Annotated in this window: 200 protein-coding genes, 2 tRNA genes and 2 pseudogenes (2 of these 204 running past the window's edge); 119 read left to right on the top strand and 85 right to left on the bottom strand. The window is 73.3% G+C overall.

The genetic code is table 11. The features are described 5' to 3' along the window. The 6 genes from ACIP98_RS18335 to ACIP98_RS18310 form a co-directional block, all read left to right on the top strand. On the top strand, window positions 1-1,151 hold the 3' portion of the coding sequence (locus ACIP98_RS18335) for a histone (protein WP_401976829.1). Its footprint begins 7 nt before the window's first position; only the last 1,151 of its 1,158 coding nucleotides appear in the window; its start codon lies beyond the left edge, outside the window; its stop codon occupies window positions 1,149-1,151. Next, complete coding sequence (locus tag ACIP98_RS18330; RefSeq protein WP_401976826.1) at window positions 1,144-1,398, top strand: hypothetical protein; 255 nt, start codon at window positions 1,144-1,146, stop codon at window positions 1,396-1,398. Before ACIP98_RS18335 ends, ACIP98_RS18330 begins: the two co-directional genes overlap by 8 nt. A gap of 7 nt (window positions 1,399-1,405) precedes the next feature. Then, on the top strand, window positions 1,406-2,212 hold the full coding sequence (locus tag ACIP98_RS18325; protein ID WP_401976825.1) for a TlyA family RNA methyltransferase: 807 nt from the start codon (window positions 1,406-1,408) through the stop codon (window positions 2,210-2,212). Next, window positions 2,209-3,129: an NAD kinase gene (locus tag ACIP98_RS18320; protein ID WP_319661830.1), complete on the top strand. Its 921-nt coding sequence runs from the start codon at window positions 2,209-2,211 to the stop codon at window positions 3,127-3,129. The genes ACIP98_RS18325 and ACIP98_RS18320 overlap by 4 nt, the downstream gene beginning before the upstream one ends. Window positions 3,130-3,167: 38 nt before the next feature. Next, window positions 3,168-4,910, top strand: coding sequence for a DNA repair protein RecN (gene recN, locus ACIP98_RS18315; RefSeq protein WP_319661831.1), 1,743 nt, complete (start codon window positions 3,168-3,170; stop codon window positions 4,908-4,910). A gap of 822 nt (window positions 4,911-5,732) precedes the next feature. After that, a complete protein-coding gene (locus tag ACIP98_RS18310; RefSeq protein WP_401976823.1) occupies window positions 5,733-6,869 on the top strand; it encodes a glycosyltransferase family 4 protein in 1,137 nt (378 codons plus the stop codon). 27 nt (window positions 6,870-6,896) lie between these two features. Here the strand turns inward: ACIP98_RS18310 and ACIP98_RS18305 are convergent, their stop codons facing one another. Further along, window positions 6,897-8,705, bottom strand: a complete 1,809-nt coding sequence (locus tag ACIP98_RS18305; RefSeq protein WP_319661833.1) for a glycoside hydrolase family 15 protein — start codon at window positions 8,703-8,705, stop codon at window positions 6,897-6,899. 406 nt (window positions 8,706-9,111) lie between these two features. Here ACIP98_RS18305 and ACIP98_RS18300 point away from each other — a divergent pair, with 406 nt between their 5' ends. From ACIP98_RS18300 to ACIP98_RS18250, 11 genes are all read left to right on the top strand, one after another. Then, entirely contained in the window at window positions 9,112-10,758 is a 1,647-nt protein-coding gene (locus ACIP98_RS18300) for a CTP synthase (protein WP_319662046.1), read from the top strand. Between the two features lie 66 nt (window positions 10,759-10,824). After that, a complete protein-coding gene (locus tag ACIP98_RS18295) occupies window positions 10,825-11,448 on the top strand; it encodes an NUDIX hydrolase (RefSeq protein WP_319661834.1) in 624 nt (207 codons plus the stop codon). 204 nt (window positions 11,449-11,652) lie between these two features. Then, window positions 11,653-13,938, top strand: a complete 2,286-nt coding sequence (locus ACIP98_RS18290; RefSeq protein ID WP_401976821.1) for an NB-ARC domain-containing protein — start codon at window positions 11,653-11,655, stop codon at window positions 13,936-13,938. A 256-nt stretch (window positions 13,939-14,194) separates the two neighbouring features. After that, window positions 14,195-15,310: an alanine dehydrogenase gene (gene ald, locus ACIP98_RS18285; protein WP_319662048.1), complete on the top strand. Its 1,116-nt coding sequence runs from the start codon at window positions 14,195-14,197 to the stop codon at window positions 15,308-15,310. A 404-nt stretch (window positions 15,311-15,714) separates the two neighbouring features. Further along, window positions 15,715-16,749 (top strand): ParA family protein, encoded by a 1,035-nt coding sequence (locus ACIP98_RS18280; RefSeq protein ID WP_401976820.1) that lies wholly within the window; start codon window positions 15,715-15,717, stop codon window positions 16,747-16,749. Next, window positions 16,734-17,393, top strand: coding sequence for a hypothetical protein (locus tag ACIP98_RS18275; RefSeq protein WP_319661837.1), 660 nt, complete (start codon window positions 16,734-16,736; stop codon window positions 17,391-17,393). Before ACIP98_RS18280 ends, ACIP98_RS18275 begins: the two co-directional genes overlap by 16 nt. Before the next feature lie 60 nt (window positions 17,394-17,453). Beyond that, window positions 17,454-18,671 carry a segregation and condensation protein A gene (locus ACIP98_RS18270; protein ID WP_401976818.1) on the top strand — a complete coding sequence of 406 codons (1,218 nt, stop codon included), beginning with the start codon at window positions 17,454-17,456 and terminating at the stop codon, window positions 18,669-18,671. Continuing rightward, window positions 18,664-19,323, top strand: a complete 660-nt coding sequence (gene scpB / locus ACIP98_RS18265) for an SMC-Scp complex subunit ScpB (protein ID WP_401976816.1) — start codon at window positions 18,664-18,666, stop codon at window positions 19,321-19,323. Before ACIP98_RS18270 ends, scpB begins: the two co-directional genes overlap by 8 nt. Continuing rightward, entirely contained in the window at window positions 19,323-20,384 is a 1,062-nt protein-coding gene (locus tag ACIP98_RS18260) for a pseudouridine synthase (RefSeq protein WP_319661840.1), read from the top strand. Before scpB ends, ACIP98_RS18260 begins: the two co-directional genes overlap by 1 nt. Before the next feature lie 100 nt (window positions 20,385-20,484). Next, on the top strand, window positions 20,485-21,267 hold the full coding sequence (locus ACIP98_RS18255; RefSeq protein ID WP_319661841.1) for a DNA polymerase beta superfamily protein: 783 nt from the start codon (window positions 20,485-20,487) through the stop codon (window positions 21,265-21,267). Window positions 21,268-21,287: 20 nt separating this feature from the next. After that, window positions 21,288-22,277, top strand: coding sequence for an ADP-ribosylglycohydrolase family protein (locus ACIP98_RS18250; RefSeq protein WP_401976851.1), 990 nt, complete (start codon window positions 21,288-21,290; stop codon window positions 22,275-22,277). Here ACIP98_RS18250 and ACIP98_RS18245 read toward each other — a convergent pair. Beyond that, a complete protein-coding gene (locus ACIP98_RS18245) occupies window positions 22,236-22,946 on the bottom strand; it encodes a DNA polymerase beta superfamily protein (RefSeq protein ID WP_401976814.1) in 711 nt (236 codons plus the stop codon). The genes ACIP98_RS18250 and ACIP98_RS18245 overlap by 42 nt on opposite strands. A gap of 317 nt (window positions 22,947-23,263) precedes the next feature. After that, window positions 23,264-23,626 (bottom strand): DUF952 domain-containing protein, encoded by a 363-nt coding sequence (locus ACIP98_RS18240; protein WP_319661842.1) that lies wholly within the window; start codon window positions 23,624-23,626, stop codon window positions 23,264-23,266. A gap of 110 nt (window positions 23,627-23,736) precedes the next feature. On the opposite strand from ACIP98_RS18240, the gene aroH reads away from it, so the two are divergent. The 5 genes from aroH to der all read left to right on the top strand — a co-directional run bounded on the left by aroH (window position 23,737) and on the right by der (window position 28,194). Then, a complete protein-coding gene (gene aroH / locus ACIP98_RS18235; protein WP_319661843.1) occupies window positions 23,737-24,099 on the top strand; it encodes a chorismate mutase in 363 nt (120 codons plus the stop codon). Next, on the top strand, window positions 24,096-25,181 hold the full coding sequence (locus ACIP98_RS18230) for a prephenate dehydrogenase (RefSeq protein ID WP_319661844.1): 1,086 nt from the start codon (window positions 24,096-24,098) through the stop codon (window positions 25,179-25,181). The genes aroH and ACIP98_RS18230 overlap by 4 nt, the downstream gene beginning before the upstream one ends. 134 nt (window positions 25,182-25,315) lie before the next feature. Continuing rightward, window positions 25,316-26,005, top strand: coding sequence for a (d)CMP kinase (cmk, locus tag ACIP98_RS18225; RefSeq protein ID WP_319661845.1), 690 nt, complete (start codon window positions 25,316-25,318; stop codon window positions 26,003-26,005). Beyond that, entirely contained in the window at window positions 26,002-26,661 is a 660-nt protein-coding gene (locus ACIP98_RS18220; protein ID WP_319661846.1) for a lysophospholipid acyltransferase family protein, read from the top strand. Before cmk ends, ACIP98_RS18220 begins: the two co-directional genes overlap by 4 nt. A 75-nt stretch (window positions 26,662-26,736) precedes the next feature. Further along, window positions 26,737-28,194 carry a ribosome biogenesis GTPase Der gene (gene der, locus ACIP98_RS18215; protein WP_319661847.1) on the top strand — a complete coding sequence of 486 codons (1,458 nt, stop codon included), beginning with the start codon at window positions 26,737-26,739 and terminating at the stop codon, window positions 28,192-28,194. 22 nt (window positions 28,195-28,216) lie between these two features. Here der and ACIP98_RS18210 read toward each other — a convergent pair whose 3' ends face one another. Together ACIP98_RS18210 and ACIP98_RS18205 are read right to left on the bottom strand one after the other, a co-directional pair. Then, entirely contained in the window at window positions 28,217-28,468 is a 252-nt protein-coding gene (locus ACIP98_RS18210; protein ID WP_319661849.1) for a hypothetical protein, read from the bottom strand. Between the two features lie 177 nt (window positions 28,469-28,645). After that, window positions 28,646-29,419: a hypothetical protein gene (locus ACIP98_RS18205; protein ID WP_319661850.1), complete on the bottom strand. Its 774-nt coding sequence runs from the start codon at window positions 29,417-29,419 to the stop codon at window positions 28,646-28,648. Window positions 29,420-29,960: 541 nt separating this feature from the next. Here ACIP98_RS18205 and ACIP98_RS18200 point away from each other — a divergent pair. The 3 genes and pseudogenes from ACIP98_RS18200 to ACIP98_RS18190 form a co-directional block, all read left to right on the top strand. Continuing rightward, the gene (locus tag ACIP98_RS18200; protein ID WP_319661851.1) at window positions 29,961-30,584 is read left to right on the top strand and encodes a transglycosylase family protein; all 624 of its coding nucleotides are present in this window, start codon (window positions 29,961-29,963) and stop codon (window positions 30,582-30,584) included. A 114-nt stretch (window positions 30,585-30,698) separates the two neighbouring features. After that, entirely contained in the window at window positions 30,699-31,238 is a 540-nt protein-coding gene (locus ACIP98_RS18195) for a transglycosylase family protein (protein ID WP_401976811.1), read from the top strand. A gap of 88 nt (window positions 31,239-31,326) precedes the next feature. Continuing rightward, window positions 31,327-31,440 (top strand): annotated as a pseudogene (locus ACIP98_RS18190) (glycosyltransferase); the annotation flags it as partial. Between the two features lie 330 nt (window positions 31,441-31,770). Here the strand turns inward: ACIP98_RS18190 and ctaD are convergent. Then, the gene (gene ctaD, locus ACIP98_RS18185) at window positions 31,771-33,438 is read right to left on the bottom strand and encodes a cytochrome c oxidase subunit I (protein ID WP_401976809.1); all 1,668 of its coding nucleotides are present in this window, start codon (window positions 33,436-33,438) and stop codon (window positions 31,771-31,773) included. Between the two features lie 229 nt (window positions 33,439-33,667). On the opposite strand from ctaD, the gene ACIP98_RS18180 reads away from it, so the two are divergent. The 3 genes from ACIP98_RS18180 to ACIP98_RS18170 all read left to right on the top strand — a co-directional run bounded on the left by ACIP98_RS18180 (window position 33,668) and on the right by ACIP98_RS18170 (window position 35,420). Beyond that, a complete protein-coding gene (locus ACIP98_RS18180) occupies window positions 33,668-34,582 on the top strand; it encodes a bifunctional DNA primase/polymerase (RefSeq protein WP_401976808.1) in 915 nt (304 codons plus the stop codon). Window positions 34,583-34,586: 4 nt separating this feature from the next. After that, window positions 34,587-34,976 carry a DUF779 domain-containing protein gene (locus ACIP98_RS18175; protein WP_319661856.1) on the top strand — a complete coding sequence of 130 codons (390 nt, stop codon included), beginning with the start codon at window positions 34,587-34,589 and terminating at the stop codon, window positions 34,974-34,976. Between the two features lie 219 nt (window positions 34,977-35,195). Further along, window positions 35,196-35,420, top strand: coding sequence for an I78 family peptidase inhibitor (locus ACIP98_RS18170; protein ID WP_319661857.1), 225 nt, complete (start codon window positions 35,196-35,198; stop codon window positions 35,418-35,420). A 114-nt stretch (window positions 35,421-35,534) separates the two neighbouring features. On the opposite strand, the gene ACIP98_RS18165 is transcribed toward ACIP98_RS18170, so the two are convergent. Then, a complete protein-coding gene (locus ACIP98_RS18165) occupies window positions 35,535-36,539 on the bottom strand; it encodes a phosphatase PAP2 family protein (protein ID WP_401976806.1) in 1,005 nt (334 codons plus the stop codon). A 503-nt stretch (window positions 36,540-37,042) separates the two neighbouring features. Here ACIP98_RS18165 and ACIP98_RS18160 point away from each other — a divergent pair. Both ACIP98_RS18160 and ACIP98_RS18155 read left to right on the top strand, forming a co-directional pair. Further along, window positions 37,043-38,674, top strand: a complete 1,632-nt coding sequence (locus ACIP98_RS18160; protein WP_319661860.1) for an MFS transporter — start codon at window positions 37,043-37,045, stop codon at window positions 38,672-38,674. Between the two features lie 80 nt (window positions 38,675-38,754). Further along, window positions 38,755-39,939: an acyl-CoA dehydrogenase family protein gene (locus tag ACIP98_RS18155; RefSeq protein ID WP_319661861.1), complete on the top strand. Its 1,185-nt coding sequence runs from the start codon at window positions 38,755-38,757 to the stop codon at window positions 39,937-39,939. 46 nt (window positions 39,940-39,985) lie between these two features. On the opposite strand, the gene ACIP98_RS18150 is transcribed toward ACIP98_RS18155, so the two are convergent. Continuing rightward, complete coding sequence (locus ACIP98_RS18150) at window positions 39,986-40,435, bottom strand: cell division protein SepF (RefSeq protein ID WP_319661862.1); 450 nt, start codon at window positions 40,433-40,435, stop codon at window positions 39,986-39,988. A 294-nt stretch (window positions 40,436-40,729) separates the two neighbouring features. On the opposite strand from ACIP98_RS18150, the gene ACIP98_RS18145 reads away from it, so the two are divergent. The 5 genes from ACIP98_RS18145 (at window position 40,730) to ACIP98_RS18125 (ending at window position 47,772) form a co-directional block, all read left to right on the top strand. Further along, entirely contained in the window at window positions 40,730-41,896 is a 1,167-nt protein-coding gene (locus ACIP98_RS18145; RefSeq protein WP_319661863.1) for a DUF5685 family protein, read from the top strand. Between the two features lie 348 nt (window positions 41,897-42,244). Further along, on the top strand, window positions 42,245-44,179 hold the full coding sequence (locus tag ACIP98_RS18140; RefSeq protein WP_319661864.1) for an FAD/NAD(P)-binding protein: 1,935 nt from the start codon (window positions 42,245-42,247) through the stop codon (window positions 44,177-44,179). A gap of 90 nt (window positions 44,180-44,269) precedes the next feature. Next, window positions 44,270-45,283 (top strand): LLM class flavin-dependent oxidoreductase, encoded by a 1,014-nt coding sequence (locus tag ACIP98_RS18135; RefSeq protein ID WP_401976804.1) that lies wholly within the window; start codon window positions 44,270-44,272, stop codon window positions 45,281-45,283. 362 nt (window positions 45,284-45,645) lie between these two features. Then, window positions 45,646-46,707, top strand: a complete 1,062-nt coding sequence (locus tag ACIP98_RS18130) for a S1 family peptidase (protein WP_319661866.1) — start codon at window positions 45,646-45,648, stop codon at window positions 46,705-46,707. Window positions 46,708-46,854: 147 nt separating this feature from the next. After that, window positions 46,855-47,772 (top strand): S1 family peptidase, encoded by a 918-nt coding sequence (locus tag ACIP98_RS18125; RefSeq protein WP_319661867.1) that lies wholly within the window; start codon window positions 46,855-46,857, stop codon window positions 47,770-47,772. A 35-nt stretch (window positions 47,773-47,807) separates the two neighbouring features. Here ACIP98_RS18125 and ACIP98_RS18120 read toward each other — a convergent pair whose 3' ends face one another. Continuing rightward, complete coding sequence (locus ACIP98_RS18120) at window positions 47,808-48,956, bottom strand: winged helix DNA-binding domain-containing protein (protein WP_401976802.1); 1,149 nt, start codon at window positions 48,954-48,956, stop codon at window positions 47,808-47,810. Between the two features lie 61 nt (window positions 48,957-49,017). Between ACIP98_RS18120 and ACIP98_RS18115 the strand changes: the two genes are divergently transcribed. Then, entirely contained in the window at window positions 49,018-49,998 is a 981-nt protein-coding gene (locus ACIP98_RS18115; protein ID WP_319661869.1) for a YafY family protein, read from the top strand. A 1-nt stretch (window position 49,999) separates the two neighbouring features. Here ACIP98_RS18115 and ACIP98_RS18110 read toward each other — a convergent pair whose 3' ends face one another. Further along, on the bottom strand, window positions 50,000-51,547 hold the full coding sequence (locus ACIP98_RS18110; protein ID WP_401976800.1) for an alpha/beta hydrolase: 1,548 nt from the start codon (window positions 51,545-51,547) through the stop codon (window positions 50,000-50,002). Window positions 51,548-51,646: 99 nt separating this feature from the next. Here ACIP98_RS18110 and ACIP98_RS18105 point away from each other — a divergent pair, with 99 nt between their 5' ends. Both ACIP98_RS18105 and ACIP98_RS18100 read left to right on the top strand, forming a co-directional pair. Further along, window positions 51,647-52,555, top strand: a complete 909-nt coding sequence (locus tag ACIP98_RS18105; RefSeq protein ID WP_401976799.1) for a MerR family transcriptional regulator — start codon at window positions 51,647-51,649, stop codon at window positions 52,553-52,555. Window positions 52,556-52,668: 113 nt separating this feature from the next. Beyond that, window positions 52,669-53,571 (top strand): slipin family protein, encoded by a 903-nt coding sequence (locus ACIP98_RS18100; protein WP_319661871.1) that lies wholly within the window; start codon window positions 52,669-52,671, stop codon window positions 53,569-53,571. 348 nt (window positions 53,572-53,919) lie between these two features. On the opposite strand, the gene ACIP98_RS18095 is transcribed toward ACIP98_RS18100, so the two are convergent. Further along, complete coding sequence (locus tag ACIP98_RS18095; RefSeq protein ID WP_319661872.1) at window positions 53,920-54,762, bottom strand: GNAT family N-acetyltransferase; 843 nt, start codon at window positions 54,760-54,762, stop codon at window positions 53,920-53,922. A 149-nt stretch (window positions 54,763-54,911) separates the two neighbouring features. On the opposite strand from ACIP98_RS18095, the gene ACIP98_RS18090 reads away from it, so the two are divergent. Further along, the gene (locus ACIP98_RS18090) at window positions 54,912-56,024 is read left to right on the top strand and encodes a S1 family peptidase (RefSeq protein ID WP_401976797.1); all 1,113 of its coding nucleotides are present in this window, start codon (window positions 54,912-54,914) and stop codon (window positions 56,022-56,024) included. Between the two features lie 35 nt (window positions 56,025-56,059). Here ACIP98_RS18090 and ACIP98_RS18085 read toward each other — a convergent pair whose 3' ends face one another. After that, window positions 56,060-56,368 (bottom strand): hypothetical protein, encoded by a 309-nt coding sequence (locus ACIP98_RS18085; RefSeq protein WP_401976795.1) that lies wholly within the window; start codon window positions 56,366-56,368, stop codon window positions 56,060-56,062. A 797-nt stretch (window positions 56,369-57,165) separates the two neighbouring features. Here ACIP98_RS18085 and ACIP98_RS18080 point away from each other — a divergent pair. Then, window positions 57,166-58,392 (top strand): amidase, encoded by a 1,227-nt coding sequence (locus ACIP98_RS18080; protein ID WP_401976794.1) that lies wholly within the window; start codon window positions 57,166-57,168, stop codon window positions 58,390-58,392. Here the strand turns inward: ACIP98_RS18080 and ACIP98_RS18075 are convergent. Further along, a complete protein-coding gene (locus ACIP98_RS18075; protein WP_319661878.1) occupies window positions 58,379-59,260 on the bottom strand; it encodes a nuclease in 882 nt (293 codons plus the stop codon). The two genes, ACIP98_RS18080 and ACIP98_RS18075, sit on opposite strands and share 14 nt — an antisense overlap. A gap of 193 nt (window positions 59,261-59,453) precedes the next feature. Here ACIP98_RS18075 and ACIP98_RS18070 point away from each other — a divergent pair, with 193 nt between their 5' ends. The 3 genes from ACIP98_RS18070 (at window position 59,454) to ACIP98_RS18060 (ending at window position 65,028) form a co-directional block, all read left to right on the top strand. Further along, the gene (locus ACIP98_RS18070) at window positions 59,454-62,936 is read left to right on the top strand and encodes a DNA polymerase III subunit alpha (protein WP_401976792.1); all 3,483 of its coding nucleotides are present in this window, start codon (window positions 59,454-59,456) and stop codon (window positions 62,934-62,936) included. Then, a complete protein-coding gene (locus tag ACIP98_RS18065; RefSeq protein ID WP_319661881.1) occupies window positions 62,933-63,949 on the top strand; it encodes a hypothetical protein in 1,017 nt (338 codons plus the stop codon). The genes ACIP98_RS18070 and ACIP98_RS18065 overlap by 4 nt, the downstream gene beginning before the upstream one ends. 179 nt (window positions 63,950-64,128) lie before the next feature. Next, window positions 64,129-65,028: an alpha/beta fold hydrolase gene (locus tag ACIP98_RS18060; protein ID WP_319661882.1), complete on the top strand. Its 900-nt coding sequence runs from the start codon at window positions 64,129-64,131 to the stop codon at window positions 65,026-65,028. A gap of 108 nt (window positions 65,029-65,136) precedes the next feature. On the opposite strand, the gene ACIP98_RS18055 is transcribed toward ACIP98_RS18060, so the two are convergent. Next, complete coding sequence (locus ACIP98_RS18055; RefSeq protein WP_319661883.1) at window positions 65,137-65,874, bottom strand: DUF2637 domain-containing protein; 738 nt, start codon at window positions 65,872-65,874, stop codon at window positions 65,137-65,139. 75 nt (window positions 65,875-65,949) lie between these two features. After that, window positions 65,950-66,264, bottom strand: coding sequence for a hypothetical protein (locus tag ACIP98_RS18050; RefSeq protein WP_319661884.1), 315 nt, complete (start codon window positions 66,262-66,264; stop codon window positions 65,950-65,952). Between the two features lie 150 nt (window positions 66,265-66,414). Between ACIP98_RS18050 and ACIP98_RS18045 the strand changes: the two genes are divergently transcribed. After that, window positions 66,415-67,947 (top strand): carboxyl transferase domain-containing protein, encoded by a 1,533-nt coding sequence (locus ACIP98_RS18045; RefSeq protein ID WP_401976790.1) that lies wholly within the window; start codon window positions 66,415-66,417, stop codon window positions 67,945-67,947. A gap of 158 nt (window positions 67,948-68,105) precedes the next feature. Here the strand turns inward: ACIP98_RS18045 and ACIP98_RS18040 are convergent, their stop codons facing one another. Then, the gene (locus ACIP98_RS18040; protein ID WP_401976789.1) at window positions 68,106-69,299 is read right to left on the bottom strand and encodes a barstar family protein; all 1,194 of its coding nucleotides are present in this window, start codon (window positions 69,297-69,299) and stop codon (window positions 68,106-68,108) included. A 443-nt stretch (window positions 69,300-69,742) separates the two neighbouring features. Here ACIP98_RS18040 and ACIP98_RS18035 point away from each other — a divergent pair, with 443 nt between their 5' ends. Both ACIP98_RS18035 and ACIP98_RS18030 read left to right on the top strand, forming a co-directional pair. Continuing rightward, window positions 69,743-70,909 (top strand): methyltransferase domain-containing protein, encoded by a 1,167-nt coding sequence (locus ACIP98_RS18035; RefSeq protein ID WP_401976788.1) that lies wholly within the window; start codon window positions 69,743-69,745, stop codon window positions 70,907-70,909. Further along, on the top strand, window positions 70,906-71,280 hold the full coding sequence (locus ACIP98_RS18030) for a GntR family transcriptional regulator (protein WP_319661888.1): 375 nt from the start codon (window positions 70,906-70,908) through the stop codon (window positions 71,278-71,280). The genes ACIP98_RS18035 and ACIP98_RS18030 overlap by 4 nt, the downstream gene beginning before the upstream one ends. Window positions 71,281-71,378: 98 nt before the next feature. Here ACIP98_RS18030 and ACIP98_RS18025 read toward each other — a convergent pair whose 3' ends face one another. Then, window positions 71,379-72,491, bottom strand: coding sequence for a DUF5925 domain-containing protein (locus ACIP98_RS18025; protein WP_401976786.1), 1,113 nt, complete (start codon window positions 72,489-72,491; stop codon window positions 71,379-71,381). Between the two features lie 122 nt (window positions 72,492-72,613). Between ACIP98_RS18025 and ACIP98_RS18020 the strand changes: the two genes are divergently transcribed. Continuing rightward, entirely contained in the window at window positions 72,614-74,038 is a 1,425-nt protein-coding gene (locus ACIP98_RS18020) for a xylan 1,4-beta-xylosidase (protein WP_401976785.1), read from the top strand. A gap of 15 nt (window positions 74,039-74,053) precedes the next feature. Here ACIP98_RS18020 and ACIP98_RS18015 read toward each other — a convergent pair whose 3' ends face one another. The 7 genes from ACIP98_RS18015 to ACIP98_RS17985 all read right to left on the bottom strand — a co-directional run bounded on the left by ACIP98_RS18015 (window position 74,054) and on the right by ACIP98_RS17985 (window position 82,691). Continuing rightward, window positions 74,054-74,257: a hypothetical protein gene (locus ACIP98_RS18015; protein WP_319661893.1), complete on the bottom strand. Its 204-nt coding sequence runs from the start codon at window positions 74,255-74,257 to the stop codon at window positions 74,054-74,056. Window positions 74,258-74,338: 81 nt separating this feature from the next. Continuing rightward, window positions 74,339-78,091, bottom strand: coding sequence for a lipopolysaccharide biosynthesis protein (locus ACIP98_RS18010; RefSeq protein ID WP_401976784.1), 3,753 nt, complete (start codon window positions 78,089-78,091; stop codon window positions 74,339-74,341). Further along, window positions 78,084-78,908, bottom strand: coding sequence for a polysaccharide deacetylase family protein (locus tag ACIP98_RS18005; RefSeq protein WP_319661895.1), 825 nt, complete (start codon window positions 78,906-78,908; stop codon window positions 78,084-78,086). The genes ACIP98_RS18010 and ACIP98_RS18005 overlap by 8 nt, the downstream gene beginning before the upstream one ends. Window positions 78,909-78,960: 52 nt before the next feature. Further along, complete coding sequence (locus ACIP98_RS18000) at window positions 78,961-79,914, bottom strand: glycosyltransferase family 2 protein (RefSeq protein ID WP_401976782.1); 954 nt, start codon at window positions 79,912-79,914, stop codon at window positions 78,961-78,963. Further along, on the bottom strand, window positions 79,911-80,708 hold the full coding sequence (locus ACIP98_RS17995; protein ID WP_319661898.1) for a glycosyltransferase family 2 protein: 798 nt from the start codon (window positions 80,706-80,708) through the stop codon (window positions 79,911-79,913). The genes ACIP98_RS18000 and ACIP98_RS17995 overlap by 4 nt, the downstream gene beginning before the upstream one ends. Before the next feature lie 482 nt (window positions 80,709-81,190). Continuing rightward, window positions 81,191-82,285, bottom strand: a complete 1,095-nt coding sequence (locus tag ACIP98_RS17990) for a GNAT family N-acetyltransferase (protein ID WP_319661899.1) — start codon at window positions 82,283-82,285, stop codon at window positions 81,191-81,193. A 1-nt stretch (window position 82,286) separates the two neighbouring features. Continuing rightward, entirely contained in the window at window positions 82,287-82,691 is a 405-nt protein-coding gene (locus ACIP98_RS17985; RefSeq protein ID WP_319661900.1) for a hypothetical protein, read from the bottom strand. Between the two features lie 364 nt (window positions 82,692-83,055). On the opposite strand from ACIP98_RS17985, the gene ACIP98_RS17980 reads away from it, so the two are divergent. Further along, the gene (locus tag ACIP98_RS17980; protein ID WP_401976779.1) at window positions 83,056-83,847 is read left to right on the top strand and encodes an SGNH/GDSL hydrolase family protein; all 792 of its coding nucleotides are present in this window, start codon (window positions 83,056-83,058) and stop codon (window positions 83,845-83,847) included. A gap of 55 nt (window positions 83,848-83,902) precedes the next feature. Here ACIP98_RS17980 and ACIP98_RS17975 read toward each other — a convergent pair whose 3' ends face one another. The 4 genes from ACIP98_RS17975 to ACIP98_RS17960 all read right to left on the bottom strand — a co-directional run bounded on the left by ACIP98_RS17975 (window position 83,903) and on the right by ACIP98_RS17960 (window position 90,314). Next, a complete protein-coding gene (locus ACIP98_RS17975; RefSeq protein ID WP_401976776.1) occupies window positions 83,903-85,567 on the bottom strand; it encodes a serine/threonine-protein kinase in 1,665 nt (554 codons plus the stop codon). Window positions 85,568-85,657: 90 nt separating this feature from the next. After that, window positions 85,658-87,289 (bottom strand): nickel transporter, encoded by a 1,632-nt coding sequence (locus ACIP98_RS17970; RefSeq protein ID WP_401976774.1) that lies wholly within the window; start codon window positions 87,287-87,289, stop codon window positions 85,658-85,660. Continuing rightward, complete coding sequence (locus ACIP98_RS17965) at window positions 87,286-88,662, bottom strand: tetratricopeptide repeat protein (RefSeq protein WP_319661905.1); 1,377 nt, start codon at window positions 88,660-88,662, stop codon at window positions 87,286-87,288. Before ACIP98_RS17965 ends, ACIP98_RS17970 begins: the two co-directional genes overlap by 4 nt. An 80-nt stretch (window positions 88,663-88,742) precedes the next feature. Continuing rightward, complete coding sequence (locus tag ACIP98_RS17960) at window positions 88,743-90,314, bottom strand: DUF4331 domain-containing protein (RefSeq protein WP_401976772.1); 1,572 nt, start codon at window positions 90,312-90,314, stop codon at window positions 88,743-88,745. Between the two features lie 206 nt (window positions 90,315-90,520). Between ACIP98_RS17960 and ACIP98_RS17955 the strand changes: the two genes are divergently transcribed. After that, complete coding sequence (locus ACIP98_RS17955) at window positions 90,521-91,369, top strand: anti-sigma factor domain-containing protein (RefSeq protein ID WP_401976770.1); 849 nt, start codon at window positions 90,521-90,523, stop codon at window positions 91,367-91,369. Between the two features lie 116 nt (window positions 91,370-91,485). After that, window positions 91,486-91,749, top strand: coding sequence for a hypothetical protein (locus tag ACIP98_RS17950; protein ID WP_319661908.1), 264 nt, complete (start codon window positions 91,486-91,488; stop codon window positions 91,747-91,749). Between the two features lie 182 nt (window positions 91,750-91,931). On the opposite strand, the gene ACIP98_RS17945 is transcribed toward ACIP98_RS17950, so the two are convergent. The 3 genes from ACIP98_RS17945 to hmgA are packed head-to-tail and all read right to left on the bottom strand — an operon-like array spanning window position 91,932 to window position 95,241. Then, window positions 91,932-93,167: a type ISP restriction/modification enzyme gene (locus ACIP98_RS17945; protein ID WP_319661909.1), complete on the bottom strand. Its 1,236-nt coding sequence runs from the start codon at window positions 93,165-93,167 to the stop codon at window positions 91,932-91,934. A gap of 14 nt (window positions 93,168-93,181) precedes the next feature. Beyond that, complete coding sequence (locus ACIP98_RS17940) at window positions 93,182-93,940, bottom strand: GntR family transcriptional regulator (RefSeq protein ID WP_319661910.1); 759 nt, start codon at window positions 93,938-93,940, stop codon at window positions 93,182-93,184. Continuing rightward, window positions 93,937-95,241 carry a homogentisate 1,2-dioxygenase gene (gene hmgA, locus ACIP98_RS17935; RefSeq protein WP_401976768.1) on the bottom strand — a complete coding sequence of 435 codons (1,305 nt, stop codon included), beginning with the start codon at window positions 95,239-95,241 and terminating at the stop codon, window positions 93,937-93,939. Before hmgA ends, ACIP98_RS17940 begins: the two co-directional genes overlap by 4 nt. Window positions 95,242-95,319: 78 nt before the next feature. Here hmgA and ACIP98_RS17930 point away from each other — a divergent pair, with 78 nt between their 5' ends. The 4 genes from ACIP98_RS17930 (at window position 95,320) to ACIP98_RS17915 (ending at window position 100,923) form a co-directional block, all read left to right on the top strand. Beyond that, window positions 95,320-95,982, top strand: coding sequence for a TetR/AcrR family transcriptional regulator (locus ACIP98_RS17930; RefSeq protein ID WP_319661913.1), 663 nt, complete (start codon window positions 95,320-95,322; stop codon window positions 95,980-95,982). 103 nt (window positions 95,983-96,085) lie between these two features. Continuing rightward, entirely contained in the window at window positions 96,086-98,320 is a 2,235-nt protein-coding gene (locus ACIP98_RS17925; RefSeq protein ID WP_401976766.1) for a molybdopterin oxidoreductase family protein, read from the top strand. Window positions 98,321-98,411: 91 nt separating this feature from the next. Then, complete coding sequence (locus ACIP98_RS17920) at window positions 98,412-99,806, top strand: aldehyde dehydrogenase family protein (protein WP_401976764.1); 1,395 nt, start codon at window positions 98,412-98,414, stop codon at window positions 99,804-99,806. A 34-nt stretch (window positions 99,807-99,840) separates the two neighbouring features. Further along, window positions 99,841-100,923 carry a zinc-binding dehydrogenase gene (locus ACIP98_RS17915; protein ID WP_401976762.1) on the top strand — a complete coding sequence of 361 codons (1,083 nt, stop codon included), beginning with the start codon at window positions 99,841-99,843 and terminating at the stop codon, window positions 100,921-100,923. Between the two features lie 7 nt (window positions 100,924-100,930). Here the strand turns inward: ACIP98_RS17915 and ACIP98_RS17910 are convergent, their stop codons facing one another. Further along, a complete protein-coding gene (locus ACIP98_RS17910) occupies window positions 100,931-102,793 on the bottom strand; it encodes an SMI1/KNR4 family protein (RefSeq protein WP_401976760.1) in 1,863 nt (620 codons plus the stop codon). A 43-nt stretch (window positions 102,794-102,836) separates the two neighbouring features. Next, window positions 102,837-103,472: a TetR/AcrR family transcriptional regulator gene (locus tag ACIP98_RS17905; RefSeq protein ID WP_401976758.1), complete on the bottom strand. Its 636-nt coding sequence runs from the start codon at window positions 103,470-103,472 to the stop codon at window positions 102,837-102,839. Between the two features lie 74 nt (window positions 103,473-103,546). Here ACIP98_RS17905 and ACIP98_RS17900 point away from each other — a divergent pair, with 74 nt between their 5' ends. Both ACIP98_RS17900 and ACIP98_RS17895 read left to right on the top strand, forming a co-directional pair. Then, on the top strand, window positions 103,547-104,698 hold the full coding sequence (locus ACIP98_RS17900; RefSeq protein WP_401976756.1) for an acyl-CoA dehydrogenase family protein: 1,152 nt from the start codon (window positions 103,547-103,549) through the stop codon (window positions 104,696-104,698). A gap of 83 nt (window positions 104,699-104,781) precedes the next feature. After that, window positions 104,782-105,423 carry a TetR/AcrR family transcriptional regulator gene (locus ACIP98_RS17895; RefSeq protein WP_319661920.1) on the top strand — a complete coding sequence of 214 codons (642 nt, stop codon included), beginning with the start codon at window positions 104,782-104,784 and terminating at the stop codon, window positions 105,421-105,423. Window positions 105,424-105,427: 4 nt separating this feature from the next. Here ACIP98_RS17895 and ACIP98_RS17890 read toward each other — a convergent pair whose 3' ends face one another. After that, window positions 105,428-105,889: a MaoC family dehydratase gene (locus tag ACIP98_RS17890; RefSeq protein ID WP_319661921.1), complete on the bottom strand. Its 462-nt coding sequence runs from the start codon at window positions 105,887-105,889 to the stop codon at window positions 105,428-105,430. Between the two features lie 167 nt (window positions 105,890-106,056). Between ACIP98_RS17890 and ACIP98_RS17885 the strand changes: the two genes are divergently transcribed. Both ACIP98_RS17885 and soxR read left to right on the top strand, forming a co-directional pair. Continuing rightward, complete coding sequence (locus ACIP98_RS17885) at window positions 106,057-107,358, top strand: glycosyltransferase 87 family protein (protein ID WP_401976754.1); 1,302 nt, start codon at window positions 106,057-106,059, stop codon at window positions 107,356-107,358. 9 nt (window positions 107,359-107,367) lie between these two features. Then, window positions 107,368-107,913 carry a redox-sensitive transcriptional activator SoxR gene (soxR, locus tag ACIP98_RS17880; RefSeq protein WP_319661923.1) on the top strand — a complete coding sequence of 182 codons (546 nt, stop codon included), beginning with the start codon at window positions 107,368-107,370 and terminating at the stop codon, window positions 107,911-107,913. Here the strand turns inward: soxR and ACIP98_RS17875 are convergent. Both ACIP98_RS17875 and ACIP98_RS17870 read right to left on the bottom strand, forming a co-directional pair. Next, window positions 107,846-109,291, bottom strand: a complete 1,446-nt coding sequence (locus ACIP98_RS17875; protein WP_319661924.1) for an amidase — start codon at window positions 109,289-109,291, stop codon at window positions 107,846-107,848. The two genes, soxR and ACIP98_RS17875, sit on opposite strands and share 68 nt — an antisense overlap. A 1,091-nt stretch (window positions 109,292-110,382) precedes the next feature. Then, on the bottom strand, window positions 110,383-110,985 hold the full coding sequence (locus ACIP98_RS17870; RefSeq protein ID WP_401976752.1) for a hypothetical protein: 603 nt from the start codon (window positions 110,983-110,985) through the stop codon (window positions 110,383-110,385). Between the two features lie 187 nt (window positions 110,986-111,172). On the opposite strand from ACIP98_RS17870, the gene ACIP98_RS17865 reads away from it, so the two are divergent. The 6 genes from ACIP98_RS17865 (at window position 111,173) to ACIP98_RS17840 (ending at window position 119,528) form a co-directional block, all read left to right on the top strand. Next, a complete protein-coding gene (locus ACIP98_RS17865; RefSeq protein ID WP_401976750.1) occupies window positions 111,173-113,926 on the top strand; it encodes a penicillin acylase family protein in 2,754 nt (917 codons plus the stop codon). Between the two features lie 141 nt (window positions 113,927-114,067). Continuing rightward, window positions 114,068-114,835 carry an SDR family oxidoreductase gene (locus ACIP98_RS17860; protein ID WP_401976748.1) on the top strand — a complete coding sequence of 256 codons (768 nt, stop codon included), beginning with the start codon at window positions 114,068-114,070 and terminating at the stop codon, window positions 114,833-114,835. Further along, on the top strand, window positions 114,832-116,505 hold the full coding sequence (locus ACIP98_RS17855; protein WP_401976746.1) for an AMP-binding protein: 1,674 nt from the start codon (window positions 114,832-114,834) through the stop codon (window positions 116,503-116,505). The genes ACIP98_RS17860 and ACIP98_RS17855 overlap by 4 nt, the downstream gene beginning before the upstream one ends. A 53-nt stretch (window positions 116,506-116,558) precedes the next feature. Continuing rightward, window positions 116,559-117,164: a TetR/AcrR family transcriptional regulator gene (locus ACIP98_RS17850; protein WP_319661930.1), complete on the top strand. Its 606-nt coding sequence runs from the start codon at window positions 116,559-116,561 to the stop codon at window positions 117,162-117,164. Window positions 117,165-117,186: 22 nt separating this feature from the next. Then, window positions 117,187-118,173, top strand: coding sequence for an NADPH:quinone oxidoreductase family protein (locus tag ACIP98_RS17845; protein ID WP_319661931.1), 987 nt, complete (start codon window positions 117,187-117,189; stop codon window positions 118,171-118,173). 80 nt (window positions 118,174-118,253) lie between these two features. After that, a complete protein-coding gene (locus tag ACIP98_RS17840; RefSeq protein ID WP_401976743.1) occupies window positions 118,254-119,528 on the top strand; it encodes a glycosyltransferase 87 family protein in 1,275 nt (424 codons plus the stop codon). A gap of 82 nt (window positions 119,529-119,610) precedes the next feature. Here the strand turns inward: ACIP98_RS17840 and ACIP98_RS17835 are convergent, their stop codons facing one another. Together ACIP98_RS17835 and ACIP98_RS17830 are read right to left on the bottom strand one after the other, a co-directional pair. Next, window positions 119,611-120,837 (bottom strand): acyl-CoA dehydrogenase family protein, encoded by a 1,227-nt coding sequence (locus ACIP98_RS17835; protein WP_319661933.1) that lies wholly within the window; start codon window positions 120,835-120,837, stop codon window positions 119,611-119,613. Window positions 120,838-120,839: 2 nt separating this feature from the next. Beyond that, window positions 120,840-121,865, bottom strand: a complete 1,026-nt coding sequence (locus ACIP98_RS17830; protein ID WP_319662052.1) for a phosphotransferase family protein — start codon at window positions 121,863-121,865, stop codon at window positions 120,840-120,842. Between the two features lie 720 nt (window positions 121,866-122,585). Between ACIP98_RS17830 and ACIP98_RS17825 the strand changes: the two genes are divergently transcribed. Then, window positions 122,586-123,884, top strand: coding sequence for a glucarate dehydratase family protein (locus tag ACIP98_RS17825; RefSeq protein ID WP_319661934.1), 1,299 nt, complete (start codon window positions 122,586-122,588; stop codon window positions 123,882-123,884). 9 nt (window positions 123,885-123,893) lie between these two features. Here ACIP98_RS17825 and ACIP98_RS17820 read toward each other — a convergent pair whose 3' ends face one another. From ACIP98_RS17820 to ACIP98_RS17810, 3 genes are all read right to left on the bottom strand, one after another. Then, window positions 123,894-124,817, bottom strand: a complete 924-nt coding sequence (locus ACIP98_RS17820; RefSeq protein WP_319661935.1) for an MBL fold metallo-hydrolase — start codon at window positions 124,815-124,817, stop codon at window positions 123,894-123,896. An 87-nt stretch (window positions 124,818-124,904) separates the two neighbouring features. Then, complete coding sequence (locus ACIP98_RS17815) at window positions 124,905-126,308, bottom strand: gluconate:H+ symporter (RefSeq protein WP_319661936.1); 1,404 nt, start codon at window positions 126,306-126,308, stop codon at window positions 124,905-124,907. A gap of 62 nt (window positions 126,309-126,370) precedes the next feature. Continuing rightward, window positions 126,371-126,892: a gluconokinase gene (locus tag ACIP98_RS17810; protein ID WP_319661938.1), complete on the bottom strand. Its 522-nt coding sequence runs from the start codon at window positions 126,890-126,892 to the stop codon at window positions 126,371-126,373. Between the two features lie 112 nt (window positions 126,893-127,004). On the opposite strand from ACIP98_RS17810, the gene ACIP98_RS17805 reads away from it, so the two are divergent. Then, window positions 127,005-127,712: a FadR/GntR family transcriptional regulator gene (locus ACIP98_RS17805; protein ID WP_401976741.1), complete on the top strand. Its 708-nt coding sequence runs from the start codon at window positions 127,005-127,007 to the stop codon at window positions 127,710-127,712. 29 nt (window positions 127,713-127,741) lie between these two features. Here the strand turns inward: ACIP98_RS17805 and ACIP98_RS17800 are convergent, their stop codons facing one another. Continuing rightward, window positions 127,742-128,293 (bottom strand): AAA family ATPase, encoded by a 552-nt coding sequence (locus ACIP98_RS17800; RefSeq protein WP_319661940.1) that lies wholly within the window; start codon window positions 128,291-128,293, stop codon window positions 127,742-127,744. A 180-nt stretch (window positions 128,294-128,473) separates the two neighbouring features. Between ACIP98_RS17800 and ACIP98_RS17795 the strand changes: the two genes are divergently transcribed. Further along, entirely contained in the window at window positions 128,474-129,418 is a 945-nt protein-coding gene (locus ACIP98_RS17795; protein WP_319661941.1) for a hypothetical protein, read from the top strand. On the opposite strand, the gene ACIP98_RS17790 is transcribed toward ACIP98_RS17795, so the two are convergent. The 3 genes from ACIP98_RS17790 to ACIP98_RS17780 all read right to left on the bottom strand — a co-directional run bounded on the left by ACIP98_RS17790 (window position 129,364) and on the right by ACIP98_RS17780 (window position 130,586). Continuing rightward, the gene (locus ACIP98_RS17790) at window positions 129,364-129,837 is read right to left on the bottom strand and encodes a MarR family transcriptional regulator (protein ID WP_319661942.1); all 474 of its coding nucleotides are present in this window, start codon (window positions 129,835-129,837) and stop codon (window positions 129,364-129,366) included. The genes ACIP98_RS17795 and ACIP98_RS17790 overlap by 55 nt on opposite strands. Window positions 129,838-129,918: 81 nt before the next feature. Next, a complete protein-coding gene (locus tag ACIP98_RS17785) occupies window positions 129,919-130,242 on the bottom strand; it encodes a DUF202 domain-containing protein (RefSeq protein WP_319661943.1) in 324 nt (107 codons plus the stop codon). Next, a complete protein-coding gene (locus tag ACIP98_RS17780) occupies window positions 130,242-130,586 on the bottom strand; it encodes a DUF202 domain-containing protein (protein ID WP_319662053.1) in 345 nt (114 codons plus the stop codon). Before ACIP98_RS17780 ends, ACIP98_RS17785 begins: the two co-directional genes overlap by 1 nt. A 189-nt stretch (window positions 130,587-130,775) precedes the next feature. On the opposite strand from ACIP98_RS17780, the gene ACIP98_RS17775 reads away from it, so the two are divergent. The 3 genes from ACIP98_RS17775 (at window position 130,776) to ACIP98_RS17765 (ending at window position 134,744) form a co-directional block, all read left to right on the top strand. Then, window positions 130,776-131,342 (top strand): NUDIX hydrolase, encoded by a 567-nt coding sequence (locus tag ACIP98_RS17775; protein WP_401976739.1) that lies wholly within the window; start codon window positions 130,776-130,778, stop codon window positions 131,340-131,342. A gap of 200 nt (window positions 131,343-131,542) precedes the next feature. After that, window positions 131,543-132,904 carry an NAD(P)/FAD-dependent oxidoreductase gene (locus tag ACIP98_RS17770; RefSeq protein WP_401976736.1) on the top strand — a complete coding sequence of 454 codons (1,362 nt, stop codon included), beginning with the start codon at window positions 131,543-131,545 and terminating at the stop codon, window positions 132,902-132,904. 73 nt (window positions 132,905-132,977) lie between these two features. Next, entirely contained in the window at window positions 132,978-134,744 is a 1,767-nt protein-coding gene (locus ACIP98_RS17765; protein WP_319661946.1) for an acyclic terpene utilization AtuA family protein, read from the top strand. A 440-nt stretch (window positions 134,745-135,184) separates the two neighbouring features. Here ACIP98_RS17765 and ACIP98_RS17760 read toward each other — a convergent pair whose 3' ends face one another. The 3 genes from ACIP98_RS17760 to fahA form a co-directional block, all read right to left on the bottom strand. Further along, window positions 135,185-136,663, bottom strand: a complete 1,479-nt coding sequence (locus tag ACIP98_RS17760) for an aminotransferase class V-fold PLP-dependent enzyme (RefSeq protein ID WP_319661947.1) — start codon at window positions 136,661-136,663, stop codon at window positions 135,185-135,187. Further along, complete coding sequence (locus tag ACIP98_RS17755) at window positions 136,653-138,077, bottom strand: MFS transporter (protein WP_319661948.1); 1,425 nt, start codon at window positions 138,075-138,077, stop codon at window positions 136,653-136,655. The genes ACIP98_RS17760 and ACIP98_RS17755 overlap by 11 nt, the downstream gene beginning before the upstream one ends. A 110-nt stretch (window positions 138,078-138,187) precedes the next feature. Continuing rightward, window positions 138,188-139,438: a fumarylacetoacetase gene (fahA, locus tag ACIP98_RS17750; RefSeq protein WP_401976732.1), complete on the bottom strand. Its 1,251-nt coding sequence runs from the start codon at window positions 139,436-139,438 to the stop codon at window positions 138,188-138,190. 199 nt (window positions 139,439-139,637) lie between these two features. Here fahA and ACIP98_RS17745 point away from each other — a divergent pair, with 199 nt between their 5' ends. Next, the gene (locus ACIP98_RS17745) at window positions 139,638-140,954 is read left to right on the top strand and encodes a chloride channel protein (RefSeq protein WP_401976849.1); all 1,317 of its coding nucleotides are present in this window, start codon (window positions 139,638-139,640) and stop codon (window positions 140,952-140,954) included. Here ACIP98_RS17745 and ACIP98_RS17740 read toward each other — a convergent pair. From ACIP98_RS17740 to ACIP98_RS17725, 4 genes are all read right to left on the bottom strand, one after another. Then, window positions 140,935-142,359, bottom strand: coding sequence for a DUF2252 domain-containing protein (locus ACIP98_RS17740; RefSeq protein WP_401976848.1), 1,425 nt, complete (start codon window positions 142,357-142,359; stop codon window positions 140,935-140,937). The two genes, ACIP98_RS17745 and ACIP98_RS17740, sit on opposite strands and share 20 nt — an antisense overlap. Before the next feature lie 22 nt (window positions 142,360-142,381). Further along, on the bottom strand, window positions 142,382-142,735 hold the full coding sequence (locus ACIP98_RS17735; protein WP_319661951.1) for a hypothetical protein: 354 nt from the start codon (window positions 142,733-142,735) through the stop codon (window positions 142,382-142,384). A 106-nt stretch (window positions 142,736-142,841) separates the two neighbouring features. Next, a complete protein-coding gene (locus ACIP98_RS17730; protein ID WP_319661952.1) occupies window positions 142,842-143,246 on the bottom strand; it encodes a hypothetical protein in 405 nt (134 codons plus the stop codon). A 153-nt stretch (window positions 143,247-143,399) separates the two neighbouring features. Then, window positions 143,400-143,487, bottom strand: a tRNA-Leu gene (locus tag ACIP98_RS17725). Window positions 143,488-143,638: 151 nt separating this feature from the next. On the opposite strand from ACIP98_RS17725, the gene ACIP98_RS17720 reads away from it, so the two are divergent. The 4 genes from ACIP98_RS17720 to ACIP98_RS17705 all read left to right on the top strand — a co-directional run bounded on the left by ACIP98_RS17720 (window position 143,639) and on the right by ACIP98_RS17705 (window position 146,967). Continuing rightward, window positions 143,639-144,997, top strand: a complete 1,359-nt coding sequence (locus ACIP98_RS17720) for a M20/M25/M40 family metallo-hydrolase (RefSeq protein WP_401976728.1) — start codon at window positions 143,639-143,641, stop codon at window positions 144,995-144,997. 141 nt (window positions 144,998-145,138) lie between these two features. Next, window positions 145,139-145,372 carry a chaplin gene (locus ACIP98_RS17715; protein ID WP_319661954.1) on the top strand — a complete coding sequence of 78 codons (234 nt, stop codon included), beginning with the start codon at window positions 145,139-145,141 and terminating at the stop codon, window positions 145,370-145,372. 177 nt (window positions 145,373-145,549) lie between these two features. Further along, entirely contained in the window at window positions 145,550-145,897 is a 348-nt protein-coding gene (locus ACIP98_RS17710; RefSeq protein ID WP_401976726.1) for a chaplin, read from the top strand. Window positions 145,898-146,073: 176 nt separating this feature from the next. After that, complete coding sequence (locus ACIP98_RS17705; RefSeq protein WP_319661955.1) at window positions 146,074-146,967, top strand: chaplin; 894 nt, start codon at window positions 146,074-146,076, stop codon at window positions 146,965-146,967. An 80-nt stretch (window positions 146,968-147,047) separates the two neighbouring features. Here the strand turns inward: ACIP98_RS17705 and ACIP98_RS17700 are convergent, their stop codons facing one another. After that, complete coding sequence (locus ACIP98_RS17700; protein ID WP_319661956.1) at window positions 147,048-147,236, bottom strand: DUF5703 family protein; 189 nt, start codon at window positions 147,234-147,236, stop codon at window positions 147,048-147,050. Window positions 147,237-147,283: 47 nt separating this feature from the next. Between ACIP98_RS17700 and ACIP98_RS17695 the strand changes: the two genes are divergently transcribed. Next, entirely contained in the window at window positions 147,284-147,901 is a 618-nt protein-coding gene (locus ACIP98_RS17695) for a hypothetical protein (protein WP_319661957.1), read from the top strand. 45 nt (window positions 147,902-147,946) lie between these two features. On the opposite strand, the gene ACIP98_RS17690 is transcribed toward ACIP98_RS17695, so the two are convergent. Both ACIP98_RS17690 and ACIP98_RS17685 read right to left on the bottom strand, forming a co-directional pair. Then, window positions 147,947-150,028 (bottom strand): helix-hairpin-helix domain-containing protein, encoded by a 2,082-nt coding sequence (locus ACIP98_RS17690; protein ID WP_319661958.1) that lies wholly within the window; start codon window positions 150,026-150,028, stop codon window positions 147,947-147,949. A gap of 40 nt (window positions 150,029-150,068) precedes the next feature. Beyond that, window positions 150,069-151,049, bottom strand: a complete 981-nt coding sequence (locus ACIP98_RS17685; protein WP_319661959.1) for an aldo/keto reductase — start codon at window positions 151,047-151,049, stop codon at window positions 150,069-150,071. A gap of 126 nt (window positions 151,050-151,175) precedes the next feature. Between ACIP98_RS17685 and ACIP98_RS17680 the strand changes: the two genes are divergently transcribed. Beyond that, on the top strand, window positions 151,176-152,228 hold the full coding sequence (locus tag ACIP98_RS17680) for an LLM class F420-dependent oxidoreductase (RefSeq protein WP_319661960.1): 1,053 nt from the start codon (window positions 151,176-151,178) through the stop codon (window positions 152,226-152,228). Between the two features lie 36 nt (window positions 152,229-152,264). On the opposite strand, the gene ACIP98_RS17675 is transcribed toward ACIP98_RS17680, so the two are convergent. Next, window positions 152,265-152,870 carry a hypothetical protein gene (locus ACIP98_RS17675; protein WP_319661962.1) on the bottom strand — a complete coding sequence of 202 codons (606 nt, stop codon included), beginning with the start codon at window positions 152,868-152,870 and terminating at the stop codon, window positions 152,265-152,267. 304 nt (window positions 152,871-153,174) lie between these two features. On the opposite strand from ACIP98_RS17675, the gene ACIP98_RS17670 reads away from it, so the two are divergent. Then, window positions 153,175-153,963, top strand: coding sequence for a ferritin-like domain-containing protein (locus ACIP98_RS17670; RefSeq protein WP_401976723.1), 789 nt, complete (start codon window positions 153,175-153,177; stop codon window positions 153,961-153,963). A 58-nt stretch (window positions 153,964-154,021) separates the two neighbouring features. Here ACIP98_RS17670 and ACIP98_RS17665 read toward each other — a convergent pair whose 3' ends face one another. Next, a complete protein-coding gene (locus ACIP98_RS17665) occupies window positions 154,022-155,023 on the bottom strand; it encodes a magnesium and cobalt transport protein CorA (protein ID WP_401976720.1) in 1,002 nt (333 codons plus the stop codon). Window positions 155,024-155,087: 64 nt separating this feature from the next. Between ACIP98_RS17665 and ACIP98_RS17660 the strand changes: the two genes are divergently transcribed. The 4 genes from ACIP98_RS17660 to mshC all read left to right on the top strand — a co-directional run bounded on the left by ACIP98_RS17660 (window position 155,088) and on the right by mshC (window position 158,622). Then, entirely contained in the window at window positions 155,088-155,786 is a 699-nt protein-coding gene (locus ACIP98_RS17660; protein WP_319661965.1) for a histidine phosphatase family protein, read from the top strand. Between the two features lie 58 nt (window positions 155,787-155,844). After that, window positions 155,845-156,441 carry a DUF3090 domain-containing protein gene (locus ACIP98_RS17655; RefSeq protein WP_319661966.1) on the top strand — a complete coding sequence of 199 codons (597 nt, stop codon included), beginning with the start codon at window positions 155,845-155,847 and terminating at the stop codon, window positions 156,439-156,441. After that, window positions 156,399-157,292: an SCO1664 family protein gene (locus tag ACIP98_RS17650; protein ID WP_319661967.1), complete on the top strand. Its 894-nt coding sequence runs from the start codon at window positions 156,399-156,401 to the stop codon at window positions 157,290-157,292. Before ACIP98_RS17655 ends, ACIP98_RS17650 begins: the two co-directional genes overlap by 43 nt. Window positions 157,293-157,392: 100 nt before the next feature. Then, window positions 157,393-158,622 (top strand): cysteine--1-D-myo-inosityl 2-amino-2-deoxy-alpha-D-glucopyranoside ligase, encoded by a 1,230-nt coding sequence (gene mshC / locus ACIP98_RS17645; RefSeq protein WP_319661968.1) that lies wholly within the window; start codon window positions 157,393-157,395, stop codon window positions 158,620-158,622. Between the two features lie 96 nt (window positions 158,623-158,718). Here the strand turns inward: mshC and ACIP98_RS17640 are convergent, their stop codons facing one another. The 15 genes from ACIP98_RS17640 to ACIP98_RS17570 all read right to left on the bottom strand — a co-directional run bounded on the left by ACIP98_RS17640 (window position 158,719) and on the right by ACIP98_RS17570 (window position 173,017). Further along, window positions 158,719-159,774, bottom strand: a complete 1,056-nt coding sequence (locus ACIP98_RS17640) for a PAC2 family protein (protein ID WP_401976715.1) — start codon at window positions 159,772-159,774, stop codon at window positions 158,719-158,721. Window positions 159,775-159,857: 83 nt separating this feature from the next. Next, entirely contained in the window at window positions 159,858-161,000 is a 1,143-nt protein-coding gene (locus ACIP98_RS17635; protein ID WP_401976712.1) for a hypothetical protein, read from the bottom strand. Window positions 161,001-161,079: 79 nt separating this feature from the next. Further along, window positions 161,080-161,751 carry a FadR/GntR family transcriptional regulator gene (locus ACIP98_RS17630; RefSeq protein WP_319661971.1) on the bottom strand — a complete coding sequence of 224 codons (672 nt, stop codon included), beginning with the start codon at window positions 161,749-161,751 and terminating at the stop codon, window positions 161,080-161,082. A 215-nt stretch (window positions 161,752-161,966) separates the two neighbouring features. Then, window positions 161,967-162,040, bottom strand: a tRNA-Pro gene (locus ACIP98_RS17625). Between the two features lie 66 nt (window positions 162,041-162,106). Further along, on the bottom strand, window positions 162,107-162,856 hold the full coding sequence (locus ACIP98_RS17620; RefSeq protein WP_401976710.1) for a ferredoxin reductase: 750 nt from the start codon (window positions 162,854-162,856) through the stop codon (window positions 162,107-162,109). Then, complete coding sequence (locus tag ACIP98_RS17615) at window positions 162,849-163,472, bottom strand: sulfite oxidase-like oxidoreductase (protein ID WP_319661973.1); 624 nt, start codon at window positions 163,470-163,472, stop codon at window positions 162,849-162,851. The genes ACIP98_RS17620 and ACIP98_RS17615 overlap by 8 nt, the downstream gene beginning before the upstream one ends. Next, window positions 163,469-164,788, bottom strand: coding sequence for an amidohydrolase (locus ACIP98_RS17610; RefSeq protein WP_319661974.1), 1,320 nt, complete (start codon window positions 164,786-164,788; stop codon window positions 163,469-163,471). Before ACIP98_RS17610 ends, ACIP98_RS17615 begins: the two co-directional genes overlap by 4 nt. Then, window positions 164,785-165,552: a nucleoside phosphorylase gene (locus ACIP98_RS17605; protein WP_401976707.1), complete on the bottom strand. Its 768-nt coding sequence runs from the start codon at window positions 165,550-165,552 to the stop codon at window positions 164,785-164,787. The genes ACIP98_RS17610 and ACIP98_RS17605 overlap by 4 nt, the downstream gene beginning before the upstream one ends. Before the next feature lie 60 nt (window positions 165,553-165,612). Beyond that, window positions 165,613-166,536, bottom strand: coding sequence for an ABC transporter permease (locus tag ACIP98_RS17600; RefSeq protein WP_319661976.1), 924 nt, complete (start codon window positions 166,534-166,536; stop codon window positions 165,613-165,615). After that, a complete protein-coding gene (locus tag ACIP98_RS17595; RefSeq protein WP_401976704.1) occupies window positions 166,533-167,441 on the bottom strand; it encodes an ABC transporter ATP-binding protein in 909 nt (302 codons plus the stop codon). Before ACIP98_RS17595 ends, ACIP98_RS17600 begins: the two co-directional genes overlap by 4 nt. Then, window positions 167,438-167,824, bottom strand: coding sequence for a GntR family transcriptional regulator (locus tag ACIP98_RS17590; protein WP_319661978.1), 387 nt, complete (start codon window positions 167,822-167,824; stop codon window positions 167,438-167,440). Before ACIP98_RS17590 ends, ACIP98_RS17595 begins: the two co-directional genes overlap by 4 nt. A 195-nt stretch (window positions 167,825-168,019) precedes the next feature. After that, window positions 168,020-169,630, bottom strand: a complete 1,611-nt coding sequence (locus ACIP98_RS17585) for a glycerol-3-phosphate dehydrogenase/oxidase (RefSeq protein WP_319661979.1) — start codon at window positions 169,628-169,630, stop codon at window positions 168,020-168,022. Window positions 169,631-169,637: 7 nt separating this feature from the next. Next, window positions 169,638-171,164 (bottom strand): glycerol kinase GlpK, encoded by a 1,527-nt coding sequence (gene glpK, locus ACIP98_RS17580; RefSeq protein WP_319661980.1) that lies wholly within the window; start codon window positions 171,162-171,164, stop codon window positions 169,638-169,640. Window positions 171,165-171,212: 48 nt separating this feature from the next. Further along, window positions 171,213-172,028, bottom strand: a complete 816-nt coding sequence (locus ACIP98_RS17575; RefSeq protein WP_319661982.1) for an MIP/aquaporin family protein — start codon at window positions 172,026-172,028, stop codon at window positions 171,213-171,215. 221 nt (window positions 172,029-172,249) lie between these two features. Then, entirely contained in the window at window positions 172,250-173,017 is a 768-nt protein-coding gene (locus ACIP98_RS17570; protein ID WP_319661983.1) for an IclR family transcriptional regulator, read from the bottom strand. A 220-nt stretch (window positions 173,018-173,237) separates the two neighbouring features. On the opposite strand from ACIP98_RS17570, the gene metH reads away from it, so the two are divergent. The 4 genes from metH (at window position 173,238) to ACIP98_RS17550 (ending at window position 181,258) form a co-directional block, all read left to right on the top strand. Next, on the top strand, window positions 173,238-176,780 hold the full coding sequence (gene metH, locus ACIP98_RS17565; RefSeq protein ID WP_319661984.1) for a methionine synthase: 3,543 nt from the start codon (window positions 173,238-173,240) through the stop codon (window positions 176,778-176,780). 121 nt (window positions 176,781-176,901) lie between these two features. Next, entirely contained in the window at window positions 176,902-177,603 is a 702-nt protein-coding gene (locus tag ACIP98_RS17560) for an HAD family phosphatase (protein WP_319661985.1), read from the top strand. A 385-nt stretch (window positions 177,604-177,988) separates the two neighbouring features. Continuing rightward, window positions 177,989-179,581, top strand: coding sequence for an ABC transporter substrate-binding protein (locus tag ACIP98_RS17555; RefSeq protein ID WP_319661986.1), 1,593 nt, complete (start codon window positions 177,989-177,991; stop codon window positions 179,579-179,581). 84 nt (window positions 179,582-179,665) lie between these two features. Further along, entirely contained in the window at window positions 179,666-181,258 is a 1,593-nt protein-coding gene (locus tag ACIP98_RS17550) for an ABC transporter substrate-binding protein (RefSeq protein WP_401976701.1), read from the top strand. A 60-nt stretch (window positions 181,259-181,318) separates the two neighbouring features. Here ACIP98_RS17550 and ACIP98_RS17545 read toward each other — a convergent pair whose 3' ends face one another. Beyond that, window positions 181,319-181,990: a response regulator transcription factor gene (locus ACIP98_RS17545; RefSeq protein WP_319661988.1), complete on the bottom strand. Its 672-nt coding sequence runs from the start codon at window positions 181,988-181,990 to the stop codon at window positions 181,319-181,321. A 14-nt stretch (window positions 181,991-182,004) separates the two neighbouring features. Then, window positions 182,005-182,874: a RecB family exonuclease gene (locus ACIP98_RS17540; RefSeq protein ID WP_401976698.1), complete on the bottom strand. Its 870-nt coding sequence runs from the start codon at window positions 182,872-182,874 to the stop codon at window positions 182,005-182,007. 97 nt (window positions 182,875-182,971) lie between these two features. Between ACIP98_RS17540 and ACIP98_RS17535 the strand changes: the two genes are divergently transcribed. The 3 genes from ACIP98_RS17535 (at window position 182,972) to ACIP98_RS17525 (ending at window position 186,089) form a co-directional block, all read left to right on the top strand. Next, the gene (locus ACIP98_RS17535; RefSeq protein WP_401976696.1) at window positions 182,972-184,210 is read left to right on the top strand and encodes a site-2 protease family protein; all 1,239 of its coding nucleotides are present in this window, start codon (window positions 182,972-182,974) and stop codon (window positions 184,208-184,210) included. Window positions 184,211-184,336: 126 nt separating this feature from the next. Next, window positions 184,337-185,308 (top strand): tRNA (adenine-N1)-methyltransferase, encoded by a 972-nt coding sequence (locus ACIP98_RS17530; protein ID WP_319661991.1) that lies wholly within the window; start codon window positions 184,337-184,339, stop codon window positions 185,306-185,308. 199 nt (window positions 185,309-185,507) lie between these two features. After that, complete coding sequence (locus ACIP98_RS17525; RefSeq protein ID WP_401976693.1) at window positions 185,508-186,089, top strand: hypothetical protein; 582 nt, start codon at window positions 185,508-185,510, stop codon at window positions 186,087-186,089. 4 nt (window positions 186,090-186,093) lie between these two features. Here the strand turns inward: ACIP98_RS17525 and ACIP98_RS17520 are convergent, their stop codons facing one another. Then, complete coding sequence (locus ACIP98_RS17520) at window positions 186,094-186,390, bottom strand: ferredoxin (RefSeq protein ID WP_401976846.1); 297 nt, start codon at window positions 186,388-186,390, stop codon at window positions 186,094-186,096. Window positions 186,391-186,624: 234 nt separating this feature from the next. On the opposite strand from ACIP98_RS17520, the gene arc reads away from it, so the two are divergent. From arc to prcA, 5 genes are all read left to right on the top strand, one after another. Beyond that, window positions 186,625-188,391, top strand: a complete 1,767-nt coding sequence (arc, locus tag ACIP98_RS17515; protein ID WP_319661995.1) for a proteasome ATPase — start codon at window positions 186,625-186,627, stop codon at window positions 188,389-188,391. Window positions 188,392-188,596: 205 nt separating this feature from the next. Next, on the top strand, window positions 188,597-190,108 hold the full coding sequence (gene dop / locus ACIP98_RS17510) for a depupylase/deamidase Dop (protein ID WP_319661996.1): 1,512 nt from the start codon (window positions 188,597-188,599) through the stop codon (window positions 190,106-190,108). Window positions 190,109-190,243: 135 nt separating this feature from the next. Further along, window positions 190,244-190,462, top strand: coding sequence for a ubiquitin-like protein Pup (locus tag ACIP98_RS17505; RefSeq protein ID WP_319661997.1), 219 nt, complete (start codon window positions 190,244-190,246; stop codon window positions 190,460-190,462). A 206-nt stretch (window positions 190,463-190,668) separates the two neighbouring features. Next, window positions 190,669-191,514, top strand: a complete 846-nt coding sequence (gene prcB, locus ACIP98_RS17500) for a proteasome subunit beta (RefSeq protein ID WP_319661998.1) — start codon at window positions 190,669-190,671, stop codon at window positions 191,512-191,514. Window positions 191,515-191,566: 52 nt separating this feature from the next. Next, entirely contained in the window at window positions 191,567-192,361 is a 795-nt protein-coding gene (gene prcA / locus ACIP98_RS17495; protein WP_401976688.1) for a proteasome subunit alpha, read from the top strand. Between the two features lie 73 nt (window positions 192,362-192,434). Here the strand turns inward: prcA and ACIP98_RS17490 are convergent, their stop codons facing one another. After that, window positions 192,435-193,442 carry a LacI family DNA-binding transcriptional regulator gene (locus ACIP98_RS17490; protein ID WP_401976686.1) on the bottom strand — a complete coding sequence of 336 codons (1,008 nt, stop codon included), beginning with the start codon at window positions 193,440-193,442 and terminating at the stop codon, window positions 192,435-192,437. 121 nt (window positions 193,443-193,563) lie between these two features. Between ACIP98_RS17490 and ACIP98_RS17485 the strand changes: the two genes are divergently transcribed. The 11 genes from ACIP98_RS17485 to ACIP98_RS17435 all read left to right on the top strand — a co-directional run bounded on the left by ACIP98_RS17485 (window position 193,564) and on the right by ACIP98_RS17435 (window position 202,852). Next, entirely contained in the window at window positions 193,564-194,811 is a 1,248-nt protein-coding gene (locus tag ACIP98_RS17485; protein WP_401976684.1) for an MFS transporter, read from the top strand. Window positions 194,812-194,820: 9 nt separating this feature from the next. After that, window positions 194,821-196,182, top strand: a complete 1,362-nt coding sequence (gene pafA / locus ACIP98_RS17480) for a Pup--protein ligase (RefSeq protein WP_319662002.1) — start codon at window positions 194,821-194,823, stop codon at window positions 196,180-196,182. A 113-nt stretch (window positions 196,183-196,295) separates the two neighbouring features. Next, a complete protein-coding gene (locus ACIP98_RS17475; RefSeq protein ID WP_319662003.1) occupies window positions 196,296-197,285 on the top strand; it encodes an FKBP-type peptidyl-prolyl cis-trans isomerase in 990 nt (329 codons plus the stop codon). A 40-nt stretch (window positions 197,286-197,325) separates the two neighbouring features. Then, the gene (locus tag ACIP98_RS17470; RefSeq protein WP_319662005.1) at window positions 197,326-197,697 is read left to right on the top strand and encodes an FKBP-type peptidyl-prolyl cis-trans isomerase; all 372 of its coding nucleotides are present in this window, start codon (window positions 197,326-197,328) and stop codon (window positions 197,695-197,697) included. 189 nt (window positions 197,698-197,886) lie between these two features. Continuing rightward, window positions 197,887-198,873, top strand: coding sequence for a helix-turn-helix transcriptional regulator (locus tag ACIP98_RS17465; protein WP_401976681.1), 987 nt, complete (start codon window positions 197,887-197,889; stop codon window positions 198,871-198,873). 18 nt (window positions 198,874-198,891) lie between these two features. Continuing rightward, on the top strand, window positions 198,892-199,839 hold the full coding sequence (locus tag ACIP98_RS17460; protein WP_319662007.1) for a WYL domain-containing protein: 948 nt from the start codon (window positions 198,892-198,894) through the stop codon (window positions 199,837-199,839). Between the two features lie 12 nt (window positions 199,840-199,851). Next, window positions 199,852-200,166 carry a hypothetical protein gene (locus ACIP98_RS17455; protein ID WP_401976679.1) on the top strand — a complete coding sequence of 105 codons (315 nt, stop codon included), beginning with the start codon at window positions 199,852-199,854 and terminating at the stop codon, window positions 200,164-200,166. 19 nt (window positions 200,167-200,185) lie between these two features. Next, a complete protein-coding gene (locus ACIP98_RS17450) occupies window positions 200,186-200,389 on the top strand; it encodes a hypothetical protein (RefSeq protein WP_319662010.1) in 204 nt (67 codons plus the stop codon). 243 nt (window positions 200,390-200,632) lie between these two features. Then, window positions 200,633-200,917: a Sec-independent protein translocase subunit TatA gene (tatA, locus tag ACIP98_RS17445; RefSeq protein ID WP_319662011.1), complete on the top strand. Its 285-nt coding sequence runs from the start codon at window positions 200,633-200,635 to the stop codon at window positions 200,915-200,917. 65 nt (window positions 200,918-200,982) lie between these two features. Then, complete coding sequence (tatC, locus tag ACIP98_RS17440) at window positions 200,983-201,927, top strand: twin-arginine translocase subunit TatC (RefSeq protein ID WP_319662012.1); 945 nt, start codon at window positions 200,983-200,985, stop codon at window positions 201,925-201,927. Window positions 201,928-201,958: 31 nt separating this feature from the next. Next, window positions 201,959-202,852, top strand: coding sequence for a diacylglycerol kinase (locus ACIP98_RS17435; RefSeq protein ID WP_401976676.1), 894 nt, complete (start codon window positions 201,959-201,961; stop codon window positions 202,850-202,852). A gap of 13 nt (window positions 202,853-202,865) precedes the next feature. Here ACIP98_RS17435 and ACIP98_RS17430 read toward each other — a convergent pair whose 3' ends face one another. Further along, window positions 202,866-204,650: an MOSC domain-containing protein gene (locus tag ACIP98_RS17430; protein WP_401976673.1), complete on the bottom strand. Its 1,785-nt coding sequence runs from the start codon at window positions 204,648-204,650 to the stop codon at window positions 202,866-202,868. A 159-nt stretch (window positions 204,651-204,809) separates the two neighbouring features. Between ACIP98_RS17430 and ACIP98_RS17425 the strand changes: the two genes are divergently transcribed. After that, window positions 204,810-207,644: a DEAD/DEAH box helicase gene (locus ACIP98_RS17425; RefSeq protein ID WP_319662016.1), complete on the top strand. Its 2,835-nt coding sequence runs from the start codon at window positions 204,810-204,812 to the stop codon at window positions 207,642-207,644. A 119-nt stretch (window positions 207,645-207,763) separates the two neighbouring features. Further along, window positions 207,764-208,441 (top strand): helix-turn-helix domain-containing protein, encoded by a 678-nt coding sequence (locus ACIP98_RS17420; protein ID WP_319662017.1) that lies wholly within the window; start codon window positions 207,764-207,766, stop codon window positions 208,439-208,441. On the opposite strand, the gene ACIP98_RS17415 is transcribed toward ACIP98_RS17420, so the two are convergent. From ACIP98_RS17415 to ACIP98_RS17405, 3 genes are all read right to left on the bottom strand, one after another. Further along, window positions 208,395-209,369 (bottom strand): ADP-ribosylglycohydrolase family protein, encoded by a 975-nt coding sequence (locus tag ACIP98_RS17415; RefSeq protein WP_401976670.1) that lies wholly within the window; start codon window positions 209,367-209,369, stop codon window positions 208,395-208,397. The two genes, ACIP98_RS17420 and ACIP98_RS17415, sit on opposite strands and share 47 nt — an antisense overlap. 41 nt (window positions 209,370-209,410) lie before the next feature. Beyond that, window positions 209,411-209,740: a hypothetical protein gene (locus ACIP98_RS17410; RefSeq protein WP_319662019.1), complete on the bottom strand. Its 330-nt coding sequence runs from the start codon at window positions 209,738-209,740 to the stop codon at window positions 209,411-209,413. Between the two features lie 570 nt (window positions 209,741-210,310). Then, window positions 210,311-210,535, bottom strand: coding sequence for a DUF397 domain-containing protein (locus ACIP98_RS17405; protein ID WP_401976668.1), 225 nt, complete (start codon window positions 210,533-210,535; stop codon window positions 210,311-210,313). Between the two features lie 213 nt (window positions 210,536-210,748). On the opposite strand from ACIP98_RS17405, the gene ACIP98_RS17400 reads away from it, so the two are divergent. The 3 genes from ACIP98_RS17400 to ACIP98_RS17390 all read left to right on the top strand — a co-directional run bounded on the left by ACIP98_RS17400 (window position 210,749) and on the right by ACIP98_RS17390 (window position 213,507). Beyond that, window positions 210,749-211,444 (top strand): PadR family transcriptional regulator, encoded by a 696-nt coding sequence (locus tag ACIP98_RS17400; protein WP_401976667.1) that lies wholly within the window; start codon window positions 210,749-210,751, stop codon window positions 211,442-211,444. Window positions 211,445-211,657: 213 nt separating this feature from the next. Next, window positions 211,658-212,689 carry an ATP-binding cassette domain-containing protein gene (locus ACIP98_RS17395; RefSeq protein WP_319662022.1) on the top strand — a complete coding sequence of 344 codons (1,032 nt, stop codon included), beginning with the start codon at window positions 211,658-211,660 and terminating at the stop codon, window positions 212,687-212,689. After that, window positions 212,686-213,507, top strand: a complete 822-nt coding sequence (locus ACIP98_RS17390; protein WP_319662023.1) for an ABC transporter permease — start codon at window positions 212,686-212,688, stop codon at window positions 213,505-213,507. The genes ACIP98_RS17395 and ACIP98_RS17390 overlap by 4 nt, the downstream gene beginning before the upstream one ends. A gap of 80 nt (window positions 213,508-213,587) precedes the next feature. Here the strand turns inward: ACIP98_RS17390 and ACIP98_RS17385 are convergent, their stop codons facing one another. Continuing rightward, window positions 213,588-214,442: a siderophore-interacting protein gene (locus tag ACIP98_RS17385; protein WP_401976663.1), complete on the bottom strand. Its 855-nt coding sequence runs from the start codon at window positions 214,440-214,442 to the stop codon at window positions 213,588-213,590. 106 nt (window positions 214,443-214,548) lie between these two features. After that, window positions 214,549-215,466 (bottom strand): 5'-3' exonuclease, encoded by a 918-nt coding sequence (locus ACIP98_RS17380; protein ID WP_319662055.1) that lies wholly within the window; start codon window positions 215,464-215,466, stop codon window positions 214,549-214,551. Window positions 215,467-215,641: 175 nt separating this feature from the next. Between ACIP98_RS17380 and ACIP98_RS17375 the strand changes: the two genes are divergently transcribed. The 3 genes from ACIP98_RS17375 to ACIP98_RS17365 all read left to right on the top strand — a co-directional run bounded on the left by ACIP98_RS17375 (window position 215,642) and on the right by ACIP98_RS17365 (window position 219,446). Further along, on the top strand, window positions 215,642-216,754 hold the full coding sequence (locus ACIP98_RS17375) for a glycine betaine/L-proline ABC transporter ATP-binding protein (protein WP_401976844.1): 1,113 nt from the start codon (window positions 215,642-215,644) through the stop codon (window positions 216,752-216,754). Continuing rightward, entirely contained in the window at window positions 216,747-218,552 is a 1,806-nt protein-coding gene (locus ACIP98_RS17370) for an ABC transporter permease/substrate binding protein (protein WP_401976662.1), read from the top strand. The genes ACIP98_RS17375 and ACIP98_RS17370 overlap by 8 nt, the downstream gene beginning before the upstream one ends. A gap of 159 nt (window positions 218,553-218,711) precedes the next feature. After that, window positions 218,712-219,446, top strand: coding sequence for a helical backbone metal receptor (locus ACIP98_RS17365; RefSeq protein WP_319662027.1), 735 nt, complete (start codon window positions 218,712-218,714; stop codon window positions 219,444-219,446). Between the two features lie 203 nt (window positions 219,447-219,649). Here the strand turns inward: ACIP98_RS17365 and ACIP98_RS17360 are convergent. Further along, window positions 219,650-219,856: pseudogene (locus ACIP98_RS17360) on the bottom strand (alpha-L-rhamnosidase C-terminal domain-containing protein); the annotation flags it as partial. 125 nt (window positions 219,857-219,981) lie between these two features. Here ACIP98_RS17360 and ACIP98_RS17355 point away from each other — a divergent pair. Further along, window positions 219,982-220,434, top strand: coding sequence for a GNAT family N-acetyltransferase (locus ACIP98_RS17355; RefSeq protein ID WP_319662028.1), 453 nt, complete (start codon window positions 219,982-219,984; stop codon window positions 220,432-220,434). Here the strand turns inward: ACIP98_RS17355 and ACIP98_RS17350 are convergent. Next, the gene (locus tag ACIP98_RS17350; protein WP_319662029.1) at window positions 220,418-221,104 is read right to left on the bottom strand and encodes a gamma-glutamyl-gamma-aminobutyrate hydrolase family protein; all 687 of its coding nucleotides are present in this window, start codon (window positions 221,102-221,104) and stop codon (window positions 220,418-220,420) included. The two genes, ACIP98_RS17355 and ACIP98_RS17350, sit on opposite strands and share 17 nt — an antisense overlap. A gap of 106 nt (window positions 221,105-221,210) precedes the next feature. On the opposite strand from ACIP98_RS17350, the gene ACIP98_RS17345 reads away from it, so the two are divergent. The 4 genes from ACIP98_RS17345 to ACIP98_RS17330 all read left to right on the top strand — a co-directional run bounded on the left by ACIP98_RS17345 (window position 221,211) and on the right by ACIP98_RS17330 (window position 225,786). Then, window positions 221,211-222,587, top strand: a complete 1,377-nt coding sequence (locus ACIP98_RS17345; protein WP_401976658.1) for a glutamine synthetase family protein — start codon at window positions 221,211-221,213, stop codon at window positions 222,585-222,587. A 17-nt stretch (window positions 222,588-222,604) separates the two neighbouring features. Beyond that, window positions 222,605-223,972: an aldehyde dehydrogenase family protein gene (locus ACIP98_RS17340; protein ID WP_401976842.1), complete on the top strand. Its 1,368-nt coding sequence runs from the start codon at window positions 222,605-222,607 to the stop codon at window positions 223,970-223,972. An 8-nt stretch (window positions 223,973-223,980) separates the two neighbouring features. Further along, a complete protein-coding gene (locus ACIP98_RS17335) occupies window positions 223,981-224,769 on the top strand; it encodes a 3-oxoacyl-ACP reductase (RefSeq protein WP_401976655.1) in 789 nt (262 codons plus the stop codon). Between the two features lie 72 nt (window positions 224,770-224,841). Next, the gene (locus tag ACIP98_RS17330) at window positions 224,842-225,786 is read left to right on the top strand and encodes a DUF2510 domain-containing protein (RefSeq protein ID WP_319662057.1); all 945 of its coding nucleotides are present in this window, start codon (window positions 224,842-224,844) and stop codon (window positions 225,784-225,786) included. A gap of 76 nt (window positions 225,787-225,862) precedes the next feature. Here ACIP98_RS17330 and ACIP98_RS17325 read toward each other — a convergent pair whose 3' ends face one another. After that, window positions 225,863-227,065 (bottom strand): amino acid deaminase/aldolase, encoded by a 1,203-nt coding sequence (locus ACIP98_RS17325; RefSeq protein WP_319662032.1) that lies wholly within the window; start codon window positions 227,063-227,065, stop codon window positions 225,863-225,865. A 148-nt stretch (window positions 227,066-227,213) separates the two neighbouring features. Here ACIP98_RS17325 and ACIP98_RS17320 point away from each other — a divergent pair, with 148 nt between their 5' ends. Continuing rightward, window positions 227,214-228,146 carry the 5' portion of a hypothetical protein gene (locus ACIP98_RS17320; protein ID WP_401976652.1) on the top strand. Its footprint extends 87 nt past the window's final position, so 933 of the gene's 1,020 nt are visible here — the first part of the coding sequence; its start codon is at window positions 227,214-227,216; the stop codon falls past the right edge of the window.

The raw sequence follows: 228,146 nt of genomic DNA, 5'->3' as shown, positions 1-228,146 counted from the left end.
ACGCGCTGCGGACCTGCCTGCAGATTGCGGGCGGCCTGACCGAGGCCACCCGGCGACGGGCGGTCGGGGCGGCGAGAGAGCTGCTGGACCAGGCGGGGATAGACGTCGAGGAAGTCCAGCGTTCGATCGGCCGGCGCATCCCGGCGGAGGTCCAGACGCTCGCCGATGAGCTGATGACGGCTGGGCGCGCCAACCGGGACCTGCTCGTCGGGCTCATCCGCGAGGAGATCGACAAGGCGATGACCCGGGTCAGCCGCCTCGCGGACGACGTCACCCGGGTCGGGGTCGTCCTGGAGGCGCTGGAGCGGCGCATCCGCAACCTGGAGGGCGACGGGCGGGCCAGGACGGCCGCCGGCGCCTCCGACACGGCTGCCACGTCTGACGCGGACGGTATGGACGACGACATGGACGGCGTGGAGGCCGAACCGGGGCTGTACGTGCCGCCGCAGCCGCCCGTCGAGCACGTGCCGGTCGAGGGGGAGGAAGGGCCGGCCACGGCCGCCACTCCCACCGCGCGCAAGAACGCCGCCCCCGCGACGCCTCCGGCCTCCCCCAAGGAGGCGGCCGCGCCGTCCAGGACCCCCGTCGCCGCGCCCACCGCGCGCAAGAACGCCGCCCCCGGGGCGGTGCCCGCCGCGCCGAAGAAGGCGACCCCGGCATCGGCCGCGGCTCCGGCGAAGAAGGCGGCTCCGGCGGCGAAGAAGGCCCCGGCCAAGAAGGCGGCTCCCGCCAAGAAGACTGCTGCCGCCACCAAGGCCGCGTCCGCCACCAAGGCGACACCGGCCAGGGCGACACCCACCAAGGCGACACCGGCCAAGAAGACCCCCTCCGCTCGCAAGGCCGCGCCCGCGGCCCCGACCGCCCCGGCGAAGAAGACCGCCGCCAAGAAGGCCGCGCCCGCGGCCAAGACGGCCTCGGCGCCCACCGCGCGCAAGAGCGCCGCCTCAGGGGCGGTGCCCGCCGCGCCGAAGTCCGCGACCCCGGCGGCGAAGAAGGCCCCGGCGAAGAAGGTCGCCACCACGGCGAAGACGGACCCCGTCAAGAGCGCGGCGAAGAAGACCGCCACCGCGAACCCGGCGGCCAAGAAGACCGCCGCCAGGAAGACCGCGGCGAAGAAGGCCACCGGGACGCGGGAGGCGGGCCGTGACTGAGACGGGAGCGGTACAGGTGACGCCTGAGGCGACAGCCCAGGGGGCACCGGAGGCGGCGCCGGGGCCGGAGGGGCCCCAGCCGCTGGGGGTCGTGGTGGAGGCGACGGGGAATACCGAGGTGGACGGCGTGCTTGTCCGCCTGGGGGACGCCGACGCGCTCCCCACCGAGGACCACATCGAGGTGTACGAGGATGTACACCGAGGGCTGCGTGACGCCCTCACGAGACTCGACGACAACAGGAGCTGAACCTCACGTGGCACGACGCCGACTCGACGCCGAGCTGGTGCGCCGGAACCTCGCCCGCTCACGGGAGCACGCCGGGCAGCTGATCGCCGCCGGCCGGGTGACCGTGGGCGGGACGACCGCGACCAAGTCCGCCACGCAGGTGGAGACCAGCGCGGCGGTGGTCGTGGCCGAGGACGGCTCGGACCCGGACTACGTCTCCCGAGGCGGGCACAAGCTCGCCGGGGCACTGGCGGCCTTCGTGCCGCTGGGACTGGCCGTGGAGGGGCGCCGGGCGCTGGACGCCGGCGCGTCGACCGGCGGCTTCACGGACGTACTGCTCCGCAACGGCGCCGCGCACGTCGTGGCGGTGGACGTCGGCTACGGCCAGCTCGCGTGGTCGCTGCAGAGGGATGAACGCGTCACCGTCAAGGACCGTACCAACGTACGCGAGTTGACGCTCGAGCAGATCGACGGCCGGCCGGCCGACATCGTCGTCGGCGACCTGTCCTTCATTCCGCTCGGGCTCGTCCTTCCCGCTCTCGTCCGCTGCTCCGCGCCCGACGCGGACCTTGTCCTCATGGTCAAGCCGCAGTTCGAGGTCGGGAAGGAACGGCTGGGCAGCGGCGGTGTCGTGCGCAGCTCCCAGTTGCGCGCCGAAGCCGTACGCCAGGTCGCCGGACAGGCGGCCGAACTGGGACTGGGGGTACTGGGCGTGACCGCGAGCCCGTTGCCGGGACCGTCGGGGAATGTGGAGTACTTTCTGTGGCTGCGCGCCGGGGCACCCGAGCTGGACCCGGCCGACGTCGACCGCGCCGTGGCGGAGGGGCCCCGTTGAGCGAGACACTTCAGGCGCAGGAGCGCACCGTCCTCCTGCTGGCGCACACCGGCCGGCCGGCCGCCATCCGCAGTGCGGAGCGGGTCGTCCAGGGACTGCGGCGATGCGGCATCGGCGTGCGGGTGCTGGCCGAGGAGGCCGAGGACCTCACCCTGCCGGACAGCGACGCGGTGCAGCGGGTGCAGGAGATCGGCCCGGAGACCGTCGAGGACTGCGAGTTGATCATCGTGCTCGGCGGTGACGGCACCCTGCTGCGCGGCGCGGAGTTCGCCCGGGCCTCGGGCGTGCCGATGCTCGGCGTCAATCTGGGCCGCGTCGGCTTCCTCGCGGAGGCGGAGCGGGACGACCTGGACAAGGTCGTCGACCGGGTCGTCACGCGCGACTACGAGGTCGAGGAACGCATGACGATCGACGTCCTGGTCCGCAACGACGGCCGTGTCGTGCACACCGACTGGGCGCTCAACGAGGCGTCGGTGGAGAAGCAGGCGCGCGAGCGGCTGCTGGAGGTCGTCACGGAGGTGGACGGCCGTCCGGTCTCCCGGTTCGGCGGCGACGGAGTGGTCATGGCGACCCCGACCGGATCGACGGCGTACGCCTTCTCCGCAGGCGGCCCGGTGGTCTGGCCGGAGGTCGAGGCGCTGCTCATGGTGCCGATCAGCGCGCACGCGCTGTTCGCCAAGCCGCTGGTCACCTCGCCGAGGTCGGTGCTCGCGGTCGAGGTGCAGCCCAAGACGCCGCACGGGGTCCTGTGGTGCGACGGACGACGGTCGGTCGACCTGCCCGCGGGAGCGCGCGTCGAGGTGCGGCGGGGTGCCGTACCGGTGCGGCTGGCGCGGCTGCACCACGCCTCGTTCACCGACCGGCTGGTCGCGAAGTTCGCCCTTCCGGTCGCGGGCTGGCGGGGCGCGGCGCACTGAGGAGTGAGGCCCGTCGCGCGGCGGGCCGCAAACCTCGTATGGTCGTATCCGTGTTGGAGGAAATGCGGATCAGGTCGCTGGGAGTCATCGAGGACGCCGTGGTGGAGTTGTCACCCGGCTTCACCGCGGTGACCGGCGAGACCGGCGCGGGCAAGACCATGGTCGTCACGAGTCTCGGGCTGCTCCTGGGCGGCCGCGCCGACCCGGGTTTGGTCCGGATCGGCACGAAATCGGCGTCCGTCGAGGGGCGGATCACGCTGAGTGCCGACGCGCCCGCCGCCGTGCGGGCCGAGGAGGCCGGTGCCGAGCTGGACGACGGTGCGCTGCTCATCAGCCGTACGGTCTCGGCGGAGGGCCGCTCCAGGGCGTACGTGGGCGGCCGCTCGGTGCCCGTGGGGCTGCTGGGCGAGCTGGCGGACGAGCTGGTGGCCGTGCACGGTCAGACCGACCAGCAGGGGCTGCTGCGGCCCGCGCGCCAGCGCGAGGCCCTGGACCGGTACGCGGGGGACGCCGTCGCCGTGCCGCTGGCCAAGTACGGCGCCGCCTACCGGCGGCTGCGCGAGGTCGCCGGCGAGCTGGACGAGCTGACCACCCGGGCCCGGGAACGGGCCCAGGAGGCGGACCTGCTGCGCTTCGGCCTGGACGAGGTCGCCGACGCGGAGCCGCTGCCGGGCGAGGACAACGAGCTGGCCGCCGAGGCGGAGCGGCTGGGCCATGCCGAGGCGCTCGCCTCGGCCGCCAGCCAGGCCCACGCCGCCCTGGCGGGCAACCCGGAGGACCCCGAGGGCGTCGACGCGGGGATGCTCGTCGCGGGCGCCCAGCGCGCCCTGGACGCCGTGCGCTCGCACGACCCGGAGCTCGCCGCGCTGTCCGACCGGATCGGCGAGATCGGCATCCTCCTCGGCGATGTGGCCGGCGATCTGGCCGGGTACGCGGACAACCTGGACGCCGACCCGCGGCGACTGGCCGCGGTCGAGGACCGGCGCGCCGTCCTCGCGCACCTGACGCGCAAGTACGGCGAGAACATCGACGCCGTCCTGGCGTGGGCGGCCACCGGCGGCGCGCGCCTGGGCGAGCTGGAGGGCGACGACGACCGGATCACGGAGCTGACCGTCGAGCGCGACGCCCTGCGGGCCGAGCTCGGCGACCTCGCGCAGGCGCTCAGCGACGCCCGCGCGGAGGCGGCGGACCGTTTCGCCGGGGCCGTGACCACGGAGCTCGCGCAGCTCGCCATGCCGCACGCCCGTGTCTCGGTCGCCCTGCGGCAGACCGAGGACCCCGAGGGCGTGCTGGTGGGCGGGCGCCCGGTCGCCTTCGGCGCGACCGGCGCGGACGAGGTGGAACTGCAGCTCGCGCCGCACCCCGGCGCACCGCCCCGGCCGATCTCCAAGGGCGCCTCCGGCGGTGAGCTCTCCCGCGTGATGCTCGCGGTCGAGGTGGTCTTCGCGGGGTCCGACCCCGTGCCCACCTACCTCTTCGACGAGGTCGACGCGGGTGTCGGCGGCAAGGCGGCCGTCGAGGTCGGCCGGCGCCTGGCCAAGCTGGCGCGGACCGCGCAGGTCGTGGTCGTCACGCACCTGCCGCAGGTGGCGGCCTTCGCCGACCGCCAACTGTTGGTCGAGAAGACCAACGACGGCTCCGTGACCCGCAGCGGTGTGCGCGTGCTGGAGGGCGAGGAGCGGGTGCGCGAGCTGTCGCGCATGCTCGCCGGTCTTGAGGACTCCGAGCTGGGACGCGCCCACGCGGAGGAACTGCTCGCGGCGGCCCGCGAGGCCCGCTGAGGCGGCCGCGTCCGCGGCGGTACCGGGCCGGGGGGTGTTCGCCCGGCCCGGTCCCGCGGGTGCGCTGCTTGCGGCGACCGGCAGCGGGCCGAGCCCGTGGGCCCGGTGTCTCCGGCAGGCCCGGCGCTTCTCGCCGTCGCACTATGGGGCTCCAGTGGCCCCGGCTCCCGGCGATTGCGGGGAGGCGCGTTGTGCGGCCTGTGTCCCGTCCCACGACGGCTGAGGGCCGGGTGCCTGTCCGCGCGGTCGGGGCGGGGCCCGTCGCCCGGAGTCCGGGGTGTCGGGCGTTCCGATGCCGCTCCGCAGGCGCGCGCTCGTTCCGGACCGGGCGTCGGCCGGGTACGTCCCGCTGCGGCCCCGCTCACGCGGAAGGCGGGCCGACTGGACGGCAATGCCCGCCGGCGGCGCTGTGGGGCGGATGTGTGCGAGTCGGGGCTGGTTGTGCGGACGGGGTTGGATCGGCGGTTCTGACGGCGGGCGGGGCGTGCGCGGTGTGCCGGCGGGCGCCGTGGGGCGGATGTGGGTGGGCCGGGGCCGGTCGTGCGGACCGGGTTGGATCGGCACGGCTCTGACCGTGGGCAAGGTGTGTGGCGCACCGTGGGGTGCTGGTCCGCGGCGCCGCGACGCCCGGCGTACGCACCGGGTGCGGGCCGGGCGGGCGCGGGTTGGAGCACGCTGACGCACTCGTAAGGGTGGTCCCGCGTACGTGCGACCGGGCGCGCGCCGCGCAGCGCTCCCTGGATGGCGTATTGGCCTGGCATCCTGGAGGGCAGCACACTGCAAGCCCCTTCGCCCGATGCCGAGTCAGGAGTCCGACCGCGCGTGAGCAGTACTCCGAGCCCCCCGCACGGGCAGCTGCACGCCGTCCATGTGCTGGGTGAGACCGGGAGGGCCCATGTGGCCTCGGTCGCGGGCGGGTTGGCGGCGCGTGGGGTGCAGGTGACGGTCTGCGGGCCGGGCGCGGCGGAGGAGCGGTACGGATTCGCCGCGGCCGGGGCGCGGTTCGCTCCGGTGGAGATCACCCGCCGATCCGTGCCGCGCGCGGACGCGGCGGTGGTGACGGCTCTGCGGGCGGCCTGCGCCGGGGCGGACGTCGTGCACGCGCACGGCCTGCGGGCCGGCCTGCTGGCCACCGTGGCGCTGGGTGGGCGGCGCACCCCGCTGGTGGTCACCTGGCACGGCGCGGTCTTCGCGGAGGGCGCCCGCAAACCGCTGCTGCGGTTGCTGGAACGGCGCGTGGCGCGGGCCGCGTCCGTGGTGCTGGGCGCGTCCTCGGACCTGGTGGACAGGGCCCGCGCGGTCGGCGCCCGGGACGCCCGGCTGGCGCCCATCGGTGTGCCGCTGCCGCCCAGGACCGCCGCGACGCCCGAGGCGGTCGCCGAGGCGGAACGGCGCCGCCAGAAGGCGCGGGACGAATTCGGCGCCGGGGAGCGGCCGTTGCTGCTCGCGGTCGGCCGCCTGGAGCCGCACAAGGGGTACGACCGGTTGCTGGACGCGGTTCACGGCTGGACGCGGCTGCACCCGCAGCCGCTGCTGGTGGTCGCGGGTGAGGGATCGCTGCGCCCGGAGCTCCAGGAACGCATCGACACCGAGCGGCTGCCGGTGCTGCTGCTGGGCCTGCGTGACGACGTGCCCGAACTGCTGGCCGCCGCCGACGCGGTGGTGCTGCCCTCCCGCTGGGAGGCCCGCTCGGTCATCGCCCAGGAGGCCCTGCACGCGGGGGTCCCGCTGGTCGCGACGAACGTCGGCGGCACCCCTGAACTCGTGGGCGACGCCGCCGAACTGGTTCCCTACGGCGACCCGAAGCGGCTCGCCGACACCGTGGTGCGCCTGCTCGGCGATCCGGCGCGGCGGGCCGAACTGGCCGCCGCCGGCCCCGCGCAGGCGGGCACTTGGCCGACCGAGGATGACACGGTCGCCCAAGTGCTCAGCATCTACGACGAGTTGTCCTCGCGCTGATCGCCGCCCGGGGGGCCTGGCGGCTGTTCAGCCGCCGTACGCGCCGCTCGCGGTCAGCCGCAGCGCGGTGTCGATCAGCGGGACATGGCTGAACGCCTGCGGGAAGTTGCCGACCTGACGCTGCAGGCGCGGGTCCCACTCCTCCGCCAGCAGGCCGAGGTCGTTGCGCAGGGCCAGCAGCCGCTCGAACAGCCGGCGCGCTTCATCGACCCGGCCGATCATGGCGAGGTCGTCGGCGAGCCAGAACGAGCAGGCGAGGAAGGCGCCCTCGTCGCCGGGGAGGCCGTCGAGGTTCTCACCGCCGGGCGGGGCGTCGGTCGGGTAGCGCAGCACGAAGCCGTCCTCGGTGGACAGCTCCCGCTGGATCGCCTCGATGGTGCCGATGACGCGCTTGTCGTCCGGCGGCAGGAAGCCGACCTGCGGGATGAGCAGCAGCGACGCGTCGAGCTCGCGCGAGCCGTAGGACTGCGTGAAGGTGTTGCGCTCCTTGTCGTAACCCTTCTCGCACACGTCCCGGTGGATCTCGTCGCGCAGGTCGCGCCAGCGCTCCAGCGGGCCGTCGACCTCGCCGGACTCGATGAGCTTGACGGTGCGGTCGACGGCGACCCAGGCCATGACCTTGGAGTGAACGAAGTGCCGGCGCGGGCCGCGGACCTCCCAGATGCCCTCGTCCGGCTCGTCCCAGTGGTCCTCGAGGTAGTGGATGAGCCGGAGCTGGAGCAGCGAGGCGTAGTCGTTGCGGGCCAGGCCGGTCATGTGGGCCAGGTGGAGCGCCTCGGTGACCTCGCCGTAGACGTCGAGCTGCAGCTGGTGGGCGGCGCCGTTGCCGACCCGGACCGGGGTCGAGCCCTCGTAGCCGGGCAGCCAGTCCAGCTCGGTCTCGCCGAGCTCGCGCTCGCCGGCGATGCCGTACATGATCTGCAGGTTCTCCGGGTCGCCGGCGACCGCGCGCAGCAGCCACTCGCGCCAGGCGCGGGCCTCGTCCCGGTAGCCGGTGCGCAGCAGGGACGACAGGGTGATCGCCGCGTCGCGCAGCCAGGTGAAGCGGTAGTCCCAGTTGCGGACGCCGCCGATGTCCTCTGGCAGCGAGGTCGTCGGCGCGGCCACGATGCCGCCGGTGGGCCCGTACGTCAGCGCCTTGAGCGTGATCAGGGAGCGGACCACGGCGTCCCGGTAGGGCCCGTGGTAGGTGCACTGGGCGACCCACTCGCGCCAGAAGTCCTCGGTAGCCTCCAGCGAGGACTCGGGGTCGGCGAGCGGGGGCGGCTCCTTGTGCGAGGGCTGCCAGCTGATCGTGAAGGCGACGCGGTCGCCGGGGGCCACGGTGAAGTCGGCGTACGTGGTGAGGTGCTCGCCGTAGGTCTCGACATCGGTGTCGATCCAGACCGAGTCCGGGCCGGCGACGCCGACGGTGCGGTCCCCGACCTTGTGCACCCACGGCGTGACCCAGCCGTAGCTGAAGCGCATGCGCAGTGCCGAGCGCATCGGCACGCGGCCGCTCACGCCCTCGACGATCCGGATCAACTGAGGGGCGCCGTCACGCGGCGGCATGAAATCGATCACACGGACCGTTCCGCGCGGGGTGTCCCACTCCGATTCCAGCACCAGGGAGTCGCCCCGGTAATGGCGCCGGGTGGCGGCCGGCGGCTGCGCACCGTGCGGGAAGGCGGGGCCGAGCCGCCAGTAGCCGTGCTCCTCGGTGCCGAGCAGGCCCGCGAAGATCGCGGGGGAGTCGAAGCGGGGCAGACACAGCCAATCGACCGTGCCGTCCCGGCACACCAGGGCGGCGGTCTGCATATCGCCGATGAGTGCGTAATCCTCGATACGCCCGGCCACGTAGGTCTCCAGTCGAACGACGGCGGCGCCCCTAGGGACTGGGGCGGTATTTGCGGTCTGTGGATCTTTCGACGAGCTCTTTCCCGGGAGCAGGCGGGGTGGTGCCGTGCCGGTTCACTCGCATCGAATCGATGTGTCCGAGCAGGATACGACGACAACGCGGGCGGTGCGGAAGCCCCGACTCAGCCTGCTGGGCCGGTCGGGTGCATTTTGTCGTACCAATGTCCCGCGACCTCCCCTTTTCACCAGAGAGCCGCCCTCCGCGGCTGGTGCGCGTCACTGATACCCTGGTAGCCCGTGGGCCGGTGGCCTGAACCACTGAACCGCCGCGACGACACCACCCCTCTTCACCGCCATGGTGCCGTCCCGACCACCACCTCGCGACCACGGGAGCCCCCTCTTGGCACTGCCGCCCAAATCCACGACGACCAAGCACCTCTTCGTCACCGGGGGTGTCGCCTCCTCGCTCGGCAAGGGCCTGACGGCCTCCAGCCTGGGAGCGCTGCTCAAGGCCCGGGGCCTGCGGGTCACCATGCAGAAGCTCGACCCGTACCTCAACGTGGACCCGGGCACGATGAACCCCTTCCAGCACGGTGAGGTGTTCGTCACGGACGACGGCGCCGAGACCGATCTGGACATCGGCCACTACGAGCGCTTCCTGGACGTGAACCTCGCGGGCTCGGCCAACGTCACCACCGGCCAGGTCTACTCCTCGGTGATCGCCAAGGAGCGCCGCGGCGAGTACCTCGGCGACACCGTGCAGGTCATCCCGCACATCACCAACGAGATCAAGTCCCGTATCCGGCGCATGGCGACCGAGGACGTGGACGTGGTCATCACCGAGGTCGGCGGCACCGTCGGCGACATCGAGTCGCTGCCCTTCCTGGAGTCCGTCCGCCAGGTCCGGCACGAGGTGGGCCGGGACAACGTCTTCGTGGTGCACATCTCGCTGCTGCCGTACATCGGCCCCTCCGGCGAGCTGAAGACCAAGCCGACGCAGCACTCGGTGGCCGCGCTGCGCAGCATCGGCATCCAGCCCGACGCGATCGTGCTGCGCGCCGACCGTGACGTGCCGACCTCCATCAAGCGCAAGATCTCGCTGATGTGCGACGTGGACGAGGAGGCGGTGGTCGCCGCCATCGACGCCCCGTCGATCTACGACATCCCCAAGGTGCTGCACACCGAGGGCCTGGACGCCTACGTCGTCCGCAGGCTGAACCTGCCGTTCCGTGATGTGGACTGGACGCAGTGGGACGACCTGCTCAAGCGGGTCCACGAGCCCGAGCACGACCTGAAGGTCGCGCTGGTCGGCAAGTACATCGACCTGCCCGACGCGTACCTGTCGGTGACCGAGGCGCTGCGCGCCGGCGGCTTCGCCAACAACGCCAAGGTCAACATCAAGTGGGTCACCTCCGACGACTGCAAGACCCCGGCCGGCGCCGCGCGCCAGCTCGGTGACGTCGACGCGATCTGCGTGCCCGGCGGCTTCGGCGACCGCGGCGTGGAGGGCAAGGTCTCGGCGATCACCTACGCCCGGGAGAACGGCATCCCGCTGCTGGGCCTGTGCCTGGGCCTGCAGTGCGTGGTCATCGAGGCGGCCCGCAGCCTCGCCGGCATCAAGGACGCCAACTCCACCGAGTTCGACCCGGCCACCGCCCACCCGGTGATCTCCACCATGGCCGAGCAGCTCGACATCGTCGCGGGCCAGGGCGACCTGGGCGGCACCATGCGGCTCGGCCTGTACCCGGCCAAGCTCGCCGAGGGCTCCATCGTCCGCGAGGTGTACGGCGGCGAGCCCTACGTCGAGGAGCGCCACCGGCACCGGTACGAGGTCAACAACTCCTACCGGGGCGAGCTGGAGAAGAAGGCCGGTCTGCAGTTCTCCGGCACCTCGCCGGACAACAAGCTGGTCGAGTACGTCGAGTACCCGCGCGAGGTGCACCCCTACCTGGTCGCCACCCAGGCGCACCCCGAACTCAAGTCCCGGCCGACCCGTCCGCACCCCCTGTTCGCGGGTCTGATCGCGGCCGCCGTCAAGCGCCGCCAGGGCTGATCGGTACGGTGGCCGTGGTGGGCCGGAAGCCCGGCCCGCCACGGCACTGCGTACGAAGGGCACAGCATGCTGCAGGACACCCCTGAGGAGTGGCGGACCACGGCCACCACCACCCCTTTCACCGGGAACAAGACCGGTGTCCGCACCGACGAGGTCGTCATGCCCGACGGCGGCGTCGCCAAGCGCGACTACCAGGTCCACCCGGGCTCGGTGGCCGTGCTGGCCCTGGACGACGAGGACCGGGTGCTGGTCCTCAAGCAGTACCGGCACCCCGTACGGATGAAACTGTGGGAGATCCCCGCCGGACTGCTGGACATCCCCGGTGAGAACCCGCTGCACGCCGCACAGCGCGAACTGTACGAAGAGGCGCACGCCAAGGCCGAGGACTGGCGGGTGCTGATCGACGTCTACCCTTCGGCCGGCGGCTCCGACGAGGCGGTGCGCGTCTTCCTCGCCCGAGGTCTGTCCGAGGTGGAGGGCGAGCGCTACGAGGTGTCGGAGGAAGAGGCCGACATGGAGCTGGCCCGGGTCGCGCTGACCGACCTCGTGCGGGGCGCGCTCGCCGGCCGTCTGCACAACAACAGCCTGGTGACAGGCGTGCTGGCGGTGCATGCGGCACGTGCCGGGGACGGTCTGGACGCGCTGCGGCCCGCGGACGCGGAGTGGCCCGCGCGACCGTACGCCGACTGACTCCGGCTGATCCCGGCCGACCCCGCCGGCGCCGGGCCGCCGCGCTGAGGAGCGCGGCCCGGCCCGGCGCGGCCGGGGCCCGGTAGGACCATCGGATCGTCCGGGAGGGTGATCATTGGTGCTTTCGGCCGCGTCGCGCCCGGGGGGCGGACCCGCCCGGTGAACTAGGCTCGTCCCGTTCTCATTCAGAACGGGAGTGGGCCCGTGGCGGATCACGTGCTGGACGCCGACGCATCGGTGGCGGCTTGCGACGACGGCCTCCGGGAGCCGCCGGTACAGACCCCCGCCCCCGGCACGCTGCCGCCCGACGTGCCCCATTTCGTCGGCCGCCGCCGTGAGCTCGAGGAGCTGCGGGCCGACATCGACCGGCCGGGCCTCGCGACGCTGCGCGGGCGCAGTCCCGACGGGAGCCGGGTGCTGCTGGTGGCCGGCCGGCCCGGCTCCGGACGCACCTCCCTGGCGCTGCGTCTGGCCCACGACGTCGCCGACCGCTACCCCGACGGGCAGTTCTTCGTCCGGCTCAGCGACAACGAGGGCGAACCCGTGCCCCCCGGTCAGTCCGCGCGGGCGCTGCTGCGGGCGCTGGGGGTCGGGGCGGAGCCGGGAGCGGAGGGCGCGGAACTGTCCGCGGCGCTGCGCACCGCGCTGGCCGCACGCCGGGCGGTGCTGGTGCTGGACGACGTGGTCGACCCGCGGCAGCTGCTCGACCTGCTCCCCAAGGGCTCCGGCAACCTGTTCGTCGCCACCTCGGAGGGGCCGCTGCCCGGTGTGCCCGACGTACGGCCGTGCACCCTGGGCGGACTCGACCCGGCCGCCTGCGTGGACCTGCTCGCCCAGGCCGTGGGACGGGTCCGGGTCACCAACGACCCCAAGGCCGCCGAGGCGCTGGCCCACGAGTGCGGCGGACATCCCGCGGCGCTCCGCCTGATCGGCGCCTGGCTCGCCACCCAGCCGCGCACCTCCGTCGCCGACGCGACCCGCCGCCTGCACGACATCCGGGCGGATTCCCCGGCCCAGGCCCCCGCTCCGGCGGCCGCCCGCGAGTCGGCACCGGTCGCCCCGACCACCGGTGACGGGGTGCTGCGCGAGGACGTCGGCCGCCGCGGGACCGCGGACGCCCTGCCGGTCGACAAGCGGTCCCGGGTGGTGCCGCGCACCACCCCCGCCCCCTCGGCGGACCCCGCTCCCACCGCGGCCCCCGCCCCCGCCGCACCGCGCGCCACCGCCCCGCCGGAGCTGCTGCGCGCCTTCCGTTTCGTGTACGGGGCGCTCGCCCCCGCCGTCGCCCGGATGCTGCGGCTGCTCGCACTGGCCCCCACGGGCCTGGTGGACGCCCAGACCGCCTCGGCGCTCGCGGGCTGCTCCGTGGGCGAGGCCGAAGGGACGCTGGAGAACCTGGCCGGCTGCGGGCTGCTGCACGCGGAGCCGGTCGCGGACCCGCTGCCCCGGCAGTACCGGGTGCCGGGCTGGCTGACCCCGTCCCTGCACGAGCTGCTGCGCGGCACCGACAAACCCGCCGAGACCCAGCTCGCCCGCGCCCGGATGCTGGAGCGCACCGTACGGCTGCTGCACGCCTGCCGGCTGGGCCTCGAGGGCGCCGACATGGAAGCGGACGGGCTGCCGAAGTCGCTGCGCTTCGCGGACCGCCCGGCCGCGGCCGGGTGGCTGCGCGACCGGCTGCCGGTCCTGCTGGCCGCCGCGCGGCTGGCCGTCGCCGACGGCGAACTGGACACCCTGGCCCGGCGGCTGATGGCCGCGCTCGTGCGCGCGCTGGCCGCCGACCCGGGCGGCGGGGAGAACGCCGCGGAGCGCTACCAGCTGCACCACCTCGTCCTGGACGTCGCCCAGCGGCGCGGACTGCACCGCGAGAAGGCCGCGGCGCTGCTCAACATCGGCGACCTCGACGTAGAGGGCGCCCGTCCGCTCGACGCCCTCGACCGCTACCGCGCCGCGCTCGTCGCCGCCCGCGAGGGTTTCGACGGGGACGCCGAGGGCCGTGCCCTGGAGGCGATCGCCGGCACCTACCTGGAGCTGGACGACCCGCAGCGCGCGTCCGACTGGTACGGCAGGGCCCTCGCCCTGCGCCAGGCGCGCGGCGAGCTGATCCACGCGGCCCGGCTGCACGGCCGGCTCGGCGCGCTGCAGACGTACGCCGGCCGGTACGGGCACGCGCTGCGCGAGTGGCGGGCCGCGGTGGCCGCGTACCGGCGGCTGAAGGACCTGCCGGCCCAGGCCCGCGCACTGACGGAGGTGGCCCGGGTCCAGGAGTACGCGGGCCACCCCGAGGACGCGCTGCGGACCTGCCGGGACGCCCTGTACTGGGCCCGGCAGGCGGGGGAGCGGCGGCTGGAGGGCGCGGTGCTGCTGCGGATGGCCGACACCCTCGACCGGCTGGGCGATCCTGCGGGTGCGCGGCTGCAGCGGGCGGCCGCCCGGCGGCTGCTCCCGGCCTCCGAGATCCCCCGGAGCCCGGAGGCCGAGGAGGGCTGACGCCGAGGGGAAAGGCCTGACCGGCCGCTACCTACGAAACTGCCAATGCCTTCGAAGAAAGTAGTCACTTTGTAAGGCTGGACAGCGAGTCTTCCTTCACTACACTTGGTCACACCGCGAACATCGCGGCCAGGTCCGACGTACCCTGACATCGGCCGGTTCCGGCTGGATTCAGCCGCTTTCGACCGGCATGACGGGTGTCGGAGACCTGTGCACTGGCAAACCCGACGCTCCCCACACAAGGACCGTGATCGACGTGAAGGTCGGCATCCCCCGCGAGGTCAAGAACAACGAGTTCCGCGTGGCCATCACCCCCGCCGGCGTGCACGAGCTCGTCCGAGGCGGCCACCAGGTCTTCGTCGAGCTGGACGCCGGCCTCGGCTCGTCCATCCCGAACCAGGAGTACGTGGCCGCCGGTGCCACGATCCTCCCCACCGCCGACGAGGTGTGGGCGACCGCCGACCTGCTGTTGAAGGTCAAGGAGCCGATCGCGGAGGAGTACCACCGGCTCCGCAAGGACCAGACGCTCTTCACCTACCTGCACCTGGCCGCCTCCCGCGAGTGCACCGACGCCCTCCTGGAGTCCGGCACCACCGCGATCGCGTACGAGACCGTCGAACTGGCCAACCGCCAGCTGCCGCTGCTCGCTCCGATGTCCGAGGTGGCCGGCCGGCTCGCCCCGCAGGTCGGCGCGTACCACCTGATGCGCTCGGCCGGCGGCCGCGGCGTGCTGCCCGGCGGCGTCCCGGGCGTGGCCCCGGCGAAGGCCGTGGTCATCGGCGGCGGGGTCTCCGGCTGGAACGCCGCGCAGATCGCCATCGGCATGGGCTTCCACGTCACCCTGCTCGACCGCGACATCAACAAGCTGCGCGAGGCGGACAAGGTGTTCGGCACCAAGGTGCAGACCATCGTCTCCAACGCCTTCGAGCTGGAGAAGGCGGTCCTGGAGGCGGACCTGGTGGTGGGCGCCGTGCTCATCCCGGGCGCCAAGGCCCCCAAGCTGGTCACCAACGAGTTGGTCTCCCGGATGAAGCCGGGCTCCGTGCTCGTCGACATCGCCATCGACCAGGGCGGCTGCTTCGAGGACTCGCGTCCCACCACGCACGCCGAGCCGACCTTCACGGTGCACGACTCGGTCTTCTACTGCGTCGCCAACATGCCCGGCGCGGTCCCCAACACCTCGACGTACGCGCTCACCAACGCGACGCTCCCGTACATCGTGGAGCTGGCCAACCGCGGCTGGCGCGAGGCGCTGCGCCGGGACGCCGCGCTCGCCAAGGGCCTCAACACCCATGAGGGACAGGTCGTTTACGGCCCGGTCGCCGAGGCGCACGGCATGGAGTCGGTGGACCTGGCGTCGCTGCTCGCGTGATCGTCGGCTCAGTCGACTGATCGACTTTTTGGTCCGGCGTCAACGCGCCGCCCCTCCGGTACTCACGGCCGGGCCTTGGGAGTTCAAGGCCCGGCCGTTCGCGTGGAACCGTACGGTTTCACCGATTCGTCCCTCGGCGAAACATCCGCGACGAGCCCGTTACACCCTTGACAGCGGCGCGTTCGGTTGCCGACACATCGTGCCGTGTCCGGTGGATTGTGTTGCTGTGAACCACCGACACGCCATAGAGTCGCCAACCGTCGGCATGCTGCAACGCTGACCTATTGAGAAGTTTCCTGGTCACCAAGGAGGTAAGACGACTTGTGAATGAGTCGACATTTGCTCCCGGGGGTGGTCAGCCAGGAACGACCGTTCAGGCCGAGGGCTCCTCAAGGCTCGAGGCGGTGGGCTCCGTGGCCGTCCGCACCTTCGAGGCGCGCCGGCCCGGACAAGGCAACGAGGCACACACCCCGAATCCCATGGCGCACTACGAAGAAGAGCTGCAGGACGGTCAGTTCTACGACCCCGACGCCGAGTACGAGCCCGACCCGGAGTACGCGGCCACCCTCGCGCCCGACGCGGCCCGTCAGCGGCGCGAGCGCGTCGGCCCCACCGGCCGTCCGCTGCCGTACTTCCCGATCCCCGGCCCGCTGAACGACCACGGCCCGGCGAAGATCATCGCCATGTGCAACCAGAAGGGCGGCGTCGGCAAGACCACGTCGACCATCAACCTCGGTGCCGCACTGGCCGAGTACGGCCGCCGTGTGCTGCTGGTCGACTTCGACCCGCAGGGCGCGCTCTCCGTCGGACTCGGCGTCAACCCGATGGAACTGGACGTCACGGTCTACAACCTGCTGATGGAGCGCGGGCTCTCGGCCGACGAGGTGCTGCTGAAGACCGCGGTGCCCGGCATGGACCTGCTGCCCAGCAACATCGACCTGTCCGCCGCCGAGGTGCAGTTGGTCAGCGAGGTGGCCCGCGAGTCATCGCTGCAGCGCGCCCTCAAGCCGCTGCTGCCGGACTACGACTACGTCATCATCGACTGCCAGCCGTCGCTGGGTCTGCTGACCGTCAACGCGCTGACCGCCGCGCACCAGGTGATCGTGCCGCTGGAGTGCGAGTTCTTCGCCCTGCGCGGTGTCGCGCTGCTCACCGAGACCATCGAGAAGGTCAGGGAGCGGCTCAACCCCGAGCTGGAGCTGGACGGCATCCTCGCCACGATGTACGACTCGCGGACCGTGCACAGCCGCGAGGTCCTGGCGCGCGTCGTCGAGGCCTTCGACGACCACGTCTACCACACCGTGATCGGGCGGACCGTGCGCTTCCCGGAGACCACGGTCGCCGGTGAGCCGATCACCACGTACGCGTCCAACTCGGTGGGCGCGGCCGCCTATCGCCAGCTCGCCAGGGAGGTGCTCGCCCGGTGTCACGCCGAGTGAGTCTCCCGGGGGCCGACGAACTGTTCCGGACCACCGGGGGGCGGGGGCTCCAGCCCTCGACGCCGCGGCAGCACGCCAACGGTGAGACTCCCGGCGACAGCGCGGACCGCCCCCTGAGGCCCGTCCCGGCCCCCGCGGGACCGTCCGCGGCCGAGGAACCGGAAGGCGCCGAGGAGGCGCCGGTACAGGAATCCGCGGCCCCCGCCGAGGAAGCCGAGCACACCGGCCGGGACAGCGGGACCGCCCCGGCCGCGCGGCCCGTCCCGGAACAGGCCTCCCCGGCCGGCCAGCCGGGCCGCCGCACCCTCCAGCCGCCCGCGGGGTCCCCCGGGGCGGCGGCCTCCTCCGCGGCCGTCCCGGCCGTCCCGCAGCCCGTGCAGCCGGCCCAGCAGCAGCCGCGCCGCAAGTCCGGGCGCGCGCCCCGGCGGCCCAGCGGCCGCGAGCGCCACGACGAGAAGATCACGGTCTACGTCTCCGCCGAGGAACTGATGGACCTCGAACACGCCCGCCTGGTCCTGCGCGGCGAGCACGGCCTCGCCGTGGACCGGGGCCGCATCGTCCGCGAGGCCGTCGCGGTCGTCCTCGCCGACCTGGAGTCCCGCGGCGACGCGAGCATCCTCGTCCGCCGCCTCCGAGGCCGCTGACACCTCCGGCGCGATACGGTGCCGTCCTCCGCACGGCCCCGCAGCACGACCTGGACCCGAATGCCCTCCGACGACTCCGCCAGCTCCTCCCGCTCCCGCCGCCTCCTGGGCCGCGGTCCCGGTACCGCGCCGCCGCCCCCGGACGCGGAGCCACCGGCTCCGGTGACCCCGGCGGCCGCCGACGGCGCCGCCGCAGTCGTCCCGCCCGGCATCGAGGGCACCGCCCCCGTCGCGCCCGCGGCCGAGCCGCCGTTGGAGCCCGCGGACCGCGCGGAACCCGCCGCGCCCCTCCCGGCGCCCGCCCAGGCGCCCGACGACGCCCCTGAAGCCCCTTCCGCCGCGCCGGCACCGTCCGAGCCCGTCGTGGCTCCCCAGGCCCCTCACGAGGCCCTCAGCGGCCCGCCGGGGCCCGCGGCCCCGGAGCGGGAGCCGGAGCGCACCCCCGAGGCGCCCGCCGGGGAGGGGGACGGGAAGTTCACCGTGCGGCTGGCGAACTTCGAGGGGCCCTTCGACCTGCTGCTGCAACTGATCTCGAAGCACAAGCTGGATGTGACCGAGGTCGCGCTGTCGAAGGTCACGGACGAGTTCATGGCGCACATCCGCGCCATGGGGCCGGACTGGGACCTGGACCAGACGACGGAGTTCCTGGTCGTGGCCGCGACGCTGCTGGACCTGAAGGCGGCCCGCCTGCTGCCCGCCGCGGAGGTGGAGGACGAGGAGGACCTGGCGCTGCTGGAGGCGCGGGACCTGCTGTTCGCGCGGCTGCTGCAGTACCGGGCGTACAAGCAGATCGCGGCGATCTTCGCGGACCGCCTGGAGGCGGAGTCGCTGCACCATCCCCGGACCGTCGGGCTGGAGCCGCACCACGCGGAACTGCTGCCCGAGGTGGTGCTGAGCATCGGCTTGGAGCGCTTCGCGCAGCTCGCCGTCAAGGCGATGCAGCCCAAGCCGAAGCCGCAGGTGTACGTGGACCACATCCACGCGCCGCTGGTGAGCGTCCGGGAGCAGGCCGAGCACGTGATCGCCGTACTGCGCGAGCGCGGGGAGGCCAGCTTCCGCGAGCTGACCTTCGACGCGCCGGACACGCTGACGGTCGTCGCCCGCTTCCTGGCGCTGCTGGAGCTGTACCGCGAGAAGGCGGTCGCACTGGACCAGGAGGAGGCCCTGGGGGACCTCCGGGTCCGCTGGACGGGCGGCGAGAGCGCACCGGAGCAGCCGCTCGTCACCGATGAATTCGACCAGGACCCCGCGGCGAGGAAGGACGGGAAGGATGACTGACGAATCCGCGGAGGAGGCCGTCCCCGGGGAGCGGACCGGGGAGGCGCCCGCCGGGCTGCTCCCGCCGGCCGACCTGGAGCTGCGCCCCGCGCTGGAGGCGGTCCTGATGGTCGTGGACGAGCCGGCCACCGAGGAGACCCTTGCCAAGGTGCTGGACCGCCCGCGCCGCGAGGTCGCCACCGCGTTGCGCGAGCTGGCCGAGGAGTACACGGAGCAGAACCGCGGCTTCGACCTGCGGCTGGTCGCCGGCGGCTGGCGTTTCTACACCCGTCCCGCCTTCGCGCCGGCCGTGGAGAAGTTCGTCCTGGACGGCCAGCAGGCCCGGCTGACGCAGGCCGCGCTGGAGACCCTGGCGGTCGTCGCCTACCGCCAGCCGGTGTCCCGTTCGCGGGTCTCGGCGGTGCGCGGCGTCAACTGCGACGGCGTGATGCGCACCCTGCTCCAGCGGGGTCTGGTCGAAGAGTGTGGGACGGAACCCGAGACAGGTGCGATCCTGTACAGGACGACGAACTACTTCCTGGAGCGAATGGGCCTGCGCGGCCTGGACGAGTTGCCCGAGCTCGCGCCCTTCCTCCCGGAGGCTGACGCCGTCGAGGCGGACTCCCTGGAGGGCGTCCCCTCATTCGACCCGGACTCGACGACGGAAACTTGATGCGAAGCAGTAGCGGCAGCGGCAGGAACAGCGGTGGCAACCGGAACAACCGGGGCGCCGGTGGTGGCACGCCCGGGTCGAGGTCCGGGGGTGGGCGCGACGACCAGCAGAAGCGCGCGGGCCGGCCCCGTCCGGAGGAGCGCCGCTACGACGTCGGCGGCGGTGCTCCCGGCGAGGCCGGGAAGGGCAGGGGCGGCAGGCCCGGCGGGGCCTCGGGCAAGCCCCGCAAGTCCGTTCCGGCGCGCCCGCGGGAGCTCGACGCGCAGATCGAGGAGCGGAACCGGGCGCGGCACGACAAGCCCAAGCTGAACCTGCCCAAGACCTTCCCCGGCGCCGAGCAGGAGGGCGAGCGGCTGCAGAAGGTGCTGGCCCGGGCGGGCATGGGCTCGCGTCGTGCGTGCGAGGAGCTGATCGAGCAGCGACGGGTCGAGGTCAACGGCACGATCGTCACCGAGCAGGGCCTGCGCGTCGACCCGGAGAAGGACGAGGTGCGCGTCGACGGGCTGACCGTGGCCACGCAGTCGTACCTGTTCTTCGCGCTCAACAAGCCCGCCGGCGTCGTCTCCACGATGGAGGACCCGGACGGCCGCCAGTGCCTCGGCGACTACGTGACCAACCGCGAGACGCGGCTGTTCCACGTCGGCCGTCTCGACACCGAGACCGAGGGCATCATCCTGCTCACCAACCACGGTGAGCTGGCCCACCGCCTCACCCACCCCCGGTACGGCGTGCAGAAGACCTACCTCGCCGCGATCAGCGGGGTGCTGCCGCGCGACATCGGCAAGCAGCTGAAGAACGGCATCGAGCTGGAGGACGGCTACGCCCGCGCCGACAACTTCCGCGTCGTGCAGCAGACCGGCAAGAACTACCTCGTCGAGGTGACCCTGCACGAGGGCCGCAAGCACATCGTGCGCCGGATGCTGGCCGAGGCGGGATTCCCGGTGGACAAGCTCGTGCGGACCAGCTTCGGCCCGATCGCGCTCGGCGACCAGAAGTCCGGCTGGCTGCGGCGGCTGACCAACACCGAGGTCGGCATGCTCATGCGCGAGGTCGATCTCTGATCCCGGCGCCGCCCCTGCCGGGGTGCCGCCGGATCTTCTGATCGACTTCTCATCCCATAAATACTTTCCCGCAGGCCCCGCCTCCGGGAAGGATGGGGCGATGACCATCCACGCCGAGCGGCTGCGCGAGGCCGGGCTGCCCGAACTCACCCCGGTGCTCGCCCGGCAGGGGCACCAGCTGCTGTTCGCCACCGTCTCCGGGGCGCACCTGTACGGGTTCCCCTCCGACGACTCGGACGTGGACGTGCGCGGCGTCCACCTCCTGCCGCTGGCCGAGTTCATAGGGCTGCGGGAGGGGGAGGAGACGCAGAGCCGCATGTGGGAGCAGGACGGGCTCGAACTCGACCTGGTCACCCACGACCTGCTGAAGTTCGCGCGCCTGATGCTGCGCCGCAACGGCTACGTCCTGGAGCAGCTGCTGTCCCCGCTGGTGGTGCACACCAGCGGGGTCCACGCCCAGCTGGTCGACCTCGCGCCCGGCGTCGTCACCAGCCGGCACGCCCACCACTACCGCGGCTTCGGCCGCACGCAGTGGGCGCTGTACGAGAAGACCGGCGAACTCAAACCGCTGCTCTACACCTTCCGCGTCCTGCTCACCGGCATCCACCTCATGCGCACCGGCGCCGTCGAGGCCCATCTGCCGACCCTGCTGGACCAGCTCACCGCCCCGGAGTACGTCCGCGACCTCATCCGGGACAAGGCCCACGCCGAGCACGGCCTCGCCATGGACCTCGACCCGCGCCGGGTGCGTGCCGACGTCGAGGACCTCCAGGCCACCCTGGAGGACGCCGAGCGGGCCTCCCGGCTGCCCGCGGAGCCGACCGCGACCGCGTACGACGCGCTGCACGACCTCGTGGTGCGCACCCGGCTGGCGGCGGCGTGAGGCGGCCGGCCGCCGGGGCGATGGCCGGACTCGCCATCGGCGACGCGATGGGCTTCCCGACCGAGTTCAACGACGTCCCCGCGATCCTCGCCAAGTGCGGGCCGTGGCGCTCCATGGAGCTGCCCCGCCCGGCCTTCGTCACCGACGACACGCAGATGACGCTCGCCTTCGGGCGCGGTCTGCGCACGGCGACGGACCGCGGCCGGCTCACCCCGTCCCGGCTCGCCCGGCCGGTGCGGGAGGAGTACGTCGACTGGTACCACTCGCCCGACAACAACCGCGCCCCCGGCCGCACCTGCCTGGTCGCCTGCGAGAAGCTGAACCACCAGGACCGGCGGTGGCAGGAGGCCAGCCAGACCGGCTCCAAGGGCTGCGGGGCCAACATGCGTGTCGCCCCCGCGGGTCTCGTCCCCGGACTCACGCCGGACGAGCGGGCCGGTGCCGCCCAGTTGCAGGCCGCGCTGACCCACGGGCACCCCACCGCGCTGGCGGCGAGCGACCTGACCGCGTACGCCGTGCACGTGCTCGCCCAGGGCGCGACGCCCGGCGAACTGCCCGCGCTGCTGCGGGAGTACGCGAGCGCGAGCCGCGGGACGTACCAGGAGTGGTGGCTCGGCGACCTGTGGCGGTTCGCGCACGACCACAGCCCCGCCGACTTCGCCCGCCGCGGCTGGGACGAGTGCCTGAAGGTCCTGGACCGCCTGGACGCGGCGCTCGCGGCGCCGGACCCGGAGGCCGACCCGTGCCTGGCCACGGGGGCGGGCTGGATCGCCGAGGAGGCCCTGGCGACCGGGCTGCTGTGCTTCCTGCTCTTCCCGCAGGAGCCGCTGACGGCGGTCCGCCGGGCCGCGTGCACCTCGGGGGACTCGGACTCGATCGCGTGCCTCACGGGGGCGTTCGCGGGCGCCCACCTGGGCCTGGCGGCGTGGCCGCAGGAGTGGGTGGCGCGGATCGAGTACCGCGAGGAGCTAATGGCCCTCGGCGACCTCTGGGACGGCGGCAGCGGCTGACGCCCGGCGGACGCGGACGAGGAAGTCCTCGACGCGCGCTCGGTCGGGCTCGGCCGGGAGCGGGGTGCGCGCCGCCGCGGCGGCCGCCTCCTCGTGGAGGCGGTGCATCCAGGACTCGGCCTCCGGCCAGGGGACCTCACCGCGCTTGACCTCCAGCAGGCGGGTCCGCAGGTCCCCGACGTCGACGCGCAGTTCGCCGGTGCGCAGCAGGTCGCGCGCGGAGACCAGCAGCCGCAGCAGGTGCATCACGTGCTTCCAGCGCGGCGCGCCGTGGTTGCGCAGGTCCGCCTCCAGCTTGGCGCGCTGGCCCAGGGCGTAGCGGGTGAAGGTCTCGTGGACCTGCCGGGACAGGAAGGCGCCGCGCAGCTCCAGCAGTTCGCGCCCGGTCGCGTCGGCGTGCTCGACGAGCGGGGAGTGCAGGCACTCCAGGATGTTGGGGTTGGCACGCAGCGCCAGTTCGCAGAAGCGCTCCAGCTCCCAGGAGAACTGCTCCGGCGCGGGACCGTCGACGTGCGTCGGGGGCTTGGCGAAGCGCCAGAACAGCGCGGTGGGCGCGACGAAGACCCCTCGGCGGTCGGTGTCGCTGCCGTCGGTGGCCAGGCCGAAGGCCCGGGAGCCCATGACGCAGGCGTAGACGGTGTGGTGGCGTACGAGGTCGTGGTCGCGCATGGGGCGCGATCGTACGCGTCGGGCGAGCCGGACCTCACCCGCTTTCACGGTGACCGGCCGCGGCTCCAGCGGCTGCGGCGCGGGCCCGGCGGCCACCGACGCGTCGGCGACCTTGAATCCGCTCCCGTGGCAGGGGCAGTTGATCGTGCCCCCGGAGACGTCCTTCACCACGCAGCCTGGTGCGTGCAGACCGCGGAGAACGCCTTGACCCGCCGGCGGCCGGCTGCGTCACCACGATCTTCCGGTCGGCGAGGACCGTGCCGCCGCCGACGGGCACCGCGGAGGTACGGACACGGCGTATTCGGATAAAACGGAGCCTATGACCACACCGCGAGCGCCACCGCGCGGCCGTCCCCGTCCCGGCGCACCTCCAGCATCCCGACCACGGCGCTGCGGTTGACGCGCCCGTACACGTGCGGGAAGCGCGTCTCCTCGGGGACGCCGGGCGGCGGCACCGGTTCGGCCTCCTCCCACAGCACGCGGGCCTCCAGCGCCTGCTCGTCGATCAGCAGCACCATCAGCGGGCCCGGCGTGTTCCGGTAGAAGGCGTCGGCGACCGCGAGCGCCACGTCCTCGTCGGGCGAGCAGTGGACGAAACCGTCCTCGGCGAGCGACGAGGGGGCGTACGGCCGGTCCGGGTCGCGCAGCCAGTCGTCCAGGGGAACGAGGTGGTAGATCATGCCCAAGTTGTACCGCGCCCGTCTCGCGGGACGGGCGTGTCCACCACGTCCGGGCCTCCCCGACTACGCTGACCAGGTACGTGCGGGTCGAGGACACAGGGAGCAGGGACGTGGCGGTACGAGCGGTCCGCGGAGCCGTCCAGCTGGAGCGGGACGACGCGGAGCACATGCACGGACAGGTGGCGGAGCTGCTCACCGCGATCCTGGAACGCAACGACATCGCGGTGGACGACCTGATCAGCGTCTGGTTCACGGCCACCCCCGACCTGCACAGCGACTTCCCGGCGGTCGCCGCGCGCAAGCTCGGCATCACCGACGTGCCGCTGATCTGCTCGCAGGAACTCGACATCACCGGCGCGATGCCCCGCGTCGTGCGGATCCTCGCGCACGTCGAGAGCGACCTCGCCAAGGGGGAGATCTCCCACGTCTACCTCGGCGCCGCCGCCGCCCTGCGCAAGGACATCGCCCAGTGAGGACCGCCCTCGTCATCGGCACCGGCCTCATCGGCACCTCCGCCGCGCTCGCGCTGGCCGCGCGCGGCGTGGAGGTGCACCTGGAGGACCACGACCCGCGCGCCGCCCGTACCGCGGCCGCCCTCGGCGCCGGCACCGACGAGCCGCCCGCCGGACCGGTCGACCTGGCGATCGTCGCCGTGCCGCCGGCCCATGTGGCCACGACCGTCGCCGAGGCGCAGCGCCGCGGGCTGGCCCGCGGCTATCTCGACGTCGCCAGCGTCAAGGCCGGGCCGCGGCGCGACCTGGAGGCCCTCGGCTGCGACCTGACCTCGTACATCGGTACCCACCCGATGTCCGGCCGCGAGCGCTCCGGCCCGCTCGCCGCCACCGCGGACCTCTTCGAGGGCCGCCCCTGGGTGCTCACCCCGACCCCGCGGACCGACACCGAGGTCCTCAACCTGGCCCTGGAACTGGTCGCGCTGTGCCGCGCGGTGCCGGTGGTCATGGACGCCGAGGCGCACGACCGCGCCGTCGCGCTCGTCTCGCACACCCCGCACCTGGTGTCCAACATGGTCGCCGCGCGCCTCCAGAACGCCGAGGACAGCGCGGTGCGGCTGTGCGGCCAGGGCATCCGCGACGTCACGCGCATCGCCGGGTCCGAGCCCGGCATGTGGATCGACATCCTCTCGGCCAACCCCGGGCCGGTCGCCGACGTCCTCGCCGAGATCGCCGCCGACCTGACCGACACCGTGGAGTCGCTGCGGGCCCTGCAGTCCGCCGACGACGCCAAGCGCCGGGCCGGCGCCGGCGGCATCGAGGACCTGCTGCGCCGCGGCAACGCCGGTCAGGCCAAGGTCCCCGGCAAGCACGGCTCCGCCCCCAAGGCCTACGAGGTCGTCGCCGTCCTCATCGGCGACCAGCCGGGCGAGCTGGCCCGTCTCTTCGCCGACGCCGGGCGCGCGGGCGTCAACATCGAGGACGTCCGCATCGAGCACTCCACCGGCCAGCAGGCCGGCCTCGTCCAGCTCATGGTCGAGCCCGCGGCCGCCGCCCGGTTGTCCGCCGCGCTCCGCGAGAAGGGCTGGAACCTGCGGGCCTGAGCCCGGCCCCGGCGGGAGGTCCGGGTGGCCGTGGCGCAAACGTGGTACGGAGCCGAATGGGTGGCCCGGTAACCTTGTGGGGATGGCGTTCGCCAGCAGCACAAGGCTCCACGTACAAGGAAGGTCTCCCGACTGTGTCGAATCCGGTGATCGTCGCGATCGACGGCCCCTCGGGCACTGGCAAGTCCAGCACTTCGAAGGCGGTCGCGGCCAGGCTCGGGCTGAGCTACCTCGACACCGGTGCCCAGTACCGGGCGATGACCTGGTGGATGCTGAGCAACGGCGTGGACGTGGACGACGCGGCGGCGGTGGCCACGGCCGCCGAGAAGCCCGTGATCATCTCCGGGACGGACCCGTCCGGGCCGACGATCACCGTGGACGGCGAGGACGCGTCGGGCCCGATCCGCACGCAGGAGGTCACCGGCGCGGTGAGCTCCGTGAGCGCGGTGCCGGAGGTGCGGGCGCGGCTGGTGGAGCTGCAGCGCTCGGCGGCCTCGGGCGCGCCGGCCGGCATCGTCGTCGAGGGCCGGGACATCGGCACCACGGTGCTGCCGGACGCCACGCTCAAGATCTTCCTCACCGCGTCGCCGGAGGCCCGCGCCGCCCGCCGCGGCGGCGAGCTGACGGCCGCCGGCAACGGCGCGGTGGACCTCGCGGCCACCCAGGCCGCCCTCGTCCGCCGGGACGCGGCCGACTCCGGCCGCAAGACCTCCCCGCTGGCGAAGGCGGAGGACGCCGTCGAGGTCGACACCAGTGACCTCACCCTCGACCAGGTGATCGACCGCATCGTCGCCCTGATCGGGGAGAAGCGGGACGCTTCGTGAGCGGCACGTCCGGGATCCCGGGGCCGAAGGGGGTGGCCGTCGGCCGCCGCCTCGGCATCGGGATCATCAACGGCCTGTGGCGTCCCCGGGTGCTCGGTGCCTGGCAGGTGCCCGCCTCGGGCCCGGTGATCCTCGCCGTGAACCACGCGCACTACGTCGACGGCCCGGTACTCATGGGCACCTCGCCGCGACCGGTGCACTTCCTGATCAAGAAAGAGGCGTTCGTCGGGCCGCTGGACCCGTTCCTGCGCGGGATCGGCCAGCTCCCGGTGGACCGGCACAGCACCGACCGCACCGCCGTCACGGCCGCCCTGGGCGTGCTGGAGCGCGGCGGGGTGCTCGGGATCTTCCCGGAGGGCACCCGGGGCGAGGGCGACTTCGCCGAGCTGCGCGCGGGCCTGGCCTACTTCGCGGTGCGCTCCGGCGCGCCCATAGTGCCGGTCGCGGTGCTCGGCACGACCCGGCCGGGTCGGCTGATCCGCGGCCTGCCGCCGCTGCGCGGCAAGGTGGACATCGTCTTCGGCGAGCCCTTCGAGGCCGGGGACGGCAGCGGACGCCGCACCCGCACCGCGCTGGACGAGGCCACCGTGCGCATCCAGAAGCACCTGACCGCCCACTTGGACCACGCCCGGCGCAGCACGGGACGCGTGTCGTAGCGCCGCCCTGATCCACACTGGGGCAGACGGCCCTTGCCGGGCCCCGCACATTTGACGATCGACGGAGAAGCTTTCATGGACATCGAGAACGAGTACGGCGACGTCGGCGCGCTCGGCGACGCCGAGTACGCCGAGTTCATGGAGCTCGCCGCCGAGGAGGGTTTCGACCTCGACGACGTCGCCGGTGACCTCGCGGCGGCGGGCCACGGCCCGCTGCCGGTGCTGGCCGTCGTCGGCCGCCCGAATGTCGGCAAGTCGACCCTGGTGAACCGGATCATCGGGCGCCGTGAGGCGGTCGTCGAGGACCGCCCCGGCGTCACCCGCGACCGCGTGACCTACGAGGCCACCTGGAACGGCCGCCGCTTCAAGGTCGTCGACACCGGCGGCTGGGAGCAGGACGTGCTCGGCATCGACGCGTCCGTGGCGGCGCAGGCCGAGTTCGCGATCGAGGCCGCCGACGCGGTGGTCTTCGTCGTGGACTCCACGGTCGGCGCCACCGACACCGACGAGGCCGTCGTCAAGCTGCTGCGCCGGGCCGGCAAGCCGGTGGTGCTGTGCGCCAACAAGGTCGACGGCCCCTCCGGCGAGGCCGACGCGGCGCTGCTGTGGAACCTGGGCCTCGGCGAGCCGTTCGCCGTCTCCTCGCTGCACGGCCGGGGCACCGGCGACCTGCTGGACGCCATCTTGGAGGCCCTGCCCGAGGCGCCGATGCAGACCTTCGGGAACCTGGTGGGCGGCCCGCGCCGGGTCGCGCTCATCGGCCGCCCGAACGTCGGCAAGTCCTCCCTGCTCAACAAGGTGGCGGGCGAGGAGCGCGTCGTCGTCAACGAGATGGCCGGCACCACCCGCGACCCGGTCGACGAGCTGATCGAGCTCGGCGGCAAGACCTGGAAGTTCGTGGACACCGCCGGTATCCGCCGCAGGGTCCACCTCCAGGAGGGCGCGGACTACTACGCCTCGCTGCGCACCGCGGCCGCGCTGGAGAAGGCCGAGGTCGCGGTCGTCCTCATCGACGCCAGCGAGACGCTGGCCGAGCAGGACACCCGGATCATCTCGCTGGCCGTCGAGGCCGGCCGCGCCATCGTCATCGCCTACAACAAGTGGGACCTGATGGACGAGGAGCGCCGCTACTACCTGGAGCGGGAGATCGAGAAGGATCTCGTGCAGATCCAGTGGGCGCCGCGGGTGAACGTCTCCGCCCAGACCGGGCGGCACATGGAGAAGCTCGTCCCCGCCATCGAGACCGCCCTCGCGGGCTGGGAGACCCGGGTACCCACCGGCCGCCTCAACGCCTTCCTGGGCGAACTGGTCGCCGCCCACCCGCACCCGATCCGGGGCGGCAAGCAGCCGCGCATCCTCTTCGGCACCCAGGCCGGCACCAAGCCCCCGCGGTTCGTGCTCTTCGCCTCGGGCTTCCTGGAGGCCGGCTACCGCCGCTTCGTCGAGCGGCGGTTGCGTGAGGAGTACGGCTTCGAGGGGACGCCGATCCAGGTGTCGGTCCGGGTCCGCGAGAAGCGCGGCCGCAAGAAGTGACGCCCGACCTCGGGGGCCTGCCTCACAGGCCCCCGAGGCGGTTGTTCGCCGCGCCCGGGGGCAGGGCCGCCGGCCCCGTCAGATGGGTGCGGTGCCGCCCTGCCCGGTAGGCGGCGGACGACGGCAGGTGCCGCGGGCCGAAGCCGTTGAACTGCAGTTCCTCCTCGCCCGTGCGGTCACCGGGGAGGGTGCGGAACAGCCTGCGGTACTCGGAGTAGAGCGCGTCGTAAATCGGCGTGCCCTCGCTCGTGGACGCGTCCTGCGCGGTGCGCATGGGGGGGATCGGGCTGCGGTACGGGGCTCGTGAGGAAGCGTCAAAGGTGTGCACGTCGTGCCAACGATCAGGAAATGTCGCGGGATGCGGTTCGTACGGATGAATTACGCATTTACACCCGCACAGGCCAAAGGCGCGTACGGACTTCCGTACGCGCCTTGACGGGGGCCGGTCGGCTCAGGTGCCGGAGAGGGGCATCGTCGCCGCGACGAGCATCCTGTGCGCGCACGCCCGTTCCAGCGCCTCGCGCAGCAGGTCCTCGCGGGGCTGCTGGCCGATCGTGCCGTGCGGGGCGGCGTAGACGTACACCTCGTTGGACTTGTTGACGGCCGCGCGCCAGCCCTCGCTCACCGCGAGCGGCTGGTGCGCCTGCCACCACGCGCCGGCCGTGCCGGGCTGGAGGATCGCGTGCAGCTGGCCCATGGCGAGCAGTACGGACCAGCCGTGCAGCGGGGCGGGCGGGGTGGTGAGGTCACCGACGGGCGTGAAGCCCTGCTCGATCAGGATCGGCAGGAAGTCGTCGCCGGGGCCGTTCTCGCCGGGCCGGGCGATCGGGCCGGTGGGCTCGATGACCAGGGCCGGACAGACCTGGTCCTTGACCAGGATCAGGCCGCAGGTGATGCCGAGCACCGCCTGGCGCGGCGTGCCGCCGGCCTCCGCGGGCCGGGGCGCCTCGCTCCCGGAGATGCTCTGCACGGCGCCCTGCAGTTGCTCCTCCGAGACCGGGACGACCTGGGAGGGGATGCAGGTGGCGTGCGCGAAGGCGAGCACCGCGGTCTCCTCGCCGACGAAGAGCACGGTGCTGGTGCGCTCCGTCGAGGTGTCGCCGGGCGTGCGGCAGGAGGTGCAGTCATACGTGCCCGGCGCGCTGTCGCCGGCCAGCAGGCGAGCCGCCTCCTCATCGCCGATCTCGGCTCGTACCTCGTCGCTGACGTCGAGCATGGGCGGCACGAAAGCCTCCTTGGAATGTACGGCTACGGGCTCCTCTGCCGGGCCTCGCCCGGCACACAGTGACAACGGCCGATCTGTGGCGGGAGTCACGGCTTTGTTTGCTCGCACTCCTCTTGCTGCGTGCACAGGGTGAACGGCCGTGCGGAGCCGGTCACTCCATGTCCAACGATGGCCCTTCCCGGGCCCCGCGCGTATGTGAAAGGCATCACACGGCGCATATTCCCTGTGATGACATGAACGGACAAAGGACGATCAATCGGGTGTCCTGAATGCGGTCTTACTCCAGGTAACCGTCAACTGGCCTGCGGCGAAGGGGATTTGTTTGGCGGCAGGGGGTTGCGCTGCCTAGATTTGCCCGCCGTGTGCAGAGAGCACCACCCGGGAAAGCTCGCACGGAGGGTGACGGCGGATCAGCAAGCCGCCGTCGAGCGAGCGAGGGGGACGGGGCGCCGCGTCCAATGCGCGGGGCTGTTGTCCGCCGAGGGCCCGCACGACACGTGCGGCGCCATGGGGGAACCCCGGGTCCGTGGAGAGGGATTCCATGGCCGTAAACGCCAAGTACCGACAGACCGCACTGCTCGCCGGCGCCGCCGCGCTGACCCCGCTGGCCCTCCTGGCCGCCGCGGGGCCCGCCAAGGCCGCCGACAGCGGGGTCTGGGACCGCATCGCGAGCTGCGAGAGCGGCGGGAACTGGCACATCAACACCGGCAACGGGTACTACGGAGGGCTGCAGTTCTCCGCGGGTACCTGGCGCGCCTACGGCGGCACCGCCTACGCGGCGACCGCGGCAGGGGCGAGCCGGGAGCAGCAGATAGCCGTCGCCACCAAGGTGCAGCGGTCGCAGGGCTGGGGAGCCTGGCCGACCTGTTCCGCCCGTGCGGGGGCGTACGGCAGCGCGCCGGGCGGCGGTTCGGCCCCCGCGGCACGCAGGGCCCCGGCGGCCCCCAAGGCCGCCGCGACGCCCGGGCACTCCGCCCCGCGCCACAGCGATCGAGGGCACCGGCGGGCCGAGGGGCACGGCAACTACCGTGTCCGGCCCGGTGACACGCTCAGCCGCATCGCGGCCGACCACGGCACCAGCTGGAAGAAGCTGTACGCGGTCAACGCCTCGGTGATCGGCGCCGATCCGAACCTGATCTACCCCGGTCAGCGGCTCTCCGTCTGAGGCCGCGGAACCGTCCGCACCGCGCCCGCCCGGTCGTGCTCCGACCGGGTGGGCGTCGTGCCCACCGGGCGCGGCGGGCGGCGGCCCCCGCCGTGCGGTCCTAGCGTGCCCCCCATGTCCCCCACGCCCCCCACGTCCCCCCGTCACCGAGCGGCCGCCGGAGCGGGCGCCCGCGGCCTCGTGGTCTTACTGCTCGTCCTGTGGCCCGCCCTGGTGTCCGGACGGGCTTTCGGGTATCCGGTCGCGCACGCCCCGGTCTGGCAGGACCTGGCCCAGTGCGAGTCGGGCGGCCGCTGGGACACCAACAGCGGCAACGGCTTCTACGGCGGCCTGCAGATCTACCAGCCCACCTGGGTCTCCTTCGGCGGGCTGGACTTCGCCGACCGGGCCGACCTGGCCTCCGCCGACGAGCAGATCACCGTCGCCGAGGCGATCCTGCGCAGCCAGGGCTGGCCGGCCTGGCCGACCTGCTCGCGCCGGCTGGGCCTGTACGGCCGCGCCCACGCCGTCCAGCCCGGCGACACCCTGCAGAGCGTCGCCGAGCGCTTCTCCGTCGCCGGCGGCGCCGCGGAGCTGATCCGCCTCAACGAGGGGACCGTCGCCCCGGACCCGCTGGCCCCGCTCGCCCCGGGGACGCTGGTCCGCCTGCCCTAGCCCGGTGTTCGCGGGCAACTGCCCTGCCGGCCGCCGGCAAGGGGGAACGCGAGGTGCCGCGTCGGCGCCCGGCGGGTTCGTCGAAGCCATGCGGGTCGGCCTGCCCGTGGCCGGCGCCGACTGCCCGCTCGGCCCGGGGGAGGCCGTCGCGCACGGGACGGACGGCCTGCTGGTGCCGCCCGGCGACACCGACGCCATGGCGGCGGCGCCGCTCCGGCTGATCAACGACGACGAGACCCCCAAGCGCATGGGCCGCGCCGCCCTGCTCAAGGGCGCCCACCACGAGCCGCGGCGCGTCGCCGGCGTGTACACCGACCTCCTCCAGGGCTTGCTGGACCGCCGGTCCGGGGCCGCGGGCCGGGTACGGGGCGTGGGGCGGCACGCCGGCGGAACGGCGCTCGCCACCGCCTACGCGGGCAAGGACGCCGCCAAGGCCGCGCTGCGGAGCTTCCGCTCGCCGCCGAAGGCGGGGAAGCGGGCGGAGGGGGGGCAGCGGGACGGGCGACGCAGCCCAGGACGCCAGGCGTCCCGGTCACCGCGCGTCCGACCGCGCCGCCTGCTCCGACACCGTCGGGTGGTGCAGGTCGAAGGCGGGGGACTCGGAACGGATCCGGGGGAGCGCCGTGAAGTTGTGCCGCGGCGGCGGGCAGGAGGTCGCCCACTCCAGGGAGCGGCCGAAGCCCCACGGATCGTCCTCCTCCACCTTCGTGCCGTGCCGCGCGGTGACCCAGACGTTGCAGAGGAACGGCAGCGTGGAGATGCCCAGCAGGAACGCCCCGATCGTCGAGACCGTGTTGAGCGCGGTGAAGCCGTCCGCCGCCAGGTAGTCCGCGTACCGCCGGGGCATCCCCGCCACCCCCAGCCAGTGCTGGACCAGGAAGGTGGTGTGGAAGCCCACGAACAGCGTCCAGAAGTGGATCCGCCCCAGCCGCTCGTCGAGCATCTTGCCGGTGAACTTGGGCCACCAGAAGGAGAAGCCGGCGAACATCGCGAACACCACGGTCCCGAAGACCACGTAGTGGAAATGCGCGACGACGAAGTACGAGTCGCTGACCTGGAAGTCCAGCGGCGGCGAGGCGAGGATCACCCCCGTCAGCCCGCCGAACAGGAAGCTCACGAGGAAGCCCACCGCCCACAGCATCGGCGTCTCGAAGGAGAGCGAGCCGCCGAGCATCGTGCCGATCCAGTTGAAGAACTTCACGCCGGTCGGCACCGCGATCAGGAACGAGGTGAAGGAGAAGAACGGCAGCAGCACCGCGCCCGTGACGAACATGTGGTGCGCCCACACCACCATCGACAGACCGGTGATGGCCATCGTCGCCCCGACCAGGGTGGCGTAGCCGAAGACCGGCTTGCGCGAGAAGACCGGCAGGATCTCGGTGATGATGCCGAAGAACGGCAGCGCGATGATGTAGACCTCCGGGTGCCCGAAGAACCAGAACAGGTGCTGCCACAGCAGCGCCCCGCCGTTCGCGGGCTCGAAGACCAGTGACCCGAAACGCCGGTCCGCCTCCAGGACGAGCAGCGAGGCCGCCAGCACCGGGAAGGCCATCAGCACCAGCACCGAGGTGAAGAGCACGTTCCAGGTGAAGATCGGCATCCGGAACATCGTCATGCCCGGCGCCCGCATCCCGACGATGGTCGCCACGAAGTTGACGGCGCCGAGGATCGTCCCGAAGCCCGCCAGGGCCAGCCCCATGATCCACATGTCGGCGCCGACCCCCGGCGAGCGGGTCAGGCTGTTCAGCGGCGCGTAGGCGAACCACCCGAACGACGCGCCACCGGTCGGCGTGAGCAGTCCGCCCAGCACGATCAGCCCGCCGAACAGGAACAGCCAGTACGACAGCATGTTCAGCCGGGGGAAGGCGACGTCCGGGGAGCCGATCTGCAGCGGCATGATCTCGTTCGCGAATCCGGCGAAGGTCGGGGTCGCGAAGAGCAGCAGCATGATCGTGCCGTGCATCGTGAACAACTGGTTGAACTGGTCGTTCGTCATCAACTGCAACCCCGGGCGGGCGAGTTCGGCGCGCATCAGCATGGCCATGGCGCCCGCCGCGAGGAAGAAGCAGAACGAGGTGATCAGATAGAGGTGCCCGATCTTCTTGTGGTCGGTGGTGGTCAGCCAGTCCACCGCCAGGCGTCCCGGCCGCCGTGGCGTCCGCACCCGCTCGTCGGTGGTCGGCGCCGCGTACGTTCCCATCCGCGCGCTCCCTCGTGATCGGAGTTGCTGCCGGTGTGTGCACCGTAGCCCGGGGTAAGTGACGGGAGGGCGCGCCTCGCCCATCGGACCGACCGGCCGACGGGGCGTGCCGGGACCGGTGGGTGACCGCTTCGGACCGTTCCGGGCGGCTCGCCGGCACCGTTGAGCGCGAGGTCGAACGAAAGTACGATAAAGGTGTCATGCCGTAGCGCAGCGAGGGGGGCACCCCGTGACGCACCCGGACTTCCACCGCGCGCTCGCCTGCGCGCTCGCGGCCGCCCGGCGCGGCTTCCCGGTCATCCCGCTGTCCCGTACCAAGCTGCCCGCCGTGCGGTCGCCGCACCGCGGTGAGACCGGCGGCGGGATGTGCCGCGGCCAGTGCGGGCGGTTCGGGCACGGGGTGCACGACGCCTCCACCGACCCCGTGCGGATCGGAGAGCTGTTCGCGGCGGCGCCCTGGGCCTCGGGGTACGGGATCGCCTGCGGCCGTCCGCCGCACTACCTGATCGGCCTGGACCTGGACCGCAAGGGCGGTGCCGACGGCCTCGCCGACCTGGTGGACCTGGCGGCGCGGCAGGGCTTCGCGGTGCCGTGGACGCGTACGGTGCTCACCCCGAGCGGGGGACGGCACCTGTGGCTCACCGGCCCGGCGGAGGTCGTCGTCCCGAATTCGGTGAGCCGGCTCGGCCGCGGCATCGACGTGCGCGGCAGCGGCGGCTACCTGGTGGGGCCGGGCTCGGTGACCGTCGCCGGCCGCTACCGCTGGGACCCGCCGACCGCGTCCATGCCCCCCGCCGCCGTGCCGCGGCGGCTGCTGCGGCTGCTCATGACGCCGTCACCGAAGCCGTGGGCGGCGCGTGCCGGGGCGGCCAGGGCGGGGAGGGCCCGCGGGGCGGGCGCGGACACCGCGGGCCCGCTGATCCGCTTCGTCCTCGGCTCGCTGGAGGGCGAGCGCAACGAGCGGCTGTTCTGGGCCGCCTGCCGGGCCTTCGAGAACGGCCACGGCGAGGACGTGGCCGCCGAGATGGTCGGCGCCGCCGTCCGTACCGGTCTGTCCGAGCGCGAGGCGACCGCCACGGTGGGCTCCGCGCGCAGACATGTCCTGCGGGGGTCTGGCGGCCCGGGCGTCGCGGGAGCACGCTGACGTCATGACCTCCACCGTATCGAGTACCGGCCGGGTCGGGATCACCGAGGACGCCGCGGGTCTGCTGCGGCGCCTGGCGGACGAGCACGGCCCATTGATGTTCCATCAGTCCGGCGGCTGCTGCGACGGCAGTTCGCCGATGTGCTATCCGCAGGGGGAGTTCCTCACCGGGGACTCCGACGTGCACCTGGGCGACCTCGGTGTCCCCGGCATCGATCCGGTGCCGGTGTGGATGTCGCGGGACCAGTTCGCGTACTGGAGCCACACGCATCTGACGATCGATGTGGTGCCGGGGCGCGGCAGCGGCTTCTCGCTCGAGGCGCCGACCGGCAACCGGTTTCTCATTAGGTCGCGGTTGCTGACCGACGATGAGCTGGCGGCTCTGGGGATGTGATGTGAGGGAAGTGTGAGGGCCGTTTCCGCTAATTCCGGGACCCCCTGACGCGGTGATATCGGCGACCGATGGCGTGAATTCGAGGGGGGATTGGAAAACCGGGTGCCGGGCGCATGAACGGTGCACGCCAAACGCGTCTCGGTATTCTGTGACAGAAGTGTGACGATGGCGCGTCGGCGTGTCTTCCGTCACGGCTCGTATGCGCCTACGGTGGCTCACATGGCTACCGACCCGGGCGGCACGCCCCCCGCATCGCATCCCCAGGACCCGCCCGACGCCTATGTCGGCCTCACGGCGGACGAGGCCGAGCGCCGTGCCACGGAGCGTGGCTGGACCACCGTCCGCTCCCTCCCGCCGGGCGCGATCATCACCATGGAGTACCGCGCCGGGCGGCTGAACTTCACCGTCGACGGCGGCCGGGTGACCCGCTGCTGGTCCGGCTGACGCGCTCCCGGCCCCCGCCCTGCGCCGACGGCCCCGGCACCCCCTCCCAGGGGTGCCGGGGCCGTCGGCGTACCTACGCGGGGTGTGCCGGGTGCGTACCGGCCGCCCCCGGGATCAGCCCGTGGTGCCGCGGCCGCGCCCCGCGCCGCTCTGCCCGAGCGGGCCCGGCCGTGCGGCGCGCTCGGCCGGCGGCCGGCGGCTGCCGGCCGGGGTGACCGGGCTGCGCTCGTGGCGGGTGGTGTGCGGACGGGCCGCGTGGTGGGGAACGCCCGGTGCCGCGTTCGGCGTGCGGCCGCTGACCACCAGGCTGTCCCGGTCCGCCTCGGAGTCCTCAGCGACCTGCGGGGCCGCCATGGCCGGGCTGGCCGGCCGGACAGTGGCGGCCAGCACGGCGGCGCCCCGCCGGCGGGCCCAGACGGTCCTGATCCACTGCTCGGAGGAGGCCATCAGGGGCTCGAACCAGGGCAGTGCCAGCAGGATCAGCAGGCCGGCCGCCCAGCCGAGCAGCACGTCGCTGACCCAGTGGGTGCCCAGGTAGATGGTGGTCATGCCGACGCCCAGGGCCAGCAGCGCCGCGATGACCGAGGTCACCCGGCGGACCCACGGGGTGGTGGCCAGGTAGGCGAGAACGCCCCAGGTCACGACGGCGTTGGCGGTGTGGCCGGAAGGAAATATATCGCCGCCGGCGAAGAGCTCGGCGGATCCGGCGGTGGTCGCGTAGTGCGGGCCGAGCCTGCCCAGCCCGTACTTGACGGATCCCACGGTGACGTTCAGCAGCAGCAGCGAGGTGCCGAGCACCAGGAGCGGGTGCAGGGTGCGCTGGCGCCAACCGCGCCAGCCCAGCCAGACCGCCACGATCACGGCGGTGGGGCCGCGCTGGCCCAGGACGACGAAGTAGTCGAGGAAGGCGTGGATCTGCGGCCACTGCTTGTACGGCCGGAACATCATGACCTGCCAGTCCAAGGTCACGAGCTTGGACGTGGTCAGCACGGCTACGACGATGGCCACATACGCCACCAGCGTGGAACCGAACAGCAGTCCGCGTGTTCGGCTCATGCGCGGGAGCGCCTGGGCTGTCTCGGGCTTCACCGGACGGTGAAGCTTGTCATCGGTACGCACTCAATCGACGTTACAGCGTGTGATGGGTGAGTTCGGCCTGAAGAGCCCCTTCGTAATGACGATGTGATGTGGACTGCGTCTCAGTACACCCATTGGAGGTACCCCGGCGGGGTGCATTGAGCCAAATGCGCGAACTCCTGGATTTCGCGTTTGGAAGGCGGTCCGCCCGATCATGGAAAATCTCGCGTTCGATTTTCTCGGCATCGGTTTATCAATGATTATCCGATGCTTTACCCATGAGTTGTCATGGTGTTCGCCCGCCATTCATGATCACATTCGGTGACCGGACGGCTCCGGCGTGGATGGCAGGACATGTCCGGCAGGTCCGCCGTGCGGGATTCGGGCGTGACGGGGACCACGTCCGAACGTGCCCCGCACCCTCCACCGGCCGCCGGGTCTCGCGTAGTGTGTCGATTTCACTCGCCCCGTCGCTGGGTTCCCCCGGGACCGTTCCCCATGTCCTGCCCGGCCGCACCGCGAGCGCACCGCTGGGAGGTACGTACATGACAGGGACGACCTCGGCCGGCGTCCCCGGTCCGGCCGCCGTCCCCCGGCGCCACAGGCCGGTCAGCCGCTGGACCGTCCTCATCGTCCTCTGCATCAGCCTGCTGCTCGTCGCGCTCGACGCGACCGTGCTGCACGTCGCCGTCCCCGCCGTGAGCGAGGATCTGCGCCCCAGTGCGATAGCGCTGCTGTGGATCGTCGACGCCTATCCCCTCGTCGCCGCGTCCCTGCTGATCCTCTTCGGCACCCTCGGCGACCGGGTCGGCAGACGCCGCATCCTGCTGCTGGGGTACGCGATCTTCGCGATCGCCTCCGCGGTGGCGGCCTTCGCCCCCACCCCGGAGATCCTGATCGGGGCCCGGGCGCTGCTCGGTGTCGGCGGCGCCATGATCATGCCGGCCACGCTGTCGATCCTGCGGCAGGTCTTCCCTGACCGCCGGGAGCGGGCGGTGGCCATCGGTGTGTGGAGCGCCGTCGCGGCCGTCGGCGCGGCGGTCGGTCCGGTCCTCGGCGGTTTCCTCGTCGAGAACTTCTGGTGGGGCTCGGTCTTCCTGATCAACATCCCCCTGATGGTGGTCATCCTCCCGGTCGCCCGCTGGCTGCTGCCGGAGTCCCGCGGCGAGCAGGACGGCCCGTGGGACGTGGTCGGCGCGCTGATGGCGGCCTTCGGCGTGCTCGGCGCGATCCTCGGCGTGAAGCGGCTCGGCGGCGGGGCCGCGGTGTACGAGCCCTCCGTGCTGGTGCCGCTGCTGGGCGGCTGCCTGCTGCTGGTGGTCTTCGTACGGCGGCAGAACCGGCGCGAGCACCCGCTGATCGACATAGGGATGTTCCGCCGCCCGGCCTTCGGCACCTCCGTGGGATGCATCGTCCTCGCGCTGCTCGCCCTGGTCGGCCTGGAGCTCATCGCCGTCCAGTACCTGCAGCTCGTCCTCGGCCTCAGCCCCCTGGAGACCGGGCTGCGGCTGCTGCCGCTGACCTTCGCCGCCATGGGCGCCGGGCTGCTCGGCTCCCGGGTGCTCGCCCGCTCCGGCCCGCGGGCCATGGTCGCGGGTGGCTTCGTGCTCACCGCGGGCGCCGTGCTGGGGCTCACCCTCATGGGTCAGCACGACCGGCCCTGGGTGTTGACGAGCTGCTTCGTGCTGCTCGGCTTCGGGCTGGAGACCACCTTGTTCGCGGCGTACGAGTCGATGCTGAGCGAGGCCCCTGCCGAGCAGGCCGGCGGCGCCGCCGCGATCGGGGAGACCTCGTACCAGCTCGGGGCGGGCCTCGGCATCGCCCTGCTCGGCAGTGTCATGAACGCCGCCTACGCGCCGGACGTCGCCCGGACCCCCGGGGTGCCCGCCGGCGCGGGGGTCGCGGCCGGCAAGTCGCTCGGCGAGGCCTACGAGGTCTCCGACCGCCTCGGCGGGACCGCGGGCGCCTCGCTGCGGCACGCGGCCCGGCACGCCTTCGTGCACGGCATGCACATCACCCTCGTCGTCAGCGCCGGACTGCTCCTGCTGGGGGCGGTGGCCGCGCTGCGGCTGCCGCGCCGCATGGAGTGCACCGCCCGGCAGGCGTCGCCCTCCGCGCCCGCCGGGGTCCCCGCCCCGCGCGAGCACGCGATGGCCAGGGTGGAGGCCTCCCGCTGAGCCGGGAGCGGGGTCTTTACCCGGCACCGCCGCGCAAGTAGCTTCGGGCGTGAAGCACCGTGATCACCGGAGGGACGACGATGTCCGCTGGAAAGCCGCCGTTCGACCCGTACGACCCGCTGGGTCTCGACGACCTGCTCGGCGACGAGGACCGCGCCGTGCGGGACACCGTGCGCGCCTGGGCCGCCGACCGTGTGCTGCCGCACGTGGCGCAGTGGTACGAGCGCGGCGAACTGCCGGTGATCCGTGAACTGGCCCGTGAGCTCGGCTCGATCGGCGCGCTCGGGATGTCGCTGACCGGTTACGGCTGCGCCGGCGCGAGCGCCGTCCAGTACGGCCTGGCCTGCCTGGAACTGGAGGCGGCCGACTCCGGCATCCGCTCCCTGGTCTCGGTCCAGGGCTCGCTGGCGATGTACGCCATCCACCGCTTCGGCTCCGAGGAGCAGAAGCAGCGATGGCTGCCCCGCATGGCGGCGGGCGAGGTGATCGGCTGCTTCGGCCTCACCGAACCCGACCACGGCTCCGACCCGGCCGGCATGCGCACGTACGCCAAGCGCGACGGCTCCGACTGGATCCTGAGCGGCCGCAAGATGTGGATCACCAACGGCTCGGTCGCCGGGGTCGCCGTCGTCTGGGCCCGCACCGACGAGGGCATCCGCGGCTTCGCCGTCCCCACCGACACCCCCGGCTTCTCGGCGCCGGAGATCACCCACAAGTGGTCGCTGCGTGCCTCGGTCACCAGCGAACTGGTGATGGACGACGTCCGGCTGCCCGCCGACGCGGTGCTCCCGGAGGTCACCGGTCTGCGGGGGCCGCTCAGCTGCCTCAACCACGCCCGGTACGGCATCGTCTGGGGCGCGATGGGTGCCGCCCGCAGCAGTTTCGAGGCGGCACTGGAGTACGCGCGGACGCGCGAGCAGTTCGGGCGCCCCATCGGCGGCTTCCAGCTGACCCAGGCCAAGCTCGCCGACATGGCGGTCGAACTGCACAAGGGCATCCTGCTCGCGCACCACCTGGGCCGCCGGATGGACGCGGGCACGCTGCGGCCCGAGCAGGTCAGCTTCGGCAAGCTCAACAACGTCCGCGAGGCGATCGAGATCTGCCGCACGGCCCGCACGATCCTGGGCGCGAACGGGATCTCGCTGGAGTACCCCGTGATGCGGCACGCCACCAACCTGGAGTCGGTGCTCACCTACGAGGGCACGGTGGAGATGCACCAACTCGTGCTGGGCAAGGCGCTCACGGGCCTCGACGCCTTCCGGTGACGGGCCCGGCGGCCGGCTCCGGGGGCGGGGGCACCCCGGAGCGGCCTCAGCTCTGGTTGAAGAAGCCGTCGCCGCCGTGCTTGCTGTCGGCGTTGACGACCAGGTAGTCGGGCGGGGTCAGCAGGAAGACCCGGTTGGCCACGCGGTCGATGGAACCGCGCAGGCCGAAGGTGAGGCCGGCCGCGAAGTCCACGACGCGCTTGGCGTCGGCGGAGTCCATGGCCGTGAGGTTGACGATGACCGGGACGCCCTCCCGGAAGAGCTCGCCGATGCCGCGGGCGTCCCGGAAGCCGTCCGGGGTGACCGTGGCGATGCGGCGCCCCTGCTCCTGCGCCGACTCCGAGGCCACGCGCACACGGGGGTCGGTGACCCAGGAGTCGCTCGGGGACGCCTCGGCGCCCTCGCCGTAGTCGGCGTACTCCTCGTCGTAGTACTCCTCGCCGCCGTTGTCGTCGACGAGGCCCAGCCAGGCGCTGGCGCGTCGTACCGAACCCATGGACGCCTCCTCTCTCACACACGGTCAGTCTGCCGTCCGCATCCCTATCGTCGTCCATGATGCGGAGGATGCGCCAAGTGGATACCCGGCAGGGAGGGGATTCGTGACATACCTGGTGCATTAATCTGCCCGGAAGTACCCGGTTGACGCAGGCGATACGGGCATCTGACGGATCATCGGAAAGTTTGCCGCCCGTGAGGGTGACAGCGCACGGCCGGATAGCCGATCGGCTGACGTATAACATGACCAGCCGATGAGGTAGTCCATCGCAGCACAGGACGTGTGGGGGAAGCGATGTTCGGAATCGTCAGGCCGTGCCGGCATCGGCTGCCGGAGACTCTGCGCACCTCTTGGGTGGCCCATCTGTGCGGGCTCTGCCTCGCCCTGCGGGACGAGCACGGGCAACTGGCCCGCGCCGCCACCAATTACGACGCCCTGATCATCTCGGTGCTGGTCGAGGCGCAGACGGCGGGCGCGGCCGGCGCGAACGGCACGGGGAGGACCGGCGCGGTCTCCCGCAGGACCGCCGGGCCGTGCCCGCTGCGGGCGATGCGGACCGCGCCGGTCGCCAAGGGGGAGGGCGCGCGACTGGCCGCGGCGGTGTCCCTGGTGCTGGCCTCGGCGAAGATGCGCGACCACGTGGCCGACGGCGACGGACTGCTGGCGCGGCGCCCGATGGCCGCGGCGGCGCGTACGGTGGCGCGGCGCTGGGACCGCGCCGGTGCCGCGACCGGATCGGCGCTCGGCTTCGACACCGCGGTGCTGGTGGACGCCGTGGACCGGCAGACCGCCATCGAGGCGGCGGCGGGTGCCGGCACCCCGCTGCTGACCGTCACCGAGCCCACCGAGACCGCGACGGCGGCGGCCTTCGGTCACACCGCGGTGCTGGCCGGCCGGCCGGACAACCGCGCGCCGCTGGAGGAGGCGGGCCGTCTCTTCGGCCGGCTGGCCCATCTGCTGGACGCGGTGGAGGACCTGGACGCGGACGCCGCCGCGGGCGTCTGGAACCCGCTGGCGGCCACCGGCACCGGCCTGGACGAGGCCCGGCGGCTGTGCGACGACGCCGTGCACGGCGTACGACTGGCGCTGCGGGACGCGGAGTTCACCGACGGCCGGCTCACCCATGAACTGCTGGCGCACGAACTGCGCCGCTCGGTGGAGCGCGCCTTCGGCGCGACGTGCGCGCACCAGTCCCCGGGCCCGGGGCAGCCGGCGTCGCCCTGGCTCACGCCCGGACCCCCGCACCGGCCCGGCCCGGGACGCGGGTTGCTCGCCGGGTGCGCGGTGTGGTCGGCACTGTGCTGCACGTGCCAGATCTGCTGCCGGGACCACTACGAGGACCCCTGGTCGGGCAAGCGGCGTGAGGGCTGGTGCTCCAGCTGCGACTGCTCGGGATGCGGTGACTGCTGCGATTGCTGCGACTGCTGTGACGGTTGTGACTGCTGCGGGTGCGACTGCTGAACCGGCGAGGGAGGGAGAGCGCGAAGGCCTGAGAAGCCGTCAGGGCAACCGCCGGCAACGACATGCGGGGCGGAACCAGCAGGTCAGCGGCAACAGGAGGCCGACCACACCCGACCGAAGTCGATGTGGCCCCGGATGACCAGCCGGCATGTGCGCATGGTCACAGTGGAACAGTTGTGCGTCGGGCCCGTCAACCGGACCGGGCGGGCTGCCCGGCATGTGGACGGGCTTGACACGGTCCGCCGCGCCGGGCTTAGCCTCGTGGCGGGCCTGGGGCCCCCGCGTTGAGGGACGCGGCCGCGTGAAGGCATCACCGTGTTTCTTCGAGCGTGTCCACGGAGCCCGCGCATGCCTGACGACCCTTCCGCTTCTCTCCCCTCGCCCTCCGCCTCTTCGCCCTCCGTCTCGCGCCGGTCGGTCGTCATCGTCGGCGCCGGCCCGCGCGGCACCGGGCTGCTGGAGCGGATCGCCGCCAACGCAGCCCAGTTGTACGACGGCGCGCCGGTCGACCTGCACCTGGTCGACCCGTTCCCGCCGGGCGGCGGCCGCATCTGGCGGCGCGAGCAGTCCCCGCTGCTGTGGATGAACTCCATGGCCGAGGACGTCACGATGTTCACCGACGAGACCGTCGAGGCCGCGGGGCCGATCCGCCCCGGGCCCTCGCTCGCCGAGTGGTCCGCCGGGATCCGCGGCGGGGAGATCGCGGCCACCGGCCTGGACGCGCACCTGCGCGCCGAGACGGCTGCACTGACGCCCCGCAGCTTTCCCAGCCGGCGGCTGCAGAGCGCCTATCTGGCCTGGGTCCTCCAGCGGGCCGCCGCCGCGCTGCCGCCGGGGATCACCCTGCACATCCATCCGCACCGCGCGGTGCGGGTCACCGGTCCGCGCGACGGCCGGCAGAGCGTCCGGCTGGAAGGCCGCGACCGGCCCCTGCCCGCGGACCTCGTCGTGCTCGCCCTCGGCCACCTCGACGCGGACCCCGACACCGGGCAGCGGGCCCTGGCCGCCTTCGCCGCGGAGCACGGACTGACCTACCTGCCGCCGGAGTTCACCGCCGACAGCGACCTGAGCGTGCTGCCGCCCGGCGAACCCGTCCTCGTGCGCGGACTCGGACTGGCCTTCGTCGACCTGATGGTGCTGCTCACCGAGGGGCGCGGCGGACGCTACGAGGAGGACGGCGGCGGCGGGCTGACGTACCGCCCCTCGGGGCGCGAGCCCGTGCTGCACGTCGGGTCGCGGCGCGGTGTGCCGTACCACTCCAAGATCGGCTACATATGGGAAGGCGAACCCCCGCCGCTGCCGCGCTTCTTCGGTCCCGCGCAGATCGACGAGGTGCTGGCCGGTCCCGGCCGTCCGGACTTCCGGCGCGACGTGTGGCCGTCGGTCGCCAAGGAGCTCGGATTCGCCCACTACCACCGGCTGTTCGCCACCCGCCCCGAGCGCACCACCATGAGCTGGACGGACTTCGAGGAGAAGTACGCCGCCGCCGGACCCGGCGGCGCGGACCTGCTGGCCCTGACCGTGTCGGCCGTTCCCGACCCGGCGGACCGCCTGGACCTCGACGCCCTCGACACCCCGCTCTCCGGGATCCGCTTCGACGGTCCGGAGGAACTCCAGGAAGCGCTGCGCGCCCGCATCGAGGCCGACCTCGACCGCCGCCACGACCCCGCGCACAGTCCGGACCTCGCGGTCTTCCTCGGACTGCTGTCGGTGTACGGGCAGATGCTGCGGCTCGGGGACGTCGGGCCGTGGTGGCACGGCTTCTTCAGCTTCCTGGCCTCCGGGCCTCCCGCCCCCCGGCTGCGGCAACTGCTCGCGCTGTCACGGGCCGGGGTGGTCCGCTTCCTCGGCGCGGACACCGGGATCGCCGCCGACCCGGTGCGCGGGGTGTTCCGGGCGAGCAGCCCCAGCGTGCCCGGTGCGGTCACCGAGGCGCGGGCCCTGGTCGAGGCCCGGCTGCCGGAACCCACCCTGGAACGCACCCGCGACCCGCTGCTGCGCTCGCTGTACGCGGGCGATGACGCGGGCGCCGACGGGGACGACGGCGCGGGCGCCACCGCCACTCCGGCCGGGCTGCTGGCGGTCACCGCCGCCGACGGGCGGATCGTCGACCGCTCCGGCCGCCCGCACCCCCGGCGCTTCGCCCTCGGACCGCACACCGACGCCCGTGCCTCGGGCGCCTTCACCCGGCCGCGCACCAACGGGCCGGCGTTCCGGCAGAACGACGCCACCGCCCGTGCGCTGCTGTCCTTCCTGCGCGGCACGGCCTGTCCCGGCGCGTAGGACCCGGTCCGCCCGCACCCCTCGCGCGTCCCCCCGTTGCCCCCCGCGCGCGTTCGCCGTATCCGTCCACCGACCGGAGGCACCGACCCCATGCCCGCCCCCACCCGCCCGCTGCACCTGGCCGCCGCCGTCGACGGCCGGGGGCAGGACGCCTTAGTGCCCGCCCCCGTGGACCTGGCCCGGCTCGCCGAGCGCGGCGCGCTGGACTTCGTGACCCTCGACGCGGGTCCCGCCTGTTGCGCCGCGCTCGCCGCACTGGCCCGGGTCGCCCCGGCCACGGACCGCATCGGGCTGGTGCCGGCCGTCTGCGCCGCCCCTGCCGAGCCCCGCCACATCTCGGCGGCGGTCGCCGCGCTGGACCGGATCAGCGGCGGCCGGGCCGGATGGATGGCGGGGGTCGCCGAGGACGGGTCCGGCGGCCGGGCCGCCGGACGGAGACCGGCGGCGGGTCCGGCGGCGGCACGGTGGCGGGAGGCGGGGGAGGCGGCCGCCGCCGTCGTCCGGCTCTGGGACGACGGCGGCGGGGAGGAGGCCGGCGCCACGGACCGGTGCGCCGGCCACGAGACCTTGCCGCATCCCGATGTGCGGGGTGCCCCCTTGGGGGCGCAGGGCCACCCGGTCACCGTCGTCCGCGCCGTCGCACCGGAGGCGGTGGAGACCGCCGCGCGCCACGCCGACGTGGCCATCGTCCGCGCCGCCGACCGGTGGTCGGCCGCGGCGGCCCGGGACGACCTGCGCGCCCGCGCGGCCGCGTGCGGCCGTGACCCGGACCGGCTGCTGGTGCTCGCCGAGGTGGCCGTGGACCTCGGCAACGCCGAACCGCCCGCACGGTTCGGCGCCGAGCCCGTCCTCGTCCGGGATCCCCGGCACGGTCCGACCCACGCGGGCGGTCCCGGCGCCCTGGCCGATCTCATGGGCGCCTGGCACGTCGACGGCGCCGTCGACGGCTTCCACATCCGGCCGCTGAGCCCCGCCCGGGACCTCGAACGCCTCGTCAACGGCACGGTGCCGCTGCTCCAGCACCGCGGGCTGCTGCGCCGCTTCCACCCGGGCGTCACGCTGCGCGAGCACCTGGGCCTGCCCCGGCCGGCCGGACGGCGCTGAGGCGCACCTCCGGCGGCGCGGCGCGGTTTTCACCCGCCTCCTTCCCGCCTCCTTCCGCCCCGTTCCCGCCACGCGGCCGGGCGCCGCCCCGCGCGGCGGGTGCCGTCGAGGGGATCCGCGCCCACCAGGCGATACGGGACCGCGCGCCGCCGTGCCGCGGCCGGCCCGCCCCGCCAGGTCGCGGAGCCCCACGAGGGGCCGGCGGCCGAAACCTGCCCTTGTGTGCTTGTGCACGGCTCTTGAATACTCCCGAGTGCGCAGCTTGGCAGGGGCACGCCATCCCCCACGGTGGCGGAGTCCCGCTGCGCCTCACCGGCTCGCGCTACGCGGGTCAACTTCCGTTCCCCCACAGGAGGACAAGCGTGAGGATCAAGCGCACGACGCACACTCCCGCCCCCAGACGCGTACGGCTGATCGCCATCGCGTCCGGTCTGCTCGCGGCCACCGCGCTCACCCTGCCCGCCGCCCAGGCCGCACCGTCCCCCAAGGCCTCACCGGAGGCCGCCACGGCGCTCGCCGCGTCGCTGGGCACCGGCTCCACGGCCGGTTCGTACTACGACGCCAAGGCCAAGGCCATGGTCGTCAACGTCACCACCAGCAAGGCCGCCCAGGCCGTCAGCGCAGCAGGCGCCGTGCCCAAGCTCGTGGCGCACAGCACCGCGCAGCTGAACCAGGCCGGCAACGCGGCCCTGGCCGCGGACGTCGCGGGCACCTCGTGGGTCATCGACCCCAAGAGCAACCGCCTGGAGATCACCGCGGACAGCACGGTCAGCAGTGCCGAGCTCTCCAAGGTGCAGAAGGCCACCGCCCCCTACGGCGCGGCCGTCACCTTCCGGCGCACGGCGGGCACCTTCAAGCGGCTGATCGCCGGCGGCGACGCCATCTACGGCGGCGGCTACCGCTGCTCGCTCGGCTTCAACGTCCGCAGCGGCAGCACGAACTACTTCCTGACCGCCGGCCACTGCGGCGAGGTCGCCTCGACCTGGTACTCCAACTCGAGCCAGTCCTCGGTACTCGGCACCAACGTCAGCTACAGCTTCCCGACCAACGACTACGCGCTGGTCCGATACACCAACACCTCCGTCGCCAAGGGCGGCACGGCCGGCAACACCGACATCACCAGCGCCGGCAACGCCTTCGTGGGCCAGGCCGTCCTGCGTGACGGTTCCACCACCGGCATCCACAGCGGTACGGTCACCGGCCTCAACGCCACCGTCAACTACGGCGGCGGCGACGTGGTCTACCAGATGATCCGCACCAACGTCTGCGCCGAGGGCGGCGACTCCGGCGGTGCCATGTACACCTCCGGCGGCATCGCGCTCGGTCTGACCTCGGGCGGCAGCGGCAACTGCTCCAGTGGCGGCACCACGTTCTTCCAGCCGGTCACCGAGGCCCTGAGCGCCTACGGCGTCAGCGTCTTCTGACCCACCCGGGCACCACGCCCATCCTCTCGTCCCTGATGTGCCCGGCGGCCTCGGCCGCCGGGCACATCGCCGTATGGCCCTCTTGTCCGCAAGCCGTATGGTCGCAATACTCCGCGAGGCACCGCATAACCTCGTAGGGGGGAACAAATGAGGAACAAGGGGCGCAGGGACACCACTTCACGCCGCGGTACCGCCGGACGGGCGGGGCACCTCGCCGCGCCGCTCGGTGCGCTCGTCCTGCTCGTGGCCACCGCGCTCGCCCTGCCCACCGCGCAGGCGGCCCCCGGCGGCCGGGCCTCGCCCGCCCACCTCGCCGCGGCGGTCCGCGCGGCGGAGTCCGCCGACGTCCCCGGCAGCGCCTGGTCCGTCGACCCCGGCAGCGGCACCCTGGTCGTCCTGACCGACGCGACGGTCTCCCACGCCGGGCTCGACGCGCTGCGCCGCGCGGCCGGTCCGTACGACGGCGCCGTCCGCTTCGAACGCGCCGCCGGGGCCTTCCGCCACTTCGCCGCCGGGGGCGGCACCGCCGCCTACGGCGACGGCTTCCGCTGTTCGGTCGGCTTCAACGTCCGTTCCGGTGGCGCCTCCTACTTCCTGACGGCGGGTCACTGCGGTGCGGCCACGGACCGCTGGTACGCCGACGCCGCCCGGACCCGTCCGCTCGGGACCACCGTCGCCCACCGCTACCCGGGCGACGACTACGCCCTCGTGCGCTACGACTCGGCGAAGGGCCACCCCGGCAAGGTCGGCCGGCAGGACATCCGGAAGGCCGCCACGGCGTACGTGGGCGAAGCCGTCAGGCGCGCGGGCTCCACCACCGGCGTGCACAGCGGCACCGTCACCGGACTCGGCTTCACGGTCAACTACGGCGGCGGCGACATCGTGCGCGGGCTCATCCGCACCGACATATGCGCAGAACCCGGCGACTCCGGGGGCCCGTTGTACGACGGCACGAAGGCGCTCGGCCTGACGTCGGGCGGCAGCGGCGACTGCGCGAACGGCGGCACGACCTTCTACCAGCCGCTGCCCGAGGTGCTGAAGGCGTACCGGGTCGCCGTCTACTGACCGCCGACGGACGGGAGGTGCGCGCCCGGTGGCGCTCACGCCGTGAAGCGCACCTCCCGTCCCGTCTCCCGTCCCGTCGTCCCCGGCGCCGCGAACGCCAGCAGGCGCTCGCCCTCCGCGGCGAGCGCGTCGCGCGCCGCGCGGGGGAGGGGCGCGTACGGCAGGACGTGGAGCACGGCCGCGCCGCGCGAGGACTCGATGCGCCACAGTCCGTGGACGAAGCCGTCGTGGAGGAAGAAGCCGCGGTTGCTGCCGCTGCCGGGGAGGGCGGGGAGGGAGGCGCCGGCACGGGGGGCCGGCGGCATGATCCGTGAGCGGTCGGCGTGCGACAGCGCGATGTTGTCGTACTGCGGGAGGAAGCGGGCAGGTGCCGGGGTGCCGCGATCGGGGAAGGGCGCGCCGGGGACGTCGTACAACTCGGCGCCGTTCTCGTCGCGGTAGACCCGCAGACCGGGACGGAGCCGCTCGATCACCGCGCGCACACCCGTGAGCCCTGACCACACCGCGACGTCCTTGGCCGTCGCGGGACCGAACGCGGCGAGGTACCGCAGGACGGTCCGGTCCGGGGCGGCGCCCTCCGCGAAGTCGAAGGAGCGGCCGAGCCACTGCTCCGCCGGGGTCTGCAGGGCGGCGCCCGAGGTCCGCCACAGACCGCGCGGCGGCGGCTGGACCGTCGGCACGCGGGCGGTCACCGCCAGGCTCAGCGGGAGCCGTTCGCGCTCCGGCCACCGTTCCCGCAGACCGTCGCCGAGCCGGCTCGCCGGGAGCGGGCCGGCGGTCAGGAGCGCGCGGCCCGCCTCGGCGACCTCCGCGAGGTCGAGACCGGCCAGCTGCCGCCGGAACTGCCCGAGCAGCCGCCGCTCGAGGACGTCCTGGACCACCGGCCGCAGCACCATGCAGTCCTCGGCGGTCACCAGGTGGACGGTCCAGCGCAACAAGGACATGCGCACCGCGCGGCGGTCCGCCAGCATCCCCGACAGCTCGTCCGGCGCGAAGCCCGCGATCCGCGACCACAGCGCCACGTACGGGTCCTGCGGCTCCTGCGCCTGGAGACCCACCAGGTGCCCGACCACGTGTTCCGCGCTCACGTCCACGCGCCGCAGCAGGAACTGGCGGGCCAGCAGCGAGCGGTTGAGGGTGCGGCGGTCCAGTGCGGTGCCCTCGGGAAGGGTCTGCGTCTCCATGACGGCACGGTATCCATCCATGCGGTCAGAAGCTGTCCGCGACGACTGCCAGACTGGAGCCGTGCTGGAAACCTCCGCCCGCTTGCTGCGGCTGCTCTCCCTGCTCCAGTCACGGCGCGACTGGACCGGCCCCGAACTGGCCGGGCGCCTCGAGGTCACCGCCAGGACGGTGCGCCGGGACGTGGAGCGCCTGCGCGCGCTCGGCTACCCCGTGCACGCCACCCCCGGTACCACCGGCGGCTACCGGCTGGGCGCGGGCGCCGCCCTGCCCCCGCTCCTGCTCGACGACGAGGAGGCGATCGCCGTCGCCCTGTGCCTGCGCACGGGCGCGGGCGGCAGCGTCGAGGGCATCGAGGAGACGTCGCTGCGGGCGCTGGCCAAGCTGGAGCAGGTGCTGCCCTCCCGGCTCCGGCACCGGGTCCAGGCCATGGGCGCGGTCGCCGTCTCACACCCGCCGGCGCCGGAGGGCACCGTGGCGTCCGACGTCCTGGCCCTGATCGGCGCGGCCTGCCGCGACCGCGAACGCCTCCGTTTCGACTACCTCACGCACGACGGCACCGCCGGCCGCCGCAGCGTCGAGCCGCACAGCCTCGTCCACCACGGCCGCCGCTGGTACCTGCTGGCCTGGGACACCGACCGCCAGGACTGGCGCACCTTCCGCGTCGACCGCATGGACCCCAAGGCGCCCACCGGTCCGCGCTTCGCGCCCCGCCGGCCGCCCATGGACGCCGCCTCCTGGGTCGCCCGGGGCGTCACCTCCCGCGCCTACCGGCACCAGGCGGTCGTGACCCTGCACGCCTCCGCCGAGTCCCTGGCCGACCGGGCATCCTGGGGCTTCGCCACCATCGAGGCCTCCGGCCCCGACCGCTGCCTGCTGCGCACGGGCGCGGAGTACCTGGACGTCCTCGCCCTCTACATCGGCACGCTCGGCGTCGATTTCGAGGTCCACGAACCCCCTGAGCTGGCGGCCCACCTCCGCGACGTCGCCGCCCGCCTGGCCCGGGGCGCGGGCGGGGCGGACGGGGCGGACGGGGACGCGTAGATCAGGGCGTGGGTCGGGGCGTGGGCAGGCCGAGGTGCCGGAGGACGGAGCCGGCGGCGCGGATGACGGCGGCGCGGGACTCCTCGGTGGGGTCGAGGGTCTCGAAGCCGTGGCGGCCGTGGGGCACGTCGACCACCTCGACGCGGGCACCGCACTCCTCGGCGGCGGCGAGGAAGCCCGCGACCGTGCCGGCGATGTCCGGCGCCTCCCGCCCCGCGCGGGTCAGCACCACCGGCAGCGGACCGGCCGTGCGCAGCGCGGTCGCGGGGCGGAAACGGGGCTCCACCGCGCCCCAGTGCGGCACGGGCGCGAGCACGGGGTAGCTGGCCGCGACGCACCGCAGCCAGGCCGGCGGGGCGGCGAGCCAGTCCGCCGCGAGCAGTCCGCCCACGGAGAAGAACCACAGCGCGACGCGGTCGCCGTCGACCCGGGGGTCGGCGCGGACCAGGTCCACCGCCCCGGCGACGTCGTCCGCGGCGCGCGCGAAGTCGGCCATGCCGTGCAGCCGGTGGTCCACGGTCGCGCAGACCGCGCCCAGCCCGGCCAGGTACCGGCCGTAGCCGGTGAAGGAGGGCCAGTCGCGCGGTGTCGGCCGCGCGCCCGCGGGTACCGGCCCGCCGTGGACGAGGACCACCGCGGGCCGCGGCCCGTCGGCGTCCGGCAGATGGAGGTCGACCCGTCCGTGGCGCTCGCGGGGCCGTTCGGGCAGGTCCATCAGGAAGGGCCGCAGGTGGGGCGGGAGTTCGCCCGCCGTCCCCGCCGCGCCACCGAGCCGGCGCCCCTCGCCCGCCGAGGCCCGCAGCAGCGCGTCGGCCAGTTCGCCGGGGACGGAGAGCATCGGCCAGTGCCCGGTGGCGAGTTCGAAGAAGGTGACCCGCGGATCGACGAGCGCCCGCAGCCGCGGGTCGCCGAAGCCGACCAGCGCCTCGACCCTGGCGATGTCCGATCCGTTGGCCGTGCACAGGATTCCGGTCGACGGCACCTCGGCCGCCGCCCCGGACAGCCGCAGCGGCTGGGTGAGCGTGCCCGCGGGCTGCGGCGCGGCACGCCGGGTCAGCCGGGCCAGCGCCTCCTCCGGGACGCCGTCGAGACTGCCCCACCGCTGCCATCCGTCCTGGCCGGGCGGGGCGACGGGGCCGTCGTCCGCGGGCCGCCCCTGGGTGTGCCGCAGCCGCTCGTGGACCGCCGGATCGGGCACCAGCGAGAGCGCCTGGTCGCCGTCCCCCGGGATCCCCGCGTCCAGGTGGACGACGCGGGCGATCCGCGCAGGGCGACGGTCGGCGGCGCCGAGCACCGGGTGGATGCCGTAGCCGTGGCCGACGAGCACCACCCCGGACGCGTCGTCGTGGCCCGCCTCGTCGACGAACCGCAGCACGTCGCGGACATGCGTCTCCAGGTCCGTGCCCGGTCCCGCCGCGTCGCCGTCCCCGTCCATGCCGGTGAGCGTCACCGGATGCGCCCGCGCCCCCGACTCCCGCAGCCGCGCGGCCACGTCCTGCCAGATCCAGCCGCCCGTGTGGGCCTCGGACACCAGGATGAACACCGTCATGAACGCCTCCCGTACGCCGTGGTCCGCGGACCCCGGCTCCGTACCGGGTCCCCGCGCTCGCCGGTACCGTAGGAACTCCCCCTGAGGGAGGTTCAAGCCGTGTCGCCTGACGGCATGTGGAGCATCGGGGAACTGGCCGCGCAGGCCGGCGTCACCGTCAAGACCGTCCGCTTCTACTCCGACCGCGGCCTGCTGCCCGAGGCGGGCCGCAGCACCGGGGGGCACCGCCGGTACGGCCCCGAGGCACTCGACCGGCTCCGCCTGATCCGCTCCCTGCGCACCCTCGACCTGGCGCTCCCGGACGTGGGGCGGCTGCTGGACCGCGAGGACTCCCTGGCGGACGCGCTGGAGGACGCCGTCGCCGGGAGGCTGCGCGACCTCGGCACCCAACTGTCCGCGCTGCGCTGGCGCGAGGCAGCCCTCCACGCGCTCCGGGACTGCGCCGCCGCGGAGCGCGCCGACCGGCTGCGGCTGGTCGGCGCGCTGTCCACCCCGCCCAGCACGGCCCCCATGCGGCGGTTCTGGCGGCGCTGGCTGCCGCCGCGGCTACCGGCCGGACTGGTCGGCCGGATCCTGGAGTTGTCGGTGCCGGAGCCTCCCGCCGACCCGACGCCCGGCCAGGTGCTGGCCTTCGCCCGGCTGCACGCCTTCACCACGGGTTCCTGCCCCGACGACGTGCGCCCACGGCCCGAGGAGTACTGGTCGGGCGCGGGCGGCCGCCCCGCCGTGCTGTACGAGGGACTCGGCGAGGCGTACGACCTGGCCGCCGCGGAACTGCTGGCCGGACGGGAGCCGCGCGAGGGCGACGCCCTGGACTGCTTCGTGTCCGCCTACGCCCTGGCGTACGGCACCCGGGACACGCCCGCCTTCCGGCGCCTGCTGGCCGGACTGCTCGCCGCGGAGCCGCGCGCCGACCTGTACTGGCAGCTCACCGCGGAGCTGTGGGGCCCGGCGCGGCCCACCCCGGGCGCCGCCGACGACTGGCTGCGCACCGCCCTGTCCGCGTAGCGGCGGGACCGGGCCCCCGCGCCGGTCCCGGATCCGGGCATCCGCGCCCGTATCCGGCGGATTCGCCGCGATGTACCGTGGAAGTACGCGATCCCGGACGGCAGGGGGCCGTGATGGTCGTCGAGTTGATAGCCGCTGTGCTCTCGGCCGGAGCTCTGTACTTCGTGGCCGGCGCCCGCGTCGTGCAGCAATTCGAGCGAGGCGTGGTGTTCCGCCTCGGCCGGGTCAGGGGCGGGGAGCGGGGGCCCGGGTTCACGATGGTCGTGCCGGTCGTCGACCGGATGCGGAAGGTGAACCTGCAGATCGTCACGATGCCGGTGCCCGCGCAGGAGGGCATCACCCGCGACAACGTCACCGTCCGGGTCGACGCGGTGGTCTACTTCAAGGTCGTCAACGCCTCCGACGCGATCATCAACGTCGAGGACTACCGCTTCGCGGTCTCGCAGATGGCCCAGACATCGCTGCGCTCCATCATCGGCAAGAGCGACCTGGACGACCTGCTGTCCAACCGGGAGAAGCTCAACCAGGGCCTGGAGCTGATGATCGACAGCCCCGCCATCGGCTGGGGCGTGCAGATCGACCGCGTGGAGATCAAGGACGTGTCGCTGCCGGAGACGATGAAGCGCTCGATGGCCCGGCAGGCCGAGTCCGAGCGGGAGCGCCGGGCCCGGATCATCAACGCGGACGCGGAGTTCCAGGCGAGCAAGAAGCTGGCCCAGGCCGCGCACGTGATGGGCGACGCCCCGGCCGCGCTGCAGTTGCGGCTGCTGCAGACGGTCGTCGCGGTGGCCGCCGAGAAGAACTCGACGCTCGTCCTGCCGTTCCCGGTGGAGCTGCTGCGCTTCCTGGAACGCGCCCAGCCGGGCCCGGCCGTGGCCGCGCCCGCCGCCCCGGCCGACCCGCCGCGTGAGCCGGCGCCGCCGCCCCCGCCCCCGCCTGCGGCGGGGCCGGTCCCCGGCGAACTGCCCGATCCGCTGCTGGAGAGCGTCCGGCCGCGGCCGTCGGACGCGGTGTGACGCGGGGCGTCCGCCGGGGGCAGGGCGGCCCGCTCCGACCGCGACCGGTCCTGTGCCGTCCGGCGCCGGGGCCGGCTGCCGGGCATACGGGATGTCGTCGTGCCCACGACCAGGCCCGGCCTCTGCGCGCGGGAGCGGGGCCGGTGACCGCCGTCCACGAACGGGCGTGCTGTCCGCCGGGGCGTCGGGCCCGCCGCGGGGGCCCGACTCGACGTGACCGATGCCGGCGGCCCCGGCCGACGGGAGGACGCGCTCGTCGCGGGCGGGGGCCACGGACAGCCGGTGACCCGGACAGGCGCGGCCGCCGGAACCGGGTCGCCGCCCGGTGACCGTTCGGCGCCGGAGGCCTCAGGAGGGGCCGGGGCCGTTCGCGGGTCCCGCGTCCGGGCGCCAGATGTACGGGACGGTCGTGGTGACCGCCACCAGTCCCAGCCGCCGCAGGACGGGCGCACTGTCCGCCGAGGCGTCCACCTGCACCAAACGGTGGCCCGCGGCCACCGCCAGCCGGGCCCGGTGCGCCACCGTCGCCCGGTAGACACCGCGCCCGCGCCACCGCGGCAGCGTCGAGCCGCCCCACAGCGACACGAAGTCCGTGCCCTGGTGGAAGCGGGCCCAGCCCGCGCAGACGACGGTGTCCCCGCTTTCGGCGACGACCACCACGCACGGGTCGCCCGGCCCGGCGACCTCGCTCTCCAGCATGTCCGGCAGCCAGTCGTGGCCGACGCCCCAGATCTCCTCCTCCATGGCGCGGATGCGCTCGAAGTCCGCGCGTGAGGTGACCTCGCGCAGCGTCACGCCCTCCGGCGGCCGCGGCTCACCGGCCAGCGCCGCGGCCTCGCCCACCAGCACCGTCTCCGGCTCGTCGGGAACGAAGCCGGCCGCGGTCAGGCGCTCCGGCAGCCCGGGCGGCAGGTCGTGCCCGTGGTACTTCCACTCCACGGCCACACCGAGGCCGGCGAAGTGGTCGCGCTCCCCGGCGATCAGCGCGTCCAGCTCCGGCCCGTCCAGCCCGCCGAGGTCGCGGTAGTCGAGGAAGCCCGCCTCGCCGTGGCGGTAGGTCTTGCGCAGCAGGGGGCCGACCCGTTCCACCGACGCGTGCCGGGAGAAGCCGTCGGGGACGCGGGCGCGCAGCTGCGCGTCATACGCGGCGCGGTACTCCGGCGCCGTCGCGGAGGGTTCGGAAGTGCTCATCGGGCGGAGTCCACCACAAGCCCGGGGCGGGGGCGACCGAATTTCCCGTCATGAACGCTTCGCGCCGGCGCGCCGTATGACAGGCGGCACAGCGCCGCCCCTCCGCTGTCGACGACCGGACCCCGTATCCCCCCACTGGAGGTCATGAGTTGAAGCACAAACACTTACCGAAACGGAAGATCGCGCTGGTCGCGGCCGGTGCCGCAGCGGTCGCCGCGGCCGCGGTCCTGCTGCCGGACGCCAAGGCGTCGCAGTCCCCGGCACCGTCGCGGGACGCCGCACCGCCGCGGGCCCTCAGTGCCCCTTCGGCGGCGGAAGCGGCCTCCCGGCTCACCGCGGAGTTCGGCTCGTCGACTGCGGGGGCCTACTGGGACCCGGCCACCGGGCGGCTCGTGGTCAACGTCACCGGGAACGACACCGAGGCCGTCCGCCAGGCCAGGCAGGCCGGCGCCGTGTCCCGCCGGGTCCGCAACACCACCGCAGAACTGACGGAGGCTGCAGGGGCGTTGAAGCAGAAAGCCACCATCCCGGGCACCGCCTGGGCCGTCGACCCGAGGACCAACCAGATCCTGGTCACCGCGGACCGCACCGTCACCGGCGAGAAGTGGGACACGCTCCAGGCCGCCGTGCGCTCGCTCGGCAGCGGCATGGCCCGGATCGAGAAGTCCGCGGGCCGGATCACGCCGTTCGTGGCCGGCGGCGACGCGGTCTTCGCCGACGGCGCGCGCTGCTCGCTCGGCTTCAACGTCGTCAAGGACGGCGCCCCGGCCTTCCTGACCGCCGGCCACTGCGGTGCCGCCTTCCCCACCTGGTCCGACACGCAGGGCGGCGCCCCCGTCGCCACGGTGTCGACCGCGACCTTCCCCGGCGACGGCGACTTCGCCCTCGTGACGTACGACGACCCGAACACCGACGCGCCCAGCGAGGTCGACCTCGGCAATGGCCAGGCCCTGCCGGTCAACGGGGCGGCGGACGCGGCGGTGGGCCAGGAGGTGTTCCGCATGGGCAGCACCACCGGCCTGCACAACGGCACCGTTTTCGGCCTCGACGCCACGGTCAACTACCCGGAGGGCACCGTCACCGGGCTCATCCGGACCGACGTCTGCGCGGAGCCGGGGGACAGCGGAGGTTCGCTGTTCACCCGTGACGGGAGCGCGATCGGGCTCACTTCGGGCGGCAGCGGGGACTGCGAGGCGGGCGGTGAGACGTTCTTCCAGCCGGTCACCACGGCTCTGGCCGCGGTGGGCGCGGAACTCGGCTGACGTGCCGCGCTGACGCGCGGGGGTCCCGCGGCGGTTCAGCGGTTGAGCGGGAAGGCCATCACGGTGGCGCCGACGTGCACGGTCCGCGGGGCCGTCCTGCGGGGGGCCCGCGCGTCCTCGTGCAGTCCGACCAGCAGCGCCGCGAGCCGGTGCGGGAAGTCGTCCCAGAGTTCGGCGTCCTCGGCGTTCGCGGTGTGGCCGGCACCCCCGGCATCGGGTGCCCGGTGCTGCCAGGCGCACGGCGGCTCCACGAGGCCCGCTGCCGCGAGGCGGCGCAGATGGTTCAGCATGCGCAGTCGGCCGGGGTGCGCCGCGGGTCTGAGCGTGGTGTCGGTCGCCGTCATGGCGGTCAGTAAACCGTGCCGTCCCCTTGCCTTCGCAACCCCTTCGGGGTCTTCGGGCCCCCGGGGCGTGACGCGTGTTGACGCGCGGGGCGAACGGATACGCGCGTGACGTCCGGACGTGACCGATCTCGCACCGCCGCCGGGTTTGGGCCGTGCCGAGCGGCGCGTACCCTCACCCTCCGCAGCCGAGGCCGCCGCCGGACGTCCCGGAACGGGAGACGTGGAGGCTCTCCGTACGGTCGCGGCCGGCCGGCAGACCGCTGTCCCGGGTGAAGCGCGGGGCGGCGGCGAGGGACCGGGTGAGAGGGAGGCGCCCGCGGGTCCGCCGCAGCGCGCGGAGCGTCGGTCTCTTGCCGCACGGGGCGGGACACGGCGACGCCGTTCACGCCCGAGGGCCGGTACAGCGCCTTGTGGACCGCCAGTTGCAGCGGATGCGGCAGCCGGCCATCACCCCGGAGACACGGGCGGTGCCGTGCGGCCCGGCGTCCACGGGTGCCGCGCAGATGGAGCGCGAGCAGGGCGACGGTGGCCGCGCCGCGGGGGACCGTCGCGCAGGTACGCCGCCCCGTACGGATCCGTCACCTCATCGAGTGAAGCGCGCGGCGCGCGCAGCAGTACGGCCGCCGCGGCGAGCAGCTCCACCGCGACCGCGGAACATGTCCATACGAGCCAGGAGATTCCCACCACCCCCTGGAGGCGGTGTGCCCGGTGGCGCACGAGGGGACGCCCCGTTTGAGCAAGGCCAGAGGTTGGGCGTAGCGTGAACCGCCGTGACGGACCCGGTGGATCGCGTGGCAGTGGTGTGTGATCGTATCGACCGGCTCGACGCCCGGGTGAGGGCGTTCGTGCCCGAGCCCGACCGGCGGGGCCGGCTCGCGGCGGAGGCGGCCGCGGCGCCGCCGGGCGTGCTGTCCGGGGTCGCGGTGGGCGTCAAGGACATCGTGCGGTGCGACGGGACGCAGACCCGCGCCGGGTCGCGGGTGCCGGCGGAGGAACTGGCGGGGCCGCAGGCGCCGCTGGTGGACCGGCTGCGCGCGGCGGGGGCGCTGATCGCGGGGAAGACGGTGACGGCCGAGTTCGCGGTGACCGCGCCGGGGCCGACCCGTAATCCGCACAACACCGCGCACACGCCCGGCGGTTCGAGCAGCGGATCGGCGGCGGCCGTGGCGGCGGGCATGGTGCCGCTGGCCGTCGGCACGCAGACCGTGGGCTCGGTGATCCGGCCCGCGGCCTTCTGCGGGGTGGTGGGCTTCAAGCCCACCTTCGGGCGGATCCCGGTGGACGGGGTGATCGCCAACGCCCCGAGCTTCGACACGGTCGGCGTGCTCGCCGCCGATGTCGCGGGTGCGGCGCTCGGCGCGTCCGTGCTGTGCGACGACTGGCGGGAACCGGAACGGGGCCGTGGATCCGAGCCGGAGCCGGGGACCGCCCGGCGTCCGGTGCTCGGCGTCCCGGCCGGACCGTACCTGGACCGGGCCGGGGCGGAGGCGCGGGCGGCCTTCGCCGCGCAGACCGTCCGGCTGGCGGCGGCGGGCTGGACCGTGCGCGAGGTGCCGGTGATGGACGGCCCCGAGGAGTTCGAGGCGGTCGTACGGCAGTTGTTCACCATGAACCGCTACGAGGTGGCCCGCACCCACGCCGACTGGTTCCCCCGCCACGGCCGGCTCTACCGCGAGCAGACCGTCGCGGCCATCCGCGAGGGGCAGGCGATCGCCCGCGACGACTACGAGCGGGCCGTGCGCGAGCGCCGGGCCGTCCGGGCCCGTCTGCTGGACGCGATGGAGCGGATCGACGTGTGGCTGGCGCCGTCCGCGACCGGCCCGGCCCCGTTCGGCCTGGGCAGCACCGGCGACTCGGTGATGTGCCTGCCGTGGAGCAACGCGGGCTTTCCCGCGGTGAGTCTGCCCGCCGGGTACGCCGCGAACGGCCTGCCACTGGGGCTGCAGGTCGTCGGGCGTCCCGGCGAGGACGAGGAACTGCTGGGGTGGGTGGCGGAGTTGGCTGCGGTCGTCATGCCTCGGTGAAGACCAGGTCCTCGATCGGCCGGGTGATCCGTACGGTGCCGTCGTCCGTGACCTCGATGGCGTGGTGCAGTCCGCGTACCTGGGTGTGCGGGGTGGGCGAGGAGGTGATCCGGTACGTGTCGGCCGCCCCCGCGAGGAAGGCGCGGAAGGAGCCGAGGGAGAACTCTCCGGACGCGAGGTGGTCGAAGAGGCGCCGGAAGAGCTTGGGGACGACCACCGCCTCGTCGGTGAGCGAGGAGAGCCCGGTGACCTTCGCCCCCGCGGTGCTCACGTCCTGCGGCCACAGTCCCGTCCCCGCGGTCCTGGCCTGCCGGGTGACCGCGGCCAGTTCCTCGCGCAGGTCCTCGAAGAGGTTGCTGTAGAAGGTCGGGTAGACCAGCCCCTGCGCGATCAGGTGGTGGTTGACCGTTCGGCGCAGCAGCGGCACGCCGACCGTCACCTCCTGGCCGCTGCGGGTGCCCTCCGGCAGCGGGCCGCGGCCGGCCAGCGCGACGCAGCGGCCGTGCACGTCGACGCCGCCGGTCAGGATCCACCCGGGGACGCTCTCGGGGACGGCGGAGACGACCCGTTCGCTGTCCGGCGCGCGCCGCACGTCGGTGAACCCCAGCCACGTCAGCAGTTCGTCCCGGGCCGCGTGGGCGAAGGGCAGTGGCTGGTGGCCCGGCGTCGAGGTCGGTCCGTAGTGGGTCTCCAGGGCGTCGACGGCGTCCAGGCGCAGCTTGCCCCGGCAGGAGTCGGTGAGGTCGAGCCGCGCCGCTCCGGGGACGCGGTTCCAGTCCGGGTGGCGGGTGGGGACAAAGCCCACGGTGTCGCCGTCCGGCTCGGTGCCGGTTATCCGGAAGGACCCTTTGACCAGCAGCATCGGCATGGCGACTTCCCCCTCGGGTGCGCGCCGGCAGTGACGTCGTGTGCAGGAAACCACGCGGAGGGTGGCGGAGGACAGGGATCCGGCACGCTTCCGGCACGTCTCCGGCATGTCTTCGTACGTGTGTTCGAGAAGTGGTCTATGGTGGGTACCGGAGGGTCCGGAAGGGGGGAGATGTGAGCGGTCGGAGGTGCGTATGCCGGGATTCACGCATCTGCACACCGTCTCCGGCTTCTCGCTGCGGTACGGGGCCTCGCACCCCGAGCGACTGGCCGAGCGCGCCGCCGAGCGGGGCATGGACGCGCTGGCGCTGACCGACCGGGACACCGTGGCCGGCGTGGTGCGCTTCGCCAAGGCCTGCGCGCGGGCCGGGGTGCGGCCGCTGTTCGGTGCCTCGCTCGCGGTGCCCGCGGCGTACGACGGTCAGGCCGCCCAGCCGTCCGGCGGCCGGCGGCGCACCCCGGTGCGCGGCGGCTCCTTCGTCCCGGAGGCGACCGACCGGGCGGTCTTCCTCGCCCGGGACCGGCGCGGCTGGGCCGCGCTGTGCCGGCTGATCAGCGCCGCCCATGCCGGGGACGGGGGGCTGGGCTGGGAGGACCTGGGGCAGGAGGGGGTGTTCGTGCTGCTGGGCGCGGACTCCGAGGTCGGCCGGGCGCTAGCGGCCGGCCGCCCCGACCGGGCCGCGAAGCTGCTGCGCCCCTGGCGCGCGGCGTACGGGGACGCGCTGCGCCTGGAGGCCGCCCACCACGGCCGCGCCGGCACCGGACCGGGCTCGCTGCGGCTGGCCGCGCGCATCGTCGGCTTCGCCGCCGAGCAGGGGGTGGCCCCCGTACTGACCAACGCCGTCCGCTACGCCGATCCCGGGCAGGGGGAGGTGGCCGACGTGCTGGACTCGGCGCGCCGGCTCGTGCCCGTCGACATCCGCAGGCCGGAGAGCCTGGACGGCGGCGAGCGCTGGCTGAAGGACGCGGGGGACATGGCGCGCACCGCCGAGCGGATCGTGGAGGCGGCCGGTCTCCGCCGCTCGGACGCGCACCGGCTGCTGCGCGCCACCGAGGACACCGCCGCGGCCTGTGCCGTCGACCCCGCGGACGACCTGGGGATCGGGCAGGTGCACTTCCCCGAGCCGGAGACGGTGGGGGCCGGCGCCCGCACCGCCGACCGCGTCCTGCGCTCGCGCTGCGCCGCCGGGATGGTCCGCACCGGGCACGACCGCGAACCGCGCTACTGGGCGCGGCTGGAGGACGAACTGCGGATCATCGAGCAGCTCGGCTTCGCCTCGTACTTCCTCACCGTCGGCCAAGTGGTCGCCGACGTAAGGGAGATGGGCATCCGGGTCGCCGCGCGCGGCTCCGGCGCGGGCTCGCTCGTCAACCACCTTCTGGGCATCGCCGCCGCCGACCCCGTCGACCACGGCCTGCTCATGGAGCGCTTCCTGTCCGGACGGCGCGCCTCCCTGCCCGACATCGACATCGACGTGGAGTCCGCCCGCCGGCTGGAGGTCTACCGGCGCATCCTGGACCGGTTCGGCAGCGAGCGGGTCGCCACCGTCGCCATGCCCGAGACCTACCGGGTCCGGCACGCGGTCCGCGACGTGGGCGCCGCCCTGGGGCTGGAACCGGAGCAGACCGACCGGCTGGCCAAGGCCTTCCCGCACATCCGGGCCCGCGACGCGCGGGCCGCGCTCGCCGAACTGCCCGAGCTGCGGCAGGTGGCGGGGGAGGACCACGGCCGGCTGTGGGAGCTGGTCGAGGCGCTGGACGCGCTGCCGCGCGGGGTCGCCATGCACCCGTGCGGGGTGCTGCTGTCGGACGCCGGGCTGCTGGACCGCACGCCGGTGATGCCGACCAGCGGCGAGGGCTTCCCGATGTCGCAGTTCGACAAGGACGACGTGGAGGACCTCGGGCTGCTCAAGCTCGACGTGCTCGGGGTGCGGATGCAGTCCGCGATGGCGCACACCCTGGACGAGGTGGAGCGGACCGGCGGCGGCCGGATCGACCTGGACGACCCGGCGCAGGTCCCGCCGGGCGACCCGGCCACCTACGAACTGATCCGCTCCGCCGAGACGCTGGGCTGCTTCCAGATCGAGTCGCCCGGGCAGCGCGACCTGGTGGGGCGGTTGCAGCCCAGCACCTTCCACGACCTGGTCGTGGACATCTCGCTGTTCCGTCCGGGCCCGGTCGCCGCCGACATGGTGCGGCCCTTCATCGACGCCCGGCACGGCCGCAAGCCCGTCCACTACCCGCATCCCGACCTGGAGGACGTGCTGAGCGAGACCTACGGAGTCGTCGTCTTCCACGAGCAGTTGATCGAGATCATGCGGGTCATGACCGGCTGCGACCGGGGGTTCGCCGACGAGGCCCGGCGGGCGCTGTCGGACGAGGCGCGGCAGGGCCGGGTCCGGGCCTGGTTCGCGGACCGGGCGCGGGAGCGTGGTTACCCCCGCGAGGTCGTCCGGCACACCTGGGAGATCGTCTCGGCCTTCGGCGCGTACGGCTTCTGCAAGGCGCACGCCGTCGCCTTCGCCGTCCCCACCTATCAGTCGGCCTGGCTCAAGGCGCACCATCCGGCGGCCTTCTACGCCGGGGTGCTCACCCACGACCCGGGCATGTACCCCAAGCGGCTGCTGCTCGCGGACGCCCGGCGGCGCGGGGTGCCGGTGCTGCCGCTGGACGTCAGCCGGTCGGGCGCGGCCTATCGAATCGAACTGGTGTCTGATGAGGGGGGTGGTGCCGGGATGTGGGGTCTGCGGCTCGCACTGTCGGAGGTGCACGGCATCAGCGAGGCCGAGGTCGCCCGGATCACCGCCGGGCAGCCCTACACCTCGCTCCAGGACCTGTGGGAACGCGCCCGTCCCGGCCGGGCCGTGGCCGAACGGCTGGTGCAGGTCGGCGCGCTGGACGCGTTCGGCGGCAACCGCCGCGACCTGCTGCTCCATGTCGCCGAGCTGCACCGGCAGGGCCGCGCCTCCGCGTACGACGGGCAGCTCGCCCTCACCGGGGGAGAGGCGGCGGCCCCGCCGCCGGCCGGCCTGCCCGACATGGACGCGGCCGAACGGCTCGGCGCCGAGCTCGGCGTGCTCGGCATGGACACCTCCCGGCACCTGATGGAGGACCACCTCGCCTTCCTGGAGGAACTGGGCGCGATCCCGGCGAAGCGGCTGCGCGAGGTGCGGCACGGTGAGACCGTCCTGGTGGCCGGCGCCAAGGCCGCCACCCAGACCCCGCCCATCCGTTCCGGGCGCCGGGTCATCTTCACCACCCTCGACGACGGCACCGGCCTGGTCGACCTCGCCTTCTTCGACGACAGCCACGAGGCCTGCGCGCACACCGTCTTCCACTCCTGGCTGCTGCTGGTCCGAGGGGTGGTCCAGCGCCGCGGCCCGCAGAGCCTGTCCGTCGTCGGCTCCGCGGCGTGGAACCTCGCCGAACTCGTCGAACTGCGCCGGCAGGGCGGCCTGGAAGCGGTCGCGGCACGGCTGGCCGAGGCCCCGGGCGGGACCCCGGACGAGGCCTCGGGCGAGCCCGTGGGCCTGCCCGTCGCGCCGCCCGACGGCCGCCGGGTCCGGATGTCCACCGGCTACGAGATGCACCCCTGGGCCGATCTGCGCCCCGCCGGCGAGGGCGCCCCCACCGGACGCAAGCTCTGGCACTCCAGCCCGGGGAGCGCGGGACGATGACGTACGGCGATTCCGGGCGGGGGACCGGCGGCGCGGCGAGCATCCTGCACGTGCGCTGCGCTCCGGCCCTGCCCGAGGAGGGCTACCGGGCGGTGCTGGACCTGCTGCGCGAGTTCTCGCCCGTCGTCCAGGCGGTTCCGCCCCGGGCGGCGCTGGTGCAGGCGCGGGGCGCGCAGCGGTACTTCGGCGCGGACGCCGAGCGGATCGCGTGGCTGGTGCGGCTGCGCGCGATGGCGCGGCTGGCCACGGACCTGCGGATCGGGGTCGCGGAGACCTGGGCGGTGGCGGCGACGGCCTCGGACCGTGTGGCGGGACCGGGCGGGATCCTGATCGTGCCCGAGGGCGCGGCGGACGCCTTCCTGGCGCCGCTGCCGGTCGAGGCCCTGCACGGCATCGGCCCCCAGCAGGCCGAGGCGCTGCGCACGTACGGGCTGCACACCATCGGGGCGGTCGCCGCGGTGCCGCCGGGCGTCGTCGAACGGATCCTGGGCCGGCGCGCGGGCCGGCTGGCCGCGGAGCGGGCGCGCGGCACGGACCCCCGTCCCGTCTCCCCCAAGGACCTGCCGCCGTCGGCCGGTGTGACGCACCGTTTCACCCGGCACGAGCTCGACGGCCCCGCCGCCCGGGCCGCGCTCCTCGACCTGGTGGTGCGGCTGGGGGCGATGCTGCGCGGCCGCCGGCAGGTCGCCGGGTCCTTGTCCCTGACGCTGCGGTTCACCGGCGGCGCGCGCTGGGAGAAGACCCGGCGGCTCGCGGAGCCGTCCGCGCACGACGAGGATCTGCGGACCCTGGCCTACCGGTTGATGGACTCGGCCGGTCTGCAGCGGGCACGCCTGGCCGGCATCGGGCTGCGCGCCGAGGACCTCGTCGGTGCCGAACGGGTGGCCCAGCAGCTCTCGCTGGACCCGATGCGCGCGTCGCACCTGACGGCGGAGGCGGCCGTGGACCGGGTGAACGCCCGGTTCGGCTTCGGCGCGGTGCGTCCGGCCGCCACGTTCCGCAAGGCCTCGTAGCGCTCCCTTGTCATGGGGCCGTGAAGGCGGTGTGACACATTCTTTACCGACCGGTAGCTGGCCGGTTTTTGTTACCCGTGCGTAAATTGACGGAAGCTCAGCAATCTTGTGATCCGGATCACAGGTCGTCAGGGAACGGTCCCCCCTGCTCTTTCCCCCACCTGCGAGGAGATCGCTCGATGCTGCACTTCAGACGGACACCAGCGCTCCGGCTCCTCTCCGCCCTCACCCTCGCCGCCGCCCTCACCGTCACGCCCGCCCTGGCCGGCACGGCCGCCGCCGCCCCCGCCCCCACCCGAGCCGCCGCCTCCGCCCCCAGCAGTGGCTGGAACAACTGGTCCTGCAAGCCCTCCGCCGCCCACCCGCGCCCGGTCGTCCTGGTGCACGGCACCTTCGGCAACTCCATCGACAACTGGCTCGGCCTCGCCCCGTACCTCGTCGCGCGGGGCTACTGCGTCTACTCCCTCGACTACGGCCAACTGCCCGGCGTCCCGGTCTTCTACGGGCTCGGCCCCATCGCCGCGTCGTCCCAGCAGCTCTCCGACTACGTCGACCGGGTCCTCACGGCCACCGGCGCGGCCAAGGTCGACATCGTCGGGCACTCCCAGGGCGGCATGATGCCGCGGTACTACATGAAGTTCCTGGGCGGTGCCGCCAAGGTCAACGCGCTCGTCGGGATCGGCGCCGACAACCACGGCACCGATCTGAACGGACTGCTCAACCTGCTGCCCTACTTCCCCGGGGCGGCCGAGGCCATCGAGCACCTCGCACCCCAGGGCCTCACGGACCAGATGGCCGGATCGGCCTTCCTGACCAAGCTGAACGCCGGCGGCGACACCCTCCCCGGCATCCACTACACGGTGATCTCGACCAGGTACGACGAGGTCGTCACGCCGTACACCTCACAGTTCCTGTCAGGACCCGACGTCCACAACGTGGTGCTCCAGGACCTGTGCTCGCTCGACCTGTCCGAGCACGTCCTCATCGGGCTGACCGACCGCATCGTCTTCCACGAGACGGCCAACGCCCTCGACCCGGCGCACGCCACCCGGACCGACTGCACGGACGTCTTCAGCTGATCCACCCCGTGCCGCTGCTTCCGGTCCCGGCGGGACCGGAAGCAGTCCATGTCGTACGCGGGCGGTGTCCGCTGTCCGCCGTCCGTCGTTCGCTGTCCGCCGTCCGGCTCAGGAGTGCCGCCGGCTGCGCGGGGTGCGCCGCGGCGGCCTGGTGAGGGTGATCTGCCGGACGAGCTGGTGGAAGCAGGACAGGGCCGCGATGGCGGGGAGGGCCGCGACGGTCCAGTTGGTGATCGTCCTGGGGGCGCAGGCGATGCAGAAGAGGATGGCGAACGCCGAGAAGAGCAGCACGACGGCCCACGAGTGCGGGGCGCGGCGCTGGTGCAGGGCGGCGCGCAGGATCGACAGCGAGGCCACCATCCACGGGCCGTACACCAGCAGCGGCCACCAGTCGGCCAGGCCCGAGGACCCGTCGGCGGAGGCGATGTTCCGCAGCGGGTCGTGCGCGATCATCCCGCCGAGCACGCTCACCATGGCCACGATGGTCGCCGCCAGCGCGGCGGCGACGAAGCTCAGCGTCTGGGTCCGCGTCAGCCGGCGCCGCAGCGCGGCCCGGCGGATCTTGCGGTGCCGGCGCCGCGTGAGGGGGAGCTCGTGCGTAGCGGTGTCCGGGGCGTGCTGGAAGACGTCCTCCTCGTCCTCCTCCCCGGACTGGTCGAGCAGCTGCGCCAGCTCCTCCTCGGACGCCCACGCCCCGTTGAGGACGTCGAAGTCCGGGGCGGAGAAGACCCCGTTCCCCGAGGTGTCGTCGGAGGACTGGCGGGGGCTGTAAATGGTGGGACCGTGGAGATGATCCTCGTACGGCAGACCATTCTCAGGGCGGAAACGGTCCTGCAAAGGCGGCATGAAGGCATTCCTGTCGGGGCCGGGCGTGGAGACAACGGGAGCGGGGGACGTGGGAAAGGAGGAGGAGGCGGCCCCTCAGTACGGCGCCGCCCGGTCGATGCCGGAGCAGCGACGGGTGAAGTCCCCCTCGATCCCGGCCATCTCCCTCGTGAACTGCTCCAGCTCCGAGGAGCAGTGGACGAGGGGGACCCGCTCGTCACCGCGCTCGATGTAGGCGTCCGAGGAACTGCCGAGGAAATGCTCGGTCCGCGGGATGAAGACCCACTCCCCGAGGGGGAAACCGGGCGGGGTGCGCGGGGGGTGCGTGCGGCGGACGGACGCCGGGACGGTCCGGGGGGTCGCGCTCCCGGACGACGCCTCAGGCGCGCTCTGGGGATTGACTGTAGCCACATCCCCACAACGATGGCCGGCACGCGATGGACTTGGGCCACACGAGTGACCCCGGCGCGCCTGCCGGCGCTCGCGCCCGCCCCGAGTGCCGCCCCACAACGGCGTGTTGACCTGCGGGCCAACGCATCCGGGGGATGGCAGGGTGTCCCCATGACCGAACCGCCCCGCCGCCCCGGCTCCCTGCAGTTCGTCGACGCCGTCGTCGACCCCGGAACCTGGCGCGGCTGGGACCGGCCCCTGTCCGCGCCGCCCCCGCACCTCGACGGCGAGGAGTACCGGGCCGACCTGGCCCGGGCCCGCGCCCGGACCGGGCTCGACGAGTCGGTGGTCACCGGCGAGGGCGACGTACGCGGCCGGCGGGTGGCCGTCGTCGCGGGCGAGTTCGGTTTCCTCGGCGGGTCGATCGGCGTGGCTGCCGGGGAGCGGCTGGTCCGGGCGATCGAGCGGGCCACCCGCGAACGGCTGCCGCTGCTCGCCGCACCGGCGTCCGGCGGGACGCGCATGCAGGAGGGCACCATCGCGTTCCTCCAGATGGTGAAGGTCGCCGCGGCCATCACCGACCACAGGGCGGCGGGACTGCCCTACCTGGTCCACCTGCGCCACCCCACCACCGGCGGAGTCCTCGCCTCCTGGGGCTCGCTCGGCCACGTCACCACCGCGGAACCCGGAGCGCTCATCGGCTTCCTGGGCCCCCGGGTGCACGAGGCCCTGTACGGCGAGCCGTTCCCGCCCGGGGTCCAGGTCGCGGAGAATCTGCTGGCCCACGGCATCGTGGACGCCGTCGTGCCGCTCGCGCGGCTCGCCGGGGCGGCGGCGCGGGCGCTGGCGGTGCTGTGCGGCGAGGCCGCCCCCGCGGTGGCCGACGGCCCGGGGGACGCCACCGCGGGGGACGTACCGGCGGCGGAGTCGATCCGCCGCTCCCGGCGGCCCGAACGGCCCGGACTGCGCGCCCTGCTGACGGTGGCCGGCCAGGACGTGACCCTGCTCAGCGGCACCGGCGCGGGGGAGCGGGACCCCGGACTCCTGCTCGCGCTCGCCCGGATCGGCGGCACCCCGTGCGTCGTCCTCGGCCACGACCGGCACGAGACCGACGACGGACGGTCCCCCGCCCTCGGCCCCGCCGGGCTCCGGATGGCCCGCCGCGGCATGCGCATCGCGGCCGAACTGGACCTGCCCCTGCTCTCCGTCGTCGACACGGCGGGCGCCGCGCTGTCCCGGGAGGCCGAGGAGGGCGGCCTCGCCGGCGAGATCGCCCGGTCCCTGGCGGACCTGGTGACCCTTCCCTCACCCACGCTCTGCCTCCTCCTCGGGCAGGGCGCCGGCGGAGGCGCCCTCGCGCTCCTGCCCGCGGACCGCGTGCTGGCCGCCCGGCACGCATGGCTGTCCCCGCTGCCGCCCGAGGGCGCCTCCGCCATCCTGTACCGGACGACCGGGCGGGCCGACGAGGTCGCCGCCCGGCAGGGCGTGCGCTCCGCCGACCTGCTCGCGCGCGGCATCGTCGACCGCGTCGTCGAGGAGGCGCCCGACGCGGGGCGCGCCGAGGATGCCGCGGACGCCCCCGAGGCCTTCCTCACCCGCCTCGGCACGATCCTCGGCGCCGAACTCGCCGGCCTCCGCACCCTCCCCCGCGCCCCCCGGCTCGCCGCCCGCCGCGCCCGCTACCGCGAGTTGGGCCTGCACTGAGTCGTGCGTACGGAGCGGTGCGGGGGGAGCGACCGCGCCGGCGGCTGGCACCGGGAGACGGTACGACCGGGCCCTGATGGCCTGGCCGTTGCCCCACTCCGTTCCTTCTCCAGGTCAGGCGCCGGCTTCAAGGGGTCCGGGAGTGTCCGTCGCCTCCCTCACTGGAGCACGACGGTGACGCCCTTGTCGCGCAGGAGGTTCACGGTCTCCTCGAAGTAGGACAGGCCGCCAAGGTGGTCCAGGACGTGTCCGGCGAGGGCGTGGCGGGCGATGGCAGCGTGGTGCCAGACGAGGGTGAACGGGGGGACGACGCGGGGCCCGCCGCCCAGGTAGTCCTGCACCGAGTCCAGGTCTCTGCCGTAGTGGGCGCCAGGGCCGAGCAGGGCTTCGCCGAGTGCCAGGAGCAAGCCGGTCCTGTCGGTGACGTGCTGTCCGTCCAGGTGGTACGTCCCGCCGGAGAGGCCCTGCAGCCCGTACGGGCCGACGCTGGTGAGGTCCAGCCACTCGGACCGGCCCTCGGCATCGAACTGTGCCCACTGGTTGGGCCGCGTGGGAACACCGTCGGACCAGATCTCCCAGACTGCGCGGGCGGCCGGGGTGGGGCGGTCGTCACCGGGGTCGGTGACGGTGACGTCGATCAGGGCTCCGCCGAGGACGGATGGGCGTGCCTCGACGGTGTTCAGGTCGAGGCGGTACCCGGTCATCGCCCGGCCGTGGTGGTCGAGGCGCCAGAGCGTGATCGGGTCGCCCTCCCGCGGAAGGGGACGACACAGCAGGGCCAGAAGCGGTGCGGCGGGTTCGCAGCCGATCAGGTGCACGGGCTGGGTGGGTCGCTGCGGGCGCGGGGTGAGCAGGCCGTCAATGGAACGGCAACCGCCCGTTGGGCTGTCCCCCCGGAGCGAGGGGAACCGCAGGTCGAACCGCGGGCTCGAAGGCAGCCGCTTGCCGCCCCAGTAGTCGTCCTCTCTGACGCCGGTGCCCACGACGATGTCCACGCGCCCGGGATCGCCCGGCGTGGGCCACTGGGCCAGGACAGCCGTGTCCTCCAGGTCCCAGTAGCGGCACGGCCCGCCGTTCGAGGGGTCCACAGGCTCGATCGAGAGCATTCCGTCCCCCAGCAGCCGCACCGGTTCGGCGCTGTCCGTCACGGCCTTGACCAGCAGGCTCTCGCGCGGGCAGCCGCGCAGTGTCAGTACCTCTCGCGGCAGCGGAGGCGGGTCCATGAACAGGCCCTCGACCTCCGCGCACCGCCCCCACAGCACGCCCTCCTCCTCACCGTCGGTGTCCTCCCGCACCAGGAGATACCGGACCGGGAAGTCCCGCTCCCACCCCGCATGTTCCTCGGACCGCACGCTTCTCCCCTGCTACCAGGCTGTCTTGGCGCGCCAACCCTACGGCTCGCTGTCGCCGAAGCCCTTCGAATATCGCGTGCTTGGAATGACGCTCCCCGCCGGTCGGACCGGCGGGGGCTGTGGGCCTGTTGTGCCGCCGCAGGCCCGTTGGGCGGGATCTGCCCGGTTCAGTGCCGCGCACCGGTGCGGGGGAGGGGGCGCGGTCCTGCTCGCATCAGCGGGAGGTGTCCTCATCGCGGGCCGGTCGCGCTCCGGCGCGGGCGTCGAAGTGGCGGCTGTCGTCACGTGGTCCGGGCGGTGGCCGGGGCAGAGGGCTCGCGCGGCTGCCCGCGCCGGCGGCACGGTGGCCCGGACCGGCTGCCGCCGCACGCGCCCGCTGGGCCGGGACAGCAAGGGCGGCCCACCGTCGGGGCGGTGTCGGTGGCGGGTGGCAGGATCGGCGGGTGGACGATGTGAGCGGAGACGCGTACTGGGACGCCGTGGCGGACCGTTTCGACGAGGAGCCGGACCACGGGCTGCGTGCGCCCGCGGTGCGGGAGGCGTGGGCGGGGCGGCTGCGGGGGTGGCTGCCGGACACACCGGCGGACGTGCTGGACCTGGGGTGCGGGACGGGCAGTCTCGCGGCGCTGGCGGCGGAGCGGGGCCACCGGGTGACCGGGGTGGACCGGTCGCCGCGCATGGTGGCCCTGGCCAGGGCGAAGCTGGCGGGCACCGGCGCACGGGTGGTCGTCGGCGACGCGGTGCAGCCGCCCGTGGCGGCGGGGCGGTTCGACGTGGTGCTGGTGCGGCACATGCTGTGGGCGCTGCCCGACCCCGCGGCGGCGCTGCGCCGCTGGGCGGGGCTGCTGCGGCGCGGCGGGCGGATCGTGCTGGTCGAGGGGCGCTGGGGCGAGGCGGAGCCGGCGGGCATCGCGGCGACCGAACTCGCCGCCCTGGTCCGTCCGTTCGCCGCGCACACGGAGATCGAGCAGCTCGCCCACGACACCGCGCTGTGGGGCCGCCCGGTACGGGACGAGCGCTACGCGGCCGTGGTGCGGGTGGCCCCGCCCCGGCGCCACAGCGAGATCGTCGACGTCCACCTGATCCTGCGGCGCGGCGACCGCGTGCTGCTCGGCCGCCGGGTCAACACCGGTTACGCCGACGGCCTGTTGCACGCTCCGTCCGGCCACGTCGAGAACGGCGAGGACGTCCGGGAGGCGATGATCCGCGAGGCGTACGAGGAGGTGGGCGTCGCGCTGCGCCCCGAGGACGTCTCCGTCGCGCTGGTCATGCAGCACCGCGCGCCCGGCGGGACCGCCCGCATCGGCTGGTTCTTCGTCGCGGACGGGACCGGCCGGGAGCCGTTCAACCGCGAACCCGACAAGTGCTCGGAGCTCGGCTGGTTCCCGCTGGACGCGCTGCCGGACGACGTGGTCGCGTACTGCAGGGCCGGCCTGGACGCGTACCGCGCGGGCGAGCGCTTCCTGCTGCACCTGCACGAGCCCGGCGACACCATCGCCCACGACCCGCACGCTCCCGGCCGTGCCGTCGCCCTGGCGCCGAGCGGCTGCAGCACAATGGCCGCGACAAACAGCCGCGCCGTGCCCCGCCGGGAGAGCGAACCACAGTGAGCCTGAAGATCGTCATCCGTCCGAACGCGGCCGCCGCGCCGTTCGAGCAACTGCGCGCCCAGATCGCCGACCAGGCCCGCTCCGGAGCCCTCCCGGTCGGCTACCGGCTGCCGACGGTGCGCGGACTCGCCGACGACCTCGGCCTGGCCGCGAACACCGTGGCCAAGGCGTACCGCGCCCTGGAGTCGGACGGCGTGATCGAGACCCGCGGACGCAACGGCACGTTCGTCGCGGCCGCGGGCGACGCCGCGGACCGGGAGGCGGCCGCCGCCGCCTCCGCCTATGCCGAACGCGCCCACCGCCTCGGCCTGGACCGCGGCGCCGCCGAAGCCGCCGTGCGGGACGCGTTGCGCGCCGCGTACGAGTCGTAGCCCGTCCCCGCCGCCGGGATCCCGGCGGCGGGGACGGGCAGGTCGACCCCACGACGTGCGCTCCCCGGCCCCGTGCACGCAAGGAGGGCGCCGCGGGGTCAGAGGTAGAGGCCGTCCGAGGAGGAGGCCGGCGTCTGGGTGGGCAGCACAGGGCCGGCGCCGGAGGACGCGCCGCGGCGCAGCGCGTACAGCTCCGCCAGGGTGGCGCCCTCGCGGCCGACGCCCTCGGACGTGCCGAGCCAGGTGGTGGCCTCGCCGCGCGTCAGCGGCCCGACCTCGATACGGGCCAGGCAGCGCCCGGGACGGACCACCGCCGGGTGCAGCCGCTCCAGGTCCTCGTTGGTGGTGATGCCGACCAGGACGTTGCGGCCCTGGCCGAGCAGCCCGTCGGTGAGGTTGAGCAGCCGCGAGAGCGCCTGGCCCGTCTGGTGCTTGGCCTGGCCGCGGATGAGCTCGTCGCAGTCCTCCAGGAGCAGCAGCCGCCAGCGGCCGGGCCCCTCGGAGTCGTCCTCGCCGATGGCGATCTCCATCAGGTAGCCGACGTCGTTGAAGAGCACCTCGGGGTCGAGCACGCAGTCCACCTGGCACCAGTCCCGCCACGACCGGGCCAGGGTGCGCAGCGCCGAGGTCTTGCCGGTGCCCGGCGGGCCGTGCAGGAGCAGCAGGCGGCCGCTGATGTCGTCCGGGGTGAGCTTCATCAGCCCGTCCACGGCCTCGGCCACCGGCGCGGTGTAGTTGCCCCGGACGTCGTCCCAGGGCGCGGCGCTGATCTGACGGGTGATGCGGTGCGGACCGCGGCGCGGCGCCACGTACCAGAAGCCCATGGTGACGTCGTCGGGCTGCGGTTCCGGCTGGTCCTCGGCGTTCTCGACGGCCTCGGCCAGCACGCGCCGGGCGAGCTCCTCGCTCACGGCGGTCACGGTCACGTCCGCGCGGTGGTGCCAGCGGGAGACCAGGATCGTCCAGCCCTCGCCCTCGGCGAGGGTGGCGCCGCGGTCCTTGTCGCGCGCCGCGCGCAGCACCTCGGCCCCGGCCGGCAGCAGGGTCAGCCCCGACTTCACGCGCTCCACGGAGGAGCCGCGGGAGTACGGCTGTTCACCAGTGACGAAGCGGCTGAGGAACAGGGCGTCGATGGCGTCGGACGGCGAGTCGTCGTCGTTCATGCCGAGGCGGATGGACAGGGCGCGATGCGGGGGCGTTGCGTCGGGCATGACGCTCATGATCCGGCACGGGCTCCGCGGGCGCACAGGGTTTTCGCGGAGCGGCGCAATCCCGTTGAACCCCCGGTGAAACCCGCCCGATCCGGGCAACGCGGCGGTTACCCTGACTGGTGATGGGACGCCATGGGGACGTTCGTGCGAAAGTACCGGGGGCGGGGCGGCGAGGCATGACCGCGCTTCTGGGGATCGGTGTGGTCGCGCTGGCGCTGCTGCTGACGATGTGCGACCTACGGGGCGGTACGGGCGACGGCGGGCGCGGCAGCGCCGGGTCGGGCGCCGGTGTGCACAGCCCGTCCAGCACGCCCACCGGGAAACCCTCCGCCGAGCTCGGGTTCGGCCTGACCCACACCGAGTACAGCGCCGACCACGGCGAGGGCCCGGCCAAGCGCGCGGCGGCCGGGCTGCTCTCCGAGCGGTCGCTGCCCCAGGACCAGGCGATCATGGGCTGGGGCGCCGACAACCCCGAACCCTCCCCGGGCACGTACGACTTCGGCGAACTCGACGACCGCATCGACCTCATCAGGGCCAGCGGCGGCACGCCCGTGATCACGCTGTGCTGCGCCCCCGACTGGATGAAGGGCGGCGCGCCGGGCGCCGGGACCGACTGGTCCCGGCTGGAGGTCGCCCCCGCCCCCGACCACTTCGACGACTTCGCGGCCCTCGCCGCCACCGTCGCCCGCCGCTACCCGGACGTGCGGCACTTCATCGTCTGGAACGAGTTCAAGGGCTTCTGGAACGACGGCCGGCAACGCTGGGACTACGAGGGCTACACCGACCTGTACAACCGCGTGTACCGGGCGCTGAAGAAGGTGGATCCGGACAATCTCGTCGGCGGTCCCTATCTCGTGATGGACAGCTTCGCCCCGGGCGACGACGGCAACGGCGACGCCTCGGACACCCTCAAGGGCCCCTGGGGCGCGGCCGACCGGCGGGCCCTCGACGCCGTCGACTACTGGCTGCGTCACAAGACCGGAGCGGACTTCCTCGTCGCCGACGGCTCCAGCACCAACCGAGACGACTCGCTGGTCCCCGACGAGTTCGCCGCCACCGAGAAGTTCGCCGCCGTCGGCCGCTGGCTCAAGCAGCGCAGCGGCGGGCTGCCCCTGTGGTGGGCCGAGTGGTACGTCGAACCGGACGGGAAGCCGACCGGCTGGGACGAACGGCACCGCACCGCCGTGCAGGCCGCCGCCATGATGGAGCTGGCCCGCGGCGGAGCGGACGCGGCGTTCTACTGGAATCCCCAGGAGCGCGGAAGGTCGTGCCCGGGATGCCTGTGGACCAGCACCGAACTGTCCTCCGGCGGTGGCGAGCAACTGCCCATGATGGACCTCCTGCGCCGCTTCGCCGCCGCCTTCCCGCCGGGCACGCGCTTTCGCACGGTGTCCGTCGCGGCGGACGACCGGCCCAACGTCCGGGTGCTCGCGGACGACAGGGCCGTGCTCGTCGTCAACGTCCTCGGCCGTCCGATCCAGGCGAAGGTCGACGGCCGCTCCTTCTCCCTGCCCGGCTACGGGCTGCGCTGGCTCAGCCGCGGCTAGGAGCCGCGGCGGGCGTCACACGACGTTGCGGACCAGCCACTCGTCCGGGTTGTAGGCGTCGCGGTCCGGGTCGTGGACCGTGGCCCGCACCCCGGGGACCGCGTCCTGCGGGCGGACGCGCTCCGGCAGCCGGCCGAAGCGGGCCCGCCGGGCCTGCGCCGCCGTGTCCGGTGCCGCGGTCGTGGCCTGCGGGGTCGTCTCGTTCTCCTCGTGCGCCATTGCTCGCACCTCCTTGGCCCGGGAACGCCGCGTGGCGGCGCGGTGTTCCCGGGGTTGTTCCCGGGGCCGGGAGGCAGCCGGTCAGCTCAGGGTGAGGAAACGGACCGCCGTCGCCGCCAGGAACACCAGCAGCAGGGGCGCCGCCGCCACCAGCGACCAGCGCATGCCGCGCCGCCGCCTGGCCTCCGGCACGGTGACCCGGACCAGCTCGCGGGCCCCGAGCAGCACCAGCAGTGAGACGCCGGCGAGGACGCCGGCCGCCGTCCAGGTGTTCCATGTCACCACGGGGAAGACCCGGCCGGGCCGCGGTTGCGCCGCCGCCCAGCCGGCGGGCTGTTCGCGCAGTGCGTAGACGGTCGCGTCCTCGTTGCGCACCACCGGCCGCAGCTCGGTGCGCCCGTCGAGGGAGCGCAGCAGCTTGTCGGGCCAGGTCCGGGAGAATCCGGCGTCCAGCTGCAGATAGGCGTCCTGGCCGCGCGAGACCATCAGGTACGAGTTCGGTCCCGCGTCCTGGAGCGCCTTGACCAGCGGATCGACCAGCACCGGGTCGCGCGGGGCCAGGACCGGCACATACGTCACCCGCTCCATGTCCCGGGCGTTCCACGGCAGGCTCGGTGTCACGTCGTTCACCGGGTCGGTGCTGAGCCACACCAGGCGGGCGGTCGGCTTGTCGTGCGCGTACACGTACTCCATGGCCGCGACCTCGCCGGTGCGGACCCGCTCGAACGGCTCGTTGCCCCAGCGGGCCACCAGGAAGCCCGCCATCAGCACCCAGCCGGCCAGCAGCGCCGCGGCCGGCCCGCGCCACCCGCGGTCCGACGAGGAGCGCGGGAAGAACGCCAGCGCGCCCAGCACGGCGGCGCCGGGCAGGGCGAACAGGAACACGCGCAGGGCCATCTCGCCGCCGTAGGACTGCATGCCGAAGCCGAGGAACGGCACGACCAGCAGCACCAGCAGCGCCCGGTCGTTGATCCCGGCCCAGCGGCGGCGCAGCCAGCCGGCGGCCGCGAGCACCATGACGCCGCCGGCCAGGGCGATCCGCACGTACAGCACCAGCTTGTGCACCGTGCTGCCGCCCTCGATGCGCCCGGAGACGCTGGAGGAGACATTGCCGCCGAGCGAGCCCACGCCGCCGAACAGCTCGTCGAAGTGGCCCGACCAGTACGGCTCGGCCAGGTAGCAGATCCAGCCGATCAGCAGCACCCCGCACAGCAGCGGCAGCCCGAGCGGCGTCGACCGCCGGACGAGCACGAGCACGGCCAGCACGCCCAGCATCACGAAGGGGGTGAGCTGGTGGCTCACCACCGACGCCGCGAACAGCGCCACCAGCAGGGCCAGCAGCACCGCCCGGTCGATCCGGCCCGTCGGCGGCACCTCGGCCTCACCCGGCAAGAACGTGCCGCGCGGCGCCCCCGGGGCCCGGAACCAGACCAGGAGCACGGCCGCGAACAGCAGGTAGATCAGGTAGTTGAGGGACTGCGGGGAGAAGTAGTCCTGCCCCACCCAGCCGCACAGCGCGAACATCCACACCGCGCACCACTTGGCCCGCCATCCGGCGCGCACCGCGCGCAGCAGCAGCATCAGCGGGGCCAGGTAGAGCAGTTCCACGGCCAGCGGCCACCAGCGCAGCACTTCGGTGAGGTCGGTGAGCCCGATGGCGCGGGTGACGAAGGTGACCGCGGCGAAGAAGCCGGGCCAGGAGAAGCGGGCGTCCATGTCGGGCGCGGCGTCCCCGGTGCGGCCGATGTAGTCGATGAAGCCCGCGTGCTGCCACGCGGTCGCGAACCGCGGCTGCTCCTCCAGCAGCGCGGGCACGCCGTGCAGGGACGCCACCGTCGCCAGCAGGATCGCCAGCAGCAGCCACCGGCGCGGCGCGCGCAGCCACAGGCCGGCCGCGAAGGCCACCACCAGCAACGCCGCCCCCGCCAGGGTCGCCGGAGGGAGGACGGAGATCAGGCCGAGGCCGTTCATCGCGTCGAGCGAGGCGTCGTCCATGCGGCTCAGCGGCAGCCAGTACAGGGTCAGCGCGCCCACCAGCAGGACCCATACGCCGAGTTCGAGCAGCCGGGTCCGGCGGCCGGCGGGCGCGCCGGGCGGTGCCGGTGCTTCCGACGCCTGCTCCGCGGAGGTTTCCGCAGCTGTTTCCGCCGGGGCGGGCGCCGGTGGGTCGGGTGCCGGGTCCGGCGCCGCGGGGGCGGTCGCGGGTGTCAGGGACTTCTCCGCGCGCGGCGCGGGAAGCTCGGGGATCGCGGTGCCCTGCGGCGGCGTCACGTAGGGACGCCGCTCGGGGTGGTCGAAGTCCAGGTGCACCCCCAGTCGGAGGGTGTCGCTGTCCAGCGCGGCGGCCCGCGCCCAGCGGGTGCCGTAGACGATCTCCAGGTCCTCGCCCGCCGCGGCCGCCTGCTCGGCCGCCGGTTCGGCGGTGCTCGCCTCGTACGCCTCGGCCGCCGGTGCGGGGGCCGGCTGCGGACCGGCCGCGGGAGCGGTGACCAGCCGCCGCAGCCCGACGACGGCGACCACCGCGATCACCACCAGGCTGCCCAGCTCGGCCCACCCGGCCCCGGTGATGCCCAGCGGACCGAGCAGCGCGAGGGTGAGCCCCAGCACCAGCAGGCACAGCACGCCCTGGAGGAAGGCCAGCAGCCCGGTGCGGCTCTGCGCGCGCAGGATGCCGAAGTAGACCTCGATCAGCACCCGGGTCAGGGAGCACAGCGCCAGCAGCCGCAGCAGCGGCGCGCCCTCCTGCGCGTAGCCCTCACCGAAGACGCCGAGGATCTGCGGTGCGAAGACGCCCATGAAGAGCGTGATCGGCACCATGATCTTGGCCATCCGGCGCAGCGCCGCCCGGCAGTTCTCGGCGATCCGGCTCGGGTCGTGGGCGCCCTCGACGGTCAGTGAGGACCCCATGTTGATCGCGAGCAGGTCGATCGTGCCGCCGATGGTCATGGTGATGTAGAAGTACGCGTTGTCCGTGGAGGAGATCTGCGAGGCGACCATGACCGGGACGAGGTACACCACGGCGAGCGCGAAGAACGAGCCGGTGGCGTCACCGGCGACGAAGCGGCCCATCTGACGGCCTGTCGGCGGCTCGGCCGTCTCCGGCGTTGCCTTGGCGTGCCGGGGCGCCAACCGGCGGAAGACCAGCCAGCCCAGCGGCACCACCGACAGGCCGATGGCGGCGACCCAGGACACGAACACACCGGCCGTCGGCACCGCCGCCGCGATGCCCACCAGCAGCGCCAGCTTCGCAGCAGAGAAGACGGTGTTGCCGACGGGCACCCACACCGCCTTGCGCAGCCCGGTCAGCACCCCGTCCTGCAGGGTCAGCAGCGACCAGCCGACGACCGCAGCGATGAAGCCGAGGCCGTTGACCGTGCCGTGCAGGAAGCGGTACGAGGGGCCCCAGAAGTCCAGGGTCAGCAGGAAGACCGCCGCCGCGAAGGCCACGATCGCCGAACTCCCCGCGTACGTACCGAAGATCAGGCGTCCGGTGCGCAGGCCGGAGACCGGGATGAAGCGTGCGAGCGCCCCGGTGAGGGTCACCGCCGTCAGGCCCGCCAGGAACTTCATGGCGGCGATGGCCGCCGAGCCCTGGCCGACCGCGTCCTCGCTGTAGTAGCGGGCCGCGACCAGCCAGTAACCCAGGCCGAGGACCGCGGAGACACCGGTGTTGAGCATCAGCGCGTAGGCGTTGCGGAACAGCTGGTTCCCGCCGCGCTTGGCGGTGCCGGACGCGGTGCCGGGATCACCGGCCGTCGCGGTGCCGGCGGCCGTGCCCGGTGCGGGTTCCCCGGGCGTCGTGGGCGTGGTGGACGTCGTGGTCGTCTCAGACACCGCTCTCGCGCACCTTCCGCACACCCCGGCGGGCTCTGCGCACCAGGGAGTACCCCTGGGTCAGGACCCGGTCCGCCGCGAAATTGCGGGCGACGGCGCGCCCTTCGACCAGCCGCTCGAACTCCTCGATCCCCGTGCCGCGGCGGACGGTCACCCGGGCCAGCGCAAAGGGGCTCTGCCGCCGCGGGTCGGCGAGGGCGTTGCCCACGGCGAGCGCGGCGCCGTAGCCGGCCATGCGCACGGCCTGCCGCACCCGGCGGGTGGAGTAGCCGTACGGGTAGGCGAAGGAGGCCGGCGGCGCGCCCAGTTCGTCGCGCAGGATCTCCTTGCAGCGCAGCAGCTCGAACCAGAGCCGTTCGTCACCGAGCTGGTCCAGTTGCGGATGGGAGTGGCTGTGCCCGCCGATCTCGGTGCCCGCGTCGCGCAGTTCACGCACCTGGTCCCAGTCGAGCATGGTGTCCGGTGCCGCGCCGGGCACCTCGTGGTCGCCGCGCAGCCAGCCCGTGGAGACGAAGAGCGTGGAGGTGAAGCCGAGGCCCTTCAGGACGGGGAGGGCGTGCCGGTGGACGCCCTCGTAGCCGTCGTCGAAGGTGATCAGCACCGGGCGGTGCGGCAGCGCCCGCCCCTCCCGCCAGGCGTTCGCCAGCTCGAACGTGCCGAGCGGGGTGAAGCCGCGCTCCTCGAGCAGCGCCATCTGCGCGGCGAAGGCCGCAGGCGTCACGGACAGTCCCCGGGTGGCGCGGGCGGGCGTGTCGGTGACGGCGTGGTACATCAGGATCGGCACGGGGCCGTCCCGCCGTCCGTCGTTCTCGGTCATACGAGGGCACCTCCCGGTGTGCGGTGGACGGACGGCAGAGGGACGGCCGGTCTCACGGCGTGGCCTCCCCCCGGGTGCGCAGTCGGGCGACGGCATACCCGACCGCCGTGGCCGCCACACCGGTGACGATGGCGCCGGCCCGCCCCGCGCCGCCGGGGCGGCCGCGCAGGGCGTCGCGCAGTCCGCGCGCGGCGCCGGCGGGCAGGACGCGGGTGGCGTACCGGCGTTCGGTCTCCAGGCCCGCCTCGGTGCCCACGCTGCGGGTGACCAGCGCCTTGGACAGGCCCTCGGCGTAGCAGCGGGTGCGGAAGTAGGCGAAACGTTCCCTGGCGGCGGGGACGCGGTGCCAGATCACGGCGCGGTCGTCGATGAGCAGCAGCGTGCCGGGCTTGGCCTGCGCGAGCCGGATGCAGAACTCCGTCTCCTCGCAGCCCAGGGGCCGTTTGTCGCCGTCGCGCCCGATGCCGGTCGCGAAGCCGCCCGCGATGTCGAAGGCGGTGCGCCGGAACGCGGCGTTGCCACCGAGGACGTTGCGCACCGGCGCCCGGCCGGGCGGCTGGCCCCGGTAGGAGGCGCCCACCACCCAGTCGAACTCCTCGGGGAACCAGCGCGGCCGGTGCCCGGAGGCCCAGACCGGGCGGGTGCGCCCGCCGACGCCCATGACGAGCGGGTCCTCCAGGGCGTCGGCGAACCAGTGCAGCCAGTCCCGTTCGGCGACCGCGTCGTCGTCCAGGAAGGCGACGGCCTCGCCGGTGGACGCCGCGATCCCGGTGTTGCGGCCTGCCGACAGGCCGCGCGGCCCGGCGTTGGCGAGCACCCGCACCGGGGTTCCGGCGTAGTGCTCCGCCAACCGCCCGCGGAGCGCGGGGTTGTGGTCGACGACCAGCAGCACCTCGTGGGCGGCCAGGCTCTGCGCCTCCACCGAGGCCACCGCGGCGAGGATGTCGCCCCAGCGGTCCTCGGTGTAGACGCAGATCACCACGGAGACAGGGGTCCGCGTGGTCACCGCACCTCCTTGCGGCGTGCGGCGCGGCGCTCGTTCTTCTCCTGCACGATGACCTTCAGCACCCGTAACCCGTCGCGCACCGCGCGCAGGTTGCTGACGCCGTGGATGCGCACGTACTCGTGGCTGGGGATCTCCTGCACCTTCAGGCCGGCGGTGACGACTCTGATGTTCATCAGGGTCTCCACCTCGAAGCCGGTGCAGTCCAGCGTGATCTTGTCCAGGCAGTGCCGCCAGAACGCGTTGTAGCCGTAGCACAGATCGGTGTAGCGGGCCCCGAACTTGGCGTTGACCACGGCGCACAGGACGCGGTTGCCGAGCTTGCGGATCGGGGTCATGTCGTCGGTGCCGCCGCCGTTGGCGAAGCGCGAGCCCTTCGCGAAGTCGGCCCCTCCGACGAGGGCCGACACATAGGAGACGATCTCCGACCCGTCCGCCGAGCCGTCGGCGTCCACCATCACGATGATCTCGCCGGTGCAGGCGGCGAAACCGCTGATCAGGGCGTCGCCCTTGCCCTTTCCGGTCTGCGCCACGATCCGGACGTCCGGCCGCAGTTCACGGGCGACCTTGATGGTGTCGTCCGTGGAGTTCCCGTCGACGAGGACCACTTCGTGGATCCACGACGGCAGGGTGGCGAAGACGTGCGGCAGGTTCTCGGCCTCGTTCATGGCCGGGATGACCACGCTGACCAGCGGAGCGATCGCCAAGTGCGTGGAGACCGGAGTGAAATGGTCCGGAGCCAGGACCGCGACTGCCTGCGCGTGCCCGGTGACTGCCGGGCGCAGAGACGAGCTCATGAGTCTGTTTTCCCTCTCGTCCGGTGGGTCGCCCGTCCCGGGCGCCCTCTGGTGTGCCGGTTCGAAAGGGGGGTTGTCTCACCCCGCCCGGGAATCCGCGCATGCAGGGCATGGCGACGTCCCAACAGCTGGCGGGCCGGGTGAGTGGACATGCGTGACTGGCCGCGCGGCTCGCGACTCGGCACACACGTCCTGGTGACCGAGCACGGCACCCCCCTACCGCGCCCCGATCTTCCTGTCGCGACTGTCTGGCCCTCCCCTTGAGCCGCTTTGCATAACAGGTCGATGCGGGTGGATGTATGACGGTATTGACGGTTGGAACTCTATGGCAAGACTCGTGAGAGTGAATACCATTTCATTGAATTGGCGGATAATCGTCCAGTTGAGTCATGGTGTGACACGATGGGCGATGATCAGTCCCGATCGGAGTTGATCGGTACCGTTGAGCCCTATTGATCATTCCTGTGGCGCAATGTCCGTTATCATGTACCGGCGCGCAACCGCCCCACACGCTTCAGGAATCGGTCCGCCGGCTCCCGCAGCACGGGATGCGCCGTGACCGCGTTGCGCAGGGCGCGCACCGGCGCACGCCGGGCGCGATGGCCGAGCGCCACCGGATGCGGCCGGGTCACCCAGCCCTCGGAGACGGTCAGGTCGCGGGTCTTCAGGGACTCCTTGTACTCCTTGTGGCCGCGCCCGAGGTCGAGATGGGCCACCCCGTCGGCCGCCGCCCCCTCGGCCATCCGCAGATGGAGCACCAGCCCCGGCGAGTACTTCGAGAACTCCGTGTCGTACGCCGGGAACCAGCAGGCCAGCACCGCCGGCGTACGCATCCCGAAGTGCGCGGCGATCGGCCGGTCGCCCGCGTACAGCACCGACAGCAGGCCGCTGAAGGACTCCTCGCGGGTGTGGAAGAGATGCTCGACCAGGTCGACGATCCACGGCCGCGCGAAGCGGTCGCTGCGCCCCGTTCTTCGGTACTGCGCCGACTTCCACCCCATGAGCGTGCGCAGCGCGCCGACGTCGCGCTCGTCGTGGACGTAGCGCACCTCGCCGACGTCCCGGCCGAGCTTGCGCTCCTTGGCGAGCGTCGTGCGCACGAACTTGGGCGAGTGGCTGCGAAGATGGCCGAGATACGCCTCGTAACCGTGTTCGACGTCCATGACGGGTGAGGCGTACGTACCGGTCGCGCCCTCCTCGAAGGGCTTCTGGCCCTCCACGAGGTGGTCGAACTCCCAGACGGCCAGCCCGCAGGCGCGCAGCAGCTCCCGGGCGTCCCACTGGAACCCCGGCCGGTGCACGAGACCCTGGCAGTCCGAGAGACCGAGACCGACGGCCCGTCCCACGCCGGCCGCCGAGCGCTGGAACGGGAAGAAGGCGACCGGTTCGCCGTCCTCGCGGACCACCGCGACGCGCACGCCCCGGTGGTGGTGGGCCACGGCGAAGGTGAAGCCGGGTGACAGGAAGGGATTGCCGAGCTGCGGGCTGCCCATGGCGACCGCCTGGCTCTGCACGCGTGCCCACGCCGCCCGGTCGGCGGCGGTGAGCTCGCCGGGGCGGTAAACGGTGATGTCCACTTTACGGAGTCCGCCTTCTCTCGGCCCGGCCACGGGAGTGCCGCAGGAGCGGCAGCAGGAACAGCGCGGCGCTCACCGCCGCCACGGCGGCGACCCCGCCGCGCACCGACCACAGGTGCAGCGCGAGCATGCCCTGCGCCACGAGCAGGTCGATGACGACGGTGCCGCCGACGGCGACGACCGCCCGGCTGAGCGGGTCGAGGCCCCGCAGCCCGGCGGCGAGTGCCGCGGCGGGCGCGGCGAGCAGGAAGAAGAAGGTGAACGGCGCCCTGACGGGCGAGGCGATGTCCGCGAGCGCGAGCACCGCGCCGACCCCGCCGACTCCCACGGCGGCGCCCGCGAGCAGGGGAAGTGATTCCTTGCCGATCGGGTGACCGGCCGCGTTGTCTGTGTGCGGTGGTTGCATTGGCGACTTTGCCCCCCAAAACGCCGGATGCAGGTGTTCAATGTCGCTCAATTCGGGCGTGGGCGTCAAGGAAGCGGGGAACAGAAGCGGCCGTGGTACCCGGAGCGGGTGGCGGGCCGGACAGGTGCGGACGATTTCCCCCGAACTGCCCGGCGGCGGGCGGGAGTTTGTTCGGCGCGGCGGCCGGGGGCCGGTGGGGGAGGGCGACGCGGGCCGACGGGGGCGCGGGCGGTGGCAGGCCGGCGGCCCGTCACCTGCGCGCCCTCCGGCGGGGGTCGCGGTGCCCGCCGCGGCGCGGACACCGCTCGCGCGAGCCGGCGCGCGGTGCGGAGCAAGCGGCGGCGATGCTGCTAAGTGAGGTTGCATGAGACTGCCCCGTTGCGTGTCCGCCGCGTCCGCGCTCGTCCTCACCGCCGCACTCGCCCTGACCGGTGCCGGCCCGGCACAGGCCTCAGGCCCCGTGTACGTGGCCCTCGGCGACTCCTATGCCTCGGGCGTCGGCTCAGGGAGGTACGACGACTCCAGCGGCGGCTGCTACCGCAGCAGCCGGGCGTACCCGCGCCTGTGGGCCAAGGCGCATACTCCGTCCGGGTTCTCTTTCCCCGCCTGTTCCGGTGCGACCACCGTCGATGTGATCAATCGTCAGCTCGGCGCGCTGAACGACACCACGACCCTGGTCAGCGTCACCGTCGGCGGCAACGACGCCGGATTCGTCGACGTCATGACCACCTGCCTGCTCAGCACCTCCAGCGCCTGCCTGAACCGGATCGACCGGGCTCGCGACTACATCGCGAACCGGCTCCCGGACCGTCTGGACACGGTCTACGAGGCCATCGGCGCCCGGGCGCCCGCCGCCCGCGTGGTCGTCGTCGGCTACCCCCGCTTCTACCGGATCGGGACCTCCTGCATCGGCCTCACCACCGCCAAGCGCAGGGCCATCAACGACGCCGCCGACCTCCTCGACACCGTCACCGCCAAGCGCGCCGCCGACCACGGCTTCGCCTTCGCCGACGTCCGCGGCGCCTTCACCGGCCATGAACTCTGCGCCGGAACCGCGTGGCTGCACAGCCTGACCATCCCGGTCCACGAGTCGTACCACCCCACCGCCTCCGGCCAGTCCGGCGGCTACCTCCCGGTGTTCTCCGCGGCCGCCTGATCCGCGGCGCACGCACTCGGAGGGGGCCGGGCGACCCCCGGCCCCCTCCGCGCGGTCAGGGAGAGGCGGGTGTGCCCGTGGGGGAGGGGGACGGGGACGGGGACGCCGTCCGGCAGGTGACGGTGAACGGGACGTGTTCCGACTCCACCGCCTCCGGACTCCCGGTCTCCAGGGCCATCCAGTCCTCGTGCGTGGCGTCCGGCTCGTACGACGGCTCGATGTGCTCGACCGTCCGGCTGGTGTCCCCGCCCGCCGGGAAGTCGAGCCTGCGCCACGCCGAGTCCCCGCCGGTGCCGCCCCCCGTCCGCCAGCGGTAGGTGACCGTCGCTGGGGTCCGGTCCACCGTCACGACCGCCGAGAAGGCCGGCGCCTCGGCCTCCGGCGGCGGGCAGGCGCCCGTGTAGCTGTCCCGCACCGCGTGCACCGAGACGTGGACGTTCACCCGGACCGGCGTGTGCGACGTGCCGGAGGACGTGTCCGAGCCCGGGCCGTGGCCGTCGGTGGGCGACGCGGAGCCCGTGCCGGCGGCCGGGGAGGAGGCCGCCGGCGAGGAGGCCCCGCCGTCCGTCGTCACGGCCGGGGAGGTCACGCCGGCGCCGTTGACACCGCCCGTCGTGGCCGTCGGCCCCGAACCGGCCCCGCCGCCCCCGTCGTCGTCCAGCAGCGCGTACGCCATGCCGCCCGCTCCCAGCGCCAGCGCGAGCACCCCCGCCGCCAGCGCCAGGAGCGCCCGGCGGGGCCGCCCCGTCGCGGTGGCGGCCGGCGGTTCGTCACGCGGGGGCGGCGGCAGGGGCGTCGTACGCACCGGTGTGCGCCCCCGGTCCGGGTCCCGGACCGGCTGCGGCGCGGTGACCGTCAGGGCTGCCTCGGTGGGCGGGTGGGCCGCGGCGACCGGGCCCGGCCCCGCCGGGCGGCCGGACGCCAGGGCCTCCAGCTGCCGCCCCGCCTCGGCGGCGGGGAGCCGGGCCGCGGGATCCTTCCGCAGCAGTCCCGCGATCACCGGGCCGAGCGGGCCCGCCCTCCCGGGCGGCGGCAACGGCTCGTCCACGACCGCGCGCATCGTGCTCAGCGCCGTGTCGCGCCGGAAGGGCGAACCGCCCTCCACCGCGACGTACAGCAGCACGCCCAGCGACCACAGGTCGGACGCCGGGCCGGGGCGGCGGCCCAGCGCGCGCTCCGGCGCCAGGTACTCGGGCGAGCCGACCAGCTCGCCGGTGCGGGTCAGCGCCGAGGTGCCCTCGATCATCGCGATGCCGAAGTCGGTGAGCACCACGCGTCCGTCGTTGCCGATGAGCACGTTGCCGGGCTTGACGTCGCGGTGCAGCACACCGGCCGCGTGCGCGACGCGGAGGGCGGCCAGCACCTTGGACCCGATGTCCGCCGCCCTGCGCACGGCCATCGGCCCCTCGGCGTCGAGGACATCGGCCAGCGTCAGGCCGCGGATCAGCTCCATGACGATCCACGGGTTGCCGTCCGCCATCGCCACGTCGTAGACCTTCACGACGTTCGGGTGCTCCACCCGGGCGGCGGCGCGGCCCTCCTGCTCCAGCCGCGCGTAGAGGCGCGCGGTGTCGCGCTCGTCGAACCCGGGCGGGGCCTTCACCTCCTTGACGGCCACCTCGCGGCCGAGCAGCTCGTCACGGGCGAGCCAGACCACGCCCATGCCGCCGCGGCCGAGTTCGCCGATCAACCGGTAGCGCTCCGCCACGACCCGTGTCATCGGCGGTTCCCCCCTTCGTGGCGCCCGCTGCCCAGCATGACCGAACTTCCCCCTGGACGAACCCTTTCGACGGGAACCTCCCCGTCGACGTCAACCGAGCGTCGCCGCGGCGCCCCTGAGCACCAGGCCGCAGCCGAGCACCAGCACCACCGACGCCGTCGCCAGCGGCGCCAGGCGCCGGGCCGCCGTCAACGCCCGCCCACGGAGCAGCCCTTGACGCAGCGACGCCCGGCCGGCCAGTCGGCCCAGGCGCACGACGGCGAATCCGGCCGCCGTGAGCGTGGCGGCCAGACCCGCGCCGTACGCCAGCACCAGCAGGAAGCCGAACCACGCCTGGCCGAGCGCCGCGGCGCCGACGAGCACGACGACGGCGGACGGGCTGGGGACCAGGCCGCCCGCGAAGCCGAGCAGGATCGTGCCGCGGAGGGTGGGGCGGGCCTCGTGGCCATGCGGGTGCGGGTGCGGGTGAGGATGGCGAGAGTCGTGCGGCGCGGGGGCCGGGCGCTCGGCGGTCAGGACGGCGGTGGGCGCGCGGAGGCGCCGGTGGGGGGCGTGCGCATGGCTGTGGCCGTGCTCGTGCTCATGCTCGTGCTCATGCGCGTGGTCGTGGTCGTGGCCGTGCTCGTGCGGGTGGTCGTGGCTGTGCCCGTGCTGGGCGCGGCTTCGCAACCGCCACGCCCTGCGCAGCAGCGCCGCCCCCGCGAAGGCGACCAGCAGGCCGCTCGCGATGCCGAGCCAGGCGATGACCGAGGGCGCCGCCGCCGACCCCGTCGTCACCAGCAGCCCGAGCCCGAAGACCCCGAGCGTGTGGGTCACCGTCACCGACGCGCCGAGGGCGACCATGTCACGCCGCGACCGGCGACCGCCCGCTGCTGCCGCCGCGGCCATCAGCGTCTTGCCGTGGCCCGGGGCGAGCGCGTGCATCGCGCCCAGCGCCAGCGCCGTGAGCAGGGCGAGCGCGGCGAAACCCGGAGTGAGCGCGTGCCGGGACACCAGCCCGGTGAGCGCCCGCGTCCAGCGGTCCGCACCGCGCGGCAGCACACCGCCCCCCGGTGCCGCCGTGCCCGCGTCCGCCGCGTCGCCCAGTGCCGGACCGCCCGGCGTCACGCGCAGCCGCGCCGACCGCTCGTTCGCGGGGGAGGACAGCAGGTCCCCCGGGTAGGCGGTCAGGCGCCGCGACACCGACGCGGCGGGTACGTCGGCGGAGGCCGGCGTCATACGGTCACCGCGCGCCGTGATCTCCCGCCAGCCGGGCCCGGTGCCGATGTCGGCCGGACGGTACGTCAGCGTGAAGGACGCCTCGCGGGGCAGGGCCGCCGTCAGCCGGCACTCCACGCGCAGCGTCGTCAGCCCGGCCTGCCCCGGCCGTACGGCGGCGCTCGCCGCGTCCACCCGTACGGGAACGCTCCGCCCGTCCGCCGCGGCCCGCGCGCCGTCCGCCGCGGCGCGGCAGCGCTGCCGCGCCCAGGCCGCCAACTCGGGCTTCGCCAGGGTGCCGTCGCCGTCCCGGTCGACCGCCGGGGCCGCTTGGGCGGCGGGGATCTCCGCGAGGTCCTCGACGTGGTCGACACGCAGCGCGCCGGGCGCGACGACAAGACCGTCGTAGCGGTTGACGGTGAAGTTGCCGAGCGGGTGCGCCTGCGCCTGCCCCGCGGGCAGGAGCGCGAGCGCGGCGGCGGCCGCCGCCACGGCGGCCGCCGCGGCCGTCCTGCGCCGGATCATGACGGGTCTCCTTCGATACGAGCGATACGAGCGAGGGCCGCGCGGGCGGCGGGGGCGCCGGTCGGGGAGAAACCGGGGTTGAGGCGCAGCGCTGCGGCCAGCGACGCGCGGGCGGCCGGTCGCCTGCCGAGCGCGGCCTCGATGACGCCGCGGTGGTAGAGGAAGGCCGCGTTGCGGTAACCGGGCGCGGAGGAGCGCACCGCGTACGGCAGGGCCTCCCGGTCGCGGCCGTTGGCGTGCAGGGCCCAGGCGAGGGCGTCGGCGGTGTGCACGGTGTGCCGGCGTGCCCACTCCGCTCGGGCCGCGCGCAGCGCCTCGCGCGGGTCGCCGTGGTCGGCGGCGACCAGGGCCGCGTCCAGGTCCGTCGCGACGCCGTTCGCCTTGGCGAGGGCGATCCAGGTGCCGACCACCGCGTACTGCTCCCGGGCCTTGTCCCGCCGGCCTGCCGCCTCGTACAGCTCGCCCAGCTCGGCGAGCTGGGCCGGAAGCGGGTAGCGGCGCACGACGTCGGCCAGGTCGCGGACGGCCCTGGCGCGGTCGCCGCGTGCGGCGTACGCGCGGCCGCGGCCCTCGATCGCCGGCAGGTAGCCGGGGGACGCGCGCAGGGCGGTGGCGTACTGCCCCAGGGCGTCCGCGTAGCGCCCCTGGCTCCAGGCCAGCTGGCCCAGTGCCGTGGCCACGTAGGCGGTGTCACCGGGGGTGCTCGCGGAGTCCAGGGCCCCGGTCAGGATGCGGCGGGCGCCCGCGGCGTCCCCGCGCAGCTCGTGCACGTACGCGAGGCGGGTGAAGACGGGGACGCCGGGGCGCAGCGCGTCGGCGTGCTCGGCGGCGGTCCGCGCGGCGTCGTAGCGGCCGAGTTCGACCAGGGCGTCCACCCGCACCGCCAGGGCGCGTTCGTTGTAGGGGTTGGTGCGCAGGGCGCGGTCGGCGGCGCTCAGGGCGGTGCCGAAGTCGTGCCGGGCGGCGGCCAGGGCGGCCTGCCCGGCGAGCGCCGCGTCGTTGCCGTCCGGGGTGATCCGCAGGGAGCGGGCGAGCGCCGCCGCGGCCTGCGGGTAGCGGGTGGGGTCGCCGGAGGTGCGGGCCTGCTCGACGTAGGCCGCCCCGAGGGTGGCCCACCCCGAGGAGTCCTTCGGCTGCGCGCGCAGATGGTCCTGCAGTCCCGCGATGCCGCCCGCGAGGTCTCCCGCCGCGAGCCGGTCCAGCGGGGCGTCGCCGGCGCGCGCGGCGACCGCGGCCGGTCCACCGGCCGGTCCGGTCCGGCCGGAGGAGCCGCCGAGCACCAGCGCACCCGCGGTGAGCGCCAGCGCGAGGCCCAGCGACAGCGCGATGAGGAGGACGGCGGTGCGCAGCCGGCCCAGGGGCGGTGCGTCCATGGCTGTCTGCCTTTCGGGTGGGGTGGGAGCCCCGGCCGGGGCGAGGGGAGCCATGCCCCGGCCGGGAACGGGACCGGCGGTCAGGCCCGGTGCGCCCGCGCGCGGACCGGGCGGCGGCGCATGCGCCACCAGACCAGCGCGGCGCCGATGAGCAGCACACCCGCGCCGCCGGAGGCGGCCGAGGCGATCAGGACGGTGTTGTCGTCGTCGCCGGGGCCCTGGATCAGGCCGCCGGCGTTGAGCTGCGTCACCCCGTCGGTCCGGGCCCCGTCGGTCGTGGCCGCCTTGGCCGTCGGACCGTCCGAGCCGGAGTGGGGCAGCGCGACATAGGGGAAGCTCGCCCCGAAGGACTGGTCGTTGGCGTTGACCGCGTCACCGAGGTCGTTCTTGGCGCCCACCAGTTCGCCCTCGACCACCTGCAGCGCGATGTCGACGACGTCGTCGGTCAGCCGGCGCCCGTTCGGGAAGCCGGCGGTGTCGCCGTCGAGGACGCCGAGCCGCTTCGGCCGCGCGGTGGGCGGCACGGCCGTGTTGAGCCTCAGCATCTCCGACGGGCGGACGTGCGGCGGCTGGTTCAGCCCCGGCGCACCGGTGAGGAAGACCTGGACGAGGTCGTTGCGCGGGGTGGCCGGCGCCTTGATCTTGTAGATGCCCTCGATGAGCCTGGGCAGCTCGGGCTCGGTGACGTTCCTGAGGAACTGCGCGTCGTTCCAGGGCGACGAGGCGTTGAACCTGTCCTTGTCCTTGAGGGGGTTGACCACCTCGTTGACCAGCGGCATGCCGAGCCGCGAGACCTGTGCCCAGTCCCCGTCCGCGGTGCGCCGCTGGGTGGTGGACCAGATGCCGATGACCGGCTGCTTCGCGGACCGGCGTATCGCGGCGGTCGGGACCTGGAGGGCGATCGTGTTGACGTTGTAGCCCTTGAGGGTGTCGTCACCGACCTCGGACAGGTTGCCCCCGTAGAGGAGGTCGAAGACCCGCAGATCCAGGAAGAAGGGGTCGTCGGACTGGCCGGCGAAGGCCGTCGTGCCCCGGCCCAGGTCCCTGACGGCCTGCCGGCGCAGGACGTTGTAGTCGGGCATCGACGCCTTGCCGACGTTCGACGGTGCCACCGGGATGTCGTTCGCGACCTTGTAGCGGCCGACCACCTGCTGGTCGTGCAGACGGAACAGGTCGATGTCGTAGGTCTGGAAGACGTTGAGGTCCGGGTCGTCGAGGCTGGTGACCGGGCCGGTGTTGTAGAGGAACGTCTTCTTGTTGCGGACGTGGTCCTGGAACGTCCACCGGTAGAGGTAGTCGCCCTGGGCGTCGCCGTCGTTGTCGATGTGGATGTCGTACTGGGCGTCGTCGGCGAACGTGTAGAAGTTCGGGCCGCCGGCGGGGTCCTCGAACGGGATCCAGTTCGCCACCAGCGTGGTGGTGTCCGGGCGGTCGGGGCTGACGAACGCGTAGACGTCCGTGGTGTCGTACTGCGGCTGGCCCGAGATGAGCGGCGCCTCCCGGTGGCTGGAGGCCTCCGCGGCGTCCGGTGCCAGCACGGCGACGCCCGCCGCGGCGAGCCCCCCCGCGGCCAGGGTGCCCGCCGTGATCAGGGCGATCGCACGGGATCGCCCGATCCGGGCCGTGAGCCTGTTCCTGAGTTCTGCGGTCATCGCGTCGGTCCTTCGCGAGTGCGGCCCCTCCCCCTTGGAAGAGGTCCTGCGAGAGGTGTTCGGGACCGGGTGGTGGGGCGGATTGGCGGCCCCGGAGGAATTTGCGTCACAGGTTTGTCACGTGATAATGGGGCAACCGGGCATCGGTGTCGCGGAGTTGAGGCGGAGCCGGCCCTCCCGGCCCCCGAGGGAAGCAGGGGAGCGAGATGAGACGCTCCGTGCACGATCTGGCCGAGTCCTACACCCTGGACGCGCTGCGGCCGGGGGAGGTGCGCCGCTTCGAGGCCCATCTGCTGCGGTGCGACGCCTGCGCGGACCGGGTGCGCGAACTGGCCGGGGACACCGTGCGGCTCGGGGGTGGCGGGCAGGGGCGGACGCGGACGGTCCGCGGGGAGGCGGCCGGTCACCCGGGGCACCGGGAGTACCCAGCGCACCGGGGGTACCCCGGGCACTTGGAGCACTTGGAGCACTTGGAGCACTCCGGGCGCCGGCCCGGCGTGCGCTGGCGCGAATGGAGCGCGCGTGCCGGTGCGTACCACCGCCTGCGGCGATGGCGCAGGCCCTCGGCGGTCCGGCTGGCAGCGACGGGTGCCGTCGTGGCCCTGGTCGTGTCCGCGGTGCTGGGCGTCCTGCTCCATCGCGCCGAGGAGCGGCTGGACCGGGAGCGCGCGCGGACGCGTGCGGTCATCGAGGTGCTCAACGCGGGTGACGCGCGGCCCGCCTACACCAACGACGACCACGGCCGGGGCGTGACGGCGGTCTACTCGCGGGCGCTGCGGCGCGCGGTGGTGACCGTGCAGGGCCTGCCGCGGCTGGAGGGGCGCCGGGTCTACCAGGTGTGGCTGGTCAGCGAGCGCCCGGAGGCATTCCGCTCGATCGGGGTGTTCGCGGACGATCCGGGCGCAGGCGACACGCCCGGGCCGCTCGTCGCCGCCGGCCTGGACGACCGCTCGTACGCGTTCACCGTCACGATTGAGCCGAGTGGCGGATCACCGCAGCCCACCGCCGACCCCGTGGCCCAACTGCCCCTGCTGGCCCTCGGAATCGGTACATGACTGTCAACACCCTTGACGGACAGGTGAATCCGGTAACGCGGATGCGTAGGTGACGCGGCAGGACGATAGGGTTACCCTGCCCGGTGCCGGGTGCCCTCGAATGGGTGGGGAGTGTCATGGATCAGATAGCAATGCGAGGCAGGGCGCGAGTGCCTGCCGTCACATGCGGGAGCAGCACGTCCAGTGCGCGGCTCGACCGCCATCTTTCGGTGCTGGCCGGTCCGGCCGTGCCGCAGCGGGAGGCGGAGGAGGCCACACTGTTGATGCGCGAGCTGACCTCGCGTGACCACGTGCGGACGAACGCCAACCGTGGAGCCCGTGTGTCGCTGTTCGCGCCGCTGCGGCGGCTGCGGCGATCCCTCTTCGGGGGCCGCGGCTGACCCGACGGCGTCCCTGACGCTTCCGCACGCGCACAGGCTCGGGCGAACACACCGTCCCGGCACCGCGCCGCATCATGTGGCGTGTCGGTGTGTTCCGTCCGGGCCTGTTGTCATGTCGACTTGTGGTCACATCGTCATGCGATCACGGTTGCCTGGGGTTGCGGTGCGGGACACGGTTCCGGTCACAGCAGGACGAACTGCCCGTCCGGGCCCTCCTCGTGGTGATCCAGCACGGACGCGGGACGCCGTGCCGCCTCCGGGACCGGCAGCACGCGCGCGGCTCGCAACTCCCCGGCGCCGATGCGGGGGCCCGCGGCCACCCGCGCGGCCAGCGCCCGGCGGCGCGGCCGCTCCTCCGCGAGCAGCGCGAGGACGCTGATCAGCTCCAGTAGTTCGGTCGTGCGGGCCCGCGGCCAGGAAGCGGGGCGCACGGCGTCCAGCGTCCCCGCCTCCCCCGGCTCCGCACGGAGGGCGAACCAGGTCTCCAGCACCCGGGTGCCGCCCGCGTGGAACTCCCAGGCGGCCTCCGGCACCGGCGCGATCCGCCCGTCCCCGACCACCAGCGCCTCCTCCTGCGCGTCCCAGGCCGGTGGCTCCTGCGGTGCGTCCGGGAGGGCGGCCCGCACGTACGGCCGCCGGCCGCCCGGCAACCGGGGATGGCCCGCCGGCCGCTCCGCCCCGGGGTCGGCGTACCGGGCGCCGCGCGTGTGCAGCCAGAGCAGCCGGCGGCCGAGCGCGACACCCTGCGCCCACAGTTCCGGTTCCGCGGTCAGCGGTACCCCGACCGGCCCGCCGCCGGTGCCCGTCGCCGCGATCCAGGCGAGCACGTCCTCCGCCGGGACCGGTACGCCCAGCCGCGCCGCGAGGTGGGCCGACAGCCCCGGCGCCAGGTTGGGGTCGGCCCCGCCGGGACGGCGGAAGAGCGGACGGACGCGGCCCGGCCGACCGGCGGGGGAGTGCCCGTCCGGCAGCAGCGCCGAGAAGGTCAGCGGCGGCCCCGGAACCTGCGGCAGCCGGGCGAGCTCGACCGCGTACACCTGGTGGGTGTCGTCGGCGACACGCCACAACTCCGGACGGGCGGCGTCGATCAGCCGCTGGTCCGGCAGCAGCCACTGCTGGTCGTACGGGCCGTGGAGCACCCGCACGGGCTCGGCGCCCGGCCCGTCCTCGCGGTCCAGCCGCGCCGTCGACACGGGGTGGCCCGGCAACTGGGCGACGGCGGTGTGCGTCGTTCGCGCCCGTGACGGGTGGAACAGACGCTCGCGCTCGGCCCCTTCGGCCCGCAGCAGCCGGTCCCAGCGGGCGGTGAGAGTGGCGGCCTCGGGAGCCAGCACCCAGGAGCGCCCCAGGCGCAGGGGCGCGGTGGACCACGGCATCAGGTCTGCCAGCGTCGGCGCTTCATCGCTCACCGTGAGCATGCTACTGACGCCCCTCAGGGTGCCTCCATCGTGACGGTGAAGGAGAAGCGGTCCCCGCGGTAGTGGATGCGCACGACGTCGACCGCGCGTCCGGACTCGTCGTAGGTCACCCCCGTGCAGTGCAGGATCGGGCTGAGCAGCGGCACCCGCAGCAGGCGCGCGGTGTCCGGATCGGCCAGGCGGGCCTCCACGGTGTCGGTGATCCGGCTGATCCGCACCCCCAGGGCGTCGCGCAGCACCTTCGTCATCGGCCAGCGGGCCAGGTCCGCGAGGTCGATCCGGGCCGCCAGCTCGGGCAGCACGAAGTTCTCCGCCCAGTTGGTCGGCTCACCCGTCTCGTCGCACCGCAGCCTGCGGTACGCCATGGTCTCGGCCACCCCGGGGAAGTACTCGGCGTACTCCGCGGGCACCGGCTCCGGTCCGTGCCCGAGCACGCTCGTGCGCTCCCCGGACTGCTGGGCCACGATCGCGTCGACCGAGCCCAGCAGCCGTACCGGGGCGCCGCGCCGCGCCGCGGGCTCGATGAACGTGCCGCGCCGGCGGTGCCGGCTGATCAGCCCCTCCTCCTCCAGTTCCTTGAGTGCCTGCCGCATGGTGAGCACGCTCACCCCGTAGTGCCCGGCCAGGACGTCCTCGGTCGGCAGCCGCAGCGGGGCGTCCGGGCGGCGGCCGAGTATCGAGGCGCGCAGCGACTGCGAGACCTGGTACCACAGGGGCAGCTTGCGGTTCAGGACCAGCGAGTCGGGGGCGAAGAGGCCGGGGCTCGTCGTCATGGCCTGAAGTGTCGCTCAAGCCCCCGCCACACGTCGTCGTACCCCCGCTGCAGATGCTCCGCCCCCAGGGCCTGCGCCGTGGGCACGACCGGCCAGCGGGTCTCGAACATGAACGCCAGACCGTCGTCGACCTTCTGCGGCTTCAACTCCGCGTCGCTGGCCCTGTCGAAGGTCGTCCGGTCCGGGCCGTGCGCCGACATCATGTTGTGCAGCGAGGCGCCGCCGGGCACGAAGCCCTCCGCCTTGGCGTCGTACGCCCCCTCGACGAGCCCCATGAACTCGCTCATCACATTGCGGTGGAAGTACGGCGGCCGGAAGGTGTCCTCGCCGACCAGCCAGCGCGGCGCGAACACCACGAAGTCGGCGTTGGCCAGGCCGGGGGTGTCGGAGGGCGAGGTCAGCACCGTGTAGATCGACGGGTCGGGATGGTCCCAGCTGACCGAGCCCAGCACATTGAAGCGGTGCAGGTCGTAGACGTACGGCACCAGGTTGCCGTGCCAGCCCACGACGTCCAGCGGCGAGTGGTCGTACTCGGCGGCCCAGAGGTTGCCGCCGAACTTGTTGACCACCTCCACCGGCTCCTCGCGGTCCTCGTACGCGGCGACCGGCGCCATGAAGTCACGGGCGTGGGCGAGCCCGTTCGCCCCGATGGGGCCGAGGTCGGGGAGGCGGAAGTGCTGCCCGTAGTTCTCGCAGACGTAGCCGCGCGCGTCGGCGTCCAGCAACTCGACGCGGAAGCGCACCCCGCGCGGGATCAGCGCGACATGCCCCGGTTCCGCGGCCAGCAGGCCGAGTTCGGTGCGCAGCAGCAGGCCGCCGCGCTCCGGCACGATCAGCAGCTCGCCGTCGGAGGACGAGAACACCCGGGCGTCCATGGAGCGGTTGGCGGCGTACCAGTGGATGCCGATGCCCTCGCGGCGCAGCACATCGCCGTTCCCACCGACGGTGACCAGGCCGTCCACGAAGTCCGCCGGGCCCTGCGGTATCGGCAGCGGACTCCAGCGCAGCCGGTTGGGATCGGCCTCGGCCTCCTGGAAGGGACCGCTGCGCAGGGCGCCGTTCGCGATCCGCCGGAAGGGCGGATGCGCGGCCGAGGGGCGGATGCGGTACAGCCACGAGCGGCGGTTGTGATGCCGCGGCTCGGTGAACGCGGTGCCGCTCAACTGCTCCGCGTACAACCCGAGCGGCGCGCGCTGCGGGGAGTTGCGGCCCACCGGGACGGCGCCCGGCACGGCCTCGCTGACGTGCTCGTTGCCGAAGCCCGGAAGGTACTCCAGGTCCTTGATCTCAGTGTTGGTCACGATTCCTATGGTCAAGCAGAGGAATCCGGCCCGCAAGGGGTCGCCGGGCACCTGTGGAAAACCGGTACGACCGGCATGATGAATCCCGTGCAGAGCAGTGGCAGCGGTCTTCGGCGGGTCCCCGTCCAGCAGCGCAGCGCCGAACGCCTCGCCCGCATCCTCGACGTGGCGGCGGCGGTCCTCGACGAGGGCGGATACGAGGAGCTCAGCACCCGTGCCGTGGCCGCCCGGGCCGGGGTGCCGATCGGTTCGGTCTACCGCTTCTTCTCCAACAAGCGCGCGATGGCCGACGCGCTGGCCCGCCGCAACCTGGAGAAGTACCTCGCCGGTGTCACCGCCCGCCTCGACGCCGTCGACCCCGGTCCCGGTTCCGGTTCCGCCGCCGGCGCGGGCGCCGGCGACTGGCGCCGCCTGATCGACGTCGTCGTCGACCACTACGTCGCCATGCGCCGCACGGTCCCCGGCTTCGCCCTGGTCAGCTTCGCCGGTCCCGTCCCGGGCGCCGCGGCCAACGACGAGGCCAACCACCTGCTCGCCGACGGCCTGCGGTCGCTGCTCGCGGGCCGGCTCGGCGCCACGGGCGACCAGCGACGGCTGCGCACCGCCTTCGTGGTGGGCGTCGAGGCGGCCGACGCGCTGCTGAAGCTGGCCTTCCGCACCGACCCGGAGGGTGACACCGTCCTCATCGCCGAGACCAAGGAACTGCTGCGGGCCTACCTCGCCCGCGTCCTGGACGCCTGAAACGCCCCTGGGAGGCCCGGGCCCGCGGGATCGCTACCCGACATGCCTACCGGTCGGTATGGTGTGCCCGACGAGGATGTCTCCGGTCACCCGGGAGGGCCCGATGGCCAGCAGCCGTACCGCTCTGCGTATCTGTCCGCTGTGCGAGGCCACGTGCGGCCTGACGCTGACGATCGAGGACGACCGCGTCACCCGCGCCCGCGGCGACCGCGACGACGTCTTCAGCGCGGGCTTCATCTGCCCCAAGGGCGCCTCCTTCGGCGAGGTCGACGGCGATCCCGACCGGCTGACCGCGCCCCTTGTGCGGCGCGACGGCCGGCTCGCGGAGGCCACCTGGCCCGAGGCGTGGGAGGCGGTGGCCGCCGGTCTCGGCCGGGTGCTCGCCGAGCACGGCCGGGCCGCCTCCGCCGTCTACCTCGGCAACCCCAACGTGCACACCGTCGCGGGCGGCCTCTACCCGCCGACGGTCGTCCGCGCCCTCGGCACCCGCAACGTCTTCTCGGCCAGCACCCTGGACCAGATGCCCAAGCAGGCCGCCTGCGGTCACCTGTACGGCGACGCGCTGGCCGTCCCGGTCCCCGACCTGGACCGCACCGACCACTTGGTCGTCATCGGCGGCAACCCCATGGTCTCCAACGGCAGTCTCGCCACGGCCGCCGACTTCCCCGGCAAGCTCAAGGCACTGCGCCGGCGCGGCGGCAGGCTCACCGTCATCGACCCCAAGCGCACCCGCACCGCCGAACTCGCCGACCGGCACCTCGCCCCGCGCCCCGGCACCGACGCCGCTCTGCTCTTCGCCCTCGTCCACGTGCTGTTCGAGGAACGGCTGACCGACCTCGGCCGCCTCGCCGAGCACGTCACCGGGGTCGAGGAGGTCCGGGCACTGGCACGCGACTTCGCCCCTGAGAGCGTCGCCGCCCACTGCGACGTCCCCGCCGCACAGATCCGCACCCTCGCCCGCGATCTCGCAGCCGCCCCGACGGCCGCCGTCTACGGACGTCTGGGCAGCACCGCCGTCCGGTTCGGGACCGTCGCCAGCTGGCTGATCGACGTGCTCAACATCCTCACCGGCAACCTCGACCGCCCCGGCGGGGCCATGTTCCCGCTGCCGCCCACCGCCCGTGCGCCACGCCCGCCCCGCCCCGGCCGCGGCTTCACGACCGGGCGCTGGCACAGCAGGGTCTCCGGTCACCCCGAGGTCGCCTCCGAACTGCCCGCCGCCGCGCTCGCCGAGGAGATCGACACCCCCGGGGAGGGCCGCGTCCGCGCGCTGGTCACCATCGCCGGCAATCCCGTCCTGTCCGCCCCCGACGGCGAACGCCTCGACCGGGCCCTGGCCGGGCTGGACTTCATGGTCAGCGTGGACCCGTACCTCAACGAGACCACCCGGCACGCGGACGTCGTGCTGCCGCCGCCCCCGCCGTCGCGCAGCGCGCACTACGACTTCGCGTTCACCCATTTCTCCGTGCGCAACAACGCCCGCTACAGCCCGCCGCCGGTGCCTGTGGAGGACGGGCGCCCGGACGAGCCGGAGATCCTGGCCCGCCTCGCCCTCGTCATCGGCGGCCTCGGGGCGGACGCGGATCCCGCCCTCGTCGACGAACAGGCGATCACCCATCGCCTCGGCAAGGAGACCGCCGACCCGCACTCTCCGGTCCACGGCCGGGAACCCGCCGAACTGGCCGCGCAACTGACCGGGCGTACGGGCTACGAGCGGCGGCTCGACATGATGCTGCGCCTGGGCCCCTACGGCGACGGCTTCGGTGCCGACGCGCGGGGACTCACGCTCCAGCGGCTGCTGGAACGGCCGCACGGCATCGACCTCGGCCCGCTGCGCCCCCGCATTCCGGAGATCCTGCGCACCGCCTCCGGCACGATCGAGCTGGCGCCCGCCGCCGTCACCGCCGACGTCCCCCGACTGCTGGAGTCGGTCACCGGGCGCGCCGGAGACGGCCTGGTCCTCGTCGGCCGCCGCCATCTGCGCTCCAACAACAGCTGGATGCACAACGTCCCGGCGCTGACCGGCGGCACCAACCGCTGCACGCTCCAGGTCCACCCGCAGGACGCCGCGCGCCTCGGGCTCACCGACGCGGCCCCCGCCCGGATCAAGGGCGACGGCGGCGAGATCGAGGCGCCCGTGGAGGTCACCGACGCGATGCGGCCCGGCGTGGTGAGCCTCCCGCACGGCTGGGGACACGACCGGGACGGCACCCGGCTCACGGTCGCCGCCCGTACCCCCGGCGCCAACCTCAACCAACTGCTCGACGGCAGTCTCCTCGACCCGCTGTCGGGCACGGCCGTTCTCAACGGCTTCCCCGTCCAGGTCGCCCCCGCGTGATCCACTGCACGGAGTGCCGCCCTGGCACCAGAAAACTATCGGCGCTAGTTTGGGTGGGCCACGGCACAGGCGCCGCCCGGGAGGACAACGGATGAAGCCGCACGACGGGATGTACATCGACGGCGAGTGGCGGCCCGCCGCAGGCACGGAGACGATCGACGTCGTCAACCCGGCCGACGAGCAGGTGTTCGCCACCGTGCCCGCCGGCACCGACGCCGACGTGGACGCCGCGGTGCGCGCCGCCCGCGCGGCCCTCCCCGGCTGGGCCGGTACCGCCCCCGCCGACCGGGCCGCCCGCATCGCCGCGCTGCGCGACGTGCTCGCCGGGCGCCGCGACGAGATCGCCGAGACCGTCGCCGCCGAACTGGGCGCGCCCCTGGCCTTCGCCCAGGCCGTCCACGCCGACCTCCCGATCAAGGTCGCCGGTTCGTACGCCGAACTCGCCGCCGGGCACGCGTTCGAGGAGCGGATCGGCAACTCCACCGTGTTCCACGAGCCGGTCGGCGTCGTCGGCGCGATCACGCCCTGGAACTACCCGCTGCACCAGATCGTCGCCAAGGTCGCCCCCGCCCTCGCCGCCGGCTGCACCGTCGTGCTCAAGCCCGCCGAGGACACGCCGCTGGTCGCGCAGCTCTTCGCCGACTCCGTCCACGAAGCGGGCCTGCCCGCCGGGGTGTTCAACCTCGTCACCGGTCTCGGCCCGGTCGCGGGACAGGCGCTCGTCGCCCACCCCGGCGTCGACCTGGTGTCGTTCACCGGCTCCACGGCCGTCGGCAAGCAGATCGCCGCCACCGCCGGGGCCGCGGTCAAGCGCGTCGCGCTGGAGCTCGGCGGCAAATCCGCCAATGTCATCCTCCCGACCGCCGACCTCGCCAAGGCCGTCAACGTCGGCGTCGCGAACGTCATGTCCAACACCGGGCAGACCTGTAGCGCCTGGACCCGCATGCTCGTCCATCGCGAGCGCTACGACGAGGCCGTCGCCCTCGCCGCGGCCGCCGCCGCCAAGTACGTTCCCGGCGAGCGCATCGGCCCCGTCGTCAACGCCGAGCAGCAGGCCCGGGTGCGCGGCTACATCGAGCAGGGCATCGCCGAGGGCGCCCGGCTCGTGGCCGGCGGCCCCGAGGCGCCCCGCCCGCTCGGCTACTGGGTCAGCCCCACGATCTTCGCCGACGTCACCCCCGGCATGACCATCGCGCAGGAGGAGATCTTCGGCCCGGTCCTGTCCATCCTGGCGTACGAGGACGAGGACGACGCCCTGCGCATCGCGAACGGCACCGTCTACGGCCTCGCGGGTGCCGTGTGGGCCGGCGACGACGCCGAGGCCGTCGCCTTCGCCCGGCGCATGGAGACCGGCCAGGTCGACATCAACGGCGGTCGCTTCAACCCGCTGGCCCCCTTCGGCGGTTACAAGCAGTCCGGCGTCGGCCGCGAACTCGGCCCGCACGGCCTGGCGGAGTACCTCCAGACCAAGTCCCTCCAGTTCTGACGCCCCCGAACCCCTGAGCGCAGGAGAAAACACCGTGGTCCGCGCCGCCGTCCTGTCCGCCGTCAACGCGCCCCTGGCCATCGCCGACATCGAGCTGCCCGAACCCGGCCCCGGCCAGGTCCGGGTGCGCCTCGCGGCGGCCGGTGTATGCCACTCCGATCTGTCGCTGTCCAACGGCACGCTGCGCCAGCCGGTACCCGCCGTCCTCGGCCACGAGGGCGCGGGCACGGTCGTCTCGGTCGGTGAGGGCGTCACCGGCCTCGCGCCCGGCGACCCCGTCGTCCTCAACTGGGCACCCTCCTGCGGCGCCTGCCACTACTGCGGCCTCGGCGAGCCCTGGCTCTGCGCCAACGCGGGCGCGGCCGCCGCCGCGCCCTACGCCAAGCTCGCCTCCGGCGGCGACGAGCTCTACCCGGGCCTGGGCACGGCGGCCTTCGCCGAGGAGACCGTGGTCGCGGCCTCCGCGGTGCTGCCGCTGCCCGACGGCGTCCCGCTCACCGAGGCCGCGCTGCTGGGCTGCGCCGTCCTCACCGGCTACGGCGCCGTCCACCACTCCGCCGCCGTCCGTCCCGGCGAGTCCGTCGTCGTCTTCGGCGTGGGCGGCGTGGGCCTCGCCGTGCTCCAGGCCGCCCGCATCGCGGGCGCGGGGACGATCCTCGCCGTCGACGTCTCCCCGGCCAAGGAGGAACTCGCCCTGGCCGCCGGCGCCACCGAGTTCCTGGTCGCCGGTGACGACATCGCCAAACGCGTCCGCGCGCTGACCGGTGGCCACGGCGCCGACGTCGCCATCGAGTGCGTCGGACGCGCGGACACCATCCGCGCCGCCTGGTCCTCCACGCGGCGGGGCGGCCGCACAACGGTCGTCGGCATCGGCGGCAAGGGGGATGTGGTGTCCTTCTCCGCCCTGGAGCTCTTCCACTTCGGCCGCACGCTGTCGGGCTGCGTCTACGGCAACAGCGACCCCGCCCGCGACCTGCCCGTCCTCGCCGGCCACATCCGCGCCGGCCGCCTGGACCTCTCCGCCATGGTCACCGAACGCATCGCCCTGGAGGCCATCCCGGCCGCCTTCGACGCGATGCTCGCGGGGCGCGGCGGCCGCGCCCTGGTGGTGTTCTGAGGCCCGCTCACCCTCGACCGGCCGTCACGGTCACCTGCCCGTCATCCGGTCCCGGGGGCCGCGTCCACGCGTGGGTCGTGAAGGTCGGCAGGCGGCTCCGCGTCAGGGCGAAGCGCGGCAGCGTCACCCCGAACGCGGCGGCGATCGCCCCCAGGGCACGCAGTTCACCCTCTCTCGGGAAGTCCTCGGGGCAGAAGAGACGACCCGGATCGAGGTCCGGCGGCACACTGCCGCTCCGCCGGACCCCGGTGCCGTGCACGGTGAACGCGTAGGACTCCTCGCCCTTCTCGGCGACCGACAGGTGGAAGAGGTCGGACGACCTCGACCCGTGGGCCCCTCCCGGGCAGCCCCAGACCACGACGGCGCGTCCGGCCCGGGACGCGGCGGCCGCCGGCGAGACGAACCGTGCCTCGTCGAAGGCGGGCGGCAGCCCGTCGAAGGCAAAGCACCAGCCCCCGCCGGCGCTGCCGGCGGCCATGCGTGTCGCGCCCATGGAGCGCGAGTTCGTGCGGGAGGCGCCCCGGAGGAGTCCGTCGTCCCCCTCCGTCCCCAGCAGCCCGGGCAGCGCGTCCGGGGGCGCGCCCTCCACGAGGACGAAGCGGTAACCGCGTCGGTTCCCCATGGTGGACGGGAGCCAGAGGAGGCCGGCCGGATCGGCGTCGGCGGCGGGTTGCGGCCTCACTCCCGCCTCGCCGGCGCGCGGGGTGGCCAGCAGTTCCTCTCCGCGCTCCGGCGTGATCAGCGGCCCGAGGACCGGGTCCGCGAGCAGACCCAGCGGAGCGAGCAGAGCCGGACCCGCCGGCTCCCAGTCCGGCAGCGCGGCGCGCAGGGTGCGCCATGCCTCGTCGGTGCCACCCCAGCGCGCCTGCTCCCACGCCCGGTCGACGGCCTCCCCGAAGGCGCCCGGCGCCGTGTAGCGGAAGGTCTCCTCCCGCATGCTCCGCAGCAACTCCTGGCCCAGGGTGCGGACCTCGCCGGAGGCATCCCGTACGACCGACTCCCACGAGGCGTCGTCACGTCGGTCCCTTACGTGCTCGGCGGCCAGGAGCGCCAACAGGTCGTGCGCGTACACGGGGTCGAGCGCGGGCCCGCCGAGACCGGTCGTCCGGCCTCCGACCAGCAGCCGCCGTATCTGGGCGCGCAGCGGCTCCGCGCCCGGCCGTCCGTACTCCTCCGCCTCCCTGAGCGCCGTCTCGGCCCGCTCGTACCGTCCGCCCAGTGCGTCGCGCCGGGCGTCCTCCACCGCGGCGTCCAGCGCCCGCGTCGTCGAGTTGGCGAACTCCCCTCCGCCGCGGGCGCTGTGGATCACGGACGACCGGTGGAACGCCCGGTACCCGCCCTCCATGAAATCCCGGAACGACGCGTACCGCGTGGGCGGATGTCCCGACCAGACGTCGAAGCAGGAGACTGCCCATTCCCCGTCCTCGTCCGTGTCGCCTGGGTCCATGAGCACGTGGACGGCGTCGGACGTGTCGTTCACGTGCAGGGCCCGCCCCCACATGCCGGCGCGGACCACGTCCTGCGGTGACGGAACCTCGTCCGGATCGACCCTGTGGATGTCCGCGAACCCGCTGGCGTCCTCGAACCACCGCGTCCCCTCGGCGCCGACGAGCCGTGGGACAGTCCTGCCCGCGTGCCGCCACCCGTCGCTCACCTCGAGGAACGCCCGGTAGGACGGCGGCAGTCGGCGCCCCAGCCGCTCCTCCGCCAGAGCGATGCGCTCCGCGTCCGCCGGGGCGAAGCCCAGCCAGCGGTCGCGCACCGCCGCCGCGTCGTCCTCGGAGAGGGAGTCGTCCGGGTCCTGGGCGTCGGCCCACTCCTCGCTCCAGCGCACGAGGAAGGACCGCCAGTCGAAGGCCGTGTCCGTCATGGGCCGATCGTCGCACCGGCCACCGACAACGGGCCCCGGCCGCTCAGCGCGGCAGCGCCGCGAACTGCACCGCCAGCCCGTCCACCAGGGCCCGCAGCCCGGTTTCGAACGCGCCCTCGTCCACCCGCTGCTGATGTTCCGCCAGCAGGTGCGCCTGCCCCAGGTGCGGGTAGTCCGCCGGGTCGTACGCGGACGCGTCGTCGACGAACCCCCGCGCGAACGAGCCCAGCGCCGACCCCGCCACGAAGTACCGCATGAGCGCGCCCACCCGGGTCGCGTGGGCCGGCGGCCAGCCCGCCGCCGTCATGCCGCCGAAGACCGCGTCGGCCATGCGCAGGCCCGCGGGGCGGCGGCCGGGTCCCTGGGCGAGGAACGGCACGATGTGGGGGTGCGCGGCGAGGGCGGCGCGGTAGGACCGCGCCCAGTCCACCAGCGCGTCACGCCAGTCGCGGCCGTCCTCGAACATGGCGAGGTCCACCTCGGCGACGACGGCGTCGGCGACCGCGTCCAGGATCCCGTCCTTCGTCGTGAAGTGGTTGTACAGGCTCGGCCCGCTGACCCCGAGCTCCGCGGCGAGCCGCCGGGTGGAGACGGCCGCCAGCCCCTCCGCGTCCACCAGCGCGAGCGCCGCGGCGACGATGCGCTCGCGGCTGAGCAGGGGCTTGCGGGGACGGGCCATGCGGCACATAGTAGAGGCTGCGAGCAGGAAACTAGCACTGCTAATTAACGAGTGGATCAACACCGGGGTGCGTCGTGAACCTTGAGCTGTCCGAGGAGCAGGCCGCGGTCCGCCGCCTGGCCGCAGACTTCACCGAGCGCGAGATCGCGCCGCACGCGATGGCCTGGGACCGCGCCGAGAGCGTGGACCGCGGCATCGTGAAGAAACTGGGCGCGGTGGGCTTCCTCGGCCTCACCGTCCCGGAGGAGTACGGCGGCTCGGGCGGCGACCACCTCGCGTACTGCCTGGTCACCGAGGAGCTGGGCCGCGGGGACTCGTCCGTGCGCGGCATCGTCTCGGTCTCGCTCGGCCTCGTCGCGAAGTCCGTCGCCCACTGGGGCACCGAGGAGCAGAAGCGATCCTGGCTGCCCCGGCTGACCTCCGGCGAGGCCGTCGGCTGCTTCGGCCTCACCGAACCCGGCACCGGCTCGGACGCCGCCCACCTCACCACCCGGGCCACCCGGGACGGCGGCGACTGGGTGATCAACGGCACCAAGATGTTCATCACCAACGGCACCTGGGCCGACGTCGTCCTGCTCTTCGCCCGCACCAATGACACCCCCGGTCACAAGGGCGTCAGCGCCTTCCTCGTGCCCACCGACACCCCTGGCCTCACCCGCCGCGAGATCCACGGCAAGCTCGGCCTGCGCGGCCAGGCGACCGCCGAGCTGGTGCTCGAGGACGTGCGCGTACCGGACTCCTCGATGATCGCGCCCGAGGGCAAGGGCTTCTCGGTGGCGATGTCGGCACTGGCCAAGGGCCGGATGTCGGTGGCCGCCGGCTGCGTGGGCATCGCCCAGGCGGCCCTGGACGCCGCCGTGGGCTACGCCAAGGAGCGCGAGCAGTTCGGCCGGCCCATCGCCGCCCACCAGCTGGTGCAGGAGCTGATCGCCGACATCGCCCTCGACGTGGACGCCGCCCGCCTGCTGACCTGGCGCGTCGCCGACCTCATCGACCGCGGGCAGCCGTTCGCGGCGGAGTCGTCCAAGGCCAAGCTCTTCGCCAGCGAGGCGGCCGTGCGCTGCGCCAACAACGCGCTGCAGGTGTTCGGCGGCTACGGCTACATCGACGAGTACCCGGTCGGCAAGCTGCTGCGCGACGCCCGTGTGATGACCCTGTACGAGGGCACGAGCCAGATCCAGAAGCTGCTCATCGGCCGTGACCTGACCGGGGTCTCGGCGTTCTGACCGGGCCCGGCCGCCGCCCGTCCCCGTTCGACCGACCGCTCGGAATCTAAGCGCTTGCTCAGTGGGCATGTAGGGTGTCCGCCATGGACGTGGAGGCGGAGCGGTCGGAGCGGACCGAGGCATGGACCGGCATCACCCCTGATGCCGCCCGGCGGCTGGTCATCGCCGCGGTCGAGGCGTTCGCGGAGCGCGGCTACCACGCGACGACCACCCGCGACATCGCCGGCCGCGCCGGCATGAGCCCGGCGGCGCTCTACATCCACTACAAGACCAAGGAAGAGCTGCTCTACCAGATCAGCGTGGTCGGCCACCGGCTCTCCCTCGGGCTGCTCCAGGACGCCGCCGGCGGCGAGGGCTCCCCGGCCGGGCGCCTGGCCGACGCCGTGCGCGCGTTCGTCCGCTGGCACGCCGAGCACCACACCACCGGACGGGTCGTGCAGTACGAGTTGGGCGCGCTCGGCCCCGAGCACTACACCGAGATCGTGGAACTGCGCCGGCAGAGCGAGGCGGCGGTCCGCTCGATCCTGCGCGACGGAGTGCGGACGGGGGAGTTCGACGTCCCCGACGTCTCCGGCACGACCGTCGCGCTGCTGTCGCTCTGCATCGACGTGGCCCGCTGGTTCAACCCGGGCGGGCGCCGCACGCCGGACGGGATCGGCGCGCTCTACGCCGATCTCGCCCTGCGCATGGTCGGGTACGGCCCGGCCGGCTCAGGCCGGGAGTGAGGCCTCAGAGGTAGAAGCGCACGACCGTCTCGGCGACGCAGACCGGCTTGTCGCCGCCCTCGCGCTCAAGGGTGATGCGGGCGACGAGCTGTGCTCCGCCGGGCACTTCGGTGACCTCGGCCACCTGGCCCGTGGCACGCAGTCGCGAACCCACCGGTACGGGTGAGGGGAAGCGCACCTTGTTGACGCCGTAGTTGACGCCCATCTTCACGCCCTCGACGCGCATCAGTTCGGGGGTGAAGGAGGGGATCAGCGACAGCGTCAGGTAGCCGTGCGCGATGGTGGTGCCGAAGGGGCCCTGCGCCGCCTTCTCCGGATCCACGTGGATCCACTGGTGGTCGCCGGTGGCGTCCGCGAAGAGGTCGATCCGCTTCTGGTCGATCTCCAGCCAGTCGGTCGTGCCGAGTTCCTCGCCGACGGCGGCCTTCAGTTCGTCCACCGACGTGAAGATCCTGGGCTGTCCCATGTCATGCCTCCCGTACTGTCCAAGCGCTTGCTCAGCATGCTGCGACGGGCCGATCCCTGTCAACGCCCCGCCCTCCGGCGCGTATCACGAAGCCTCCGTCCGGTTTGTGGCTATCTTGCATAGCCATATGCCCCGAATGTGGCGTTGTGGCGGTGGAGGAGGCGGCAGTGGCCGAGGCCCGGACGGAGACCAGCCCGCACGACTGGGACACAACGGAGGTCCGGTACGGCAGCGGGCCGTCCGTCCCCGGTGAACGCCGCGTCCTGCTGCGGCCGTCCACCTGGCCGCAGGCCTGGGTCGCGCTCGGCGCGTACTGGCTCTCCAGCCGGGTGGTCATGCTCGCGCTGCTGCGGGCCGGGCACGGGGACATCGCGCGCGAGGTCTACTACCTCTACCAGCACTGGAGTCACGGCTTCGAACGCGGAACGTACCCGGTGCGCGACGTCACATGGCAGTACCCGCCCGGCGCCGCCCTGGTGATGCTGACGCCCGCGCTGCTGCCGGGCCTGAGCTACCTGCAGGGCTTCGTCCTGCTCTCGCTCCTCGGTGACGCCCTCGTGCTGGCCGCCCTCCTGCGGGCCGGGTGGAACCGGCCCGGCCGCAGCATCGCGGGGGCCTGGATGTGGGTGCTGGGGCTGCCCCTGCTGATGCACCTGCCCTACTCCCGCTACGACCTCCTGGTCACCGCCGTCGCCGTGTGCGCGCTGCTCGCGGTGCCCGTGCGGCCCCGGCTGGGCGGCGCCCTCGTCGGGCTCGCCGCCATGATCAAGCTCTGGCCCGCGCTCACCGTGCTCGGCACCCCGCGGGGCCGCACGACCCGCCAGGCGTGGACCGCGGTGGGCGTCTCGGCGGCCGCCCTGCTCGCGGTGCTGACCGTCTTCTTCCGCGGCGCCACCGGCTTCGTCGCCGCCCAGCACCACCGCGGGGTCGAGGTCGAGTCGCTCGGCGGCACCTTTCTGCACGTCGCGGGACTGCTCGGCTGGCCCGGCCGGGTGCGGGCGCACTACGGCTCCATGGAGTTCATCGGCCCGTACGTCACCTGGGTGGCCACCGCCTCGCTCGCGCTCACCGGCGCGGCCCTGGTGTGGCTGCTGGTGTGGCGGCTGAGGGCGGCCCGCTGGACGCCGGCCACCCCCTACGACGCCGCCATGACCGCCGTGCTGCTCTTCACCGTGACCAGCCGCGTCATCAGCCCGCAGTACCTGATCTGGCTGATCGGGCTCGCCGCCGTCTGCCTGACGATGCGGCAGACGACGCAGCGCCCGGTGACCGTCCTGCTGCTGCTCGCCACCGCCGTCACCACGGTCGACTACCCGCTGTTCTTCGAGGAGGTCGTCAGCAACTCCTGGCAGGGCACCAGCGTCGTCGCGATCCGCAACGCCCTGCTCGTCGGCGCGGCCGCGATGTCCTGCGCCCGGCTGTGGCGGGCGAGCGTCCCGCGCCGCAAGAAACTCACGACGCTCTCGTAGAGTCGGGGCATGGCCGCCCTCCCCACCGAACAACGCGAACTGACCGTCGGCCAGCTCAGCGCACGCAGCGGCGCGGCGGTCTCGGCACTGCACTTCTACGAGTCCAAAGGACTGATCCGCAGCCGGCGCACCGCCGGCAACCAGCGCCGCTACACCCGCGACGCGCTGCGCCGGGTCGCCTTCATCCGGGCCTCCCAGCGGGTCGGCATGCCCCTCGCGGCGATCCGCGAGGCCCTGGACGGCCTGCCCGCGGGACGCACCCCCGACCGGGCCGACTGGGCACGGCTGTCCGCGGGCTGGCGGTCCGAACTCGACGCCCGCATCGAGCAGCTGACCCGGCTGCGCGACAGCCTCGACGACTGCATCGGCTGCGGCTGCCTCTCCCTGGACCGCTGCGCCCTGTCCAACCCCGGCGACGTACTCGGCGACCAGGGGCCGGGCGCGCGGCGGCTGCTCGCCGGGCAGCCGCCGCGCCCCGCCGCGGCGACTACCAGAGCGCGGGCCTGCGCGCGGCCCACGGACGGGCCGCCTCCAGCTGCGCCGACAGCGAGATGAGCGTGGCCTCGTCCCCGTAGCGGCCGCCGAACATCACACCGATCGGCAGGCCCCCCTCGGTCCAGTGCAGCGGCACGTTCACCGCCGGCTGGCCCGTGGCGTTGAAGATCGGCGTGAACGGCGTGAAGGCCGCGAGCCCCGCGAACTCCGCGGCCGGGTCGCCGTCGTGACGCAGTCCCGTGGGGCCCACCGGCGCCGGCGGCTGCGCCAGCGTCGGGGTCAGCACCAGGTCGTACGAGGACAGCAGCGCGTCCGCGATCAACTGCCCCAGTGCGCGGAACGCGTACAGCGACGCCGCGAAGTCCGGCCCCGAGACCTTGGCGCCCTCGGCGCGCAGGTGCCGGGTCAGCGGCATCAGCAGTTCCTCCTGCTCCGGCGCGACCGGGTAGACGGTGGCCATCACGCCCCACACGCGGGTGAAGGCGTCCAGGATCGCGCCGTCGACGGGCAGATCCACCTCGTCGACCTGGTGGCCGAGCTCGCGCAGCAGTTCCGCCGTGCCGTCGTACGCCGCACGGCAGTCCGGGTGCAGTTCGGCACCCGGAACCGGCGGCTGGGGCAGCCCCACCACCCGCAGCGGGCCGGGCTCCCGCGCGGCGTAGGAGGCGAACGTCTCGCCGGGCGGCAGCGACGGCGCGCCGTACGGGTCGCCCGGCATCCCACCCGCCAGCACGTCCAGCAGCGTCGCGGCGTCCGCGACGGTGCGGGCGAGCGGTCCGCTCGTGCTCAGCCCGCTGACGTCGTGCTGCACCGGCCCCGCGCTGACCCGGCCGCGGCTCGGCTTGATGCCGAACAGACCGCAGACGGAGGCGGGGATGCGGATGGAACCGCCGCCGTCGCTGCCCTGGGCGACCGGCGCCAGCCCCGCGGAGACGGCGGCCGCCGCGCCGCCGCTGGAGCCGCCGGCGGACCGCTCCAGGTCCCATGGGGTGCGGGCGGGCGGGGCCAGCCGGTTCTCGGTGTAGCAGGGCAGTCCGAACTCGGGGGTGTTGGTCTTGCCCAGCAGGACCGTGCCGGCGGCGCGCAGTTTCGCCGCGACGTGGTCGTCGACGTCCGGTACGTGGTCGGCGTAGGCCCGCGAGCCGAGCGTGCAGCGCACGCCCGCGACGAAGTTGAGGTCCTTCACGGGGACGGGCACGCCGTGCAGCGGCGACAACTCCTCGTGGCGGCCCTCGCGGCGGGCCGCCAGCGTCTCCGACTCGGCGTCGGCGGCCTGCTTGCGGGCGATTTCCGGGGTGACCGTGATGTAGGCGCCGACGGTGTCGTTGAGGCGGTCGACGCGGGCCAGGTAGTGGTCGGTGAGCTCGACCGGGGACACCTCCCCGGCCCGGATCGCGGCGCCCTGCTCCCGTGCGGTCAGATCGTGCAGCTCGGCCATGCCGGTACCGTCCCGTCCCACGTCGATGGACCTGCGACGGCATCGTCGCATTACCCTCCGGTAGGTGTCAGCCCCTGCGCTGCGCTGGCTGTCCGGGTGGGTTTTTTCCCCGCCCGCCCGCCCGTGTGCCCCAGGAAGTCCGGGCGCCCCGGCGCGCGTTTCGTGGGGTGCCGGGGTCGGGGCCTCCGGGGCTGGCCATTCTGGACAGCACATTTCGGTGCCTCGGGTACCTGCTCATCTCGGCCCGGGTTGTGCACCCAAATATGCTCCACAGTCCAGAACACCCACCCCTACGACCCCGCCCCCTCCGTAGGTTGTCGCGCCTGATCCCCGGTGGGGGGTATGGAGGCGGTCCGGGTGCCCCCGGTTGCCTGGACACGGGCCGACCGGCTGTGAGGGCGCGTCCCATGGGGTTTCCCGGGCGGCGGGTTCCACAGGGAGCAGGGGGTAGACGCGGCTGCGGGCGGTGAGGTCGTCCGGTCCTGTGCGCTCGGCGGCGCCTGCGAGTGGCTCGGCCGGGTCGTCTTGCCGGCCGCGTCGAACTCCACTCGGCGGCTGGCGTGCGGTGTGTCTGCGAGGGGCGGATCGCGGGTCTCATGGGGTCCTGCGCGGCGGCGGGTTCCACAGGGAGCAGGGGGTAGACGCGGCTGCGGGCGGTGAGGTCGTCCGGTCCTGTGCGCTGGCGGCGCCTGCAAGTGGCTCGACCAGATTGTCTCGTCCGAGGCCGTGCCGAACGCCACTGCCGGTGCGGGGGCGAGGCGGCGGTTGCCTGGGCGGCTGGCGTGCGGCGCGCCAGCGGTGGCCCGAGCACGGTCCGCCTCCATACCCCCCTCCGGGGATCAGGCGCGAACACAGCGGAGGGGGCGGGGTCGTAGGGGTGGGTGTTCTGGACTGTGGAGCATATTTGGGTGCATGACCCGGGGTGATCAGTTGAGGGTGCTTGAGGCACCTAAATGTGCTGTCCAGAATGGCCGGCCCCGGAGGCCCCGCACCCGGCCCCCACGAAACGCGCGCCGGGGCGCCCGGACTTCCTGGGGCACACGGGAGGGCGGGCGGGGAAAACCCACCCGGACAGCCAGCGCAGCGTCGGGTCAGCCCGCGGCGGCAAGCAACTCCCCCCGTGCCGCGGCCACCGCCGCCCCCGTCAGGACGGGAAGCGGCACCACGATCCCGCAGTGCGCGCACACCGGTCCCGCGCCGGGATAGTGGTTGAGACGGTCGCGCCACAGGAGCCGCTCCTGCGCGCAGACCGGGCAGGCGCGCCCCGCCCCCGCGTCGATCGCCGTGATGATGCGGCGCAGGACGTCCGCGAGCCGGTCGGAGGGGTGCGTGAGCGGATCGTCGCACCAGGCGACCCCGTTGCCGCCCCAGGTGCGCCGGTGCCAGTCGTCGAGCGCGCCGGGCTGCCGGATGCCGGAGAACTTCTCCTCCTTGCGGCGGGCGGCGAACTCCCGTTCGTACGCGAGCCAGACGGCCCGCGCCTCCTCCAGCTCCGCGAGTGCGGACAGCAGGCGGGCCGGGTCGGGTTCGCGGTCGTGGGGGGCGAACCCGGCGCGGGCGCACAGGTGGTCCCAGGTCGCGCGGTGCCCGTACGGAGCGAAGCGCTCCAGGCATCGCCGCAGGTAGGTGCGGCGCTGGGTGGGGGACCACCGCGGGTCGCGCACCTGTCTCGCGAGACTTCGGAATCCGGCCATGGCATGCCACCTCCGTCATCGGGTTCGCATCGCTGTCCAATGGACGTAACGGACGGCGATCCGGATCCATCCCCGGTGCGGTGAGTTCCGGCCGATCTCGTGTGCTCAAAACGTGACGCATGTTCATCTTACTCGTGGGTCAACTTCGAAGTAATCTGCGTCACACCGGCCTTCGGGAGGAGCGGTCATGCGTGTGCAGATTGACAGGTTCAGGTCAAGACTGAGAGCGGGTGCCGCCGCGGCGGTGCTCGTACTGGGCGCGAGCCTGCTCGCGCCGCTCCCATGGGCGGCCCCCGCGGCCGCCGCCACGCCCAACGACTACTGCCAGGGGCAGTGTTCCGACATCCTGCCGCCGGGGGAGAACGGCAACGCCACTCTCGCCCAGATCCTGCTCAACCAGATCTTCGGCACCCAGCCCGACCACGCGGAGGACCAGCTCGGGCCGTACGCCAATCTGGCCACCGGGTACCAGGGCCTGACGAACGCCACGATCAACACCTTCTTCAACGACGCGTCCTTCGGCGTCCCCGCCGGCCAGGTGGCGTCCACCGTCTCGCCCCGCAGCGACGTGACGATCACGCGCGACAAGAAGACCGGTGTCCCGCACATCTCCGGGACGACCCGCTACGGCACGGAGTTCGGCGCGGGGTACGCCGCGGCGCAGGACCGCCTGTGGATGATGGACCTCTTCCGGCACGTGGGCCGGGGGCAGTTGACCTCGTTCGCCGGCGGCGCCCTGGCCAACCAGGGCCTGGAGCAGCAGTTCTGGCGCGCGGCCCCGTACACCGAGGCCGATCTGCAGGCCCAGATCGACTGGATCGCCTCCCACAACGGCGCGCGCGGCCAGCAGGCGTACGCGGACGTCAGCGCGTACGTGGACGGCGTCAACGCCTACATCGCCGCATCCGACAGCGGCCGCTACTTCCCCGGCGAGTACGTGCTGACCGGTCACAAGGACGCGATCACCAACGCCGGCACCATAGAGAAGTTCAAGCCCACCGACCTGGTGGCGCTCGCCTCCGTGATCGGCGCCCTCTTCGGCACGGGCGGGGGCGGCGAGGTGACCAACGCGCTGTCGCTGCTGGCGGCCCAGGAGAAGTACGGCGTCACCGAGGGCACCAAGGTGTGGGAGTCCTTCCGCGAGCGTGACGACCCCGAGGCGGTGCTCACCGTCCACAACGGGGAGAGCTTCCCGTACGCCGTGCGCCCCGACAACCCGCGCGGCACGGCGATGCCCGACGCCGGCTCGGTCACCGAGGAACCGCTGGTCTACGACCGCACCGGCACCGGCGCGACCGCCAAGGCCGCCGCCGCGTCCAGGAGTGCGGCGAATACGGCCCTGTCGGCCAACACCCGGGGCATGTCCAACGCCCTGCTGGTGAGCGGCGCACACACCGCGAGCGGCCACCCGGTCGCCGTCTTCGGCCCGCAGACCGGCTACTTCGCGCCGCAGCTGCTCATGCTGCAGGAGATCCAGGGGCCCGGGATCAGCGCCCGCGGCGCCTCCTTCGCGGGTCTGAGCATGTACGTGGAGCTGGGCCGCGGCCCGGACTTCGCCTGGAGCGCGACGACCTCCGCCCAGGACATCACCGACACCTACGCCGTCGAGCTGTGCCAGGACGACGTCCACTACCTCTACCACGGCACCTGCACGCCCATGGAGAAGCTGGAGCGCAGCAACTCCTGGACGCCGACCACCGCCGACGGCACGGCCGCCGGCTCGTACCGGATGCAGGTCTACCGGACCAAGTACGGGACCGTGGAGTACCGCGGGACCGTCGGCGGCAAGAAGGTGGCGTTCACCAGCCTGCGCAGCTCCTACATGCACGAGGCCGACTCGGTGGTCGGCTTCCAGATGCTCAACGACCCGTCCGCGGTCACCGGTCCCGCCTCCTTCGAGGAGGCCGTGCAGCACATCAACTACACCTTCAACTGGTTCTACGCCGACTCCCAGCACACGGCGTACTACAACAGCGGCGACAACCCCGTCCGGCAGACCGGCGTCGACGCGACCTTCCCGGTCCGCGCCGAGAGCGCGTACGAGTGGCAGGGCTTCGACCCCGCGCACAACACCGCCGACTACACACCGACTGCCCAGCACCCGCAGTCCGTCGACCAGGACTACTACGTCTCCTGGAACAACCGGCAGGCCAAGGGGTACGACGCGGCCGGGTTCGGCAACGGCTCGGTGCACCGCGGGGACCTGCTCGACGACCGGGTCAAGCAGCTCGTCGCCGCGGGCGGGGTCACCAGGGCGCAGCTCACCCGGGCGATGGCCGACGCGGCGCTGACGGATCTGCGCGGCGAGGACGTGCTGCCGAACCTGCTGAAGGTGATCCGCAGCAGCGCCGTCTCCGACCCGGCGGCCGCCGCGGCCGTCACGAAGCTCGGCGACTGGGTCACCGCGGGCGCCAAGCGCAAGGAGACCTCGGCGGGTTCGCACACCTACGCCAATGCCGACGCGGTGCGCATCCTGGACGCGTGGTGGCCGCTGCTGGTCAAGGCCGAGTTCGAACCGGGCCTCGGCAGCGGGCTGTACGCGGCGCTCACCGCCAACCTGACCGTCGACGAGTCGCCCTCGGCCGGGCACGGCCCGACCGGCGCGCACGCCGGGAGCGCCTTCCAGTACGGCTGGTGGTCCTATGTCGACAAGGACATCCGCCAGGTCCTCGGTGAGCCCGTCCAGGGCGGGTTGGCCAGGAGCTACTGCGGCGGCGGCTCGCTCAGCGCCTGCCGGGACATTCTGATCACCACCCTGAAGCAGGCCGCGGCGGCGACCGCCGCCCAGGTCTACCCGGGCGACGAGAACTGCTCGGCAGGCGACCAGTGGTGCGCCGACACCGTGATCCAGCGGCCGCTCGGCGGCATCAAGCACGGCAAGATCAGCTGGCAGAACCGCCCGACCTACCAGCAGGTCGTGGAGTTCGCCGCGCACCGCTGACCCGGTGCGACCGCCCGTGCCGCGATCCGGGGCCCGGCCGTTTCGGCCGGGCCCCGGCCCGTGTCCGGGCGGCATGACCTTCCCTCTCTCTGACCGACCGCTTAGTATGCGAAGGGAGCCGTACGAGTCGAAGGAGACGCGATGGAAGCGCTGCGCGATGCCCGGGTGGTCGTCACCGGTGCGGGGGGCGGGATCGGTGCGGCGCTGGCCCGCCGATTCGCCGCGGAGGGCGCCCGTGTCGTCGTCAACGACCTGAACAAGGCCGCCGCCGAGGCCGTCGCCGAGGAGATCGGCGGCATCTGCCTGCCCGGTGACGCCTCGGGCGTGGTCGGGCCGGCCCGCGAGGCGCTGGGCGGCCACATCGACCTGTTCTGCGCCAACGCCGGTATCGGCTCCATGGCCGGCCCCGAGGCCGACGACGAGGTCTGGCAGCACGTGTGGGACGTCAACGTCATGGCGCACGTCCGGGCGGCGCGCGAACTGCTCCCGGAGTGGCTGGAGCGCGGTGAGGGCCGCTTCGTGGCCACCGTCTCCGCCGCCGGACTGCTGACCATGGTCGGCGACGCCCCGTACTCCGTCACCAAGCACGCGGCCCTCGCCTTCGCCGAGTGGCTGGCCGTCACCTACCGCCACCGCGGCGTCCGCGTCCACGCCGTCTGCCCGCAGGGCGTGCGCACCGACATGCTGCGCGCGGCCGGCCACGCCGGCGAGCTCGTCCTCGCCCCCGGCGCCATCGAACCGGAGGACGTCGTGGAGGCCGTGCTCCAGGGCATCGCCGACGAGCGCTTCCTGATCCTGCCGCACCCCGAGGCCGCCGGGTACTACGCGGCCCGGGCCGGCGACACCGACCACTGGATCGACGCCATGAACCGGATGCAGCGGAAGCTGGAGGAGGGGGGAGCGGCATGACCTCGTACGAGAGCAAGCCCTGGCTCAAGCACTTCAGGCAGGAGCTGCGCACCCTCCCCGACCCGCCGCCGACCCTCCTGCACACCTTCCGCGCCACCGTGGAGCGGGTGCCGGACCGCACCGCGCTCGCCTACTTCGACGCCCGGATCTCCTACCGCGAGCTCGACGAGCTCTCCGACGGGCTCGCCCGCCACCTCATCGGACGCGGCTTCGCGACCGGCGACCGGCTCGCGATCGTGCTGCAGAACATCCCGCAGTTCGCGGTCGCCCTGCTCGCCGCCTGGAAGGCCGGCGGCAGCGTCGTCCCGGTCAACCCGATGTACAAGGAGCACGAGCTCGGCCACATCCTGCGCGACGCCGACGTGGCCGCGCTGGTGTGCTCCGAGCGCGCCTGGGACGCCTACATCCGCAAGACGGCCGCGGACTCCCCGGTCCGCATCCCGCTGACCACCAGCGAGCTCGACCTGCAGACCCGCGACGACCAGCGGGTTCTGCCAAAGCGGCGGACCGGTGCCGGGAGTACCGGGGGTGCGGAGGACGCCGAGGACCTGCTCGCCGCCGCCCACGCCGGCACGGTGGGTCCCGCCCTGGCCGGCCCCGGGCTCACCGGCGGGGACGTCGCGCTGATCAGCTACACCTCGGGCACCAGCGGCGTGCCCAAGGGCGCGATGAACACCCACGGCAACATCAGCTTCAACGCCGACCGGCAGCGCGCCCACAGCGTGCTCCCCGAGGGGGCGACGATCTTCGCGCTGGCGCCGCTGTTCCACATCACCGGCATGGTCTGCCAGCTCGCCGCCGGCATCGCCGCGGGTGCGACGGTCGCCCTCGCCTACCGCTTCGAGACGGGCGTCGTCCTGGACGCGCTCCGCGAGCACCGTCCCGCCTACATGGTCGGGCCGTCCACCGCCTACATGGCGCTGATGGCCCACCCGGAGGCCGTGCCGGAGGACTTCGCCTCCTTCCAGCTGCTGTACTCCGGCGGCGCGCCGCTGCCGCCCGCCCTGGTGGAGGCCTTCCGGGAGCGTTTCGGGCACTACCTCCACAACGGCTACGGCCTCACCGAGTGCACCGCCCCGGCCACCAGCACCCCGCCCCATCTGGAGGCCCCGGTGGACCCGGTCTCCGGCACGCTCTCGGTGGGCGTCCCCGGTCCCGACACCCTCGTGCGGATCGTCGACGAACAGGGCGCGGACCTGCCCTTCGGTGGGCACGGCGAGATCGTGGTGCGCGGTCCGATGGTCGTCCCCGGGTACTGGCGGCTGCCGGAGGCCTCCGCGGCGGCCCTGCCCGGCGGCGAGCTGCGCACCGGCGACATCGGCTTCATGGACGAGGACGGCTGGGTCTACGTCGTCGACCGCAAGAAGGACATGATCAACGCCTCCGGCTTCAAGGTGTGGCCCCGCGAGGTCGAGGACGTCCTCTACACGCACCCCGCGGTGCGCGAGGCCGCCGTCGTGGGCGTCCCCGACGCCTACCGCGGCGAGTCCGTGAAGGCGTACGTCAGCCTGCGCCCGGACGCCGCCGCGTCCCCCGGGGAGCTGATCGCCCACTGCAAGGACCGGCTCGCGGCGTACAAGTACCCCCGCGCGATCGAGGTCCTGCCCGAGCTGCCCAAGACCGCCACGGGCAAGATCCTGCGCCGGGAGTTGCGGGCACGAGCGGACTGACGACATACCGCTCGGTACGCTGTCCCGCGCACCGTACGGAGAGAGGGCAGGCCATGGCACGGAGTACGACACCACCGAAGGCGGCCGCCACCGCTGTCCCGCAGCGGCTGCTCGCCGAGGCCACCCGGCTGTTCGCCGAGCGCGGGTACGACCGGACCTCGGTGCAGGAGATCGTCGAGGCCGCCGGAGTGACCAAGGGCGCGCTGTACCACTACTTCGGCAGCAAGGACGACCTCCTGCACGAGATCTACGGCCGGGTGCTGCGGCTGCAGATGGAGCGCCTGGAGTCGATCGCGGACAAGGACGAGCCCGTGCAGCGGCGCCTGGTCGAGGCCGCCGCGGACGTCGTCGTCACCAGCATCCAGAACCTCGACGACACCAAGATCTTCTTCCGGTCCATCCACCAGCTGAGCCCGGAGAAGCAGAAGGCGGTGCGGGCCGACCGCCGCCGCTACCACGAGAAGTTCCGCGCGCTGGTGGAGGAGGGACAGCGCGAGGGGGTGTTCCGGGCGGAGGCCCGGCCCGACCTCGTCGTGGACTTCTTCTTCGGCGCGGTGCACCACCTCGGCACCTGGTACCGCGAGGACGGACCGCTGTCCGCCGGCCAGGTCGCCGCCGATTTCGCCGACATGCTGCTGCACTCCGTGCGGCAGCCCTGAACAGGAGCCGGGAGCGGACCGCATGAAGGCATGGCGAGTGCACGAGAACGGGGAGCCGCGCGAGGCGATGCGCCTCGAGGACCTCCCCGACCCGCAGCCCGGCCCCGGCGAGCTGCTGCTCACGGTGCGCGCGGCCGCGGTCAACTTCCCCGACGCGCTGCTGTGCCGCGGCCACTACCAGGTCCGGCCACCGCTGCCGTTCACCCCCGGTGTCGAGTTCTGCGGCGAGATCACCGCCGTCGGCGAGGGCGTCGAGGGACACCGCGCCGGCGACCGCGTCATCACCCCCGCGGCGCTGCCCGGCGGCGCCTTCGCCGAGCGGGCCGTCGTCCCGGCCGCCGGTGTGCTGCCCGCGCCGCAGGCGCTGGACGACGCGGAGGCCGCCGCTCTCCACATCGGCTACCAGACCGGCTGGTTCGGCCTGCACCGGCGCGCCGGCCTGCGAGCGGGCGAGACCCTGCTCGTGCACGCCGCGGCGGGCGGTGTGGGCAGCGCCGCGGTCCAGCTCGGCAAGGCGGCGGGCGCCACGGTCATCGGCGTCGTCGGCGGCCCGGAGAAGGCCAAGGCCGCCCGGGAGCTCGGTGCCGACGTCGTCGTCGACCGGCACAGCGAGGACTTCGTTTCCGTCGTCAAGGAGGCCACCGGCGGGCGCGGCGCCGACGTGGTCTACGACCCGGTCGGCGGCGACGCCTACACCCGGTCCACCAAGTGCATCGCCTTCGAGGGCCGTATCGTCGTCGTCGGTTTCACCAGCGGCACCATCCCCAGTCCCGGGCTCAATCACGCCCTCGTGAAGAACTACGCCGTCCTCGGCCTCCATTGGGGCCTTTACAACGCCCACGACCCGGCCGCGGTCCGGCGCTGCCACGACGAGCTGACCCGGCTGGCCGCGGAGGGCGCGATCAAACCCCTGGTGAGCGAGCGGGTCCCGCTCACCGGCGCCGCCGACGCCGTGCAGCGCGTCGCGGACGGCAGGACGACGGGACGACTGGTGGTCGTCAACAGCTGATCACCCGCGAGCAACCTGTGCGCCGCCTGGATCGTCTCTTCTCCAAAGGCCGGACCGCCGAACAGGGGGAGAAACGAACGATGCGGTGGTGCCTTGACGCACGCGGGCAGTGGACGGCCTGGGCGGTGACCCGGCTGCTGCTCGTGGGGGCGTCGCTGCGCCTCGGCCCGTTCAGCGGTCTCGGAGACCTCGACCCGTCGGTCTCGGAGGTGTACACGGGCTGGTACGCGGTGCTGCGCACCGGTGTCTTCCCCGTCGCCGACGTCACCTGGCAGTACCCGCCCGGTGCCGCGCTCCCGCTGCTCGCCCCGGGCCTGGTGCCGCTGCTGGACTACGGCCACGCGTTCATCGTCTGCTGCGCGCTGTGCGACGCCGTCGTGACCGCCGTCCTGCTCCGCAAGGGGCCCGGCACGGCGGCCGCGTGGATGTGGATCGGCGGCCTGCCGCTGCTGATCACGCTGCCCTGGAGCCGCTTCGACGTCTTCGTGACCGCCACGGCCATGGGCGCCCTCATCGCGGCGGGCACCCGGCGCCGCTGGGCCGACCTCGCCTTCGGGATGCTCGTCGGGCTCGGCGCCATGGTCAAGGCCTGGCCGCTGCTCCTGCTCGGCGGACTGCGGGCCGGCCCGCGGGCCCGTACCGCGGTCCTCACGGCGGCGGCGACCGCGGCGGCCGTCGCCCTCGGCTTCGCCGTCGCCATGCCCGGGGCCTTCGACTTCCTGGCCGCGCAGCGCGAACGCGGCATCGAGGTCGAGGCGACGGCGGCGCTGCCGTTCCACGTCGCCCGGCACTTCGGCTGGTCGGGGCGGTGGATGCCGCGCGACGGCTCCATGGAGTTCGTCGGCCCCTGGATCCGCGAGGCGGTCTGGGCCAGCGAGGCCTGCACGGTCCTGGCCTTCTGCTGGCTGCTGTGGTGGTGGCGGCGGGCCGACCGCAGGGGGCCCTGGGTGCTGCCGGACGCGGCACTGACGGCGGTGCTGCTCTTCGTCGTCACCAGCCGCGTCCTGAGCCCGCAGTACCTGATCTGGCTGATCGGCCTGGCCTCCGTCTGCCTGCTGCACCGCGGCACCTCGCAGCGGCCGGTCGCCGCCCTCCTGGTCGCCGCGACCGTGCTGACGACCCTGGACTTCCCGCTGCTCTTCCGCGACCTGCTCGACGGGTCCGTCCTGGCCGTGGGCGTGCTGACCGCCCGCAACCTGCTGCTCGTGGCCGCCGCGGCGGTCTCGGCGACCCGTCTGCTGCGGGCCACCCGCCGCGCCGGCACCGGCCCCGGGGCGGTCCACCTCGTCGCGGACGGCGAGACGCGGGGCGGGAAGGACGCGCAGGCGCTGGGCGTGGGCAGCCGGGCCGCCTGACCGGGCCGGCCGCGCACCGCTCCCGCACACGAAGGCGCCCCCGGGCGGGGGACCCGGGGGCGCCTTCGCAAGCGTGTGACGCTCAGCCCTCCCGGGGGGCGTACCGCTTCAGTTCACGTCGGGCGAGCGACCGCTTGTGGACCTCGTCCGGCCCGTCGGCCAGACGCAGCGTGCGGGCCGCCGCGTACAGCTCGGCGAGCGGGAAGTCCTGGCTGACGCCGCCCGCGCCGTGCACCTGGATGGCGCGGTCGAGGATCAGGCCTACCTTCGCCGGAGTGGCGATCTTGATGGACTGGATCTCGGTGTGCGCCCCGCGGTTGCCGACCGTGTCCATCAGCCACGCGGTCTTCAGCACCAGCAGCCGCAGTTGCTCGATCTCCACGCGGGCCTCGGCGATCCACTCCTGGACGACGCCCTGCGCGGCCAGGGGCTTGCCGAACGCGACCCGCCCGGTGGCACGCCGGCACATCAGCTCCACCGCGCGCTCGGCCATGCCGATCAGCCGCATGCAGTGGTGGATGCGGCCGGGGCCCAGCCGGGCCTGGGCGATGGCGAAGCCGCCGCCCTCCTCGCCGACCAGGTTCTCCGCCGGCACCCGAACGTCGTGGAAGGCCACCTCGGCGTGGCCGCCGTGGTCCCCGTCGTCGTAGCCGAACACCCGCATGCCGCGCCGGACTTCGAGGCCGGGCGTGTCGCGCGGCACGAGGATCATGCTCTGCTGGCGGTGCCGGTCCGCGGTGGGATCGGTCTTGCCCATGACGATGAAGATCGCGCACTTCGGGTTCATCGCGCCGGAGATGTACCACTTGCGGCCGTTGACGACGTAGTCGCCGCCGTCGCGCACGATCCGGGTCTCGATGTTCGTCGCGTCCGAGGAGGCCACGTCCGGCTCGGTCATCGCGAAGGCCGAGCGGATCTCCCCGGCGAGCAGCGGCTCCAGCCAGGTCTTGCGCTGCTCGTCGGTGCCGAACTCGTTCAGCACCTCCATGTTCCCGGTGTCCGGGGCGGCGCAGTTGAGGGCGGGCGGGGCGAGGTGCGGGCTGCGGCCGGTGATCTCGGCCAGGGGCGCGTACTGGAGGTTGGTCAGGCCCGCGCCGCGCTCACCGGGCAGGAAGAGGTTCCACAGGCCCAGCTCCCGCGCCGTCGCCTTCAGTTCCTCCACGACCGGCGGCGCCGACCAGACCGCGTCGCCCTCGGCCGCCTCGCGCTGCCGGTGGAAGACCGGCTCGGCGGGGTACACGTGCTCGTCCATGAAGGCGAGCAGCCGCCCGCGCAGTTCCTCGGTCCTGGCGTCGTACGCGAAGTCCATGGTCAGCCTTCCTCAAGTGTGCGCAGGCCGTTGTCGATGAAGGCCGGGACGACGGCACCGATCCGGTCGAAGCCGGCGCCGACGGTCTGGCCGAGGGTGAAGCGGTAGTGGATGCCCTCGAGGATGACCGCGAGCTTGAAGTACGCGAAGGCCGTGTACCAGGCCACCGCCGACACGTCGCGTCCCGATCCGGCGGCGTAGCGCTCGACCAGCTCGGCGGCCGAGGGGTGACCCGGGGCGCCGCCGGTGACGGACACCGGCGTGCCGGGGGTCGGGCGCAGCTCGCCGTACATGAGCAGCAGGCCGAGGTCGGTCAGCGGGTCGCCGAGCGTGGACATCTCCCAGTCCAGGACGGCCCTGATGGTGTCGTCGGAGCCGACCAGCACGTTGTCGAGCCGGTAGTCGCCGTGCACGACCGCCGCGGGGCCGGAGGCGGGCAGCCGCGTGCCCAGGGCGGCCGCGAGCTCGTCGATGCCCGGCAGGTCGCGGCTGCGCGAGGCGTCGAGCTGCTTGCCCCAGCGGCGCAGCTGGCGCTCCAGGAACCCGTCGGGGCGGCCGAAGCCGGCGAGCCCGGCCGTGACGGGGTCGACGGCGTGCAGCGCGACCAGCGTGTCCACCAGGTCGAGGACGATGGCGCGGGTGCGCGCGGGGCCGAGTTCGGTGAGCTGCTTCTCGGTCCGGTAGGGCGTGCCCTCCACGAAGTCCATGACATAGAAGGGCGCGCCCAGGACCTCGGGGTCCTCGCACAGGAGCACGGCGCCGGGGACGGGCACGGAGGTGTCGCGCAGGGCGCTGATCACCCGGTGCTCGCGGCCCATGTCGTGCGCGGTCGCCAGGACGTGTCCCAGCGGCGGCCGCCGGACCACCCAGCGCGCGATGCCGTCGGTCACGGCGTAGGTCAGGTTGGACCGCCCGCCCTCGATCAGCTCGCCGTCGAGCGCGCCGTGCAGCAGGCCGGGCCGCTGCGCGTCCAGGTACCGCCGCAGCCGGTCCAGGTCGAGCCCCGGTGGGTTCTCCGTACCGCTCATCATGCTCCTCGCCACTGCCGAACCTGTCCCCGACATCATGCCGACCAGTCGGTATGTCGTCCAGTCCACCGCGTGAACCGGCGGCCGCGCGCACCGAGGTGCCCGCGCCCGGCGGCGCCGCGGGACGTGCGGCCATGATCCCGCCCACCGCGCCCGACTGCCTCTGCGGCCCGGCCGCGGCGGCGCTTTCGGCTGCGCCGTCGACCGGGACGCCTTTCCCCGCGCGTTCGCCGACGCCCACGCGGCCGACCCGCACCGCGTGCCGCGCCGCATCGGCGCGGGGGAGTCGCCCCGCGCGGCGCGCCGAGGGGGACCCGGCCCCGACCTCGCCCCGGACCTCGCCCGGGACCCGGCCCAGGTCTGGACGCGGTCGCCGACGTGCCCGGTGGCCCGCGCGTCGCGAGCCGCTTCCCGGAGGCCACCCCCGTCCGGCACGCCGCCGGTGTGCGGGGCTCGGGCCAACGGCGGCGTCCGCACCCGGCGCCGTGCGCTTCGCCCTCTGGGACGCCGCGGCCGGGCCGGCGGCATGGGCAACGCCCCGCGCCGCGGCGGGCGGTGTCGCCGCCGCCCGTGCCGGCGTGGCTGCCGCCCGGTCGGCGTCGCCGGGGTGCGATCCGTGTCCGGACCTGTGCGTTCTTGACGAGTTTGGGGAGGGGACCTAGGGTCCGATTCTGATAGACGCATCTCAATCATGTATGTGAACAACGAGGGTGGGCGTTGATGACACACCGCAGGGACCTGACGATCACGGACGTACGACTCACCCCCGTCCTGATCTCCGACCCGCCGCTCCTCAACACCCAAGGTGTTCACCAGCCGTTCACGCCCCGGTTGATCATCGAGGTGACCACCGAGACCGGGATCACCGGCGTCGGCGAGACCTACGGCGACGCCCGCTACCTGGAGCCGGCCCGGCAGCTCGCCGACGCGCTGCCCGGTTGCGAGGTCAGCGACCTGAACAACCTGGTGCCGCTCGCCAACCTGGTGTGCGCACCGCCCCAGGAGACCTCGGACGCCGTGGACGCCGGCGGGCTGCGCGGCGTCCAGACCGCCGACAAGGTGCTGCTGTCGGTCGTCTCCGGCTTCGAGGTGGCGTGCCTCGACGCGCTCGGCAAGGCGCTCGGGCTCCCGGTGCACGCGCTGCTCGGCGGCAAGGTGCGCGACACCGTCGACTACAGCGCCTACCTCTTCTACCGCTGGGCGGAGCACCCGGACGGGCAGGGCCTCAAGGACGACTGGGGCGCGGCGCTCGACCCGGAGGGTGTCGTGGCGCAGGCCCGGCGCTTCGTCCGCGAGTACGGCTTCGCCTCGTTCAAGCTCAAGGGCGGCGTCTTCCCGCCCGAGGAGGAGATCGCCGCGGTGCGGGCGCTGGCCGCGGCCTTCCCCGGCATGCCGCTGCGCCTGGACCCCAACGGCGCCTGGTCCGTGGAGACCTCGCTGCGCGTCGCGGACGAGCTCGGCGACGTCCTGGAGTACCTGGAGGACCCCACCTCCTCCACCGCCCGCATGGCCGAGGTCGCGGCGCGCACCGACCTGCCGCTGGCCACCAACATGTGCGTCACCACGTTCGAGGAGATCCCCGAGGCGTTCGCCCAGGAGGCCGTCCAGGTCGTGCTCTCCGACCACCACTACTGGGGCGGGCTCCGCAACACCCGTGAACTCGCCGCGCTCTGCCGCACCTTCGGGGTGGGGGTGTCCATGCACTCCAACACCCACCTCGGCATCAGCCTCGCCGCGATGACCCACGTCGCCGCCACGGTGCCGAACCTGCACCACGCCTGCGACTCGCACTACCCGTGGCAGACCGAGGACGTCATCACCCGCCGCCACGAGTTCCGCGGCGGCCGGCTGGCCGTGTCCGACGCCCCCGGCCTCGGCGTGGAGCTGGACCGTACGGCCCTGGAGACCCTGCACCGCCGCTGGCTCGACGACGACGGCGGCCTGCGCGACCGTGACGACGCCAAGGCCATGCGCCGCGCCGAGCCCGGCTGGGTCACCCCCGCGGTGCCGCGCTGGTGAAGGCGGGCCTCAGGCCAGGCACTCCGGGACCCGGCCGCCGTTCAGCACCGCCATGTCGGTGATGATCCGCGCCAGGTCCAGCGGCGAGCCGGGCGGCAGCCCGTCCAGCTCCGCGTACGCGCGGTGCAGATTGGCGACCAGCCGCTCCGGCTCGCGCAGTGCCGCGAACTCCCCGGCGTCGGCGGTCCTGGCGACCTCCAGCGGTTCCCGCCCGGCCTTGTGGCCGTCCGCCGCGAGCTCGGTCACGAAGCGCAGGTAGCGCTCCGTCGTGTCGTACGCCGACGGGTCGCAGACCTGCCCGTGGCCCGGCACGACCACCTCGGCGTCCAGCGAGCGCAGCATCTCCAGCGCGTCCAGCGAGCCCGCCACGGAGCCCATCAGGACGAAGGGCGCGCCGCCGTTGAACACCAGGTCGCCGGTGAAGACCACCCGTGACCCGGGCAGCCACACCACGGTGTCGCCGAGCGTGTGGGCGACCCCGGGGTGCAGCAGCCGCACCTCCTCGTCGCCGACGTGCAGGGTCAGCTGCTCCTCGTAGGTGACCGTGGCGGGGACGACGGGCACCTCGCCGTAGTCCACGTCCGGCCAGATGGCGTGCAGCTGGTGCCCCGCGGCCAGCTGCTCCTTGACGCACGCCGTGTGGCCGACGATCCGGGCGCCGGAGGCGAAGACGCTGTTGCCGTTGGTGTGGTCGCCGTGGTGGTGCGTGTTGACCACGTACGAGGGCTGCGGCACCCCGGCGGCGGTCAGCGCGTCGCGCAGCAGCAGGGCGCGCCGCTCGGTGGCGGCGGTGTCCACCAGCAGGGTCGTGCGGCCGTCGCTGACGAACCCGGCGTTGTTGAGGCACCAGCCGCCGTCCGGCTGGACGTAGGCGTGGACGCCCGGCGCGAGCCGGGAGGTGTACGGAGCTTCGGTGTACGACGGTGACGGCATGGCTGCGCCCTTCCCTGGTGGACCCCGAAGAACCTAACAGGGAAGGGCGCAGGCCAGGCGGGGTGGGGTCCGCCCTCGACGGACCGGCTACAGGATCAGCGAGAGCAGCAGGACGAAGACGATCGCGACCACCGAGATGAGGGTCTCCATCGCCGACCAGGACTTGAGGGTCTTCGGGACGCTCATCCCGAAGTACTCCTTGACCAGCCAGAACCCGGCGTCGTTGACGTGCGAGAAGAACAGCGACCCGGCGCCCACGGCCAGTACCAGCAGCGCGGCGTGGGTGGAGGTCATGCCCTCGGCGAGCGGCGCGACCAGGCCCGCGGCGGAGATCGTCGCCACGGTCGCGGAGCCGGTGGCCACCCGGATCAGGACGGCGATCAGCCAGGCCAGCAGCAGCGGCGAGATGTGCCAGCCGTCGGACCAGGCGAGGATCATGTCGCCGATGCCGGCGTCGACGAGGGTCTGCTTGAAGCCGCCGCCCGCGCCGACGATCAGCAGGATGCCCGCGATCGGGCCGAGGGACTTCTCGACGGTGGTGGAGATCCGCTCCTTGGTGAAGCCGGCCGCCCGGCCGAGGGTGAACATGCCGAGCACGACGGCCGCCAGCAGGGCGATCAGCGGCGAGCCGATGACGTCGAAGATGCGGAAGACCAGGCTGCCCTGGTCGTCGACCAGGACGTCCACCAGTGCCTTGCCGAGCATGAGCACGACCGGCAGCAGCATGGTGGCCACGGTGGGGGCGAAGCCGGGCCGCTTCTCCAGCTCGTCCGAGGCGCGGGTGGGGGTGAGGTGCTCGGGCGGGGTGACCTGCACCCAGCGGTCCACGAAACGGCCGAAGAGCGGTCCGGCTATCGCGACGGTCGGCAGGGCGACGAGGACGCCGAGCGCGAGGGTGGTGCCGAGGTCGGCGTGGATGGCGTCGATCGCGGCGAGCGGGCCGGGGTGCGGCGGGACGAGACCGTGCATGACCGACAGGCCGGCCAGCGCCGGGATGCCGATCCGCATCAGGGAGTGGTTGCCGCGGCGGGCCACCAGCAGTACGACCGGGATCAGCAGCACGATGCCGACCTCGAAGAACAGTGGCAGGCCGATCAGTCCGGCGATCAGGGCCATCGCCCAGGGCAGCCGGCGCTCGCTGGTCCTCGCCAGGATCGTGTCGACGATCTGGTCCGCGCCGCCGGAGTCGGCGAGCAGCTTGCCGAGGATCGCGCCGAGCGCGATGAGCACGCCGACGCCCGCGACGGTGGTGCCGAGCCCGGTGGTGAAGCTGGTGATCGTCTTGGCCAGCGGCGCTCCGGCGACGGCGCCGAGCACACCGGTGCCGATGGTCAGGGCGAGGAAGGCGTGCATCTTCCAGCGGGTGATCAGCAGGACGATCACCGCTATGCCGACGAGCGCGGCGACGGCGAGCCGGGTGTCGCCGGCGCTGGTGATCGGCTCCGTCGCCGCCGGCGTCGCGGCCAGCAACTCGGCGCTGAGTGCAGACACGTGGGTACTCCGTTGTCAGTGGGGGGAGGGTGTCGGAGGGTGCGGGGCGCGCTCCGGGGGGCTCAGTGGGGGAGAGCCGCCAAGGCGCGCTCGGTGATCTGCTGCGGCCCGCCGTCGATCGTGACGACCGCTCCGGCCTCGTCCGGGTCGAGCGGTTCCAGCGCCTCGAACTGCGAGTGCAGCAGCCCGGCCGGCATGAAGTGCTGCATCCGCGCCGCGAGACGGCCGGCGATCAGCTCCTCGGGGCCGTCGAGGTGGAGGAAGAACAGGCCGGGCGTGTCCCTGCGGAGCCGGTCGCGGTAGCGGCGGCGCAGTGCGGAGCAGCTGACCACGCCGCCGCGCTCGCCGCGTTCGGTGATCCAGGCCGCGATCGCGTCCAGCCAGGGGGCGCGGTCCTCGTCGTTCAGCGGGTGCCCGGCCGACATCTTGGCGATGTTGGCGGGCGGGTGGAAGTCGTCGGCCTCGGCGTACGGGACGCCGAGCCGCCCGGCGAGCAGTCCGCCGACGGTGGACTTGCCCGATCCGGAGACCCCCATGACCACCACCAGGGGCAGCCGCGGGCCGTCCGGGCCGTTGTCCGTCATCGCTGGTACCTCCTCGTCCGGGTGACGGCCCTCAGGAAACGGCATAGGTACTACTTATTCAAGGGGTCGAAATCAAATCGTCATACGAATCAATCCCGCATAGGCTGTCGCCATGGATCGGCAGGGAGAGAACGGCGGCCTGCACGCCCGGGTCCTGGCGGAACTCGGCCCCGCCATCGCCTCCGGCGTCCACCCGCCCGGCACGGTGCTGCGCATCGACGAGATCGAGCGCGACTTCGGCGTCTCCCGCACCGTCGTCCGCGAGGCCGTCCGCGTGCTGGAGGCCATGCACCTGGTCGAGTCCCGGCGCCGGGTCGGCATCACGGTGCGCCGCACCGAGGAGTGGAACGTCTTCGACCCCGCCGTCATCCGCTGGCGCCTGGCCGGCGCCGACCGGCCCCGCCAGCTGCGCTCGCTGACGATGCTGCGCACCGCCGTCGAGCCGGTCGCCGCCGCCCTCGCGGCGGCGGCGGCCACGCCGGCCCAGTGCCGCGAACTGACCGTGCTCGCGGCCGAGATGGCTGCGGCCGGACGGGCGGCGGACCTGGACGCCTACCTGGTCCACGACGTCGCGTTCCACCGCGTGATGCTCCAGGCGTCGGGCAACGAGATGTTCGCCCGGCTCGGCGACGTGGTCGCCGAGGTCCTGACCGGCCGCACCGAGCACCACCTGATGTTCAGCGCCCCCGACCCGGAGGCGGTCACCCTCCACGTCCGGGTCGCCGAGGCCGTCCGCTCCCGGGACGGCGAGACCGCCGAGCGGCTCATGCGGGAGATCTGCGTGGGCGCCATGCGCGAACTGGACATCCTGGCGCCCTGACACCGCCCGGCCGCCGGGACCGAGTCGGCTCAGCCCGTGGGCCCGGCGTGGCGCAGGATCGTGTCGACGGTCTCCTGCGGGGTCTGCTCGCCGGTGTCCAGCCACAGTCCGATCCGGGGGGTGCCCGAGCGCAGCGCGCGGTCGAGCCGGGCGGGTGTGACGACGGCGTCGTAGGCCCGCTTGGCGCGGGCTGCCTCCCGCGCGGCGACCGCCCGGGGCGGCGGGACGAGGACGACGACGTGCAGCGGCCTGGTGCGCAGCAGCGCGATGGTGCGCGGCAGTTCGTCGCCGAGGATCACGTCCTGCAGCACGGGCGTGAAGCCGGCGGCGGCGTACGCGTCGGCGCTCGCCGCGGCCAGCGCGTACCGCAGCCGCATCTGCCGCAGCGCCTCCTCGTCCGGGCCGTCGTCGTGTTCGTCGCCGGGGTGGCCGGGGTGGCCGGGGGCGGGCTCGGCGCGGCCGCCCACGATCATCCGGCGGAAGACGTTCCCGCGGATGTGCGCCGACCTCGGCAGCCGCTCGGCCAGTGCCTGCGCCACGGTGGACTTGCCCGAAGCCGGGATCCCGGTGATCAGGAACATGCCTCGCACCGCCGCCGTCTGTCGCGGAACCGGTAACGGGTCGTCACAAGGCCCTCCCCTCAGGGGAATTGACGTGTCAGGGGCGAATCTAGGGTCGAACGCGCCGGCAGCGGAATCCCTGGTGACGGACGACTGGAAACCGGATGACCGGCCGGGCCCCGGAATGGTCGACTGGTGGCCATGACCTCCCCGCCCGGCGCGCGCCCCGCCCCGCCGCAGCCCTACCGCTGGACGCTGTCGCGGGCCGGCGGCGGGCGTCGCCCCGACCGCCTCGGCGCGCTCGCCGAAGGGGGCGAGCCGCCCCGGCTCTGGTTCCTGCCCGAGCTGACGACCTGCGCGGGCAAGGTGCTCGCCCGCTCCGGCGGGGCCGATCCGTGCTTCGTGGGGCGTTCCCTGGACAGCATGTACGACCTGCTCAGCGGTGCCTTCGAGGGTTCCTCGTGGGACGGGCGGCTGCTGCGTCTGCCGCTGTCGCTGCGGGCGGCCGGCGCGGGGCTTGACGCGGCGCACACCCGCCGGCTGCGGGAGCACCTGGCGGCCGCCGGGCTCGCCCCGTACGACCTGGCCCGCCGCACCCGGCCGGTCGCGCTGGTCGACGTGGTGGACGGGGGCACGACGTACGACGTGCTGCACGGCGCGCTGGCCGGCTGGGCGGCAGAGAGCCGCGAGCCCTGGCCGGTGATCCGCCGCAAACTGCGCTTCGTCGGGGTGACGATCCGGGAGCGGACCAGCCCGAACACCTGGCGCTGGCGGCAGCACACCGAGGGAGACTGGGCCCGCGCCCTGCCGGCCGGGCACGTCGTGAGCGTGTCACTGGACGCCCGGGTGTGGGCCTACCTGGGCAACCACCAGGACAAACTGCAACCCTCGTTCCCGCCCCGCCGGTGGTTCGACGACTGGGCCGGCGAGCCCTGGCACCGCCCGGGGCTGCCGGCGGCCCTGGCCGAGTCGCTCGCCCTGGTCCGGGCGGGCCGCGGCCGCGCCGTGCGCGAGCACCTGATCCGTGTCATCGGCGCCGAGCCCGGCTTCGCCGACCGGAACGTCCGGGCGCTCGTCGCGCCGTTGCGGCGTCAGCCGCGGGCGCGGTCCTCCATGACCGGGCGCAGCCGCTCCAGCAGGCCGTAGAGCGCCTCCCGCTCCCCGGCGTCGAGCACGTCGAGGGCGCCGTGGGTGGCCTGCATCTCGTCGCGCACGCGGCGCATCGTCTCGCGGCCCAGATCGGTGGCGACCACGTTCTTCACCCGGCGGTCGGCCGGGCTCACCTCGCGGCGCACAAAGCCGTGGGCCTCCAGACGGTCGACGATGCCGGTGATGTTGGACGCGTCGCACACCAGCCGCTCCGCGAGACCGCGCATCGGGACCGGGCCGTGCAACTGGGCGAGCACCTTGGCCTGCATGGACGTCAGCCCGTGCCGCGCCGCCGCGGCCGCGAAGTCCTGCCACTGGGCGGTACCGATGGCCGCGAGCAGCTCCAGCAGCTGGATCTTGGAGGGCGGGGCGACGGCCGGCGAAGCCGGGGCGGTCGGGGCGTTCCGGGCGCTCATGCTGCGAGTGTACTCAGGTACTTGACATTGTGAACCATTTGCTTGACGTGCCCAAGTTCCCGCGGGCGCGGCGGCCCGGGCTCACAGGAACAGCAGCGCCGACCCGAGGAGGACCAGCACCAGGACGCACAGCCCGGCCCAGGCCGCCCACGGCACGCTCAGCACCGGCGGCCGGGCGTCGTCCAGCACGGCGATCCTGCGCTGCGCGACCGCCGTGAACGCCAGCCACACCAGCGCGCACACCGCCACCTCGCAGATCGCGCCCGCCGACACCCCGTGCAGCAACGACTCGCGCCCGGCCAGCAGCGCCGCCACCGCGAAGGCGAGGGTCGTGCGCCGCCACGCCAGCCGGGTCCGTTCCGGCTGCAGCCCGGGATCACGCGACGGGGTCCGGCCGGCGTCCATCAGCCGGCCCGCCCCAGCACGGCGGTGAGCAGCAGCGTCACCGCCATCGCGGCCACCACCACCGCCAGCAGCGCCGGGAACCGCGAGACCGGCAGGTCCTCCCCGCGCCGCATCGCCCGCTCGCAGCGCACCCAGTGGTTGACCGCCCGGACCGCGCACATCGCCCCGCCCACGACCAGAACGACCGCCAGCGTCACCCGGACCGGACGCTGCAGGTCCCGCAGGAACTGGTCCACGGCGAAGCCGCCGCCCACCAGCGCCAGCGCCGTGCGCAGCCAGGCCAGGAACGTCCGCTCGTTCGCCAGCGAGAAGCGGTAGTCGGGGGTCGTGCCCTCCGTCCGCATCCGTTCCGGGGCGAACCACAGGCCGACCACCCGTGCGGTGTTCCGGACAGCGTCGATCACACGGTTCACCCTACCCACGCCGGGACAACCCCCGGCGTCCACGGGCTGCCGCCCAGGGGAGGGGTGCGTGACGTCCGCGGTCGTGGCACCGTACGGAGATCACCGGCGACCGGACGGCGGAGGCGCGGCATGGACGACACGGACGACATGGACGACACGGTCGGGGCGGCGCGCTCGGCGGACGAGCTGCTGGACATCGTGGACGAGCAGGACCGGGTCGTCGGGCAGGCCCGCCGCGGCGAGGCGACCGCCCGCGGACTGCGGCACCGGTGCGTGTTCATCCTGGCCAGGGACGCCGGCGGCCGGATCTTCGTGCACCGCAGGACCGCCGGGAAGCTGGTCTTCCCCTCCCTGTACGACATGTTCGTCGGCGGTGTGGTCGGCGCGGGCGAGACGTACGACGACGCCGCCCTGCGCGAGGCCGAGGAGGAACTCGGCGTCAGCGGGCTGCCGCAGCCCACCCCGCTGTTCGGCTTCCTGTACGAGGGGACCGGTGCGGCCGCCGGCCACACCTGGTGGTCCCGGGTGTACGAGGTGCGCTGCGACCTGCCGGTCGCGCCGCAGGTGGAGGAGGTGGCCTGGCACGCCTTCCTCACCGAGCGGGAGCTGGAGGACGAGCTCCCGCGCCGCGCGTGGGTCCCCGACGGACTGGAGGCCTACCACCGGCTGCTCGCCCGGCGCCGCACCGCGCGCTGACCGCCGCCGCCCGCCGTGTGCCGCCGCCCGGCCCGGGTCCCGGCCCTTCTGCCCGGCGGGGCACCGCCGGTAGCGTGCCGCTCGCGCGCCCCGGTGTTCCGTTCGCGTCGCGACGGGGCCTGTGCGAGCGTGGCCGGAGGCGTATCCGCACACGCCGCGGGTAGGGAATCGGGCCCGAACGGTCCCACGGGAGGCGAGTGATGAACCGACCCAGGATCCTGGTCGTCGGCGGTGGCTTCGCGGGCATGGAGTGCGCGCACCGCCTGGAGCGCCGGCTGGCGCCGGACGAGGCCGACATCAGCCTGGTGACGCCCTGGAGCCACCAGCTCTATCTGCCCCTGCTGCCGCACGTCGCCGCAGGTGTGCTCACCCCGCAGGCCGTCGCGGTCCCGCTGCGCCGCATGCTGCACCGCACCGCGGTGATACCCGGTCGGGCGATCGGCGTGGACCCGGCGGCCAAGGCGGTGGTCGTCAGGAAGATCACCGACGAGGAGCAGGTGGAGGAGTACGACTACCTCGTCCTGGCGCCCGGCAGCGTCACCCGCACCTTCGACATCCCCGGACTCACCGAGTACGGCCGCGGCATGAAGACCCTCGCCGAGGCGGCGTACATCCGCGACCACGTCATCGCGCAGCTGGACCTGGCCTCCGCCACCACCGACCGGGCCGAGCGCGAGTCCCGGCTGCAGTTCGTGGTCGTGGGCGGCGGCTACGCGGGCACCGAGACCGCCGCCGTCCTGCAGCGGCTGACCACGGCCGCCGCCAAGCGCTACCCGCGCCTGGACCCGGCGCTCATCAAGTGGCACCTGATCGACATCGCGCCCCGTCTGATGCCCGAGCTCGGCGAGAAGCTCGGCCTGAAGGCGCTGCAGATCATGCGGGAGCGCGGCGTCGACGTGTCGCTCGGCGTGTCCGTCGCCGAGGTCACCCCCGACACCGTGACCTTCACCGACGGCCGCAAGCTGCCCTGCCGGACCCTGATCTGGACCGCCGGGGTCGTCTCCAGCCCGCTGGTGACCACGCTCGGCACCGAGACCGTCAAGGGCCGTCTCGTCACCGACGCCGAGATGCGCATCCCCGGCGCCGACGGGGTGTTCGCGCTCGGCGACTCCGCGGCGGTGCCGGACCTCGCGACCGGCGGCGGCGCCGTGTGCCCGCCCACCGCCCAGCACGCCATGCGGCAGGGCAAGGCCGTCGCCGAGAACGTGGTCGCCGCCCTGCGCGGCCGCCCGCTGGAGGAGTACCGGCACAAGGACCTGGGTCTGGTCGTGGACCTCGGGGGCGTCGAGGCGGTGTCCAAGCCGCTCGGCATCCCGCTCAGCGGGCTGCCCGCGCAGATCGTGGCCCGCGGCTACCACCTCGGCGCGCTGCGCACCTTCCCCGCCCGCTTCCGGGCGGCGGCGGGCTGGTTCCTCAACGCCGTCGCCGGCGACGACTTCGTGCGCACCGGGTTCCAGGCGCGCAGGCCGGCCGCCCTCAAGGACTTCGAGGTCACCGACATCTACCTCTCGCCGGAGGAGATCCGCCGCCACGTGGCGTCGCTGCGCGCGACCGCGGCCTGACCCCGGACAGCGCGGCACCACGGCACCGCCGCACCACCACATCTGAAGACCGACACCGCCGACGGCGAGGGACATGACCCAGCGACGAGACACCCTGCGGATCGCCAACTGCTCCGGCTTCTACGGGGACCGGCTCTCGGCCGCCCGCGAGATGGTCGAGGGCGGCCCCATCGACGTGCTGACCGGCGACTACCTCGCCGAACTCACCATGCTGCTGCTGTGGAAGGCCCGGCAACGGGACCCCGGCGCGGGGTACGCGGTCTCGTTCCTCGCCCAGATGGGCGACGTGCTCGGCACGTGCCTGGAGCGCGGCATCAAGGTCGTCGTCAACGCCGGCGGCCTCAACCCCGCCGGGCTCGCCGCCAAACTCGGCGAACTGGCGGCCCTCGCCGGGCTGAGCCCCTCGGTGGCGTACGTCGAGGGCGACGACCTCGTCGAGCGGCTGCCCGAACTCCAGGCCCAGGGCCACCACTTCGCGCACCTCGCCACCGGCCGCACCCTCGCCGACGCGGGCGTGCGGCCCGTCACCGCCAACGCCTACCTCGGCGCGTGGGGGATCACGCGGGCGCTGCGCGCCGGTGCCGACGTGGTGATCTGCGGGCGCGTCACGGACGCCTCCCTGGTGGTCGGCCCCGCGGCGTGGGCCTTCGACTGGGCGCCGGACGACTGGGACCGCCTGGCCGGGGCCGTCACCGCGGGGCACATCATCGAGTGCGGCGCCCAGGCGACCGGCGGCAACTACTCCTTCTTCACCGAGATCGAGCGCCCTGTGCACCCCGGCTTCCCCATTGCCGAGATGCGCCCCGACGGGTCCGCCGTCATCACCAAGCACGACGGCACCGCCGGCGCCGTCACCGTCGAGACCGTCACCGCCCAGCTGCTGTACGAGATCGACCGGCCCGCCTACCTCAACCCGGACGTCGTCACCCGCTTCGACACCGTCACCCTGGAACAACTCGGCCCCGACCGGGTCCAGGTCAGCGGCGCCCGCGGCGAGCCCGCCCCCGACACCCTCAAGGTGTGCCTCAACCACCACGGCGGCTACCGCAACACGGCGACCTTCGTGCTGACCGGTCCCGACATCGAGGCCAAGGCCCGGTTCGCGGAGGCGTCCCTGCTGGACGCCACCGGCGGGCCCGGGCGCTTCGGGACGTACGACGTCCACCTGGAGCCCACCGCGTCCGGTGCCCGGCTCACCCTCACCGTGAAGGACGCCGACAAGGACAAGGCCGGCCGCGCCCTGTTCTCCGCCGTGGTCGGCACGGGCCTGTCGACGGCACCCGGACTGCACATGGAGCACTTCTCGCCGAAGGCCACCGAGTACGGCGTGCACTGGCCCGCCCTGGTCCCGGCCGAAGTGGTCCGGCACGAGGTCGTGCTCCACGACGGCACCCGGGTGCCCGTGCCGCGTGCACCGGTGGTCGCCGCGGCGCCCGTGCCCGCCCCCGCGCCGGGTGCCGCGTCCGCCGTGCCCGCGCCGGGCGGGCCCACCGTGCGCGCCCCGCTGGGCCTGGTCGTCGGCGCCCGGTCCGGTGACAAGGGCGGCGACGCCAACGTGGGCCTGTGGGCGCGCAGCGACGCCGCGTACGCCTGGCTGCGGGACTGGCTGGACGTCGAACGGCTGCGCGCGCTCGTGCCGGAGGCCGCCGAGCTCCGTGTGAGCCGCCACGAACTGGCCAATCTGCGCGCCCTCAACTTCGTCGTGCACGGCCTGCTCGGCGAAGGCGTGGCCGCGTCCACCCGTCCGGACCCGCAGGCCAAGGGCCTCGGGGAGCAACTGCGCGGCCTGGAGGCCGACATTCCCGCCGCGCTGCTCCCGGCGCCGCGCGGTGAGGCGTGAACATCCCCGTGAGCCATCTCGACGTGCGTCTTCGGACCCCCGCGTGCGGCGGGCGCCGGGACGTGTCCGCCGCGCCCGTGCGCGACCTGCTGACCGGTCGCGTCGTCCCCCTGGAGGGCGAGCCGCGAGTGCCGTTGGCGCGAACGCTGGTCCGCGGGGGGCTCGTCGGGTGCGCGGGCGGCCGGGCGTCCCCGGCGCGGAGCGCGTGCCAGGGACGCGAAGGCTGACGCTGCCCGCGTCCGCGGGACGACCGGGTGGGGGGGTCCGGCGAGTGGGCGACGGTATGGGCGCTCGCCGAGGACCGCTTCGGCGGCGCCATGTTGGCGGACGGCCTGCCCGGCGCGGGGTCGGGGGTGCACTCCGCGTGGGCCGTCCGGTCGCGGATTCGCCCCGACCGCCGCGACCCGCGGACCTCGCAGCCGCCCGCGCCCGGCGAGGCCTCAGACCCGGAAGACCGAGCCGACGAACTCCGTCAGCAGGCGCTCCTTGAGGCGGCCCGGCAGGGCGTCCAGGAGCGCCAGCACGGGGGCCATCCGGCGCGGCAGTTCCGATCCGCCGCCGAGGCCCGCGAAGGCGAGCACCCCCGCCACCTCCTCGGGGCCCAGGGTGTCCGGGTCGAGCCCGGCCGCGAACTGCGCGAGCCCGGGGTCCACGGTGACCGGCGCCAGGGTCCGCGCGGCCTTCAGGGCCGCGTCCAGGTCGGCGAGCAGGGCGTCGACCAGCCCGGCCGACGCGGGAGTCAGGGTGAGGTGCAGATTCGGCGGGAGCCCGTCGAAGGACAGCTGCGGCTGGAGGTACCAGCCGCGTTCGCGCATCTCGTCGGCCAGGTGCAGCAGCAGGCCGAGATCGGGCGCGCCGTCCGTCCCGAGCAGGGTGAACGCCACCAGCCCTGCCCCCGGGTCGCCCAGCACCCGTACGCCCTCCACGGCGCGCAGCCCCGGCAGCAGCCGGTCGGCCGCCCCGGCGGTCCGCTCGGCGAGTTCGCGGTAGCCGTCCTCGCCGATGTACCGCTGCACCGCCCACGCCTGGGCCAGCAGCCCGGCCGACTTGGTGCCCTGCACCGTCGGGTTGACCACCGGGTAGCCCGGCCAGCCCGCGTGCGCGAAGTACTGGTGGCGGCGCAGCTCCGCGTCCCGGTACAGCACGACCGAGGCGCCCTTGTCGGCGTAGCCGTACTTGTGGAGGTCCACCGACAGCGAGGTCACCCCGGGCACCGACAGGTCGAACGGCGGCACGTCCCGCCCCGCCCGCCGCAGATGGGGCAGCAGCCAGCCGCCGATGCAGGCGTCCACATGGCAGAGCACCCCGCGTGCGGCCGCCGCGGCGGCGATCTCCGTCACCGGGTCGATCACCCCGTGCGCGTACGACGGAGCGGAGGCGACGACGAGCGCGGTGCGGCCGGTGATCGCCGCCGCCATGGCCGCCGCGTCCGCCCGCAGGCTCTCTTGGTCCACGGGAACGGTCACCGTCTCCAGACCCAGGTAGCAGGCGGCCTTGTGGAACGCCGCGTGCGCGGTCGAGGGCAGCAGGAGCTGCGGCTCCATCACCCCGCGCACGGCGCGGGCGTGGTCGCGGGCGGTCTTCACGGCCAGCAGGATCGACTCGGTGCCCCCGCTGGTGAAGGTGCCCTGCGCGCCGGGCGCGCCCAGCAGCGCCACGGCCGCCGCCACCACCTCGTTCTCCAGGCGGGCCACGCTGGGGAAGACCGTCATGTCCAGGCCGTTGACGGCGGCGAACTCCGTGTACGCGGCGGCGGCCAGCTCGTCCACCCCGGCGAGCCCGGAGTCGTAGACGTAGGCGAACGTACGCCCGCCGCGGGTCGGGGCGTCCTGCGCGCGCAGCGCCCGCAGCTCGGACAGCACCTCCTCGGCCGGCCGGCCGAGGGGGAACGCGGGGGTGGGAACGGGCTCAGTGGGCATGGTCGTTCGTGTCCTCGGAAGAGTCGGTGGCCTCGGGGCCGGGCGCGGCCGCCGCCGGGACCGGGGCGTCCTCCCGGTAGCGGTGCAGCAGCCACAGGCTCGCCGCGGCGAGCACGGCGGGCAGCAGGCTCATGCCGGACGCGATGCCGGTCAGGGCGGCGCCGGGCTGGTCGACGCGGTGCGCGGCGTCCGACGAACGGAACCCGGTCACCGCCAGGACCAGGGCGAAGACCCCGGCGCCCAGCGCGAGCGCGAGGGTCTCGGCGGCGGTCCACAGCCCGGTGAAGGTCGCCGCCCGGCGCCGCCCGGTCCGCACGGCGTCGGCGGCCAGGGTGTCGGCGAGCATCGTCAGCGGCAGCAACTGCAGCCCGGCGTAGGCGATCCCCACGGCCGCCACCGCCGGGTAGGCCAGCGCCGGACCGGCGAACGGGGTCAGCGCGAGCAGCGCGGCCGCGACGACGAACAGCGACGAGGCGCACCACTGCGCGTACTTGGGGCCGCGCGCCCGGGCCAGCCGGTTCCACAGCGGCATCACCAGCACCAACGGGCCGATCATGCAGGCGAACAGCGGGGTGACCGCCCCCGCCGCGCCGAGGGTGTACGTGGCGAAGTACTGCACCCCGGCCAGCATGATCCCGACGGCGAGCGCCTGCAGCCCCCACATGCCCACCAGGAAGAGGAAGGCCGGGTTCTCCCGGGCGGCCGCCAACTGCGCCCGCAGGGAGGGCTCCGCCGCGCTGCGGGCGACCGACGGGGCCCGCCGGGTGAAGTGCCATGCCCCGAGCGTGCCGGTCAGCAGGATCAACGCCACGACGACGCCCATCAGCCGGTAGCTCCCCGGGGTGTCGCCCCGCTCGTGCGCGATCGCGGGGGCCAGCGCCCCGGACAGCAGGATCGCCACGCCGAGGAACCCGACCCGCCAGCCCAGTACGCGGGCCCGTTCGCCGGTGTCCTCGGTCATCTCGGCGGGCATCGTCACGTACGGGACCTGGAAGACCGCGTAGGCGGTCGCGGCCAGCAGGAAGAAGGCGGCCACGTAGCCGGCCGCGGCCGCGCCCCGCAGCGGCGGCGCCGCGAAGACCAGCGCGAACAGCGGCGGCAGGGTCACCGCCCCGGCCAGCAGGAACGGCCGCCGCGAACCCCCTTGCAGCCGGCTGCGGTCGGCGGCCGCCCCCACCAGCGGATTGATCAGCACGTCCCACGCCTTGGGCAGGAACACCGCCGCGCCCGCCACGGCCGCCGGGACGGCCAGCACGTTCGTCAGGTAGTAGAGCAGGATCAGCCCCGGCACCGTGCCGAACGCGCCCGTGCCCAGCGACCCCAGGCCGTACCCGATCCGCACCGCGCGCGGCAGCGGCGCGGCGGGCGGGCGGCCGTGGTCGTCTGGAGGGGCGGTGGGCAGCGTTCCGGGCATGGGTTCCCTGCGGGCCGGGGCGGACGGCGGAGCGACAGGGCCAGGAGATCACAACGGGCCGCGCACCGACAGATCCGGGCACGGTCCGATTCCCCCGCGCTTGCCGCGGCTCACCCCTGCGGGGGTGCGGCCACCACCCGGCCCGCGACCTCGCCGAAGCCGATCCGGGTGCCGTCCGGGCCGGGCGCGGTCGCCGTGATCACGACCTCGTCCCCGTCCTCCAGGTACGTCCGCTCCGTCCCGTCGGCGAGTACCAGCGGCTCCTCGCCGTTCCACGTCAGCTCGATGAGCGCGCCGCGCTGTGCCCGCTCGGGGCCGCTGACGGTGCCGGAGGCGAAGAGGTCCCCGGCCCGCAACGAGGCGCCGTTGACGGTCATGTGGGCGAGCATCTGCCCGTACGTCCAGTACATCGTGGCGAACGGCGGCCGCGAGACCACCTCACCGCGCAGCCGCATCTCCAGCGCGATGTCCAGGCCGCGCGGCGGGGCCGAGCCGTCCTGGTCGTCGAGGTACGGCAGCAGCGCCGCGTCGCGGGCCGGCGGGGCGACGCGGGCCGCGGCGAGCGCGTCGAGGGGGACGACCCAGGGCGAGACGGAGGTCGCGAAGGACTTGCCGAGGAACGGGCCCAGCGGCACGTACTCCCAGGCCTGGATGTCGCGGGCCGACCAGTCGTTGACCAGGCAGACGCCGAAGACGTGGTCCTCCGCGCCGGCGAGCGGCACGGGCGTGCCCTGCGCGGTCGGGCCGCCGACGACGAAACCGATCTCCGCCTCGACGTCCAGCCGCCGCGTCGGCCCGAAGTCCGGGACGGCCTCGCCCGGCGCCCGGCGCTGGCCGCTCGGCCGCACCACGGGCGTGCCGGAGACCACCACCGTGCCGCTGCGGCCGTGGTAACCGATCGGCAGGTGCTTCCAGTTGGGCGGCAGCGCCGCGCCGTCGGGACGGAAGATGCGGCCGACGTTGGTGGCGTGGTGCTCGGAGGCGTAGAAGTCGACGTAGTCCGCCACCTCGATCGGCAGGTGCAGCGTGACCGCCGTCCGCGGCAGCAGGTGCGGCTCGACCGCCGGGCGGTGCGCCGGGTCGGTGAGCCAGCCGGTGAGCAGCGCGCGGACCGCCGTCCACGCCGGCCGCCCCGCCGCCAGCAGCGGGTTGAGCGACGGCGCCGACAGCAGGGCGGCCGTGGCTGCCGCGAGGTCCCCGTCCGTCGCCGCGACCGCCCCCGCGTCGAGCACGTACTCCCCGACGGCCACGCCGATCCGCCGCTCGTGCGGCCGGTCGGCGGTGGTGAACACCCCGTACGGCAGGTTGTGCACGCCGAAGGGGGAGTCGTCCGGCACGGCGACCCAGGTGGGGGCGGCCATGGCACCTCCATACGCGTCAGCGCCGCGCCTCCTCGCGCGGTCGGCTCACCCTAGCGTCCAGCGTGGCTGAGGACGCCGGACGGCTCGCGTCGGTAATGTCGCGAGAACCGCACAGGTCGCGAATGGTGCGCCGCGACGAGAGGGGAAGGCGATCTCCGGGACCGCGAACCAGCCGCAGGAAGCCGACCAGTTGCGGAACCTGCTGCGTCAGCCGCACTACCGCAAGGTGCTGTTGTCCTCCGCCGTGCTGGGCATCCCCGTCTCCTTCCTCGCCTTCTGGTTCCTCGTCGGCCTCCACGAACTGCAGAGGCTCGTCTGGGAGGACTGGCCGCGGCATCTCGGCCACGCCCAGCCGCCCTGGTGGTGGCCGATCCCGCTGCTGGCCGTCGCCGGCCTGGTCGTCGGTCTGGTCGTCACGCGCTTCCCGGGCGGCGGCGGCCACATCCCGGCGTCGGGACTGCACTCGGGCGGTGCCACCGCGGCGGCGGTGCCCGGCGTCGTCGTGGCGGCCGTGGCGAGCCTGCCGCTCGGCGCCGTCCTCGGCCCCGAAGCGCCGCTGATCGCCTTCGGCGGTGGCATCGCGCTCGTCTTCCGCAACCTGGTCCGCGCGTCCCCCACCCCCAGCAGCAACGTGCTGCTGGGCGCCGCCGGTTCCGCGGCGGCGATCGCGACGATCTTCGGCAATCCGCTGGTGGCGGCGGTGCTGCTGATGGAGGTCGCGGGCGTCGGCGGTCCGCAGCTGTTCGCCGTCATGCTGCCCGCCCTGCTGTCCAGCGGAGTCGGCGACATCGTCTTCACCGGGTTCGGGCGCTGGACCGGCCTCAAGACCGGCGGCCTGGACATCGGCCTGCCGCGGCCGCCCGCGCTCGACGTCGGCGACGTCGTGTGGGCCGTCCTCATGGGCCTGGTCGTGGGCATCGTCGTGCACTGGATCGTCGTCGGCGGCCGGCACGCGGCCGTCCTGGTCTCCCGCAGCCCGCTGCGCAACACCGTCGCCTGCGCGGTCGCCGCGGGCGTCTGCGTGGCCGCCTACGCCCTGCTGACCGGGCGTTCACCGGCCGAGGCGGCGCTGTCCGGGCAGAGCACACTGCCCCAGCTCGCCTCCGACCCCCACGCGTGGCCGGTCACCGCCCTCGTCGCCGTCCTGGTCCTGAAGTCCCTCGCGTACGCCCTGTCCCTGGGCAGCCTGCGCGGCGGCCCGATCTTCCCGGCCCTGTTCCTCGGCGGGGCCTGCGGCGTGCTCGTGGCCCCGCTGCCGGGCTTCGGCCTCGTGCCCGCCATGGCCGCGGGGATGGCCGCCTCGTGCGCCGCGGCGATGCGGCTGCCGGTCAGCACGGTCGTGCTCGTCGTCCTGCTGCTGGGCAACGCCGGGACGGTGCCGGTGGTCGTACTGGCGGCCGTGGTCGCCTTTGTCACCACCGAACTGCTGCCCCAGGGCCCGGACATCCCCCTGTTCGGCCGCGCCGGGGACGGGGAGCCCGCGGCCGCCCCGGACGTCAGGCCTCCCGCGCGGTGACCCGGCCGGTCCGCACGGCCTCCAGGAGCGCCCGGTGGTCGCGCTCGTTCTGGTCGGCGTACAGCTCGGCGAACTCCGCCAGCGCCCGGTCGAAGACGTCACCGCGGCCCAAGTAGGCGGCGATCGCGATGCGGTCCCCCGACCGCGCGTGCGCGCGGGCCAGCGTGGCCCCGCACACCCGGCCGAAGATGCCCATCACCCGCGGCGACATCGTCTCGGCCACCACGATGCCCTTCCAGTCGCGCAACTGGCGCACGTAGAAGTCCCGCCGCCGGCCGTCGATGCCGTGGACGCGTTCCCAGCCCAAAAAGATGTCGCTCGTGGCCTGCATCAACCGCTGCCCGGCCACCACCCGCTCGCCCTGCGTCCGCTGCAGGCAGGCGCCGGCATGCCGGGCCAGCACCGACTCGTCGGCCTCCTTGGCCTGGAGGAACAGCGGGTCCTCGTCGTCCTTGCCGAGCAACAGGACGATCCAGCAGCGCGTCCCCACACTGCCCACCCCGACGACCTTGCGGGCGATGTCGACGACCCGGTACTGCTCCAGCAGGGCGCGGCGGTCGGACGGCAGGGTGTGGCCGTAGCGCTCCATCAGCCGCCCCAGTTCCCGCGCCACCCCGGAGTTCAGTGCGTCCGGCAGATCGCGCAGCGGCGTCAGCAGCGGCGGATCGGGCACGATGCGCCGCTCGCCGTCGACGATGCGGGTGAGCTTGACGAACGCCTGCAGCGTGTCGTGCGAGCGGGCCCGTTCCTGCGAACGCTCCCAGCGTGCCCGGTCCCGCGCGCCGAGCAGCGGGGCGAACTGCTCCTGCAGCCGTTCCGCCTCGAAGTGGGCGTACCAGACGTCGAGATTGCCCATCCGGGCGAAGCGGCGCATGTACTCGCGGTACCCCCCGACGGCGGCCAGGACGGTGGCCGCACGCTCCCTGGCGGAGAAACCGGCCGCCCGGCCCGCGATGACGAGACTGGCGGCCAGGCGCTTGACGTCCCACTCCCAGGGGCCGGGCAGCGTCTCGTCGAAGTCGTTGATGTCGAACATCAGCCGCCGCTCGGGCGAGGCCAGCAGCCGGAAGTTCAGCATGTGCGCGTCCCCGCACAGCTGCGCGCGCAGCCCCGTCACCGGCGTGCCCGCGAGGTCGGCCGCCATGACCGCCGCCGCGCCCCGGTAGAAGCGGAACGGAGACTCGGCCATCCGGCCGTACCGGATCGGCACCAGCTCGGGCACCCGGCGCGCGGACTGCTCCTCGATCACGTCGACCGGGTCGGCCCGGTCCGGCGGGGGCGCCCAGTGCGCGTGGTCCGACCGGGGCGTGGTCCGCCGGGCCGCCCTGCCCAGCGCGGACCGTTCCCGCGGCGAGAGGTGCTCCCGCACGTCGGGCGCGCCCGGCTCGTCCTGCTCGTCGGTCATGGCGGCCACGGCGGCACCGTCCCTAGTGGCTTCCGCCGACCACAGTGAAGCTCTTCCAGGGGGCCTGGCCGGGCACGCCCGGGTCGCTGGTCTGCGAAGGCAGGTAGAACTGACTGGTCCCCGCGGCGTTGTGGCAGTCCTCCTGGGTGTACAGGACCACGTCGTTGACGGTGTTGTTGTCGATGTTCTTCGCCCCGGGAGCCGTCAGCGGGTGGCACCCGTCGACCGAGGGGCTGTCGATCTGCTGCGGCTTGCCGTCCGTGGTCGTGTAGACCAGGGTGCCCACGGCCTGGTGGGTCATACCGGAGCACGCCGCGGTGCCGAGGAGCAGAAGCAGGGCGCCGGCGTGAAGGCCGGGCCGGCGGAGAGCGGCCATGGTGAGCGTCCTCGTCTGTACGGGGGACCGGTACTGAGGGCAACGCTGCCGCGTGCGCCGGACCCTGTCACCCGCAGCGCGACCAGTCGGCTGAATCGGCGCGGCCCTACACCGCCGCGTGCCTCCGCCCCGGGGCGGTGCACAGGGCCCAGATGACGACGCCGTCGAGGAGGATCATCGCCAGGGCCCAGAACGGGATGTACGGCAGCCACATGAAGTTCGCCAGCATCGACAGGCCGACGATCACTGCGCCCACCGTGCGCGCCCACAGCGCGCCCCGCAGGAGCAGCAGTCCGACGAGGACGACCAGCACGCCGAGGACGAGGTGGATCCATCCCCAGGCGCTCAGGTCGAACCGGAAGGTGTAGTTGCCGGTCACGACGAAGACGGTGTCCTTGGCGATCGCGGCGACGCCCTGGAGGATCGCGGAGATGCCACCGAAGATCATCAGGACGGCGGCGAGGACGATCCATCCGGAAGCCGCGGAGCCGTCCGTTCGCGAAGTGGCCATGGTGGGCTCCTTACTCTTCGGAACCAGCGTGCCACGGTCCGCAGCGGACGGCACGCGGAGCGTGCCCGGTCCGCGGGGCCGGGGGATTCCGGGCCCGGGAACGCCGATGGGCGGCACCGCCGGAATCCGGCCGTACCGCCCATGGGCTTCACGTGGTGTCCGAGGGGGGACTTGAACCCCCACGCCCGATAAAGGGCACTAGCACCTCAAGCTAGCGCGTCTGCCATTCCGCCACCCGGACAAGGTGTCCGCCGCCCGGCGCTTGGGCCCGGCGACGTGGAAAACAATAGCAAACATCCGGGGCCCCTCGATCAATCCGCCCGCCGGACCCTTGTGACGGCCGTATGACGGGGCCCGGGGGGCCTCGCGGCCCGCGGGGGAGGCGGGGGAGGATGGGGAGATCGACGAACGAAGGAGACAGCGTGAGCGAGTCGAGCTCGGCCGCCCGTACGACCACCGGCGAGGACGAGGTCGCCGACCTCTGTCGTGACCTCATCCGCATCGACACCAGCAACTACGGCGACCACTCGGGTCCCGGCGAGCGGGCAGCCGCCGAGTACATCGCCGAGAAGCTCGCCGAGGTCGGCCTGGAACCGCAGATCTTCGAGTCGCACCAGGGCCGGGCCTCCACCGTCGCCCGCATCGCCGGCGAGGACCCCTCGCGGCCCGCCCTGCTCATCCACGGCCACACCGACGTCGTGCCCGCAAACGCCGACGACTGGACCCATCACCCGTTCTCCGGCGAGATCGCCGACGGCTGCGTGTGGGGCCGCGGCGCGGTCGACATGAAGGACATGGACGCCATGACCCTGGCGGTCGTGCGCGACATGCTGCGCAGCGGACGCCGTCCGCCGCGCGACATCGTGCTCGCCTTCCTCGCCGACGAGGAGGCCGGCGGCGTCTACGGGGCCCGCTACCTGGTCGACAAGCACCCGGAGCTCTTCGAGGGGGTCACGGAGGCGATCGGCGAGGTCGGCGGCTTCTCCTTCACGGTCAACGAGGACGTGCGGCTCTACCTGATCGAGACCGCCCAGAAGGGCATGCACTGGATGCGGCTCACCGTGGACGGCACCGCCGGCCACGGCTCCATGACCAACAACGACAACGCGATCACCGAGCTGTGCGAGGCGGTCGGCCGGCTCGGACGGCATCGGTTCCCGGTGCGCGTCACCAAGTCCGTCCGCGGCTTCCTCGACGAACTGGGCGACGCCCTCGGGACCGATCTCGACCCCGAGGACATGGAGACGACGCTGGCCAAGCTGGGCGGCATCGCCAAGCTCATCGGCGCCACGCTGCGCAACACCGCCGCGCCGACCATGCTGGGGGCCGGCTACAAGGTCAACGTGATCCCCGGCCAGGCCACCGCGCACGTGGACGGGCGCTTCCTGCCCGGCTACGAGGAGGAGTTCCTGGCCGACCTGGACCGTATCCTCGGTCCCCGGGTCCGGCGCGAGGACGTGCACTCCGACAAGGCGCTGGAGACGACGTTCGACGGGGCGCTCGTCGAGGCCATGCGCGCCGCGCTGAAGGCCGAGGACCCGATCGCCCGGGCCGTGCCGTACTGCCTGTCCGGCGGGACCGACGCCAAGTCCTTCGACGACCTGGGCATCCGCTGCTTCGGGTTCGCGCCGCTGCAGCTGCCGCCCGACCTCGACTTCGCCGGAATGTTCCACGGCGTCGACGAGCGCGTACCGGTGGACGGTCTGAAGTTCGGAGTGCGGGTGCTCGACCGCTTCCTCGCGAGCAGTTGAAACGACTCGCCAATTATCGACAATTCCTGCCGCTTAGCCGAAAAGAGTGAATGAATCCCAGCGGCAGTAGCGCGCCTTGTGTCCACTCGTTGGTTCCTGTGCGGTCCGAAGTTGGGGCCGTTTTGCCAACGAGGAGGAAAAATGATCAAGAAGGTCGTCGCTGCTGCCGTGGTCACCGGTGGGCTCGTGGCTGCGGGTGCCGGCGTGGCCGTCGCCGACTCCGGCGCCCAGGGGGCCGCGGTCGGTTCCCCGGGCGTGCTGTCGGGCAACGTGATCCAGGTTCCGGTGAACATCCCGGTCAACCTGTGCGGTAACACGATCAACATCGTGGGACTGCTGAACCCCGCCGTCGGCAACGTCTGCTTCAACAGCTGACATCGCTTCGGGCCTCTTCGAAGGCCCGATCCCGGCCGGCCCCGTGAAGCCCCTCACGGGCTTCGGGGCCGCCCCGGCTGGGGGAGTGCCGGTTTTCGTGTCCGGGGGGTCATTCATTCCCCCGGCGGGTATCGCCCGTCGGTTTCCGTATCCGGAAAAGCAAGGCAAGGAAGCACAATGCGACAGGTTGCAAAGAAGGCGCTGATCACTGCGGTCGCGGCCGGCGGTGCGCTCGCCGTCACCGGCGGCATGGCCCACGCCGACTCCCACGCGAACGGCGTCGCCGCGGGCTCGCCGGGCGTGCTGTCCGGGAACCTGATCCAGGTTCCGGTCAACATCCCGATCAACCTCTGCGGCAACACCATCAACGTGGTGGGCCTGCTCAACCCGGCGGCGGGCAACGTCTGCATCAACGGGTCCTTCGGGCACCGCGAGGTCCGCGTGTACAAGAAGGGCGGCGGCTTCCACAAGCCCATCGGTGGATACCGCGACAAGGACGGCTACGCCGACAAGGACGGCAAGTGACGTTCTCTCGGGCCTCCTTGGAGGCCTGAAACCGGTCGGCCCCGGAAATGCCCTGTGCGCTTCCGGGGCCGCCCCGGTAGGGGAGGCGAAATTCTGACGTCCGGGGGGGCGACCATTCCCCCGGCGGGCATTGCCCGCCGGTTTCCGTATCTGGAAAAGCAAGGCAGGGACATTCCATGCGACAAGTCGCGAAAAAGGGGCTTCTCACCGCGGTCGCGACCGGCGGCGTGCTCGCCGTGACCGGCGGTATGGCCGCCTACGCGGACTCCAACGCGTCCGGCGTTGCCGCCGGCTCGCCGGGCATCGCGTCCGGCAACGCGATCCAGGTTCCGGTGAACATCCCGGTGAACGTCTGCGGCAACACCATCAACGTGATCGGCCTGCTCAACCCGGCGGCCGGCAACACCTGCGTCAACGGCTCTTCCGAGCGCCGCGAGGTCCGCGTCTACAAGAAGGGCTTCCGCAAGCCCGTCGGCGGCTACCGCGACAAGGACGGCTACGGCGACAAGGACGGCGGCCCGGGCCGTTCCGTCCGCGGTGTCGACTCCGCCTTCGGCAGCCGGGGCAACGACGGCGGCCGCGGCTTCGGCGGCAACGACGGCGGCCGTGGCTTCGGCGGCGGCTTCGGTGGTGACCGCGACGGCCGCGGCTTCGGGCACGGCGGCGCCTCGGCCCACGCGGCCGCGGTCGGCTCGCCCGGCATCCTCTCCGGGAACGCCGTCCAGGCGCCGGTGAACATCCCGGTCAACGCCTGTGGCAACTCGATCAACGTGGTCGGCCTGCTCAACCCGGCGATCGGCAACACCTGCGTGAACGCCGGCGGCTACGGCGGCCACTACGGCGGCGGCAAGGGCCACGGGCACCACCCGCGCCCGCACCGCAACATCCCGCGCGGCAACGACGACTACCCGGAGCACAACTACCCGGAGCCCGCGGGCGTCCCGGGCGGCGGTGGCCCCAGCCTGGCCCAGACCGGCACCGAGGACGTCGGCACCGCGCTGCTCACCAGCGCCGGCCTGCTGCTCGGCGGTGCCGTGCTCTTCCGTCGCGCCCGCGCGGCGCGTCGCTGAACGCCTCCGTCTCCCCCCGTGGGGCGGCATGTGAGGAAAGGGGCCCCGCAGGCGCGGGGCCCCGCTTCATGTGGCGCACATCACCATGTGGCGCGGACCTGGCGGATGATTCTTCGGCGCAGCCGGACCCGGCGGCTGCCGTCGGGGTAGAGGCGGAGACGGTCCAACTCCCAGTGCCCGTACTCCGCATGGTCGGTCAGTAGCCGCTGGGCCTCCTTGCGGGAGACGCCCCGTGGCACGTACACATCTCTGAATTCGTATTCAGGCATCGCATCTATTGTGCGGGGAGCGCCCCAGTACGGATAGCGTCTTCCGCATGTCTGATGCCGCGCAGCCCGCTGTTGCCGAGGTACGAGCCGCCGTCGAGGCGGTGAAGGCCGCTCTGGACCGCCACCTGGCCGCGGTCGAGCACCGCACCGGGGAGGACGATCCCGCGGTCTACCAGGCCTTCGAGGCCCTGGCCTCGGCGGCCGAGGCCTATGACGAGCTGCTCTACGACACCTACGACGAGGTCACCCCCTTCGAGGTGCCGCTCGGGGACACGCTGCCCGAGTACGACGGTCCCGAGCAGCCGAGCGCGGTCAGCGTCCTGATCCGGCGCGACTACACCGTGGGCGACTCGCAGCGCCTGGTGCAGCAGGCGGAACGGGTCTCCGACACCGGCCCCGAGGGCGGCCCGGATGTCGCGGCCGCGATCGGGGTCCTGTTCGGGGAGTACGAGCCCGACGAGATCGCCGAGCGCCACAAGGAGTTCGGCCTGGTGGAGGGCGACTCCACGGTCTGGGTGACCGCGGTGGAGCCTGCGGAGCCGGGGGAGTGGCTGGCCAGCCCCTTCGAGCAGGCCGATCCGCGGCACCTGATCTGCCGGTTCGACGTCAGCGCGGTCTTCGACGAGGAGAGCGACGTGCTCGGCGCGGACCGCAGCGAGGCATGACGGACCGAGGGGGGCCCGGGCATGCCCGGACCCCCCTCGGTTGCGCTACTGCGCCTGTGCCGCCTGCTCGCGGAGGATGTCGCGCAGCCGCGTGGTCCGATCCCTGGCCGGGATCTCCGCGACGGCGCGGGGCAGCGCCTGGTCGACGCCCTGGACGACGGAAAGGTGCCGCTCGCCCCGGCCGAAGGCGGTGTAGATCCAGGCCCGGGTCAGGGTCTGTGCCGCGTCACCGGGCAGCACGACGACAGCGGCCGGCCAGCGGCGCCCGACGGCCTGGTGGGCGGTGACCGCCCACCCGTGACGCACCTGCGCGGCGACGGCCTCGGGCGGCACGACGACGGAGGCCCCGTCGCAGTCCACGCGCAGGCCCTCGTCGCCGCCGGCGGTCACGGTGCCCGGCACGGTCCGGCCGGGGGCGGGGGCCAGCAGCACCCGGTCCCCGGGGTCGAAACCGCCGAAGCGGCCGGGGCCGGGATTCAGCCGTTCCTTGAGCGCCGCGTTGAGCACCCGGGTACCGGCGGCACCGCCGTGGCCCGGGGTGATGACCACGGTGCTCGCGGCGGGCACCCCGATGACCCGGGGCACGGAGTCCGCGACCAGCTGCACCGTGCGGTGCACCGCCTCCCCGGCGTCCCGCACCGGGACGATCACAACCTCCTTCTCCGGCGCCTCCACCTGCGCGAGCTCACCGATGCCGATCCCCGACACGAGCTCGCCGATCGGGCCCGGGTCCGGCGTGCGCGAGGCGACCTGCGGGCACACCTTGGCGGCGGCCAGGTCGGCGAAGACCCGTCCCGGACCGGCCGACCACAGCGCCATCGGGTCGCCGGAGAGGACCAGGCGCGCGCCGTCGGGCACGGCCTCGACGAGTGTGGCCGCAGCCTCCACGTCCAGCTGCGGCGCGTCCAGGACCGCCAGCAGGTCCAGCGCCAGCGTCCCGTCCTCGTCCCGTCCCGGTCCCTCGTGGCCGGCGAGCAGGCCCGCGACGGTGGCCACCGCGTCCTCGCCCGCGCCTGCCGCGGCCAGCCGCCTGCGGCCGTCCTCGGTGGCCGCGGCGGCGTAGGCGCGCAGTCCGAGCGCCCGGGCGGCCGCCACCAGGGCCGCGGGCTCGGCACGGGCCTCCTCGGCGCCGTGGTGGACGACGAGACCGCTTCCCGCGGCCGCGCGCACGAGGGCCCCGGCGGACGAGGAGGGCGCCGCGGCGGCCGCGGCCTCCCAGCCCGGTGCCTCCTGTCCCTCGCCCGGGGAGAAGGTGTTGAGCAGCCGCATCAGGCCGTCGGCCAGGCTCTCCTCCGCCATCGCCCACCGGTCCAGGCCGAGCAGCAGCCGTACCGGCCGTTCGGCGTCCTCCTCGTCGTCGCCGCCCGCGGGCTGCGCGGGTGCGGCGTTCTCGTCGGCGACGTGGAAGAGCAGCGCCAGGCCGTCGGTGACGGCCGCCTTGAGCGCGTCGTCGGCGGCGGTGACCGCGTGCCGGCCCAGGGCCGCGCCGAGCGCGGGCCATTCGACCGCCGTGTGCCCCTGCTCGGCCGCCTGTTCCAGCAGCCGGACGACCAGGGCGCGCACCCGGCGCTCGTCCTCCGGGCCGGCGGCGCCGCCCAGCAGCGCCTTCGCGAAGCCGTCGGCCTGGTCCACCCGGACGCCCGGCACGGACAGCACCTGCCACGGGTCCTCGCGCAGCGCCTCGCCGGCCCGCTCGCCGAGCGCCGCGACGGCCGCCTCCGCGAGCCCCTCCGGCGCGCCGCCCGCGGCGAGCACCGTGCGCGCGGCGGCCACCGCGTCCCCGCTGAGCAGCGCGGGAACGGGCGCCGGGGCCACCGCGGCGGGGGAGGGCGCGGGCACCGGCGAACGCTCCGGAGCGGGGCGTGCCGGGGCGGTGCGGCCCCTGGGCACGGCCGCCGGCCGTTCGCCGCGCTCGATCGCCCGCACCGCGGCGGCCAGGTCCGTCAGTTCCTCGGGGAGCTGCGAGCCGACGCCTTCGGTGGACGGGCGCGGGCGCCGGGGCGGCGGCGCCTCCTCGCCGGTGCCGTCCGCGGCACCGGCGGACTGCGCCTGCGCCGCGTCCGCACCGGGCGCCGCCTCTGCTGCGCTGGGTTCCTCGCGGTCGCGGTCGTCGCGGTCCTCGGTCACGGTGGCCTCCGTAGTAGGGCGGACTACCTCCGGAGGACGCTCACAGCGTGCTCCAGTCGTGGTCCGGATAGCGGTGCAGCGGCGCCGAAACGTCGTCCAGCGCCTGGCAGATCTCTTCGGGAAGACTAAGGGCCTCCACTGACAACGCCGCTGCCAGCTGCTGTGCGTTGCGCGCCCCGACGATCGGCGCCGTGACCCCGGGGCGGTCCCGCACCCAGGCCAGGGCCACCTGGAGCGGCGAGGTGGCCAGCCCGTCGGCCGCTATGGCGAGTGCGTCCACGATGAGCCGGGCCGTCTCGTCGAGGTAGGGCGCGACGAAGGGCGCCATGTCCTCGGAGCCGCCCCGCGAGTCGGCCGGGGTGCCGTGCCGGTACTTGCCGGTGAGCACGCCCCGCCCCAGCGGGGAGGAGGGCAGCAGGCCCACCCCGAGGTCCAGGGCGGCGGGCAGCACCTCGCGCTCGATGCCGCGCTGCAGCAGCGAGTACTCCATCTGCGTACTGGACAGCGGCGTCCGCGTCTGCACGGCCCGCTGCCAGGTGGCGGCCTTGGCGAGCTGCCAGCCGCAGAAGTTGGAGACGCCGACGTACCGCGCGCGGCCCGAGGTGACGGCGAGGTCGAGGGCCTGCAGTGTCTCGTCGAGGGGTGTCGTGGGGTCGTACGCGTGCACCTGCCACAGGTCCACGTAGTCCGTACCGAGCCGCTGCAACGAGGCGTCCAGGGCGGCGAGCAGGTGGCCGCGGGAGGCGTCGAACCGCCGGTCGGGGTCGGGGACGCTGCCGGCCTTGGTGGCGATCACCAGGTCCGAGCGCGGCACCAGGTCCTCGACCAGCCGGCCGAGCAGGTACTCCGCGCCGCCGTCGCCGTACACGTCGGCCGTGTCGACCAGCGTTCCGCCGGCCTCCCAGAAGGCCTTGAGCTGGTCCGCGGCGTCGAGTTCGCCGGTGTCGCGTCCCCACGTCAGCGTGCCGAGCCCGAGCCGGGACACACGCAGTCCGGTACGGCCGAGGTGCCTTTGCTCCATGACGGCTGACATTACTGGTCAACGCCGCTATTTGGGCCCGTGTGACGTACCAGACGGGCGCCGTGCCGCCGTCAGGACGATATGGTCCGCAGAACAAGGACGTTACTGACTGGTAAGGGGAGCGCTATGCGGCTCGGGATCAACCTCGGCTACTGGGGCGCCGGAATGGACGCGGACAACCTCGCCGTCGCGCAGGAGGCGGACCGCCTGGGCTACTCGGTGTGCTGGGCGGCCGAGGCCTACGGCTCGGACGCGCCCACCGTCCTGTCCTGGGTCGCCGCGCAGACCGAGCGCATCGACGTCGGCTCCGCCATCTTCCAGATCCCGGCCCGCACGCCGGCGATGACCGCGATGACCGCGGCCACCCTCGACTCGCTGTCGGGCGGCCGCTTCCGCCTCGGCCTCGGCGTCTCCGGCCCCCAGGTCTCCGAGGGCTGGTACGGCGTCAGGTTCGACAAGCCGCTGGCCCGCACCCGGGAGTACGTGGAGATCATCCGCAAGGCGATGTCCCGCGAGCGGCTGACCCACGAGGGCGAGCACTGGACGCTGCCGCTGCCGGACGGCCCGGGCAAGGCGCTCAAGCTGACCGTGCACCCGGTGCGCGAGCACATCCCGCTGTACATCGCCGCCATCGGCCCGAAGAACCTGGAGCAGACCGGCGAACTGGCCGACGGCGCGCTGCTGATCTTCCCCTCCGCCGAGCACCTGGAGGACACCGCCCTGCGCCACATCCGGGCGGGCCGCGAGAAGGCCGGGAAGACGATGGAGGGGTTCGACGTCTGCCCGACCGTCCCGCTCGCGGTCGGCGGGGACGTCGACGCGCTGGCCGACCTCTTCCGCCCCTACACCGCCCTGTACGTCGGCGGCATGGGCAGTCGCAAGCAGAACTTCTACAACAAGCTCGCGCAGCGCATGGGGTACGAGAAGGAGGCCGCCGAGATCCAGGACAAGTACCTGTCCGGCGACAAGGACGGCGCCGCGGCCGCGATCCCGCGCGAGCTGATCGACTCCACCACCTTGCTCGGTACGGTGGAGCGCATCGCCGACCGCATGCAGGCGTACGCCGCGGCCGGCGTGACCACCCTGACCCTCTCCCCGGCGGGCTTCACCCTGGACGAGCGGATCACGGCCCTGCGCACCGGTGTCGAGGCCCTGGAGCGGGCCGGGCTTGCCGAGTAGGCCCATCCGCGGCGCGCGGCGGCGGCCGGTCCCGGCTCAGCCCGGGACCAGCCGCCCCAGCAGCCGCCCGAAGGCGATCAGCCGCGCTATCTGCCCCGGGCCGCCGTCCTCCAGGGACTTGCTGAACCGGAAGGCCTCCGGCCGGAACCGGGCCGAGGCGATCGCCCCGTCCGCGTCCCCGCGCACCGCGCTCAGCTCGTGCGGCATGGCGGTCGCCAGCACGACGTAGACCCCGCGGTCGACCCGCCGGCCCTGCTCGTCCTGGCCCACCAGGACGCGCATCCCGACGTGGCCGATGGTCTCCAGGGGAAGCACCTGCACGGAGGAGTCCAGGACCCGGCCGCCGGGGGCGTCCTCGTCGGCGACCTCCTCGCTGTGCCAGAGGATCAGCCGCCGCCCGTCGCAGACCGCGGCCTCCTGCCACACCGACGTCCCGGCCTCCGTGAGGTCCACCACGCGTTCGAGGGTGAAGCCGCGCACCCGGCGCCGGCCCATGACCCCGCCGATCGCCTCCAGGGCCACCTCGGCGTGCAGGAAGTAGGCGTGCGCCGCGTCGTCCAGGCGCGCGTAAGGCGCCCAGTCGGAACCCGCGGGGCCCGCTGGACGCACCGTCGAGCGGCTCCGCGTCGCCTTGCTGAACATGTCTAGGTAGTGACCCCTCCGAGGGGCTATGAAATCACGAGCGCCCGGGCCGGCCGCAGGACCCCTCGGTTTCCGCGGCCGTGGTGGGGGCTCGGGGGTCTTCCCCGCCACGGCCGTCACCAAACTCAACGCCGGGAAGCGCCAAGGGTTACGCAGCCCTCACCCGATCGTCCTCATCCGTTCGGCCGAGTTGACGTGCGGGCCTGTTGCCAGGCGCTTTCCGGGGCATTTGACTCTTCATTTACGCACGGCCGATTTATTGAGTTATCCGGTGGTCCATCCGGTTCGCGCAGGAGGTTCCGACATGCTCTCCGCCCGGAGTCTGTTCCAGGAGATCCTCGACCACGACGACTCCTTCCGGCTCTTCTGCTCGATCGCCGCCAGCGGGGAGGCGCAGGGAGGCTGGGAGAACGGCCGCATCGCCGCCCTGGTCCCCGAGCAGGAGCGCGGCCTCGCGCCCAAGATCGCCCGGCACGGCGCCGACGAGGACAAGCACGGGCGGATCTTCGACGCCCTGCTGCGCAAGCGCGGCCTGGAGCCCGTCCCCGTACCCGCGGACACCGACTACACGATGCTGCTGGAACGCGGCGGCATCGGCCTGGCCCACGACAAGCTCCGCCGAGACGAGCCGCTGACCGTCCGGGACGTGGTCACCTACCTCGCCCACAGCCGTGTCACCGAGCAGCGCGCCTCCGAGCAGATGGCCCTGCTCGTCCGGTACTTCGCGGACCATCCCGACGTCGGCCGCGCCGTCCGCATGATCTCCCAGGACGAGGACAACCACCTCGCCTACTGCCACGAGGAGCTGCTGCGCTTCGCCTCCGCCGGGCACGGCCGCGCCATCCGGCACACCCTGCGCACCTGCGCGCTGGCCGAGGTACGCGTCTACCGGGACGTCAGCCTGGCCGTCATGACCCACATGGGACGTGTCCTCGGCTGGTCGCGGGGACGGTCCGCGCTGCTGCGCGCGGGCATCCACGCGGTGTACGTCTACGAGCGCCTGGGCGGCTGGCGGCGCATGGTCCGCCTGTCCATGCCGCAGCGCCGCAACGCCCTCGGCGGGCCGGCCACCGCGGCCGAGGCGGCGGTGTAGCGGCGGGTGGGCGCGGGCACCGGCACCGGCACCGGCACCGGCAGGGCGGCAGGGCCGGCTACAGCCAGTCGTGCCGCTTGAAGGTCCGGTACAGCAGGATCTCGGCCACCACGATGACCGCCAGGACCGCGGGATAGCCCCACACCTGGCGCAGTTCCGGCATGTGCTCGAAGTTCATCCCGTACACGCCGGTGATCATCGTCGGCACGGCGGCCATGGCGGCCCAGGCGGAGATCTTGCGCATGTCGTCGTTCTGCCGCACGCCGACCTGGGTCAGATGGGCGCCCAGGATGTCGCTGAGCAGCCGGTCGAGGCCGTCCACCAGCTCGTTGGCCCGGGTGAGGTGGTCGGCGACGTCCCGGAAGAAGGGCTGGGTGCTGGACGCCACGTGCGGCACCGTCCCCGCGGACAGCCGGATCATCGGCTGCATCAGGGGCGAGGCCGCCCGGCGGAACTCAAGCAACTGGCGCTTGAACGCGTAGATCCGGCTGGCCGTGCTCTCCGCGCCGCGCCGGGCGGCCGCACGTCGCGGCTCGGGGGCGAACACCTCCGCCTCCAGTTCCTCCAGATCGGCCTGGAGATCGGCCGCCACCACGATGTAGTCGTCCACCACGGTGTCGCTGATGGCGTACATCACGGCGCCCGGGCCGTGCTTGAGCACCTCGTGCTCGGCCTCCAGCCGTTGCCGGATCTCACCGGGGGCGATGGCCTCGCCATGGCGCACGGTGACGACGAAGTCGTTCCCGACGAAGACCATCAGCTCGCTCGCGGAGACCGTGTCCCGCGCGTCGTCGTAGGCCACCGGCTTGAGCACGAGGAAGAGCGAGCCCTCGTAGACCTCCAGCTTGGGGCGCTGATGGGCGCTGAGGGCGTCCTCCACCGCCAGCGGGTGCAGCGTGAACTCCCGGCTGACGAGGTCGAACTCCTTCTCCGTGGGCTCGTACAGCCCGATCCACACGAAGGCGCCGTCCACCGCCCGGGCGGCCTCCAGCGCCTCGGCCACGTCGGCGGGGGTCGCCGTCCGCTCGCCGTCGCGGTACACGGCACAGTCCACGATCACGTAAGTCTCTTTCCGCGTATCGCCGCCGACACACCGGTCCCGGGCGCGCCGTATGGTGGCGGTCATGTCCACCGTGATCCTGGTCCGGCACGGCCGGTCCACCGCCAATACCGAGAACGTGCTCGCCGGACGGCTCCCCGGCGTCGCCCTCGACGAGACCGGCCGCGACCAGGCCGCGGACCTCGCCGCGCGGCTCGCCGTCCTGCCGCCCGCCGCTGTGGTCACCAGCCCGCTGCAGCGCTGCCGCGAGACGGTCCAGCCGCTGCTGGACGTGCTGCCCGACGTGCCCCTGCACGTCGAGGAACGGATCACGGAGTGCGCCTACGGCGACTGGAGCGGACGCAAGCTCGCCGAACTCGCCGACGAGCCGCTGTGGGGAGTCGTGCAGCGCTACCCGTCGGGTGCCGTCTTCCCCGGCGAGGGCGGCGAGTCGGTGCGCGCCATGCAGAACCGCGCGGTCGACGCCGTGCGCGAGTGGAACGCCCGCATGGAGGAGGCCCACGGCCCCGACGCGCTGTGGGTCCTGTGCTCGCACGGCGACGTCATCAAGTCGGTCGTGGCGGACGCGCTCGGCATGCACCTCGACCTCTTCCAGCGCATCGCCGTCGACCCCTGCTCGGTGACGGCCATCCGCTACACCTCGGAACGGCCCTTCCTGCTCCGACTCGGCGACACCGGCAGCCTCGACGGGCTCCGGCCGCGCGAGCAGCCCCCGGCCGCGGCGGGGGACGCGGAGGTCGGTGGTGGTGCGGGCGCACCGTGATCAGCTTCCGCAGTAGGGTGGACCGGACCTCGAAGACACCGAGCAAACGGAGCAGGACGTGCCTCGTCAGGTGTTCCTCTACGACAAGCCCGATCGCTTTGTCGCAGGCACCGTTGGCCAGCCAGGACAACGCACCTTCTTCCTGCAGGCCAGCGCGGCCGGCCGGACCACCAGTGTCGCCCTGGAGAAGACCCAGGTGGAGGCGCTGGCCGAACGCATCGACGAACTCCTGGACGAGGTCGTGCGGCGCACCGGCGGCGCCGCGCCCGTCCCCGCCGTGGCCCCCAGCGAACTGGCGGACAACGCTCCCCTGCAGGCCCCGGTCGAGGAGGAGTTCCGGGTGGGCACCATGGCCCTCGCCTGGGACGGCGCCGAGGAGCGCATGATCCTGGAGGCGCAGGCCCTCGTCGAGATCGAGGCGGACGACGACGAGGACCTGGAGGCCGCGGAGGAGATGCTCCTCCAGGACGACGAGAACGGCCCGCCGTTGCTGCGGGTGCGCCTGACCGGCGCCCAGGCCCGCACCTTCGCCAAGCGCGCCCTGGACGTCGTGGCCGCCGGCCGGCCCCCGTGCCCGCTGTGCAGCCTGCCCCTGGACCCGGAAGGACACGTATGCCCGCGTCAGAACGGGTACCGGCGATCGGCGACGGCCTGAGCGGCGACGTGCCGGGCCGCGACGGCGTCGACGGCATCGACGGCGGCATAGCCGGGGCCGGGGCCGAACTGCTCGCGCACGGCGAACTGACGGTGCTCGGACGGCTGCGCGACGCCTCGAACGCCGTGCTCTACTGCGAGATCGCCCACGAGGGCGTCACCGCCCACTGCGTCTACAAGCCGGTCGCCGGGGAGCGGCCGCTGTGGGACTTCCCCGACGGCACGCTCGCCCAGCGCGAGGTCGCCGCGTACCTGGTGTCCGAGTCGACGGGGTGGGGCCTCGTGCCGCCCACGGTGCTGCGGGACGGACCGTACGGCGAGGGCATGTGCCAGCTGTGGATCGACACCCCCGAGGAGGGGGAGGGCGGCGGCGACGGCCTGCTCGCCCTCGTCGACGCCGAGGAGCCGGGGCCCGGCTGGAAGGCGGTCGGGTTCGCGGAGGTCGGCGAGGGCCGCACCGCGCTGCTGGTGCACGCGGACGACGAGCGGCTGCGGCGGCTCGCGGTGCTCGACGCCGTGATCAACAACGCGGACCGCAAGGGCGGCCACCTGCTGCCGACGGCGCGGGGCGGGCTCTACGCCATCGACCACGGTGTGACGTTCAACGCGGAGAACAAGCTGCGGACGCTGCTGTGGGGGTGGGCGGGGGAGCCGCTGACCGAGGAGGCCGTGGAGGTGCTCGGCAAGCTGGGGACGGAGCTCGGCGACGGCGGCCTCGGGGCGCGGCTGGCCGAGCTCATCACCGCCGCGGAACTCGCCGCACTGCGCGAGCGCGTGGCGGACCTGCTGCGCACGGGGCGGCACCCGGAGCCGTCCGGGGAGTGGCCGGCCATCCCCTGGCCCCCGATCTGAGCGTTCCGGACGCCCCCGGCGGCGCCGCAGTGGGCGACGGCACAGTCCCGGGGGCGCCCAGCGGTCGTTTGCCGATCACGCGGGCGGTTAATCTCATGACATGCATGCCTGGCCCGCTTCCGACGTCCCCGCCCTCCCGGGCAAGGGACGCGACCTCCGTCTCCACGACACCGCGACCGGCGGACCCGTAACCCTGGACCCCGGTCCGGTCGCCCGCATCTACGTCTGCGGGATCACCCCGTACGACGCCACCCACATGGGGCACGCGGCCACCTACAACGCGTTCGACCTCGTGCAGCGCGTGTGGCTCGACACGAAGCGCCAGGTCCACTACGTCCAGAACGTCACCGACGTCGACGACCCGCTGCTGGAGCGGGCCGCGGCCACCGGCCAGGACTGGACGGCCCTCGCCGAGCGCGAGACCACGCTGTTCCGTGAGGACATGACTGCCCTGCGGATGCTGCCGCCCGCGCACTACATCGGCGCGGTCGAGGCCATCCCCGGGATCGTCCCGCTGGTCGAGCGGCTGCGTGAGGCGGGTGCCGCCTACGAGCTCGACGGCGACATCTACTTCCACGTCGACGCCGACCCGCACTTCGGCAGCGTCTCGCACCTCGACGCGGCGGCCATGCGCGCGCTGTCCGCGGAGCGCGGCGGCGACCCGGAGCGCCCCGGCAAGAAGAACCCCCTCGACCCGATCCTGTGGCTCTCGGCCCGCGAGGGGGAGCCCAGCTGGGACGGCGGCGGCCTCGGCCCGGGACGGCCCGGGTGGCACATCGAGTGCGTCGCGATCGCCCTGGACCACCTCGGCATGGGCTTCGACGTCCAGGGCGGCGGCTCCGACCTCGCCTTCCCGCACCACGAGATGGGCGCCTCGCACGCCCAGGTGCTCACCGGCGAGTTCCCGATGGCCAAGGCCTACGTGCACGCCGGGATGGTGGCGCTGCACGGCGAGAAGATGTCCAAGTCGAAGGGCAACCTGGTCTTCGTCTCGCAGCTGCGCCGGGACGGGGTCGACCCGGCCGCCATACGCCTCAGCCTGCTGGCCCACCACTACCGCTCCGACTGGGAGTGGACGGACGCCGTGCTGGAGCGGGCCGTGGAGAGGCTCGGCAGCTGGCGCGCGGCTGTGTCGCGGCCGGACGGACCGCCTGCCGACGCCCTGGTCGAGGAGATCCGCGAGGCGCTCGCCGACGACCTCGACGCGCCCGCCGCGCTCGCCGCGGTGGACCGCTGGGCGGCCCTCCAGGCCGCCGAGGGCGGCACCGACACCGGGGCTCCCGGGCTGGTGTCGCGCGCGGTGAACGCGCTGCTCGGCGTGGCGCTCTGAACCGGCCCGACCTGAGCTGACCAACGGCGAGGGCCGTTGTCCCCGCGGGGACAACGGCCCTCGCCGTTCGCCGTGGCGGCCGGCGGCCGCCCCGGGTTACTCGTCCTTGTCGGTGTTCTCGGTGTTCTCGGTGTTCTCGGTGCTCGCCGTGCCCTCGCCGTCGGCGTCGGCAGGCGTGTCGGCGTCGGCGGAGCCTTCCTTCCCCGGCGCGTCCCGGTCGGGCCTGGCCACGTTGCCCTGCCCCGCGGTGCCGGTGTCCGGCTTCGGAGAGGTGTCCCGCAGGTAGGGGCTCGCGTCCTGGTCGCCCGCCTGCGGGTCGCGGCGCCGCAGATAGCGTTCGAACTCGCGGGCGATGGCCTCGCCCGAGGCCTCCGGCAGCTCGGCCGTGTCGCGGGCCTCCTCCAGGGTCTGCACGTACTCGGACACCTCGCTGTCCTCGGCCGCGAGCTCGTCCACCCCGACCTGCCACGCGCGGGCGTCCTCGGGGAGCTCGCCGAGCGGGATGCGCAGGTCCAGCAGGTCCTCCAGCCGGTTGAGCAGAGCCAGGGTGGCCTTCGGATTGGGCGGCTGCGACACGTAGTGGGGCACGGCGGCCCACAGGCTCACCGCCGGGATCCCCGCGTGCGTGCAGGCCTCCTGCAGGATGCCCACGATGCCGGTGGGGCCCTCGTAGCGGGACTCCTCCAGGCTGAGCGCCGTCGCCAGGTCCGGGTCCGAGGTCACCGCGGTGACCGGGACGGGACGGGTGTGCGGCGTGTCGCCGAGCAGCGCGCCCATCACCACGACCATCTCGACGCCGAGCTCGTGGGCGAAGCCCAGGATCTCGTTGCAGAACGAGCGCCAGCGCATGCTGGGTTCGATGCCCCGGATCAGGACCAGGTCGCGCGGCTTGGGGGTCTCGATGCGGACGACGGACAGCCGGGTCGTGGGCCAGGTGATCTGGCGAACGCCGCCGTCCATCCACACCGTGGGACGGTTGACCTGGAAGTCGTAGTAGTCCTCGGCGTCGAGCGCCGCGAACACCTCGCCCTTGAACTCCCGGTCCAGATGCCCGACCGCGGCGGAGGCGGCGTCCCCGGCGTCGTTCCAGCCCTCGAACGCGGCCACCATGACCGGGTCGATCAGCTCGGGAACTCCCTCGAGCTCGATCACCCAGCGCCTCCTTCCGGCCGGAAGGGGGATGGTGTCACCCCCGCCGGCTGCCGTTCCTTCGCGTGCGGCACCAGCCTACGGCTTCACGGGGCGGGTGCCGCCGCCTTCGTAGGGGGATGATCCCCAGCGTCACCGGACGTACGCGTCCTGTCGTCCACCGGCCCCCACGCGGAGCGGTACGCGGCCCAGTCCTCCGCGGTCGCGTGGAAGTCGACGTAGAGGGCGAGCCCGAAGCGCTCGCGGCCGGGATCCTGCCGGGCGAGCCCCAGCCGGGCCCCGCGGGCGGCGGCGGCGACGGTCTCCGCCCACGCGTGGTGGCCCAGGTTGTTCGTGTGGTAGCCGGGCAGCCCCATCAGCAGGTCCGTACCCGGCGGGGTCACCTCCAGGGCCAGCGCGGTCTGCTGGGCGACGTAGCCGCCGAAGAGGCTCTCCAGCGGCATCGCGGTGTCGTAGGCCATCACCGCGACCTGGTCGACGCGCCGGGCGACGTCCCCGAAGTAGGCCTGCGACCACCACTTGGGATGGTGGAACAGCGCGCCCGCCGGTACGTGCAGCGAGGGCAGCGGATCGATCTGGTGTGTCGCCACGGAGAGGACCGCGCCGTGCCGGGCCGTCAGCGCGTGGACGGAGTCCAGGACGTCGAGGAAGCCGCGGTCGCCCGAGTACATCGGCTCCAGGTCCAGGTGCACCCCGTCGAAACCCACCGCCAGCGCCTGCCCTGCGCTCGCCGCGATCCGGGACCGCGTCGCCGGGTCGTCCAGGTGCAGGCCCTTGTCGCCGTGGTGCGAGACCACCTGTCCCAGCCACGCCTGCACACGGACCCCGGGCAGCGCGCGGTGCGCCTCACGCACCAGCGACGCGGCCTCGGGGTACAGCGCCGGATCGAGACTGCCGTCGAACTCCATCGGGCCCGTGTGCACGTACAGGTCCCGGGTGCCGCTGCCGCGCAGCTCCCGGCCGAGCGCGGCCAGGTCGGCCGCGTCCCGGCGGCCGTCGACCCAGGCGTGGCCGAGCCAGACCGCGTTGCGGCCGCGGTCGGCGCCCGCTCCTGAGGGGTCGCCCACGTACTCCAGGCGCAGGCCGACGCCGGCCGCCAGCACCGGCAGCAGTACGACGAGGGCGACCGCGAGGGCGCCGCGCCGCACCGCGCGGGCGGAGGGGCGGCGCAGGCGGAGCGGGCGGCGGGGCGCCGGGCGGGGGAGGTCCGGTTGCACGCGTGAATTCATCCGATCCCTTTTCTCGATCACTTCTTCGAGGGATCGGACGCACGGGGCGCCGTGCCCGGTTCGCCCGCGGGCCGGCGGCTCAGAGGGTCGAACGCAGCCACTGCTCCACGCTGGCGACATGGACCGTCGCCCACGACCGCGCCGCCTCCGCGTCGCGGTCGCGCAGCGCGCCGAGGATCGCCCGGTGCTCGTGCAGGGTGCGGCTGACCGCGTCCTCCTGGGTGAGCCCGCGCCAGATCCGCGCCCGCGTGGTGGGCCCGGACAGCCCGTCGAGCAGCGAGCACAGCACCGAGTTGCCGGCCGCCTGCACGATGCCGCGGTGGAACTCCAGGTCGCACGCGACCAGTTCCTCGACCGACGGCTCCGTCCCCAGCGCCGCCAACTGGGCCTCCAGGGCGTCGAGCTGGGCCTCCGGGATGATCGCGGCGGCCATGGCGGTCGCCGCGGGCTCCAGTATCCGCCGCACGGCCAGGAACTCCAGCACGGTGTCGTCGCGGTGGAAGTCCACCACGAAGCTCATGGCCTCCAGCAGGAGTTGGGGGTCGAGGCTGGTGACGTACGTGCCGTCGCCCTGCCGCACGTCCAGGATGCGGATCAGCGAGAGGGCGCGCACCGCCTCGCGCAGCGAGTTGCGCGACAGGCCGAGGTCGGCCGCCAGTTCGCTCTCCTTGGGGAGCCGGTCGCCCGGTCGCAGCGCACCGGAGACGATCATCCCCTTGATCTTCTCGATCGCCTCGTCGGTGACCGCCATGACCGCCCTCGCCTCCAGGACATCCGATGTATCGGGCCATTATGCCGTGCATCCGCGGATCGGGAGCCCTGCCGGTCGACCGCGATGTCCACGGTGCGCTCCGAAGATCCGGCGACGGCGTTCCGGGCGCCGCGGGGAGAGGGCCCGGACACGCCAAAGGCCGTTTCCCGGCTTCGGGAAACGGCCCTCGAACTGCGACGACGTTTGTCACACCGTCGGGACGACAGGATTTGAACCTGCGACCCCTTGACCCCCAGTCAAGTGCGCTACCAAGCTGCGCCACGTCCCGGTGCGGACCGGCCGGGGCGGTGCCCCGGAAGATCACGTAAAGAGGAGAATACCCGAAGGTCGCTGATCAGCCGAATCGCTCGATGCGGATCCGCCCCGCCGGCTGCCCGCCGTCCACCAGGAGGCGGGAGGCGTGCTCCGCGAAGCCGTTGCCGCCGCACACGTACGCCTCCCAGCCGCCCAGCGGCGGATCGGCCAGGTAGGGGGCCAGATGCGCGGCGCCGAGCCGGCCCTGGGCGCGGGTGAGGACGACGGTGGTCTCCGCGCCGTACTCGCGGGCGTAGATCAGGTCCTCGGGCGTTCGGGCGGAGACGATCAGCCGCAACGGCACGTCCAGCCCGCGCAGCCGGCGGTGGCGGATCATCGACATCAGCGGTACGACCCCGGAACCGGCGCCGAGCAGCAGCGCGGGCCGGTCGCCGGACCAGGCGAAGAAGCCGCTGTGCGGGCCGCGCACCTCGAAGGCGTCGCCGGGCCGGGCGACGGTGTGCAGATGGCCGGAGACCTCGCCGTCGGCGACGTGGTCGAGGGTGAGCTCGATGTGGTCTGAGCCGTCCGGCGCGGAGGCGAGCGAGTAGTTGCGCTGTGCCGTGTAGCCGTCGCCCGCCGTCAGCCGCAGCGTGAGGTACTGGCCCGGCAGGTGCCCGGCCCAGCCGGGCACCGCGAACCGGAAGGTGGCGGCGCGGGGGGTCTCCCGGCGGACCTCGGTGAGCGTGGCGCGCCGCCACACCGCGGCGGCGGCGCCGCTCACCGCGACGCGGCCGGGCACGGCGAAGCGGGTCGGCGGGACGAAGGCGGGGGCGGAGAGGTCAGTCATGGGCGTAGCGCTGCTCCTGCCACGGGTTACCCCGAGGGTGGTAGCCGTTCTGCTCCCAGAAGCCGGCCTCGTCGTGGTCGAGCAGCCGGATGCCCGCGATCCACTTGGCGCTCTTCCAGAAGTACAGGTGCGGCACGACCAGCCGGGCCGGGCCGCCGTGCTCGGGGGCGAGCGGCGCACCGTCGTACTCGAAGGCGATCCAGGCCCGGCCGCCGGTGACGTCGGCGAGCGGCAGGTCGGCGGCGTAGCCGGTGTGCGCGTACGCCACGACGTGCGTCGCGGCGGGGGAGGGGCGTACCTCTTCGAGGAAGGCGTCCAGCGACACCCCGCCGAAGTGCACGCCGAACTTGGACCACCCGGTCACGCAGTGGATGTCACCGCGGTAGGAGGACCGGGGCAGGGCCCGCGCCTCGTCCCAGGTCCAGGTGCGCGGCGCCGCCACCAGGCCGTCGACGCGGAACGTCCACTGCTCCGCGGTGAGCCGCGGGGTGACCTCGGCGGACAGCACCGGCCACTCGTCGCGCGCGTCGTACTGGCCGGGTGGCAGCCGCGGGTCGCGGTCGGCGGCCCGGGCACGGCCGGTGAAGCCGCGGGTGGGTTCCCGCGCGGAGGTCATGCCGGGTGCTCCTGCTCCAGCGCCTCCAGCGCGCGCAGCGCGGCCGGTTCGTCCAGGGTGAGCAGGGCGCGGTCGCGCATCAGGACGCGGCCGTCCACGACGGTGTCGCGCACATCGGCGGCCGCGGCGGCGTACGCGAGCATCGACCACGGGTCGTGGCGCGGGGCCAGGTGCGGCCCGCCCAGGTCGAGGACGACGAGGTCGGCGCGCTTGCCGGGCTCCAGCGAGCCGAGGTGGGCGTCCAGGCCCAGCGCGCGGGCGGCCTCGATCGTCGCCATCCGCACCGCCTGCTCGGCGCCCACGGCGGTGGGGTCGCCGGACGCCTTGTGGACCAGGGCGGCGGCGCGCACCGCGCCGAGCACGTCGAGGGTGTTGGAGCTGACCACGCCGTCGGTGCCGAGGCCGACCGTCACACCGGCGGCCAGCAGGTCGGGGACGCGGGCGATGCCGCAGCCCAGCTTCAGGTTGGACACCGGGCAGTGCGCGACGGCCGTGCCGGTCCTGGCCAGCGCGGCGATCTCGCCGTCGGAGAGGTCCACGGCGTGCGCGAGGAGCACGTCGGGGCCGAGGACGCCGAGCGAGTCCAGCAGTTCCACCGGGCGCTTGCCGTGGCGTTCGACGACCATGGCGACCTCGGCGGCGTTCTCCGCCGCGTGGACGTGCAGCAGCGCGCCGTGCTCGCGGGCGAGCCCGCTGATCGCCACCAGCTGGTCGGGGTCCAGGGTGTAGGCGCTGTGCGCGAAGAGCACGGGGCGGGTGCCCGGCGCACCGGACGCGCGTGCCGCCAGGTCGGCGGCGGCCCAGGGCATGCGCTCCGCGTAGGCGCGGCCGTCCGGCGGGCCGGGGACGTCCATGAACGTCGGGCCGGCCAGCAGCCGCCAGCCCGCCTCCCGGGCGGCCTCCTCGGCGGCCTCGTGGAACCAGTACATGTCCAGGCCGGTGGTGACGCCCGCGCGCACGCTCTCCGCCACCGCGACCCGCACCCCGGCCGCCACCGCGGGCGGCGAGAGCAGCTCGGCCTCGCGGGGGATCACCCGGGCCAGGAACTCCTGCAGGTCCACGTCGTCGGCGCAGCCCCGCAGCAGGGTCATCGCCAGGTGCGTGTGGGTGTTGATCAGGCCGGGCAGCACCAGGCGGCCCGTCGCGTCGATCTCCTCGGCGGCCCGGTACGCGGCGCGGACCTCCGCCGCCGGGCCGACGGCCACGATCGCGCCGCCGCGCACCGCGACCGCGCCGTCCGGCACGACGGTGCCCGCCGCGTCGACGGTCAGCACAGTGCCGCCGTGCACCAGCAGATCGGCGTCCTGAACGCTCACTTCACGTCGCTTCCGTACTCGGTGGCCAGCAGATGCAAGGCGTCCAACGTTACCCGGCTGCCGCGGGCAACCCCCTCGGCGACCACCGCCCGGTACGGGTCGTAGCCGCCGGTCGCCTCGACGTCGACCAGGTCGTCCGCGTTCGCCCCGTCCACGACGAGCGCGCCGCCCGCGACCAGGCCCCGGGTGGAGGCGAGCACCAGCAGCGCCGACAGCTCCATCTCGATGGCCGCGATCCCGGCGGCCGTGTACGCCTCGCCCGGCAGCGGCAGGAAGCCCGGCTGGAAGGCGGCCCGCGTCCAGACCACCCCGCGGTGGTGCGGCGCGTCCAGCGCCCGGGCCGCGCGCTGCAGGGCCAGGACCGCCTCAGGCGCCGCGAACGCCGGGTACTCCGGCGGCAGGAGCTGCTGCGTGACCCCGTCGTCGCGTACGGCCGCCTCGGCGATCACCAGGTCGCCGTCGCCGATCCCGGCCGCGATCGCCCCGGCGGTGCCCAGTCGCAGGATCGTACGGACCCCGGCGTCGGCCAGCTCCTGGAACAGCAGCATCGCCCCCGGGGCGCCCACGCCGTGCGAGGCGACCACCACGTCCGTGCCCTTCCACGTGCCCGTGAAGGTGCGGTACTCGCGGTGGTACGCCACCTCCCTCGCCTGCGCCAGCATCCCGGCGACCTCCGCCGCCCGCGCCGGGTCGCCCACGACGACCGCGTGGGCGGGCAGCCCCGTGCGGGGAATGCGGGTGATGGGCTGCGGATCGGCGGTCATCGGTCCTCCAGGCGCGGTCGGCGGTGCTCCCGGACGCTACACGGATCGCGCCGGACCGCTTCAGGCCGCCCGGCGGCGCAGCAGCCCGAAGGCCGCGACGCAGGCGAGGGCGGCCACGGCCAGGACGATCCCCGACTCGACGAACTGGAGCGGCCAGTAGTGCGAGGCGGGGTGGACCACGGCGTAGGCGTCCGCGGCGCCCATGTCCCGCAGGCACTGCTCGAACTCCCTCGGCACGTCCATATTGCACTGGGTCCCGGAGAGGGGTTTCCCGGCGGCCGTGACGAGGCCGACCTCGATCCGGTCGGCACTGGCGGGCAGCCGGGCCGCCTCGAAGCCGGTCCACCGGGTCGTCGGCCACAGACGGGACCGGAACGTGACGAGGGTGAAGTGGACGAGGACGGTCGCGAAGAAGGCGAAGCCGAGACCGCTGAGCGTCCGCCGCATCAGCAGGCCGCTCAGCGCGCCCAGTGCCAGCCCGAGCAGGACGTACGCGAGCCCGACCGGGCCGCCGGCGAAGAAGACGTCCTTCTCGTACCAACCGGGTGCCGCGTCGCTCGTACCGGACGTCCAGACCCAGCGGAAGAGCAGCGTCAGGACGGTCATGCCCGCCGTGAGCGCCAGGGCGGGCACGGCGAGTTTGGCGGCGAGCCAGCGGGCCGGGCTGACCGACTGGGTCCAGGCGAGTGCGGCGGTGCCGTTCTCGAGCTCACGGCCGATCAGCGCGCCGCCCGCGAAGGCGGCGACGACCGGCGGCAGGAGGAGGATCGCGCTGCCGGCCAGGCGGAGGCCGGCGAAGTCGTCGAGGGGGAGGCCGTCCCCGGCGTTCCCCGTGGCCTGCCGGTACGACCACAGGAGTCCGCCGACCCCGGCGGCCACGACGGCGGCCCAGACCCACAGGGCCGTACGGTGCACCCGCAGCACCGACCAGGTCAGGCCGTGCCGGTCGCGCAGGCGGCGCGGGGGGAGCGTCAGGGCGGTCATGCGGTGGCCTCCTGCCGGGACGTGGGAACGCTGCTGCCGATGACGAGGGCGGGTGCCCCGGGATTGCGCAGGTGGGCGAGGACCAGCTCGTCCAGACCGGGGTTCTCCACCAGCCAGCGGTCGCCGTCGATGGCCCCGCCGGGCCGGACCAGCGCCGTGCGTCCCCGGCCCGAGGCGCGCTCCTCGACGACGGTGTGGGTTCCGTGGTCCTCGCCGACACCGGTGAGCAGGCGGTGGGCCGCCAGCAGTTCCTCGATCCCGCCCGCCAGCCGGACCTGGCCGCCGCCGAGCAGCAGCAGGTGGTCGCAGGAGTCCTCCAGTTCCGAGACGATGTGGGAGCTCATCACGACGGTCGTGCCGTGCTCCACCGCCTCGGCCAGGAGCGCGCCGGTCAGTTCGTGCCGGGCCTGCGGGTCGAGTCCGGACATCGGCTCGTCGAGCAGGAGCAGGTCGGGCCGTTTGCCGAGCGCCAGGGCGAGGGCGACGCGGGTGCGCTGGCCGCCGGACAGCGAGCGGATCCGCGCCTTCGGGGACAGGCCGCCGGCCTCCACGATGCGCGTCGCCGCCTCGTGGTGCCAGCGGTCCGGGTTCAGTTCGGCGCCGAGGCGCAGCGTCGCGGCGACGGTGAGGTGCGGGTACAGGGGTTTGTCCTGCGCGACGTACGCGACGCGGGCGCGTGCGGCGGCCGGCGCCTTACCGAACACCCGTATCTCCCCTTCCGCGAGCCGGAGCAACCCCGCGGCCACCGCGAGGAGCGTCGACTTGCCCGCGCCGTTGGGCCCGACGAGTGCGCAGATCCGCCCCGCGGGCAGCCGGAAGGCGCAGTCCCGCAGCACGGGCTCGCGGCGCCACGGATATCCCACGGTGAGCCCGGACGCCTCGACGGCGGCCGTTTCCTCGTTCATTTCTCCCCCTCGGAGAACTCCTGGTCCAGCACGGAGGTGAACAGCGCGGAGGCGTCCTCACGGTCGAGTCCGCCCTCGCGTGCCCGGCGCATCCACGCGGCCAGTTCCGCGGCGAGCGGAGAGTCCGCGGGCGCGGCGCCGAGCGACTTCTGCACGAAGGTGCCGAGGCCGCGGCGGGCCACCACCAGCCCCTCCCGCTCGAGTTCGCGGTAGGCCTTCAGCACGGTGTTCGGATTGACGACGGCCGTCTCGACCACTTGGCGGGCGGTGGGCAACTGGTCGCCGGGCCGGAGCAGCCCGAGCCGCAGGGCCTGCTTGGTCTGATGGACGATCTGCAGGTAGGTGGCGACCCCACTGCGCCGGTCGATGCGGAACTCGACCATGCGACAACCCCCCTTTAACTAATCAAGTAGTTAAAGAGTGTTTCAGGGAGGCGCCGATGTCAACCCGGCGCCAACCCGTCCTGTCGCGGGGCGGGTTGGCGGACCGTGGCGCGGGAACGCGAAAGGCCCGGGTGGGCTGTGCGGACCAGCCGTTCGGCTCGGTCGCACAGCCCACCCGGGCCCGTGGCGAGAGGGTCAGTCGCGCCGGCCGGCCAGCACGGCCTCCACGCGCGTACGGACGTCCGCGGTGTCCAGCCCCCGTACCGTCAAGGTGGTGCGGCGGCGCAGTACGTCGTCCGCGGTCCGCGCCCACTCGTGGTCGCGGGCGTAGACGACCTGGGCCCATATCTCCGGGCCGTCGGGGTGGATGCGCTCGCCGAGCGCGGGGTCCTCGTTCACCATGCGGGCGATGTCGAAGGACAGCGCCCCGTAGTGGGTGGCCAGGTGGCGGGCCGTCAGCGGGTCGATGCGGTGGCCCGGGTCGCGGTCCACGAGCAGCCGGTGGGCGACCGCGTTCGGGTTGGCGACCCCCGGCAGCGGTACCCGGCGCGGCAGCTGGTCCAGCGGCTGCATGTCCTCGTTGAGCGGGCCGCCGGGCAGCTTGGCGAGCTTGGCCATCACGGTGCGCCCGATGTGCCGGTACGTGGTCCACTTGCCGCCCGCGACCGACAGCATGCCGCCGCTGCCCTCGGACACCACCGTCTCGCGCTTGGCCTTCTCCACGCCGCCGGGGCCGCCCGGCAGTACCCGCAGGCCCGCGAAGGCGTAGGTGATCAGGTCGGGGGACAGGTGCTCGTCCCGCACGGAGTGGGCGGCCTCGTCCAGGATCTGCCGGATGTCGGCGTCGGTCGCCCGTACGTCGGCCGGGTCTCCCGTGTACTCCTCGTCCGTGGTGCCCAGCAGCAACTGGTCCTCCCACGGCAGCGCGAAGGTGATGCGGTACTTGTCGATCGGCGTCGCCATGGCCGCCCGCCACGGCGCCTTGCGCTTCAGGACGATGTGGGCGCCCTTGGACAGCCGGATGCTGGGCGCGGCGCCCTTGTCCTCCATCTGCCGCAGGTGGTCGACCCACGGGCCGGTGGCGTTGAGCACCAGCCGGGCGTCGACACCGAACTCGGTGCCGTCCAGCCGGTCCTTGAGGTCGGCGCCGCTGACCCGGCCGTGGGTGAAGCGCAGCCCGGTGACCTCCGCGTGGTTGAGGACGACCGCGCCCGCCTCGACGGCCGCGCGCACCGTCATGACCGCCATCCGCGAGTCGTTCATCTGGTGGTCGTAGTAGACGGCGACGGCCTTCAGGTCGTCCGTGCGCAGCGCGGGGTTGGCGGCGGCCGCCCGGGACGGGGAGATGATCCTGCCCACCCCGTCACCGAAGGCGGACAGCGCCGAGTAGGCGAAGACACCCGCACCGAGCTTGGCGGCGCCGACCGGGCCGCCCTTGTAGACCGGCAGGTAGAAGGTGAGCGGGTTCACCAGGTGCGGGGCCACGTCCTTGGCCAGCACCCGGCGTTCCATGTGGTTCTCCGCCACCAGTTTGACCGCGCCGGTCTGCAGGTAGCGCAGACCGCCGTGGACGAGCTTGGAGGAGGCGGAACTGGTGGCGCCGGCGAAGTCGCCGGCGTCCACCATCGCCACCCGCAGCCCCGACTGCGCGGCGTGCCAGGCCACGGAGGTGCCCAGGATGCCGCCGCCGATGACCAGCAGGTCGTAGCCCGCGCGGCTCAGCAGTTCCCGGGTCTCGGCGCGGCCCGGGTTCCGGCCGGCGATCGGATGCGTCCCGAGGCCCGGGACGTGCTGCAGGGTTGTCATGATCGATTCACTTCTCCTCGTCGATCCAGCCCATGGTCCGCTCGACGGCCTTGAGCCAGCTCTTGTACTCGCGGTCGCGGACGTCGGCGTCCATCCGCGGGGTCCATTCGGCGGCCCGACGCCAGTTGGCGCGCAGCTCGTCGGTGTCCGACCAGAAGCCCACCGCCAGACCGGCGGCGTAGGCCGCGCCCAGGCAGGTGGTCTCGGCGACCAGCGGGCGCACGACAGGCGCGTCCAGGAAGTCGGCGAGGGTCTGCATGAGCAGGTTGTTGGCGGTCATGCCGCCGTCGACCTTGAGCGCGGTGAGCTCCACGCCCGAGTCCTTGGTCATCGCGTCGACGATCTCGCGGGTCTGCCAGGCGGTCGCCTCCAGCACCGCGCGGGCGATGTGCGCCTTGGTCACGTACCGGGTGAGGCCCGCGATCACCCCCCGGGCGTCGGAGCGCCAGTACGGGGCGAACAGACCGGAGAAGGCCGGCACGAAGTAGGCGCCGCCGTTGTCCTCGACCGACATGGCCAGCGTCTCGATCTCGGCCGCCGTCTTGATCAGGCCCATCTGGTCGCGCATCCACTGCACCAGCGAACCGGTGACGGCGATCGAGCCCTCCAGGGCGTACACCGGCTTCTGGTCGCCGATGCGGTAGCCGACGGTGGTGATCAGGCCGTTGTAGCTGTTGATCGGCTTGTCGCCGGTGTTCATCAGCAGGAAGGTGCCCGTGCCGTAGGTGGACTTGGCCTCGCCCTCGGAGTAGCACGTCTGGCCGAACAGCGCGGCCTGCTGGTCGCCGAGCGCGGAGGCGACCGGCACACCGGCCAGGGCGCCCGAGGCCGCCTCGCCGTACACCTCGGCGGAGGAGCGGATCTCCGGGAGGACCGCGGCCGGGATGCCGAGGGACGAGACGATCTTGTCGTCCCAGTCCAGGGTGTGCAGGTTCATCAGCAGCGTGCGGGAGGCGTTGGTGACGTCGGTGACGTGCCGTCCGCCGTTGACACCGCCGGTGAGGTTCCAGATCACCCAGCTGTCCATGGTGCCGAAGAGGATCTCGCCGGCCTCGGCGCGCTCGCGCAGCCCCTCGACGTTGTCCAGCAGCCAGCGGATCTTCGGACCGGAGAAGTAGGAGGCCAGCGGCAGGCCGGTCTCCCGGCGGAAGCGGTCCTGGCCGACGTTGCGGCCGAGCTCCTTGCACAGGGCGTCGGTGCGGGTGTCCTGCCAGACGAGCGCGTTGTGCACCGGCTCGCCGGTCGCCTTGTCCCACAGCAGCGTGGTCTCGCGCTGGTTGGTGATGCCGATGGCCTTGACGTCGGCGGCGGTGATGCCCGCCTTGGAGACGGCCTCGGCGACGACCTCCTGGACGTTGGTCCAGATCTCCGCGGCGTTGTGCTCGACCCATCCCGGCTTCGGGAAGATCTGCTCGTGCTCCTTCTGTCCGACCGAGACGATGCGGCCGTCCTTGTCGAAGATGATGCAGCGCGACGACGTGGTGCCCTGGTCGATCGCCGCGATGAAGGGGCCTTCGGTGTGGGCGTTGGTCACGGTGTGCTCCTCAAGTCCAAAGTCCAGTGGGTCGTCGGGTGCTACTGCTCAGAATGCGATCCTGTGGAGGCCGGCTGCGAGGACCGCGCCCACGATCGGGCCGACAACCGGTATCCAGGCGTAGCCCCAGTCCGAACCGCCCTTGTTCGGCAGCGGCAGGAGCGCGTGCACGATGCGCGGGCCGAGGTCGCGGGCGGGGTTGATGGCGTAACCGGTCGGGCCGCCGAGCGAGAGGCCTATGCCGACGACGACCAGGGCCACCATCAGGGTGCCGGTGCCGGAGACGCTGAGGCCCTTGGTGAGGCCGAGGGTCAGGATGAACAGCACGAGGACGAAGGTGCCGATGATCTCGGTCGCGAGGTTCTGCACGACGTTGCGGATCTCCGGACCGGTGGAGAAGATGCCCAGCACCGGGCCGGGAGCGGAGGCCCGCCGCTGTCCGGGGGCGGCGGCATCGGTGCCGTCGGTGGCAGCGGCGGCGGTGTGGGGGCCCTCGACGGCGCCGGTGATCTCGCTGTCGGTCAGATGGGCCTGGAACTGACCCGCGTAGGCGGCCCACACGAGCGCGGCGCCGATCATCGCGCCGAGCATCTGGCCGGCCAGGTAGACCGGGACCTTGCTCCACTCGCCGGTGTCGACGGCGAGGCCGATGGTCACGGCCGGGTTGAGGTGGGCGCCGGAGAGGCTGCCCGAGATGTAGGCACCGGTCAGGACGGCGAAGCCCCAGCCGAAGGTGATGGCGAGCCAGCCGGCGTTGCGGGCCTTGGAGCTCTTGAGCGTGACGGCCGCGCAGACGCCGCCGCCGAGCAGGATCAGGATGGCGGTACCGATGGTCTCGCCGAGAAAGATGTGCTCACTGGACACGTGCGACTCCTTTGTCCTTCGTCCAGGGGAAGGCGAACCCTCGTCCCGTTCATGGGTTCGCGGGCCTGTCACCAGGCCCCCCGGCGGTCCCACGGCCAGGTACACCGTACCGACTCCGTCGGCTTCCGTTCGACAATGTCGACCGCCGAACGAGAGTGTTCTCCTGCGTGACCGGATGCGTCAAGAGTTCGACAGGTTCTGGGACGGTTCTCCGGCCGGCTTCAGAACCGGCCGGCGCCCAGGTCACGGGAGACCGCGCGGGCGCAGTCCCGCACCGCGGCGACCAGTTGGGCGCTGATGCCGCCGTCGTCGTCGCAGACCCGTTCCACCGCGCCGGTGACCGCGACCGCGCCGACCGGCATGCGGTGCCGGTCGTGGATGGGTGCCGCGATCGAGGCCACGCCGTCCCAGGTCTCCTCCAGGTCCGCCCCCCAGCCGCGAGCCCGTGTGAGGTCGAGCACTCCCTCGAACTCCGCGGCCCCGGTGACCGTGCGCGGCGTCAGCGCCTCGCGCTCCATCTCGGTCACCTCGCCGTGCGCGACCGGGTCGTACGCGGAGAGCACCTTGCCCAGCGCGCTGCTGTGCAGCGGGTGCATGGCGCCGACCTCCAGCACCTGGCGGCTGTCGTCGGGGCGGAAGACGTGGTGGACGATGAGCACGCCCTGCTGGTGGAGCACGCCCAGGTAGACGGCCTCGCCGCTGGAGCGCGCCAGGTCGTCGGTCCACACCAGGGCGCGGGCGCGCAGCTCGTGCACGTCCAGGTAGCTGTTGCCCAGCCGCAGCAGTTCCGCCCCCAGCTGGTAGCGGCCGGAGACCGGGTCCTGCTCGACGAAGCCCTCCTGCTGCAGGGTGCGCAGGATGCCGTGCGCCGTCCCCTTGGCCAGGCCCAGCGAGGAGGCCACGTCCGACAGGCCGAGCCTGCGCTCCCCGCCGGCCAGCAGCCGCAGGATCGCAGCCGCGCGGCTGAGCGACTGGATGGGACCTGGCATGAACAACCCCTCTGTCAGGAACGATCATGAACGAGTCGACAATGCTGAACGCTGTCAGACCATGCCGACCATCATCATCCCAGAGATGAGTGTGGCACCACGGTCCGCCCTTCGGAATGCCGGAGGCGGATTCCGCTCTCCCGGCTACGCTGGCCTGGTGCGTACCAGCGAGAGCGGGTGCGCACCAAGCCGACAGCCGTCGCACTCAGGGAGCACATCCATGGCCCAGCCGTCGTCGTATTCCTCCAAGGGGACCTCCCCGGCACACGCCCGCGCAGCGGCGCTCCGGGAGGCCCTCGCCCAACGGGTCGTGGTCGCCGACGGGGCCATGGGCACCATGCTCCAGTCGAAGAATCCGACGATGGACGACTTCCAGGGCCACGAGGGCCTGAACGACATCCTGAACATCTCCCGCCCCGACATCGTCCGCTCGGTGCACGAGGCCTACTTCGACGCCGGCGTCGACTGCGTGGAGACCAACACCTTCAGCGCCAACCACGCCGGCCTCCTGGAGTACGGCATCGAGGAGCGCGTCCACGAGGTCGCCGAGGCAGGCGCCCGGGTCGCCCGCGAGGTGGCCGACGCCTACGCCACCCCCGACCGCCCCCGCTGGGTGCTCGGTTCCATGGGCCCGGGCACCAAGCTCCCCACCCTCGGCCATGTCGCGTACGGGACGCTGCGCGACGCCTACGAGCAGAGCGCCGCGGGCCTGCTCGCCGGCGGCGCCGACGCGGTGATCGTGGAGACCACCCAGGACCTGCTGCAGACCAAGGCCGCCCTGATCGGCGCGCGGCGGGCCCTGGACGCGGCGCACTCGGTCGCGCCGCTCATCTGCTCCGTCACCGTCGAGACCACCGGCACCATGCTGCTGGGATCCGAGATCGGCGCCGCGCTCACCGCGCTGGAGCCGCTCGGCATCGACATGATCGGCCTCAACTGCGCCACCGGCCCCGCCGAGATGAGCGAGCACCTGCGCTACCTCGCCCGGCACGCCGGCATCCAGCTGTCCTGCATGCCCAACGCGGGCCTGCCCATCCTCGGCAAGGACGGCGCGCACTACCCGCTGACCCCCGGTGAACTCGCCGACGCGCAGGAGGTCTTCGTCCGGGAGTACGGGCTCTCCCTGGTCGGCGGCTGCTGCGGCACCACCCCCGAGCACCTGCGGCAGGTCGTCGAGCGGGTGCGCGGGCACGAGGTCGCCGCCCGCGAGCCGCGCCCCGAGCCGGGCGCGTCCTCGCTCTACCAGACGGTCCCCTTCCGCCAGGACACCGCGTACCTCGCCATCGGTGAGCGCACCAACGCCAACGGCTCCAAGAAGTTCCGCGAGGCCATGCTGGACGGCCGCTGGGACGACTGCGTGGAGATGGCCCGCGAGCAGATCCGCGAGGGCGCCCACTTCCTGGACCTGTGCGTCGACTACGTCGGCCGCGACGGCGTCGCCGACATGAACGAGATCGCCGGCCGGCTCGCCACCGCCTCCACCCTGCCGATCGTGCTCGACTCCACCGAGCCCGAGGTGCTCCGGGCGGGCCTGGAGAAGCTCGGCGGACGCGCGGTGATCAACTCGGTCAACTACGAGGACGGCGACGGCCCCGACTCCCGCTTCGCCCGCACCACCCGGCTCGCCGTGGAGCACGGCGCGGCCCTGATCGCCCTCACCATCGACGAGGAGGGCCAGGCCCGCACGCCGGAGGCCAAGGTCGCGGTCGCCGAGCGCCTCATCGCGGACCTGACCGGCAACTGGGGCATCGCCGAGAGCGACATCATCGTCGACTGCCTGACGTTCACCATCGCCACCGGCCAGGAGGAGTCCCGCGGGGACGGCATCGCCACCATCGAGGCGATCCGCGAGCTCAAGCGCCGCCACCCGGCCGTGCAGACCACGCTCGGCCTGTCCAACATCTCCTTCGGCCTCAACCCGGCCGCCCGCATCGTGCTCAACTCGGTCTTCCTGCACGAGTGCGTGGAAGCCGGCCTGGACTCGGCGATCGTCCACGCGTCCAAGATCGTGCCCATCGCCCGCATCCCGGAGGAGCAGCGCGAGGTCGCCCTCGACCTCGTCCACGACCGCCGCCGCGAGGGCTACGACCCGCTGCAGCGTTTCCTGGAGCTGTTCGAGGGCGTGGACACCAAGTCCGTCAGGGCCGGCCGCGCCGAGGAACTCGCCGCGCTGCCGCTGGACGAACGGCTGCAACGGCGCATCATCGACGGCGAGAAGAACGGCCTGGAGGCGGACCTCGACGAGGCGCTGAAGGCACGTCCGGCCCTCGACATCGTCAACGAGACCCTGCTGGAGGGCATGAAGGTCGTCGGCGAGCTCTTCGGCTCCGGCCAGATGCAACTGCCCTTCGTCCTGCAGTCCGCCGAGGTGATGAAGACCGCCGTCGCCCACCTCGAGCCGCACATGGAGAAGTCCGACGCCTCCGGCAAGGGCACCATCGTGCTGGCCACCGTTCGCGGCGACGTGCACGACATCGGCAAGAACCTCGTGGACATCATCCTGTCCAACAACGGCTACAACGTCGTCAACCTGGGCATCAAGCAGCCGGTCTCGGCGATCCTCGACGCCGCCCAGGAGCACGCGGCGGACGTGATCGGCATGTCGGGCCTGCTGGTGAAGTCCACCGTGATCATGAAGGAGAACCTGGAGGAGCTCAACCAGCGCGGGCTGGCCGCCCGGTTCCCCGTCATCCTCGGCGGCGCCGCCCTCACCCGCGCTTACGTCGAGCAGGACCTCCACGAGATCTACGAGGGCGAAGTCCGCTACGCCCGCGACGCCTTCGAGGGCCTGCGGTTGATGGACGCGCTCATCGCCGTCAAGCGCGGCGTCCCCGGCGCCACGCTCCCCGAGCTGCGGCAGCGGCGCGTGGCCCGCCGGGAGGGGCAGACGGGCCCCGGAGAGGCCGCCGCGGCGCGGGAGGCCGAGGAGAACCGCGGTCAGATCCGCTCGGACGTGGCCACCGACAACCCCGTGCCGACCCCGCCCTTCTGGGGCTCTCGGATCGTCAAGGGCATCCCGCTCAAGGACTACGCGTCCTGGCTCGACGAGGGCGCGCTGTTCAAGGGCCAGTGGGGCCTGAAGCAGTCCCGCGCCGGCGGTCCCGACTACGAGGAACTGGTGGAGACCGAGGGCCGGCCGCGGCTGCGCGGCCTGCTGGACCGCATGCAGAGCGAGGGCCTGCTGGAGGCGGCGGTCGTCTACGGATACTTCCGCTGCGTCTCCAAGGGCGACGACCTGATCATCCTCGGCGAGGACGGCGCGGAGCGGACCCGGTTCACCTTCCCGCGGCAGCGCCGCGGCCGCCGGCTGTGCCTCGCCGACTTCTTCCGCCCGGAGGAGTCCGGCGAGACCGACGTGGTCGGCCTGCAGGTGGTCACGGTCGGCAACCGGGTCTCCGAGGCCGCCAACAAGCTCTTCGCCGCCGACGCCTACCGCGACTACCTGGAGCTGCACGGCCTGTCCGTCCAGCTCGCCGAGGCGCTCGCCGAGTACTGGCACGCCCGGGTCCGCGCGGAGCTGGGCTTCTCCGGGGAGGACCCGGGCGCGATGGAGGACATGTTCGCGCTGAAGTACCGCGGTGCCCGCTTCTCCCTCGGCTACGGGGCCTGCCCCGACCTGGAGGACCGGGCCAAGATCGCGCAGCTGCTGGAGCCCGAGCGGATCGGCGTGCGGCTGTCGGAGGAGTTCCAGCTCCATCCGGAGCAGTCCACCGACGCCATCGTCATCCATCATCCGGAGGCGAAGTACTTCAACGCGCGGTAACGGGTCATACGTCGTACACTGGACGATCCGAACGGCACCTGGCCGGTCCCACGCCCCCACCACCATGGGGCGCGAGGCGACCGGCCTTTGTGCCCCCTGGACTGCGAAGGATGTGGGGCGCATGACCAGCGGTATTCCCGTCACCGAGACCCGGCCGGCCCGGGACGCAGGCCTGCAGGCCGTCCTCCTGGACATGGACGGCACGCTGGTCGACACCGAAGGCTTCTGGTGGAACGCCGAGGTGGAAGTCTTCGCGCAACTCGGTCACGTCCTCGACGACACGCACCGCGAGGTGGTCGTCGGCGGCCCGATGGCCCGCAGCCTGGGACATCTGATCTCGGTCACCGGGACGGACGCCACCCTCGCCGAGCTGTCCGCGCTGATCAACCTGCGTTTCGTCGAGCTCATCGGCCGGGGAGTACCGCTGATGCCGGGTGCCCGGCGCCTGCTCACCGAACTGGCCGCGCACGGCGTGCCCGCCGCGCTGGTCTCCGCCTCCCACCGCCGCATCATCGACGCGGTGATGCTCTCCATCGGGCGCGAGCACTTCGCGTTCTCCGTCGCCGGGGACGAGGTGGTGCAGGGCAAGCCGCACCCCGAGTCGTATCTGCACGCCGCCGCACGCCTGGGCGCGGACCCGGCGCGCTGCGTGGTCGTCGAGGACACCCCGACCGGGGTCCGCGCCGCGGAGGCGGCCGGGTGCCAGGTGGTGGCGGTGCCCTCGATCGCCCCGATCGAGCCCGCGCCTGGCCGGGCCGTCGTCGCCTCCCTCGAAGCCGTCGACGTGCCATTTCTGCGCTCTCTGATTACGGACGTTCACTGAGCGTCGCCATAAATTGAGTGGAAACTCTGGGCGCCCGGCCGCTCATTTTCCGTGACGTTTCGCTGCTGCCGAATTCTTTACCGGCGGCCCTCGGCCGGCGTGATACTTTTCACGTCGACGGGCGTCGACAGCACCGTCCGGGCGTGCTTCGGCCCGTCAATTGACGGTGCGCGTAGTGCTGTTGTGTCCGTATTGGGGCGCGGAGGGCTGTTCGTTCCGCTGTCCGGATATCGGTGCACCACTCCCTGTTATCCGCCTGTGACGCGGGCTCAACTTCTCCGTGTCAGGGGGCGGTAGGCCGGAATGCCGGGCACCGGCAATTCCGGGTATCGTCGCCCCGCTCAAGACTGCGCGGCCGAGGGCCGGAAGAGGGAGAACAACGAGGATGAATCGCAAGCTGCTGGTGCTGCCGGCCGTGATGGGCCTCGCCGCGCCCGTACTCGCCGGATGCGGCGACTCGAACGCGGGAAGCGGCGGCGGCGACGCGATCGTCGTCGGCACCACCGACCACATAGCGGTGTCCAAGGAACTGCCCTCTCCCGTGGACCCGGCCACCTCGTACGACGGTGGCACGTACACCTTCTTCAACAACACCTTCCAGATGCTGCTGGGTTACGAGCGCAGCGCGACGATCCCGTCCCCGGACGCGGCGAAGTCCTGCGAGTTCTCGGACACCAAGTCCGAGACCTACCGCTGCACTCTGCGCGACGGCCTGACGTTCTCCAACGGGCACGCGCTGACCTCCGAGGACGTCAAGTTCTCCATCGACCGCGTCATCAAGATCAAGAGCGACTACGGCCCGGTCAGCCTCCTGTCGAACATCCAGTCCGTCGAGGCCCCGGACGAGAAGACCGTCGTCTTCCACCTCAAGGCCTCCGACGCCACGTTCCCGTACAAGCTGGCGACCCCGGCCGCGGCCATCGTCGACAGCGAGGTGTACCCCGCCGACAAGCCGCTGGACGGCCTGCAGATGGTCGGCTCCGGCCCCTACAAGCTGGACTCGTGGGAGGACGGCAAGGCCGTTCTCAGCGCCAACCCGAACTACAAGGGCCTGGTCGGCAAGCTCAACAACAGCAAGATCGAGGTCCGCTTCTTCGAGACGGCGGCCGACATGGAGAAGGCGCTCACCGACGGCGACATCGACATGGTGAACCGCACCTTCACCTCCGACCAGATCGCCGGCATCCAGCAGGGCAAGGAGCCGAACATCAAGCTGACGGAGGCCTCCAGCCCCTCCGTGCGCTACATGTTCTTCAACATCGACGACCCGACGGTGAAGGACAAGGCCGTGCGTGAGGCGATCGCCCGCCTCGTCGACCGTGGCGCGCTCACCCGGGATGTGACCCACCGCACCGCGACGCCGCTGTTCGGCGCCGTGCCCACCGGCATCGTCGGGCACAGCAACGCGTACTTCAACACCTACGGGCAGCCCAGCCGCAACAAGGCCGCCGGGGTCCTGTCCGCCGCCGGCATCAGCACCCCGGTCAAGTTGACGTTCTCGTACCCGACGGACCGGCCGGCCACGCCGAACAAGGAAGAGGCGCTGGCCCTGCAGAAGCAGCTCAACAGCAGCGGCCTGTTCGACGTGACCCTCAAGGGCATGCCGTGGAAGAAGTTCCTTCCGGGCGCGGTCAAGGGCCAGTGGGCGATGTACGACCTGAGCTGGCTCCCCGACTTCCCGGACCCGGACACCTACATCGCGCCGTTCTTCGCCGAGGGCTTCCTCAACCTGAACTACCCCGGCGGCGACATCAAGAACTCGCTGCTGCCCAGCACCCGTCAGACCGCCGACCGCGGTGAGACGGACAAGGACTTCCTCAAGATGCAGAACATCCTGGCCCAGGACCTGCCGGTGATCCCGCTGTACCAGGACAAGCAGTTCGTCACCACGCGTGACAACATCACCGGCGCCGAGTGGTTGCTGAATTCCTCCTCCACGGCCCAGTTCTGGGAGCTCGGGCGCGGCGTGGCAGGATGAGCCGCCGGCTGGTACGGATCCGGGCACAACGCCCGGATCCGTAGCAGCCGGGCCCATCCGCACCACGACGCTTTGAGGTACCCCGTGAGGAAACGAGTCCAACTCCTGGCTCTCCCACTCTCCGCGACCGCGATCCTGGCCACCGGCTGCGGAAGCGGCGGCGGCGACGGAGGTGGCGAGGGAAAATCCGTCACGATGGGGATCACGGACAAGGTCACCGCCGTCGATCCCGCCTCCGGTTACGACGTGGGCTCCTGGATCGTCTTCAACAACGTCTTCCAGTCCCTGATGAGCTTCCCCAAGGGCGCCACCAAGCCCGAGCCCGAGGCCGCCGAGAACTGCGCCTTCACCGACACGGCCAGCCGGACCTTCGACTGCACCCTGCGGCCGGGCCTGAAGTTCAGCAACGGCGACGACCTCACCTCGCAGGACGTCAAGTACTCCTTCGAGCGCACCATCAAGATCAACGACGAGAACGGCCCCGCCGTCCTCCTCGACTCGATCAAGACGATCGACACCCCCTCCGCAGCCCGCGTCGTCTTCCACCTGAAGTACTCCGACGCGACCTTCCCCATGAAGATCGCCTCCGGCGCCGGCTCCATCGTGGACCACCGCGAGTACCCGGCGGACAAGCTCCGCGAGGACGACAAGGCGATAGGCAGCGGCCCGTACCGGCTGGACACGTACACCGCCGGCGACCAGGCCGTCTTCTCGGTCAACGACCGCTACCAGGGCACCGCGGAGGTCCACAACTCCGGTATGACCATGAAGTTCTTCGCGGAGGAGAGCGGCCTGGAGAAGGCCCTCGAGAGCGGCAGCGTCGACCTCGCCTACCGCGGCCTGGCGGCGAAGGACATCGCCGCCCTGCAGCAGAAGGCGGCCTCCGGGGACAGCGGCATGAAGGTCGTCGAGGGCACCGGCGCCGAGGTCCAGCACCTCGTCTTCAACGTCAAGGACCCCGTGGTCGCCAGCAAGGCCGTCCGCCGCGCCGTCGCCTACCTGATCGACCGCAAGGCCATCATCCGCGACGTCTACGACCGCACCGCCAGCCCGCTGTACTCGATCGTGCCGCAGGGCATCACCGGCCACAACACCGCGTTCTTCGACCGCTACGGCGAGGGCGCCGACACGGCCGCCGCCCAGGCCGCGCTCACCGACGCCGGCATCACGGAGAAGGTCCGCTTCACCCTCTGGGGCACCCCCGTCCGCTACGGACCCGGCACCGTGCCCGAGCTGACCGAGATCGCCCAGCAGCTCAACTCCAGCGGCCTGTTCGACGTCGACGTCAAGACCACCGACGCCGACCAGTACGCCAAGGACATCTCCAAGGGCAAGTACGCGGTCTACGTCCGCGGCTGGGTCCCCGACTACCCGGACCCCGACAACTTCACCGCCCCCTTCTTCGGCGACGGCAACGTGCTGTCCAACAACTACGTGAACCAGCGGATCAGCGGCCAACTGATCCCGCGCACCGCCGCCCAGGCCGCCCGCGCCTCCACCACCGCGGACTTCGAAGAGCTGCAGGACACGGTCGCCGACGACGTGCCGATCATCCCGCTGTGGCAGGGCAAGCAGTACGTGGCCGCGAAGGACACCGTGAACGGCCTGGAGTGGACGCTCGACCCGTCCACCGTCTTCCGCTTCTGGGAGATCCAGAAGGTCGCGCAGGCCGGCTGACCCGTCCGGCGCCTCCGGTCCCCGACAGACCGGACGTCCCCCGCCCCATCCGGGGGACGACTACTGCGCCCCGGGGCGCACCAGACCGCTCTCGTACGCGTACACCGCGGCCTGCACCCGGTCGCGCAGCGCCAGCTTCGTGAGCACGTGGCCCACATGGGTCTTGACCGTCGTCTCGCTGACGAACAGCTCCGCCGCGATCTCGGCGTTCGACAGGCCCCGCGCGACCAGCTTCAGCACCTCGACCTCACGGTCGGTCAGGGTGTGCAGCGCCTGGGGCACCGGCTCCTCGCCCGACGGCAGCCGGCCCGCGTACTTGTCCAGCAGCCGCCGCGTGATGCTCGGCGCGAGCATCGCCTCGCCCGCCGCGACCACCCGGATCGCCTGCACCAGTTCGTGCGCCGGGGCGTCCTTGAGCAGGAAGCCGCTGGCACCCGCGCGCAGCGCCTCGACCACGTACTCGTCCAGGTCGAAGGTGGTCAGCACCAGCACCTTCGCCGGGCCGTCCCGGCCGGGGCCGGTGATCTGCCGGGTGGCCTCCACCCCGTCCATCCGCGGCATGCGGATGTCCATCAGCACGACGTCCGGCTGCAGTGCCCGCACCTGCTCCAGCGCCTGCTGACCGTCCCCCGCCTCACCCACCACCGCGAGTTCCGGCTCCGCCTCCAGGATCATCCGGAAACCGGTGCGCAGCAGCGGCTGGTCATCGACCAGCAGAACGCGAATGGCCACGTGATCTCCTCAGCTCAGGAATCCCCATTCTTCCCCACCACCGCCAGCGGGTACGGCGGGGGAGTGCCGCCGAACGACGGGCAGATCGCCTGGTGGTCGCACCAGTCGCAGAGCCGGCTCGGTCGCGGGCGCCAGTCGCCGGACTCGGTGGCCCGCCGGATCGCCTGCCACAGCGCCTCCAGCTTGCGCCCCACCGCCAGCAGGTCCGCCTCCGAGGGGTCGTACGTCATCACCTCGCCGCTGCCGAGGTACACCAGCTGCAGCCGGCGCGGCACCAGCCCGCGCAGCCGCCACAGCACCAGCGCGTAGAACTTCATCTGGAACAGCGCCTCGTCCGCGTACTCCGGGCGCGGGGCCTTGCCGGTCTTGTAGTCCACCACGCGCAGGTCGCCGGAGGCCGGGGCCACGTCGAGCCGGTCGATGTAGCCGCGCAGCGTCAGCCCCGACTCCAGCTCGGTCTCCACGTACAGCTCGCGCTCCGCGGGCTCCAGCCGCGTCGGGTCCTCCAGCGAGAACCACCGCTCCACCAGCCCGGCCGCCCCCTCCAGCCACTCCGCCAGCTCCTGCCCCTCCTCGGCGGAGAACAGCTCGGACAGCTCGGGACGCTCCTCCAGCAGCCGCTGCCACTGCCCGGGCACCATCGCCCGCGCCCGCTCCGCCGTGCGCTCGGGGGCCGGAGTGTCGAAGAGCCGCTCCAGCACCGCGTGCACCACCGTGCCCCGCGCGGCGGCCGGGCTCGGCTTCTCCGGCAGCTTGTCGATCACGCGCAGCCGGTACAGCAGGGGGCACCGCATGAAGTCGGCGGCGCGCGACGGCGACAACGACGAAGGAGCGGCCGGCGGCCTTCGCGGCGTCGGCGGAACGGGTTCGATGCTGGTGCCCATGGCAGGACCCTATGGGGTCGCACCGACAGCCGGTGTCGGCTCCGGGCAGCCGGGCAATACCATCGACGTCGGACCGACAGCAAAACGAGGGGAACCAGTGAGCGAGAGCCAGCAGCCGCCTGACGGCGGCGAGCAGACTCCCGGAGCCGACGGCGGCACCGGCAAACGCCCCGCCGGCCCCGGCGGCGGCATCCTCATGGGCCGCATCTTCGGCGTCCCCGTGTACGTCGCCCCGAGCTGGTTCCTGGTCGCGGCCCTGATCACCTGGGTCTTCGGCGGTCAACTCGACCGCGTCCTGCCCGGACTCGGCGCCGCCCGCTATCTCGTCTCGCTCTTCTTCGCGGTGGCCTTCTACGCCTCCGTCCTGGTGCACGAACTCGCCCACACCGTCGCCGCGCTCCGCTTCGGACTGCCGGTGCGCCGCATCCAGCTGCAGTTCTTCGGCGGCGTCTCGGAGATCGAGAAGGAGTCCGACACCCCGGGGCGCGAGTTCGTCCTCGCCTTCATCGGGCCGTTGCTCTCGCTCGTCCTGGCCGGGGTGTTCTACCTCGGCATGCAGGGCGTGGACCCGGGCACCGTGCCGGGCGTGCTGCTGGCGGGGCTGATGATCAGCAACCTCCTCGTGGCGGCGTTCAACCTGCTGCCGGGACTCCCACTGGACGGCGGGCGCATGCTGCGCGCGGTGGTGTGGAAGATCACCGGCAGGCCCATGACCGGCACCGTCGCCGCCGCGTGGATCGGGCGCTTCCTCGCCATCGCGGTCCTGGTGGGGCTGCCCCTGCTGTCGTACGCGGGCGGCCTCAGCGACGGCACCGGCGACGCCACCGGCTTCGACTCGCTCACCGACGCCCTGCTCGCCGCCATCCTGGCCGCGATCATCTGGACCGGCGCGGGCAACGCCCTGCGCATGGCGCGGCTGCGTGAGCACCTCCCCGAGCTCCAGGCGCGGACCCTCACCCGCCGCGCCCTGCCCGTGGCCTCCGACACCCCGCTCTCCGAAGCCCTCCGGCGCGCCAACGAGGCCGGGGCCCGCGCCCTCGTCGTCGTCGACGGCCACGGCACCCCCACCGCCGTGGTCCGCGAGGCAGCGATCGTCGGCGTGCCCGAGCACCGGCGGCCCTGGGTCGCCGTCTCCGGACTGGCGCAGGACATCAAGCCGGGCATGAAGGTTTCCGCGGAACTCGCGGGGGAGGACCTGCTGGACACACTGCGGGCGACGCCGGCCACGGAGTACCTGGTGGTGGAGAACTCCGGCGAGATCTACGGCGTGCTGTCCACCGCGGACGTCGAGAAGGCCTTCCTCGCCGCCATGGCCCGGCCCACCGCGTCGGCCTGAGGCCCGCCCCGCCCGGCGGTGCGGACGCGAGCGTCCGGCGCGGCCCACGGGGAACGCGACGGCCTGCGTCACAGGGCGCCCCGGAGGCGAACCGAGCCCCCGGAAAAGACCGGTAGGCTGGGGCGCATGTCCGAACCGACCGGTGCCGCCCGCCGTCGCGGGCCCTTCAAGGTCGGGGACCAGGTCCAGCTCACCGATCCCAAGGGACGCCACTACACGTTCACGCTCGAAGCCGGGAAGAACTTCCACACCCACAAGGGGTCGTTCCCGCACGACGAGCTGATCGGCGCCCCCGAGGGCAGTGTGGTCCGAACCACGGGAAACGTCGCCTATCTCGCGCTGCGCCCCCTGCTCCCCGACTACGTCCTGTCCATGCCCCGCGGCGCCGCCGTGGTCTACCCCAAGGACGCGGGGCAGATCCTGTCCATGGCCGACATCTTCACCGGCGCGCGCGTCGTGGAGGCCGGCGTGGGCTCGGGCTCGCTCAGCATGTTCCTGCTGCGGGCGATCGGTGACGAGGGGATGCTTCACTCCTACGAGCGCCGCGCCGACTTCGCCGAGATCGCGACCCAGAACGTGGAGCGCTACTTCGGCGGTCCGCACCCCGCGTGGCAGCTCACCGTCGGCGACCTGCAGGACAACCTCAGCGACGTCGACGTCGACCGCGTCATCCTGGACATGCTCGCCCCCTGGGAGTGCCTGGAGGCCGTCTCCAAGGCCCTGGTGCCCGGCGGCATCCTGTGCGCCTACGTGGCGACGACCACGCAGCTCGCCCGGACCGTCGAGGCGATCCGCGAGCACGGCACGTTCAACGAGCCGTCCGCGTGGGAGACGATGGTGCGCACCTGGCACGTCGAGGGCCTCGCGGTGCGTCCGGACCACCGGATGATCGGGCACACCGGGTTCCTGCTGACCGCCCGCCGGCTGGCGGACGGAGTCGAGCCCCCGCTCCGGCGCAGGCGCCCCGCGCCCGGCGCGTACGGCGAGGACTACACCGGTCCGGGCGCCGGGCGCGCGTCGGGCAGGTCCGCCAAGGCGACCGAGGCCGTCGAGCCGGTCGCGGACCAGACAGCCGAGGCGGCCGACACGACGGAGTGATCGCGCACCACGGGAAGCGCCGCCGCCGGGATTCCGGCGGCGGCGCCTTTCGTTCCCCTGCCGTTGTCTCCTGTCACATACGTCATATGACGTACCGATAAGAGATCCGCGACACACGGGACCCGGTCGTACCGGCGCCGTGTGCGCTGTGGCAGCATGCTGGCCACCCCGCTCGACCAACTCCACAGGAGACAGGCGCGTGCAGCCAACCGCAGGGCAGGCCCTTCCGCACACCCGGGCCCGTTCGGTGCACTGGATCACCACGGCCGCGGTCATCGCCGCCGTCATAGGCAGCGCCGCCCTGGTGCAGCCCGCCGGGGCCTCCACCGCGAAGCGGCCGGTCGCCGGAGTGAAGGCCGGCGTCCCCGCCGTGCAGCCGCCTGACCCGAAGGCCGCCCACTACCCGATGAACTGCGCGGGCGCGCCGGTGGACGTCGTCGGCCGGGCCGCCGGCGACCTGGACGGGGACGGACGCCCGGAGACGGTCGCGGTCGCACGCTGCCACTCCGGGACGGGTACGCCGCCCAGCGGTCTGTACGTGCTCGCGCCGGACGCCGCAGGCGGCGGCGCGCCACGGATCGTGGAGACCCTGGTCGACCCCAAGGAGCAGCGGTCCTTCAAGGACCTGCGGATCGAGGAACGAAAGGTTCGCGCCACGGTCCTCGGCTACTCCTCGGACGACATCCCGCGCTGCTGCCCCGACCAGATGCGGGACTACAGCTGGGAGTGGCGGTCCGGCACCTACTACGAGGTTCCGGGACCGCTCGCGAACGGCGTGTGACAGATCACTCCGCGGCGGGTCCGTACAGCTCTACACTGTCCGAAACCCGACGTACATGAATACATTCGCCAGGACATTCCCTGGCCGAATCCACCACATCGGTCAGCAACGGCAGGGGTACCGGGGCGGAGGCCCCGGGGGCCTGACGCAGCTCGTTGTCTTCACCCTTGACGTAGGCGAGCCCGTCGATGTCCAGCTCGAAGACCTCGGGCGCGTACTGCACACAGATGCCGTCTCCGGTGCACAGGTCCTGATCGATCCAGACCTCAAGCGCCTCGACGACTTCGTCGCTCACGGGTATCTCGCCTGCCGTTCATCGTTCGGGAAGGGACCGCCCCTGACGGGCGTTGACCGAACCGACGATACAACCGGCCGCTTTCGGATGGTGATGGCTGGGTATCTCCCTGGCACGAGGACGTGCGCAAGGGTGAAGATCGGACACACACCGGACGTCTTTGTGATCTAGGGGTTTCAACCCCTACTGGCCCAGGTAGGGTCTGGAAGCGTCCAGCTCCCCTTGGAGGAGGTGAGGACCGTGGCGGCCCACGACGACGACATCAACCGTGGCGGCCGACCCGCTCGTGGATCGGAAGACCCCATGAGCCAGGTCGCCTTTCTTGAGCAGGAGATCGCCGTCCTGCGACGTAAGCTCGCCGACTCTCCGCGGCACACGAGGATTCTCGAGGAGCGGATCGTCGAGCTGCAGACCAATCTTGCGGGTGTCTCCGCTCAGAACGAGCGGCTGGCCAACACCCTCCGCGAGGCCCGCGACCAGATCGTGGCTCTCAAGGAAGAGGTGGACCGGCTGGCACAGCCCCCCGCCGGATTCGGCGTGTTCCTGCAGGCGAACGACGACGGGACGGCGGACATCTTCACCGGCGGCCGCAAGCTGCGGGTGAACGTCAGTCCGTCGGTCGAGCTGGACGACCTCCGGCGCGGCCAGGAAGTCATGCTCAACGAGGCGCTCAACGTGGTCGAGGCCATGGAGTTCGAGCGCATCGGAGACATCGTCACCCTCAAGGAGATCCTTGAGGACGGCGAGCGGGCCCTGGTCATCGGGCACACGGACGAGGAGCGGGTGGTGCGGCTCGCCGAGCCGCTGCTGGACGGCACCCTCCGCGCCGGCGACGCGCTGCTGCTCGAACCGCGCTCGGGATACGTCTACGAGCGGGTGCCCAAGAGCGAGGTCGAGGAGCTCGTCCTCGAAGAGGTGCCCGACATCGACTACCGCCAGATCGGCGGCCTGCGGAACCAGATCGAGCAGATCCGCGACGCGGTCGAACTGCCCTACCTGCACGCCGAGCTGTTCAAGGAGTACGAGCTCCGCCCGCCCAAGGGCGTCCTCCTCTACGGCCCCCCCGGCTGCGGGAAGACCCTGATCGCCAAGGCGGTCGCCAACTCCCTTGCCAAGAAGGTCGCCGAGGTCACCGGGCAGCCCCAGGGCAAGAGCTACTTCCTGAACATCAAGGGCCCCGAGCTGCTGAACAAGTACGTCGGCGAGACCGAGCGGCAGATCCGCCTGGTCTTCCAGCGTGCGAGGGAGAAGGCCAGCGAGGGCACCCCCGTCATCGTCTTCTTCGACGAGATGGAGTCGCTGTTCCGGACCCGTGGGTCCGGTGTCAGCTCGGACGTGGAGAACACCATCGTCCCGCAGCTGCTCGCCGAGATCGACGGTGTCGAGGGGCTGGAGAACGTCATCGTCATCGGCGCCTCCAACCGCGAGGACATGATCGACCCCGCGATCCTGCGGCCCGGCCGCCTGGACGTGAAGATCAAGATCGAGCGGCCGGACGCCGAGGCGGCCAAGGACATCTTCTCCAAGTACCTGGTCGCGACCCTGCCGCTGCACGGGGAGGACCTGTCGGAGCACGGCGAGTCCGCCGAGGCCACCGTCGACGCCATGATCCAGTCGGTGGTGGAGCGGATGTACTCGGAGTCCGAGGAGAACCGCTTCCTGGAGGTCACCTACGCCAACGGTGACAAGGAGGTCCTGTACTTCAAGGACTTCAACTCCGGCGCCATGATCCAGAACATCGTGGACCGGGCCAAGAAGATGGCGATCAAGGCCTTCCTCGACCACAACCAGCGGGGCCTGCGCGTCTCCCACCTGCTCGCCGCCTGCGTGGACGAGTTCAAGGAGAACGAGGACCTGCCCAACACCACCAACCCGGACGACTGGGCCCGCATCTCCGGAAAGAAGGGCGAGCGGATCGTCTTCATCCGCACGCTCGTCACCGGCAAGCAGGGCGCCGACACCGGTCGCTCCATCGACACCGTCGCCAATACGGGTCAGTACCTGTAACGCGACCACTCTCCGGCTGCGGGTGCCCACGCAGGGGCACCCGCAGCCGGAGTGTTTCACCCCGGCATAACCCAAGAAAGCGCGTAATGATCTCCCCACCACCGTCATCGCGTTCTAGGCTCATCGGTACCGCCCGAGGGTCATGTGCGGGGCGGTACTTGAGCGACCGGGCCGGCACGGCCCGGAGCCGGGCAAGGAGGGCCGCATGACCGTACGGCGAGTAATGGGCATCGAGACGGAGTACGGGATCTCCGTCCCGGGCCACCCGAACGCCAATGCCATGCTCACCTCGTCCCAGGTCGTCAACGCCTACGCGGCGGCGATGCACCGGGCGCGCCGCGCCCGCTGGGACTTCGAGGAGGAGAATCCACTGCGGGACGCCCGCGGCTTCGACCTCGCCCGCGAGGCCGCGGACTCCAGCCAGCTCACCGACGAGGACATCGGCCTGGCCAATGTGATCCTCACCAACGGTGCCCGGCTCTACGTCGACCACGCCCACCCGGAGTACAGCTCGCCGGAGGTCACCAACCCCCGCGACGCGGTGCTGTGGGACAAGGCCGGCGAGCGCATCATGGCCGAGGCCGCCGAGCGGGCCGCCCAGCTTCCCGGCGCCCAGCCCATCCACCTGTACAAGAACAACACCGACAACAAGGGCGCGTCCTACGGCACGCACGAGAACTACCTGATGAAGCGGGAGACCCCCTTCTCGGACATCGTGCGGCACCTGACGCCCTTCTTCGTCTCGCGCCAGGTGGTCACCGGCGCCGGGCGGGTCGGCATCGGCCAGGACGGCCACGACCACGGCTTCCAGATCAGCCAGCGCGCCGACTACTTCGAGGTCGAGGTCGGGCTGGAGACCACCCTCAAACGGCCGATCATCAACACCCGGGACGAGCCGCACGCCGACGCCGAGAAGTACCGGCGGCTGCACGTGATCATCGGCGACGCCAACCTCGCGGAGCTCTCGACCTACCTCAAGCTCGGCACCACCGCCCTGGTGCTGTCGATGATCGAGGACGGCTTCATCAACGTCGACCTCGCCGTCGACCAGCCGGTCCGCACCCTGCACCAGGTCAGCCACGACCCCACGCTGCGCCGGCTGGTCACGCTGCGCAGCGGCCGCACCCTCACCGCGGTGCAGCTCCAGATGGAGTACTGCGAGCTCGCCCGCAAGTACGTCGAGGACCGCTTCGGCACGGACGCCGACGAGCAGACCAAGGACGTCCTCGGGCGCTGGGAGGACGTGCTCAACCGGCTCGAGAGCGACCCGATGAGCCTGTCCCGCGAGCTGGACTGGGTCGCCAAGCGGGAACTGCTGGAGGGCTACCGCCGCCGGGACAACCTGGAGTGGGACGCGGCGCGCCTGCACCTGGTCGACCTGCAGTACGCGGACGTGCGCCCCGAGAAGGGCCTGTACAACCGCCTGGCCGCGCGGGGACGGGTCCAGCGGCTGCTCACCGACGAAGAGGTCGACCGGGCCGTGGGCAAGCCCCCGGAGGACACCCGGGCCTACTTCCGCGGGCGCTGCCTCGAACAGTACGCGGACGACGTCGCCGCGGCCTCCTGGGACTCGGTGATCTTCGACCTGCCCGGTCGTGACTCCCTGCAGCGGGTGCCCACCCTGGAGCCGCTGCGCGGCACGCGCAACCACGTCAAGGAGCTGCTCGACCGCTGCCGCACGGCGGAGGAGCTGGTGCGGATCCTGTCGGGCGGCTGATCAGGGCTGAAATCCTCCCGAACTGGGAATCATGGGGGTGGCCCCCGGACGTTGCGCAATACCGGGGGCCGATGTCAGGCCCTCCTTGTAGGGTCTGATCTTGTAGGACATGGAACCGAGCGGGGTGAGGGACACATGGCTACCAAGGACACCGGCGGCGGACAGCAGAAGGCCACGCGTTCGGCCGAGGAGGTCGAGGAGACCGCGCAGGACGCGCAGGGCAGCTCCGACCTCAAGGACCGCCACGAGAAGCTGTCGGACGACGTGGACTCCGTGCTGGACGAGATCGACGACGTCCTCGAGGAGAACGCGGAGGATTTCGTGCGTTCCTTCGTGCAAAAGGGCGGCCAGTAGCACACCCGGCTCGCCGTCGAGCGGCACGGGAGGGGCGCGCACGCCGCGCCCCTCCCGTCGGCCGCCCTGGGGGCGGTCGCGTCCGTGCACGGTTTCCCAACTCCTGCCCCGCGGCATGTGGATCGCGATCACCTCACGGGTAGGGTGCGAGCAGTGCCACACCCAGAACTGCTGCGCCACGCAGCGGACTACGTGGAAGGAAACGTGTGGAAGCCAACACTCGTAGCACCGGGCGTCTACCGGCCGCCTTCCTGACGCCCGGGTCGTCGTCGTTCGTGGATTTCCTGGGCGCGCACTCGCCCGCGCTGCTCCCGGGCAACCGTCCGCTGCCGCCCCTGCAGGGCGCCGTCGAGCTGCCGCACGGCACCACGATCGTCGCGGCGACGTTCGCCGGCGGCGTGGTGCTCGCCGGTGACCGGCGCGCCACCATGGGCAACATCATCGCGCAGCGCGACATCGAGAAGGTGTTCCCCGCCGACGAGTACTCGGCGGTGGGCATCGCGGGCACGGCGGGCCTGGCCGTGGAGATGGTCAAGCTCTTCCAGCTGGAGCTGGAGCACTACGAGAAGATCGAGGGCGACGTCCTCTCCCTGGAGGGCAAGGCGAACCGCCTGTCCACCATGATCCGGAGCAACCTCGGCATGGCGCTCCAGGGCCTGGCCGTGGTGCCGCTCTTCGCCGGGTACGACACCGATCGCGAGAAGGGCCGGATCTTCTCGTACGACGTGACCGGCGGCCGCTCCGAGGAGCACGGCTTCGCCGCCACGGGCTCCGGCTCGGTCTTCGCCCGCGGCGCGATGAAGAAGCTCTACAAGCCCGACCTCACCGCGGAGCAGGCCACCACCCTGGTCGTCCAGGCGCTGTACGACGCGGCGGACGACGACTCGGCGACCGGTGGTCCCGATCTGGCCCGCCGCATCTACCCGATCGTCACGGTCATCACCGAGGACGGCTTCCGCAGGCTCACCGAGTCCGAGAGCCAGGAGATCGTCCGTGCCGTCCATGAGCGGCGGATGGAGCAGCCCGACGGCCCGCGCGCCGAGCTGCTCTGAGCCCGGACGTCCTCAGATGCACCCGCACTCGACAGAAAGGGACGGATAGCCGGTGTCGACGCCGTTCTATGTCTCACCCCAGCAGGCCATGGCCGACCGCGCCGAGTTCGCCCGCAAGGGCATCGCGCGCGGGCGCAGCGTCGTCGTTCTGCAGTACACCGACGGCATCGTCTTCATCGCCGAGAACCCGTCCCGCGCACTGCACAAGGTCAGCGAGATCTACGACCGCATCGCCTTCGCCGCGGTGGGCAAGTACAACGAGTTCGAGAACCTGCGGATCGGCGGGGTGCGCTACGCCGACCTGCGCGGTTACACCTACGACCGTGACGACGTCACCGCCCGCGGCCTGGCGAACGTGTACGCCCAGACCCTGGGCACCATCTTCTCCAGCGTCGGCGAGAAGCCCTACGAGGTGGAGCTGATCGTCGCGGAGGTGGGTGCCGACCCCTCCGAGGACCAGATCTACCGGCTGCCGCACGACGGCTCGATCGTCGACGAGCACGGCGCCGTGGCGGTCGGCGGCAACTCCGACCAGATCGGCAGCTATCTGGACCAGCGGCACCGCGACGGCATGACCCTCTCGGAGGCGCTGAAGCTGGCGGTGGAGTCCCTGAGCCGGGACAACAACGGCAGCGACCGGCAGCTCACGGCGGAGCAGCTGGAAGTGGCGGTGCTGGACCGCACGCGGCCGCAGCAGCGCAAGTTCAAGCGCATCCTCGGCCGGCAGCTGTCGCGGCTGCTGGAGGAGGAGGGCGCGTCCGGTACGGCCGGTACGACCGGCAAGGCCGCGCCCGCCACCACGACCGACGATGACGACGACCTCCCGGAGCTCGACGAGGACGTGTGAGTCCGCACGTTCCCGCGCCTCGTCGAACGCCCCGGCCGCCCCCGCGGTGGCCGGGGCGCTCGCGTACGCGCCCTCAGGCGTCCCGTGGCGGGGCGGTGGACCCGCGGACGACGAGGTGGACGGGGAGTTCGGCGCCGGTGGCCGGGCGGCCCGCCAGGGCGTCCAGCAGGGCGGTCATGCCGCCGGCTCCGACCGCCTCGGCGGGCAGCCGGACCGTGGTGAGCTCCGGTTCGATCGCGGTGGCCAGCGCGAAGTCGTCGTAGCCGGTCACCGAGACGTCGTCGGGGACGCGCAGCCCGAGGCGCCGCAGGGCCTTGCAGGCGCCGACCGCGAGCACGTCGTCGTCGCAGACCACCACGGTCGGACGGGCGCCGGGACGGGCGAGCAGGCGCTCGGCGGCCTGCCGGGCGGCCTCGGGGTCCAGGGCGGAGTGCTCGGTGGCGGGTGTGGTCCCGAGGACTTCGGCGAGGGCCTGGGCACGGACCCGGAAGGTCCAGGTGTCGATGGCGGCGGCGAGGTGGGCGACCCGCTCCGGGCGGTGGCCGAGGGCCCCTACGTGGCGGGCGATCTGCCGCATCCCGTCGGCGATGGCGAGGTTGACGGTGGCGGCGGGCCCGGGTTCCGCGGGGTCCGCGTCCAGCATCACCAGGGGCAGGCCGCCCTCCCCGATCGCGGCGAGCGCGTCGGCGGCCATGGAGGAGGCGATGATGCCGTCCAGCGCGGCCTGGGCCGAGCCGAAGGGGTCCCGGGCCGGTCCGACGCCCTCGGGGGAGGGGTAGAGCACGACGCCGAAGCCGTTCTCCTCGGCCACGCGGGCGGCGCCGGTGTAGATCCGGGCGAAGTACTCGTTGGTGATCGAGGGCACGACCAGCAGGGCGGTCCGGGTCCGGCCCAGGCGCAGGTTGCGCGCGGCGATGTTGGGCCGGTAGCCGAGCTCGCGGGCCTGCGCGCGGACGGTGTCGGCGGTGCGCTCGGACACCCGGCCGCGCCATTTGCCGCCGAGCACGAGCGAGACCGTGGCCTGTGAGACCCCCGCGGCCCGCGCGACGTCCCGGGAGGTCGGACGCGCTGTGTCGGTCACCGTGAGTGGCCCCTCTCGCCTTGCTCGCCTTGCTCGACCGGTGCCACGGCTGGACCCGTGGACTGCGGCCATGGTACGTATGACCCAGGACGTTATACGTACAACTAGACGAGGACGGCACATGGCGACGGGTTACGCGGACCTGCTGCGCGCACCGCACGCGATGCGGCTGCTGGCCGGCACCCTCGTCGGCCGGCTGCCCAACGCCACGGCCGCGCTCGGGATCGTGCTCCTGACCCGGTCCCAGGGCGGTGACTTCGCCCTCGCCGGCGCGCTGTCCGCGGTCTACGGCATCGCCAACGCCGTCGGCCAGCCGCTGCTGGGCCGGGCCGTCGACCGGCTCGGCCAGCCCCGCGTGATGCTGCCCGCCGCGCTCGCCTCGGCCGCCGGGATGGCGGTCTTCGCGCTGGCCGGGCTCCGCCCGCTGCCCCTGGCCTACGCGGCCATGCTCGTCGCCGGCTTCTTCACCCCGCCGCTGGAGGGCGGACTGCGGGCGCTGTGGCCCGGCGTGCTCGAGCGGCCCGACCGCGTCCACGCGGCCTACGCCCTCGACGCCGCCGCGCAGGAGGTCATGTTCGCGGTCGGGCCGCTGCTGGTGACCCTGCTGGTGGCCGGCTTCTCCGAGGCGGCCGCGCTGTTGTGGATCGCGGCCGTGGGGGTGGCGGGGGCGGTCAGCGTGGTCGCCTCGCCGCCGTCGCGGGCGTGGCGCTCGCAGCCGCGGGTCCCGGACTGGCTGGGGCCGTTGCGCTCGCGCGGCATCGTCGTGCTGGTCGCCTCCTTCTTCTTCGTCGGCCTGGCGCTCGGTTCCATCGCGGTGGCCGCCGTCGCCTACGCCGACGACCACGGTGGCGGGATGGTCTCCAGCTACGTGCTGTCCGGCACCGGATTCGGCGCGCTGGTGGGCGGCGTCGCGTACGGCGCCCGGCAGTGGCCGGGGGTGCACGAGCGCAGACTGCGGCTGCTGATGGCGGGCCTGGCGGTCTGCTATCTCCCGCTCGCCCTGGTGCCCGGGGTGGCCCTGATGACCGCCCTCGCGGCGCTGTCCGGACTGTTCCTGGCGCCCACGCTGGCCTGTGCGTTCGTGGTGGTGGACCGGCACGCCCCGGCGGGCACCGTCACGGAGGCGTTCTCATGGATCGTCACCGCGGTCGGCGTCGGGGCGGCGGTCGGCACCGCCGCCTCGGGACCGGCCGCCCAGTACGGCGGAGCCGTGGCGGCGTTCGCGGTCGCAGGGGCGGGCGGAGTGGCCGCGCTGGCGGTCCTGCTGGCAGGCGGCCGGCCGTTGCACCTTCCAAACCCGGCAAGCGGGACAGAAAAAGATCGAATCGCCGCGGCCCAAGACGGTTTGAGGTCCACGCATCAGGCGTAAGGTCTCAGCATGGACCGCCGCATTTTCGGGCTGGAGAACGAGTACGGCGTCACGTGCACGTTCCGGGGACAGCGGCGTCTGTCCCCGGACGAGGTGGCGCGGTACCTCTTCCGCCGTGTCGTGTCATGGGGTCGTAGCAGCAACGTCTTCCTCCGCAACGGCGCCCGCCTCTACCTCGACGTGGGGTCCCACCCGGAGTACGCCACTCCCGAGTGTGACAACGTGACGGAACTGGTCACCCACGACAAGGCGGGTGAGCGCATTCTCGAAGGGCTCCTCGTGGACGCCGAACGGCGCCTGCACGAGGAGGGCATCGCGGGTGATGTCTACCTCTTCAAGAACAACACCGACTCCGCCGGCAACTCCTACGGCTGCCACGAGAACTATCTCGTCGCGCGCCACGGGGAGTTCTCCCGCCTCGCGGACATCCTCATCCCCTTCCTGGTCACCCGGCAGCTGATCTGCGGCGCCGGCAAGGTGCTGCAGACCCCGCGCGGCGCGGTCTTCTGCGTCAGCCAGCGCGCCGAGCACATCTGGGAGGGCGTCAGCTCCGCCACCACGCGCTCCCGGCCCATCATCAACACCCGGGACGAGCCGCACGCCGACGCCGAGCGCTACCGGCGCCTGCACGTCATCGTCGGCGACTCCAACATGTCCGAGACGACCATGCTGCTCAAGGTCGGCGCGACCGACCTCGTGCTGCGCATGATCGAGGCGGGCACCGTCATGCGGGACCTCACGCTGGAGAACCCCATCCGGGCGATCCGCGAGGTCTCCCACGACATAACGGGACAGCGCAAGGTGCGCCTCGCCTCCGGCCGGGAGGCCTCCGCCCTGGAGATCCAGGAGGAGTACTACTCCAAGGCGGTGGACTTCTGCGAGCGTCGCGGCATCCGCAGCGGCGTCATCGAGCAGGTCCTCGAACTGTGGGGCCGGGCCCTGGAGTCGATCGGCAGCGGTGATCTGGACCGGATCGGCACCGAGATCGACTGGGTGATGAAGTACCGGCTGATCGAGCGGTACCGGGCCCGCGACAACATCACCATGTCGCACCCGCGCATCGCGCAGATAGACCTCGCCTACCACGACATCCACCGCCGCCGTGGGCTCTACTACCTGCTGGAGAAGCGGGGTCAGGCCAAGCGGATCTGCAACGATCTCAAGATCTTCGAGGCCAAGTCGGTGCCCCCGCAGACCACCCGGGCCCGGCTGCGCGGCGACTTCATCCGCCGCGCCCAGGAGCAGCGGCGCGACTTCACGGTCGACTGGGTGCACCTCAAGCTCAACGACCAGGCGCAGCGCACGGTGCTGTGCAAGGACCCCTTCCGGTCCGTCGACGACCGGGTGGAGAAGCTGATCGCCGGGATGTAGCACAAGAGCGTGAAGGCAGGCGCGGGGCCCCGTCGGTGTTCGTACGGGGCCCCGCGCACGCCGTAGAGTGGCGCGCACGCCAGATACACAAGATCGACCTGATGGGGATCCCTGTGCGCCGACGTTCTCTCCTCCTCGCCGTGCCCGCCGGCCTGCTCACGCTCGCGGGCTGCGGTGACGACAAGTCCGACAAGGTCAAGCCCGGCGCTTCCCCATCGGGTTCCGCCTCGGCCCCCGCGGCGGACGTCAAGATCGTCAGCGGTCCGGTGCCGGAGATCACCGCCGGCACGAAGTTCGGCGAGAAGCCGACCGTCGCCAAGGGGTCCGGCAACCCGAGCAGCGACCTGGCGGTCAAGACCGTCATCCAGGGCAACGGCGCCGTGGTCGCCAGCGGCGACTACCTCCAGGCGGACTATCTCGGCCAGATCTGGAGCACCGCCAAGGTCTTCGACAACTCCTACGACCGCGGCGCGCCGGCCATCTTCCCGATCGGCGTCGGGCAGGTCATCCCCGGCTGGGACAAGGCCCTGGTGGGCAAGAAGGTCGGCGACCGCGTCGAGCTGGCCATCCCGCCGGCCCTCGGCTACGGCGCGCAGGGCAACGCCCAGGCCGGCATCAAGGGCACCGACACGCTCGTCTTCGTCGTCGACGTGGTGAACACCTTCGGCGCCAAGAGCTCCGCCCAGGGCAAGGCCGTGCCGCAGAGCGACGCCGCGCTGCCCAAGGTCGGCACCAACACCGACGGCCAGGCACCCTCGATCGACGTCCCCAAGGGTGCGGCGCCGGCCAAGCTGGTGTCCGACTACGTCATCGAGGGCACCGGCCCCGCGGTGAAGGCCGCCGACAACCTGCTCGTGCAGTACAAGGGCGTCCTGTGGAACGGCGGCAAGGAGTTCGACTCGACGTACTCCCGCGGCCAGCTCGCCTCGTTCTCCCTCCAGCAGGTCATCAAGGGCTGGCAGCAGGGCCTGGTCGGCAAGAAGACCGGCAGCCGCGTGCTGCTCGTCGTGCCGCCGGACCTTGGTTACGGCAACAAGGCGCAGAGCGGGATTCCCGCCAACTCCACCCTGGTCTTCGCGGTCGACATCCTCGCCGTGGTGTAAGACTGTGCAGGTTGTCCGCAATATCAAGAGGAGCACGTACGTGAGCATCGACAAGCCCGAGATCGACTTCCCGGGCGGCGAGCCCCCGGCCGACCTGGAGATCAAGGACATCTGGGAGGGTGACGGCGCCGAGGCCAAGTCCGGACAGAACGTCACGGTCCACTACGTCGGCGTCGCCTTCAGCACCGGTGAGGAGTTCGACGCCAGCTGGAACCGCAACTCGCCCTTCACCTTCCCCCTCGGTGGCGGCCGCGTCATCAAGGGCTGGGACCAGGGCGTGCAGGGCATGAAGGTCGGCGGTCGTCGCCAGCTGACGATCCCGGCGCACCTCGCCTACGGCAACCAGAGCCCGACGCCGGCCATCAAGCCGGGCGAGACCCTGATCTTCGTGGTGGACCTGCTCTCCGTCTGACGGACCGTAGGGCGTCCTTCGCGCAGAGGAGCCCCCGCCGCGCCGGCACTGCCGGTGCCGCGGGGGCTCCGGCGTGTCCCGGCCCGCTCGCCGGGGACCCCCGGCGAGCAGGCCGCATTCGCTTTTGCCGGGCGGCGCCGTCGCGGTACGGTCTCGATCGAGAGCTGAAGAGGAAGAAGGTTGCGTCGAGTGGCCATTGCCAAGGCCGAGCGGCTGATGAACCTGGCGCTGTGCCTGATGAACACCCGGCGCCCGGTCAGCAAGCGGGAGCTGCGCGCCTCCATCGAGGCCTATCACGAGATCGGTTCCGACGAGGCGTTCAACCGCATGTTCGAGCGGGACAAGGACGACCTGCGTGAACTCGGCATGGTCATCGAGACCGTGGAGAGCATCGACGGCGAGATCGGCTACCTGGCCCGCAGGGACCGCAACCGCCTTCCGGAGATCGCCCTGGACGCCGAGGAGGCCGCCGCACTGAGCCTGGCCGCCAAGGTGTGGCAGCAGGCCCGGCTCGCGGAGGCCGCCAGCGGCGCCCTGCAGAAGCTGCGCGCCGCCGGCGTGCCCTTCGACGACAGCGACGCCGAGGCGGCCGCCGGCTCGCGCGATCCCGCCGTCTCCGGGCAGAGCGCCCTGGAGCCGCGCATCCCGGCCCCCGAGCCGGCGTTCGAGCCGCTGATGCTGGCCACCCGCGACCGCCGCCCCGTCGCCTTCGACTACCGCAAGGCCAACGCGGTCCGCCCCGAGCCCCGCCAGGTCGAGCCCTGGGCGCTGGAGTGCTGGCGCGGCCACTGGTACCTGGCTGGCTGGGACCGCGACCGCCACGACGTCCGGGTGTTCCGGCTCTCCCGGATCACCGGCCGGGTGCGCACCCGCGGCGGTACCTTCACCGCCGAGGTGCCCGACCACGTGGACGTGCGGGCCGCCGTGGCCAGCTGGGCCGGCGAGGGCGCGACCGCGACCGCCCGGATCCGGCTGCGCCGCGACTCGGGCTATCCGCTGCGGGCCCGCGCGGTGGAGACGCTGCCGGTGGACGCGGACTGGGACGAGCTGGAGATCCCGTACGGGCACGGACTGGACGCCTGGCTGGTGGAGTTCGGCCCGGACGTGGTCGTGCTGGAGCCCGCCGAGCTGCGGGCCGACGTGGTGGACCGGCTGCGCGCCGTCGCCAAGGGCTGAGCGGGGGAGAAGAACGAGATGGCGAACGCGATCGACCAGACGCGCCGGATGCTGTCCCTGGTCACGTATCTGCGCGAGCGCCCCGGCGCACGGGTGAGCGACGTGGCCCGCGCGTTCGGGGTCACCGAGGCCGAGCTGATCGGCGACCTCAACGTGCTCCCGCTGTGCGGGACCAGCTTCCGCGGCGGGGACCTGCTCGACATCGACACCGACGGCGAGCGCATCTGGTGGCACAACGTGGACGACGTCGCCCAGCCGCTGCGGCTGGCCGCCGACGAGGCCGCAGCGCTGCTGGTGGCCGCCCGTGCCGTCGCCAACCTGCCCGGGCTGCGGGAGAGCGACCGGCAGGCGCTGCTGCGCGCCACCGCCAAGATCGAGGGAGCGGCGGGCGAGGCCGCCGGCGCCTCGTCACGGCTCTCGGTGACCTTCGAGTCCGAGGGCAGCGTCTTCGCCGACGTCGACCGGGCCATCGCCGAGCGCCGCAGGCTGTGGATCCGCTACTACTCACCGGCCCGGGACGAGCTCACCGAGCGCGAGGTCGACCCGATCCGGCTGTTCGCCGTGGGCCACACCTACTTCGAGGGCTGGTGCCGCCTGTCGGAGGACCGGCGCACCTTCCGGCTCGACCGGGTCGCCGAGATCCGGCTGCTGGACGAGGCCAGCGACCCGCCGCGCATCGAGCCCCGGGACCTGTCCCAGGGACTGGTGCAGCCGGCCGGCGACGACCCGGAGGTGGTGGCCGAGGTGGGGCCCGGCGGCCGCTGGGTCGCCGAGTACTACCCGCACGACCGCGCCGAGGAACTGCCCGACGGGGGCCTGCGGATCACCCTGCGCACCCCCGACCCGGGTTCGCTGCGCCGGCTGGCGCTGCGGCTCGGCCGGGACGGCCGCATCGTCTCCCCGGCCGACCTGGTCACCAGTGCCCGGGACGCGGCCACCCAGGCCCTCGCGGCCTACGGTGAGTGACGGGGAGCACCCATGACGGACACTGCGGACACGGCGGACCGGGCCGACCGGGCGGACGCGGCCCGCACCTTCGGCCCGGACGATCCCGTCCCCGACGGCGATCCGGCGCCGGAGGCGGTCTTCCGGGCCTCCTGCACCGAGTGCCGGGCGAGCTTCGAGCTCACCGCGGGCGACCTGCGGCTGGCCATCGGCGGCAGCCACCGGACGACCTTCTACTCCTTCACCTGCCCCGACTGCGGCAGCCCGGTGCGCAAGCCGGCGGGCGACCGCATAGTGGAGCTGCTCACCGACGGCGGTGTGCGCACGATGCGGCTCCACCTGGGCTGAGCCGCTACGCTCGGCATCCATGTGGTGGCTCTACCTGTACGTCGGCCTCGCGACCGCCGGCATCCTCGTGCTCGGCGTCCTCGGCATCCGCGTGTACGCCGAGGTGGTCGGCCTCGCCCGTCAGGTGGGGCGCAGCAGCGCCGATCTGACGCGCGCCGCCGACGAGTTGCAGCGTGCCGCCGATCCGCTGGCCAGGGAGGCCGGGGAGCTCTCCCGGCCGTGAACTCCGGCCGGCCACCGGGCAGTACCGCCTCCGACGGGCTCTCGTTCTCAGCGGTCCCGGGAGGTACGCTGCAGATCGCGGCCCCACGAGAGCGCGGCAGGGGCAGCAACTGTACGGATGCCGGGTGATTGCCACACGTTTACTCCCGCACGTTACGATCGCTGGCAGAGTGGTCAGCGGGCCTACTGCGCCCGCGGGTCACAGACAGGTACCCATGCCGCCTCGGTGAGAAGGTAGACGCACATGTTCGGACGGCTCGGCCCCACCGAGATCATTCTCATTCTCGTCGTCATCCTGCTGCTTTTCGGCGCCAAGCGGCTGCCGGACATGGCACGCGGCCTCGGCAAGTCGATGCGCATCCTCAAGAGCGAGGCCAAGGCGATGAAGAACGACGACGCGCCCCCCGCCGAGCAGCCGGCGGACGCCCCGCAGGCCGCGCCGCGTACGATCCAGGCGGCACCCGGCGACGTCTCCAGCGCCCGCCCGGTGAACGAGACGCCGCAGCAGACGCAGCACACCCAGAGCTGACCGCACGGCACAGGTACGCGGAAGCCGACCGCGACGGCGGCGACCGCCCGAATTGAGGACGTGGGTTGCTCAAGTCCGCCCGCCAGCAGCAGGAGAGGGACCCCGAGGGGCGCATGCCCCTCGTGGAGCACCTGCGTGAACTGCGCAACAGGCTCTCCAAGGCGTTGCTCGCGATCATCGTCGTCACGGTCGTCGCCGCCTTCTTCTACAACGAGATCATCGAGTTCTTCACCAAGCCGGTGCTGGAGTCGGTCGGGTGCAAGAGCACGTTCACCGAGCTGGCCAAGCAGTCGCAGGGCACGTGCGCCCGGATCACCATCAACGGTCTGCTGACGCCGTTCACCCTGGCGCTGAAGGTCTCGCTGATGGCGGGCGTGGTGCTCGCCGCACCGGTCTGGCTGTACCAGCTCTGGGCGTTCCTCGCACCGGGTCTGCACCGGCACGAGAAGAAGTACGCGCTGTCCTTCGTCGGCGCGGGCTTCCCGCTCTTCCTCGGCGGCGGCTTCTTCGCCTACAAGGTGCTGCCCACCACCGCGAAGGTACTGATCGGCTTCACGCCCGGCAACGTCGAGAACCTGCTTCCGCTGGACGACCTGCTGGACCTCGTCACGCGCATGGTCATCGTCTTCGGGCTCGCCTTCGAGATGCCGCTGCTGCTGGTGCTTCTGAACTTCGGCGGTGTGGTCACCGGGCGGCGGATGCTGAGCTGGTGGCGCGCGATGATCGTCGGTATCACCGTCTTCGCGGCGGTCGCCACCCCCAGCACCGACCCGCTGACGATGATGGCGCTGGCGGGCCCGATCTGGGTGCTGTACTTCATGGCCGTCGCCGTCTCGCTCCTCAACGACCGGCGCAAGCGCCTGGCCAACCCCGACGCCGACCTGGACGACGACGAGGCGTCCGAGCTCGACCTCACCCCCGAGCCCGTCGGGGCTCCGGTGCCCGAGCAGGCGTCGCCGGTGGACGACGACATCCAGCCGAGCGGACGCGGCTTCGACGACGCCACCTGACAAGGGCGGTGACGCGCGGTAGGGTCCGCGCGTGACCAGCGAGATCACCCTCATCGTCAATCCCACCGCGGGCCGCGGCCGGGGCGCGCACGCCGCGTCGCCGGCGGTCCGCGCGTTGCGGGACGCGGGCCACACCGTCCGCACGGTGACCGGCACCGACGCCGCCGACGCCCTGCTCAAGGCCCGCAGGGCGGTGGAGGGCGGCACCCGCGCCCTGGTCACGGCCGGCGGCGACGGCATGGTCTCCCTGGCGCTGCGCGCGGTGGCGGGGACCGGCACCCCCATCGGCGTGGTCCCGGCGGGCACCGGCAACGACTTCGCCCGCGCGGCCGGGCTGCCGCTGGGCGACCCCGCGGCGGCCGGGCGGCTGATCGCGCGGGCGCTGGCGGAGGGGCGGACCCGGGAGATCGACCTGGGACGGGTGGGCGAGCGGTGGTTCGGCACCGTCATGGCCTCCGGCTTCGACTCCCGCGTCAACGACCGGGGCAACCGCATGCGCTACCCGGCGGGCCGGCTGCGCTACGACGTGGCGATGCTGGCCGAACTGGCGGCCCTGCGGCCCATCCGGTACCGGATCGCTCTCGACGACGGCCCGGAGCGGGAGATCGAGGCGACGCTGATAGCGGTGGGCAACGGCTCGTCGTACGGCGGCGGCATGCGGATCTGCCCGGAGGCCGCGATGGACGACGGCCTCTTCGACATCTGCGTGGTGGGCCCCTGCTCCCGCGGCACGCTGCTGCGCGTCTTCCCCCGGGTCTTCCGGGGCACCCACACCACGCACCCGGTGGTCACCGTGCACCGCGCCGCCAAGGTGACGCTCGCCGCCGCGGACCTGACCGGCTACGCGGACGGGGAGCGCCTCGGGCCGCTGCCGCTGACCGCGGTCACGGTGCCCCGCGCGGCGCGCCTGCTCACCGGGGCGTGAGCCCGCCCTCACCTCACAGGTCCAGGACGAGGTCCTCGGGCGGCTGCGCGCAGCAGATGAGGACGTTGCCGTCGGCGGGCGGGTCGACCGGGTCGGGCTCGTAGACGGCGCGGCCCGACAGCAGCGCGGTCTCGCAGGTGTGGCAGACACCGGTGCGGCACGACCAGCGCGTGGGCACGTCGCAGGCCTCGGCGAGTTCCAGCAGCGTCCCGTAGCCGGGGTCCCAGGGCACGTTGAGGCCGCTGCGGGCGAAGGACACCGTGGGTCCGGTGGCCGGGCCGGGCGGCCGCGCGGGCTGGTGCGGGGCCTTCGCCGGGCCCTGCGCGATCCCCGGGGTGATCGCGGACTGCGCCCCGAAGGCCTCGGTGCGGATGCTTCCGGCCGCGAGCCCGCAGGCGCGCAGGGCCTCGGTCATGTCCGCCATGAAGGCGTCGGGACCGCAGATGTAGGCCTCCGCGTCGGCCGGCGGCGCCAGTCCGCGCAGCACGTCCGCCGTCAGCCGTCCCGCCGCGGTGCAGTCGGCCCCGACGCTGTCCTGCGCGCGCGGCCTGCTGTACGCGATGAACGCGCGGCTGCCGGGCAGCCGGGCCAGCAGGTCGCGCGCCTCGGCCGCGAAGGGGTGGTGGAGGCCGTCCCGGGCGCCGTGCACCCACCACACGGGTCGCGGGGTGTCCGCGTCGGCCAGTGCGTGCAGCATCGCCAGCACCGGCGTGGCGCCCACGCCCGCGGACACCAGCAGGACCGGCGTGTCGCCCTCGGCCAGGGTGAAGGCGCCACGGGGCGCGGCCACGTCGAGCACGTCATCCACCTTCAGGTGCTGGTGCACGTAGGTGCTCGCCACGCCGTGCGGCTCCTGCTTCACGCTGATCCGGTAGGCCGCCGCGCCCGGCCGGCCCGACAGCGAGTAGCTGCGGATCACCGGCGGCGCGTCCGGGTGGGGCCGCATCCGCACGGTGAGGAACTGGCCGGGCAGCCCCGGCGGTACCGGCCGGCCGTCGGGCGCGGCCAGCGTCACGGAGGAGATGCCCTCGCTCTCCGGGGCGATGGCCGCCACCCGCAGCGGCCGGAAGCCGGGCCACGCGGGCGGCGGGCCGACGCTTCCCGCGGTCAGCCCGGCATTGCCCGTGGACGTCCCCGGCGCCCGGTCGCCCTCGGCCGCGTCCGTGAGCAGCGCCCGCATCGAGCCCTGCCAGCCGGGGCTGAGGGCCGGGATGCGCAGGGCGCGCTCCACCTGGGACCGCTCGTGGCCCGGCAGGTAGAGCACCGCGTCGATCTCGGCGACGGTCATCGCCTCGGGGCCCGTGGCGATCTTGACGATCTCGTCGCCGGCCGCCACCTCGCCCTCGGTCAGCACCCGGAAGTAGAAGCCGGGCCGGGCGTGCGAGACCAGCAGCGCCGCCATCTGCGGCTCCTCCATCCGCAGGCCGACCCGGTAGCAGGTCACCCGGGGCTGGGTCACCTCGAACTCCGCGGTGCCGATGCGGTAGCGGTCGCCGATGCACACCTCGTCGTCCGGCAGCCCGTCCACGGTGAAGTTCTCGCCGAACTGGCCGTAGGACAGGTCGTCCCGCTTCAGATGCTCCTGCCAGTGCCGGTAGGAGTCGAGCTGGTAGACCAGCACCGCCCGCTGCTCGCCGCCGTGCCCGGCGAGGTCGCCCTGGCCGTCGCCGTCCAGATTGAGCCGCCGCACCCTGCGCCGGCCGGAGACGGGCCGCTTCCAGACGCCGGTGTGCGTGATCCGGCCGCGCCACTCGACGTCCTTGGGCAGTCCGACGTTCACGGAGACCAGGGTGGCCATGTGCTCTTCCTTGCCGGGGCGGGGATGCGTGCCTGCCACGCTAGTGGCGGCACGACTCTTCGCAAATCGGGCGCGAGGCGGCCCGGTGCGGCGGTCCGGGTGTGCGAGCGGTAAAAGATCAGTCGGCTGTCAGTGCCGCCGGGTAGTCTCGTTTTCAAGATGAACGACGAGATGTCTCCCGCCGAGCGCTACGCGGCGGCCAAGGTCCGGGCCGCCGAGCAGGCCACCGCACTCGCGGGCTTCCGCGAGCTGTACGACTTCGCCCTGGACCCCTTCCAGATCGACGCCTGCCAGGCGCTGGAGGAGGGCAAGGGCGTGCTGGTGGCGGCGCCCACCGGATCGGGCAAGACCATCGTGGGCGAGTTCGCGGTCCACCTGGCCCTGCGCGAGGGCCGCAAGTGCTTCTACACCACGCCCATCAAGGCCCTGTCGAACCAGAAGTTCACCGACATGGTCAAGCGCTACGGCGCCGAGCGCGTCGGCCTGCTCACCGGTGACAACAGCGTCAACGGCGATGCGCCGATCGTGGTCATGACCACCGAGGTGCTCCGCAACATGCTGTACGCGGGCTCCCAGGCGCTCGACGGCCTCGGCTACGTGGTCATGGACGAGGTGCACTACCTCTCCGACCGCTTCCGCGGCGCGGTGTGGGAGGAGGTCATCATCCACCTCCCGCAGTCCGTGACCCTGGTGTCGCTCTCCGCGACCGTCTCCAACGCCGAGGAGTTCGGCGACTGGCTGGACACGGTGCGCGGCGACACCGAGGTCATCGTCTCCGAGCACCGGCCCGTGCCGCTGTGGCAGCACGTGCTGGCCGGCCGCCGGATGTACGACCTCTTCGAGGAACGGGCCGGCGCGAGCGCCCCGACCCCCCAGCGCGCCGTCAACCCCGACCTGGTGCGCCTGGCCCGCATGGAGAACCAGCGCGCCTTCAACGGCCGCGACCGGCGTGCCGGCAAGATGCGCGAGGCCGACCGCGAGCGGGACCGGCGCCAGCAGCGCCGGATCTGGACGCCCAGCCGGGTCGAGGTCATCGAGCGGCTGGACGCCGAGGGGCTGCTCCCCGCCATCACGTTCATCTTCAGCCGGGCCGGCTGCGAATCCGCCGTCCAGCAGTGCCTGTACGCCGGCCTGCGGCTCAACAGCGAGGAGAACCGGGCCAGGGTCCGGGCCATCGTCGAGGAGCGCACGAAGTCCATCCCGGACGAGGACCTGCACGTCCTCGGCTACTTCGAGTGGCTGGAGGGCCTGGAGCGGGGCATCGCCGCGCACCACGCGGGCATGCTGCCGACCTTCAAGGAGGTCGTCGAGGAGCTCTTCGTCAAGGGCCTCGTCAAGGCGGTCTTCGCCACCGAGACACTCGCGCTGGGCATCAACATGCCCGCGCGGTCCGTGGTGCTGGAGAAGCTCGTCAAGTGGAACGGCGAGACCCACGCCGACGTCACCCCCGGCGAGTACACGCAGCTCACCGGCCGCGCCGGGCGGCGCGGCATCGATGTCGAGGGCCACGCCGTCGTGCTGTGGCAGCGCGCCTTCGACCCGGCGCACCTGGCGGGGCTCGCCGGTACGCGCACCTACCCGCTGCGGTCGTCCTTCAAGCCCTCGTACAACATGGCCGTCAACCTGGTCGGCCAGTTCGGGCGGCACCGCTCGCGGGAGCTGCTGGAGACCTCCTTCGCGCAGTTCCAGGCGGACCGCTCGGTGGTCGGCATCTCCCGGCAGGTGCAGCGCAACGAGGAGGGACTGGAGGGCTACAAGGCCTCCATGACCTGCCACCTCGGGGATTTCGACGAGTACATGTCGCTGCGCCGGCAGTTGAAGGACCGCGAGGCCGAACTGTCCCGCCACGGGGCCAACCAGCGCCGGGCGGCCGCCGCCGAGGCCCTGGAGAAACTGCGGCCCGGCGACATCATCCACGTCCCGTCCGGCAAGTTCGCCGGCCTGGCCCTCGTCCTGGACCCCGGCGTGCCGGCCGGCCGCAGCCCCGGCCACCACAACCGGCACGACCAGTTCCACCAGGACGGGCCGCGCCCGCTGGTGCTGACCGCCGAACGCCAGGTCAAACGGCTGGCGCAGATGGACTTCCCGGTGCCGGTCGAACCGCTGGACCGGATGCGCATCCCGAAGTCCTTCAACCCGCGCAGCCCGCAGTCCCGGCGCGACCTCGCGTCCGCCATGCGCTCCAAGGCCGGAACGGCCGGCATCGCGCCGCAGCGGCCGCGCCGCGAGCGCTCCGCCGCCGCGGACGACACCGAGATCGCGCGGCTGCGCACCGCCATCCGCGCGCACCCCTGCCACGGCTGCGACGAGCGCGAGGACCACGCCCGCTGGTCCGAGCGCTACCAGCGACTCGCGCGCGACACCAAGCAGTTGGAGCGGCGGATCGAGGGGCGTACCAACACCATCGCCCGCACCTTCGACCGCATCTGCGCCCTGCTGACCGACCTGGGCTACCTGGAGGGCGACCAGGTCACCCCCGACGGGCGCCGGCTCGGCCGGCTCTACGGCGAACTCGACCTGCTCGCCAGCGAATGCCTGCGCGACGGCGTGTGGGAGGGCCTCGACCCCGCCGAACTCGCCGCCTGCGCGTCGGCCTTGGTCTACGAGTCGCGGTCCGCCGACGACGCGCTGCCGCCGCGGCTGCCGTCCGGCAACGCCAAGGAGGCGCTGGGCGAGATGGTCCGCATCTGGGGCCGGCTGGACGCGCTGGAGGAGGAGCACCGCATCAACCAGGCCGAGGGCGTCGGGCAGCGCGAGCCCGACCTCGGCTTCGCCTGGTCCGCCTACCGCTGGGCCTCCGGCCACGGCCTCGACGCGGTGCTGCGCGACGCGGACATGCCGGCCGGCGACTTCGTGCGGTGGACCAAGCAACTCATCGACGTGCTCGGCCAGATCGCCGGCGCGGCCCCGGAGGGCGGTCAGGTCCGGCGCAACGCCCGCAAGGCGGTCGACGGTCTGCTGCGCGGCGTCGTGGCCTACTCCTCGGTGGGCTGAGCCCTTCCGGCCCCGGCGGCGGTTCCGGCCGTGCGGGGCGAGCGGGCTCCCGGCGTGAGGAGTTCGCCCGGTCCCGCAGGCTCCGGGCGGGGCCGGGAGCGCTGTGCGAGGATCGAAGAATGAGCGGCACGGGACGGCGGGTCGGGCGGCCGCGGGCACAGGAGCGGCCGGAGACCGGGCTGTCCCCCCGGGAGGAACTGCTGGCGGCGGCGGCGGAGCTGTTCACCACGCGGGGCTACGCGGCCACGACGACCCGGGCGGTCGCGGACCTCGCCGGTATGCGGCAGGCCTCGATGTACCACTACTTCGCCGGCAAGGAGGACCTGCTGGCCGCGCTGCTGGAGGGCACCGTACGCCCGTCCCTCGAGCTGGCCGGCGCGCTGACCCGCCGGGAGGACGCGCCGGGCGAGGTGCGGCTGTGGGCACTGTGCCGAGCGGACGTGGCACTGCTGTGCGGCGGCCCGCACAATCTGGGCGTGCTCTATCTGCTGCCCGAGGTGCGGGCCGAGCGCTTCGCCGGGTTCCGTGCGGTGCGGGACGAGCTCAAGGCCGCCTATGCCGCGCTGCTGGCCGCCACCGCGTCCGGTGCGCGCCTCACGCCCGCGGCCTTCGCCGTCCGCGCCGACCTCGTGTTCGGTCTCATCGAGGGCGTGATCCTGATCCGCCGCGAGGCGGCGATCCCCGATGCCCCGGCCTTCGCCCGGGCAGCTGCCGACGCCGCGCTGCGGGTCGCCGGCTGCCCGGAGGACGTCATGGCCCGCCTGCACCGGGAGGGCGAGGCACTGCTGCCCCCGTGAGCCGTGCGGCCAGGTCCACCAGATCCGCCAGGCGCAGCACCCGCCCCGGCCATCCGGGCATCGGCACGTGCAGGGGTTCGGTCCACCGCGTCGGAACGGCGCCGAGTCCGTGGACCGCGCCGGCCAATGTGCCGGTGACCGCGGCGACCGTGTCGGTGTCCCCGCCGAGGTCGATCGCGGCGCGCACCGCGTCCTCGTAGGAGCCGGTCGTCCGCACCGCCCAGAGCGCGGAGCCGAGGCAGGGCCAGACCGCGCCGTTGAACTCGGTGGCCAGGCCGGGGTGCCAGTCCGGCGCGAGCACGGCGGACCACCGTGCCCGGAAGGGATCCGGCACCTGCGCCAGGGCGTCGGCCACGACCGCGGGCGCGACGGGGTCCCCGCCGTCGAGGGCGACGCGCACGAGGTCGTGGAGGATCGCGCTGCCCTCCCAGGCGGCACGGTCTCCGTGGGTGAGGGCGGCGATCCGGCGGGCCGCGTCGAGCGAGGCCGACCGCCCGTGCCCGGCGAAGTGGACGGCGGCGGGGGCGGCGCGCATCAGGGCGCCGTTGCCGGCCGCCCGGGCGTGGGTCTGGAAGTGCAGGGCGGCGGCGAGGTCCCAGGGATCGCCCGAGGTGAGGACGGCCTCGGTCTGCAGCCCGATGTCCTTGGGGTCCGCGGCGGACCAGCGCCGGAAGCGCGCGAAGAGGTCCGGCAGGTCGAGGGTTCCGCGTTCCAGCAGCGAGTCCGCGACCAGCACGGCCATCTGTGTGTCGTCCGTGGCCTCGCCCGGGTCCCACCCGCCGCCCCCGCACATCTCGCCCCCGCCGCCCGCACACGGGAACCGCGCGCCGAACGCGCCCTCCGGACCGAACTCGAAGGGCGCGCCCAGTGCGTCACCGACCGCCGAGCCCACGACGGCGCCGGCCGCTCTTTCACCGCGTTCCGTCACCTCGCCAGGCTACGTGGCACGGGGAGCGGCGGGGTATCGGCTCAGCAGTAGCGGTTCCAGCCCGCGCGGTACCCGTCGCGGTAACCCTGCCGGTAGTCACGGTCATCGCGCCGGGGATCGTAGGAATCCCGGTAGTCGCGGCAGCGCGGCCGGGAGTGGCGGGAGTCCCAACGTCCGTCGTCGTACCCGTCCCTGAAGCCCCGTTGGTACCTGTCGCGTGACGACTGCGGGGCGATGGCGCCGGCGGACGGTGCCGCGACGGCCGCCGTCGGTGAGGCCGCGGCCGCTGGTGACGCCGCGGCCGGCAGGAACGCCACGGCGCCCGCCGCCACCGGGGCAACGAGCAGGGCCAAAAACTGCTGTGCGCGCATGATGTCCCCTTCCGGAAGCCGGAACGCGCAGTCGACGCGCCGTCCTGGCGAGGCGGCCGATGCGGCGGCCGGCCGGGCGGACGCGGTGGAGAAGCCGAGGTGCGCCATCGTCAAGAGCCGGGCCGGAGCCGGGCCCTTCGTGGCCGGGTCACCCTCGGCGCTGTCCGTTCTTCGACCGTAGCGAGACGGGTGTGATGTGTCCAGTTGTGGGTGAATTGACGGGTGGGGCCGGTGGGTTGCGGATCCGGGCCGATCCGGCACCCGGCCCCGCGGACCGCCCCTGGGCCCCCTGCCCGGCGTCGTGCTCCGCCGGGACGCCGGCGTCGGTACCTCCCGCAGCTGACGTTCTTGGCCGTCGGTGCTGCCGGTGCTGCCGGTGGATGCGAAACGGCCCCCGGAGAGGTCTCCAGAGGCCTTCTGTCGAAGCGTCAACGGGCCGACCGCGCAGGCGAGTCGGCGGCCTCGCCGCGGGACGGGGGGAGCGGCCGGGGCACTTGGGGGGCCCACTCGCCGGCCACGTCGGTCGGCCGCGGGCGGGCCCGCCAAGTGCGCGGTGGCGCGTGAGGGGTCCTAGCCGAACTCGCCCTCGCGCACGCCGTCCCGGAACGCTTCCCACTCTCCGGCGGTGAACCGCAGCGGCGGCAGGTCGGTGTTGTTCGAGTCGCGGAGGGCGACGGCTCCGCCGCCGAGGTCCGCCACCTCGACACAGGTCTCGCGGTAGGGGCTCTTGCTGCTCTTGGTCCAGCGCGCTTCCGTCAGGTCGCGTGCGTACAGTTCGTTCTTTCGCGCTTCCATCAGAAACTCCGTTCGAGATTCGATCGGATTTCCCCCCTCTCACCCTTTCACCCTTGTCCCGTCCCTCCTGCTCCGCAACCTGCGGGCGGTCCGGTTGATCATGCGGCGCCCGTGCGGGCACCCGGGGGCGAAATTCGCGATGTATCGCGCTTGTGGAGCCGCGACACTCGCGATATGTTCGGCTACGGATATACGGGAGCGAGGTGTACGGACATGGCGACGCGGCGCAAGCTCGGCAACCCCCTGGCGCTGGCGGTGATGGCGACGCTCGGCGAGCGGCCCATGCATCCGTACGAGATCGCCCAGGTGCTCCGGCAGCGGGGCAAGGAACAGAGCATCAAGATCAATTACGGCTCGCTCTACACCGTCGTGCAGAACCTGGAGAAACACGGATTCGTCGAGGTGACCGGCGTCCAGCGACAGGGCAACCGCCCCGAGCGCACGCTGTACGGCCTCACCGACGCCGGTCGCGAGGAGATGCACGACTGGCTGTCCGACCTGGTCGCCGTCCCCGTCCGCGAGTACCCGTCCTTCGAGGCCGCCCTGTCGCTGCTGCTCGTGCTCCCCGCCGACGAGGCGGTCGGGCTGCTCACCGAGCGGGTGGCCAAGCTGGAGGTCCAGGCGGCAGCCGTCCACGGCGTGCTCGCCCGGCTCCGCCGCGACCTGCCCCGGGTGTTCCTGCTGGAGACCGAGTACCAGGTGCACATGATCGAGGCCGAGGCGGCCTGGATCCGCGGCTTCCTGGACGACCTCGACCAGGGCGCCGTCTCCGGCGCCGCCGAGTGGCGGCAGTGGCAGGCGACCGGCGAGATGCCGGACACCTGGACCGGGATCGACGAGCTGACCCGCGACGGCGCGGCCGCTCGCCACTTCAGGGAGGAACTGGACAAGCTCACACCCCCGACATGAGAGAACCCCCGGTGGGCCGCTGCGGGAACAGCGGCCCACCGGGGGTGGAACCCCGGACCGGACAACCGCGGGAACGGATGCCAGGCGATCGAGGTGCGGCACACCCAGAGTAGCCCGGTAGTCCTCCCGTCGATCGGTCCGTCGCAGCACGCCGACATCCTCGGTGCGTTCAGTGCATCGACTTATCGACACAGACAGGCGGAGGAATCTGTCATGAACACCCGCGCGCCCGCGATCGTGGCGCACGACCTCGTCAAGACCTATCCCGGCGACGTCCGGGCACTGGACGGCATGGGCATCACCGTGCAGCCCGGCACCGTCTTCGGGCTGCTGGGCCCCAACGGCGCCGGCAAGTCCACCACCGTCAAGATCCTGACCACCCTGGCCCGGCCGGACTCGGGGACCGCCGTCGTGGCCGGTCACGACGCGCTGCGCCACCCCGACCGGGTGCGGTGCGCCATCGGCGTCGTCGCGCAGAAGTCCGGTGCCGACCCGGTCGCCACCGGCGCGGAGAACCTGCTGCTGCAGGGCCGGCTGTACGGCCTGCGAGGCGCCGGTCTCACCGGCCGGGTCGCCGAACTCCTCGCCCGGTTCGACCTCGTCGACGCCGCCAAGCGCCAGGTCAAGACGTACTCCGGGGGCATGCAGCGGCGTCTGGACGTCGCCCTCGGCCTGGTTCACCGTCCCGAGGTGCTCTTCCTCGACGAGCCGACCACCGGCCTCGACCCGGAGGCGCGCACCGCGATGTGGGAGGAGATCACCCGGCTCGCCGGCGACGACGGGCTGACCATCCTGCTCACCACCCACTACCTGGAAGAGGCCGACCGGCTCGCCGAGCGCGTCGCGATCGTCGACCGCGGCCGGGTGGTCGCGGAGGGCACGCCCGACGGACTCAAGGGCGAACTGCGCGGCGACGCGGTGCACGTGGAACTGCGCGAGCCGGCCGGTCCGGTCGACGCGCATCTGCTGGAGACCGCGCTCACCGAGTTCGCCGGTGTGCGGGAGGCGCTGCTCGACGGGCGCCGGCTCAGCGCCCGCGCCGACGACGGGGGCGCCGCGGTGCCGCGGGTGCTCGCGGTCCTGGAGCGCGAGGGCGCCGCCGTCGCCTCCGTCACCGTCGCCCGCCCCTCCCTGGACGACGTGTACCTGCGCTATGCCGGACGTCGTTTCGCCGATGCCGACGCCGGCTCCGCCGCGGCCGCCGGCGCCGCCACCGTCCACGCGAACGCCGGAGGTGCGCGATGAGCGCGATCAGCCCGAGGAGCGCGAAGGCCGGGCCGGTGCCGGCGAGCGCGGCCCTCACCCAGACCTGGTACATGACGCAGCGCCAGCTGATGGCGGTCTGGCGCCAGCCCGCCTACCTGCTCATCACCCTGGTGCAGCCGGTGATCTGGCTCTTCCTCTTCGGCGGGCTCTTCCGCCGCGTCGTGGAGCTGCCCGGCTTCGGCGCTACCTCGTACCTGGACTACCTCGTGCCGGGCGTCGTCGTGATGAGCGCGCTGTCCTCCAACATGTGGGCCGGGATGGGCACTTTGGAGGAGATCGAGCGCGGCACCCTCAACCGCTTCCTGACCACGCCGGTCAGCCGGGCCGCCCTGATCAACGGCAATGTGGTCTCGCAGGGGCTGAGCACCGCCCTCCAGTCGGTCGTGATCGTGGCGCTGGGCAGACTGGGCGGCGCCGACTACCCCGGTGGGGTCGTCGGACTGCTGGTGCTGTTCGTGGCGTCGGTGCTGCTCGGCACTCTGGTGGGGGCCTTCTCCAACGCCATGGGCATGCTGGTGCGGCAGCGCGAGAGCATCATCGGCATCAACACCTTCCTGCTGCTGCCGCTGACGTTCCTGTCGTCCGCCTTCATGGCGCCCGCGCTGATGCCGCCCTGGATGCGGCACGTCGCGGACTTCAACCCGGTGAACTGGGCGCTGGTCGCCGGGCGTTCGGCGATGGCCGACACCCCGGACTGGGGCGGCGTGCTCAGCCGGGGCGGCGCGCTGGTCGTCGTCGCGGTCGCCGCGGTGTGGCTGTCGACCCGCACCTTCCGCTCGTACCAGAAGTCGGTCTGAGCCCGCACCGGGACGACAGCGAGGCGTGGCCCCGTCAAGGGGTCACGCCTCGTGCGTCGGGTACGGGCAGGAGGACGGCGTCAGGAGGCCAGGGCCCTGGGGGCTTCCTGCTCCTCCTCCACCCGGCGGTTCCAGTCCGCCTTGGAGGCCTGCCAGCCGTCCTCGTCGTGGCCGGTGCGCCAGTAGCCGGAGATCGACAGCCGCTCGCGCGGCACCCCGTGCTCGACGCGCAGCAGCCGGCGCAGCTGCTTGACGAAACCGGCCTCGCCGTGGACGAAGGCCTGCAGGTCCCCGGCCGGGAACTCCAGCGCCTGCACCGCGCGCAGCAGGGCCTCGCCGACCCGGCCGCTGCCGCGGTGCACCCAGGTGATCTCGGCGTCGCCCGAGGTGGGGAGCTTCTGCTCCTCCTCGGGCCCCGCGACCTCCACGAACACATGGGCGCGGGCGCCCTCGGGCAGCCGTTCCAGCGACGCGGCGATGGCGGGCAGCGCGCTCTCGTCGCCCACCAGCAGATGCCAGTCGGCGGCCGGGTCCGGGGCGTAGGCGCCGCCGGGGCCGAGGAAGAGGATCTCCTCGCCGGGCCGGACGCGGGCGGCCCACGGGCCGGCCAGGCCCTCGTCGCCGTGCAGGACGAAGTCGACGGTCAGCTCGCACGATGCGGCGTCCCAGCGGCGCACGGTGTACGTCCGGGTGCGCGGCCACTGCTCGCGCGGGAACTCCGCGCGGATCGCCTGGATGTCGAAGGGTTCCGGGTAGGTCACGCCCTCGGCCGGGAAGAGCAGCTTGATGTAGTGGTCGCTGCATTCGCCCACCGGAAAGCCCTGGAGCGAACCGCCGCCGAGCACCACGCGGATCATGTGCGGGGTCAGCCGTTCCACGTGCTGCACCTGCGCGCGGTTGAGCTGCGGCTTCCTGCGCACCGGACGGTCTGCCATGAACACACTCCTCGCGACGGTTAGGCAAGCCTAACCGATAGTGCCCCCGGAATGCGACGACTCCGGGAAGGTCGCGCGTTCCCTCGGGCACCCACCCCACCCCGTCTCAGCCGGCCTGCGCGGCCCCCAGCACCGTGAGCAGCCGCTGGAGCGCGCCTCCCAGGCCCCACCGCTCGGCCAGCGCCGACAGCTCCTGCGGGTGGCGCGGTTCGCGGGGGAGCCGCGGATCGAAGGCGGGCATCGGCACATCGCCGGCGACGTGGACGACCTTGGGCGCGACGGCGACGTAGTCCGCCGCCTCCTGCAGCCGCTTGCGCTGCGCCGGGGTGACCTTCGAGGCGGGGTCGTGGGCGGCGGCCATGATCCCCGCCAGGTCGCCGTACGCGTCGAGCAGCTTGGCCGCGGTCTTCTCGCCGATGCCCGGCACGCCCGGCAGGCCGTCGCTCGGGTCGCCGCGCAACGTCGCGAGGTCGGCGTAACCGGGGCCGTCCACCCCGTACTTGGCGCGCAGCCACGCCTCGTCGACCACGTCCAGCGCGCCCACGCCCTTGACCGGGTACAGCACGCGCACCCCGCGCGCGTCGTCCACGAGCTGGAACAGGTCGCGGTCGCCGGTGACGATGTCCACCGGTCCGGCCGCCGCCCCCGCCAGGGTCCCGATCACGTCGTCGGCCTCGTACCCCGCGACACCGACCCGGGCGATGCCGAGCGCGTCCAGCACCGCCTCGATCACCGGCACCTGCGGCGACAGCGTGTCCGGCACCTCCTCGATGTCCGAACCCTGCGGGACCTCCTCGGCGACGCGGTGCGCCTTGTACGAGGGGATCAGGTCCACCCGCCACTGCGGGCGCCAGTCGGCGTCCATGCACGCCACCAGGTCGCCGGGGGAGTGGTCGGCGACCAGGCGGGCGATGAAGTCCAGCAGACCGCGCACGGCGTTGACCGGTGTGCCGTCCGGGGCGCGCACCGAGTCGGGCACCCCGAAGTACGCGCGGAAGTAGAGGCTGGCGGTGTCGAGGAGCATCAGGCGTCGAGTCACACGCCGATGATGCCGCACGCCGCCGACACCGTGACCTCGGTCACGGAACGGTTTGCTCCGCTTGTGTCGGGGCACCCGCCGTCCCGGAGCGGGCCAGGACCGCTCCACGACCTGGGTGCGGGGGCAGCAGGTCGTTCTCCGCACGACCCGAGAGGTGCATGTGCACAGGCTGCAGGCAGAGCATCTGTACAAGGTGTTCGGACCCGACCCGGAGGACGGCGTACGCCGTCTGCGGGACGGCGCCGGACGCGACGAGCTGCGCGAGAGCGGCACGACCGCGGCGGTGATCGACGCGGGCTTCGACGTCCACGAGGGTGAGATCTTCGTGGTCATGGGGCTGTCCGGCTCCGGCAAGTCCACCCTGCTGCGCACGCTCAACGGGCTGCTCCCCCCGACCTCCGGGCGGGTGCTCTTCGACGGCCGCGACCTCACCGCACTGTCCCCGCGCGAGCTGCGCCGTGTGCGCTCGCACGGCATCAGCATGGTCTTCCAGCACTTCGCGCTCTTCCCGCACCGCACCGTGCTGGAGAACGCCGCCTACGGCCTGGAGGTGCAGGGCGTCGGCCGCACGGAGCGCGAGGAGCGCGCCGCCCAGGCGCTGGAGCTGACCGGGCTGGCCGGCTGGGGCGACTCCTGGCCCGACGAACTGTCCGGCGGCATGCAGCAGCGCGTCGGCCTGGCCCGCGCCCTCGCCACCGACGCCGACGTGCTGCTGATGGACGAGTCCTTCAGCGCCCTCGACCCGCTCATCCGGCGCGACATGCAGGACCAGCTCCTGGAACTGCAGCGCGCCCTGAAGAAGACCATCGTCTTCATCACCCACGACCTCAACGAGGCCATGCGGCTGGGCGACCGCGTGGCCGTCATGCGCGACGGCCGCATCGTGCAGATCGGCACGCCCGAGGACATCCTGCTGCGTCCCGCCGACGACTACGTCGCCTCCTTCGTGCACGACGTCGACCGCTCCCGCGTGCTGACCGCGGGCACCGTCATGGAGCCGCCGTCCGGTTCGGACACCGGCGACTGCCGTTGCGAGAGCGTCGACCCGCGGACCCCGCTCGCCGACGTGCTCCCGGTCAGCGCCCGCACGCCGCACCCGGTCACCGTGCGCGACAGGAGCGGCGACGTCGTGGGCGTGATCGCCCAGGAGCGGCTGCTCGCCTGCCTCGGCTCGTACGAGGGCCCGCCCGCCGCCTGCACCGACGAGGCCGCGCCCGCGGCAGCCGCGCCCGATGTGCCGGCGCAGGCCCGGAAGGAGGCGGCGCGTGCCTAGACTGCCGCTCGGCGACTGGACGGACAGCGCCGTCACCTTCCTGCGCGACCACTTCGGTCCGCTCTTCGACCTCATCAGCGCGGTCGTCTCCGGCATGTACGACGGCCTCGACGCCGTCCTGCGGGCCCCCGCGCCGCTGCTGCTCGCCGGCATCCTCGCCGTCCTGGCGCTGTGGCTGCGCGGGGTGACCGCGGCGGTGCTGTCCTTCGCGGGCCTGGCCGTCGTGGTCTCGGTCCAGCAGTGGGACGAGGCCATGGACACCCTGTCCCTGGTGCTCGTGGCCACCGTCATCACGATCGTGCTGGCCGTGCCGCTGGGCATCTGGTCGGCGCGCAACCGCACCGTCTCCGCCGCGCTCCGGCCGGTGCTGGACTTCATGCAGACGATGCCCGCCTTCGTCTACCTGATCCCCGGCATCTTCTTCTTCGGCGTCGGCCAGGTGCCCGGCATCATCGCCACCATCGTCTTCTCGCTGCCGCCGGGCGTGCGGATGACCGAGCTCGGCATCCGCCAGGTCGACGGTGAACTCGTCGAGGCCGCCGAGGCGTTCGGCACCACCCCGCGCAACACCCTGCTGCGGGTGCAGCTGCCGCTCGCGCTGCCCACGATCATGGCGGGCGTCAACCAGGTGATCATGCTGGCGCTGTCCATGGTCGTCATCTCCGGCATGGTCGGCGGCGGGGGCCTGGGCGCTTCCGTCTTCACCGCCATCAGCCAGGTCGACATCGGCCTCGGCTTCGAGGCGGGCCTGTCCGTGGTCATTCTCGCCATGTACCTCGACCGCGTCACCGGCGCGCTCGGCAGCCGCGTCTCGCCGCTCGGCCGCCGCGCGCTCGCCGCGGCCGCCGCCCCGCGCCGGTCCCGGCTGTGGACCTACCGTCCGCACACCTCCGTGGCCGTCGTCGGTGCCGTCGTCCTCGCGCTCGTCGCCGGCGGCATGAACATCCTCGGCGGCGGGGACGACGCGCCCGCCGTCTCCGGCGCGAAGAACGTCGGCAAGGGCCGGCAGGTCGACCTGGGCTACATCCCCTGGGACGAGGGCGTCGCCTCCACCTTCCTGTGGAAGGAACTGCTGGAGCGCCGCGGCTACCGGCCGAAGGTCACCCAGTACGACGTCGGCGCGCTCTACACCGGCATGTCCGCCGGGCGGGTCGACGTCGAGACCGACTCCTGGCTGCCCGTCACCCACCGGTCGTACTGGGAGAAGTACAAGAACCGGCTGGACGACTACGGCTCCTGGTACGGCCCCACCTCCCTGGAGCTCACCGTCCCCTCCTACGTCAAGGGCGTCGACTCGCTCGCCGACCTCAAGGGGCAGGGCAAGCGGTTCGGCGGCCGGATCATCGGCATCGAGCCCGGCGCCGGGATGATGAAGATGCTCAACGACACGGTCCTGAAGAAGTACGGCCTGGAGGGCGAGTACAAGGTCACCACCGGCTCGACCGCGAGCATGCTGGCCCAGCTCGACCGCTCGATCAAGGCCAAGGAGCCCGTCGTCGTCACCCTGTGGTCCCCGCACTGGGCCTACAGCGAGTTCCCCCTGAAGAAGCTGAAGGACCCGCTCGGCGCCTGGGGCTCCGGTGACGGCATCCACACGCTGGCCCGCGACGGCTTCGCCGCGAAGGAGCCCGCCGTCGCCCGTTGGCTGAAGGACTTCAGGCTCAGCGAGAAGGAGCTCAACGGGCTGGAGGCCGCCGTGCACGGTGCCGGTCAGGGCCACGAGCAGGACGGCGTCCGCGACTGGCTCGCCGAGAACCCGTCGGCCGAGAACCGGCTCGCTCCGGTGGGGTCCCACTGACGCCACGCGCCTGACCCCACGCGCCTGACCCCACGCGCCTGACCCCACGCGCCTGACCCCACGCGCCCGCACGGCGCGGCACCCGGATCCCCCTCCCTCAGTTCCGGCGGCCGCGCCGTCCGGCCGTCCTCGCCCGCCGGGGCTCGATACGGTGGGCATATGACCCGTCGCGACTCCGGCCCGGCACGGCGTGTGGTCTCCCTCGTGCCCTCGCTCACCGAGGCGGTGGCGACCACGGCGCCCGCGCTGCTGGTGGGCGCGACCGACTGGTGCAGCCACCCGCCCGACCTGCGCGTCACCCGGGTCCGGGGGACCAAGAACCCCGACATCGAGGAGATCGTCCGGCTGGCCCCGGACCTGGTGATCGCGAACGAGGAGGAGAACCGCGCGCCCGACCTGGGCGCGCTCCGTTCCGCCGGGCTCGACGTGCTGGTCACGGAGGTGCGCAGCCTGCCGCAGGCCTTCGACGAACTGCACCGCGTGGTGGTCGGCGCCCTGGGCCTGCCCCGTCCCGCGTGGCTGGACGCCGCGGAGAAGGCCTGGGGCACCGTCCGGCCCGCGCCCCGGCCGCGACGGGCCGTGGTCCCGATCTGGCGGCGCCCCTGGATGGTGCTCGGGCGGGACACCTTCGCGGGCGACCTGCTCGCCCGGCTCGGCGTCGAGAACGTCTACGGCGGCCACCAGGAGCGCTACCCGCGGGTCCCGGTCCAGGAGCTCAACGCCGCGGGGGCGGACGTGGTGGTGCTGCCCGACGAGCCGTACCGCTTCACCGCAGAGGACGGGCCGGAGGCTTTTCCCGCCCTGCCCGCGGCGCTGGTCAGCGGCCGCCACCTGACCTGGTACGGGCCGTCGCTCGCCGAGGCCCCCGCGGTCCTGGCGGCGGCGCTCGGCTGACGTCAGGGGCGGCGGGGCGTGTCCGGCCCTCGCGCGCGGTGGCGCGCCGCCCCCTCCCGGCGACGCCTGGCACGTCCTGGACAACGTCCTTCGCAGGACCGGCTGACGCCGTCCGCCGCGGGGCACGCCGGCCGTGTGCCCGGCTGCGCCCCGGGGTGCGCGGCGGAGCACTGCCGCGCACCCCGGGGCGGGGGATACCGGTGTCAGCCGCGGCCCGCGGACCCGAACGCCGTGTGCCCCGAGCCGACGCGGTAGACCGCACGGCCGTCCCGGACGCCCAGGTACGCGGCCCGGCCGCCGGAGACGGTGCAGCGGCCGCCGTCCACCACCGGCAGGGCCACCGTCGCCGTGACGTTGACCGGCACGTCGACCGAGGTGTCCACGCCGTGCCGCGTGCGCGCCCACCTCGCCGCGCACGGTCCACTGCGTACCGGAGGCGTGGCTCACCCCCGCGTCCGCCGGGCCACTGTCAACGGTCGTGCGGGCGCGAACCCCGCTTCCCGGCCGCGCCGCGGCCGACCGTAGGGTGAAACGCATGAGTGACCTGCGCATGCGCCCCGCGACGCCCGCCGACCTGCCCGAGATCGTGGCGATGTTCGCCGACGACGAACTCGGCCGGAGCCGCGAGACCCCCGACGACATGACGCCCTACCTGGCGGCGTTCGAGCGGGTCGCCGCGGACCCGGGCCAGCACGTCGTCGTGGCGGAGCGGGACGGCCGGCTGGTGGGCGTGCTGCAGTTGTCGGTGATCCCCGGTCTGTCACGGCGCGGCGCGACGCGCTCCGTGATCGAGGCCGTGCGCGTGCACAGCTCCGCCCGGGGTGGGGGCCTGGGGTCGGCGATGATCGAGTGGGCGGTCGAGGAGTCCCGCCGGCTGGACTGCGCGCTGGTGCAGCTCACCTCCGACGCCTCCCGCACCGACGCGCACCGCTTCTACGAGCGGCTCGGCTTCACCGGTTCCCACGTCGGCTTCAAGATGCAGCTCTGACCAGCGCCCGCATCACCCGCTCGTCGGCGTCGTCCATCTCCGGGTGCCACTGCACCCCCAGGACGAAGGCGTCGCCGGGCAGCTCGACCGCCTCGGCGGTGCCGTCCTCGGCGTGGGCGGCGACCAGCAGCCCCCGCCCGAGGACGTCGACCGCCTGGTGGTGGTAGGTGGGCACGGAGACGGCCTCCGGGACCGCCTCCGCGTACCGCGTGCCGGGCACCGGCTTGACGAGGTGGTCACCGAAGACCCCGGCGGCCGGGCCGCGGTGGCCCTCCAGGTGCTGGACGAGCGTGCCGCCGAGCGCGACGTTGAGCAGCTGCATGCCGCGGCAGATGCCGAGCACCGGCACCCCCGCGGTCAGGGCGGCCCCGATCAGGGCGAGTTCCCAGGCGTCGCGCTCGCGGGCCGGCGGATCGGTGTGCGGGTCGCGCTCCGCCCCGTAGTGCCCCGGGTCGACGTCCGGGCCGCCCGCGACCACGAGCCCGTCCAGCCGCGCCACCGTCTCCGGGGCGATCCCCGGCTCGTCCGGCGGGAGCATCGCCGCGAGCCCGCCAGCGCGCTGCACCAGACGCGGATACCCGGCCGGCAGCAGGGCGGCGGGCAGGTCCCAGGCACCCCAGCGGGCGGAACCGACCCAGTAGGTGCTGATCCCGATGAGCGGACGGGCCACAGGAGCCTCCCGGCGACGCGCGGATTTCTTCTCGCACCGTACCCAACCAGCCCTCCCGGCCCGTACTTTTGGATCACCTGTCGGCCGGTAGGAGAGGTGACCACCCGTGGAGCACCGAACAGCCCCGCTCAGCACCCACGACCTGAGGCGTCTTGTCGACGCCGGGGAGGTCGACACCGTTGTCGTCGCGTTCGCGGACATGCAGGGCCGTCTCCAGGGCAAGCGCTTCGCCGCGCGCCACTTCCTCGACGACGTCCTGGAACACGGCACGGAGGGCTGCAACTACCTGCTGGCCGTGGATGCCGACATGAACACGGTCGACGGCTACGCCCTGTCCTCCTGGGAGCGGGGCTACGGCGACTTCGCCCTTCACCCGGACCTCGCCACGCTGCGCCGCACCCCCTGGGACGCGGGAACCGCCCTGGTCATCGCCGACCTGCGGCTCCTGGACCACGACGCGGCGCCGGTCGGCCCCTCGCCCCGGCAGATCCTGCGCCGCCAGCTGGAACGGCTCGCCGAACGCGGCTGGACCGCGTACGCGGGCACGGAGCTGGAGTTCATCGTCTTCAAGGACACCTACGAGCAGGCCTGGAACAGCGGCTACCGCGACCTGACGCCCGCGAACCAGTACAACGTCGACTACTCCCTGCTCGGCACCGGCCGCATCGAGCCGCTGCTGCGCCGCATCCGCAACGAGATGGGCGCGGCCGGGATGCGCGTGGAGTCCGCCAAGGGCGAGTGCAACCTCGGGCAGCACGAGATCGCCTTCCGCTACGACGAGGCCCTGGTCACCTGCGACCAGCACAGCGTCTACAAGACGGGCGCCAAGTCGATCGCGTCCCAGGAGGGTTACGCGCTGACCTTCATGGCCAAGTACAACGAGCGCGAGGGCAACTCCTGCCACATCCACCTGTCGCTGCGCGACGCCGACGGGAACCCCGTCTTCGCGGGCGAGGAGCCGGGCGCGATGTCGGAGACGATGCGCCACTTCCTGGCCGGGCAGCTCGCGGCACTGCGCGACTTCTCGCTGCTCTACGCGCCCAACATCAACTCCTACAAGCGCTTCCGGCCGGGCTCCTTCGCGCCGACCGCCGTCGCGTGGGGCCCGGACAACCGCACCTGCGCGCTGCGCGTCGTGGGGCACTCCCCGGCCGCGCTGCGCCTGGAGAACCGGGTGCCGGGCGGCGACGTGAACCCGTACCTGGCCGTGGCCGGCATGGTCGCCGCCGGGCTGTACGGCGTGGAGAACAAGCTCGCCCTCCCGGAGCCCGTCACGGGCAACGCCTACGCCGAGGACGGCGTGGCGCGCGTGCCCACGACGCTGCGCGAGGCCGCGGAACTGTGGCAGGCCAGCCCGATCGCGCGCGCGGCGTTCGGCGACGAGGTCGTCGAGCACTACGCGAACATGGCCCGCGTCGAACAGGACGCGTACGACACCGCCGTGACCGACTGGGAGCGCTACCGCTCCTTCGAACGCATGTGAGGCCCGCAGTGCCCGATGTGCTGGACGCCCTGGAAGTGCTCAACCCGGCCACCGAGGAGGTGATCGCCACCGTCCCCGCGGCCGGTCCGGGGGACGTGGACGCCGCCGTCGCGCGCGCCGCCCGAGCCCAGACCGGCTGGGCGGCCCTCGCCCCGGCGGACCGGGCCCGGCTGCTGCGCCGCTTCGCCGCAGCGGTCGACGCGCACACCGAAGAACTGGCCGCCCTGGAGGTGCGGGAGGCCGGCCACACGATCGGCAACGCGCGCTGGGAGGCCGGCAACGTCCGCGACCTGCTGGAGTACGCGGCGGGCGGGGTGGAGCGCCTGATGGGGCGGCAGATCCCGGTTCCGGGCGGCATCGACGTCACGTTCCTCGAACCGCTCGGCGTCGTCGGCGTCATCGCGCCCTGGAACTTCCCCCTGCCCATCGCCGCCTGGGGCACCGCCCCGGCGCTCGCGGCGGGCAACGCGGTGATCCTCAAGCCCGCCGAGACCACCCCGCTGACCGCGCTGCGGCTCGCGGAACTCGCCCTGGAGACGGGGCTGCCCGAGCACCTCTTCCAGGTGCTGCCGGGGCAGGGCCCGGTCGCGGGCGCGGCCCTGGTGGAGCACCCGGGCGTCGCGAAGATCGTCTTCACCGGCTCGACCCGGGTCGGCAAGCAGATCATGGCCCGCTGCGCGGACACCCTCAAGCGGGTCACCCTCGAACTCGGCGGCAAGTCGCCCAACATCGTCTTCGCCGACGCCGACCTCGAGAAGGCGGCGGCGACGGCCCCCATGTCCTTCCTCGACAACGCCGGACAGGACTGCTGCGCCCGGACCCGCGTCCTCGTGCAGCGCACGGCGTACGACCGGTTCATGGAACTGCTGGAGCCCGCCGTCCTGGCCGTCGGCGTCGGCGACCCGGCCGACCCCGCGACCGGCATGGGGCCGCTGATCTCCGCCGTGCAGCGCGACCGGGTCCGGGAGTACGTGGCCGAACAGGCGCCCGCGGCGATCCGCGGCACCGCGCCGGAGGGCAAGGGCTTCTGGTACCCGCCGACCGTGCTCACGCCCGCCGGCCCGGGGGAGCGCGTCGCGGTGGAGGAGGTCTTCGGGCCGGTCGCCGTCGTCCTGCCCTTCGAGGACGAGGCCGACGCGCTGCGGCTGGCCAACGCCACCCCGTACGGCCTGTCGGGCTCGATCTGGACCCGTGACGTCGGCCGCGCCCTGCGGCTCGCCCGGGGCACCGCGGCCGGCAACCTGTCGGTCAACTCCCACAGCTCGGTGCGCTACTGGACACCGTTCGGCGGCTTCAAGCAGTCGGGACTCGGGCGCGAGCTCGGCCCCGACGCGCTTGCGGCCTTCACCGAGACCAAGAACGTCTTCATCAGCACGGAGGAGTGATCCCGGCAATGACGCAAGCAGAAGCAGCGGTGTGCCGCCGCCTGGTGGGCCGGACGGCGGTGGTCACCGGCGCCGGCAGCGGCATCGGCCTGGCCGCGGCGCGCCGGCTGGCCTCCGAGGGCGCCCACGTGGTGTGCGGCGACATCGACGAGAGCGCGGGCAAGGCGGCCGCCGAGGAGGTCGGCGGCCTCTTCGTCGAGGTCGACGTCACCGACGCCGGTCAGGTCGAGGCGCTGTTCCAGGCGGCGTACGACACCTACGGCTCGGTCGACGTAGCCTTCAACAACGCGGGCATCTCGCCCCCCGACGACGACTCGATCCTCACCACCGGCATCGACGCCTGGCGCCGTGTGCAGGAGGTCAACCTCACCTCGGTCTACCTGTGCTGCAAGGCGGCACTGCCCTACATGCAGCGGCAGGGCAAGGGCTCGATCATCAACACGGCGAGCTTCGTGGCCGTCATGGGGGCGGCGACCTCGCAGATCTCGTACACCGCCTCCAAGGGCGGCGTGCTCGCGATGTCGCGTGAACTGGGCGTGCAGTTCGCCCGCGAGGGCATCCGGGTCAACGCCCTGTGCCCGGGGCCGGTGAACACCCCGCTGCTGCGGGAGCTGTTCGCCAAGGACCCGGAGCGCGCCGCCCGCCGCCTGGTGCACATCCCCGTCGGGCGCTTCGCCGAGGCGGAGGAGATCGCGGCCGCCGTCGCCTTCCTCGCCAGCGACGACGCGTCGTTCATCACCGGCTCGGAGTTCCTGGTCGACGGAGGCATCGCCGGGGCGTACGTGACCCCTCTGTAGTCGCGTGATCGCTCCGTGACCGGTGGTCTGACGGGAATCTTAAGGTCCTGGCCTTAGGGTGACGCCGTGACCATGACGACCCCGCCCGGCTGGTACCCAGAGCCCGGGCAGACAGGAAACGGCCCGGCACTCGAGCGCTGGTGGGACGGGTCCGACTGGACCGAGTACACCCGCGGCGCTCAGGTGCCCGCCCCGGCGTTCGGCGCCGGGGCGCCGGGCTATCCGCAGTACCCGGCGGGCTTCCCGGCCGCTCCGCGCAAGCGGCGCGGCGCCCTCGTCGCGATCGCCGTCGTCGCCGCGGTCGTGGTGGCCGGCGCGGTGGTCGGCGGCGTCGCCGCCCTGACCCGGGGCAGCGACAGCGGCGCGGACTCCGCCCGGCCCGGCCCCTCGGTCACGGCCCCGGGGCCCGACCGCGGCGGCAACGGCCCGGACGGCGGCTTCGGCGGCGGCCCCGGGGACGGCCCGTCGAACGTGCCCAAGAGCGACCCCGGCTTCGCCCTGGACGCCGTGGACGGCATCAGCCTGCCCGTCCCCGACGGCTGGACGGGCGGCACGAGCCGGTACGGGCTCGCGCAGCTCACCGTGGGCGAGTACACCTGCCCCGGCGACGCCTCGAACACCTGCGTGCGCGGCGGCGTGTTCTCCATGCCCGCCGCGTCCGTGCAGCTGAAGTCCACCACCGCCGAGGCCGCGGCCAAGGAGGACATCGCCGGCAACGCCGAGGAGTCCTACGGCGGCAAGATCTACGGCGGCATCACCTCGCACACGAAACTGCTCTCGCAGAAGGTCACGGTCGCCGGCCGGCAGGGCTACCTGGTGCGCTGGAAGGTCGTCACGAAGAAGGGCGACGACGGCTACGTCCAGTCGCTGGTCTTCCCCTCGCCGTCGGACCCCGCGAAGCTGGTGCTGATCCGCTCCGGCTTCGACATCAACGACAAGGCGCCGAAGCTCGCCGTCATGGACGAGATCGTCCAGGGCATCAAGGCCGCCGGCTCCGGCGGCGGCACGGGCATCTGACCGATCCGCCCGCGGTCCGCGCCCCGCTTCCGTACGTGCCGGCGCCCCAGTGCCGTACGGAAGCGGGCCCGCGACCTCACAGGAAGGTCTTGCCCTCGCCGCGATAGGTCGGGACCGTCGCGACGACCCGGTCGCCCTCCACCAGGCTCAGCGTGTCGAAGCGCTCGCACAGCTCGCCGGCCTTCGCGTGCCGGAACCACACCTTGTCGCCGATCAGCAGATCGTCCGCGGCCGCCCCGATCAGCGGCGTCTGCACCTCGCCGGGTCCCTCCTGCGGGTCGTAGCGCAGTCCCTCCGGCAGGTACGGCACCGGCAGCCGGTCCGCACCGGCCGCGCCAGAGGCCGGGTAGCCGCCGCCGAGCACGGTCACGACGCCGACCCCCGGGCGCCGGACGACCGGCTGGGCGAACAGCGCCGCCGGGCGGCCACGGAACGAGGTGTAGTTGTCGAACAGCCGCGGCACGTACAGCCCGGAACCGGCCGCGATCTCCGTCACCGCGTCCTCGGCCGCCGTGCTCTGCACACTGCCCGTGCCGCCGCCGTTGACGAACTCCAGCCCCGGTACGACCTCGCGCACCGCCCGCACGACCGCGGCCCGGCGCGCCGCCAGCTCCTTGCGGGCCCGCGCCTGCATCAGCCGCACCGCCCGTGAGCGCAGCGGACGTCCCGCGATCGCGTCGCCCACTCCCGCCACGTGCCCCTCGTACGCCATGATCCCGACCAGCCGGAAGCCGGGCCGCCGGGCCACCTCGCCGGCCAGCGCGGCCAGTTGGGCGGGCTGGTGCAGCGGGGAGCGCAGCGCGCCGACGCGGACGCGGCCGCCCAGCATCCGCAGCGCGGTGTCCATCTCCAGGCAGACCCGCACGATCTCAGAACCGCCCGCGCGGGAGGAGTCGATCAGGTCCAGCTGGGCCACGTCGTCCACCATGACCGTGACGGCCGACGCCAGCTTCGGGTCGGAGGCCAGTTCCGCGTAGCCGGCGCGGTCCGCGGAGGGGTAGGCCAGCAGGATGTCGTCGAAGCCCGAGCGGGCCAGCCACACCGACTCCGCCAGCGTGAACGACATGATCCCCGCGAAGCCCTCGCGATCGAGCACCCGCTCCAGCAGCGCCCGGCAGCGCACGGACTTCGACGCCACCCGTATCGGCTTGCCCCCGGCACGTCGTACCAGGTCGGCGGCGTTGGCGTCGAACGCCTCGAGGTCGACGACCGCCACGGGCGCGTCGAGGTCGGCGGTGGCCCGGTCGTAGCGGGCCCGGTCTGCTGCGCGATCAGACATGCGCGCAGCTTGCCAGAATGCCCCTACCGAGCGGTAGGGGCAAGTGATCCTCACTCCCACCGCGCCGGCCCGCCGCGACCAGTAGAGTGACGCCGCAGGTCCAATGCGCGAACAGGCCGTGTCCGAACCGGCCGTGAGGGGGCACCGGGTGAGCACCGGTTTCGACAGCGGGGGCACCACCCCCCGGCCGAGCTGGTCACCGCGCCCGATACCCCCCACCGCCGCCACCTGGCCCCCGCCTGCCGCGGCCGGACCCGTCGGAGCCGCCTATCCCGGCGCCGCCGCGCCGCCGCAGCCCGGCCCATCGCCCCTCGTCGCGTGGTCCGCGCCCGTGCCCCCGGCCGTTCCGCCGCCGCGCCCGCCGGGCGTCCCCGCCCATGCGGCGCAGGCCCGGCCGCGCGCGGCCGCCGCCGCGCTGTGCCTGGTGCTCGGCCTGGGGCTGCTCGGCGGCGCCGCGGCCGGCCTGTGGATCAACCACGAGCCCACCGCACCCGCGCCCACCGCCGCGCAGGTCGGCGCACGGCAGTTCGCGCAGGCCCGCGCCCTGTGGCACAGCACGCCCGTCGACGCCCTCTTCCCGCCCGTGCTGGACGGCCGCGGCGCCGGTCCCGGCGGCGCCGACCGCACCTGGACCCGGATCGGCGTGGCACCGCCGAGCGGCTGCGCGGAGGCCTTCGACCCGCTGCTGGCGAAGGTGCTGCGACCGGCCGGCTGTGTGAAGCTGCTCCGCGCCACCTACACCGACGCCTCGGCCGGCGCGGTCACGACGGTCGGACTCCTGGTCACCTCGGCCGACGCCCCGGCCATGCACCGGCTCCACGACCGCTGGGCCGCCCAGCACCTCGGCTCCCGCGTCGATCTGATGCCCCGTCCGGTGGCCTTCCCCGGCACGGTGTCGGCGGGTTTCGGCGACAAGCAGCGCGCCACGTGGACGGTGGACGTGGCCGCCGACCTGCCCGTGATCGTGTACGCGGTCAGCGGCTTCGCCGACGGCCGCGAGACCGGCGCCCCCCAGCCCGTCGCGTCCGCCGTCGCCGACGGCGCCACCGCGGCCCCCGCGCAGGCCGGCCTCGGCCACGAC

Origin of the sequence: Streptomyces sp. NPDC088354, from assembly GCF_044753585.1 — a bacterium.
Taxonomy (GTDB): Bacteria; Actinomycetota; Actinomycetes; order Streptomycetales; family Streptomycetaceae; genus Actinacidiphila.
Note: the sequence above shows the minus strand (reverse complement) of the source record. Positions and strands in the feature narration are given on the sequence as shown.

Bases quoted from the DNA above. Each gene is read 5' to 3' on its own strand.
- recN (WP_319661831.1), top strand. From the start codon at position 3,168: ATGGTCGTATCCGTGTTGGAGGAAATGCGGATCAGGTCGCTGGGAGTC.
- ACIP98_RS18295 (WP_319661834.1), top strand. From the start codon at position 10,825: ATGCTGCAGGACACCCCTGAGGAGTGGCGGACCACGGCCACCACCACC.
- ACIP98_RS18270 (WP_401976818.1), top strand. From the start codon at position 17,454: ATGCCCTCCGACGACTCCGCCAGCTCCTCCCGCTCCCGCCGCCTCCTG.
- scpB (WP_401976816.1), top strand. From the start codon at position 18,664: ATGACTGACGAATCCGCGGAGGAGGCCGTCCCCGGGGAGCGGACCGGG.
- ACIP98_RS18260 (WP_319661840.1), top strand. From the start codon at position 19,323: ATGCGAAGCAGTAGCGGCAGCGGCAGGAACAGCGGTGGCAACCGGAAC.
- ACIP98_RS18255 (WP_319661841.1), top strand. From the start codon at position 20,485: ATGACCATCCACGCCGAGCGGCTGCGCGAGGCCGGGCTGCCCGAACTC.
- ACIP98_RS18250 (WP_401976851.1), top strand. From the start codon at position 21,288: ATGGCCGGACTCGCCATCGGCGACGCGATGGGCTTCCCGACCGAGTTC.
- ACIP98_RS18245 (WP_401976814.1), bottom strand. From the start codon at position 22,946: ATGCGCGACCACGACCTCGTACGCCACCACACCGTCTACGCCTGCGTC.
- ACIP98_RS18240 (WP_319661842.1), bottom strand. From the start codon at position 23,626: ATGATCTACCACCTCGTTCCCCTGGACGACTGGCTGCGCGACCCGGAC.
- der (WP_319661847.1), top strand. From the start codon at position 26,737: ATGGACATCGAGAACGAGTACGGCGACGTCGGCGCGCTCGGCGACGCC.
- ACIP98_RS18210 (WP_319661849.1), bottom strand. From the start codon at position 28,468: ATGCGCACCGCGCAGGACGCGTCCACGAGCGAGGGCACGCCGATTTAC.
- ACIP98_RS18200 (WP_319661851.1), top strand. From the start codon at position 29,961: ATGGCCGTAAACGCCAAGTACCGACAGACCGCACTGCTCGCCGGCGCC.
- ACIP98_RS18195 (WP_401976811.1), top strand. From the start codon at position 30,699: ATGTCCCCCACGCCCCCCACGTCCCCCCGTCACCGAGCGGCCGCCGGA.
- ctaD (WP_401976809.1), bottom strand. From the start codon at position 33,438: ATGGGAACGTACGCGGCGCCGACCACCGACGAGCGGGTGCGGACGCCA.
- ACIP98_RS18175 (WP_319661856.1), top strand. From the start codon at position 34,587: ATGACCTCCACCGTATCGAGTACCGGCCGGGTCGGGATCACCGAGGAC.
- ACIP98_RS18170 (WP_319661857.1), top strand. From the start codon at position 35,196: ATGGCTACCGACCCGGGCGGCACGCCCCCCGCATCGCATCCCCAGGAC.
- ACIP98_RS18160 (WP_319661860.1), top strand. From the start codon at position 37,043: ATGACAGGGACGACCTCGGCCGGCGTCCCCGGTCCGGCCGCCGTCCCC.
- ACIP98_RS18155 (WP_319661861.1), top strand. From the start codon at position 38,755: ATGTCCGCTGGAAAGCCGCCGTTCGACCCGTACGACCCGCTGGGTCTC.
- ACIP98_RS18150 (WP_319661862.1), bottom strand. From the start codon at position 40,435: ATGGGTTCGGTACGACGCGCCAGCGCCTGGCTGGGCCTCGTCGACGAC.
- ACIP98_RS18145 (WP_319661863.1), top strand. From the start codon at position 40,730: ATGTTCGGAATCGTCAGGCCGTGCCGGCATCGGCTGCCGGAGACTCTG.
- ACIP98_RS18140 (WP_319661864.1), top strand. From the start codon at position 42,245: ATGCCTGACGACCCTTCCGCTTCTCTCCCCTCGCCCTCCGCCTCTTCG.
- ACIP98_RS18135 (WP_401976804.1), top strand. From the start codon at position 44,270: ATGCCCGCCCCCACCCGCCCGCTGCACCTGGCCGCCGCCGTCGACGGC.
- ACIP98_RS18125 (WP_319661867.1), top strand. From the start codon at position 46,855: ATGAGGAACAAGGGGCGCAGGGACACCACTTCACGCCGCGGTACCGCC.
- ACIP98_RS18120 (WP_401976802.1), bottom strand. From the start codon at position 48,956: ATGGAGACGCAGACCCTTCCCGAGGGCACCGCACTGGACCGCCGCACC.
- ACIP98_RS18110 (WP_401976800.1), bottom strand. From the start codon at position 51,547: ATGACGGTGTTCATCCTGGTGTCCGAGGCCCACACGGGCGGCTGGATC.
- ACIP98_RS18100 (WP_319661871.1), top strand. From the start codon at position 52,669: ATGGTCGTCGAGTTGATAGCCGCTGTGCTCTCGGCCGGAGCTCTGTAC.
- ACIP98_RS18095 (WP_319661872.1), bottom strand. From the start codon at position 54,762: ATGAGCACTTCCGAACCCTCCGCGACGGCGCCGGAGTACCGCGCCGCG.
- ACIP98_RS18085 (WP_401976795.1), bottom strand. From the start codon at position 56,368: ATGACGGCGACCGACACCACGCTCAGACCCGCGGCGCACCCCGGCCGA.
- ACIP98_RS18075 (WP_319661878.1), bottom strand. From the start codon at position 59,260: ATGCCGATGCTGCTGGTCAAAGGGTCCTTCCGGATAACCGGCACCGAG.
- ACIP98_RS18070 (WP_401976792.1), top strand. From the start codon at position 59,454: ATGCCGGGATTCACGCATCTGCACACCGTCTCCGGCTTCTCGCTGCGG.
- ACIP98_RS18065 (WP_319661881.1), top strand. From the start codon at position 62,933: ATGACGTACGGCGATTCCGGGCGGGGGACCGGCGGCGCGGCGAGCATC.
- ACIP98_RS18060 (WP_319661882.1), top strand. From the start codon at position 64,129: ATGCTGCACTTCAGACGGACACCAGCGCTCCGGCTCCTCTCCGCCCTC.
- ACIP98_RS18055 (WP_319661883.1), bottom strand. From the start codon at position 65,874: ATGCCGCCTTTGCAGGACCGTTTCCGCCCTGAGAATGGTCTGCCGTAC.
- ACIP98_RS18045 (WP_401976790.1), top strand. From the start codon at position 66,415: ATGACCGAACCGCCCCGCCGCCCCGGCTCCCTGCAGTTCGTCGACGCC.
- ACIP98_RS18025 (WP_401976786.1), bottom strand. From the start codon at position 72,491: ATGCCCGACGCAACGCCCCCGCATCGCGCCCTGTCCATCCGCCTCGGC.
- ACIP98_RS18020 (WP_401976785.1), top strand. From the start codon at position 72,614: ATGGGACGCCATGGGGACGTTCGTGCGAAAGTACCGGGGGCGGGGCGG.
- ACIP98_RS18015 (WP_319661893.1), bottom strand. From the start codon at position 74,257: ATGGCGCACGAGGAGAACGAGACGACCCCGCAGGCCACGACCGCGGCA.
- ACIP98_RS18005 (WP_319661895.1), bottom strand. From the start codon at position 78,908: ATGACCGAGAACGACGGACGGCGGGACGGCCCCGTGCCGATCCTGATG.
- ACIP98_RS17995 (WP_319661898.1), bottom strand. From the start codon at position 80,708: ATGAGCTCGTCTCTGCGCCCGGCAGTCACCGGGCACGCGCAGGCAGTC.
- ACIP98_RS17985 (WP_319661900.1), bottom strand. From the start codon at position 82,691: ATGCAACCACCGCACACAGACAACGCGGCCGGTCACCCGATCGGCAAG.
- ACIP98_RS17980 (WP_401976779.1), top strand. From the start codon at position 83,056: ATGAGACTGCCCCGTTGCGTGTCCGCCGCGTCCGCGCTCGTCCTCACC.
- ACIP98_RS17975 (WP_401976776.1), bottom strand. From the start codon at position 85,567: ATGACACGGGTCGTGGCGGAGCGCTACCGGTTGATCGGCGAACTCGGC.
- ACIP98_RS17970 (WP_401976774.1), bottom strand. From the start codon at position 87,289: ATGATCCGGCGCAGGACGGCCGCGGCGGCCGCCGTGGCGGCGGCCGCC.
- ACIP98_RS17965 (WP_319661905.1), bottom strand. From the start codon at position 88,662: ATGGACGCACCGCCCCTGGGCCGGCTGCGCACCGCCGTCCTCCTCATC.
- ACIP98_RS17960 (WP_401976772.1), bottom strand. From the start codon at position 90,314: ATGACCGCAGAACTCAGGAACAGGCTCACGGCCCGGATCGGGCGATCC.
- ACIP98_RS17955 (WP_401976770.1), top strand. From the start codon at position 90,521: ATGAGACGCTCCGTGCACGATCTGGCCGAGTCCTACACCCTGGACGCG.
- ACIP98_RS17950 (WP_319661908.1), top strand. From the start codon at position 91,486: ATGGATCAGATAGCAATGCGAGGCAGGGCGCGAGTGCCTGCCGTCACA.
- ACIP98_RS17945 (WP_319661909.1), bottom strand. From the start codon at position 93,167: ATGCTCACGGTGAGCGATGAAGCGCCGACGCTGGCAGACCTGATGCCG.
- ACIP98_RS17940 (WP_319661910.1), bottom strand. From the start codon at position 93,940: ATGACGACGAGCCCCGGCCTCTTCGCCCCCGACTCGCTGGTCCTGAAC.
- ACIP98_RS17930 (WP_319661913.1), top strand. From the start codon at position 95,320: ATGAATCCCGTGCAGAGCAGTGGCAGCGGTCTTCGGCGGGTCCCCGTC.
- ACIP98_RS17925 (WP_401976766.1), top strand. From the start codon at position 96,086: ATGGCCAGCAGCCGTACCGCTCTGCGTATCTGTCCGCTGTGCGAGGCC.
- ACIP98_RS17920 (WP_401976764.1), top strand. From the start codon at position 98,412: ATGAAGCCGCACGACGGGATGTACATCGACGGCGAGTGGCGGCCCGCC.
- ACIP98_RS17910 (WP_401976760.1), bottom strand. From the start codon at position 102,793: ATGACGGACACGGCCTTCGACTGGCGGTCCTTCCTCGTGCGCTGGAGC.
- ACIP98_RS17905 (WP_401976758.1), bottom strand. From the start codon at position 103,472: ATGGCCCGTCCCCGCAAGCCCCTGCTCAGCCGCGAGCGCATCGTCGCC.
- ACIP98_RS17895 (WP_319661920.1), top strand. From the start codon at position 104,782: ATGGACGTGGAGGCGGAGCGGTCGGAGCGGACCGAGGCATGGACCGGC.
- ACIP98_RS17890 (WP_319661921.1), bottom strand. From the start codon at position 105,889: ATGGGACAGCCCAGGATCTTCACGTCGGTGGACGAACTGAAGGCCGCC.
- soxR (WP_319661923.1), top strand. From the start codon at position 107,368: ATGGCCGCCCTCCCCACCGAACAACGCGAACTGACCGTCGGCCAGCTC.
- ACIP98_RS17875 (WP_319661924.1), bottom strand. From the start codon at position 109,291: ATGGCCGAGCTGCACGATCTGACCGCACGGGAGCAGGGCGCCGCGATC.
- ACIP98_RS17870 (WP_401976752.1), bottom strand. From the start codon at position 110,985: ATGGCCGGATTCCGAAGTCTCGCGAGACAGGTGCGCGACCCGCGGTGG.
- ACIP98_RS17865 (WP_401976750.1), top strand. From the start codon at position 111,173: ATGCGTGTGCAGATTGACAGGTTCAGGTCAAGACTGAGAGCGGGTGCC.
- ACIP98_RS17860 (WP_401976748.1), top strand. From the start codon at position 114,068: ATGGAAGCGCTGCGCGATGCCCGGGTGGTCGTCACCGGTGCGGGGGGC.
- ACIP98_RS17855 (WP_401976746.1), top strand. From the start codon at position 114,832: ATGACCTCGTACGAGAGCAAGCCCTGGCTCAAGCACTTCAGGCAGGAG.
- ACIP98_RS17850 (WP_319661930.1), top strand. From the start codon at position 116,559: ATGGCACGGAGTACGACACCACCGAAGGCGGCCGCCACCGCTGTCCCG.
- ACIP98_RS17845 (WP_319661931.1), top strand. From the start codon at position 117,187: ATGAAGGCATGGCGAGTGCACGAGAACGGGGAGCCGCGCGAGGCGATG.
- ACIP98_RS17840 (WP_401976743.1), top strand. From the start codon at position 118,254: ATGCGGTGGTGCCTTGACGCACGCGGGCAGTGGACGGCCTGGGCGGTG.
- ACIP98_RS17835 (WP_319661933.1), bottom strand. From the start codon at position 120,837: ATGGACTTCGCGTACGACGCCAGGACCGAGGAACTGCGCGGGCGGCTG.
- ACIP98_RS17830 (WP_319662052.1), bottom strand. From the start codon at position 121,865: ATGAGCGGTACGGAGAACCCACCGGGGCTCGACCTGGACCGGCTGCGG.
- ACIP98_RS17825 (WP_319661934.1), top strand. From the start codon at position 122,586: ATGACACACCGCAGGGACCTGACGATCACGGACGTACGACTCACCCCC.
- ACIP98_RS17820 (WP_319661935.1), bottom strand. From the start codon at position 124,817: ATGCCGTCACCGTCGTACACCGAAGCTCCGTACACCTCCCGGCTCGCG.
- ACIP98_RS17810 (WP_319661938.1), bottom strand. From the start codon at position 126,892: ATGACGGACAACGGCCCGGACGGCCCGCGGCTGCCCCTGGTGGTGGTC.
- ACIP98_RS17805 (WP_401976741.1), top strand. From the start codon at position 127,005: ATGGATCGGCAGGGAGAGAACGGCGGCCTGCACGCCCGGGTCCTGGCG.
- ACIP98_RS17800 (WP_319661940.1), bottom strand. From the start codon at position 128,293: ATGTTCCTGATCACCGGGATCCCGGCTTCGGGCAAGTCCACCGTGGCG.
- ACIP98_RS17795 (WP_319661941.1), top strand. From the start codon at position 128,474: ATGACCTCCCCGCCCGGCGCGCGCCCCGCCCCGCCGCAGCCCTACCGC.
- ACIP98_RS17790 (WP_319661942.1), bottom strand. From the start codon at position 129,837: ATGAGCGCCCGGAACGCCCCGACCGCCCCGGCTTCGCCGGCCGTCGCC.
- ACIP98_RS17785 (WP_319661943.1), bottom strand. From the start codon at position 130,242: ATGGACGCCGGCCGGACCCCGTCGCGTGATCCCGGGCTGCAGCCGGAA.
- ACIP98_RS17780 (WP_319662053.1), bottom strand. From the start codon at position 130,586: ATGCGGACGGAGGGCACGACCCCCGACTACCGCTTCTCGCTGGCGAAC.
- ACIP98_RS17775 (WP_401976739.1), top strand. From the start codon at position 130,776: ATGGACGACACGGACGACATGGACGACACGGTCGGGGCGGCGCGCTCG.
- ACIP98_RS17770 (WP_401976736.1), top strand. From the start codon at position 131,543: ATGAACCGACCCAGGATCCTGGTCGTCGGCGGTGGCTTCGCGGGCATG.
- ACIP98_RS17765 (WP_319661946.1), top strand. From the start codon at position 132,978: ATGACCCAGCGACGAGACACCCTGCGGATCGCCAACTGCTCCGGCTTC.
- ACIP98_RS17760 (WP_319661947.1), bottom strand. From the start codon at position 136,663: ATGCCCACTGAGCCCGTTCCCACCCCCGCGTTCCCCCTCGGCCGGCCG.
- ACIP98_RS17755 (WP_319661948.1), bottom strand. From the start codon at position 138,077: ATGCCCGGAACGCTGCCCACCGCCCCTCCAGACGACCACGGCCGCCCG.
- fahA (WP_401976732.1), bottom strand. From the start codon at position 139,438: ATGGCCGCCCCCACCTGGGTCGCCGTGCCGGACGACTCCCCCTTCGGC.
- ACIP98_RS17740 (WP_401976848.1), bottom strand. From the start codon at position 142,359: ATGACCGACGAGCAGGACGAGCCGGGCGCGCCCGACGTGCGGGAGCAC.
- ACIP98_RS17735 (WP_319661951.1), bottom strand. From the start codon at position 142,735: ATGGCCGCTCTCCGCCGGCCCGGCCTTCACGCCGGCGCCCTGCTTCTG.
- ACIP98_RS17730 (WP_319661952.1), bottom strand. From the start codon at position 143,246: ATGGCCACTTCGCGAACGGACGGCTCCGCGGCTTCCGGATGGATCGTC.
- ACIP98_RS17720 (WP_401976728.1), top strand. From the start codon at position 143,639: ATGGGGAGATCGACGAACGAAGGAGACAGCGTGAGCGAGTCGAGCTCG.
- ACIP98_RS17715 (WP_319661954.1), top strand. From the start codon at position 145,139: ATGATCAAGAAGGTCGTCGCTGCTGCCGTGGTCACCGGTGGGCTCGTG.
- ACIP98_RS17710 (WP_401976726.1), top strand. From the start codon at position 145,550: ATGCGACAGGTTGCAAAGAAGGCGCTGATCACTGCGGTCGCGGCCGGC.
- ACIP98_RS17705 (WP_319661955.1), top strand. From the start codon at position 146,074: ATGCGACAAGTCGCGAAAAAGGGGCTTCTCACCGCGGTCGCGACCGGC.
- ACIP98_RS17700 (WP_319661956.1), bottom strand. From the start codon at position 147,236: ATGCCTGAATACGAATTCAGAGATGTGTACGTGCCACGGGGCGTCTCC.
- ACIP98_RS17695 (WP_319661957.1), top strand. From the start codon at position 147,284: ATGTCTGATGCCGCGCAGCCCGCTGTTGCCGAGGTACGAGCCGCCGTC.
- ACIP98_RS17685 (WP_319661959.1), bottom strand. From the start codon at position 151,049: ATGGAGCAAAGGCACCTCGGCCGTACCGGACTGCGTGTGTCCCGGCTC.
- ACIP98_RS17680 (WP_319661960.1), top strand. From the start codon at position 151,176: ATGCGGCTCGGGATCAACCTCGGCTACTGGGGCGCCGGAATGGACGCG.
- ACIP98_RS17675 (WP_319661962.1), bottom strand. From the start codon at position 152,870: ATGTTCAGCAAGGCGACGCGGAGCCGCTCGACGGTGCGTCCAGCGGGC.
- ACIP98_RS17670 (WP_401976723.1), top strand. From the start codon at position 153,175: ATGCTCTCCGCCCGGAGTCTGTTCCAGGAGATCCTCGACCACGACGAC.
- ACIP98_RS17660 (WP_319661965.1), top strand. From the start codon at position 155,088: ATGTCCACCGTGATCCTGGTCCGGCACGGCCGGTCCACCGCCAATACC.
- ACIP98_RS17650 (WP_319661967.1), top strand. From the start codon at position 156,399: ATGCCCGCGTCAGAACGGGTACCGGCGATCGGCGACGGCCTGAGCGGC.
- mshC (WP_319661968.1), top strand. From the start codon at position 157,393: ATGCATGCCTGGCCCGCTTCCGACGTCCCCGCCCTCCCGGGCAAGGGA.
- ACIP98_RS17635 (WP_401976712.1), bottom strand. From the start codon at position 161,000: ATGAATTCACGCGTGCAACCGGACCTCCCCCGCCCGGCGCCCCGCCGC.
- ACIP98_RS17630 (WP_319661971.1), bottom strand. From the start codon at position 161,751: ATGGCGGTCACCGACGAGGCGATCGAGAAGATCAAGGGGATGATCGTC.
- ACIP98_RS17620 (WP_401976710.1), bottom strand. From the start codon at position 162,856: ATGACTGACCTCTCCGCCCCCGCCTTCGTCCCGCCGACCCGCTTCGCC.
- ACIP98_RS17615 (WP_319661973.1), bottom strand. From the start codon at position 163,472: ATGACCTCCGCGCGGGAACCCACCCGCGGCTTCACCGGCCGTGCCCGG.
- ACIP98_RS17605 (WP_401976707.1), bottom strand. From the start codon at position 165,552: ATGACCGCCGATCCGCAGCCCATCACCCGCATTCCCCGCACGGGGCTG.
- ACIP98_RS17600 (WP_319661976.1), bottom strand. From the start codon at position 166,536: ATGACCGCCCTGACGCTCCCCCCGCGCCGCCTGCGCGACCGGCACGGC.
- ACIP98_RS17595 (WP_401976704.1), bottom strand. From the start codon at position 167,441: ATGAACGAGGAAACGGCCGCCGTCGAGGCGTCCGGGCTCACCGTGGGA.
- ACIP98_RS17590 (WP_319661978.1), bottom strand. From the start codon at position 167,824: ATGGTCGAGTTCCGCATCGACCGGCGCAGTGGGGTCGCCACCTACCTG.
- ACIP98_RS17585 (WP_319661979.1), bottom strand. From the start codon at position 169,630: ATGACAACCCTGCAGCACGTCCCGGGCCTCGGGACGCATCCGATCGCC.
- ACIP98_RS17570 (WP_319661983.1), bottom strand. From the start codon at position 173,017: ATGCCAGGTCCCATCCAGTCGCTCAGCCGCGCGGCTGCGATCCTGCGG.
- metH (WP_319661984.1), top strand. From the start codon at position 173,238: ATGGCCCAGCCGTCGTCGTATTCCTCCAAGGGGACCTCCCCGGCACAC.
- ACIP98_RS17560 (WP_319661985.1), top strand. From the start codon at position 176,902: ATGACCAGCGGTATTCCCGTCACCGAGACCCGGCCGGCCCGGGACGCA.
- ACIP98_RS17555 (WP_319661986.1), top strand. From the start codon at position 177,989: ATGAATCGCAAGCTGCTGGTGCTGCCGGCCGTGATGGGCCTCGCCGCG.
- ACIP98_RS17540 (WP_401976698.1), bottom strand. From the start codon at position 182,874: ATGGGCACCAGCATCGAACCCGTTCCGCCGACGCCGCGAAGGCCGCCG.
- ACIP98_RS17530 (WP_319661991.1), top strand. From the start codon at position 184,337: ATGTCCGAACCGACCGGTGCCGCCCGCCGTCGCGGGCCCTTCAAGGTC.
- dop (WP_319661996.1), top strand. From the start codon at position 188,597: ATGACCGTACGGCGAGTAATGGGCATCGAGACGGAGTACGGGATCTCC.
- ACIP98_RS17505 (WP_319661997.1), top strand. From the start codon at position 190,244: ATGGCTACCAAGGACACCGGCGGCGGACAGCAGAAGGCCACGCGTTCG.
- ACIP98_RS17485 (WP_401976684.1), top strand. From the start codon at position 193,564: ATGGCGACGGGTTACGCGGACCTGCTGCGCGCACCGCACGCGATGCGG.
- pafA (WP_319662002.1), top strand. From the start codon at position 194,821: ATGGACCGCCGCATTTTCGGGCTGGAGAACGAGTACGGCGTCACGTGC.
- ACIP98_RS17460 (WP_319662007.1), top strand. From the start codon at position 198,892: ATGGCGAACGCGATCGACCAGACGCGCCGGATGCTGTCCCTGGTCACG.
- ACIP98_RS17455 (WP_401976679.1), top strand. From the start codon at position 199,852: ATGACGGACACTGCGGACACGGCGGACCGGGCCGACCGGGCGGACGCG.
- ACIP98_RS17450 (WP_319662010.1), top strand. From the start codon at position 200,186: ATGTGGTGGCTCTACCTGTACGTCGGCCTCGCGACCGCCGGCATCCTC.
- tatA (WP_319662011.1), top strand. From the start codon at position 200,633: ATGTTCGGACGGCTCGGCCCCACCGAGATCATTCTCATTCTCGTCGTC.
- ACIP98_RS17430 (WP_401976673.1), bottom strand. From the start codon at position 204,650: ATGGCCACCCTGGTCTCCGTGAACGTCGGACTGCCCAAGGACGTCGAG.
- ACIP98_RS17425 (WP_319662016.1), top strand. From the start codon at position 204,810: ATGAACGACGAGATGTCTCCCGCCGAGCGCTACGCGGCGGCCAAGGTC.
- ACIP98_RS17420 (WP_319662017.1), top strand. From the start codon at position 207,764: ATGAGCGGCACGGGACGGCGGGTCGGGCGGCCGCGGGCACAGGAGCGG.
- ACIP98_RS17410 (WP_319662019.1), bottom strand. From the start codon at position 209,740: ATGCGCGCACAGCAGTTTTTGGCCCTGCTCGTTGCCCCGGTGGCGGCG.
- ACIP98_RS17405 (WP_401976668.1), bottom strand. From the start codon at position 210,535: ATGGAAGCGCGAAAGAACGAACTGTACGCACGCGACCTGACGGAAGCG.
- ACIP98_RS17400 (WP_401976667.1), top strand. From the start codon at position 210,749: ATGGCGACGCGGCGCAAGCTCGGCAACCCCCTGGCGCTGGCGGTGATG.
- ACIP98_RS17395 (WP_319662022.1), top strand. From the start codon at position 211,658: ATGAACACCCGCGCGCCCGCGATCGTGGCGCACGACCTCGTCAAGACC.
- ACIP98_RS17390 (WP_319662023.1), top strand. From the start codon at position 212,686: ATGAGCGCGATCAGCCCGAGGAGCGCGAAGGCCGGGCCGGTGCCGGCG.
- ACIP98_RS17385 (WP_401976663.1), bottom strand. From the start codon at position 214,442: ATGGCAGACCGTCCGGTGCGCAGGAAGCCGCAGCTCAACCGCGCGCAG.
- ACIP98_RS17380 (WP_319662055.1), bottom strand. From the start codon at position 215,466: ATGCTCCTCGACACCGCCAGCCTCTACTTCCGCGCGTACTTCGGGGTG.
- ACIP98_RS17365 (WP_319662027.1), top strand. From the start codon at position 218,712: ATGACCCGTCGCGACTCCGGCCCGGCACGGCGTGTGGTCTCCCTCGTG.
- ACIP98_RS17355 (WP_319662028.1), top strand. From the start codon at position 219,982: ATGAGTGACCTGCGCATGCGCCCCGCGACGCCCGCCGACCTGCCCGAG.
- ACIP98_RS17335 (WP_401976655.1), top strand. From the start codon at position 223,981: ATGACGCAAGCAGAAGCAGCGGTGTGCCGCCGCCTGGTGGGCCGGACG.
- ACIP98_RS17330 (WP_319662057.1), top strand. From the start codon at position 224,842: ATGACGACCCCGCCCGGCTGGTACCCAGAGCCCGGGCAGACAGGAAAC.
- ACIP98_RS17325 (WP_319662032.1), bottom strand. From the start codon at position 227,065: ATGTCTGATCGCGCAGCAGACCGGGCCCGCTACGACCGGGCCACCGCC.